Annotated in this window: 213 protein-coding genes, 1 tRNA gene and 1 riboswitch (2 of these 215 only partly in view); of the genes, 83 read left to right on the forward strand and 131 right to left on the reverse strand. The window is 64.4% G+C overall.

The features are described from left to right. A protein-coding gene (locus AC522E_RS11345; protein ID WP_500746371.1) for a Nif11-like leader peptide family natural product precursor crosses the window boundary here: on the reverse strand, positions 1-23 show its start. Its footprint begins 370 nt before the window's first position; 23 of the gene's 393 nt are visible here — the first part of the coding sequence; its start codon is at positions 21-23; its stop codon lies off the left edge, out of view. Positions 24-216: 193 nt separating this feature from the next. On the opposite strand from AC522E_RS11345, the gene AC522E_RS11350 reads away from it, so the two are divergent. Continuing rightward, on the forward strand, positions 217-2205 hold the full coding sequence (locus AC522E_RS11350) for a RiPP maturation radical SAM C-methyltransferase (protein WP_500746372.1): 1989 nt from the start codon (positions 217-219) through the stop codon (positions 2203-2205). Next, positions 2205-3341, forward strand: a complete 1137-nt coding sequence (metX, locus tag AC522E_RS11355; RefSeq protein WP_500746373.1) for a homoserine O-acetyltransferase MetX — start codon at positions 2205-2207, stop codon at positions 3339-3341. The genes AC522E_RS11350 and metX overlap by 1 nt, the downstream gene beginning before the upstream one ends. Here the strand turns inward: metX and AC522E_RS11360 are convergent. Genes AC522E_RS11360 through AC522E_RS11375 form a run of 4 tightly spaced genes read right to left on the reverse strand, consistent with a single transcriptional unit; the run spans position 3310 to position 11040 of the window. Further along, on the reverse strand, positions 3310-4836 hold the full coding sequence (locus AC522E_RS11360; RefSeq protein WP_500746374.1) for an AprA-related methyltransferase: 1527 nt from the start codon (positions 4834-4836) through the stop codon (positions 3310-3312). The genes metX and AC522E_RS11360 overlap by 32 nt on opposite strands. Beyond that, complete coding sequence (locus AC522E_RS11365; protein ID WP_500746375.1) at positions 4833-7622, reverse strand: NHLP bacteriocin export ABC transporter permease/ATPase subunit; 2790 nt, start codon at positions 7620-7622, stop codon at positions 4833-4835. The genes AC522E_RS11360 and AC522E_RS11365 overlap by 4 nt, the downstream gene beginning before the upstream one ends. Continuing rightward, positions 7619-9814, reverse strand: a complete 2196-nt coding sequence (locus AC522E_RS11370; protein WP_500746376.1) for an NHLP family bacteriocin export ABC transporter peptidase/permease/ATPase subunit — start codon at positions 9812-9814, stop codon at positions 7619-7621. The genes AC522E_RS11365 and AC522E_RS11370 overlap by 4 nt, the downstream gene beginning before the upstream one ends. Then, positions 9811-11040, reverse strand: coding sequence for an NHLP bacteriocin system secretion protein (locus AC522E_RS11375; RefSeq protein ID WP_500746377.1), 1230 nt, complete (start codon positions 11038-11040; stop codon positions 9811-9813). Before AC522E_RS11375 ends, AC522E_RS11370 begins: the two co-directional genes overlap by 4 nt. Before the next feature lie 470 nt (positions 11041-11510). On the opposite strand from AC522E_RS11375, the gene AC522E_RS11380 reads away from it, so the two are divergent. Both AC522E_RS11380 and AC522E_RS11385 read left to right on the forward strand, forming a co-directional pair. Continuing rightward, positions 11511-13049 carry a carboxylesterase/lipase family protein gene (locus AC522E_RS11380; protein WP_500746378.1) on the forward strand — a complete coding sequence of 513 codons (1539 nt, stop codon included), beginning with the start codon at positions 11511-11513 and terminating at the stop codon, positions 13047-13049. A 36-nt stretch (positions 13050-13085) separates the two neighbouring features. Beyond that, positions 13086-13862 carry a CPBP family glutamic-type intramembrane protease gene (locus AC522E_RS11385; RefSeq protein ID WP_500746379.1) on the forward strand — a complete coding sequence of 259 codons (777 nt, stop codon included), beginning with the start codon at positions 13086-13088 and terminating at the stop codon, positions 13860-13862. A 35-nt stretch (positions 13863-13897) separates the two neighbouring features. Here the strand turns inward: AC522E_RS11385 and AC522E_RS11390 are convergent, their stop codons facing one another. Further along, positions 13898-15268, reverse strand: a complete 1371-nt coding sequence (locus AC522E_RS11390; RefSeq protein WP_500746380.1) for a serine hydrolase domain-containing protein — start codon at positions 15266-15268, stop codon at positions 13898-13900. Positions 15269-15373: 105 nt separating this feature from the next. Here AC522E_RS11390 and AC522E_RS11395 point away from each other — a divergent pair, with 105 nt between their 5' ends. Then, entirely contained in the window at positions 15374-15661 is a 288-nt protein-coding gene (locus AC522E_RS11395; protein ID WP_500746381.1) for a porin, read from the forward strand. Positions 15662-15826: 165 nt separating this feature from the next. Here AC522E_RS11395 and AC522E_RS11400 read toward each other — a convergent pair whose 3' ends face one another. Next, positions 15827-16231 (reverse strand): hypothetical protein, encoded by a 405-nt coding sequence (locus tag AC522E_RS11400; RefSeq protein WP_500746382.1) that lies wholly within the window; start codon positions 16229-16231, stop codon positions 15827-15829. Between the two features lie 283 nt (positions 16232-16514). Beyond that, positions 16515-18359: a dihydroxy-acid dehydratase gene (ilvD, locus tag AC522E_RS11405; protein WP_500746383.1), complete on the reverse strand. Its 1845-nt coding sequence runs from the start codon at positions 18357-18359 to the stop codon at positions 16515-16517. Positions 18360-18591: 232 nt separating this feature from the next. On the opposite strand from ilvD, the gene AC522E_RS11410 reads away from it, so the two are divergent. Continuing rightward, positions 18592-18753, forward strand: coding sequence for a hypothetical protein (locus AC522E_RS11410; protein WP_500746384.1), 162 nt, complete (start codon positions 18592-18594; stop codon positions 18751-18753). Positions 18754-18775: 22 nt separating this feature from the next. Here AC522E_RS11410 and AC522E_RS11415 read toward each other — a convergent pair whose 3' ends face one another. Further along, entirely contained in the window at positions 18776-19294 is a 519-nt protein-coding gene (locus AC522E_RS11415) for an Lrp/AsnC family transcriptional regulator (RefSeq protein ID WP_500746385.1), read from the reverse strand. A gap of 125 nt (positions 19295-19419) precedes the next feature. Between AC522E_RS11415 and AC522E_RS11420 the strand changes: the two genes are divergently transcribed. Both AC522E_RS11420 and AC522E_RS11425 read left to right on the forward strand, forming a co-directional pair. Continuing rightward, positions 19420-20364, forward strand: coding sequence for a DMT family transporter (locus AC522E_RS11420; protein WP_500746386.1), 945 nt, complete (start codon positions 19420-19422; stop codon positions 20362-20364). An 83-nt stretch (positions 20365-20447) separates the two neighbouring features. Beyond that, positions 20448-20858 carry a four-helix bundle copper-binding protein gene (locus AC522E_RS11425; protein WP_500746387.1) on the forward strand — a complete coding sequence of 137 codons (411 nt, stop codon included), beginning with the start codon at positions 20448-20450 and terminating at the stop codon, positions 20856-20858. A gap of 79 nt (positions 20859-20937) precedes the next feature. On the opposite strand, the gene AC522E_RS11430 is transcribed toward AC522E_RS11425, so the two are convergent. Together AC522E_RS11430 and AC522E_RS11435 are read right to left on the reverse strand one after the other, a co-directional pair. Continuing rightward, positions 20938-21495, reverse strand: coding sequence for a DUF6790 family protein (locus AC522E_RS11430; protein WP_500746388.1), 558 nt, complete (start codon positions 21493-21495; stop codon positions 20938-20940). A 106-nt stretch (positions 21496-21601) separates the two neighbouring features. Further along, positions 21602-22357 (reverse strand): hypothetical protein, encoded by a 756-nt coding sequence (locus AC522E_RS11435; RefSeq protein WP_500746389.1) that lies wholly within the window; start codon positions 22355-22357, stop codon positions 21602-21604. Positions 22358-22750: 393 nt separating this feature from the next. Here AC522E_RS11435 and AC522E_RS11440 point away from each other — a divergent pair, with 393 nt between their 5' ends. Next, positions 22751-22906, forward strand: coding sequence for a DUF1127 domain-containing protein (locus AC522E_RS11440; protein ID WP_500746390.1), 156 nt, complete (start codon positions 22751-22753; stop codon positions 22904-22906). Between the two features lie 71 nt (positions 22907-22977). Here AC522E_RS11440 and AC522E_RS11445 read toward each other — a convergent pair whose 3' ends face one another. Next, on the reverse strand, positions 22978-23715 hold the full coding sequence (locus AC522E_RS11445) for a glucose 1-dehydrogenase (protein ID WP_500746391.1): 738 nt from the start codon (positions 23713-23715) through the stop codon (positions 22978-22980). Between the two features lie 109 nt (positions 23716-23824). Here AC522E_RS11445 and trmFO point away from each other — a divergent pair, with 109 nt between their 5' ends. After that, the gene (trmFO, locus tag AC522E_RS11450; protein WP_500750658.1) at positions 23825-25243 is read left to right on the forward strand and encodes a methylenetetrahydrofolate--tRNA-(uracil(54)-C(5))-methyltransferase (FADH(2)-oxidizing) TrmFO; all 1419 of its coding nucleotides are present in this window, start codon (positions 23825-23827) and stop codon (positions 25241-25243) included. Positions 25244-25451: 208 nt separating this feature from the next. Here trmFO and AC522E_RS11455 read toward each other — a convergent pair whose 3' ends face one another. Genes AC522E_RS11455 through yajC form a run of 5 tightly spaced genes read right to left on the reverse strand, consistent with a single transcriptional unit; the run spans position 25452 to position 29574 of the window. After that, a complete protein-coding gene (locus AC522E_RS11455) occupies positions 25452-26300 on the reverse strand; it encodes a phytoene/squalene synthase family protein (RefSeq protein ID WP_500746392.1) in 849 nt (282 codons plus the stop codon). Between the two features lies 1 nt (position 26301). Next, positions 26302-26688 (reverse strand): Mth938-like domain-containing protein, encoded by a 387-nt coding sequence (locus AC522E_RS11460; RefSeq protein WP_500746393.1) that lies wholly within the window; start codon positions 26686-26688, stop codon positions 26302-26304. 5 nt (positions 26689-26693) lie between these two features. Then, complete coding sequence (gene secF, locus AC522E_RS11465) at positions 26694-27632, reverse strand: protein translocase subunit SecF (protein WP_500746394.1); 939 nt, start codon at positions 27630-27632, stop codon at positions 26694-26696. A 12-nt stretch (positions 27633-27644) separates the two neighbouring features. Continuing rightward, positions 27645-29252 (reverse strand): protein translocase subunit SecD, encoded by a 1608-nt coding sequence (gene secD, locus AC522E_RS11470; RefSeq protein WP_500746395.1) that lies wholly within the window; start codon positions 29250-29252, stop codon positions 27645-27647. Positions 29253-29286: 34 nt separating this feature from the next. Next, positions 29287-29574, reverse strand: a complete 288-nt coding sequence (gene yajC / locus AC522E_RS11475) for a preprotein translocase subunit YajC (RefSeq protein ID WP_500746396.1) — start codon at positions 29572-29574, stop codon at positions 29287-29289. 237 nt (positions 29575-29811) lie between these two features. Between yajC and AC522E_RS11480 the strand changes: the two genes are divergently transcribed. After that, entirely contained in the window at positions 29812-30717 is a 906-nt protein-coding gene (locus tag AC522E_RS11480; protein ID WP_500746397.1) for an ATP-binding protein, read from the forward strand. Positions 30718-30921: 204 nt separating this feature from the next. On the opposite strand, the gene AC522E_RS11485 is transcribed toward AC522E_RS11480, so the two are convergent. From AC522E_RS11485 to AC522E_RS11550, 14 genes are all read right to left on the reverse strand, one after another. Further along, positions 30922-32130 carry a peptidoglycan DD-metalloendopeptidase family protein gene (locus AC522E_RS11485; protein WP_500746398.1) on the reverse strand — a complete coding sequence of 403 codons (1209 nt, stop codon included), beginning with the start codon at positions 32128-32130 and terminating at the stop codon, positions 30922-30924. A 166-nt stretch (positions 32131-32296) separates the two neighbouring features. Further along, positions 32297-33004: a protein-L-isoaspartate O-methyltransferase family protein gene (locus AC522E_RS11490; RefSeq protein WP_500746399.1), complete on the reverse strand. Its 708-nt coding sequence runs from the start codon at positions 33002-33004 to the stop codon at positions 32297-32299. Between the two features lie 16 nt (positions 33005-33020). Next, positions 33021-33782 carry a 5'/3'-nucleotidase SurE gene (gene surE / locus AC522E_RS11495; protein WP_500746400.1) on the reverse strand — a complete coding sequence of 254 codons (762 nt, stop codon included), beginning with the start codon at positions 33780-33782 and terminating at the stop codon, positions 33021-33023. Position 33783: 1 nt separating this feature from the next. Then, complete coding sequence (serS, locus tag AC522E_RS11500) at positions 33784-35148, reverse strand: serine--tRNA ligase (protein ID WP_500746401.1); 1365 nt, start codon at positions 35146-35148, stop codon at positions 33784-33786. Positions 35149-35246: 98 nt separating this feature from the next. Then, complete coding sequence (gene tatC / locus AC522E_RS11505) at positions 35247-36047, reverse strand: twin-arginine translocase subunit TatC (RefSeq protein WP_500746403.1); 801 nt, start codon at positions 36045-36047, stop codon at positions 35247-35249. Continuing rightward, on the reverse strand, positions 36044-36586 hold the full coding sequence (tatB, locus tag AC522E_RS11510) for a Sec-independent protein translocase protein TatB (protein WP_500746404.1): 543 nt from the start codon (positions 36584-36586) through the stop codon (positions 36044-36046). Before tatB ends, tatC begins: the two co-directional genes overlap by 4 nt. Before the next feature lie 76 nt (positions 36587-36662). Next, the gene (locus AC522E_RS11515) at positions 36663-36902 is read right to left on the reverse strand and encodes a twin-arginine translocase TatA/TatE family subunit (RefSeq protein WP_500746405.1); all 240 of its coding nucleotides are present in this window, start codon (positions 36900-36902) and stop codon (positions 36663-36665) included. A 57-nt stretch (positions 36903-36959) separates the two neighbouring features. Beyond that, on the reverse strand, positions 36960-38081 hold the full coding sequence (locus tag AC522E_RS11520; RefSeq protein WP_500746406.1) for an ABC transporter ATP-binding protein: 1122 nt from the start codon (positions 38079-38081) through the stop codon (positions 36960-36962). After that, entirely contained in the window at positions 38078-38797 is a 720-nt protein-coding gene (scpB, locus tag AC522E_RS11525) for an SMC-Scp complex subunit ScpB (RefSeq protein WP_500746407.1), read from the reverse strand. Before scpB ends, AC522E_RS11520 begins: the two co-directional genes overlap by 4 nt. 1 nt (position 38798) lies before the next feature. Further along, positions 38799-39599, reverse strand: coding sequence for a segregation and condensation protein A (locus AC522E_RS11530; RefSeq protein ID WP_500746408.1), 801 nt, complete (start codon positions 39597-39599; stop codon positions 38799-38801). Positions 39600-39637: 38 nt separating this feature from the next. Then, positions 39638-40657: a beta-N-acetylhexosaminidase gene (gene nagZ, locus AC522E_RS11535; RefSeq protein ID WP_500746409.1), complete on the reverse strand. Its 1020-nt coding sequence runs from the start codon at positions 40655-40657 to the stop codon at positions 39638-39640. 77 nt (positions 40658-40734) lie between these two features. After that, positions 40735-42096, reverse strand: coding sequence for an SPOR domain-containing protein (locus AC522E_RS11540; RefSeq protein WP_500746410.1), 1362 nt, complete (start codon positions 42094-42096; stop codon positions 40735-40737). Positions 42097-42215: 119 nt separating this feature from the next. Then, complete coding sequence (argS, locus tag AC522E_RS11545; RefSeq protein ID WP_500746411.1) at positions 42216-43976, reverse strand: arginine--tRNA ligase; 1761 nt, start codon at positions 43974-43976, stop codon at positions 42216-42218. A gap of 158 nt (positions 43977-44134) precedes the next feature. Continuing rightward, positions 44135-45343 (reverse strand): deoxyguanosinetriphosphate triphosphohydrolase, encoded by a 1209-nt coding sequence (locus tag AC522E_RS11550; RefSeq protein ID WP_500746412.1) that lies wholly within the window; start codon positions 45341-45343, stop codon positions 44135-44137. 92 nt (positions 45344-45435) lie between these two features. Between AC522E_RS11550 and erpA the strand changes: the two genes are divergently transcribed. Both erpA and AC522E_RS11560 read left to right on the forward strand, forming a co-directional pair. Further along, entirely contained in the window at positions 45436-45762 is a 327-nt protein-coding gene (gene erpA, locus AC522E_RS11555) for an iron-sulfur cluster insertion protein ErpA (RefSeq protein ID WP_500746413.1), read from the forward strand. Positions 45763-45839: 77 nt separating this feature from the next. Then, on the forward strand, positions 45840-47711 hold the full coding sequence (locus AC522E_RS11560; RefSeq protein WP_500746414.1) for an aq_1923 C-terminal domain: 1872 nt from the start codon (positions 45840-45842) through the stop codon (positions 47709-47711). 98 nt (positions 47712-47809) lie between these two features. Here the strand turns inward: AC522E_RS11560 and AC522E_RS11565 are convergent, their stop codons facing one another. Continuing rightward, entirely contained in the window at positions 47810-50110 is a 2301-nt protein-coding gene (locus tag AC522E_RS11565; RefSeq protein WP_500746415.1) for an NADP-dependent malic enzyme, read from the reverse strand. Between the two features lie 102 nt (positions 50111-50212). Between AC522E_RS11565 and AC522E_RS11570 the strand changes: the two genes are divergently transcribed. After that, positions 50213-50833, forward strand: coding sequence for a CatB-related O-acetyltransferase (locus tag AC522E_RS11570; protein WP_500746416.1), 621 nt, complete (start codon positions 50213-50215; stop codon positions 50831-50833). Here AC522E_RS11570 and AC522E_RS11575 read toward each other — a convergent pair. From AC522E_RS11575 to aspS, 3 genes are read right to left on the reverse strand one after another with little or no spacing between them, the layout of a single operon-like run. Then, positions 50805-51902 carry an acyltransferase family protein gene (locus AC522E_RS11575; RefSeq protein ID WP_500746417.1) on the reverse strand — a complete coding sequence of 366 codons (1098 nt, stop codon included), beginning with the start codon at positions 51900-51902 and terminating at the stop codon, positions 50805-50807. The two genes, AC522E_RS11570 and AC522E_RS11575, sit on opposite strands and share 29 nt — an antisense overlap. A 10-nt stretch (positions 51903-51912) precedes the next feature. Next, entirely contained in the window at positions 51913-52806 is an 894-nt protein-coding gene (locus tag AC522E_RS11580; protein ID WP_500746418.1) for a glycosyltransferase family 2 protein, read from the reverse strand. Further along, positions 52803-54611, reverse strand: a complete 1809-nt coding sequence (gene aspS, locus AC522E_RS11585; RefSeq protein ID WP_500750660.1) for an aspartate--tRNA ligase — start codon at positions 54609-54611, stop codon at positions 52803-52805. The genes AC522E_RS11580 and aspS overlap by 4 nt, the downstream gene beginning before the upstream one ends. 416 nt (positions 54612-55027) lie before the next feature. Between aspS and AC522E_RS11590 the strand changes: the two genes are divergently transcribed. Together AC522E_RS11590 and rnd are read left to right on the forward strand one after the other, a co-directional pair. After that, complete coding sequence (locus AC522E_RS11590; protein ID WP_500746419.1) at positions 55028-55408, forward strand: hypothetical protein; 381 nt, start codon at positions 55028-55030, stop codon at positions 55406-55408. A gap of 89 nt (positions 55409-55497) precedes the next feature. Beyond that, positions 55498-56664, forward strand: coding sequence for a ribonuclease D (gene rnd / locus AC522E_RS11595; RefSeq protein ID WP_500746420.1), 1167 nt, complete (start codon positions 55498-55500; stop codon positions 56662-56664). Positions 56665-57041: 377 nt separating this feature from the next. Here the strand turns inward: rnd and AC522E_RS11600 are convergent, their stop codons facing one another. The 7 genes from AC522E_RS11600 to AC522E_RS11630 form a co-directional block, all read right to left on the reverse strand. Further along, a complete protein-coding gene (locus tag AC522E_RS11600; RefSeq protein WP_500746421.1) occupies positions 57042-58826 on the reverse strand; it encodes an adenylate/guanylate cyclase domain-containing protein in 1785 nt (594 codons plus the stop codon). Between the two features lie 289 nt (positions 58827-59115). Next, a complete protein-coding gene (locus AC522E_RS11605; RefSeq protein WP_500746422.1) occupies positions 59116-59739 on the reverse strand; it encodes a 2OG-Fe(II) oxygenase in 624 nt (207 codons plus the stop codon). A gap of 135 nt (positions 59740-59874) precedes the next feature. Further along, positions 59875-61398: an exopolyphosphatase gene (gene ppx / locus AC522E_RS11610; RefSeq protein ID WP_500746423.1), complete on the reverse strand. Its 1524-nt coding sequence runs from the start codon at positions 61396-61398 to the stop codon at positions 59875-59877. 1 nt (position 61399) lies between these two features. Next, positions 61400-63724, reverse strand: a complete 2325-nt coding sequence (locus AC522E_RS11615; protein WP_500746424.1) for an RNA degradosome polyphosphate kinase — start codon at positions 63722-63724, stop codon at positions 61400-61402. Further along, positions 63711-64403 carry a P-loop NTPase family protein gene (locus AC522E_RS11620; protein WP_500746425.1) on the reverse strand — a complete coding sequence of 231 codons (693 nt, stop codon included), beginning with the start codon at positions 64401-64403 and terminating at the stop codon, positions 63711-63713. Before AC522E_RS11620 ends, AC522E_RS11615 begins: the two co-directional genes overlap by 14 nt. Beyond that, positions 64396-65517 (reverse strand): AI-2E family transporter, encoded by a 1122-nt coding sequence (locus AC522E_RS11625; RefSeq protein ID WP_500746426.1) that lies wholly within the window; start codon positions 65515-65517, stop codon positions 64396-64398. Before AC522E_RS11625 ends, AC522E_RS11620 begins: the two co-directional genes overlap by 8 nt. A gap of 25 nt (positions 65518-65542) precedes the next feature. Then, positions 65543-66076, reverse strand: coding sequence for a CDP-alcohol phosphatidyltransferase family protein (locus tag AC522E_RS11630; RefSeq protein WP_500746427.1), 534 nt, complete (start codon positions 66074-66076; stop codon positions 65543-65545). A gap of 146 nt (positions 66077-66222) precedes the next feature. On the opposite strand from AC522E_RS11630, the gene purM reads away from it, so the two are divergent. From purM to AC522E_RS11650, 4 genes are all read left to right on the forward strand, one after another. Then, complete coding sequence (gene purM / locus AC522E_RS11635; protein WP_500746428.1) at positions 66223-67290, forward strand: phosphoribosylformylglycinamidine cyclo-ligase; 1068 nt, start codon at positions 66223-66225, stop codon at positions 67288-67290. After that, entirely contained in the window at positions 67290-67937 is a 648-nt protein-coding gene (gene purN, locus AC522E_RS11640; RefSeq protein ID WP_500746429.1) for a phosphoribosylglycinamide formyltransferase, read from the forward strand. Before purM ends, purN begins: the two co-directional genes overlap by 1 nt. Positions 67938-68035: 98 nt before the next feature. Then, positions 68036-68737, forward strand: a complete 702-nt coding sequence (locus AC522E_RS11645; RefSeq protein ID WP_500746430.1) for an RNase A-like domain-containing protein — start codon at positions 68036-68038, stop codon at positions 68735-68737. A gap of 9 nt (positions 68738-68746) precedes the next feature. Then, entirely contained in the window at positions 68747-69040 is a 294-nt protein-coding gene (locus AC522E_RS11650; RefSeq protein WP_500746431.1) for a hypothetical protein, read from the forward strand. A gap of 486 nt (positions 69041-69526) precedes the next feature. Here the strand turns inward: AC522E_RS11650 and AC522E_RS11655 are convergent, their stop codons facing one another. The 3 genes from AC522E_RS11655 to ndk form a co-directional block, all read right to left on the reverse strand. Next, complete coding sequence (locus AC522E_RS11655) at positions 69527-69889, reverse strand: hypothetical protein (protein ID WP_500746432.1); 363 nt, start codon at positions 69887-69889, stop codon at positions 69527-69529. A gap of 189 nt (positions 69890-70078) precedes the next feature. Next, positions 70079-72238 carry a molybdopterin-containing oxidoreductase family protein gene (locus tag AC522E_RS11660; protein ID WP_500746433.1) on the reverse strand — a complete coding sequence of 720 codons (2160 nt, stop codon included), beginning with the start codon at positions 72236-72238 and terminating at the stop codon, positions 70079-70081. Between the two features lie 152 nt (positions 72239-72390). Continuing rightward, positions 72391-72813, reverse strand: a complete 423-nt coding sequence (gene ndk / locus AC522E_RS11665) for a nucleoside-diphosphate kinase (protein WP_500746434.1) — start codon at positions 72811-72813, stop codon at positions 72391-72393. 207 nt (positions 72814-73020) lie between these two features. Between ndk and AC522E_RS11670 the strand changes: the two genes are divergently transcribed. Next, positions 73021-73431 (forward strand): DUF2147 domain-containing protein, encoded by a 411-nt coding sequence (locus tag AC522E_RS11670; protein ID WP_500746435.1) that lies wholly within the window; start codon positions 73021-73023, stop codon positions 73429-73431. Positions 73432-73504: 73 nt separating this feature from the next. Here AC522E_RS11670 and AC522E_RS11675 read toward each other — a convergent pair whose 3' ends face one another. Further along, positions 73505-74212 (reverse strand): glutathione S-transferase N-terminal domain-containing protein, encoded by a 708-nt coding sequence (locus tag AC522E_RS11675; protein WP_500746436.1) that lies wholly within the window; start codon positions 74210-74212, stop codon positions 73505-73507. Between the two features lie 199 nt (positions 74213-74411). Here AC522E_RS11675 and AC522E_RS11680 point away from each other — a divergent pair, with 199 nt between their 5' ends. Continuing rightward, positions 74412-74666, forward strand: a complete 255-nt coding sequence (locus AC522E_RS11680) for a hypothetical protein (protein WP_500746437.1) — start codon at positions 74412-74414, stop codon at positions 74664-74666. A gap of 64 nt (positions 74667-74730) precedes the next feature. Here the strand turns inward: AC522E_RS11680 and AC522E_RS11685 are convergent, their stop codons facing one another. Both AC522E_RS11685 and AC522E_RS11690 read right to left on the reverse strand, forming a co-directional pair. Beyond that, entirely contained in the window at positions 74731-75189 is a 459-nt protein-coding gene (locus tag AC522E_RS11685; protein ID WP_500746438.1) for a GNAT family N-acetyltransferase, read from the reverse strand. Next, positions 75186-75830, reverse strand: a complete 645-nt coding sequence (locus tag AC522E_RS11690; RefSeq protein WP_500746439.1) for a glutathione S-transferase family protein — start codon at positions 75828-75830, stop codon at positions 75186-75188. The genes AC522E_RS11685 and AC522E_RS11690 overlap by 4 nt, the downstream gene beginning before the upstream one ends. Positions 75831-75958: 128 nt before the next feature. Here AC522E_RS11690 and AC522E_RS11695 point away from each other — a divergent pair, with 128 nt between their 5' ends. Together AC522E_RS11695 and AC522E_RS11700 are read left to right on the forward strand one after the other, a co-directional pair. Next, complete coding sequence (locus AC522E_RS11695; protein WP_500746440.1) at positions 75959-76363, forward strand: DUF4345 domain-containing protein; 405 nt, start codon at positions 75959-75961, stop codon at positions 76361-76363. Between the two features lie 228 nt (positions 76364-76591). Further along, complete coding sequence (locus AC522E_RS11700) at positions 76592-77998, forward strand: adenylate/guanylate cyclase domain-containing protein (RefSeq protein WP_500746441.1); 1407 nt, start codon at positions 76592-76594, stop codon at positions 77996-77998. 18 nt (positions 77999-78016) lie between these two features. Here the strand turns inward: AC522E_RS11700 and AC522E_RS11705 are convergent, their stop codons facing one another. Beyond that, a complete protein-coding gene (locus AC522E_RS11705) occupies positions 78017-78208 on the reverse strand; it encodes a hypothetical protein (RefSeq protein ID WP_500746442.1) in 192 nt (63 codons plus the stop codon). A 490-nt stretch (positions 78209-78698) separates the two neighbouring features. Continuing rightward, positions 78699-80174 carry an Asp-tRNA(Asn)/Glu-tRNA(Gln) amidotransferase subunit GatB gene (gene gatB / locus AC522E_RS11710; protein WP_500746443.1) on the reverse strand — a complete coding sequence of 492 codons (1476 nt, stop codon included), beginning with the start codon at positions 80172-80174 and terminating at the stop codon, positions 78699-78701. 220 nt (positions 80175-80394) lie between these two features. Between gatB and AC522E_RS11715 the strand changes: the two genes are divergently transcribed. After that, positions 80395-80727: a hypothetical protein gene (locus tag AC522E_RS11715; RefSeq protein ID WP_500746444.1), complete on the forward strand. Its 333-nt coding sequence runs from the start codon at positions 80395-80397 to the stop codon at positions 80725-80727. A gap of 100 nt (positions 80728-80827) precedes the next feature. On the opposite strand, the gene AC522E_RS11720 is transcribed toward AC522E_RS11715, so the two are convergent. Further along, positions 80828-81745 (reverse strand): DMT family transporter, encoded by a 918-nt coding sequence (locus AC522E_RS11720; RefSeq protein ID WP_500746445.1) that lies wholly within the window; start codon positions 81743-81745, stop codon positions 80828-80830. A 136-nt stretch (positions 81746-81881) separates the two neighbouring features. Here AC522E_RS11720 and AC522E_RS11725 point away from each other — a divergent pair, with 136 nt between their 5' ends. Together AC522E_RS11725 and AC522E_RS11730 are read left to right on the forward strand one after the other, a co-directional pair. Continuing rightward, a complete protein-coding gene (locus AC522E_RS11725) occupies positions 81882-82598 on the forward strand; it encodes an ArsR/SmtB family transcription factor (RefSeq protein ID WP_500746446.1) in 717 nt (238 codons plus the stop codon). 46 nt (positions 82599-82644) lie between these two features. Next, positions 82645-83169, forward strand: a complete 525-nt coding sequence (locus tag AC522E_RS11730; protein ID WP_500746447.1) for a hypothetical protein — start codon at positions 82645-82647, stop codon at positions 83167-83169. Positions 83170-83425: 256 nt separating this feature from the next. Here AC522E_RS11730 and AC522E_RS11735 read toward each other — a convergent pair whose 3' ends face one another. The 4 genes from AC522E_RS11735 to AC522E_RS11750 all read right to left on the reverse strand — a co-directional run bounded on the left by AC522E_RS11735 (position 83426) and on the right by AC522E_RS11750 (position 86636). After that, a complete protein-coding gene (locus AC522E_RS11735) occupies positions 83426-83719 on the reverse strand; it encodes a hypothetical protein (RefSeq protein WP_500746448.1) in 294 nt (97 codons plus the stop codon). Next, positions 83716-85236 carry an Asp-tRNA(Asn)/Glu-tRNA(Gln) amidotransferase subunit GatA gene (gene gatA / locus AC522E_RS11740; RefSeq protein WP_500746449.1) on the reverse strand — a complete coding sequence of 507 codons (1521 nt, stop codon included), beginning with the start codon at positions 85234-85236 and terminating at the stop codon, positions 83716-83718. The genes AC522E_RS11735 and gatA overlap by 4 nt, the downstream gene beginning before the upstream one ends. Positions 85237-85349: 113 nt before the next feature. Next, complete coding sequence (gene gatC, locus AC522E_RS11745; protein ID WP_500746450.1) at positions 85350-85637, reverse strand: Asp-tRNA(Asn)/Glu-tRNA(Gln) amidotransferase subunit GatC; 288 nt, start codon at positions 85635-85637, stop codon at positions 85350-85352. 300 nt (positions 85638-85937) lie between these two features. Then, the gene (locus AC522E_RS11750; protein WP_500746451.1) at positions 85938-86636 is read right to left on the reverse strand and encodes a metal-dependent hydrolase; all 699 of its coding nucleotides are present in this window, start codon (positions 86634-86636) and stop codon (positions 85938-85940) included. A 222-nt stretch (positions 86637-86858) separates the two neighbouring features. Here AC522E_RS11750 and ruvX point away from each other — a divergent pair, with 222 nt between their 5' ends. Further along, positions 86859-87386 carry a Holliday junction resolvase RuvX gene (gene ruvX / locus AC522E_RS11755; RefSeq protein ID WP_500750662.1) on the forward strand — a complete coding sequence of 176 codons (528 nt, stop codon included), beginning with the start codon at positions 86859-86861 and terminating at the stop codon, positions 87384-87386. 138 nt (positions 87387-87524) lie between these two features. Here ruvX and AC522E_RS11760 read toward each other — a convergent pair whose 3' ends face one another. Further along, positions 87525-87803, reverse strand: coding sequence for a hypothetical protein (locus AC522E_RS11760; RefSeq protein ID WP_500746452.1), 279 nt, complete (start codon positions 87801-87803; stop codon positions 87525-87527). Between the two features lie 331 nt (positions 87804-88134). On the opposite strand from AC522E_RS11760, the gene AC522E_RS11765 reads away from it, so the two are divergent. Further along, positions 88135-88208: transfer RNA gene (locus tag AC522E_RS11765), tRNA-Gln, on the forward strand. Between the two features lie 514 nt (positions 88209-88722). Here the strand turns inward: AC522E_RS11765 and AC522E_RS11770 are convergent. After that, positions 88723-89097 carry a response regulator gene (locus AC522E_RS11770; protein ID WP_500746453.1) on the reverse strand — a complete coding sequence of 125 codons (375 nt, stop codon included), beginning with the start codon at positions 89095-89097 and terminating at the stop codon, positions 88723-88725. A 164-nt stretch (positions 89098-89261) separates the two neighbouring features. On the opposite strand from AC522E_RS11770, the gene AC522E_RS11775 reads away from it, so the two are divergent. From AC522E_RS11775 to AC522E_RS11790, 4 genes are all read left to right on the forward strand, one after another. Next, complete coding sequence (locus AC522E_RS11775; protein ID WP_500746454.1) at positions 89262-90341, forward strand: sensor histidine kinase; 1080 nt, start codon at positions 89262-89264, stop codon at positions 90339-90341. A gap of 151 nt (positions 90342-90492) precedes the next feature. Next, positions 90493-90744 (forward strand): hypothetical protein, encoded by a 252-nt coding sequence (locus tag AC522E_RS11780; RefSeq protein ID WP_500746455.1) that lies wholly within the window; start codon positions 90493-90495, stop codon positions 90742-90744. A 72-nt stretch (positions 90745-90816) separates the two neighbouring features. Next, a complete protein-coding gene (locus AC522E_RS11785; protein ID WP_500746456.1) occupies positions 90817-94239 on the forward strand; it encodes an autotransporter domain-containing protein in 3423 nt (1140 codons plus the stop codon). Positions 94240-94477: 238 nt separating this feature from the next. Next, positions 94478-96232: an adenylate/guanylate cyclase domain-containing protein gene (locus AC522E_RS11790; RefSeq protein WP_500746457.1), complete on the forward strand. Its 1755-nt coding sequence runs from the start codon at positions 94478-94480 to the stop codon at positions 96230-96232. A 51-nt stretch (positions 96233-96283) separates the two neighbouring features. Here AC522E_RS11790 and AC522E_RS11795 read toward each other — a convergent pair whose 3' ends face one another. The 12 genes from AC522E_RS11795 to AC522E_RS11850 form a co-directional block, all read right to left on the reverse strand. Further along, on the reverse strand, positions 96284-96598 hold the full coding sequence (locus AC522E_RS11795; protein ID WP_500746458.1) for a DUF4387 domain-containing protein: 315 nt from the start codon (positions 96596-96598) through the stop codon (positions 96284-96286). 10 nt (positions 96599-96608) lie between these two features. Continuing rightward, positions 96609-97967 (reverse strand): acyclic terpene utilization AtuA family protein, encoded by a 1359-nt coding sequence (locus tag AC522E_RS11800; protein WP_500746459.1) that lies wholly within the window; start codon positions 97965-97967, stop codon positions 96609-96611. 244 nt (positions 97968-98211) lie between these two features. After that, on the reverse strand, positions 98212-99192 hold the full coding sequence (locus tag AC522E_RS11805) for a sigma-54 interaction domain-containing protein (protein WP_500746460.1): 981 nt from the start codon (positions 99190-99192) through the stop codon (positions 98212-98214). Between the two features lie 65 nt (positions 99193-99257). After that, positions 99258-100334: a C45 family autoproteolytic acyltransferase/hydrolase gene (locus AC522E_RS11810; protein ID WP_500746461.1), complete on the reverse strand. Its 1077-nt coding sequence runs from the start codon at positions 100332-100334 to the stop codon at positions 99258-99260. Next, positions 100334-101332, reverse strand: coding sequence for an ABC transporter ATP-binding protein (locus AC522E_RS11815; protein WP_500746462.1), 999 nt, complete (start codon positions 101330-101332; stop codon positions 100334-100336). Before AC522E_RS11815 ends, AC522E_RS11810 begins: the two co-directional genes overlap by 1 nt. Beyond that, positions 101329-102318, reverse strand: a complete 990-nt coding sequence (locus AC522E_RS11820; RefSeq protein ID WP_500746463.1) for an ABC transporter ATP-binding protein — start codon at positions 102316-102318, stop codon at positions 101329-101331. The genes AC522E_RS11815 and AC522E_RS11820 overlap by 4 nt, the downstream gene beginning before the upstream one ends. Before the next feature lie 4 nt (positions 102319-102322). Continuing rightward, positions 102323-103225, reverse strand: a complete 903-nt coding sequence (locus AC522E_RS11825) for an ABC transporter permease (protein WP_500746464.1) — start codon at positions 103223-103225, stop codon at positions 102323-102325. Then, a complete protein-coding gene (locus tag AC522E_RS11830) occupies positions 103222-104229 on the reverse strand; it encodes an ABC transporter permease (RefSeq protein WP_500746465.1) in 1008 nt (335 codons plus the stop codon). Before AC522E_RS11830 ends, AC522E_RS11825 begins: the two co-directional genes overlap by 4 nt. Positions 104230-104266: 37 nt before the next feature. Further along, a complete protein-coding gene (locus AC522E_RS11835; protein WP_500746466.1) occupies positions 104267-105796 on the reverse strand; it encodes an ABC transporter substrate-binding protein in 1530 nt (509 codons plus the stop codon). A gap of 449 nt (positions 105797-106245) precedes the next feature. Then, the gene (locus AC522E_RS11840) at positions 106246-106911 is read right to left on the reverse strand and encodes a PhoH family protein (protein ID WP_500750664.1); all 666 of its coding nucleotides are present in this window, start codon (positions 106909-106911) and stop codon (positions 106246-106248) included. A gap of 679 nt (positions 106912-107590) precedes the next feature. Further along, the gene (locus AC522E_RS11845) at positions 107591-107938 is read right to left on the reverse strand and encodes a hypothetical protein (protein WP_500746467.1); all 348 of its coding nucleotides are present in this window, start codon (positions 107936-107938) and stop codon (positions 107591-107593) included. A 930-nt stretch (positions 107939-108868) separates the two neighbouring features. Next, on the reverse strand, positions 108869-109558 hold the full coding sequence (locus AC522E_RS11850) for a hypothetical protein (protein WP_500746468.1): 690 nt from the start codon (positions 109556-109558) through the stop codon (positions 108869-108871). Between the two features lie 308 nt (positions 109559-109866). Here AC522E_RS11850 and AC522E_RS11855 point away from each other — a divergent pair, with 308 nt between their 5' ends. Beyond that, a complete protein-coding gene (locus AC522E_RS11855) occupies positions 109867-110508 on the forward strand; it encodes a dienelactone hydrolase family protein (RefSeq protein ID WP_500746469.1) in 642 nt (213 codons plus the stop codon). Between the two features lie 7 nt (positions 110509-110515). On the opposite strand, the gene AC522E_RS11860 is transcribed toward AC522E_RS11855, so the two are convergent. From AC522E_RS11860 to AC522E_RS11870, 3 genes are all read right to left on the reverse strand, one after another. After that, entirely contained in the window at positions 110516-110791 is a 276-nt protein-coding gene (locus AC522E_RS11860; RefSeq protein WP_500746470.1) for a GNAT family N-acetyltransferase, read from the reverse strand. A 230-nt stretch (positions 110792-111021) separates the two neighbouring features. Then, positions 111022-111738, reverse strand: coding sequence for a carbonic anhydrase (locus AC522E_RS11865; RefSeq protein ID WP_500746471.1), 717 nt, complete (start codon positions 111736-111738; stop codon positions 111022-111024). 124 nt (positions 111739-111862) lie between these two features. After that, complete coding sequence (locus AC522E_RS11870) at positions 111863-112459, reverse strand: GNAT family N-acetyltransferase (protein ID WP_500746472.1); 597 nt, start codon at positions 112457-112459, stop codon at positions 111863-111865. A gap of 205 nt (positions 112460-112664) precedes the next feature. Here AC522E_RS11870 and AC522E_RS11875 point away from each other — a divergent pair, with 205 nt between their 5' ends. Further along, entirely contained in the window at positions 112665-112874 is a 210-nt protein-coding gene (locus AC522E_RS11875; RefSeq protein WP_500746473.1) for a hypothetical protein, read from the forward strand. Positions 112875-113003: 129 nt separating this feature from the next. Here the strand turns inward: AC522E_RS11875 and AC522E_RS11880 are convergent, their stop codons facing one another. Beyond that, positions 113004-113816 carry a pentapeptide repeat-containing protein gene (locus AC522E_RS11880; RefSeq protein ID WP_500746474.1) on the reverse strand — a complete coding sequence of 271 codons (813 nt, stop codon included), beginning with the start codon at positions 113814-113816 and terminating at the stop codon, positions 113004-113006. 382 nt (positions 113817-114198) lie between these two features. Here AC522E_RS11880 and AC522E_RS11885 point away from each other — a divergent pair, with 382 nt between their 5' ends. From AC522E_RS11885 to AC522E_RS11910, 6 genes are all read left to right on the forward strand, one after another. Further along, entirely contained in the window at positions 114199-114930 is a 732-nt protein-coding gene (locus tag AC522E_RS11885) for an outer membrane protein (RefSeq protein ID WP_500746475.1), read from the forward strand. Positions 114931-115065: 135 nt separating this feature from the next. After that, complete coding sequence (locus tag AC522E_RS11890) at positions 115066-115197, forward strand: hypothetical protein (protein WP_500746476.1); 132 nt, start codon at positions 115066-115068, stop codon at positions 115195-115197. 79 nt (positions 115198-115276) lie between these two features. Continuing rightward, on the forward strand, positions 115277-115561 hold the full coding sequence (locus AC522E_RS11895; RefSeq protein ID WP_500746477.1) for a hypothetical protein: 285 nt from the start codon (positions 115277-115279) through the stop codon (positions 115559-115561). A gap of 495 nt (positions 115562-116056) precedes the next feature. Then, on the forward strand, positions 116057-116719 hold the full coding sequence (locus AC522E_RS11900) for a Crp/Fnr family transcriptional regulator (protein ID WP_500746478.1): 663 nt from the start codon (positions 116057-116059) through the stop codon (positions 116717-116719). A 152-nt stretch (positions 116720-116871) separates the two neighbouring features. Then, positions 116872-117900: a Fe(3+) ABC transporter substrate-binding protein gene (locus tag AC522E_RS11905; protein WP_500746479.1), complete on the forward strand. Its 1029-nt coding sequence runs from the start codon at positions 116872-116874 to the stop codon at positions 117898-117900. Between the two features lie 51 nt (positions 117901-117951). Further along, positions 117952-119670, forward strand: a complete 1719-nt coding sequence (locus AC522E_RS11910; protein WP_500746480.1) for an ABC transporter permease — start codon at positions 117952-117954, stop codon at positions 119668-119670. 193 nt (positions 119671-119863) lie between these two features. On the opposite strand, the gene AC522E_RS11915 is transcribed toward AC522E_RS11910, so the two are convergent. Continuing rightward, entirely contained in the window at positions 119864-120544 is a 681-nt protein-coding gene (locus AC522E_RS11915) for a 3-oxoacid CoA-transferase subunit B (RefSeq protein ID WP_500746481.1), read from the reverse strand. Continuing rightward, a complete protein-coding gene (locus AC522E_RS11920) occupies positions 120544-121281 on the reverse strand; it encodes a CoA transferase subunit A (RefSeq protein ID WP_500746482.1) in 738 nt (245 codons plus the stop codon). Before AC522E_RS11920 ends, AC522E_RS11915 begins: the two co-directional genes overlap by 1 nt. A gap of 199 nt (positions 121282-121480) precedes the next feature. Between AC522E_RS11920 and AC522E_RS11925 the strand changes: the two genes are divergently transcribed. Continuing rightward, on the forward strand, positions 121481-123274 hold the full coding sequence (locus AC522E_RS11925; protein ID WP_500746483.1) for an AsmA family protein: 1794 nt from the start codon (positions 121481-121483) through the stop codon (positions 123272-123274). Here the strand turns inward: AC522E_RS11925 and AC522E_RS11930 are convergent. From AC522E_RS11930 to AC522E_RS11960, 7 genes are all read right to left on the reverse strand, one after another. Further along, positions 123268-124071, reverse strand: coding sequence for an ABC transporter permease (locus tag AC522E_RS11930; RefSeq protein ID WP_500746484.1), 804 nt, complete (start codon positions 124069-124071; stop codon positions 123268-123270). The two genes, AC522E_RS11925 and AC522E_RS11930, sit on opposite strands and share 7 nt — an antisense overlap. Continuing rightward, positions 124068-124973: an ABC transporter permease subunit gene (locus tag AC522E_RS11935; protein WP_500746485.1), complete on the reverse strand. Its 906-nt coding sequence runs from the start codon at positions 124971-124973 to the stop codon at positions 124068-124070. Before AC522E_RS11935 ends, AC522E_RS11930 begins: the two co-directional genes overlap by 4 nt. A gap of 2 nt (positions 124974-124975) precedes the next feature. Next, complete coding sequence (locus AC522E_RS11940; RefSeq protein WP_500746486.1) at positions 124976-126142, reverse strand: ABC transporter ATP-binding protein; 1167 nt, start codon at positions 126140-126142, stop codon at positions 124976-124978. Positions 126143-126302: 160 nt separating this feature from the next. Next, positions 126303-126815 carry an Hsp20/alpha crystallin family protein gene (locus AC522E_RS11945; protein WP_500746487.1) on the reverse strand — a complete coding sequence of 171 codons (513 nt, stop codon included), beginning with the start codon at positions 126813-126815 and terminating at the stop codon, positions 126303-126305. A gap of 62 nt (positions 126816-126877) precedes the next feature. Continuing rightward, entirely contained in the window at positions 126878-127333 is a 456-nt protein-coding gene (locus AC522E_RS11950; protein WP_500746488.1) for an Hsp20 family protein, read from the reverse strand. Positions 127334-127515: 182 nt separating this feature from the next. Beyond that, positions 127516-129111: a DHA2 family efflux MFS transporter permease subunit gene (locus tag AC522E_RS11955; protein WP_500746489.1), complete on the reverse strand. Its 1596-nt coding sequence runs from the start codon at positions 129109-129111 to the stop codon at positions 127516-127518. 24 nt (positions 129112-129135) lie between these two features. After that, positions 129136-130329, reverse strand: a complete 1194-nt coding sequence (locus AC522E_RS11960; RefSeq protein WP_500746490.1) for an HlyD family secretion protein — start codon at positions 130327-130329, stop codon at positions 129136-129138. Between the two features lie 140 nt (positions 130330-130469). On the opposite strand from AC522E_RS11960, the gene AC522E_RS11965 reads away from it, so the two are divergent. Then, positions 130470-131129: a TetR/AcrR family transcriptional regulator gene (locus AC522E_RS11965; protein ID WP_500746491.1), complete on the forward strand. Its 660-nt coding sequence runs from the start codon at positions 130470-130472 to the stop codon at positions 131127-131129. 36 nt (positions 131130-131165) lie between these two features. On the opposite strand, the gene AC522E_RS11970 is transcribed toward AC522E_RS11965, so the two are convergent. The 4 genes from AC522E_RS11970 to AC522E_RS11985 all read right to left on the reverse strand — a co-directional run bounded on the left by AC522E_RS11970 (position 131166) and on the right by AC522E_RS11985 (position 136152). Further along, positions 131166-131852 carry a Crp/Fnr family transcriptional regulator gene (locus AC522E_RS11970; RefSeq protein WP_500746492.1) on the reverse strand — a complete coding sequence of 229 codons (687 nt, stop codon included), beginning with the start codon at positions 131850-131852 and terminating at the stop codon, positions 131166-131168. Positions 131853-131985: 133 nt separating this feature from the next. Next, positions 131986-133140 carry a DegT/DnrJ/EryC1/StrS family aminotransferase gene (locus AC522E_RS11975; RefSeq protein WP_500746493.1) on the reverse strand — a complete coding sequence of 385 codons (1155 nt, stop codon included), beginning with the start codon at positions 133138-133140 and terminating at the stop codon, positions 131986-131988. Next, on the reverse strand, positions 133140-134747 hold the full coding sequence (locus tag AC522E_RS11980; protein WP_500746494.1) for a Gfo/Idh/MocA family oxidoreductase: 1608 nt from the start codon (positions 134745-134747) through the stop codon (positions 133140-133142). Before AC522E_RS11980 ends, AC522E_RS11975 begins: the two co-directional genes overlap by 1 nt. A gap of 40 nt (positions 134748-134787) precedes the next feature. Beyond that, positions 134788-136152 carry a nucleotide sugar dehydrogenase gene (locus AC522E_RS11985; protein WP_500746495.1) on the reverse strand — a complete coding sequence of 455 codons (1365 nt, stop codon included), beginning with the start codon at positions 136150-136152 and terminating at the stop codon, positions 134788-134790. A gap of 245 nt (positions 136153-136397) precedes the next feature. On the opposite strand from AC522E_RS11985, the gene AC522E_RS11990 reads away from it, so the two are divergent. Further along, positions 136398-138278: an ABC-F family ATP-binding cassette domain-containing protein gene (locus AC522E_RS11990; protein ID WP_500746496.1), complete on the forward strand. Its 1881-nt coding sequence runs from the start codon at positions 136398-136400 to the stop codon at positions 138276-138278. A gap of 78 nt (positions 138279-138356) precedes the next feature. Here AC522E_RS11990 and AC522E_RS11995 read toward each other — a convergent pair whose 3' ends face one another. The 4 genes from AC522E_RS11995 to AC522E_RS12010 form a co-directional block, all read right to left on the reverse strand. Next, complete coding sequence (locus AC522E_RS11995) at positions 138357-138734, reverse strand: hypothetical protein (RefSeq protein ID WP_500746497.1); 378 nt, start codon at positions 138732-138734, stop codon at positions 138357-138359. A 7-nt stretch (positions 138735-138741) separates the two neighbouring features. Beyond that, complete coding sequence (locus tag AC522E_RS12000) at positions 138742-140301, reverse strand: S10 family peptidase (protein WP_500746498.1); 1560 nt, start codon at positions 140299-140301, stop codon at positions 138742-138744. Between the two features lie 66 nt (positions 140302-140367). After that, positions 140368-140820, reverse strand: a complete 453-nt coding sequence (locus AC522E_RS12005; RefSeq protein ID WP_500746499.1) for a DNA polymerase III subunit chi — start codon at positions 140818-140820, stop codon at positions 140368-140370. A gap of 58 nt (positions 140821-140878) precedes the next feature. After that, the gene (locus tag AC522E_RS12010) at positions 140879-142369 is read right to left on the reverse strand and encodes a leucyl aminopeptidase (protein WP_500746500.1); all 1491 of its coding nucleotides are present in this window, start codon (positions 142367-142369) and stop codon (positions 140879-140881) included. Positions 142370-142574: 205 nt separating this feature from the next. On the opposite strand from AC522E_RS12010, the gene lptF reads away from it, so the two are divergent. The 6 genes from lptF to AC522E_RS12040 all read left to right on the forward strand — a co-directional run bounded on the left by lptF (position 142575) and on the right by AC522E_RS12040 (position 150527). Beyond that, the gene (gene lptF / locus AC522E_RS12015) at positions 142575-143735 is read left to right on the forward strand and encodes an LPS export ABC transporter permease LptF (RefSeq protein ID WP_500746501.1); all 1161 of its coding nucleotides are present in this window, start codon (positions 142575-142577) and stop codon (positions 143733-143735) included. 2 nt (positions 143736-143737) lie between these two features. Then, complete coding sequence (gene lptG / locus AC522E_RS12020; protein WP_500746502.1) at positions 143738-144823, forward strand: LPS export ABC transporter permease LptG; 1086 nt, start codon at positions 143738-143740, stop codon at positions 144821-144823. Between the two features lie 33 nt (positions 144824-144856). Then, on the forward strand, positions 144857-147403 hold the full coding sequence (locus tag AC522E_RS12025) for an LPS-assembly protein LptD (protein ID WP_500746503.1): 2547 nt from the start codon (positions 144857-144859) through the stop codon (positions 147401-147403). Continuing rightward, entirely contained in the window at positions 147400-148419 is a 1020-nt protein-coding gene (pdxA, locus tag AC522E_RS12030) for a 4-hydroxythreonine-4-phosphate dehydrogenase PdxA (protein WP_500746504.1), read from the forward strand. The genes AC522E_RS12025 and pdxA overlap by 4 nt, the downstream gene beginning before the upstream one ends. Continuing rightward, complete coding sequence (rsmA, locus tag AC522E_RS12035) at positions 148416-149291, forward strand: 16S rRNA (adenine(1518)-N(6)/adenine(1519)-N(6))-dimethyltransferase RsmA (protein ID WP_500746505.1); 876 nt, start codon at positions 148416-148418, stop codon at positions 149289-149291. Before pdxA ends, rsmA begins: the two co-directional genes overlap by 4 nt. Before the next feature lie 123 nt (positions 149292-149414). Beyond that, positions 149415-150527 (forward strand): D-alanine--D-alanine ligase family protein, encoded by a 1113-nt coding sequence (locus AC522E_RS12040; protein WP_500746506.1) that lies wholly within the window; start codon positions 149415-149417, stop codon positions 150525-150527. A 12-nt stretch (positions 150528-150539) separates the two neighbouring features. Here the strand turns inward: AC522E_RS12040 and gmk are convergent, their stop codons facing one another. The 7 genes from gmk to fabD form a co-directional block, all read right to left on the reverse strand. Continuing rightward, complete coding sequence (gene gmk, locus AC522E_RS12045) at positions 150540-151196, reverse strand: guanylate kinase (protein WP_500746507.1); 657 nt, start codon at positions 151194-151196, stop codon at positions 150540-150542. After that, a complete protein-coding gene (locus tag AC522E_RS12050; RefSeq protein ID WP_500746508.1) occupies positions 151193-152080 on the reverse strand; it encodes a YicC/YloC family endoribonuclease in 888 nt (295 codons plus the stop codon). The genes gmk and AC522E_RS12050 overlap by 4 nt, the downstream gene beginning before the upstream one ends. Before the next feature lie 76 nt (positions 152081-152156). Next, entirely contained in the window at positions 152157-153485 is a 1329-nt protein-coding gene (mltG, locus tag AC522E_RS12055) for an endolytic transglycosylase MltG (protein WP_500746509.1), read from the reverse strand. Positions 153486-153580: 95 nt separating this feature from the next. Next, on the reverse strand, positions 153581-154843 hold the full coding sequence (fabF, locus tag AC522E_RS12060) for a beta-ketoacyl-ACP synthase II (protein WP_500746510.1): 1263 nt from the start codon (positions 154841-154843) through the stop codon (positions 153581-153583). Between the two features lie 66 nt (positions 154844-154909). Beyond that, a complete protein-coding gene (locus AC522E_RS12065; RefSeq protein WP_109597860.1) occupies positions 154910-155146 on the reverse strand; it encodes an acyl carrier protein in 237 nt (78 codons plus the stop codon). A 235-nt stretch (positions 155147-155381) separates the two neighbouring features. Continuing rightward, positions 155382-156119 (reverse strand): 3-oxoacyl-[acyl-carrier-protein] reductase, encoded by a 738-nt coding sequence (gene fabG / locus AC522E_RS12070; protein ID WP_500746511.1) that lies wholly within the window; start codon positions 156117-156119, stop codon positions 155382-155384. Between the two features lie 10 nt (positions 156120-156129). Then, entirely contained in the window at positions 156130-157077 is a 948-nt protein-coding gene (gene fabD, locus AC522E_RS12075) for an ACP S-malonyltransferase (protein ID WP_500746512.1), read from the reverse strand. A 392-nt stretch (positions 157078-157469) separates the two neighbouring features. On the opposite strand from fabD, the gene rpoZ reads away from it, so the two are divergent. The 9 genes from rpoZ to AC522E_RS12120 all read left to right on the forward strand — a co-directional run bounded on the left by rpoZ (position 157470) and on the right by AC522E_RS12120 (position 166500). Continuing rightward, the gene (rpoZ, locus tag AC522E_RS12080; RefSeq protein WP_500746513.1) at positions 157470-157883 is read left to right on the forward strand and encodes a DNA-directed RNA polymerase subunit omega; all 414 of its coding nucleotides are present in this window, start codon (positions 157470-157472) and stop codon (positions 157881-157883) included. 163 nt (positions 157884-158046) lie between these two features. Continuing rightward, positions 158047-160230, forward strand: coding sequence for a RelA/SpoT family protein (locus tag AC522E_RS12085; RefSeq protein WP_500746514.1), 2184 nt, complete (start codon positions 158047-158049; stop codon positions 160228-160230). A gap of 6 nt (positions 160231-160236) precedes the next feature. Beyond that, positions 160237-160932, forward strand: a complete 696-nt coding sequence (locus AC522E_RS12090) for a gamma-glutamyl-gamma-aminobutyrate hydrolase family protein (RefSeq protein ID WP_500746515.1) — start codon at positions 160237-160239, stop codon at positions 160930-160932. Between the two features lie 233 nt (positions 160933-161165). After that, positions 161166-161277: riboswitch (TPP riboswitch) on the forward strand. Then, positions 161268-161876 carry a YkoF family thiamine/hydroxymethylpyrimidine-binding protein gene (locus AC522E_RS12095; protein ID WP_500746516.1) on the forward strand — a complete coding sequence of 203 codons (609 nt, stop codon included), beginning with the start codon at positions 161268-161270 and terminating at the stop codon, positions 161874-161876. It overlaps the preceding riboswitch by 10 nt. Before the next feature lie 42 nt (positions 161877-161918). Further along, positions 161919-162503 carry an ECF transporter S component gene (locus tag AC522E_RS12100; protein WP_500746517.1) on the forward strand — a complete coding sequence of 195 codons (585 nt, stop codon included), beginning with the start codon at positions 161919-161921 and terminating at the stop codon, positions 162501-162503. After that, positions 162496-164166: an ABC transporter ATP-binding protein gene (locus AC522E_RS12105; protein WP_500746518.1), complete on the forward strand. Its 1671-nt coding sequence runs from the start codon at positions 162496-162498 to the stop codon at positions 164164-164166. The genes AC522E_RS12100 and AC522E_RS12105 overlap by 8 nt, the downstream gene beginning before the upstream one ends. Then, the gene (locus AC522E_RS12110; RefSeq protein WP_500746519.1) at positions 164160-164912 is read left to right on the forward strand and encodes an energy-coupling factor transporter transmembrane component T family protein; all 753 of its coding nucleotides are present in this window, start codon (positions 164160-164162) and stop codon (positions 164910-164912) included. Before AC522E_RS12105 ends, AC522E_RS12110 begins: the two co-directional genes overlap by 7 nt. Positions 164913-165003: 91 nt before the next feature. Further along, complete coding sequence (pyrE, locus tag AC522E_RS12115) at positions 165004-165588, forward strand: orotate phosphoribosyltransferase (RefSeq protein ID WP_500746520.1); 585 nt, start codon at positions 165004-165006, stop codon at positions 165586-165588. A 243-nt stretch (positions 165589-165831) separates the two neighbouring features. Next, positions 165832-166500 carry a LabA-like NYN domain-containing protein gene (locus AC522E_RS12120; RefSeq protein WP_500746521.1) on the forward strand — a complete coding sequence of 223 codons (669 nt, stop codon included), beginning with the start codon at positions 165832-165834 and terminating at the stop codon, positions 166498-166500. 84 nt (positions 166501-166584) lie between these two features. Here AC522E_RS12120 and AC522E_RS12125 read toward each other — a convergent pair whose 3' ends face one another. Then, positions 166585-167373, reverse strand: a complete 789-nt coding sequence (locus tag AC522E_RS12125) for a crotonase/enoyl-CoA hydratase family protein (RefSeq protein WP_500746522.1) — start codon at positions 167371-167373, stop codon at positions 166585-166587. Between the two features lie 94 nt (positions 167374-167467). On the opposite strand from AC522E_RS12125, the gene AC522E_RS12130 reads away from it, so the two are divergent. Beyond that, positions 167468-168061 (forward strand): TetR/AcrR family transcriptional regulator, encoded by a 594-nt coding sequence (locus AC522E_RS12130; RefSeq protein ID WP_500746523.1) that lies wholly within the window; start codon positions 167468-167470, stop codon positions 168059-168061. Positions 168062-168076: 15 nt separating this feature from the next. Here the strand turns inward: AC522E_RS12130 and smpB are convergent, their stop codons facing one another. Further along, positions 168077-168550, reverse strand: a complete 474-nt coding sequence (gene smpB, locus AC522E_RS12135; RefSeq protein ID WP_500746524.1) for an SsrA-binding protein SmpB — start codon at positions 168548-168550, stop codon at positions 168077-168079. A gap of 4 nt (positions 168551-168554) precedes the next feature. After that, positions 168555-169439 carry a 4-hydroxy-tetrahydrodipicolinate synthase gene (gene dapA, locus AC522E_RS12140; protein WP_500746525.1) on the reverse strand — a complete coding sequence of 295 codons (885 nt, stop codon included), beginning with the start codon at positions 169437-169439 and terminating at the stop codon, positions 168555-168557. Between the two features lie 177 nt (positions 169440-169616). On the opposite strand from dapA, the gene AC522E_RS12145 reads away from it, so the two are divergent. Both AC522E_RS12145 and AC522E_RS12150 read left to right on the forward strand, forming a co-directional pair. Continuing rightward, entirely contained in the window at positions 169617-171734 is a 2118-nt protein-coding gene (locus AC522E_RS12145; protein WP_500746526.1) for a lytic transglycosylase domain-containing protein, read from the forward strand. Positions 171735-171776: 42 nt separating this feature from the next. Continuing rightward, positions 171777-172670, forward strand: a complete 894-nt coding sequence (locus AC522E_RS12150; RefSeq protein WP_500746527.1) for an alpha/beta fold hydrolase — start codon at positions 171777-171779, stop codon at positions 172668-172670. Between the two features lie 316 nt (positions 172671-172986). Here the strand turns inward: AC522E_RS12150 and AC522E_RS12155 are convergent, their stop codons facing one another. The 4 genes from AC522E_RS12155 to AC522E_RS12170 form a co-directional block, all read right to left on the reverse strand. Beyond that, complete coding sequence (locus AC522E_RS12155; RefSeq protein ID WP_500746528.1) at positions 172987-174291, reverse strand: porin; 1305 nt, start codon at positions 174289-174291, stop codon at positions 172987-172989. A gap of 483 nt (positions 174292-174774) precedes the next feature. Beyond that, on the reverse strand, positions 174775-175890 hold the full coding sequence (hppD, locus tag AC522E_RS12160; RefSeq protein WP_500746529.1) for a 4-hydroxyphenylpyruvate dioxygenase: 1116 nt from the start codon (positions 175888-175890) through the stop codon (positions 174775-174777). Between the two features lie 86 nt (positions 175891-175976). Continuing rightward, on the reverse strand, positions 175977-176603 hold the full coding sequence (gene maiA, locus AC522E_RS12165) for a maleylacetoacetate isomerase (RefSeq protein ID WP_500746530.1): 627 nt from the start codon (positions 176601-176603) through the stop codon (positions 175977-175979). Continuing rightward, positions 176600-177100, reverse strand: a complete 501-nt coding sequence (locus AC522E_RS12170) for a MarR family winged helix-turn-helix transcriptional regulator (protein ID WP_500746531.1) — start codon at positions 177098-177100, stop codon at positions 176600-176602. The genes maiA and AC522E_RS12170 overlap by 4 nt, the downstream gene beginning before the upstream one ends. A gap of 104 nt (positions 177101-177204) precedes the next feature. Here AC522E_RS12170 and hmgA point away from each other — a divergent pair, with 104 nt between their 5' ends. Continuing rightward, complete coding sequence (gene hmgA, locus AC522E_RS12175) at positions 177205-178572, forward strand: homogentisate 1,2-dioxygenase (RefSeq protein ID WP_500746532.1); 1368 nt, start codon at positions 177205-177207, stop codon at positions 178570-178572. Positions 178573-178664: 92 nt separating this feature from the next. On the opposite strand, the gene AC522E_RS12180 is transcribed toward hmgA, so the two are convergent. Then, positions 178665-179753 carry a TRAP transporter substrate-binding protein gene (locus tag AC522E_RS12180; protein WP_500750666.1) on the reverse strand — a complete coding sequence of 363 codons (1089 nt, stop codon included), beginning with the start codon at positions 179751-179753 and terminating at the stop codon, positions 178665-178667. A gap of 79 nt (positions 179754-179832) precedes the next feature. Between AC522E_RS12180 and AC522E_RS12185 the strand changes: the two genes are divergently transcribed. From AC522E_RS12185 to AC522E_RS12195, 3 genes are all read left to right on the forward strand, one after another. Further along, positions 179833-180852, forward strand: a complete 1020-nt coding sequence (locus AC522E_RS12185) for a fumarylacetoacetate hydrolase family protein (RefSeq protein WP_500746533.1) — start codon at positions 179833-179835, stop codon at positions 180850-180852. Next, a complete protein-coding gene (locus tag AC522E_RS12190) occupies positions 180852-181217 on the forward strand; it encodes a VOC family protein (protein ID WP_500746534.1) in 366 nt (121 codons plus the stop codon). The genes AC522E_RS12185 and AC522E_RS12190 overlap by 1 nt, the downstream gene beginning before the upstream one ends. A 93-nt stretch (positions 181218-181310) precedes the next feature. Beyond that, the gene (locus tag AC522E_RS12195; RefSeq protein WP_500746535.1) at positions 181311-182078 is read left to right on the forward strand and encodes a tellurite resistance TerB family protein; all 768 of its coding nucleotides are present in this window, start codon (positions 181311-181313) and stop codon (positions 182076-182078) included. Between the two features lie 114 nt (positions 182079-182192). Here AC522E_RS12195 and AC522E_RS12200 read toward each other — a convergent pair whose 3' ends face one another. Further along, positions 182193-184004, reverse strand: coding sequence for an ABC-F family ATP-binding cassette domain-containing protein (locus AC522E_RS12200; RefSeq protein ID WP_500746536.1), 1812 nt, complete (start codon positions 184002-184004; stop codon positions 182193-182195). A gap of 121 nt (positions 184005-184125) precedes the next feature. Between AC522E_RS12200 and AC522E_RS12205 the strand changes: the two genes are divergently transcribed. From AC522E_RS12205 to AC522E_RS12235, 7 genes are all read left to right on the forward strand, one after another. Further along, positions 184126-186165 carry a sensor histidine kinase gene (locus AC522E_RS12205; RefSeq protein ID WP_500746537.1) on the forward strand — a complete coding sequence of 680 codons (2040 nt, stop codon included), beginning with the start codon at positions 184126-184128 and terminating at the stop codon, positions 186163-186165. A 104-nt stretch (positions 186166-186269) separates the two neighbouring features. Further along, the gene (locus AC522E_RS12210) at positions 186270-187883 is read left to right on the forward strand and encodes an ABC transporter ATP-binding protein (protein WP_500746538.1); all 1614 of its coding nucleotides are present in this window, start codon (positions 186270-186272) and stop codon (positions 187881-187883) included. 50 nt (positions 187884-187933) lie between these two features. Further along, entirely contained in the window at positions 187934-189370 is a 1437-nt protein-coding gene (locus AC522E_RS12215; protein WP_500750668.1) for an aldehyde dehydrogenase family protein, read from the forward strand. Positions 189371-189400: 30 nt separating this feature from the next. Then, positions 189401-190150, forward strand: a complete 750-nt coding sequence (locus AC522E_RS12220) for an SDR family oxidoreductase (RefSeq protein WP_500746539.1) — start codon at positions 189401-189403, stop codon at positions 190148-190150. 307 nt (positions 190151-190457) lie between these two features. Beyond that, a complete protein-coding gene (locus AC522E_RS12225; RefSeq protein ID WP_500746540.1) occupies positions 190458-191939 on the forward strand; it encodes an ABC transporter substrate-binding protein in 1482 nt (493 codons plus the stop codon). Positions 191940-192181: 242 nt separating this feature from the next. Then, complete coding sequence (locus tag AC522E_RS12230) at positions 192182-193129, forward strand: ABC transporter permease (protein ID WP_500746541.1); 948 nt, start codon at positions 192182-192184, stop codon at positions 193127-193129. Beyond that, positions 193126-193968: an ABC transporter permease gene (locus AC522E_RS12235; protein WP_500746542.1), complete on the forward strand. Its 843-nt coding sequence runs from the start codon at positions 193126-193128 to the stop codon at positions 193966-193968. Before AC522E_RS12230 ends, AC522E_RS12235 begins: the two co-directional genes overlap by 4 nt. Positions 193969-193976: 8 nt before the next feature. On the opposite strand, the gene AC522E_RS12240 is transcribed toward AC522E_RS12235, so the two are convergent. Next, the gene (locus tag AC522E_RS12240) at positions 193977-194984 is read right to left on the reverse strand and encodes an LLM class flavin-dependent oxidoreductase (RefSeq protein ID WP_500746543.1); all 1008 of its coding nucleotides are present in this window, start codon (positions 194982-194984) and stop codon (positions 193977-193979) included. 248 nt (positions 194985-195232) lie between these two features. Between AC522E_RS12240 and AC522E_RS12245 the strand changes: the two genes are divergently transcribed. Further along, the gene (locus AC522E_RS12245) at positions 195233-196006 is read left to right on the forward strand and encodes a hypothetical protein (RefSeq protein WP_500746544.1); all 774 of its coding nucleotides are present in this window, start codon (positions 195233-195235) and stop codon (positions 196004-196006) included. A 51-nt stretch (positions 196007-196057) separates the two neighbouring features. On the opposite strand, the gene AC522E_RS12250 is transcribed toward AC522E_RS12245, so the two are convergent. Together AC522E_RS12250 and AC522E_RS12255 are read right to left on the reverse strand one after the other, a co-directional pair. Further along, entirely contained in the window at positions 196058-196918 is an 861-nt protein-coding gene (locus AC522E_RS12250; RefSeq protein ID WP_500746545.1) for an urea carboxylase-associated family protein, read from the reverse strand. Between the two features lie 44 nt (positions 196919-196962). After that, on the reverse strand, positions 196963-198387 hold the full coding sequence (locus tag AC522E_RS12255; protein ID WP_500746546.1) for an amidase: 1425 nt from the start codon (positions 198385-198387) through the stop codon (positions 196963-196965). 218 nt (positions 198388-198605) lie between these two features. On the opposite strand from AC522E_RS12255, the gene AC522E_RS12260 reads away from it, so the two are divergent. Then, positions 198606-199832 carry a molybdopterin-dependent oxidoreductase gene (locus tag AC522E_RS12260; protein ID WP_500746547.1) on the forward strand — a complete coding sequence of 409 codons (1227 nt, stop codon included), beginning with the start codon at positions 198606-198608 and terminating at the stop codon, positions 199830-199832. An 8-nt stretch (positions 199833-199840) separates the two neighbouring features. Continuing rightward, positions 199841-200134, forward strand: coding sequence for a cytochrome c (locus AC522E_RS12265; RefSeq protein WP_500746548.1), 294 nt, complete (start codon positions 199841-199843; stop codon positions 200132-200134). Between the two features lie 15 nt (positions 200135-200149). On the opposite strand, the gene AC522E_RS12270 is transcribed toward AC522E_RS12265, so the two are convergent. Continuing rightward, positions 200150-200800 (reverse strand): TetR/AcrR family transcriptional regulator, encoded by a 651-nt coding sequence (locus AC522E_RS12270; protein WP_500746549.1) that lies wholly within the window; start codon positions 200798-200800, stop codon positions 200150-200152. An 81-nt stretch (positions 200801-200881) separates the two neighbouring features. Between AC522E_RS12270 and AC522E_RS12275 the strand changes: the two genes are divergently transcribed. Further along, on the forward strand, positions 200882-201517 hold the full coding sequence (locus tag AC522E_RS12275; RefSeq protein ID WP_500746550.1) for a glutathione S-transferase N-terminal domain-containing protein: 636 nt from the start codon (positions 200882-200884) through the stop codon (positions 201515-201517). Positions 201518-201544: 27 nt separating this feature from the next. On the opposite strand, the gene pobA is transcribed toward AC522E_RS12275, so the two are convergent. The 14 genes from pobA to AC522E_RS12345 form a co-directional block, all read right to left on the reverse strand. Then, positions 201545-202714 carry a 4-hydroxybenzoate 3-monooxygenase gene (pobA, locus tag AC522E_RS12280; protein WP_500746551.1) on the reverse strand — a complete coding sequence of 390 codons (1170 nt, stop codon included), beginning with the start codon at positions 202712-202714 and terminating at the stop codon, positions 201545-201547. A 37-nt stretch (positions 202715-202751) separates the two neighbouring features. Next, complete coding sequence (locus AC522E_RS12285) at positions 202752-203819, reverse strand: 3-carboxy-cis,cis-muconate cycloisomerase (protein WP_500746552.1); 1068 nt, start codon at positions 203817-203819, stop codon at positions 202752-202754. A gap of 12 nt (positions 203820-203831) precedes the next feature. Continuing rightward, on the reverse strand, positions 203832-205037 hold the full coding sequence (pcaF, locus tag AC522E_RS12290) for a 3-oxoadipyl-CoA thiolase (protein WP_500746553.1): 1206 nt from the start codon (positions 205035-205037) through the stop codon (positions 203832-203834). Position 205038: 1 nt separating this feature from the next. After that, on the reverse strand, positions 205039-205824 hold the full coding sequence (locus tag AC522E_RS12295; protein WP_500746554.1) for a CoA-transferase subunit beta: 786 nt from the start codon (positions 205822-205824) through the stop codon (positions 205039-205041). Positions 205825-205828: 4 nt separating this feature from the next. After that, entirely contained in the window at positions 205829-206674 is an 846-nt protein-coding gene (locus tag AC522E_RS12300; protein ID WP_500746555.1) for a CoA transferase subunit A, read from the reverse strand. Between the two features lie 19 nt (positions 206675-206693). Next, a complete protein-coding gene (gene pcaG / locus AC522E_RS12305) occupies positions 206694-207320 on the reverse strand; it encodes a protocatechuate 3,4-dioxygenase subunit alpha (RefSeq protein WP_500746556.1) in 627 nt (208 codons plus the stop codon). Further along, positions 207320-208045 (reverse strand): protocatechuate 3,4-dioxygenase subunit beta, encoded by a 726-nt coding sequence (gene pcaH, locus AC522E_RS12310; RefSeq protein WP_500746557.1) that lies wholly within the window; start codon positions 208043-208045, stop codon positions 207320-207322. Before pcaH ends, pcaG begins: the two co-directional genes overlap by 1 nt. A 26-nt stretch (positions 208046-208071) precedes the next feature. Then, positions 208072-208440, reverse strand: coding sequence for a 4-carboxymuconolactone decarboxylase (gene pcaC / locus AC522E_RS12315; protein WP_500750670.1), 369 nt, complete (start codon positions 208438-208440; stop codon positions 208072-208074). 22 nt (positions 208441-208462) lie between these two features. Further along, complete coding sequence (gene pcaD / locus AC522E_RS12320; protein WP_500746558.1) at positions 208463-209257, reverse strand: 3-oxoadipate enol-lactonase; 795 nt, start codon at positions 209255-209257, stop codon at positions 208463-208465. Between the two features lie 20 nt (positions 209258-209277). Beyond that, the gene (locus AC522E_RS12325) at positions 209278-209994 is read right to left on the reverse strand and encodes an ABC transporter ATP-binding protein (RefSeq protein ID WP_500746559.1); all 717 of its coding nucleotides are present in this window, start codon (positions 209992-209994) and stop codon (positions 209278-209280) included. Continuing rightward, entirely contained in the window at positions 209975-210739 is a 765-nt protein-coding gene (locus AC522E_RS12330) for an ABC transporter ATP-binding protein (protein ID WP_500746560.1), read from the reverse strand. Before AC522E_RS12330 ends, AC522E_RS12325 begins: the two co-directional genes overlap by 20 nt. After that, entirely contained in the window at positions 210736-211809 is a 1074-nt protein-coding gene (locus AC522E_RS12335) for a branched-chain amino acid ABC transporter permease (RefSeq protein ID WP_500746561.1), read from the reverse strand. The genes AC522E_RS12330 and AC522E_RS12335 overlap by 4 nt, the downstream gene beginning before the upstream one ends. Beyond that, on the reverse strand, positions 211748-212611 hold the full coding sequence (locus tag AC522E_RS12340; protein WP_500746562.1) for a branched-chain amino acid ABC transporter permease: 864 nt from the start codon (positions 212609-212611) through the stop codon (positions 211748-211750). Before AC522E_RS12340 ends, AC522E_RS12335 begins: the two co-directional genes overlap by 62 nt. 86 nt (positions 212612-212697) lie before the next feature. Beyond that, entirely contained in the window at positions 212698-213876 is a 1179-nt protein-coding gene (locus AC522E_RS12345; protein ID WP_500746563.1) for an ABC transporter substrate-binding protein, read from the reverse strand. A gap of 185 nt (positions 213877-214061) precedes the next feature. Between AC522E_RS12345 and AC522E_RS12350 the strand changes: the two genes are divergently transcribed. Together AC522E_RS12350 and purU are read left to right on the forward strand one after the other, a co-directional pair. Next, the gene (locus AC522E_RS12350) at positions 214062-214844 is read left to right on the forward strand and encodes an IclR family transcriptional regulator (RefSeq protein WP_500746564.1); all 783 of its coding nucleotides are present in this window, start codon (positions 214062-214064) and stop codon (positions 214842-214844) included. 96 nt (positions 214845-214940) lie between these two features. Beyond that, positions 214941-215804: a formyltetrahydrofolate deformylase gene (gene purU, locus AC522E_RS12355; protein ID WP_500746565.1), complete on the forward strand. Its 864-nt coding sequence runs from the start codon at positions 214941-214943 to the stop codon at positions 215802-215804. A 14-nt stretch (positions 215805-215818) separates the two neighbouring features. Here purU and AC522E_RS12360 read toward each other — a convergent pair whose 3' ends face one another. The 5 genes from AC522E_RS12360 to AC522E_RS12380 all read right to left on the reverse strand — a co-directional run bounded on the left by AC522E_RS12360 (position 215819) and on the right by AC522E_RS12380 (position 221228). Next, positions 215819-216571, reverse strand: coding sequence for a glycerophosphodiester phosphodiesterase family protein (locus tag AC522E_RS12360; protein WP_500746566.1), 753 nt, complete (start codon positions 216569-216571; stop codon positions 215819-215821). A 10-nt stretch (positions 216572-216581) separates the two neighbouring features. After that, on the reverse strand, positions 216582-217502 hold the full coding sequence (locus tag AC522E_RS12365; RefSeq protein ID WP_500746567.1) for an ABC transporter permease subunit: 921 nt from the start codon (positions 217500-217502) through the stop codon (positions 216582-216584). Between the two features lie 2 nt (positions 217503-217504). Continuing rightward, entirely contained in the window at positions 217505-218416 is a 912-nt protein-coding gene (locus tag AC522E_RS12370; RefSeq protein ID WP_500746568.1) for an ABC transporter permease subunit, read from the reverse strand. Positions 218417-218486: 70 nt separating this feature from the next. Continuing rightward, on the reverse strand, positions 218487-219812 hold the full coding sequence (locus tag AC522E_RS12375) for an extracellular solute-binding protein (protein ID WP_500746569.1): 1326 nt from the start codon (positions 219810-219812) through the stop codon (positions 218487-218489). Positions 219813-219845: 33 nt separating this feature from the next. Next, positions 219846-221228: a sn-glycerol-1-phosphate dehydrogenase gene (locus AC522E_RS12380; RefSeq protein ID WP_500746570.1), complete on the reverse strand. Its 1383-nt coding sequence runs from the start codon at positions 221226-221228 to the stop codon at positions 219846-219848. 168 nt (positions 221229-221396) lie between these two features. On the opposite strand from AC522E_RS12380, the gene AC522E_RS12385 reads away from it, so the two are divergent. Together AC522E_RS12385 and xylB are read left to right on the forward strand one after the other, a co-directional pair. Then, positions 221397-222359, forward strand: coding sequence for a sugar-binding transcriptional regulator (locus tag AC522E_RS12385; RefSeq protein ID WP_500746571.1), 963 nt, complete (start codon positions 221397-221399; stop codon positions 222357-222359). Next, positions 222356-223798 (forward strand): xylulokinase, encoded by a 1443-nt coding sequence (xylB, locus tag AC522E_RS12390; RefSeq protein WP_500746572.1) that lies wholly within the window; start codon positions 222356-222358, stop codon positions 223796-223798. The genes AC522E_RS12385 and xylB overlap by 4 nt, the downstream gene beginning before the upstream one ends. Positions 223799-223812: 14 nt before the next feature. Here xylB and AC522E_RS12395 read toward each other — a convergent pair whose 3' ends face one another. Together AC522E_RS12395 and AC522E_RS12400 are read right to left on the reverse strand one after the other, a co-directional pair. Continuing rightward, entirely contained in the window at positions 223813-224385 is a 573-nt protein-coding gene (locus tag AC522E_RS12395; protein ID WP_500746573.1) for an SH3 domain-containing protein, read from the reverse strand. 17 nt (positions 224386-224402) lie between these two features. After that, the gene (locus tag AC522E_RS12400; RefSeq protein WP_500746574.1) at positions 224403-224864 is read right to left on the reverse strand and encodes an invasion associated locus B family protein; all 462 of its coding nucleotides are present in this window, start codon (positions 224862-224864) and stop codon (positions 224403-224405) included. Between the two features lie 233 nt (positions 224865-225097). Here AC522E_RS12400 and AC522E_RS12405 point away from each other — a divergent pair, with 233 nt between their 5' ends. After that, complete coding sequence (locus AC522E_RS12405; RefSeq protein WP_500746575.1) at positions 225098-225499, forward strand: hypothetical protein; 402 nt, start codon at positions 225098-225100, stop codon at positions 225497-225499. A gap of 159 nt (positions 225500-225658) precedes the next feature. Continuing rightward, positions 225659-226224 carry the 5' portion of an ABC transporter ATP-binding protein gene (locus tag AC522E_RS12410; RefSeq protein ID WP_500746576.1) on the forward strand. It continues 406 nt past the right edge of the window, so 566 of the gene's 972 nt are visible here — the first part of the coding sequence; its start codon is at positions 225659-225661; the stop codon falls past the right edge of the window.

Here is a 226224-nt window from a genome sequence, read left to right on the forward strand (position 1 = left end):
CGCTCTGCGTCTTCGACGGACATGAGTCACCTCTTCGCGGGATATACTGTGATGAACGGATTCATTGCGGAGGGTATATCCCTGAAAGGCAGAGACACCTTGCGGAATATATTGATAGCAAGTTAAGCTGAGGTATTGGTGGCCGTCAAGCACCTTGGTATTCTTCCACGCATCCGATAGACACTAAGTCAGTTTCCGCAACAGGAGTCCGAACGGGTGACAGCCTCCGAAGCGAACCGCTCGGCAGCAAGAGCGGACATCTGCCTCGTGAACATGCCCCTTTCGGGGGTCGAGCGGCCTTCCATCGCCCTCGGGCTCCTCAAATCCATCCTGACCGAAGCAAAGATCACCACCAAGGTTCTCTATCCGAGCCTCTGGTTCCTGGAATATGTCGGCATCAAGAGCTATCGGGCGCTCGAAGGCATCCGTCCGGAGGAGGCTCTGGTGGACTGGCTGTTCGGTGCCGCGGCCTTCCCCGACTTCCAACCGGATCATAGTCATTTTCTGACACGTCTCGCGGCGCGAAACCCGCGCCGCGGACGCCAGCCGCCCGACGCGACGCAGCTCTTGTCCCTGCGCGGACAGATGATCGACTTCATCGACTGGGCGGCCCGGAAGGTCCTCGCCCTCGAGCCGCGCATCGTCGGCTGCACGTCGACCTTCCAGCAGCATGTCGCCTCTCTCGCTCTCCTGCGGCGAATCCGGGAACTGGCCCCGGACGTAGTGACCCTGATCGGAGGCGCGAACTGTGAATCCGTGATGGGCCGGACGACTCACGCGCAGTATCCCTGGGTCGATTTCGTCGTTTCGGGCGAGGCGGATGGCTTCATCGTTCCCTTGGCCGAGACCATTCTGGAGAGTGGACGGAACATTGCGCCGGAAGACCTGCCGTTCGGCGTCTTTGCGCCGGTCCACCGCACAACCGGCTACCCCGTGACGAATACGGGTGATGGCGTGCCGAGGGCGATTACGGAAGATATCCGCGCGCTGCCGTTGCCCGATTATGACGACTACTTCGAGGAACTGTCACAATCACTTTATGCCCGAAGCATCGTTCCCGGCCTGCCGATGGAATTCTCCCGCGGCTGCTGGTGGGGGGCGAAAAGTCACTGCACGTTCTGCGGCCTCAACGGCGGGACCATGTCCTACCGCTCGAAACCTGCCGAGACCGTCGTCGGCGACATGGTGCGGATGGCTGAGCGCTACCGGGTACAACGGATAGAGGCGGTCGATAACATCCTGGACATGGGCTATTTCGAGCACGTGATGCCACGTCTCGCCGAGGAAGGTCATGATTTCTCGATCTTCTTCGAAGTCAAATCCAACATGAAGAAGAAGCAACTCGAAACGCTCGCCGCGGCGGGCGTCCGCTGGATCCAGCCGGGCATCGAGAGCCTCGATTCACGCATCCTTCGCCTGATGCGCAAAGGCTGCACGGCCGCGCAGAATCTTCAACTCCTCAAGTGGAGCCGGCAGCTCGGCATCCGCGTGAGCTGGAGTCTGCTCTGCGGTTTTCCGGGCGAGGATGATGCCTGGTATACGGAAATGGCGGAATGGTTGCCCCTGGTCTCTCATCTCCAGCCGGGCGGCGCCGTCACCCTGCGGTTCGATCGCTACAGCCCCTACTTCACCAGTCCCGCATCCTTCGGCCTGAGCCTGACGCCGTCTGAACTCTATCGCTACGCATACCCCCTCGCCGAGTCCGACCTGCGAAATCAGGTCTATTTCTTCGAGGATGACGGTTCTGGCGATGCAGGGCGCGGATCGCTGCCCGCGCGTCCCGGTCTCGAAGCGGCACGGCAGGCCATTGGAGCATGGTTTTCAGCCTGGACGCGTGGTCCGTTGCCCATGCTCACGATGGTCGAGGAGGACGGAGCCCTCCTCGTCGAGGACACGCGCGATTGCGCCGTGGAGCGGCATCATCGCATCGACGGTCTCGCGCGGACGATCCTGAAGCTGGCCGACGATGCATTGCCTGAAGCGCAGCTCCGCGGCCGCATGGCGGAGATGGGTTGCGACGAAGCTTCGGTCGAACGGTCGATCGACGAGCTTCTCGCCCGCCGCCTCGCGATCCGCCTCGATTCCAGGCTGATCGGCCTGGCGCTGTGGCGCCCTCACCGACTGCTTCCCGCGCCGAGCGCCTTCCCCGGCGGCTATTTCATGCAAGGCGCAGAGGCAGTCGAGCAGCTTCTGGCCGCGATCTGATGAAGATCGTCCGCGAAACGCTGCGGCTCGCGGGGGCCCTTCCGCTCATGTCCGGACGCGCGCTCCAGGATGTGTCGGTCGCCTATGAGACCTACGGCACGCTCTCGCCGGAGCGCGACAACGTCATCCTGCTCCTTCATGGCCTGACGGCGGACCAGCATGCGGCAGGGCCGCCCTGGCGCGACGGCGCAAAACCAGGCTGGTGGTGCCAGGCGGTCGGACCAGGTCTTGCCATCGATACCGATCGCTTCTTCGTCATTTGCCCCAATGTGATCGGCAGTTTCGGAGGCAGCACGGGGCCCATGTCTCCGGATCCGGCAACGGGGCGGCCCTATGGCATGCGTTTTCCGGTCGTCACCATCTCGGACATGGTCGAGGTGCAGCGCAGGTTCCTGGATGCGCTCGGCATCGCGCGGCTCCATACTATTGTCGGCGGCTGCATGGGCGGGTTTCAGGCGCTGGAATGGATGTCACGCTTTCCTGAGTGTGTCGGCAGCGCTGTCCTCATCAGCGCGACGGCTCGGACGAGCACCCACAATACCGCCCTTTGGAGCGTCCTGCGCGCCGCAATCATGAGCGATCCCGCCTGGAACGGCGGCGACTATTATGACGGTCCGGCGCCGGACGCGGGACTTGGCCTTCTCGCGATGACCGGCGCCCTGTTCTGGATGAGCCGCGATGCTCTCCAGGACAAGTTCGGCTTGAAAACCATCGAGAACCGACCGTTGCGATACACCCTCGAGCCGGAATTCGCCATCGAGGATTTTCTCAAGCGGGTGCACCGCAACGCGGCTGCCGGCAGTCTCGATGCCAATGCGCTGATCTATCTGACCCGCGCCATCGACTATTTCGACCTCTCGCGCGAAGCAGGCTCTGTAACAGCAGCGTTGGCCCGCTATACCTCCCCTCTCCTCCTCGTCAGCTATGCCACCGACTGGCGCTATCCGCCCCAGGAGATGGACGAGATCCGCGAGGCCCTCCTGCCGCGTGGCACTCCTGTCCAGCACGTCACGCTCGACAGCCCCATCGGCCACGGTGCCTTTCTCTATGACTTCAAGAGCCTGGAGCCGATCCTGGCCGATTTCCTGCGACCGCGTGCCGACCTCAGCGCCGGACGAGATGATCGACGGACATGATCGGTGCGCCGACCATTCCGGCGCCGAGGTCGCGTTGCTGGATGCGCGAAAGGCCCGCCATGTCCTGGGCATGCCGGTGAAAATCGATCTCTACGAGAAACTGGCCGGAATAGCCGTGCGCCGCGTCGAGCAGGGAGATGAGACTGCGGCCCACGTGATCAGCCGCGCGCTCGGGTGCGACGGTATGCGCCTCGATGGAAATCATCCCATGCGGGCCGAGGATCGACGCCCAGTCAGCGAAGAATTCGACGAGGTTCGAGAAAAGCCGATCCTGCGCAATTCTTTCCCCATCACCATCGACGAAGACCGCCGCTGTCGCCGGCGCCGGATACGTTTGCGATGGGGGACGGAACGACCTGTTGTGAATGACGGACTTGTTCACATGAAGAACCCGCAGCGGATCGATCCCGGAGGCGGCCAGGGACTCTGCAATGCGTCTGGGCTGACCGACGTCGCCGAGGATGGCCAGGGATGGCACACCGAGACCGGCGAGCCGCTCCTCGGTTGCGCGTCGCGCGACCTCGTTCACTTCGACACCGACGAGCACGAGGGGATATCGGTCGAGCATGCCTCCGCGCCGCGTACGTCCGCACAGAGCCTCGAAGAGAGCCGCGAGCACGGTGCCGTCGCCCGAGCCGGTGTCGACAACGGCGATCGGCTGGTCGGCGGCGACAGGCGTGTCGAACAGCGGTAACGCGAGTTCGAGGAACGGCTCGCGGCAACTCTTCGAGAAGACGACGCCGCTGAAGGCGATGTCGAGGGAACGATCGATATGTGTCTCCTCGTCGCCGTCGCGCGCAAGGCGAGTGCCGCCACTCAGGAGCGCGTCAACCGATGCGAAGGTCGGTAGGTAGGAGAGCGGATAGGCATATTGCACCACGAGGCCGAGAGCGGCCCGTCCCGGCTCCGTGATACGCACATGCTCGGCTCCGCCGGTCTCTACCCACCCGACGAGGCGCAGGACTCGAACGGCCTGCTGCTCGGCCGCATCGGCGGCACGGCAATATCCTTCGCGCAAGTGCGCGAGAACGCCGCGACGGTCGAGGCCGAACCAGGCTGCGGCCGCCAATGGCCCGAGCGCCTGCTGGCGCCACCGCTCGAACATGGCAGGGTCTTCGAATGGCGACAGGTCCATGTCGGGCACTGCGCCTCCACCTCCGACGAGCGCGTTCAGAAGCACGGCAGCGCTTTTGATCCGCTCCTGAGCCCCATGGACGAGGCGGGATTCGCTCGCGACGGCACGGCCTGAATTGGTCAGGACCAGCTCCTCGCCGCGCAGCGTCGCAAAGCCCTGGGACCGGAGCAATTTTCCCGCGAGGCCGGCGTAGCCGGATGCCATGCCCGAAGCGCCGGCAAGGGCCTCCGGCGAGGCCGGGCGGCACAGCAGAAGGTCGAGAGCGCCCGCCCGGCGCAGGGCCTCCAGGGTCGAGGCGATAGCGATGCCGTCGCAGTGATGACAGAGGGTTGTCCACGCGGACGCGAGTGCAACGGTCATTCGACCTGCCGCTCCACCAGGCGGGCGAATAGGCCATCCTTCGCCACGAGATCCGTGTAGGTGCCTGTTTCGACAACCTTGCCGGCATCGAGAACGATGATCTTGTCCGCATCCATGATCGTGGACAGACGATGGGCGATGACGACCTGGGTGCAGTCCAGGGCCTTGAGGTTTTTCGTAACTTCCGCCTGGGCGACATTGTCCAGCGCACTGGTCGCCTCGTCGAAAATCAGCACCCTGGGCTTGCGGATGATCGCCCGCGCAATCATGAGACGCTGCCGCTGGCCGCGGGAGATTTCCGACGAGCCGTCACCGACCACCGTACGCAGGCCCATCGGCCAGGCCTTGATATCCTCCTCGAGCCCCGCTGCGCGCAGCGCCGCCATGACGTCGTCGGCGGAGAATGGGAGCCCGGCCGCAACATTGTCGTAAACGGAGGCGCTGAGGAGACCTCCGTCCTGGAGGACGACTCCGTATTGCCGACGCAGATCCCACCGATTGATGAACCTCAGGTCGTTTCCATCCACCAGCACCGAACCGGTCTCCGGCGCCTCGAAACCGAGAAGCAGACGCACCACCGAGGACTTCCCGGCGCCCGATGGGCCGACGATGGCCGTCACCTTGCCCCGCTCGGCCCGGAAGGACACCTGGCGAAGAGCGAGCGGCTCCTCGGGTCCATAGCGGAACGAGACGTCTCTGAATTCGATGTCGCCCTTGATCGGCGCCAGATGGCCGTGGCCGATCCGCTCCTCTTCCTGCGCAAGGAGGATCGGCTTCACGCGGTCGTAGAGCGGACGGAGCATCACGAGGAGCAGGGAGCCCCGGGTCGAAGAGAAGGCCGATCCGAGAAACTGCCCGAGAGCGACGTTGAAGCTGACGAACTGCGCCGTGCTCAACGGCGGCGTCGCGCCCGCAGTTGCCGTGTCGGTGCCCCATTGGAAGAATGCGAGCAGGATGCCCATCTGGTAGCCGATGACGACCAGGACGACGAGCGGAATCAGGTACTCGAACATCGCGCGGAAGATCAGCAGGCGATTGTTGAGGACGCGCTGACGCAAACCGATATCGATGCTGCGGCGGTAGAGGTCGAGCCATTGCAGAAAAGCCCGCCGCTCCGCGCCCGCAACCCGCAGCTTCGCGATGGAGCCGAGCATCTGGAGAATCAGGCCCTGGATCCGTCCGCCCAAATCGAGAGCCTGGCGGTTATACTCCAGCACGCGGCGGCCCACCGTATAGGCTACGGCGCCGAAAATCGCGCAGGCGACGAGAACGATGAGAGAAACCTGCCAATCGTAGTAGAGCATCAGGCCGAAGCTGAACACGGCACCGATGCCGCTGACTACGAAGAGGTTGAGCGACTGCGCCAGGATCTGCCGCATGCTGTCGATGCTGTCGGCACGATTGGCGAGGTCGCCCGCGGTGTAGTCCCGGAAAAAGGAGGCCGGAAGATTGAGCAGGCGGATCCAAACAGCAGCCTGGATCCGGTTGTCCATCCTGCCCTCCAGCCGGACTGTCGCCAGGGATTGGATGATGGACGTGAGCGCGGCGGAGATGCCGGTCGTCGCGAGCAGGAGCATGACCACATAGACCTGATCCCGTTCGGCGCCCGGAATGATCGGATTCATCAGCCACCCGATGGCGAGCGGCGTGATGAGGGAGAGCAGGCCGCACAGGATCATGCATAGGATCGCATTGCGGACATCCCGGCGGCCACCGCCGAGCCCGAAGCGGAAGATCCGCCAGGGCGTCAGGGGCCCGGAAGGCAACGGCGGGAAAAAGGAATAGGCCGCAGCATCGATCGATGCGGCGATCCTGGCATCCACACGGGCGCGCGCATTGCCGGTGCAGATCCAATACCGATTGCGCGGCGCGGGCAGCAGCGCACAGGGTTGCCGGCCCGGATTCGTGAAGGCGAGAAGCGGGCCGTGATCCTGCGTCCACCAATCCTCGTCGAGCTGCACGCTCCTGGTCTGCAGGCCGTTGTCCTGCGCGAAGACCTGGATCGCGTCGCTCTCCGGTAGCGCCTCCATGGCATCCGGCGTGACGATCTCCTGCTCGATGCCGACCGCATGGACGACGGCGCGTGCCGCCTCCGCGAGGCCCATCCGGTCGATCCCGGTGCGCTGGAGCGCATCGGGATCGAAGATATCCGCGATGATGCCGAGCCCGCTGGCAAAGTCGTGAGCGGTGGCATTCTGCGTCTGCTTCACGCGTTGAAGGCGTGCGCGCAGCATCGCCTCGCGGGTTGCGGAAACGCTCGCCACCAGCGTGGCGTTCAGCCGGTCGAGCGGTCCGTCCCAGGCGGACCCGGCGGATGGGGCGCCCTCCGACGGCTGGACGACCGTGCCCCGCTGAATGCAGCCCTTGAGAGCACCGATCCAGATGCTCCAGGTCTCGACGAACTGGTCGGCGTCCTTTTGGGCGACATGGAGCGCATAGAGGGCGCCGCGGGTCGTCTCGACGATTTCCGTATCCTCGCCGGGCACTGCGAGGACCCGCGCCGGCCCGTCTTGGGCCATGACGGCATCCAGGAGACCGCCGGCCTCGATTTCCGTCAGGAAAGTGCGGCCGGCCGAATCATCCCAGAAGATGTCGACAGAGCCGGCGAGGACGAGCCAGCACCGCCCTGTGCCGGTCAGTGGAAAGGCGTCCTTGCCGCCGACGATGACGCGCTTCTCCGCAATACCGAGCGCCTTGGCGAGACCGGCGGCGGGGTCCGCCCAGCCCTGCTCGACGATGGCATCGAGCTTGTCCTGTCCGCCGAGGAGATTGTCGAGAATGCTCATGATGCAGCGATCAGCTCGGCATACTCGCCATTTTGCGCGACGAGCTCATGATGCGTTCCTCGCTCCAGGATAGCGCCGTCCTTAATGACAAGGATCTCGTCACAATCGCGAATGGTGCTCAGGCGGTGGGCGACGATGACGCAAGTCATGCCGCGGCGGCGGATATTGCCGTCGATGATCGCTTCCGTATAGGTGTCGAGCGCCGCCGTCGCCTCATCGAGCACGAGCACGGAGGGTTGGCGCGCCAGGGCGCGGGCAATTTCCAGCCTCTGCCTCTGACCGCCGCTGAAATTGGTCCCGCCTTCCAGCACTTTTCCATCGTAGCCGCCTGCGCGGCTCATAATCGTATCATGGATGCAGGCATCCTTCGCCGCCTGGACCACGGCCTCCCACGGAGTCACCGGATCCCAAAGGGTCAGGTTTTCGGCGATGGTGCCCTCGAACAGGTAGATGTCCTGATCCACCCATGCGATGGATCCGGTCAGCACCTCGCGCGGCACGTTCTCAAGGGAGCGACCATCAAACAGAACGTCGCCCGCGCTCGGCCGGTATAGACCGAGAAGCAGACGCAGGAGCGTCGATTTTCCGCTGCCGCTGCGGCCGACGATGGCGATTCGCTGCCCCGGTTTGATTGTCAGGCTCAGATCCTTGATGAAGGGCTGATCGAGGCTCCCAAAAGCGAATGAAACGTTACGCAGCTCGATGTTACCCGTCAGGAGGGCGGCCGTTCCGGCTTGCACCTGCTCAGGAGCGGGCAAGGCTTTCAGCATCGGGTCGAGGGGACTCTTCAGCACGTCGTCGAGGCGGCTCATGTGGCCGCTGGCTTCCTGAAGCTGCGAGGCGAAGCCGATGAGCTGCTGGATCGGTCCGACGAAATATCCGAGCAGCATCTGGAACGCGACGAGGCCGCCGATGCTCATCCGACCGTCGATGATGAGAAGCGCGCCGACGCCGAGCACGACGGCCGTCGTCACATGGCTCAGCACCGATGGGACCGTGCTAAGGCCGATCGAGGTCCGCGAGAGCTCCTGAGAGGTGTTGAGGCTGTTCGTTTGATAACCGGACCAGACGCGGAAGAAATCGCTTTCCGTTCCCGTTGCCTTGATGCTGTCGAGGGAGCGCAACCCTGCCATCGCTGCTCCGGAGGCCTTGGCGCCCGTGTTGAGGAGCGAGGCGTTGAGATCGCGCAGGCGTCGCTGAAGCAGACTGACGGCAATGGCGTTCAGGGCCGTCAGCGCACCCGCGATCAGCGTGAGCGGAAGACTGTAGAGGCTCATGATCAGGGCATAGCCCAGCGCCGTGATGCCGTTCACTGCCATGGTCGGCAGAGGCCCGGAAAGAAGCGATGCGAGGTGGTTCGCGGACTGGACCCGCGAGGCTACGTCGCCGGCATACCGTTCCTTGAAGAACATGATCGGCAGGCGCAGCATGTGCCACATGAATCGCGTCGAGATGGTGATCGCGAACTTGGTCTGCAGCTTCAGAAGCATGGCCTGCTGCAGCCAGGTGAGCGCACCGCTCAGGAGCGCGGCAAGCACGAAGCCGATGAGCAAGGGAAAGAGCCAAGTGCTGAAGCCCCTGACCAGCACCTCGTCGATGAAGACCTTCAGGAAGGCCGGCATAAGAACGTTGGGCAGGACAAGCAGCAGCGAGGCGGCCGCGATCACGCCAAGCGCCGGTCGGGATCCTTCCGTCCAGGCATAGAGCGTCGCCAGGAGATGTCCGCGCCGGCCGCCCGGCTTGAAGTCGGGGCCGGGCTCCAGGCGCAGCACCACATTGGAGAACGAATCCGCGAAATCCTTGCGACCGACGCTCCGGCGTCCGAAAGCCGGGTCGTTGATGAAGACCCTGTGCGCGCTCGCCCCTTCGACCACGACGAAGTGATTGGCATCCCAATAGGCGATGAAAGGCGGCTTCAGCCGCAGCGCCTGGTCGGCGCTCAGCTCCAAACCGCTGCCTTTCATGCCGTATTTGGTGGCGGCGCGGAGGATGTTGCCGATCTTGACACCGTCGCGGGAGACGCCGCAGGTGACGCGCAGTTCTTCCAGGGGGACGAAGCGGCGATAGTAACCCAGGATGATGCCGAGGGCCGCAGCACCGCACTCCATCGACTCCATCTGGAGCACGGTAGGCGTCGAGACCCGGCTTCCGTGCCGCAGGAAGGACGGACGGGGAAGGATTCCGGCCGTCATAGGCTCAGCCAAGTTTGGGCCAGGGGAATGACGAGGGCGACAGGCCTCTCCCTCTGCACCATGATCATGGCCTGGGCGGTCGTGCCGGGGGTGATCCGGAGCGGCGGCCCGGAGGACGAGGTCCATTTCAGGCGGCTCGGAGTGCTGGGATCGCTCTCCAGGCTCAGCTGGACTTCGATGGGTGCACCGGCGGCCATGAGCTGGGAGACGAGCGCCTCGTCGCCGATCACGTTCATCAGGCCCTGACGCGTCACAGGCAGCGCGCTGACGCTCGTCACGCGGCCGCGCAGCGATCCGTAGATGTCACGCTCCACGGAGGTCGGGCTGATCTGAGCCTCCATGCCGACCGCAACGCGCTTTCCGCCCGAAATCGGCAGGTAGGCATGGACGACGAGATCCTCCTCGCCGGTCTCGACCACGGCAAGCTGACTCGAGGCGGAGACGATGGCGTTCGGCTGGGTCGAGATTTCGGTCACGAAGCCTTTCGAAGGGCTGCGGATCAAGCCGCCGAACTGCAGCTGCACATCGAGATCCTGAAGAGCACCCTCCGCGCTGACGACCTTCGTGCGCAGGTCCGCGAGCGTGCGGGCGACATCGTTCTCAAACTCGATCTGCTGCGTCTGAAGGGAACCCATCCGGTCCGTCATGTCGCGGATCGAGGATTGCACCGACGTCATCCGGTCGAAGGCGGCCTGGACCTGGGGGCGCGTCGTGTAGCCGCGCTGAAGCTCCTGCTGAAGCCCCGCATAGATGTCCTGAAGCTGGGCGAAGTTGCTCTGTGCATCCTTCAGGCTTGATTGCGTGGATTGCAGCTGCTGCTCGAGATTAGCCTTGCGCCGCGCCACGTCCGCCTGAGACGATGCTTGGTACGCGGCAAGGGCATCCTGCTGTTGCTTGAGCGCCTGAAAGGCCGCCTGGCGCCGTGCCGCCAGTTCATCCTGCTGGATCGTGAAGAGGAGATCGCCTTTTTCCACCCGTTGGCCGACCTTCACATGGATGGCGCTCACCGTCCCCGTCGAGGTCGCAGCAATGTCGAAGACAACGCCCCTCTGCATCAGGATGACACCCATTCCCTGGGCGTAAAACGAGAGCCGTCCGAGAACTCCCCATCCGACGACGGTCACGACGCAGAGCGCCAGCACGGCCAATGCGATCCAGGTCGAGGGCGAGGTGAGATGAAGGGCGCGGTTGAGCTGCTCCGGATCCCGAATGGGCTCTTCCCTCACTCCCAAAGGGGGGGACTTCGTGTCAAGCATATGCTACCGCGGTCAATGAATTGCGCGAATAATAAGTGTATTCGTTCCTGAGTAAAGATTTCACTTTACTGGCCAGAGCAGTATACTTTTGGCCAAGTCCAAATCGTTACAATAGATCGTTTTGGGGCCGGTAGCTGGTCGCCGTCACTGATGCACCCCTTCCGAAAAGCCCTGCGCGCGACGGCAGCCCTGTTTCGCATTCACGGGTGCCATGGTGGAATCTGCGTTGATCCCGTCGGCGGGCCTAGCCCTGTCTGGCCGTTTCGGATAATGCGCAAACTTCATCGAATGCCGTATGGGAACCGTTCATCATGACGAGGACGTCGACAGCCTTCACCCGCGTCGCCGCAATGCTGGCCGGACTCGGCGTGGCCCTCACGGTGTCAGTGAGTGCCGGCGCCGTCTCTCCCGCCACGACCGGTCGATCGTCGGATGCACCCGTGGTCGCAACCGACAAGGGGCCGGTTCGCGGCACCGCAGGGGACGGCACGGTCGCGTTCAAGGGGATACCCTTTGCTGCTCCACCGATCGGCCGGCTGCGATGGGCGCCGCCGCAGGAGCCACCGTCGTGGGATGATCCTCTCGATGCGTCGACATACCCGCCGGCGTGCCCACAAACGGCCCGCTACGGTTTGACCGAAGCCAGCACTCAGGAGGACTGCCTTTACCTGAATGTCGTCATGCCCACGTCGGCCCAACAAGCCGACAGCGGCAAGCGGCCAGTGCTCGTTTGGATTCATGGGGGCGCGTTCGTGGGCGGGTCGAGCGGCCTCTATCCGCTGGAGCATCTGGCGCGCGCCACCAATGCCATCGTGGTATCCATGAACTACCGGCTGGGGGTTTTCGGCTTCATGCCTCATCCCGCCTTCGATGCCGACTCCAACGGCGGCTACGGCCTCGAGGATCAGCGGATGGCCCTACGGTGGGTCCAGCGCAATATCGCGGCATTCGGAGGTGACGCGGACAACGTAACGCTCATGGGAGAATCGGCCGGCGGCGCCGGTGTCTGCATGCATCTCATCGCGCCCGAGGCGACGACAGGACTGTTCCAGAAAGCGGTCGTGCAGAGCGCGGGCTGTGCGTTCCCGCTCCGATCGGTCCGGGACAATCTGAAGGTCGGCACCAAGGTCGCCGAATTGGTCGGCTGTATGGATCCGAGTTCGGCACTGTCCTGCATGCGCGGGCAATCCATCGAGAAGCTGCTGGATGCGGGGGATAAGGTCGGCGCGGACGATCTCATGACCTACGCGCCCAGCTACGGCAACAGAACCGTACCGCTGCAAAGCGCAGAGGCACTGTCGGCAGGCAAGTTCGTCAAGGTGCCGCTGATCAACGGGGGAACACGCGACGAGCTACGCCTCTATGTCGCCTACGACATACAGGCCGGCAAGAGCGTCACAGCCGACAATTACCCGCAGCTTCTGAAGGCGATTTACGCCGACAAATCCGGCGCCGTTGAAGCCCGCTATCCGGCCAAAGCCTATTCATCCGCCCCGGCCGCACTCGGTTCGGTCATGTCGGATTTCAGACCCGACAACGGCATCAATCACTGCTATTATCTGGAAACGGCGAAATTGGCCTCGCGCTTCGTGGACGTGTACCAGTTCGACTTCGCCGACCGTACGGCGCCGGTGCTCGGCGTCTCCATTCCTGCGAAACCCGATCCTGGCTTCGAGATGGGTGCGGTTCACTCTTCGGAGCTCAACTACTTCTTCCCGAAGTTCTCAAATACCGCCGCGATCAACGGGCCCGATCTTGGCGCCGCCTCACAGGCGCTGGCAGACACGATGGTCGCCTACTGGGCCGCGTTCGTGCAGACGGGCGCTCCCAAGAGCGACGGTGCGCCTGCATGGGAAACGTTCAATTCGACCGGCCGCACCCTCAGGTTCGAGCCAGGCGGGATTGCGAGCTTCGACGCAGGCTCCGAATATCACTGTGCCTTCTGGCGGAGCCTGTACCCTCAATACCTGAGTCAATAGGCTCGGCGGCCCCGCGGGGCGACAGGAGGTGTCATCATGAGCAGACCCCTGAGCCTGCATCTGCGCGCAACAGCCATCCTGGTCGCGTTATGTCTTCTCGGCTCGTGGAGCGCCCTGCCCCTCCTTGTTGCGGCGCGCGAGCACGCAGGCCAGCCCTATGCGGGCGGGTTGCCAGGTCTGATAGGCCTTGCCGCTCTTCAGACCATCGTCACGTTCGGCCTCGCCGCATTCCTGGGTTTGCGGGCCGCCACCGCCACCGGGCTGCCAGGAGCCCCGCTGGTCCTTCGGGCGGCCGGCGGCCCTCCTGCTCCGCGTATCACGCGGTTTCTGATCGCGTCAGCGGGTCTCGGCATCGCCTCTGGGCTTGTCGTCGTCGCAACTGATCTTCTGTTCTTTCAGAATGGGCAGGCCCGTGTGGGGGTACCCAGCATCGACGCGACCTTCGGCCTGCGCCTGCTCACAGGTTTTCTGTACGGTGGCATCAACGAAGAGGTGCTGATGCGGCTGTTCCTCGTCTCCGGGCTGGTATACGTGCTCTCCCGCATCGTCGCGAAGGACGACGCCCTCCCATCATGGCTGACATGGACGGCCATCATCGTTGCGGCGGTCCTGTTCGGTGTGAGCCACCTCCCGTTCACAGGCCTGCTCACGGCCTTGACACCGCTTATCGTCGTGCGGGCCATCGTGTTGAACGGTATCGTCGGCCTGCTCTGCGGCAGGCTCTATGTTCTCTTCGGTATCGAGGCCGCGATGGTGGCTCACGCGGCCGCTCATCTCCCGCTGCAGATCGCGACGGCGGCCTTTCGGCCCTAGACTGAACCGCCAGCGCGCTGAACCGGGGAACGGCGTCAGTTCTCGCCGTAGCGGGCGATCATCTCTGTGCGCAGGACATCCTCATCGACGAGACGGCTCCCGCCGATCCATATCTCGCGTACCATCCCCTCCGCATCCCGGACACGGCGCAACCTCTCGCGGAGAGGGTTGAATCCGGAGCCCTGTACGATCAGGCCGCCATCGTTCTGGGTGATCTCGGCCTCGCTCCCATCCACAAAGGGCAGAAAAGACGTGGGCGCGGTCACAACCACCCGATCACCGATAGGCACCAGGTCCGTCGCACCCCAAATGCTCCACCACCGGCCCTGCCAATCGGCGAGCTCGACACGCGGCGCGCCCCGCTGGGAGAACGTCTTCAGAATGTTGACAATGCCGTCGAGCCAGAGCGCCGCCGGTGCGTCGATGGCATTGGCAAGGACCGAAAGCGCCAGATCCTGCTGCGCATAGACTGCCGTGCGCGAAATGAACCCCTGCAAGGATCCGGAATGGCCCCAGGACGCCCAGTCCCCCGACCGTCCGATGATCGCCCCAAGTCCGTAATAGCGCTCCAGCAGGCCGCCCTCGTCGCGCCACCGGCGACGGGCCATCTCGCGGCGGCTCGCACGCGTGAGGATGCTCTCCTCGGCATTCGGCGAAAGTTGTGCGTAGAACCGCACCAGATCTCCGGCATTGGCCACGAATCCGCCAGCTGGCATGATGGCATTCGTGCGATTGTCGCCGGGAATCACGACCCGGCGGCCGAGCGGCTCCTTCGCGCTATGTCCTCGCGCGACGGGCGCTCCGTCGAGAAATGCCATGTCAGGTGCAATGCCATCCACACCGGCGGCATCGACGATCTCCCGCTTCATCCACACCGCATAGGGCTCACCCACGACGGTCTCGATGACCAGACCGAGAAGCCCATAACCATGGTTCGAATATTTGAACCTCTCACCGGCCTCGAGCGGGGGCGGCTTCGAAAGGTCGGCGCGCAGCTCTTCCGCGGTCAGATAAGGACGTCGATCCATGAACTGGCCGCTGTCGTCACCGTCGCGGACGAGACCCGCGCTATGTGTCAGCACTTGCTCGATGCTCGCTTCGGCAATGCGGGGATGAAGACCTTGGACAAACCGGCCTACCGTATCGTCAAGCCGGATGAGGCCCTGTTCGCGCAGCTTCAGAATGCCCGCAGCCGTAAATGTCTTGGAATGAGAGGCGATGCGGAAGCGGTGCTCCGACCTCAGTCGCTCGCCCGTCGACAGGTCGGCGCTGCCGAACGCTGCGTCGAAGACCACCCTCCCCTTGTGTGCGATGGCGACGGCGCAGCCGGGCTGATCGTGGTAGCGAAGTTGGAACGCCATCCATGACGAAACATAAGCAAGCGCCGCGTCGAGCCAATCCGCCATCGTCCCTCCACAAGGTCGTGTCCGGTTCCATGCTGGTCTCCCGGCGCGAGGGTGTCCACCCCCTCGATCTTGCGCTAGTGTCCGCAAGTACATCCTGGAGGCACCATGCGAAACTGCTGGACTCTTGCAGTAACAGGCCTTGCCGTCGCGGGCCTTGTTTCTCCTGCCGGTGCTGCGCCCGTCTGCCCACCCGGCTTTTCCGCGCTTCAGAACTCCGATACCTGCGTGCGCATCAGTGGCCGGGTCCGGGCAGAAACGATGATCGGTTCCAGCCGCACGCGCGCGTCGGACTCGGTCCGATCCGGCGCCAGCGGCCGGGTGCAGATGGATGTCCGCAAGCAGACCGAATACGGGCCGTTGCGTGCCGTGATCCGTGCCGAGGGGGTGCGGTAGTCTTACGTGGCCCGAAAGGCCTTTCTCAGTCAAACCTTGATGCAGCTTGTCTGGAAATCTTTCAGCGGCGGCGCTCTGCTGTGCAGGGAAGATGCGCTTCTTCGACGATGAAGCCCCGCCCGGGAAGCCGGACGGGGCTCTGGTCGAACTACGCTTCCGAGCGTTTTAGCGGGGCCGCGTGTTGCCGTAGGTCATCGGGTTGGTGGTCTGCGATCCGCTCGCATTTGGAACGGGTGCATACACGGGTCCCGGCCCATACATCGGCGCCGGCTGCATGACGATCGATCCGGTCGACGTCACATCCATCCCTGGTGCGGTACCCATGTTGTAATATGAGCACGGAGCGGTCGCGAGGGAGCCGCTCGCATTGGGCGGAGGCGGGCAGGTTCCTGCCGTCATAGGCTCTCCTGGCGCGACCACGCCCCTGGTATCGCCATAGGTCCCCGGGTTGGTGGTCTGCGAGCCGCTCGCATTCGGGACAGGGGTCGGATACAGATAAGGCTGCGCCATGGCACCGGTCGCCCCAACCAGGAGCGCACCAAAAGCCGTCGTCAACATGATCCGTCGCATATCATCTCTCCTCGGTTGAGTTGCGGTGGGAAATCACCCTATGTGCGGGTGACCAACGCGGGCCGCGTCTCAAAGTTCGGATCGGGATTGCGAGACGATAACGCCCCCGAGCGCAAGGAGCGCACATGAGGCAATAGGCACAAGTAGCTGAAAATATTCACGAATCGGCATGATTACCCGAGCTTGTCAGCTGCGGGACCCTTGCCGTTCAAACCTACGTGAGACGATAGATCGCTCCCGGAGGGAGAGAAGCGGCGCAGCCACCCGCGCCGCCTCCGAGGCATCAATCCGGCAGGACGCGGACGGCGCCGCGCGCCGCGCTGGTGGCCATGGCTGCATAGGCCTTGAGCGCGGTCGAAACCTTGCGCTGCCGCTCGGCCCGCGGCTTCCAGGCCTTGTCGCCCCTGTCCTCTTCGGCCGCGCGACGCTCGGCGAGGATATCGTCTGCGACGGCAAGCCTGATCGTGCGATTGGGGATATCGATCTCGATCCGGTCACCCTCCTCCACGAGGCCGATAAGGCCGCCTTCCGCGGCTTCCGGCGAAGCATGACCGATGGAAAGGCCCGAGGTTCCGCCGGAGAAGCGCCCATCGGTAATGAGTGCGCAGGCCTTGCCCAGGCCCTTCGACTTCAGATAGCTCGTCGGGTAGAGCATTTCCTGCATGCCGGGCCCACCACGCGGGCCCTCGTAGCGGATCACCACCACGTCGCCGGCCTTCACGGCGCCACCGAGGATGCCCTTCACTGCGTCGTCCTGGCTCTCGAAGACCCGGGCCGGCCCGCTGAAGGTCAAAATGCTCTCGTCGACGCCCGCCGTCTTCACGATGCACCCGTCCTCGGCGATGTTCCCGTAGAGCACGGCCAAGCCGCCGTCCTTCGAGAAGGCGTGATCCCGGTCGCGGATGACGCCGTTCGCCCGGTCGAGATCGAGTTCCTCCCAGCGCCGGTCCTGACTGAAGGCCACCTGCGTCGGAACCCCGCCCGGAGCGGCCTGATAGAAGGTATGAACCGCCTCGCTCGAGGTCCGCATCACATCCCAGCGGTCGAGCGCGTCACCAAGGCTTTCACTATGGACGCTGCCGGCATCGCGATGGATCAGCCCGGCACGGTCGAGTTCGCCCAGGATGCCCATGATGCCGCCAGCGCGATGCACGTCTTCGATGTGCACGTCAGCCACGGCAGGTGCCACCTTGCACAGGACCGGGACACGGCGGGACAGGTGGTCGATATCCTTCATGGTGAAGGCGACTTCGCCCTCATGGGCGGCGGCGAGAAGATGCAGCACCGTGTTCGTCGACCCGCCCATGGCGATGTCGAGCGTCATGGCGTTCTCGAAGGCCTCGAAGCTCGCAATGGAACGCGGCAGAACCGAGGAATCGTCCTGCTCGTAATAGCGCCGTGCCAGATCGACAATGAGATGGCCGGCCTCGACGAAGAGGCGCTTGCGATCCGCATGGGTCGCCAGCACGGTGCCGTTGCCGGGCAGGGAAAGGCCCAGCGCCTCCGTGAGGCAGTTCATGGAATTGGCCGTGAACATGCCCGAGCAGGACCCGCAGGTGGGGCACGCGGATCGCTCGACGGCCTTCACCTCCTCGTCGGAGTAGCTGTCGTCGGCGGCAACGACCATGGCATCGATGAGGTCCATCGACTTCAGCTTGCCGCGCAGGTTGAGCTTGCCGGCTTCCATGGGGCCGCCGGACACGAAGACCGTCGGGATGTTGAGACGAAGGGATGCCATCAGCATACCCGGGGTGATCTTGTCGCAGTTCGAGATGCAGACCATGGCGTCCGCGCAATGGGCGTTGACCATGTACTCGACCGAATCCGCGATGATCTCGCGGGACGGCAGGCTGTAGAGCATGCCGTCATGGCCCATGGCGATGCCGTCATCGACCGCAATGGTGTTGAATTCCTTGGCGACGCCGCCCGCCTTCTCGATCTCGCGTGCCACCAACTGGCCGAGATCCTTCAGATGCACATGGCCGGGCACGAATTGGGTGAACGAGTTCACTACGGCAATGATCGGCTTGCCGAAATCCTCGTCCTTCATGCCCGTGGCGCGCCACAATCCGCGGGCGCCGGCCATGTTGCGGCCATGAGTGGTGGTACGGGAACGATATTGCGGCATAGCGAGACCTAATATTTCGAAACGAGCCGTGGCGGCGGTGGTTTATTACATGGGCCGGTCCATCCGTCCACGCCTGGAATGCGGCGCCAACGACGCGGGGAGCCGGGCAGCCATGCCCCGGACTCATGGCCGGAACAGTGCTCCGCATGTGCGCCCTGACACACCGGACCGGATTGCAAAGAGGTACTGACCATATCGGTATGCGAAAGTGGCATTGTAGTGGAGCTGCCCTATGAAACCGCATATGGCCTGGGCCGGCATATACGATGGCCGCAGTCATACGATACGGGATGTCAAGCTTGCCATTCGTGTCGTCCGCACGGCCGATCCCAACAGCGCCCTTGCGAGACTTGCGGAGATCAAGCTCTACGTCTTCGAGGCGAGCCTCTTATAATCATGGTCCTCGAGCCTGTGGTTCAGTCGCAATCCGGCGCAGCCTCTCGGGCACCGGGTTCGCGCTTGAGGTGGGCGAGGGAGAGCGGCATGTCGGATTTGGCGCGCGTCAGAACGAAATTGGACCGGATATCGCCGATCATCGGGAGGGTCAGGAGGGTCTCCGTCAGAAGCCGCTCATAGGCCTTCAGGTTTGGCACCACGATCTCAACGAGGAAATCGGCTGTTCCGGACACCATGTGACAGGAGACGACCTCCGGCATTGCGGAAAGCGCGTCCTGCAGGGCCCTGGCGTTGTCGCGGGAGTGCTTCTCGACCTTGATCTCCACGAACACCGTCAGGCCCAGCCCTACCGATTCCCGATCGAGCACCGCCCGGTAGGCCCTGATGAAACCGTCGCGCTCCAGGCGGCGCACCCGCCGCAAGCATGGGGATGGCGAAAGCCCGACCCGGTCCGCGAGTTCGTTGTTGCTCAAACGGCCATCGCCCTGCAGGGCGGCGAGAATCCTCAAATCGATCGCGTCGAGATTGATATAGGGCATTTCTGCGCCTTTCCGGTCCGTTTGCGCAATCTTCTGCCAGAAAGAGAGCATGAAGTGGCGGAACTTCGCAAGGACATGCCCCCGCCTCTCGAGTCATGCTAAGGGTCTCGATTGAGGGAATCGTCATGTCCGACACTCTCCGCGCCACCCCGCCCGCCCCTTCCCTTCTCACCGGCCGCCCGCTCGTGCTCGGATGGTGCGCGGGCCTGATCACCGTCATCATCTGGGCCTTCTGGATGGTCGGGACGCGCCATGCGGTCACCCATTCCCTGCCCCCCGCCGCGGTCGGAATCGTGCGCTTCGCGGTCCCCGCCCTCCTTCTCGCCCCCGTCACGTGGCGGATCGGGCTCTGGCCCAGGGGATTGCCACTGAAAACCGCGCTTGGACTACTGTGCTCCGGCGCCCCGTTCTTCCTCATCGTTGCCACGGGAATGCAATTCTCCCCCGCGGCGGATATCGGGCCCCTGCTTCCTGGAACGATGCCGCTCTTCGTGGCGCTGATCGGCTGGCTCGTTTTCGGCGAGACCCTGGGCCGCATGCGCGTCGTCGGCTTCGTCATGATCCTCGCCGCGGTCCTGTCCATCGCAGGCGGTAGCCTCGTCAGTGGCGCCTCCGGCGCATGGCGCGGACACATGCTGCTGCTCGGGGGGGCATGCCTCTGGGGCATCTACACTCATGCCTATCGGCGCAGCGGCCTCTCCGCCCTTCAGGCCGCCGGGCTCATCGGCCTCTGGTCGGTTCTGCTCCTCCTGCCACTGGGAGCGCCGGCTCTCGTCCGTGCCGCCATGGACGGCCTGACGGGCGCTATTCTCGTCCAGGCCCTGCTGCAGGGCTTTCTATCGGGTGTCGTAGGCATCGTGCTTTATGGCTACGCCATCGATCGGCTCGGCCCATCGCGGGCGGCGGCGCTCTCGCCGCTTGGCCCGGTGCTCGCGGCTATCCTCGCCATTCCTCTGCTGGACGAAATTCCGAGTCTTGGCGCAACCATCGGCATCGCCTTCGCAACCTTGGGCGTCCTGCTGGCAAGCGGCGTGATAAGCCCCAAAATGCCTACCCCGAGTTCGGAGTGATCCGGAACCATGCGGAGGCTCCCGCTTTGGCTCACGGGCGACGTCGCCCTCCATCACCCCGCTCAAGCCGCAGGAGAGCCGCTATGCACGCACAGGAGATGATCCGCTCCCATCCCCAGGTCCAGGGCAGCACCAACGACGCGCTGATCCGCTGCATCGAGGAATGCTACGATTGTGCGCAGATCTGCACGTCCTGTGCGGATGCTTGCCTCGGGGAGGATATGGTCCAGCAATTGAGGCAATGCATCCGCCTCAACCTGGACTGCGCCGATATCTGTATGGCGACGGGCGCCGTAGCCACGCGGCGGACCGGCTCCAATGAGGAGGTCTTGCACAGAATGCTCGACGCTTGCGCCACCGCCTGCGGTCTTTGCGCCGAGGAATGCGCGCGCCATGCCAAGCAGCATGAGCATTGCCGGGTCTGTGCCGAGGCCTGCCGTCGCTGCGAATCCGCGTGCCGGACCGCCATGGGCAGCATCGTTCCACGCCACTAGCACCGGAAACCGCGGGCCGGAGTTGTCCGGCCTGCGCATCCGGCCCAATGATTCCCCGAGACGTGAGACAGCAACCGCCTCAGCGCGCGTCGCGAAGGGTCGGCCTGTGCTTTTCGTTCATCCAGAGCAGCACGAAGCCGAAGAGCGGAAGCAGGATGTCGGTATAGAAGATGACGCCGGCATTGCCGGGAGAATAGTTATCGGCCTCCACCATTTGAATCGCATGCCCCACGGCGGCCCCCCACAGGAAGCAGGCCGGAGCGAGAATGGCGGCGAGCCGCAGGCTGGCATTGCCCCGGAACGCCAGAAATCCGACGAGCGAGAACCCGAGGCTGGCGAAGCCGACCTCCTTCTGGAACGGACTTGTCTGCCAGCCGATGAAGGCCGCCGCCATCTCGGAGAAGAAGACGTGCATGATGAAATTGTAGAAGAAGCTGACGCCGAATGAAAAGAACAGGAACCACGACAGGAGCGCCTCTGTCACCTTGGAAGGGTCCCATGGACGCGGGTGCCGCAGGAGCGAGGCCAACGCAGCGACCAAGCCGACGACGAAGAGCGTCAGCGTGAAGTTGCTCAAGAGAAAGACGATGACCTGCTGCATAATGCCCCCGATGCGCTCTGCTGTTTTGTTGCGCACTCTGGCGGTTCGTCCGCACGGCGGCAAGGCGCATAAGGGTCACTGGCTGTTGAACCAAGTAAAAGGGGCCGGAAGCCGGCCCCTTTTCCTGACGCTGAACCGATGGCTACTGACCCATGCTTCCGCCGGACGAGGAACTGTCCGGCGCACGCAGGTGCAGGTTCGTCGATCCGCTGGAATTGGTCCGAACCCCATTCTCGGTGCCGATCCGGCTGCGGGTCGTGACCGAGCCGGTCGTCTCCGGGGCGGTCGAACGGCGCGTCGTCGAGACATTCACGTCACGCCGGCGTTGCTCGATCGATACGCCGATTCCAGGCGTCTCCTCCCGAACGTGCCGGACCGTCCGCCGGGTTACGGACACGCTCGGCTCGTCGACCTCGTAACGATGGACCGTACGACGGCCGACCTCCACCGGCTCGTGCACCACGTAGTGGCGACGCTTCTTCACGACGACCTTGGTGGGTTTCTTCTTCTTCGACTTCACCACCACCTTCGTGGCAGCGGGCTTCTTCTTGACGACCGTACGGTGTACCACCGTGTCCGGCTCGTCATAGGTCGTCACGGTATGGCGACGCCTGACGGTGACGCTGGGCTCCTCGACCGCACGGATGGTCCGGGTGCGGTGGACGGTGACTCCCGAATGGTCGTGGGTTTCCACACCAGCGCGGATGCCGCCGTCGACCCGGGTCCGGACGCGGGTCTCAATTCCGCTGGACCGTGCTGCGTCTCCCGCCGGGCGGCGGATTGCCGAGCTCGATTCCGTTCGCTGCGCCGGTGCAGTCGTATCCGGCATGCCTGGCGTCTGAGCCCAGGCAGCGGTGCTAAGCAGAGCAAGCCCCAGGCCAAAAGCGATCCCTTTCATTGCGAAATCTCCTCCAGAGCAATGATGTGGGGAGAAAACGCCAACTGCGAGCACTGGTTCCCGAGGAACAACTATTGATCACATGCTATACTTGCTAATTATTCATGAATATTCGTTCATATTCATGCCGATATTGCGGTAAACATTCTGCTGCCACTATAGCTTGGCAGTTCTGCCTTTTAAGACTTCATTTTCCAGATAATTTGCTGGCGCCGCCTTAAATGCACGAGAGGCATGTCTCTTAACAGATCCTTACCGTGCCATGCTACTAAAGCATAACAGCCCTACAATATCACCACTCCTCTTCGGCACCGCACGCCCTTATATGCTGCATTGCACACGCAAGAACAAAGGCCGCCGGTCGCCGGGGCCGGCTAACTCAGGAGTTTCAAAATGTTCGTGTCCTACATCCTCTCTAAAGTCCGTGCTTACCTGCGTTACCGCGAGACCGTCCGTGAGCTTTCGCAGCTCTCCGATCGTGAGCTCGACGACCTGGGCATCTCCCGCTTCCAGATCGACAACATCGCTCGCCAGCACGCTGCTGCGTAAGTGATTGCTGCAGTGCAGCATGAGACCCACGCCCGCCTTCCGGCGGGCGTTTGCTTTTTCAGGCCAGCATCTCAGCGTCCCCCGGAAACCGGGATATTCGCTCCGGTGATGTAGGACGCCGCGTCCGACGCCAGAAACAGAATCGCCTCCGCGATCTCTTCCGGCTCGCCGATCCGGTTCAGAGGGATCTTCGAGCGAAACCGCTCAACGCGACCCGCATCGCCGGTACTTTTCTCGTGGATTTCCGTCCGCGTGATACCCGGCGATACCGCGTTGACCCGCACGCCATCGCCCGCGAGTTCCTGCGATAATCCGATCGTCATCGCATCGACCGCGGCCTTGGATGCCGCGTACCAGACATATTCCCCGGCGCTGCCGAGGCGGGAGGCCACCGAGGAGACGTTCACGATGGACCCGCCCTTGCCGCCGTTGCGGATCGAGAGCCGCCGCGCCGCTTCACGGGCGACCCAGAGGGCGCCCAGGACGTTGAGCTCGATGCAGGCACGGATCGTCTCGTCGGATGCTTGATCGAGACGGCTCGAACGCCCCGTGATGCCGGCATTGTTCACCACATGGGAGAGCGGGCCGAGGGCCGATTGCGCCTCGTCGAAGACGCGTACCACATCGGCGGCGTCAGCCATGTCGCCCTGGCAGGATAGGGCCGCTGCTCCGGCGTCGCGGCAGGCCTTCACCACCCGCTCGGCCGCATCCGCGTCCGACCTGTAATTGACCGCCACATCGTAGCCGCGCCTTGCAGCCAGATGCGCCACCGCGGCGCCTATGCCGCGGCTTCCTCCTGTTATAAGCATGACGGGTCGCGTTGGGGCCATGGGTCCTGCACCTGAGCTTGAATTGGAATGGCTCAGCTTGACCCGCGCCTTCTTGCGGGTCAACCAATCCCCGTTCGAGAGGAAGATGATGAGCAAGCTTCAACCGATTCATGTCGTCGGCGGCGGCCTCGCCGGTTCGGAGGCGTCCTGGCAGATCGCGCAGGCGGGCGTTCCCGTCGTGCTCCACGAAATGCGTCCGGTTCGCGGCACCGATGCCCACAAGACCGAGGGACTGGCGGAACTCGTCTGCTCCAATTCGTTCCGTTCCGACGATGCCGAGACCAATGCGGTCGGCCTGCTGCATCAGGAGATGCGCGCACTCGGCTCGCTCATCATGGAGAAGGGCGATGCCCACCAGGTGCCAGCCGGGGGCGCCCTGGCCGTGGATCGGGACGGGTTCTCCGATGCCGTGACGGCGACGCTTCAGGCCCATCCCCTGGTGACGATCGAGCGCGGGGAAATCGCCGGGCTTCCGCCCGAGGAATGGTCTTCCGTGATCATTGCCACGGGCCCCCTCACCTCGCCGGATCTGGCGGCGGCCATCCTTTCCCTCACGGGCGAGAAGGAACTTGCTTTCTTCGACGCCATCGCGCCGATCGTCTATCGCGAGTCGATCAACATGGACGTCGCCTGGTTCCAGTCGCGCTACGACAAGGCGGGTCCCGGCGGGACCGGGGCCGACTACATCAACTGCCCCCTCGACAAGGAGCAGTACGAGGCCTTCATCGACGCGCTGATTGCCGGCGACAAGACGAGCTTCAAGGAGTGGGAGGCGAACACTCCCTATTTCGACGGCTGCCTGCCCATCGAGGTCATGGCCGAGCGGGGCCGCGAGACGCTGCGCCACGGGCCGATGAAGCCGGTCGGCCTCACCGACCCGCACAACCCGGACCGCAAGCCCCATGCCGTGGTGCAGTTGCGTCAGGACAATGCGCTCGGCACCCTGTTCAACATGGTCGGTTTCCAGACCAAGCTGAAGTACGGCGAGCAGGCCCAGGTCTTCCGCATGATCCCGGGCCTGGAGAACGCCGAGTTCGCTCGTCTCGGGGGCATCCACCGCAACACGTATCTCAACTCGCCGAAACTCCTCGACCCGACCCTGCGGCTCCAGGCGATGCCGCGGCTGCGCTTCGCGGGCCAGATCACCGGCTGCGAAGGCTATGTGGAGAGCGCCGCCGTCGGCCTGATGGCCGGCCGCTTCGCGGCCGCGGAGCGTCTCGGACGGGCACTGCCGCCGCTCCCACCCACGACCGCCCTCGGCGCCCTGATCAACCACATTACCGGCGGGCATATCGAGACCATCGACGAGGGGCCGCGCTCCTTCCAGCCGATGAACGTCAATTTCGGCCTGTTTCCACCCATCGAATTCTCGGCGAAGGACGAGAACGGCAAACGCCTGCGTGGACCGGCGAAGGCGGTTGCCCGAAAGCGCGCCCTTACGGACCGGGCGCGGGCCGATCTCGCAGGTTGGAAGGCGGGGCAGGATCTGCCGGCGGCCGCGGAGTAAGCGGCGTTCTGTTCCGTAGGATGAACAGCGGATTGTCATTCCGGGACAGGGCGCAGCGCCGAGCCCGGACCCCAGAAAAACGACGGTGCGCGATCAGGCGCAATGGGCAACCGGGCCCTTCATTCTGAACCGTGAGCGGCAATGGATTTCGCTTTGCGTGGCCCTTCAGGTCGGGCCTTGCTTCGCGGCTCCGGAATGACGCCTGGGATCAGAACCCGCCCCGCCACAGGGCCCAGATCTTCCGCCAGCGGGGCACATCCACCTCCGAGTGGAAGGGATCGTAGTCGCGCCGTTCCATTTCCTTGAGATATGGCTCGACGAGTGCGAGAGGCCGGAAGGCCGGCTGCGCATTCGCCGGAATCGTGGCGCGCAAAGTCCGGGCCTGATCGAGATGCCGGCGTGCGACGGCACGCAGGTCGGCGAGTGCGGACTTGAGACCCGGCCCTCCCCGGCCCGTGACGATATCGTCACGCACGACGCCATGGCGGGAGAGGATATCGGCCGGAACGAAGACCTGGCCCTGCCGCGCGTGCCAGGGGAACGCCCGCAGCAGGCCCGTCACCGCATAGGCGACTCCCGCATGGCCCGCCGCATCCGCATGACCCGGATCGGAGCCGCCCATCAGGATGATGCTGGCGAGGCGGATGAGGCTGGATGAGGTTTCCCCGCAATAGCCCTCGAGGTCGTTCAATGACGGCATCGGATCGTCGTAGAGGTCGAAGATCCGCGCATCGATCAGGCTCACGAGAGCGGAGCGCGGCAGGCGGAACTTGACAATGGTGTCGTCGAGCGCCGCGGCGACCGGATTGGCACGCACGTCCCCCCGCGACTCGCCCTGAAGCGCGTCGCGCCACCATTGCAGGCGGATCTCCCCCAGCATGGCCTCGCGCACGGAATCGCGCACGCGGGCGATCTCGTGGTTGAAGGCATGAAGGGCGTGAAGGTGCGGGCGCTTGTCGGAGGGGGAAAACTGGCTCGCCCAGAAGCGATCGGGGTCGCCCTCTCGGACAAGGGCCTCGCAGTGGGAGTAGGCGAAGGTCAGGTCCTCGGATGCCATGTCACGGCACAGCGATCAGCGCCGCCGCAACCTTGCGGTTTTCGGCGAGGAGAATGTTGTAGGTTCGCGCAGCGGCACCGCTCTGCATCACGTCAAGTCCGATTCGCTCGTCGCGAAAGCGGAGACGCAGGCGCTCCGGAATTGCCGCCACGTCCAGCCCGGTGCCCAGCAACAGCAGGTCCGTCTCGTCCGCCTCGGCGAAAACCGGCGCCAGCGCTTCCTCCGTGATGTCAGCGACCGAAGCGACCGGCCAGGCGCGAATACCCGACGGCAGGATGAGGATTGAGCCGCGATGGGACATGTCCGCGAAGCGGAAGCCGCCATTGCCGTAGGCGTCGATGGGATGACGCCCCGGCACGAAGCCGTCATGGATGCGGCCGTCGCTCATGCTGCTCACTCCGCCGGAGCGACCTTGCCTTCCGGGGCTTTCACCGCTTCGGTGCTGCGAAGGCCGATATAGATCAGCATCGGGGATGAAATGAAGATCGCGGAATAGGTACAGACCACGACGCCGTAGAGCATGACCTGGGCAAAGCCCTCGATGGCACGGCCGCCGAAGATGACGAGCGCGACCAGGGACAGCGCCGTGGTTGTCGCTGTCATCACCGTGCGCGACATGGTCGTATTGATCGACAGATTCAGCAGCTCGGTCACCGGCATCGCCTTGTAGCGGCGCATCAGTTCACGTGTGCGGTCGAACACGACCACCGTCTCGTTCAGCGAATAGCCGACAATGGTCAGAATGGCGGCGATCGAGGTCATGTTGAACTCGTGCCGGGTGATGACGAAAAACCCGACGGTCAGCACGATGTCATGCAGGGTGCCGACGATCGCGCCGATGGCCAGTTCGCGCTCGAAGCGGAACCAGAGATAGAACAACACCGCGATGACCGAGAGGATGATGCCGATCGTTCCCGACTGCACCAGTTCGCCGGAGACGCGCGGCCCCACGGTTTCGACGCGACGGAACTCGTAATCGGCACTGAAGGTATCGCGGGCCTTCTGGACGACCGCGCTCTGTGCCGCCTCGCCGCCTTCCTGGATCGGAAAGCGCAACGAGACGCCGCCTGCCGTGCCGAACTCCTGAACCTCGACGTCGCCGAACCCGAAGCCCTGCGCGGACTGGCGGATCGTGGCCACATCGGCATGCCCGGATTTCGCCTGCAACTCCATGAGCGTTCCGCCCTTGAAGTCGATGCCGAAATTCAGGCCCATGGTCAGCAGCAGGACCACCGTCAGAAGCGACAGGGTCGCTGACAGCGGGAATGAGTAGCGCCGCAGGCGCATGAAGTTGAAATGGGCGCTTTCGGGCCAGATTCGAATAAGGCGCACGATACGAATTCCTTAGAAAGGAAGGGTTTTCGGACGCATCCTGTGATACCAGAGCGCAATCATCATGCGCGTCAGGGTTACGGCGGTGATGACCGTCGTCAGGATGCCGAGAATGAAGACCACCGCGAATCCGCGCACCGGTCCCGATCCGAGGAAGAACAGGATGACGGCGGCGATCGCCATGGTGCTGTTCGAGTCCACGATGGTTGCGAAGGCGCGCTCGAAACCGGCCTGGATCGCAGAGGGGATCGAGCGTCCCGCATGCGCCTCCTCGCGGATGCGTTCGTAGATCAGCACGTTCGAGTCCACGGCGGTGCCGATGGTGAGCACGATGCCGGCGATGCCGGGAAGCGTCAGCGTCGCCTCGAGCACCGACATGAGGCCGAAGATGAGGCCGACATGGACCAGAAGCGCGATGTTCGCAAAGAAGCCGAACACGCCGTAGGTGGCGAACATGAAGATCATGACCAGGATCGCCGCCACATAGGTGGCCTTCTTGCCCGCCTCGATCGAGTCCTGACCGAGGCCGGGACCCACGGTGCGTTCCTCGACGATGGTCAGCTTGGCCGGCAGGGCGCCGGCGCGCAGGAGAACGGCAAGATCCTGCGCCTGCTGCACCGTGAAGCGACCGGAAATCTGGCCCGACCCGCCGGTGATCGCCGTCTGGATGGTCGGCGCGGAAATGACCTCGTTGTCGAGGACGATGGCAAGCGCCCGGCCGACGTTCTCCGATGTCGCCTGCCCGAAGCGCTGCGCGCCGCGGATGTTGAAGCGGAAATTGACGATGGGTTCGTTGGTGCGGCTATCGAAGGCAGGCTGGGCGTCGACGAGATCGCCGCCCTCGACGATCACCCGGCGTTCGACGGGCACCTTCTGGCCGCCGGCGTCGCGCATGGGAAGCATGTCGACATCGGTGGCCCCCTGCTGCCCCAGCATCCGGAACTCGAGCTTGGCGGTGCGGCCCAGAAGCTCCTTGAGCCGCTGCGGGTCCTGGAGGCCGGGAACCTGGACGAGGACCCGGTCCGTCCCCTGCCGCTGAATGCTCGGCTCCGTCGTGCCGCCGAAATCGATGCGCTTGCGAATGACCTCGATGGATTGATCGACGGCCCGCCGCACCTTGTCGTTGATGCCCGCATCCGTATAGGTCAGCGTGATCAGGCCATCGGGTGTCGTGGCGATGTCGAGGTCCCGGTTGCCGCCCTGCCCCAGCACGGCGTTACCGATGGGCTGGGAGAGCTCGCGCAGGCGCGGCAGGATCTTGTCCCGTTCGGCTGCATCCGGCACGCGGATCTGCACGCCACGCTGGTTGAGCTGGATGCCGCCCTGCGGATTGACGCGCGCTTCGCGGAGCACGCGGCGGACATCGTCGCGGAGCTGGACGCTCTGGGTGCGCAGGAGATCCGGAACGTCCACTTCGAGGAGGACGTGGGAACCGCCCTGAAGGTCGAGGCCGAGTACGACGGCGCGGGACGGGATCAGCCACGACGGCACCCATCCCGGCAGGGAGCGCTGGAGCGCTTCGCGCTGCTCGCGGCCCATCAAGCTCGGAACGGCGAGAAGAAGGCCGATCAGGATGATTGCCACGGTGGCGATGATCTTCGACTTCGAGAAGCGCAACATCGTCAACTCAACCCTTTTTAGGAGAAGGCCTCGATCAGGCCTTGACCGGCTCGCCCTTGGTCCGGACTTCGGAGATATTGGCGCGCGCGATCTTCACCTTCACGCCGTCAGCGATCTCGACCTCGATGTCGGTCGTGTCCTCGAGAACCTTCGTCACCTTGCCGATGATGCCGCCGGAGGTCACCACCGTATCGCCACGGCGCACGTTCTTGATCATCTCCTGATGCTGACGCACCCGCCGCTGCTGCGGACGAATGATCAGGAACCACATAATGACGAAAATGAGGATGAAGGGGACGAGATTCGTGATCAGCGAAGTCATGTCTCCCCCAGAGGGGGCCCCTTGCGCGAAGGCGGGCGTAATGAACAAGCGGCTCTCCATGGAGTATGGCGCGTGGCGGACCGTATTGTCCTACCCGCGCCGGACAGGGTTGGAACGGGGCGGACTATACCCATCGACTTCACGAAATCAATGAAGTTGCGGGGATTTCCCGGGTACACCTCCATGGACGATCCCCGGCTTCCGCGATAAGCAGGCCTTTTATCTGCCGGAAGCTCCATGTCCAAGCCTCTTTCCGACAACCCGTCCTCGGTTTCGCCTGCCACGCCTCCCGAAGCGATGGACCTGCTGCGCCGCATCGCCGATGCCCTCGATCGGCTGTCGCCCGCCGCCCGCGTTCACGCAGATTTTACGGCGGCGGACGCCTTCGTCTGGCAGGCGGCAACCCGGCGGCTCGCTCCGGTCCCGAAGGTCAACCGGGTCGAGATGAGCCTTCTTCGCGGCATCGACCGGGTCAGGGACATGCTGGCCGAGAACACCCGACGCTTTGCCCTTGGGCTTCCCGCCAACAACGCCCTGCTCTGGGGTGCCCGCGGCATGGGCAAATCCTCTCTGGTGAAGGCTGTCCATGCAGAGACCAATCACACCAGGGCGGCCGGTTCGCGCCCCTTGAAGCTCATCGAGATCCACCGCGAGGACATCGAGACCCTGCCGGACCTGATGGCGCTGCTCCGGGCAGATCCGCACCGCTTCGTGATCTTCTGTGACGACCTTTCCTTCGATTCCGACGACACGTCCTACAAGTCGCTCAAGGCGGTCCTGGAGGGCGGGATCGAGGGCAGGCCCGACAACGTGATCTTCTACGCGACCTCCAACCGGCGCCACCTCCTGCCGCGGGACATGATGGACAACGAGCGCTCCACCGCCATCAACCCGGGCGAAGCTATCGAGGAGAAAGTGTCCCTCTCCGACCGGTTCGGTCTCTGGCTCGGCTTCCACAAATGCAGCCAGGACGAGTATCTCGACATGGTCTTCGGCTATGTCGATCACCTCGGCCTCTCCGGCGACCGGGATGCGATCCGCGCCGAGGCCCTCGAATGGGCCACTACCCGCGGCGCCCGCTCCGGCCGCACGGCCTGGCAATACATTCAGGACCTGGCGGGACGGCTGGGGAAGGCGATCTAGACCGCAGCCCGTCCGTTCGGGACCCGCCGCTGTCCTTCCGGGGCGCCGCGGGCGATCCCGGACCGACGGCGGAGGAGGTCCGAAATCACGGGCGTTGCGAACGCCGTTCGTCCACAAAAGACAAAGGGACGGTGGCTGAGCTCCACCGTCCCCTCTTGGGATCAGCCTCGGGGTCCCGAAAGCCGATCGAAACTCGTGGAAGCGTCAGCCGCCGAGATGCTTGAGCGGGTCGACCGGCGTCGCACCCTTGCGGATCTCGAAATGAAGCTGGGGCGAGGTCACGTTGCCGGTCTGGCCGGAGGTGGCGATCACCTGTCCGCGCTTGACCTGCTCACCGCGCTTCACACTGAGCGAGCCATTGTGGGCGTAGGCGGACACGAAACCGTTTTCATGACGGATGAGGACAAGGTTGCCGTAGCCCTTCACCTCGCTGCCGGCATAGGTGACGGTTCCGGCTTCGGCGGCTTTGACAGGGGTTCCTTCCGGAACCGCGATGTTGATGCCCTCGTTGCCGCCATTGGCGCCGAAACCGGCGATGACTCGGCCACGGGCGGGCCAGCGGAAGTCGCCGGACGGGTCGGCGACGCTGGCGGTCTGCTCGGGCTCCTTGACCGGCTCCTTCTTGGCGACGGGTTGCGGCACAGGGGCTGCCACAACCGGCGCGGCTGGCTGCGGGGCGGCCACCGGCTTCAGCGGCTGAGGCTCGGCGACTGCCGCGACCTTCTGAGGCTCCACGGGCCTTGGGGCGGAGACGAGCGGCTCCGAACCAGCGGTCGCGACCTTGACCGGAGCGACGGGCTCGGCTTTCGCAACGGCCATGCCGGGACGGACGCGCTTGGGCGCTTCGACCGGCTCGGTAGGCGTGGCTGCGGCCTTCTTGTTCTCCACGAGACGGAACTTCGGCGGAGGCGCGGACGGAGCGGCCATGGGGGCCGAATGGGCAGGGGCGGCCGAGGCGACCTGCGTTCCGGACGATGCGCCATAGACCGGGATCACGAGGCGCTGGCCGGGCTTCACCTGGCTCGGGCTCGACAGGCCGCTCGCCGCGAGGATCGCGTTCGCCGGCACGCCGTAGCGCTGGGAAATCGTGTTGAGATTGTCGTTGCCGCCGACCGTGATGGCTGTTCCGCCGGCCGCCGACCAGCCGCCAGCTCCGCCCGGCGTGATGCGCGTCGGCGCCGAAGCGACCTGGGACGGGGACAGGGGCTGGGAGTGGACCGGAGGCAGCGCCTGCGACTGAACCGAGGGCGTCGGCACCGCAGATGCCATCTGCTGCGGCTGGGCCGGGGCGGCCGCTGCGGTTGCATTGCCTTCGAACCGCTCGCTCGTCGCGAAGGGATTCGAGAACGGGTTGTCCGCGAACCGCACCGTGTCCGAACTACAGGCCGCCGCTGCACTGCCGATCACGCTCACAAGAGCGATCCGCGAAATCGCGACCCAATGCCCAGAACTCCTACGCTGCCGCATAACTCAACCCCAACCGACGCAACTCGATGGGGCATTAAAACCCTATTGAGGTTAAGCAACCGTTTCCGGTCCGAATTTTGTCGTAACCGTAAGCAAAAAATTTCTGCCGGCGTCAGAGCGTTTCTGCGACGCCCCGCACCAGGGGCGAGAGGCGCAGCGTCGCCCCGAGTTCCTGCTGCAGCTCGCCCTCCTCGTTCCGCTCGACGGAGACGAGCCGCGGCAGACCATCGATCGCGAGCGCGCCGACGAGTCGTCCACCGGGAGCGAGAAGCCCCGTGACGGCCTCGGGAATCTGCGGGACCGCGCCGTTCAGGAGGATGCGGTCGAAGCGCTCGCGCGGACGAAGGCCGAGCCCGTCTCCGACCTCCATCCGGACCTTGCCGGCTTCAACGATCTTCAAGTGCTGGCGGGCGCTCTCGGCGAGCGTGTTGAAGCGCTCGATGGTGGAGACTTCGGCACCGAGGCGCGCGAGAAGCGCCGTCACATAGCCCGTGCCCGTTCCGACTTCGAAGACGCGCTGTCCGGGTCCGACGCGCAAGGCCAGCAGCATGGCCGCGACCGTGCGCGGTCCGGTCATGGTCTGTCCGCACGGAAGCGGCAAGGCGACATCGGTGCGGGCGAGATCCGTGAAACGGCGCGGCGCGAAGACCTCTCGCGGCACCAGTTCCATGGCGCGCAAAAGCGCCGTGTCGCGGATGCCCCGGGCCCGGAGCGACAGGATGAACGAGGCGACACCGACCGCCTGCTCCTCGGCGGCACGTTCCGCCTCCCCGCCCAAGGGCAGGTCGAACTGAGCTTGTCGGGGAGGAGTGTCTTTCATCGCGTCGCAGACATCCTCACTCGAAGGCCTGGGCGTAGCGTGTCAGGCTCGGCTCGTCCGTCATGTCGAGGCGCAGCGGCGTGACGGCGATGCGGCGGTTCGCGATGGCCCAGAGATCCGTGCCGTTGCCGGGCGTGAACGGCTTCCGCTCGAAAGCGATCCAGTAATAGGGATTGCCGCGCCCGTCCTCGCGCTCGTCGAGGCGCAGGAGTTCCTGCGTCCGCTGGCCCTGGTTGCAGATCGCCGCGCCCTCGACCTCCTCCGGCTCGCAGCTCGGAAAGTTGACGTTGATGAGGATGCCCCTGTCGATCCCGACATCGAGGATCTTGCGGACGACCTTCGGTCCGTGATGCTCTGCGCAATGCCACTTGAGGTCGTGGCGGCGGCCTGCGCCATACGCCTGGGAGAGCGCAATCGAGGGGACGCCCAGAATTGTCCCCTCGATCGCCCCCGCGACGGTGCCGGAATAGGACACGTCCTCGGCGACGTTCTGGCCGCGATTGACGCCCGAGAGCACCAGATCCGGCCTCCGCTCCCGCATCAGGTGGCGGATGCCCATGATCACGCAATCGGTCGGCGTGCCCTTGACCGCGTACTGGCGGTCGCCGACCTCGCGCAGACGCAGCGGATCGTTCAGGGACAGGGAATGGGCGACGCCGCTCTGGTCGGTTTCCGGCGCGACGATCCACACATCGTCCGACAGGGCCCGGGCGATCGTCTCCAGGACCCTGAGGCCCGGCGCGTGGATGCCATCGTCGTTGGTGCAGAGGATACGCATGTCAGCCCTGTTTCTCGAGACGGGAGAGTCCACCCAGATAGGGCTGCAGCGCCGACGGAATTGTGACGCTGCCGTCCTCGTTCTGGTAGTTCTCCAGCACGGCGACGAGCGTGCGCCCGACGGCGAGGCCCGAGCCGTTGAGGGTATGCACGAAACGCGGTCCCTTCCCGTCCGCCGGGCGGTATCGTGCATTCATCCGCCGCGCCTGGAAATCCGTGCACACCGAGCAGGACGAGATCTCGCGATACATTCCCTGCCCCGGCAGCCAGACCTCGATGTCGTAGGTCTTGGCCGAGGCAAAGCCCATGTCGCCGGTGCACAGGGTCATGGTGCGGAACGGCAGATCGAGTTTCTTCAGGACATTCTCGGCGCTGGTGAGCATGCGCTCATGCTCATCGGCCGAGGTCTCCGGAGCGGTGATCGAGACGAGCTCGCATTTCACGAACTGGTGCTGGCGGATCATGCCGCGCGTATCGCGACCGGCGGAACCGGCCTCGGCACGGAAGCTGGGCGTCAGCGCCGTGAAGCGCAGGGGAAGCTCCTCCTCCGCGAGGATCTGCTCGCGCACCAGATTGGTAAGCGACACCTCGGCGGTCGGAATGAGGCCGTAGCGCGCGTCCTTGATGGCCTTCCGAAGCGCGTCGTGTGTCGTCGATCCTTCCAGCGCCGACGACACAAGCTCCTCGAGGGACGAGCCGGGAAGGGCCCAGAACTGGTCCTCCTCGAATTTCGGCAGTTGCGCGGTGCCGAACATGGTCTCGTCGCGGACGAGCAGCGGCGGGTTGATCTCGGTATAGCCATGCTCGGTGGTATGAAGGTCGACCATGAACTGGCCGAGGGCCCGCTCCAGCCGGGCAAGGCCGCCTTTGAGCACCACGAAACGCGAGCCCGAAAGTTTGGCAGCCGCCTCGAAATCCATGAGGCCGAGGGCCTCGCCGATCTCGAAATGCTGCTTCGCGGCGGCCAGGTTCCTGGGATTGCCGAAACGGTGGCGCTCCACGTTGCCGGTCTCGTCCGCTCCGACCGGGACCTCGTCCTTCGGAATATTGGGAATGGCGGACAGGGCATCGAACAGGGCCTTCTCGGCCTCGCGCTGCTCGTGTTCGAGCGTGGGAATGCTCTCCTTCAGCCGCGCGACCTCGGCCATCAGCTCCTGGGCGCGGGCCTCGTCCTTCTTGGCCTTGGCCTGGCCGATCTCCTTCGAGAACCCATTGCGGCTCTCCATGGCGGCCTGGAGCGCGGAGACGGTGCTCTTGCGACGGTCGTCGAGGGCGATGAGGGACGCGGACAAGGGCTCCATGCCCCGGTTCAGGAGGCCTTTGTCGAATGCCGCGGGATTGTCGCGGATGGAGCGAATGTCATGCATGGGACCGACCGTGATGCGAGACGCGGCCCCGTCCTTGCAACACGGCCGCCCCCTTCAGGATGCCAAGGTTGGCGGCCGACGGTGAAGGACTTCTCTTCCTATCCGGCTGCCGCGCGCGCGGCCTCGGCTTCCGCACGCTTCCTCTCCACCATACGGACGGAGAGAATGGACGCCTCGTAAAGAAGCAAGGTGGGGACCGCAAGGGCGAACTGGCTGATCACGTCCGGCGGGGTCAGAACGGCGGCGAGAATGAACACCACGACGACCGCATAGCGGCGCTTGCTCTTGAGAAACGCCGAATCGATGATCCCGGCCCGGGCCAGCAGGGTCAGGACGACAGGAAGCTGGAAGCAGATCCCGAAGGCGAAGATCAGCGTCATGATGAGCGAGAGGTATTCGCTCACCTTGGGCAGGAACTCGATGCCTGGGGACGAGTCGGTGGCGAGCTGCTGCATGCCTACGGAGAAGCGCATGAGCAGCGGCATCGCAATGAAGTAGACCACCGCGGCGCCGATGGTGAAGAGAACCGGAGTCGCGAACAGGTAGGGCACGAAGGCCCGGCGCTCGTTCTTGTAGAGTCCCGGCGCGACGAACTTGTAGATCTGCATGGCGATGATCGGGAAGGCGAGAAAGCCCGCCCCGAAGGCCGCGACCTGGATCTGGGTGAAGAGGTATTCGAGGCCGTGGGTATAGACGAGATGCGCCTTCTCGGGCGATCCGACGGCGACGACATAGGGCCAGACCAGGGCATTGTAGATGTACTTCGCCCCGGCAAAACAGACGAAGAACATCAGGACGAAGGCTACGAGCGCCTTGATGAGGCGGGAGCGCAACTCGGTCAGATGCTCGATCAGAGGCGCGCGCGACGCCTCGACCTCATCCTCGGGGACATTCGTCATTCGGATTTCGCGTCAGGTTTGTCTGTCGCTGGCGCGGCCGGAAGGGCCGCAGGCGGCGCGGACGCTACCTTGACCTCGGCTTCATGCTTCAGGACGGTGGCAATGGATTCCGCTGGATCGACGATCGGCGGAACGGAGGAAATCGGCAGCGCGACCAGCGGGTCGACGGGAGCCGGGGGATTGGCCTCGCCCCGCGCCTGGGCGGTCGCCGCGGACACAGCCTCGGTCGGGCTTTTCTCCGAGACGACCGGCGTCTCGATGGCGCCTTTCAACTCGTCCCGGATGGTTTGCATCGGATTGAAACCTGTATTCATGGACGAGACGGTATCGTTCAAGCCCTGGAGTTGGCGCTTGGCGTCGTCCAGCTCCGCTTCGCGCATGGCCTCCTGGAACTGGCCCTGGAACTCCGCCGCCATCCGGCGAAGCCTGCCCGTAACCTGTCCAACCGTCCGCAACGCCTTGGGCAGGTCCTTCGGACCGATGACGATCAGCGCCACGGCGCCGATGACCATCACCTCACCCCAGCTCATGTCAAACATGGCGGTCCCAACCCTGCCTAGAACGCTACTCTGACTTCAAAACCGTAAAGCTTCGAGGGTGACCCCCGGACGGCAATCAGCCAACCTTGTTGGGTGTGGTCGCCGTCGTCGTCGTGGTCGCCTGATGATCGATGGTCCGGACGGGCTCGTTCGGCTCCACGGGCTTTGCGGCGGTATCGTCCTCCGCCATTCCCTTCTTGAAGGCTTTGATGCCCTTCGCCACGTCGCCCATCATGTCGGAAATCTTGCCGCGCCCGAACAACAGGACAACGATCAGACCCACAACGATCCAATGCCAGATACTCGCGCCACCCATGGCAATCCTCCTGCGCCTCCCAAGGGCGCGGTCACTCAACTGAAACGTGCCGCCAACCTAGGGATCTGAGGCGGCGAAAACAAGGACATCCTTCGGATCGATCTCGATTCCCACATCCTGTCCTTCCCTAGCGGAGATCGGATCGTGAATGCGAGCCTGAAACGGCCGGTCGACGCCCTGGACGTCGATGTGGACCATCTCGACCTCGCCAAGGAATCGGCGCGACACCACCCGGCCCGGCAGGCAGCAGCCGGAGGGCCGGAGGCGCAATCCCTGGGGCCGCACACAGACGACGGCGGGGCCGTCGGGAAGATGCTGCGCCGGAAAGATTCCGACCGGACAGGATGCCTGTCCTCCTCTTACCACGCCGCGGACCTCGTTGAAATCGCAGAAGAAGCGTGCGGCAAAAAGGCTGACGGGGTGCTTGTAGATCTCTTCCGAGGTCCCCTCCTGGATCACCGTGCCCGCCTGCATCAGGACGATCCGGTCGGCGATGCGCATGGCCTCCTCCGGATCGTGGGTCACGACGATGGTGGTCGCCCCCGTCTCCCGGAGAATCGCAACCGTCTCGTCCCGTATCGCATCGCGCATGCGGCGGTCCAGGTTGGAGAAGGGCTCGTCCATGAGAAGAACCCCGGGGCGCGGAGCGATGGACCGGGCCAGGGCCACCCGCTGCTGCTCGCCGCCGGAAAGCGTGTGCGGAAACTCGTCCGCGTAGTGGTCGAGCCCGACCCTCGAAAGCGCCCGGCGCGCCGCGACGCCAGCTTCCGAAGCGGACAGATCCTTCAGGCCGAACATGACGTTCTGAAGTACAGTCATGTGCGGGAAGAGGGCATAATCCTGGAACATCAGGCCGATCCCGCGCCGCTCCGGCTCCACATAGGCGCCGGGACCGCTGACCTCGAGGCCGTCCATGAGCACACGCCCGACCGTCGGCGTCTCGACACCGGCAGCGATGCGCAGGAGGGTCGTCTTGCCGCATCCGGAATGGCCGAGAAGGCAGACGAGCTCGCCCGGCTCGACAACGAGCGAGACCCCGTCGAGGACGCGCATGTTGCCATAGGTCTGCCCGACTTTGTCGAACGTCAGCTGGGCTGGGATGGAGGCGCCCGCCGTTCCCCGCTGTCCCCACAGGGGAAGCCGGAAACGATCCCGGACGTGCGACCGCTTGTCCGTCATTCCGCGCCGGTCCCGCCCTCGTCGATGTCGAGCGGCTGGAAGAGGTCATCATGGTCGAGGGGGTCCTCGTCCTCGCGCAGGGCCTGATCGTCAGAGGGCACGGGCACAGCGAGATCCGGCGGCACCCTGCCCTCCAGAAAGCCTGCGCCCTTGAGCTCCTCGAGGCCCGGCAGGTCCTCGATGGCATCGAGGCCGAAATGCTCGAGAAAATGCGGCGTGGTGCCATAGGTCACCGGCCTCCCCGGCGCCTTGCGGCGGCCGCGCAGGCGGATCCAGCCGGTTTCAAGCAAGGTGTCGAGCGTGCCCTTGGACGTGGCGACGCCGCGGATTTCCTCGATCTCCGCGCGGGTCACAGGCTGGTGATAGGCGACGATCGCCAGGGTCTCCATCGCCGCGCGGGACAGCTTGCGCTGCTCGACCACGTCGCGCGCCAGGACGAATGAGAGATCGCTCGCGGTGCGGAAGGCGAAGCCGCCGGCCACGCGGACGAGATTGACGCCGCGACCGGCATAAAGGCCCATCAGGTCCTCGAGAATGGCGCCGACATCCGCCCCTTCCGGGAGGCGGCCAGTCAGATCGTCGGCGCTCAGGGGTGTCGCGGAGGCGAAGAGGAGCGCCTCGGCGATCCGCGTCGCCTCGTAGTGATCGGGCACCTGCGGAACGTCGGCCTCCGCGCCCACGGAGGTCTCGTCGACAGTATCTTCGGTGGCTTCCATGTCAGGCTCCTGCCTCCGCCGGATCCGCGACCGGCTTGACCCAGACGGGCGCGAACGCCTCGTCCTGCCGGATCGTGAGCTTGCCCTCGCGCACCATTTCGAGGGTCGCGGACAATGCCGAGGCCATCACGGTCGGGCGCATGGACGGCTCGACCATGTATTGCATCAGATAGGTATCGAGGGTCGTCCAGTCGCTCAGATGACCCACGAGCCGCTCCAGGGCCTCGCGGGCGTCGAGCAGGGACCAGACATTGCGCTTGTGCAGGGAGACCCGGGTATTGAGCTGGATCTGGCGCTGCCGCGCATAGGCCTTGAGCAGGTCGTAGAGGCTCGCCTCGTAACGTGCGTCGCGCCGGATCACGACCGGCTCCGGCGCGCCGCGGGCGAACACGTCGCGACCGAGCCAGTCGCGCTCGCCCAGCCTCTTGGCCGCCTCGCGGATCGCCTCCAGGCGGCGCAGGCGCAGCGCCAGGGCCGTGGCGAGATCCTCGGCGCTCGGCTCTTCGCCCTTGGGAGGCTCGGGAAGCAGCAGGCGGGACTTGAGATAGGCGAGCCAGGCCGCCATGACCAGGTAATCCGCCGCAAGTTCCAGCCGCGTGCGGCGCGCCTCCTCGATGAAGGCGATGTATTGCTCGGCCAGCGCCAGGATCGAAATCTTGTGAAGGTCGACCTTCTGCCGGCGGGCCAGCTCGAGCAGGAGGTCGAGGGGTCCTTCGAAACCGTCCACGTCGACGTGCAGGGCGGGCTCGCTCTCGGCCCGCTCCACGGAAGCGACGTCTTCGAAGTATAAGGCTTCAGACATCAAGAGAACTCAACTCGCCGATTCGCAGCATCGGTCGCTTAGGCGACCATCGCAAGGGCGGCGTCAAGCCTTGCGCGGGCATCCACAGGATCGAAAGGCTCCGCCTCGTGGCGGATGCGCTGAAGGGCCGCGTCCGCCCGGCGCCGGGCGTCGCCTTCGAGCAGGGGCGCGCCTTCGGCGACAGCACTCATTTCCTCCATCCTGCCGTTGCAGTGCAGAGCCATGTCGCATCCGGCAGCGAAAGCGGCCTCCGTCCTCTCCCGATAGGACCCGGTGAGGGCCTGCATCGACAGGTCGTCGGTCATCACGAGGCCGTCATAGCCGAGATGGCCGCGGATCACCTCCGACATGATGGTGGGTGACGTCGTGGCGGGGTTTTCGGGGTCGAGGGCGGCATAGACCACATGGGCGGTCATGGCGAGCGGCATGTCGGAGAGCATGCGGAAGGGCGCGAAATCGTGCCGCTCCAGTTCGGCACGGGATGTTTCCACCACCGGCAGGGCCAGGTGGCTGTCGCTGCCGGCCCGGCCATGGCCCGGCATATGCTTGATCACGGGCAGGACGCTGCCGGCCAGAAGCCCTTCCGCCGCCGCGCGGCCGAGAACGGCCACCTGCTCGGGGGATCGGCCATAGGCGCGGTCGCCGATGACGTCATGAGCTCCCGGCGTCGGCACGTCCAGCACGGGAAGGCAATCGACCGTGATCCCCACCGCGCGGAGATCGTGTGCGATCAGCCGTGCGCCGAGGCGGGTGATCTCGCGCCGGACCAGGGGATCGTTGGCATGGACCTGGCCGTAGGCCCGGCCGGCCGGATATCTCGGCCAGTGCGGCGGCCCCAGCCGCTGCACCCGTCCGCCCTCCTGGTCGACCAGGATCGGCGCGTCTGCCCGTCCGACCGTGTCCCTGAGCGCGTCGCAAAGGGCCCTCACCTGCTCCGGGCTCTCGACATTGCGCTTGAACAGGATGAAGCCCCAGGGTGCGGCCGCCCTGAAAAAGGCGGCCTCGTCGGGGGTCAGGGTTGCACCGGAACAGCCGGCGATAAGGGCGCGGGTCATCATCCCCGCGCCTTAAGTCCCCTGCAGGGCAGGGTCAAGAACATCCGCCCGGATCGCCCGGCCGCATGCGAAAGGGCCTGTTAGTTCTTCGCCACGAAGCACTGGCCGCCCTGGCCCTGAAGCTTCGAGCACAGGGTCGAGGCATCGTCCCGCGACATGGGTCCGACCCGTACGCGGAAGATGGTGTTGCCGTTGACCTCCGCCTTGCGGATCAGGGCAGGCTGGCCGTCGAGATCCGGAAATTTCTTCTGGAACCCGGCCAGCGCCTTCTGCGCACCGGCCTCGGACGTGGCGAGGCCGAGCTGGACGGCGAATCCGCCGACCGAGGCCGTCTCGGCCGGGGTTGCCGCGGCGGGGGCGACAGGGGTCGGCTGGGCCGAGGCGACACGCTGGGGCTTCTGTTGCGAGGCAGCCTCGCTCGGCGTCTCGGCCACGGGAGCCGGCTTGGGAGGCGTCGCGGTCGAAGGCGTTGAAGCGGCGGGCTTCGGCTGGGCCATGGGCGCGGGCTGCGGCTGTGCCGCGGCGGGCATGGTCATGGCCGGCGGGGCGGCGGCGACCGTGGTCGGCTTGGCGGCGTCTTCCGGCTGCGCCACGGTTCCGTCCGGACGGATCGTCACGGTACGGACCTTGCGGGGCTCGCCGAGATTGAGGCCGTTCGCAGGCGGAGCGCCCGCCGTCGCGCCGGTTGCCTCCGCGTTCATGCGCACAGCCTGCTTGACGTCGACCGGCTGCTCGGCCCGGTTCACGACCTTCGTCTCGGCATTCTGGTTGGAACGCTCGTAGATCTGCTTGTTCTGATTGGGAATTTCCACGCCGCCGGGGTTCTGCGGCTGGACCTTGATCGGCTCGTTGGTCGCCTTGATCAGCGGCGGCTCGCCGGTGATCGCCGAGGACGAGCCACCCATGAAGAGCGCAGCGCCCCCGCCGAGGACGGCGGCACCCAGAACGGCGCCGATGGCGATGAGGCCCTTGCGCGAGCGCGGCCGCTCGGGCGCTCCGTAGTCGTCCATATGGCTTTCATAGCCCATGGCCTGCGGGTCGTTCTGCCCGTCATAGTAGTCCTGGCCGTAGACGTTGTCGTCATAGCCCGGAGTCTGCGTCTGGTAGCCATAGGGCTGCTCGGACGGCTGGGAGACGGGCTGCCCGTAATGGCGCGGATCGTAGGACGCCGCGTGCGGGGCGGCTGCGACCGGCTGCGGGGCGCGCGCGCCGCCGGGATGGGCCGCGAAGAAGTCGTCGGCCGGCGCGGGCGAGGCCGCGCGAGGCCGCTGCGGCGCCTCGTTCGCCAGAATAGACTGGAAGGGATCGTCCTGCCCGACGATGCGCGCCAGCTCCGCAAGCGGATCACTGCGTCCGCCGGAGGCGGGCTGGGGGGCGACGCTCTGCGCCTGGGCGATCTGCCGCTCGATCTCGTTCAGATCGACGGCAAAACGGGGCTTCATTGATTCGCTCATTGCGCCGGACCTCCGGGTAACGCGATGCGGACGCCCATCGCCCGCATCGGCACGACGTTAGGAAACCCGGCACATGCGTTCGGAAACGGTTGTCCCGCCTCGGAACGTCAACGCATCTCGTCGGGAGCCGTAACGCCCAGGATTGCAAGCCCCGCTGCCAGCACGCCCTTCAGGGCATGGACGAGAGCGAGCCTCGCTTGGGTTGAATCTTTATCAGTTTGATTAACAAAGCGTAATTGCGGCAAGTCTTTGCCTTTATTCCACAAGCTGTGGAAGGCACTGGCCAGATCATAGAGGTAAAATGCGACCCGGTGAGGCTCGTGCGCTTCGGCTGCCGCCTCGGCCATCCTGGGAAACTGCGCGATGCGATGGATCAGGTCCATCTCCGCTTCGTCCCGGAGCAGCGAAAGGTCGGCGCCGCCAAGCTGCCGCGGCGAAAAGTCACTGTCCGGGAATGCCTCCCGCGCCTGCCGGAATACCGAAGCGCAGCGGGCATGGGCGTACTGGACGTAGAAAACGGGGTTGTCCTTGGACTGCTCCACGACCTTCGCCAAGTCGAAATCGAGGGTCGCGTCGTTCTTGCGGAAGAGCATCATGAAGCGGACGGCGTCGCGGCCGACTTCATCCACCACATCACGCAGCGTCACGAAGTCCCCGGCCCGCTTGGACATTTTTACCGGCTCCCCACCGCGGAGCAGACGCACCAGCTGGCAGAGCTTCACGTCGAGATCGCCCTTGCCGGCGGTCACGGCTTTCACCGCAGCCTGCATGCGCTTGACGTAGCCGCCGTGATCGGCGCCCCAGACGTCGATCATCGAGGCGAAGCCGCGCTCGAATTTGGAGCGGTGGTAGGCAATGTCCGAAGCGAAATAGGTGAAGGAGCCGTCGGACTTCAGGAGCGGACGGTCGACCTCGTCGCCGAACTCGGTGGCCCGGAACAGAAGCTGTTCCCGGTCCTCCCAGTCCTCGTCCTTCTGGCCCTTCGGCGGCGGCAGGCGGCCCATATAGACGAGGCCCCGCGCCTGGAGGTCGGCGATGGTCCTGGCCACCTCCCCGCCATTGTCCTGCTGGAGCGTCCGCTCCGAGAAGAACACGTCATGACGGATGTTCAGCGCCGCCAGATCCTCCCGGATCATGTCCATCATCGCGTCGATCGACGCCTCCCGGACGAGGGAGAGCCACTCGGATTCAGGCCTGTCGAGAAGGCTGCGACCGTGCTCATGGGCAAGCTTTTCGCCCACGGGCTTCAGATAATCGCCCGGATAGAGTCCCTCCGGGATGGCGCCGATGTCCTCGCCCAAGGCTTCCCTATAGCGCAGGTAAGCCGACCGGGCGAGCACGTCGACCTGCGCGCCGGCGTCGTTGATGTAATATTCCCGCGTCACCTTGTGCCCGGCAAAGGCAAGCAGGGCGGCGAGGGCATCTCCGAACACGGCCCCGCGGCCATGGCCCACATGCATCGGACCCGTCGGATTGGCCGAGACATATTCCACGTTCACGGGAGTTGCCGCCCCCTGCCCGCTCCGGCCGAAGCTCCCGCCGTCGACGACGGCCGCACGCAGAACATCATAGAGGGCCTGCGGGAAGAGCTTGAGATTGATGAAGCCGGGCCCGGCCACGTCGACCTTCGCCACACGCGGATCGTTGCGCAGGTCGGCCGCGATGAGATCGGCCAGGGCGCGCGGGTTCATGCGCGCCTCCTTGGCCAGGACCATGGCGGCGTTGGTGGCGAGATCCCCGTGGGAAGGATCCCGCGGCGGCTCCACGACCACGCGGCTGGCGTCGAGGCCCGAGGGGATCTGATCCGCCCCGGCCAACCGGCCAAGCGCCTCCGCCACACGCTGCTCAAACAGTCCGAAGATATTCATGGTACTCTGTCTCGATCGGGCGAACGGCCCTTGGAAGCCCTGGCATGCCTGGAGCGTGACCCGCGAAAGCGGAAACCGGTTTCGCGTCCGATCGCTCCTTCTTTTCGAGCAAGTGCGCGATCGTGCCGCCGGTCCGGGCCGCCTCGGCGGATCGTGCGCTAGCGCAACTCGGGAGTTACGTCAAACAGGCGCCGGTGTTCGAGGATGGCGTAGCCGTCCGTCATTCCGGCAATATAGTCGGCGACGCGGCGGGCGAGACGGGGCTCGTCATCCCTGGAGACGCCCTCTCGCCACTCCTCGGGCATCGTCTCCGGCTCGGCCTTGAAGCGCCGGAACAGGTCCCGGAGGATATCGTCGGCCTTCCGCCTGACGCTCATGACATCCGGATGGCGGTACATGTGAGCGTAGAGGAATTTCTTCACCGCCGCGTCCGCTTCCCGCATTTCCTTCGAGAAGCAGATGACCGGCTCGGGCGCCCGCCGGATGTCGTCCGCGCTCCTCGGATCGAGGGTTTCCAGCCGGCGCTCGCCTTCCCGCACCACGTCCTCGACGAATCGGGTGATGACCCGCCGGGTCAATTCATGGATGCGCCGGGAGAGTTCGAGGCCCGGATAGCGATCATCGATCTCGCGCAGGATGCCGTCGAGGAAAGGCACCTCCCTTAACTGCTCGATCTGGAAAAGCCCGGCTCTCAGGCCGTCGTCGATGTCGTGGGAATCGTAGGCGATGTCATCCGCGATCGCGGCGGACTGGGCCTCGCCGCCGGCATGGGTCGCCAGTTCCAGGTCCTGGACCGCATTGTATTCGAGAATGGCGAGCGGAACCCCTCGCGCCGCATAGCGGAGCGTCGGCCGGCCATCGGCGTCGATCAGAGGACCGTTATGTTTCACCAGTCCCTCGAGGGTCTCCCATGCGAGGTTGAGGCCGTCATAGGCCGCATAGCGCCGCTCGAGACGGGTGACGATCCGCAGGGCCTGGGCGTTGTGGTCGAAACCGCCGAAACCGGCCATGCACTCCTCGAGCACGTCTTCGCCCGTATGGCCGAAGGGAGTATGGCCGAGGTCGTGGGAGAGGGCCAGGGCCTCCGCGAGGTCCTCGTCGAGCCCGAGGGAGCGGGCAATGGCACGGGCGATCTGGCTGACCTCGATGGTATGCGTCAGGCGCGTCCGGTAGTGGTCGCCCTCATGGTAGACGAAGACCTGCGTCTTGTGCTTCAGGCGCCGGAAGGCGGTGGAATGGATGATCCGGTCCCGGTCGCGCTGGAATTCGCTGCGTGTCGGGGAAATGGCCTCAGGATAGAGCCGCCCGCGGCTCGCCCGCGGATCGCAGGCATAGGGCGCTTGCCATCTCTCGCCAAAGGGCCGCACGCGTCTTCCCCGGGTTGAAGCCTTGTCAGCGGGCACTTACCTTGCTCTTAAGACATTGTCCAAGGTTACGTTCTGACGGACTGGATCCACGAATGGCCGAGATCACCCTTACTTCCCGCGCAGCGCAACGCATCAACGAAATCATGGCTGCCGAGCCCTCCGGCTCGATGCTGAGAATCAGCGTCAACGGAGGCGGCTGTTCCGGGTTCCAGTACGCTTTCGACGTCGAGCGCCAGCGCCAGGACGATGATCTGCTCGTTGAGCGCGACGGGGCCGCCGTTCTCGTCGACCAGGTCTCGATCCAGTACATGGATGGTTCAGTCATCGATTTCGTGGACGACCTCATTGGCCAGTCCTTCAAGATCGAGAACCCCCATGCCACCGCCTCCTGCGGCTGCGGCACATCGTTTTCGCTCTAGGAGAGGCCTGCCCAGTACATTTCCCTTGCCTGCCCGAAGTCCTTCGGCTCAGGGTTAAGGCGGATTCAGGGATCATCATGAGCTTTTCCTATCGTTCCGGCCTCTGTGCCTTGGCACTTGCGACCGGCGCCGCCGGACTCCAGCTGGAGCCGGCTTTCCTGCGCGACATGGTGGCCGAGGCGCCCGGCTTTCGCATTTCCGTGGATGCCGTTCGGGCACCGCTCTGGAGTGCCGCCTTCGCCGAGACGGCCGATACGTTCAGCCTGGAGAACGTGCAGGTTGCCTTCGGCTCGGCGACCTATCTGGCGAAGACCATTCAATTCTCCGGCGTGACGACGCCCCGCGCCGAGATAGAGGCGCTCTTTGCCACGTCATCGAGCGAGCCCGTCGCCGTCCGTCTCGCCCGTATCGATGCCGCGCAGGTTTCAATTCCGGATTTGAGGGTGCAGCAGAAGCTGGGCTCGAAGACGGAGACGATCACCTACAAGAATATCGTACTCCGCAATGTCCGACAGGGTCGTATTGCCGAGGCGGTCGCCAGCGCGGCCGGGGCCGAGATCGCGGAGGGAGAGGACCGGACGGTGTTCAGCTATGGCCGTCTGACCGTCAGCGACATCGACGCCCCGGCCTTTGCCTATCTCTACGAGACAAAGGCGGGCGCCTCTACCGGCCCGCTGACGAAGATCTACGGGGCCTTCTCCATCGATGACATCGACCTGGTGGATGGCCGAAACCGTACGAATGCCAGGATTGCCCGGCTGAGCGGTCGCGATTTCATGGCTCGCCCCACCAGGGAGTCCTGGGCCGGCTCGATGACCGTGTTTTCCGAGCTGGCGGACAAGGAAGACCTCTCCGAGGCCGAACAGAAGCGTCTTCTCTCCACAGCGGCCGATGTCCTGAGTGCCATCGATATCGGCTTCATGGAAGCGACGGGGATCGAGATCCGGGCACGCCCTGAGAATGGGAAGGATGAGGCCGTCTCCCGCATCGGACGCATGGCCTATACGAGCGCGAAGGGAACCGAGCCTTCCGATGCCCGCATCGAGGGATTCGACGTCCGGCAGGACGACGGTCGCATCGGCATCGAGACGATTGCCTTCACGGGCTTCTCTTTCGCCGCGACGTTCGAGGGTCTCAAGAATCTCGAAAGCAGGTCGCTGAAGGATCTCGACGCCGGCACGCTCCGGAGTCTCGCTCCCACGATCGGAACGATGCGGATGTCGGGCATCGAGATCGACATGCCGAACAAGGCCGGCAAGTCTGTCGGCCCCGAGCGGATCAAGGCGAGCCTCAAGGGCTTCGAGATGACCGCCGACCATCCGGTCAACGCGATCCCGACCAATCTCCGGATCGGCATCCAGAACTTCGCCATGCCGGTGCCGGAAAACAGCAGGGACGAAGGCCTCAGGAGCCTGGCCGATCTCGGCTACAAGGCCCTCGACATATCCATGCTCGTCTCCGCCGGCTGGAACGAGAGCGCGCAGGAACTGACCCTGAAGGAGATATCGCTCCAGGGCCGGGACATGGGCCGCGTCGCGCTGACCGGGACCCTCGGCGATGTCGGGAAGGATCTCTTCAACGCCGATACCGCCCTGGCCACGGTCGCGCTGATCGAAGCCAAGGCGAAAACGCTCCAGTTCACCCTGGAGAACGGCGGCCTCTTCGAGCGCTACCTCGACAAGACCGCGAAGGAGCAGAAGACGACGCCCGAATCCCTGCGCCGGACCTTCGCCGCCGGTGCTGCTGTCGTCGTGCCGTCCGTCCTCGGCAATTCGAGCCAGGCCAAGACCCTCAGCCAGGCCATTTCCCGCTTCATCGCCAAGCCCGGCCGCCTCGCCGTTGCGGCACGGGCGAAGGATCCGTCAGGTGTCGGAATTGCCGACATCGTCGCGGCACCGGATCCGTCAGCGGTGGTCGAAAAACTCGACATCACCGCTACCGCGGAATAGCGGGCCGCGCCGTCATCGTCGGGCGGGCGCTACGCGCTGCCCGGGAATGACAGAGGTAGGGCCCTGGCATGTCGGAGCCGTGAAGCGGGCCCTTTCGCCTAGGTCCGTACCCGCTCCGCTTCCGCCGCCTGCGCCTCCACCACCGCGATGGCGGTAAGGTTGACGATGCCGCGTGCGGTCACCGACGGCGTCAGGATATGCGCCGGCTTGGCGGGACCGATGAGAATCGGTCCGACCGGCAGGGAATCCGCCAGCATCTTCGTGAACTGGAACGCGATATTGGCTGAATCCAGATTCGGCATGATCAGAACATTCGCCTCGTCCTTCAGCCGCGAGCCAGGATAGACCCGCTCCCGGATCAGCGGCGACAACGCGGCGTCGGCCTGCATTTCACCATCGACCTCGAGATCGGGCGCCCGCTCGTTGATGAGCCTCAGCGCCTCGCGCATCTTGAGCGCGGAACGGGTATCGGCCGCCCCGAAATCCGCATGCGAGAGGAGCGCGATCTTCGGCTCGATGCCGAAACGGCGCACATGGCTCGCGCAGGCGATCGTCATGTCGGCGATTTCCTCCGCGTCCGGATTGTACTGAACGTGGGTGTCCGCGAGGAAGAACGCCCCCTTCGACGTGATGACCAGGGACAGGCCAGCCATCTCGTGGACGCCCGGGGCGAAACCGATGATGTCCTTGATGTGCTTGAGCCGGGACTGGAAGCGGCCCTCGAGCCCGCAGATCAGTGCATCGGCATCGCCGCGCCGTACCGCCAGCGCGCCGATCACGGTGGAGTTGGTGCGCACCAGGGTCTTCGCGGCGTCGGGCGTGATGCCCTTGCGGCCGGCTGCCTCCACATAGGTGGCCACGTAGTCCCGATAGCGCGGATCATCCTCGGGATTGACGAGGTCGAAATGGCGGCCGATTTCGAGCGAGAGGCCGAAACGCTTGATGCGCGTCTCGACGACGGTGGGGCGCCCGATCAGGATCGGCTTGGCGATACCTTCCTCGACGATGACCTGGACTGCCCGCAGCACACGCTCCGCCTCGCCTTCGGCATAGATCACCCGCTTGGGGTCCTGCCTTGCCTGGGAGAAGATCGGCTTCATGATGAAGCCGGAGCGGAAAACGAAGCGGGTAAGCGAATCCGCATAGGCCTCCAGATCCGCGAGCGGCCGGGTGGCCACGCCGCTCACCATGGCGGCCTTCGCCACCGCAGGTGCTATCCGCAGGATGAGGCGCGGGTCGAAGGGGCTCGGAATCAGGGATTTGGGTCCGAACGGATGCGCCTCGCCGCCATAGGCGCGAGCCACGACCTCGGACGGCGCCTCGCGGGCGAGGCCGGCAATCGCCTTGACGGCGGCGGCCTTCATGGCCTCGTTGATGGTGGTCGCCCCCACGTCGAGCGCGCCGCGGAAAATGTACGGGAAGCACAGGACGTTGTTGACCTGGTTCGGATAGTCCGACCGGCCGGTGCAGATCATCGCGTCGGGCCGCGCGGCCTCCGCCTCCTCCGGCATGATTTCCGGATAGGGATTCGCCAGCGCCATGATCAGCGGACGCGGTGCCATCTTGGCCAGCAGTTCCGGCTTAAGGACGCCGCCGGCCGAAAGGCCGAGAAAAATGTCCGCATCGACGATCACGTCGGCGAGGGTCCTGGCATCCGTCTTCTGCGCATAGGCCGATTTCCACCGGTCCATGAGCTTCTCGCGGCCCTCATAGGCGACGCCCTCGATATCCGTCACCCAGATGTTCTCGCGCCTGGCGCCGAGCGATACCAGGAGGTTGAGGCAGGCGAGCGCCGCGGCGCCCGCGCCGGACGTGACGATCTTCACCTCATCCAGGCGCTTGCCGGACAGTTCGAGGGCGTTGGTCACGGCGGCCGCGACGATGATGGCGGTCCCGTGCTGATCGTCGTGGAAGACGGGAATGTCCATGCGCTCGCGCAGGCGCTCCTCGACCTCGAAGCACTCCGGCGCCTTGATATCCTCGAGGTTGATGCCGCCGAAGGTCGGCTCGAGAGCAGCGATGACCTCGACGAGCCTGTCCACGTCCGTTTCCGCCACCTCGATGTCGAAGACGTCGATGCCCGAGAACTTCTTGAACAGGACCGCCTTGCCCTCCATCACCGGCTTCGAGGCCAGGGGACCGATATTGCCGAGACCGAGCACGGCGGTGCCGTTGGAAATGACGGCGACCAGATTCTGCCGGGAGGTGAGATTGGCGGCCTCCGAAGGATCGGCAGCGATGGCCTCGCAGGGGGCGGCGACGCCGGGCGAATAGGCGAGCGCCAGATCGCGCTGGTTGCCGAGGGGCTTGGTCGGCTGGATCTCGAGCTTTCCCGGACGCGGGTGGCGGTGATAGAACATCGCTCCCGATTTCAGATCCTGCGAGATGTTGTCAGCCATCCCCAACGCTCCTCACGCCAACGGGCGTCGTTTCAAGTCGGCGCACTTGTGCGCGCCTTGTTTCCCCTCGTCAACGCTCTTATCCGCCGGAACCCGTATCCTATGAGACTTCGTCATCGCCTCAAGAATTGGCGCAACCCGCACAACCAGACGAAGCTCCATCTCGCGCGGCTCGTGGAGCGGTACGGGTTCGAGATCGGCGAGTTCTCGTATGGTCGCCCGAAGGTCCGTTTCCCTGAATCGGGGAGGAAGCTGACCATCGGCCGCTACTGCTCCTTCGCCGACAAGGTCGAGATCCTGCTGGGCGGCAATCACCGCACCGACTGGGGCACGACCTACCCGTTCTCCGCACTTCGCGACCTGTGGCCCACCGCCCCTGACAGCGACGATTACCATACGTCCCGTGGCGACGTGACCATTGGGAACGATGTCTGGCTGGGTTCCGGCGCCATCATCCTTTCAGGCGTCACCATCGGCCATGGGGCGGTGATCGCCGCCCACGCGATGGTGACGAAGGACGTGCCGCCCTACGCCATCGTCGGCGGCAATCCGGCGCGGATCATCCGCTACCGCTTCGACGAGGCGACGATCCAGGGGCTGCTGGAAGCCGCCTGGTGGGAATTGCCGCGCGAGAGGATCGCCGTCCTGATCCCGCTTCTTCAAAGCGACCGGCTTCGGGAACTGATCGCCGCGGTCAAGGTCCTGCGGGCTCAATCGTCTTGATGGTCCGCCGTCCAAGGGCCTTCGCCTTGAGGGCGAGTGCGGGCTTCTCGACCCCGTACCAGGATAGGGCGGCCACGATGAGAGCCAGGGCAAGCGAGGGCACGAGCAGGAGGATGGCGGCCATCGTCGGGAACAGCGCGTGCAGTACCTGCTGGACCGGCCAGCCATAGAGATACGTGCCGTAGGAGAGGTCCGCCTCCGGCTCCCAGGAAAAGCGCGTCGCGACAGGCGCGAGCGCAAGCCAGATCACCCCATAGGCGGAGCCGAGGAAGAGCAACGTCTTGTAGAGAAACGTGCCCTGGGCGAGCAGCGTGGCGACGACGAGAACCAGAAGCACGACCCCGGACAGGCGGACCCGGTTGCGCCAGACGTAGAGAGCGCCGCCGAAAGCGAAGATCAGCGGCAGGCGCAAAGCCGTTTCGAGACCCTTGGGAGCATCCGGGCGGACAAGATCCAAACCGAGAAGCGCCACGGCCAGACCCGCAATCAGCGCGAGTGCGGCAGGCCGCCACCGGACCAGCCCGGCCAATCCCAAAGCCAGCACGCCAGCATAGCACAGGACCTCGTATTTGAGGGTCCAGACCGTACCCATGGGGAAGTGGAACGGGTTGCCTGCGAAGACCCCGGGCAATGCGATGTTGCTCTTGAAACTCGTTAGCGTCGCGCCGATGAAACGGCGCAATCCGTCGCTTTCCAGATAGTCCGTCAATGGCAGGCGGGTCATCGCCCCCCCGAGTAGGAGTGCGACCACGAGGGTCGCGACGATGAGGCCCGGCGCGATGCGCAAGCTGCGTGCGATCACGTAATCGCGCCAGCCGCGCCGGTCGAAGCTCATGGTGACGAGAAAGCCGGAAATGGCGAAGAAGCCGTTGACCGCATGCTCGCCGAGGGTGAAGCCCGTCCAGGCCATCAGAGGCTCGTCGGCGACCTCGCCGGTGGTGACGCTGAAGGCATGGGACACCACGACGGCCAGCGCCAGGAGCAACCGGATCAGGGTGAAATTGTTCTTGTCCTGCCCCATCGCCGTGGACAGGGTGGGCGCGTCGGTGAGAAAGACCGGCAATCTCATGACAGTCCCCTCATGACAGTCCCTCTTGGCGCAGGGCGCTCCGTCCCCGCATGAACGCGAGCGCGCCGGCAGCCGACCCGCCATAGCGCTCAACAAGACTGCGCCGGAAAGAGAGGCTCACGCCCAAAGTTTTCAAGGCATTGACTGCGAACATCGCGGGCGCCGGGTCGGGCAGCCCGTATTTGCGGCTCACATAGGCCCGCGACCAGGCCTGATGCCACCGCGACTTGAAGACGAGGCCGGGTTTCGGCCCGCTGGACCGCCCTCGCCCGTGGCGGACAAGCGCCCGCGGCACATAGACGAGCGCCGCGCCGGCATCGGCGATCCTCCGGCAGAGATCGTCGTCCTCATAGAACAGGAAGATCCTTTCGTCGAAGCCGCCGAGCATCAGGAAAAAATCGCGCCGCATGAGGAAGCAGGCGCCGGAGAAGAACGGCGCGCAGGCCTCCCCCTCGGGCAGGACGAGCTTTCCGCCGGGATTGGTGAGATTCTTCGCCAGAAGCGAGCGCGGCTGGAAGAAGACCCGCCCGCTCGGTTCCACGATCCGGGGAGCGAAAAGCGCCGCGTCCGGATACCGCCGCGCCGCGTCGACGAGAGCAGCCACGGCTCCCTCCCCGACCGTCACGTCGGGATTGACGATGAGCACGAACTCCGTCTCCGCGGCCCGCACGCCGGCATTGTTGGCGCGGCCATAGCCCTCGTTGCGGGCATTGCGAACGACCTGTGCGCCCTTCCCTTCCGCGATGGCAGTACTGGCATCCGTCGAAGCGTTATCGACGACGACGACCGGGACGCGCTCCGCCAGCAAGGCGTCGAGGCAATCGGGAAGCGCGTGGGCGCTGTCGAAAGCCACGACGATGGCGGTGACCACGGGCGTGTCCCCGTCGCGAGGGATCAGGCTCATTTCTCCTGGATGTTCAGCCGGATGTGCAGCTCGCGCAATTGCTTCGGCGTCGCCTCGGTCGGCGCACCGAGTAGAAGATCCTCGGCCTTCTGGTTCATGGGGAACAGCGTGATCTCGCGCAGGTTCTGCGCGCCGCAGAGCAGCATCACGACACGGTCGATGCCCGCCGCCATGCCCCCATGCGGCGGCGCACCGTACTGGAAGGCGTGATACATGCCGCCGAAGCGGTCCATGATCTCCTGTTCGCCGTAGCCGGCAATCTCGAAGGCCTTCACCATCCGCTCGGGCCGATGGTTACGGATGCTGCCGGAGGCCATCTCATAGCCGTTGCAGACCATGTCGTACTGGAGCGCGGTGATCCCGAGGATCCTGTCCTTGTCCGTGGGATCGAGCGCCATGAAGGCATCATGATCCATGTCGGCCATGGAGAACGGGTTATGCGAGAAATCGATCTTCTTCTCGTCCTCGTTCCACTCGTATTGCGGGAAGTCGGTGATCCAGGCGAAGGCGAACTGGTTCTTGTCGCCGATGCCCAGCTCGTCGCCGATGCGCACGCGCGCCTTGCCGGCGAGCGCCGCCGCCTTGTCCTCGGCGCCGGCTGAGAAGAACACCGCATCGCCTGCCTTGAGACCCGTCTTCTCGCGAATGACCGCCTGAGCCGCCTCGGGGATGAACTTGGCGATCGGCCCCTTGCCGGCGATCTGGCCGCCCTCTTCCTCGAACACGACGTAGCCGAGGCCGGGGGCGCCTTCGGAACGCGCCCAGTCATTGAGCTTGTCGAAGAACGAGCGCGGCTGCGATGCGGCGCCTGGCGCCGGAATCGCCCGCACCACGCCGCCCGACTTGATGACGTTCTTGAACGCGTTGAACGTCACGTCCTCGCGGGTGAAGACTTCCGAGACATCGGCGATCACGAGCGGATTGCGCAGGTCAGGCTTGTCCGAGCCATACTTGAGCATGGCTTCGAAGTAGGGAATGCGCGGGAACACGTCGGTGACCGGCTTGCCGTCCGCGAACTCCTTGAAGGTGTCGCGGATCACCGGCTCCATGGTGCGGAACACGTCTTCCTGCGTGACGAAGCTCATCTCCACGTCGAGCTGGTAGAACTCACCCGGCAGGCGGTCGGCGCGCGGGTCCTCGTCGCGGAAGCAGGGTGCGATCTGGAAGTACCGGTCGAAGCCGGAGATCATGATCAGCTGCTTGTACTGCTGCGGGGCCTGCGGCAGTGCATAGAAGTGGCCGGGATGGATGCGCGAGGGCACGAGGAAGTCGCGCGCTCCCTCCGGCGAGGACGCCGTCAGGATCGGCGTCGTGAACTCGAAGAAGCCGCTGTCCTTCATGCGCCGGCGAAGCGAGTCGATGATCGCGCCGCGCTTCATGATGTTGTGGTGGAGCTTCTCCCGGCGCAGGTCGAGATAGCGGTACTTGAGCCGGGTCTCCTCCGGATAGTCCTGATCGCCGAAGACCGGCATCGGAAGCTCGTCCGCAGGGCCGAGCACCTCCATCTCCGTGATGTAGACTTCGACCATGCCGGTCGGCAAATCGTGATTCTCGGTTCCGGCAGGCCGCTTGCGCACCTTGCCGTCCACCCGCACGACCCATTCCGACCGCACGGTCTCGGCCAACTTGAAGGCGGGAGAATCCGGATCCGCCACGCACTGCGTCATGCCGTAGTGGTCACGCAGGTCTATGAAGAGGACGCCTCCATGGTCGCGGATACGGTGAACCCAGCCGGATAGACGCGTCGTCTGGCCGACATCGGATTCGCGCAGAGCGCCGGCGGTATGGGAGCGATAACGGTGCATAGGGGCGGACATGGAGGCCTGCATCTGGGAGACGGTTCGGATCAAACGCGCACCATTCATGCGCGCCGGGGGATGTCAAGGCGGAACGGTCATTTCTCGCGGCCAAGTTCAGCCGCCGAACGCGGCGCAGGCAGATCCGCCCTGCCGGCGACAGGCCGCGGACGACGAGGACGAGCCCTCGCTCTTCTCTCCCGGCGAGAGAGGATCCGGGTGAGGGGCGGAGCCCTCTGGGCCCGCCCCTCACCCCGGTTCGCCCACGTGCACCCCCAGAGACCGGTGGACGGGTGGCGCCGCCGTCCCTACCTCTCCAAGCAGGAAAACGTATCGCGCCGCCTCTTCGGGGAGAGGCAGATTCGAGCTCCTCCAGATCCGAAATTCCGACCTTTCCGCCCTCGGCGATTCTTGCAGAACAAAGCATGAATCACCATATCCTGCTTATGATTCAGGCTCATATAACATCCCTGTTGAAGCCGGCCCGCAACAGCTCCGTCGAGGAGCGTGTCGAGGGGGCATGGCACGTCTATCCGATGGAAGGCGCGCTGGAGCTTCACTATACGGACCAGGCCGGCAACCCGAGCCGGCGCTGGATCATCGCGCGCGAGCTCAAGGTCGGCCCCGGCAAGACCCTTCTGGGCGGGATCGACATGGCCGATGATGGCTACCGGGGGTTCCGTGCCGACCGGATCGAGCGTCTGGTGGATGCGGAAACCGGCCTCGTGGTCGACCGCAACATCATCGACTGGCTGATCAAGCGCGCGGAACGCCAGGCCAAGGAGCGGAAGAAAATCCAAGGCTAGAGCGGAGCCGGAGAGGCTCTTCGCCGAAAAATGCTTTTGCCCCAAGACAAAGAGTCGCCGGATCGCCAAGCTTCGGCTAAAACGCCCTTATGGACTTGATTTCTACGACCGAAGCTCTCCGCCGGGCCTGCGCGCGCCTTGCCGCCCATCCGTTCGTCACCGTCGACACGGAATTCCTGCGCGAGACGACTTATTATCCCAAGCTTTGCCTGATCCAAGTGGCCGGTCCGGACCCTTCGGATGCCTGCCTCATCGACCCCCTCGCCCCGGACATGGACCTCGAGCCCTTCATGGCGCTGATGGCGGACCGGAAGGTGGTCAAGGTGTTCCACTCCGCCCGGCAGGACCTGGAAATCATCTGGAACCTCGGGCGCATCGTGCCCGAACCCCTCTTCGATACCCAGGTAGCCGCCATGGTCTGCGGCTATGGCGACTCGGTTTCGTACGAACAGCTTGCCAACGATCTGGCCAAGGCCCGCATCGACAAATCCTCCCGCTTCACGGACTGGTCGCGCCGCCCCCTGTCGGACGCACAGCTGACCTATGCCCTCTCCGACGTCACCCATCTCGTGAAGGTCTATGAAGCCCTGGAAGCGCAGCTGGAGAAGAACGGACGCCTCGCCTGGCTCGATGAGGAGATGGCGATCCTCTCCTCTCCGGAAACCTATCAGGCCGACCCGGAGAATGCCTGGAAGCGCCTGTCCGGGCGGCTGCGCAAGGCGAAGGAGATAGCGGTCCTCATGGAGGTCGCGGCCTGGCGCGAGCGGGAGGCACAGAACCGCGACGTGCCGCGCGGGCGCGTCCTGAAGGACGATGCCGTGATCGATATCGCCGTCTCAGGTCCCCGCAGCGTCGAGGCTCTGGGACGCCTGCGCACCATTCCGAACGGGTTCGAACGCTCCCGCACAGGAGCCGACATCCTCGAAGCGGTCGAGCGGGGCCTCGCCCGGGACCTCGCAGCCATACCGGTCCCGGAGCGCAGCCGCGGACGCGGCAATACCGGCGCGGTCGTCGATCTCCTCAAGGTCCTGCTCAAGGCCATCGCCGAGCAGGAAGGCGTCGCACCGAAAATCATCGCCACCGTCGACGATCTCGAGGCCATCGCCGAGAACGACGGGGCGGATGTGGCGCCTCTCCATGGATGGCGCAGGGCCCTGTTCGGAGACAAGGCCCTGGCGCTGAAGAACGGCCAGCTCGGCGTGTCGGTCCGCAGGAACAAGGTCTTCGTCCACCCGATTCCGGCATCGGAAAGCTGAAGTCCGGTTCTCATCTCGCTGCAGTCATTCCGGGACAGCTCGAAGAGCTGGGCCTGGAACCCATAGCCGCTGCGCCTGACGAGGAGGGCGCAACCGCACCCCTGGCCCGTCATTCCGAGCCGTCTTGGTTATGGGTTCCGGGCCCGCACCTTTGGCGCGCCCCGGAATGACAGCGTAAGAGGATCACCCCCCGTCATTCCGGGCGAGCGCAGCGAGAGCCCGGACCCATAAACACGGAGCTTTACGAATAAGGCACAGCGGCTGCCGCAGCTTTTCATTCGGAATCGCGGATGCTTATGGGTCCCGGGCCCGGCCCCGGGGTCGTCCCGGAATGACAGGGGGAGCTTGATAAAGCTCAGGCGGCGCCCGCTTCCTCTTCAGGCACCCTTCTTCCGGTCTGAGGATCCCTCAGGTAGCCCCGCCCGTCGAAGCCCCTCGCACAGACGGGCGATCGCGTCGGGACTGAAAGGCGGAGCCGCTCTCACCGCGTCGACGGTCAGCCCCGGATAGGCCGCGATCAGCCTTTTCACACAGGCCTCGGCCTGCTCCTGATTGCCCGAAAAGGCATGGGCAGCCGCGAGGAAACGATTGATCCAAGCTGCTTTCGGGTTGGCGAGACGCGCCTTCTCGAGCCATGTGACGGCCTCCGCGTAGCGCTTGGCTACGAAATGCGCATCCCCTATGCCGGCATAGGAGTTGAAGATCGTCGGGTCGAAGGGGCTGAGGCGGATCGCTCGCTCGAAATGCTGGATTCCGGTTTCCGGGTCGTCCAGGAAGGTGCGAAGCCAGCCGCTCCGGTTCCAGGCCCAGGACAGATTGGGATCGAGCGCGAGCGCCTTCTCGATCAGAAGCAGACCGGCCTTGTATTCACGGCTGATCGTATGCGTCGCACCCAGCACCGTCAGGACGAAGGGATCGTCCGCGGCGAGGTCGGCCGCGGCAAGGGCCTTTTCCAATGCATCCCGCCGATCGTGCTCGGGATCCTTCGACCACATATAGATGACCCGCTGGGCGCTGCACCAGGACGAGAGGGACAGGGCCAGGGGATAGTCCGGGTCGAGAGCGAGCGCGTGATCCAGCAGCTTCGTCGCGATATCGTTCGAGGCGGCATCCAGGGACCAGACACACGGCAAGGCCTGCATGACGAAATCGTAGGCGCTCAGATTTCCCGGCCTCTTCCGCCGCGCCCTCTCGACCTCGGCGGCCCGGATCGACGGCTGGATGGCGCCCACCACATGGGTCGTGATGCGATCCTGGAGATCGAAGATATCCTCGACCGTTCCGTCATACCGATCCGCCCAGAGATGCGCGCCCGTTGTCGCATCGACCAGCTGCGCCGTGATGCGGACCTTGTCGCGGATGCGCCTGACACTGCCCTCGAGCACGTACCGGACGCCGAGTTCGTGGCTGACCTTCTGCACATTCACGGCCCGTCCCTTGTAGGTGAAGGTCGAGTTGCGGGCGATCACGAAGAACGAGCGGACGCGCGAGAGGGCCGCGATGATGTCCTCGGCGAGGCCGTCCGCGAGAAACTCGCCCTCCCGAGTCTCGCTCATGTAGTCGAAGGGAAGCACCGCGATCGACGGCTTGTCCGGCACGGCCAGCGTCGGGCGCTGGTTTGTCTGGTGCGTGGAAAGGCTGTAGATCTTGACCGGCTTGGCGATGTTCTTGACCGACTTTTCCCCTTGGTCCTGGAAACCGTATGGCAGCTTGTCGCCCACCTCCTCATAGACCTTTCCGGAAATGCAGATCGCCCCGGGCTGGGCCAGCTGCTCCAGCCGGGACGCGATGTTCACGCCGTCCCCGTAGATGTCTCCGTCCGCCTCGACGATGATGTCGCCCAGATTGATGCCGATCCGCAGCTCGAGGGCGAGCGCCGGGTCCTGGATCGCCTTGGACCGGAGGGCTTCCTGCACCTCCACCGCGCAGCGCACGGCTTCCACCGGGCTGCCGAACTCCATCAGGAATCCGTCGCCGGTCGTCTTGACGACCCGTCCCCAATGCCCTGCCACGATCGGGTCGATCACGTCGCGTCTGAGGCTCTTGATGCGGGAGAGAGTGCCCTCCTCGTCCCCTTCCATCAGCGACGAAAATCCGACCACGTCGGCGGCGAGGACCGCTGCGAGGCGTCGCTGGGTTCCTGGACGTGTCGAGCCATTCATCGCATCCCTCATGCGCGAGGGGAGCCGACGGCGATAGAGGTCGTCCTGCTTTCCAGCGAAACGACGGCTATCAGCCCCTACGCTGGCCGAACCGACTTCAATCCTTGTGACAGGAGACTATGGAAAGGTTGTGTCGGAGCAGCCGTCACCGGCAGCCGGACCATGATGTCCAACGGCGTGGTCCTCCGGAGTCGGAGGCCGCCGGCACGTTGCCGGGCGGGGAGTGGAAACGGCCCTCCCCGACCTTGCCGTTCGCCGCGCAGGACAGGCCCGTGTCCGCGCAGTCGCCTCAGCGGCCGAAGATGCCCTTGAAGAACTGGGCCATCTTGTTGTGCTTCTTCTTGCGGTCCACGTCGGCCTGGCTCTTGACCCAGGCGATCTGGACCACGCGGCGCTCGCCGACGAAGGGGCGGTGGCCGTGCCAGGAATTGTCGGAGCGCAGGAAGGCGAACATGGTGCCCATGGTCGGCGGGACCTCCATCGCGTAGGGCTCGAAGTTCTGGCCGTCGTAGAGCACACGCAGACGACCACCGTCGCCCTGGTTCCAGTCGTCGTTCATGTAGACGAGCATGGTCATGACCTTGGACGGGCCGTCCGTATGGATCGCGCCGTATTTCGGCTGCGAGCGCTTCATGATGGTGGTAAGGCGCGGATACTGATGCAGGTCGACACCGAACTTCTTCGACAGCTCCTCTGTCAGCTCGGGCCCTTCCAGCTCGTCGATCAGGGTCTTGAAGCGCCCGTGGAGCTTGACCTCGTCGACGGTCAGGTAGCCGGGCTTCGTGATCTCGGGGAAATCACGCCGGAGATCATCGATGGCATCCGCCCTGAGAATGTTCTCCGTCAGCAGGAAATCGTAAGGCTCCTTGGACGTCTTGGCATTGCGGACGGCATTCAGATCGATCGTTTGCATGAGGGTCTCCCAGGCCACCTGGCCGCGATTTTCTACCCTAGTTAGAAGAAAACGTCACATTTTGCCAGCCGTCGGGTCCCGTCTCCTGGCCGCTCCGAACCATACGCGACGAGACAACGCATTCCGGCCCCGCTGTCACAGGATTTCGATGACAGGCTCCAGATTGAGCAGCTTGGCGAGGGCGCGGACCCGGCCGACGAGGCGCTCATTGGCAAGGTCCGCCCGGTGCCCCGGCAGTTGCAGGATCACGCTGCGGCCCCTCGCCACCAGGGGCGTCTCCGGCAGGACGCCTTCCATGGCGACGGAGACCGGGTAGGCGACACGCATCATCGCGGCGAGCAGGCGGGCGCGCTCGATGAGGCGTGCTCCCGCGAGGGCCATGATCCGCGAGCCGACCTTGTCCGGCGACAGCCCCTCATGACGGAAGAAGATCGACAGGGCGAGATAGGCCCGCCCGGGATGGTCGAGCCCGACGAAGGCGCCATAAGCGATGAGGTTGAGGCTCTGCTCCCCGCGATAGTCCGGATGGGCGCGCCAGCCGATATCGGCCAGGAGGCAGCCGGCATGGCGCAGGCGCCGCTCGTAATCCGTTTCCGGCAGGTCGACGGACTCGATGAACCGGCTGGTCCACTCCCATAGTTCCTGCCCGTGACGCGGCGAACGGGAGCGGAGCACGTTGAGGTCGCCCGCCGCCCGCAGCAAGGGGTCGAGCTGGCGCTTGTCCTGGTCGAGCTTGTCGTAGAGCAGGCCTTCGCGGACGCCGAGGGCCGAGATAGCGATTTCCCGGGGCGCGCCGAGACGGATGATTTCCTCGAGGAGAATCGCCCCATAGGCCAGCAGCGGACGGCGGGCCTCCGAGACGCTTTCGATGTCCTTGAGCGTCTTCGCATCGGCTTCCTCTACAAGATGCAGGAAGTCCATGCTGTCCTTCGGGTCGATGATGTAGTTGTGCATCACGTGGAGCGGGTAGCCCCTCACCGCCTGATGCAACCGCGCCAGGGCACGCCAGGTCCCGCCGACCGCGTAGAAGGTCCGGCCCTGGAGGTTTTCGAGCTGGCCGGCGGCCCTCTCCAGCGAGGAGCGTATGATCCGCTGGGCCTTCTTCAGGGATCCGCCGCTCATGTCCTGCAGAGCAAGGCCACCGAGAGGCATGGTGACCCCCTCCCCGACCTGTGCGCCCTTCACATCCACGAGTTCGAGGCTGCCGCCGCCCATGTCGCCGACGACGCCGTCCGGCTTGAAGAAGCCGGAGACGACTCCATAGGCCGAGAACTGGGCCTCCCTGGCGCCGGAAAGGAGCTGGATCGGACATCCGCAGGCACGTTCCGCGGCTTCGAGAAAGGCAGGACCGTTGGAAGCGTCGCGGGCAGCCGCGGTCGCCAGCACATAGATATCAGACACGTCCATCGTATCGCAGAGCACCCGGAAGCGGGCGAGGGCCCGCAGGGCCCGGTCCACCGCATCGTCGTCGAGCCGTCCCGTGGTGGCCACGTGGCGCCCGAGGCCGCAGAGCACTTTTTCGTTGTAGATCGGCGTGGGGGCTCGGGAGAGGCCCTCATAGGCGACAAGGCGGACCGAGTTCGAGCCGATATCGATGATGGCGATCGGACGGCCGATCTTGAGCCGGCCTTGTGCCTCGCTCCGTTCGGGAAGGATCATCTCAGCGTTGCCCACGCTTTGCGAGCGCCTTGGGACTGGACGTCTTGAGCGACTTCCCGCGGCCGGACAGACTTGGATTCGTCATGAAATACCTGTGGGCGTTGAATGGCTCCTCTCCCTTGGCGGGAACGATGCGCCGGCTGGTGCCGTCGGGAAGCACCGTCCAGCTCTGCTCGTTGTCGAGGAGGTTGGCGAGCATGATCTGATCAAGAACCTGCTGGTGGACGGTCGGGTTGAGGATCGGCAGCAGCGCTTCGACCCGCCGGTCGAGATTCCGTGGCATGAGGTCCGCGGAGGAGATGTAGACATGCGCCTTGGGGTTGGGAAGCCCGCTGCCATTGCCGAAGGCATAGATCCGGGTGTGTTCCAGGAAGCGCCCGACGATGGACTTCACCCTGATGTTGTCGGACAGGCCCTTGATGCCCGGACGCAGACAGCAGATGCCCCGCACGATGAGGTCGATCTGGACCCCCGCTGTACTGGCGTCGTAGAGCGCGTCGATGATGACGGGGTCGACGAGGGAGTTGCACTTGCCCCAGATCGTGGCGGGACGCCCCGCCTTCGCATGGGCGACCTCCTCTCCGATATGCTGGAGAAGACGCTGTTTCAGGTTGATCGGGGATACCGCCATTCGCTCCAGCTCCGCCGGTTCCGCATAGCCGGTGATGAAGTTGAAGATCCGCGAGACGTCGCGCCCGATCACCGGATCGGCGGTGAAGAAGGACAGATCCGTGTAGATGCGGGCGGTGATCGGGTGGTAGTTGCCCGTGCCCGCGTGGCAATAGGTGATGAGCTGGCCGCCCTCGCGGCGCACCACCATCGACAGCTTGGCGTGCGTCTTGAGCTCGATGAATCCGAATACGACCTGCGCGCCGGCGCGCTCGAGGTCCCGCGCCCAGCGGATATTCGCCTCCTCGTCGAAACGGGCCTTGAGTTCGACGAGCGCGGTGACGGACTTTCCTGCCTCCGCAGCCTCCGCGAGCGCAGCGACGATGGGCGAGTCCGAAGAGGTGCGGTAGAGGGTCTGCTTGATCGCGACCACGTTCGGGTCGCGGGCGGCCTGATGCAGGAACTGCACCACGGCGTCGAAGGATTCGTAAGGGTGGTGGACGATGATGTCCTTCTCGCGGATGGCGGCGAAGCAATCGCCGCTGTGCTCGCGGATCCGCTCGGGGAAGCGGGGATTGTAGGGCTTGAACTTGAGATCGGGACGGTTGAGGGCGACCAGTTGGGCAAGATCGTTCAGTCCCAGCATTCCCTCGACGACGAAAAGCTCGTCCTGCGCGATCTCCAGCTCCTCGGCAACGAATTGCCGCAAGTCCTCCGGCATCGCCGCCTCGAATTCCAGCCGGATCACGCTGCCGCGGCGGCGGCGCTTGAGAGCGGTTTCGAAATGCCGCACGAGGTCCTCCGCCTCTTCCTCCACTTCGAGATCGGAGTCGCGGATGACGCGAAAGGCGCCCTGCCCCTGAACGCTGTAGCCCGGGAAAAGACGGCTCGTATAGAGCACGATCATCTGTTCGAGGGCGATGAAGCGGGTCGAGCCGGTCTCCGAGAAATCCGGCAGGCGGATGAAGCGCTCCGCCTTCACGGGCAGGCGGATCAGCGCGTTCAGAACCTTGCCGTCGCTCTGGCGCGCGAGCTTCAGGGCGATGGAGGACCCGAGATTGGGAATGAACGGGAACGGATGTGCCGGGTCGATGGCGAGAGGCGTAAGGACCGGGAAGATGTGGTTGAGGAAGAAATCCTCCAGCCACGACGCTTCGGGCCTGGTCAGGCCCGCCCCATCCACCAGGACGATGCCTTCCTCCTGAAGGACCTCCTTCAGTTCCCGCCAGCGCCCCTGCTGGTCGGAGGCGAGCTTGGAGACCTCGACGGCGATCTTCGCCAGCTGCTCCAGTGGCGTGATGCCATCCTGAGAAGTCGTCGCCACGCCCGAGCGGACCTGCCCGCGCAAGCCGGCGACGCGCACCATGAAGAACTCGTCGAGATTGTCCGCCGAGATTGATAGGAACCGGAGTTGCTCCAGGAGCGGATGGTTCCGGTTCGCGGCTTCTTCGAGAACCCGCCTGTTGAACTGGAGCCACGAGAGCTCGCGGTTGATGAAGCGCTGGGGAAACTGGCGCAGGATGGACCCGTCGAGCTCGATATCCGGCGGCGCCTTGGGCGCCGGGGTCTCGCTGACGATTTCGGCTTCGTCCAATGCAAGGGTACTGCGCACGTCCGCCTCCGCTTTCTTTCGCGGGATCCGTTTTGGTTTGGAGGCCGTGACGGTTTCACGACGGCGCGCTGTCGGAGGCTTCACGTCGTCTTCAATCGATCTCATCCGCGTCCTGAAGGGCCCCGAGAACTTCCGATGCGATGGCCCGCGAAACGCGGCGTCCCCGACTGAGGGCCTCCTTGTCGAGGAGCGTCACCACCTCGGCCGCTTTCGTCAGCGACCGCTCGATGCGCAGAGCAATGTAATCGACAACGCTGGTATCGACCACCAGTTGCCGATCCACGAACAGTTTGACCAGGACCGCCTTGAGAAGCGCATCGTCAGGAGCATCGAGGGCGAGACTCGTGGCAAGGCGAAGCCGCGACAGCAGATCCGGCGTCCGGATGCCCCATTGGTCCGGGGATGCCACGCAGGTCATCAGCACATAGGCCTGCTTCTCCCGCGCGAGGTTGAGCAGGTGGAACAGGGCAGCCTCGTCCCTTTCGGCCTGGTCGATGTCCTCGATCACCAGTGCCCCGTTCGAGACGAGATGCGGGACCCGGTCCCGCGTCACCTCGAATGCATCAACCGTCCAGGCATGGGCATCCAGCGCCCAGATCGCCGCGAGATGGCTCTTCCCGCTGCCGGGGGGCCCGTTGAGCAGCAACACCGTGTCCGGCCATTCCGGCCAGCGCTCGATCATCGCATAGGCCTGCTCGTTCGACGGGCTGACGAGAAAATCCTCGCGTCCGTACCGGGGATCGAGGGGCAGGTCGAAGGCGAGCTGCTTCGGGGGCTCACGCATCGAATTCGATCCGCTTCTTTTCGGCTTCGGGACCCGGCATCAGGATGACCGGCTCGGTCCCGCGATAGAGAGGGCTCGCGAGGTATTGCTTGAGGGCGAAACGGGCAATCACTCCCATCGCCGCCGCCAGCGGCACGGCCAGCAGCAGGCCGACGAAGCCGAACAGGGCGCCGAAGGCGAGCAGGGCGAACATCAGCCACACCGGATGGAGGCCGACGGAATCGCCGACCAGCTTCGGGGACAGGATGTTGCCCTCGACGAACTGGCCGAACACAAAGACGCCCAATGTCGCGAGAATCCAGGTCCAGTCCGGCCAGAACTGGACGATCGCCACGCCCATGGACAGGATCAGGCCAGTGAGCGAGCCCACATAGGGGATGAAGCTCAGGATTCCCGAGGTCAGGCCGATCATCGCCCCGAAATTCAGCCCGATCATGGACAGGCCGACGGCATAGAATGTGCCCAGGATGATGCAGACCAGGGCCTGGCCGCGCACGAATCCCGCGATGGCCGTATCGATGTCCCGGGCAATGGAGCGGATGGTGTCCCGCTGCCTCACGGGCATCCAGGAATCGACGGTCGTTACCATGTGATCCCAGTCCACCAGCATGTAGAAGGCGACGACCGGGGTCACCACCAGCAGGGAGAAGATGCTGAGGAGGGCCTGCCCGCCGGACCAGAGCGACTGGAGGAAGGTTCCCACCCAGGCGATGCCCTGGCTCAGGAGATTGCCCACTGAGGTCTGCATCTCCGACAGCGCCGTCGAGCCGCCGAGCTTTTCGATCAGGGGGCCGCCCTGCTCCACCGCGAGCTGCTGGAGCCTGGCCACATAACTTGGAAGGCGCTGGACGAAGGCACCGACCTGCTGTGCTCCCAGGGGCACCACAACGACCAGCAGCACGATGAAGATCAGGACGAACAGGATCAGGATGACGAGGCTCGCACCCAGGCGGCCAATCCCGATCTTCTGGAGCCGGTCGGCCAGGGGATCGAGGAGATAGGCAAGCGCGAAACCCGCCACGAAGGGCAGCAGCACCGTCCGCAGGACCAGGAGCAGCACGACGGCCACCGTCAGGGCTACGATCCAGAATGCGATCTGCCGTTGGACCGTCATCTCACCTTCCCGCCTCGCTCGCGCTTCAGCCCGACATGTGCCGGAGCCACCCACCGAGATAGGCACCCGCAGAGGCAACGGTCAAGGCGGCGACGACCCACATCATGGCGAGTCTGGCCGCCTCCCCGACGTCGATTGCGAACGCATTCGACCCGAGGGCGAAGGCCGCGAAGGCAATCTGTGCGGTGGTGTTCAGCTTGCTGACCAGGAGCGGCTTGATTTCGACGGGGCGCCCCATGATCCAGGACAGGAGCACGGCCCCGACGATCATCGCGTCCCGGGACACCACGACGATGGCAAGCCAGCCCGGAATGGCGCCCACGATGGCGAGCGTGACGTAGATCGAGACCAGGAGGGCCTTGTCCGCGATCGGGTCGATATAGGCGCCGAACTCGCTGCGCATGTCGAAGTGCCGCGCGATGAAGCCGTCGGCCGCGTCGGAGATCCCCGCCGCGACGAAGAGCACGAAGGCCATCTCCCACCGCTCCTGCATGATCATGACGATCAGGAAGGGGACGATGATGAGACGGCCAATCGTGATGAGGTTCGGGATCGTCATCGAGGAGATGATGGGGTTTCGGTAGCGCGGCTGCAACGGTCAAGCTTGGCTGCCTCCCCGATCGTCCCCCAAGCCCGCCCGATCATAATACCCCCTTGCCTCCGGCTTCCTCTCGCCTTACTGCCCCGCATGGACGGGGTAGGCCGATGACCGAGAAACAGCAGAACGGACTCACCTATGCGCAGGCGGGCGTCGATATCGACGCGGGCAATGCCATGGTTGATCAGATCAAGCCTTTGGTGCGCTCCACGCGCCGCCCGGGCGCCGATGCGGAGATCGGCGGGTTCGGCGGGCTGTTCGACCTGAAAGCGGCTGGGTTCAAGGATCCGATCCTGGTAGCCGCCAATGACGGGGTCGGCACCAAGGTCAAGATCGCCATCGACACCGGCATTCATGACACGATCGGCATCGACCTCGTGGCCATGTGCGTCAACGACATCATCGTCCAGGGCGCGGAGCCCCTGCTCTTCCTCGACTATTTTGCCACCGGCAAGCTCGAGCCGGATGTCGGCGTCGCCATCGTCAAGGGAATTGCACAGGGCTGCCTTCAGGCCGGATGCGCCCTGATCGGCGGGGAAACCGCGGAAATGCCCGGCCTCTATGCCAGGGGCGACTACGACCTCGCGGGCTTCGCCGTCGGCGCCGCCGAACGCGGAACCCTGCTGCCCAAGGAGGTGAAGGCGGGCGATGTGCTTATCGGCCTGCCCTCGTCCGGCGTCCATTCCAACGGCTTCTCCCTGGTACGCCGGATCGTTGAGATGTCGGGCCTCGCCTGGGACGCGGAGGCTTCCTTCGCACCGGGTCGCAGCCTCGCCCAGGCCCTCCTGGAGCCGACCCGGATCTATGTGAAGAGCCTTCTCGCCACCCTTAAAGGCGGAGACGGCGTCAATGCGCTCTGCCACATCACAGGCGGCGGCTTCCCCGACAACATTCCGCGCGTCCTGCCAGACGGCATCGGCGTACGGCTCGACCTCGACGCCATTCCCGTTCCGCCCGTCTTCGGCTGGCTGGCGACAACCGGTGGCGTCGCCGAGGCGGAGATGCTGCGCACCTTCAATTGCGGCATCGGCATGATCGTGGTGGCGGCCCCCGACCGGGCGGAGGATGTCATGCAGCGCCTTCGCGCCGCGGGCGAAAGTCCGGTCCGCATCGGCGAGACCGTCGCCCTCGGGGACGGGGAGCCTGTGCGGACATCGGGACGTCTGAGTCTGTGATGGCCCGTCGTCGCATCGCCATCCTGATTTCCGGGCGTGGATCGAACATGGTCTCGCTCATCGAGGCGGCCGGCGTCGCCGATTTTCCCGGCGAGATCGCCCTCGTCCTCTCCAACCGCCCCGATGCGGGTGGGCTGGAGCGGGCGAGAAGAGCAGGCATCGAGGCGCTCGCCATCGACCACAAGGCCTATTCGACCCGCGAAAGCTTCGAGCAGGCGCTCGACGAGGCCCTGCGGGAAAGGCAGATCGAATTCATCTGCCTCGCCGGCTTCATGCGCGTCCTGACCTCCTGGTTCGTGGAGCGCTGGGAAGGCCGGATGATCAACATCCACCCCTCCCTCCTGCCGCTGTTCCGCGGCACCCACACCCACCAGCGGGCGCTGGAGGAAGGCGTGCTGGTGCACGGCTGCACCGTGCATTTCGTGGTGCCGGAACTGGATGCGGGCCCCATCGTGGCGCAGGCCGCCGTACCGGTCGTCCCCGGCGACACCGAGGACAGCCTTGCGGCCCGCGTCCTGGTGCAGGAGCACCTGCTCTACCCGCAGGCCCTGCGCATGATCTGCGACGGCCGGGCGAAGCTCGAGGGCGGGCGTGTCGTGTTCACGGAAAGCTGGTGCGCCAACGGAGCCTTGTGCTCGCCGGGCTGAGGCTTGCTGCATCACAGATCCATCGTGCTTGCGCGCGGGACAGGCGGAAAGCCTAGTGAATAGATCAAGCTTGACAATGTTCATATTTTGTTCCTATAATGCAACGTATTTACGATGCATTTGGATCACCGATGAATTTGTCCTCTTCGTCCACCTGCGATCTACTGGCGATCCGCCGTTCCTTAGCGCTCGCCCAGTTGGAATTGCGGTGTCTGAGGCTCTCTACCCTGCTCAAGCGGTACAATCCGAGCCAGCCACGCGTTCCAGCCGGGCAACCCGGCGGAGGCCGATGGGCTGGTGAAGGAACTGGAGAAGGTGCGGTCTCTCCTGACGCTTCGGTCACCCCAGCCGCTTCTCGCGACGATGATAGAGCTCCTCTCAAGATCGACTTACAGGAAGAGGAAGAGCGCGGCAGTCACACGCTCGAAAGGCATGTTGGAAAAACAGATACCGAGCTCCTGGAGCGCTTGGAGCGGGAACATTGGGATTTGTGGTTTGTCGAGGGAGGAACCCGACGGGCCGGCTCGTTCTTTTCGCTCGGAGAAGCGAATGAATACATCGGCAAGACCTTGGAAGCCAACCAATCTACTGTCGATGAGGTTGCATCGGGCCGAGTACGCAAAGCCTTTCTAACGTACCGCTTCGGCTTCGTTACTGGCCGAGAGGCAATCGTAAATCCAGAAAAGCGGACAAGCAGTCTCCGTAGAACCTACGGGGTAGGTGTTTACATCTTTCACGACAAGCTCTCGCGAAATGGATTCCGTATCCAGACAGCTTATCCACGCAACGATGCTCAATAGGAATAACCGATGAACTTTCCCGATGAGTTTAAGAAACTAGCCTTCGACGTGCTGTGTGCGAGATTGAGCGATGTGAAATCTGAAGAAGAGTTGCGATTTTATCTATTGAAAGATTTCAAGCCTGAGAGCCGGCGACGGCTCGAATCCTACCTCACCGAGATCCTCGATGGCCGCTATAGCGACAAAGAGATCAATGCCTTGTGGGACAAGACTGGAACGGACATCATGTTCTTCCGCCCGGAAGCTGCCCGAGCCTTCCTGCTCAAAGTCCGCGACTGGCTCGCACAAGACGATCCGCCTTAGCCGAACTCAGCTCTCACGGATCAGAAAGCTTGAGCGATGCGATGAGGAGCGAGGCATTGTCTCTCCGGGCCTGCGCCTGATCTACGACGACCGGGCGAAGCTCGCCAGTATGAAGACAGCGCCTGTCGTTCCGGGGCGAGCGAAGCGAGAGCCTGGAACCCATAGCCGCTGACAGATCAGGATAGAGCGCAACGGGTAGAGCATCGGACGTGAAATCGGACGCACGTCCGATGGTCTAGAGCATTTTTCGGCGAAGTGGATCCGGTTCGCCGTCAAAAAATGCGGCACAACAATCAAGAGAGCTGATTCCACGTAAGTGGAAGCGGCTCTAAGGTTATGGGTCTGAGCATCTTTTTTGCGCAGAACCGGTGCCCACTTCTGCGCACGATGCTCTAAGACCACGTTTTATTCGTAAAACTCAGCGGTAATGGGTTCCGAACCTGGTCCTTCGGACCATCCCGGAATGACGGTGGAAGTGCCTCTCCCTCAGATCTGAGGCCGCTGCAGCTTGCAGGAATCGAGGGCGCCGAAGGCCTTGGCGCGGGCGCCGTCGTTGAACACGCCGGTGTCGCGATAAGACTGCACCTCGTTGGCGCTCATGGCGCGCAGGGTGCGGCCGGCATAGCAATCGCATTTGCGCGACAGGGAGGCCTCGCTCACATTCTGCATCCTCGCCTGGGTGATGGTGCAGGCCTGCCGTACGCGCGACTGCAACTCGCCCATGCTGGCGGTCTTCAGGGCCGGATCGGGCTGGTACTGGGTCGGCATGTTGGAGGCTGACGCAAAGGCAACACTGGTCGATGCGGCGATGGCGATGGCGGCCAGCACCGGGCGGAGGACGGTTCTCATGGGGACTCCTGATGAAGAATGGCTCAGCCTAAGGATAGGCCGATTGCGGGAGGATCAAGAGGCGGACTCGAAGAGCCTTGAAACTCAGGGTCGATTTCGTGGTCACGGAGCCGCGAACCCGCCCTGAATTCCTTGACGGGCCGCATTCTTCGGACGGGAAACCGGTTCCCGCGTTTCCCTAAAAAGGCACTACCCAGCAACAGGTTGCGCGTCGCGCGTCGATTCCGCCGGGTGGGACGGCAGCGAGAAGTCCCTGCCTGGCTCCGCCCTTGCGAGAGCGACCCGGTTGTCGTGGAAGGCCGCGCCGCCGTAAGGAGCGGGCTGATCCGCTCCCGTGAGCGTATTGATGCCGCGGCCATAGGGATGCGCCTCGTTGGGCCAGAGCCCCTCGGCGATGAGAACACCGCGCCGCACGCCGTCGAAGAGACGCGCGCGCAGGTAGACCTCGCCGCGTCGGTTCCTGAGCACCACCCAGTCGCCATCGGCGATCGCAAGCGGCGCAGCATCCTGCGGATGGATCATGACCTCGGGCCGCCCCTCCTTCGCCCGCGAGGTCGGCGTTTCGTTGAAGGTCGAATTGAGGAACTGCCGGGCGGGGCTCGTCGCGAGGCGGAAGGGATTCTCCTCCGTCGCTTCCTCGATGACGGGCCAGTAGTCGGGAAATGTCGGGATCGCAGACCAAGGCCCCATCGGCCCGTTATTGCCGGAGGGCACATGCGTCCAATCCGGCCTGAAGCGGAACTTGCCGTCCGGATAAGCAAAGCCATCGAGGTAATGCGCCTCGCGGAACTCCGGCTGCGCGTCCACATGCACCTTCGCCTCAAGGTCCTCGATGGAGTTCCAGCCGGAATGTTTCAGGGTCCAGTCGATCAGTTCCCGCGGCTCCATGTCGAAGCCGCGATGCGAGGCGCCGACACGTGCCGCGATGGCACGGATCACCTCGTGGTTCGAGCGGCACTCGCCCGGCGCATCGACGAGCTTGGGACCCAGCTGGAAATGCTGGTGCCCACCGGCGGAATAGAGATCGTCGTGTTCCATGAACATGGTCGCCGGCAGCACGATATCGGCCATCACGGCCGTCTCGGTCATGAACTGCTCGTGTACGCACACGAACAGGTCTTCACGGGAAAATCCGCGCTTCACGCGGTCCTGCTCGGGCGCGACGGAGACCGGGTTCGTGTTCTGGATCAACATGGCCTTGACCGGCGGCCCATGAGCCAATGCGTCGGGGTCGCCGGTGAGAACCCGGCCGATCTGCGACTGGTCGAGCTGGCGGATCGTCCTGTCCGCGGCGTCGTGGGCTTCGATCAGCGCCTTGTTCCAATGATAAATGCCGCTGTTGCTGTGGAAGGCGCCGCCGCCCTCGTACTGCCAGGCACCCGTAACCGCCGGAATGCAGGAGGCAGCATGCATGTTGATGGCGCCATTGCGCTGGCGCGAAAATCCGAAGCCAAGACGAAAATAGGTGCGCCGGCGCTCGCCGACGAGACGGGCGAAGGCCTCGATTTCCTCGACGCTCAAGCCTGTGATCGCGGCCGCCCACTCGGGCGTTCGGCTTGTCATATGAGCTTCGAGCTCGTGGGGATGATCCGTATAGCGCGTGAGATAGTCCCGGTCGGCATAGCCGTCCCGGAACAGGACATGCATGACTGCGCAGGCGAGCGCCCCATCCGTGCCGGGCTTGAGGAGAAGTGCCATGTCGGCCTGCTTCATCGTCGCGTTCATGTAGATGTCGATGGCGACGATCTTCGCCCCGCGCTCCTTTCTGGCGCGCATGGCATGGGTCATGACGTTGACCTGGGTATGCACCGCGTTGGTGCCCCAGATGACGACGCAGTCCGACATCGCCATCTCGCGCGGGTCGGGCCCGGCCAGCCTGCCCGTTCCGGCGATGAAACCCACATAGGACGTGCCGGTGCAGATCGTGGAATACTGGCCGGAATACTTCTTGACGTTGCGCAGGCGGTTGATGCCGTCGCGCATGACATAGCCCATTGTCCCCGCGTAATAGTAGGGCCAGACCGACGCGGCGCCGAAATCGTTCTCCGCCTCCAGGAATTTCGCCGCGACGATATCGAGCGCCTCGTCCCACGAAATCCGCTCGAACAGGCCCGATCCCTTCGGGCCGGTGCGCCTGAGAGGATGGAGCAGGCGCTCCGGATGATGGATGCGCTCCGCGTAGCGCGCCACCTTCGCGCAGATCACGCCCGCCGTGTAGGAATTGGACTTCGCCCCGTGGACCCGGCCGATGGCGCGCCCGTCGATCACCTCGACGTCGAGAGAACAGGTCGACGGGCAGTCATGCGGGCAGACGGACGGGCGACGTTCGATGCGAGGGCTCTGATTCATGGCGCGGGCATCTTCCGACAAATGCGGCCGGATGGAAAGCGCGCCTCAGGGGGAGAGGTGAAGGACGACGGCCCGAGAACGGAAATCCCCGGGACAAGCCCGGGGATGGAAGGGGTTTCCCGTCGGTGCGACGAGAGGCGCGGTCGTCTGCGTCAGCCGACGATCTCGTTGCCCGAGAAGAACTGGCCGATCTCGATCTTGGCATTGTCCTGGCTGTCCGAGCCGTGGACCGAATTCTCGCCGATGGACTTGGCGTAGAGCTTGCGGATCGTGCCTTCGGCTGCGCTCTCCGGATTGGTGGCGCCCATGATCTCGCGGTAGCGGAGCACGGCGTTCTCGCCCTCGAGCACCTGCACGACCACCGGGCCGGAGATCATGAAATCCACGAGCTCGCCGAAGAAGGGACGCTCCTTATGGACGGCATAGAAGGTCTCGGCCTCGCGGCGGCTCATGAGGATGCGCTTCTGCGCCACGATGCGCAGGCCGGCTTTCTCGATGACGGCATTGATGGCGCCCGTCAGGTTCCGCTCGGTCGCGTCGGGCTTGATGATGGAGAAGGTGCGCTCGATGGCCATGAAACTCACTCTTGAAGAGAAAAATGGGAAGTGCCGCGCTTATACCGGCGGGTCCTCCATGCCTCAAGCGCCTTTTCGCGCCTGCGAAGGCCTCGTCCGTCCTCCAGAGCCGCCGGTTTCCACCGCCGATCCGATGGCCTCCTGTCCGAAATGCTCTAATCTTTCCCTCCGAGGTCCGTCCGAAGACCGATATTCCGGGAGTTGACCATGAAGCCTGCCCACCTTGCCGCCGCCCTCGGCCTCGCCGTTCTGACGGGGCCTGCGCTGGCCCAATCCGCCGACCCCAGCGGCATCTATCTCAGCGAGAGCAAGGAAACACGGGTGAGGATCGCCAGGTGCGGCGGCGCCTATTGCGGCACCATCGTGTCCGTCCAGGGCGAGACGAAGGACGTGAACAACCCGGACGCAAAGCTGAAGGGACGCAACCTCGTGGGTGTCCAGATGATCTCGAACATCCAGCCTGCCGGCGATACGTTCACCGGGCAGCTTTACAACTACAAGGATGGCAAGACCTATACGGGCAAGATGAACTTCAAGGGCGGGAACGCCATGGAACTCTCCGGCTGCGTCCTCGGCGGCCTCATCTGCCGCTCGCAGACCTGGACGAAGGTGAACTGACAGGACCGCATCACTGTCATTCCGGGCTGGGCCCTGGGCCGTTCCGGAATGACAGAGCGATGCTCTTGCGGCCCTACCGCGCCCGTTGCCCGAAGAGCACGGCCTGGACGGCGGGGTCCGTCAGGTCGGTTTTCTCCCGTTCCTCCGAACTGACCGCGATGCCCCGGGCGACGGCGGGACGGCCAAGCACGGTTGCGAGCCAGCGCTTCACGTGCGGGAAATCCTCGATGTTCTGCCCCTGCCGCTCCCACATCTTCGCCCAGGGGACGATGGCCATGTCGGCAATGGAATACTCGCCCGCGACGTATTCGCGGTCCGCAAGCTGCTTGTTCAGGACGCCATAAAGCCGGTTGGTCTCGTTGGTATACCGGTCGATGGCATAGGGAACCTTCTCTGGTGCGTAGATGCGGAAATGGTGCGTCTGGCCGAGCATCGGTCCGAAGCCGCCCATCTGCCAGAACAGCCATTGCTCCACCTCGACGCGGCCACGCTCGTCCCCGGGGTAGAACCGGCCGGTCTTGCGGCCGAGATATTGCAGGATCGCCCCGGATTCGAAGACCGAGATCGGCTTCCCGTCCGGTCCGTTGGGGTCGACGATGGCGGGCATCTTGTTGTTGGGCGAGATGGCGAGGAATTCGGGCTTGAACTGGTCCCCCTTGCCGATATTCACCGGATGCACGGTATAGGGCAGCCCCGTCTCCTCGAGCATGATGGTGATCTTCCATCCATTCGGAGTCGGCCAGTAATACAGTTCGATCGGTTGTTGGACGGACCCCGCCATAGCATGCCACTCCTGGTCTTGTTCACTGAACGCTCGTTTCAGGACGTTAAGACATAAGATCGTGACAGTCGTCCCGGAAGGCAACGAATTTCCGTGGACAGGGCGAATGGCGGCCCCTCGAGCCTTGCATGTTCCAACGTTTCATATCAGATGCCCCAAGCGCCATTATTCAGAACCATGGGCGCAATAGGGGCATTCGATGACACATCGCATTCTGCGCACCGTTTTTGCCGCCGCCACGGTGTTTCTTCTCGCCGCGCCACTCCCGGCCTTCGCTCAGACCATGCCTAAGAAGGAGCCGACGGCGGGCCAGCTCGCCGCCCGCGAGCGCATGACCAAGTGCAGCGCCGAGTGGAAGGGCGCCAAGGCCGCCGGGAAGGTCACGAAGGAGATGAAGTGGCCGAAATTCTGGAGCGAGTGCAACAAGCGCCTGAAGGGCGGCGACAAGGCCTGAAGAGGCTCTTCCTACCATTCCGGGGCGATCTGCGGCGTGGCCCCGGAATGCTGGAGAGGAGTTTCTAGAGCTTCTTCTTGAAGCCCTCGTGGCTGCAGGCGAAGCCGAGGCGCTCATAGAACCGATGAGCGTTCTTGCGCGTCTTGTTCGAGGACAGCTCGAGCATCCTGGCGCCGCGCCGGCGCGCCTCATCCTCTGCGAAGACCATCATCCGGGAGCCGATCCCGCCGGACCGGCGCGAAGTCTTCACCTTCACGCTCTCGATCTTCACGCGAAGCGCGCCGCGTCCCGTGAGATTGGGGATGAAGGTGAGCTGGAACGTGCCGACGACCTCCTTCCCATCCGTTGCGACGTAGAGGCTGCTTTCGCGGCTCTGCGCGATCGCGGCGAAGGCAGCTTCATAGGCGGGCTCGTTCTCCTGCGTCCAGGCGTCGCCATTGGTCCCGAGCTCATCCTCCTCATGGAGGCGGATGATGGCTTCGAGATCCTGCGGCTCGGCCTCGCGGATCGTCAGCGCACTCATGCGGCCTCACGGGACTCTTTGGGAAGGAGCGCATCGGCCGGCTTGAATCCGGGAAGCGCCTCGACGCGCTTCACCCAGGTTGCGACCTGGGCATAGTCGGCCAGATCGAGACCGGCGCCTCCCGCAAAGGCCACGACCCCGTAGATATCGATATCGGCGATGGTCGGGCCCTCGCCCACGAGCCAGTCGCGACCGGCGAGATGGCCATCGAGCACCTTCAGCGCTGCCTTGGCGGCATTCTGACAATCCTCGAGGACGTCCGCCGGCGCACGACGGATGCCGGCCTTGATGATCCTGGCGCGGTACAGCGGCGCAGCCAGGCGATCGAAATCCCAGTACAGCCATTCGCGGGCCTGCAGGCGCTCGTCCAAGCTGGAGCCGCCGAACTTGCCCAAGGTATCGGCGAGATATTCCAGGATCGCCGCCGATTGGCAGAGATGGCGGCCGTTGGAGCGGTCCACCAGCAGAGGCACCTGCCCGTAACGCTGCTTCGACAGATAGGGCGGGCGCTTGTGTTCGCCTTCCATGAGGTTCATGTGCGTGTAGTCGAAGGGCTCTCCGGCCAGGGAGAGCATCAGGCCGACCTTGTAGGTCGGGCCGGAAACGAACATGCCGTGGAGATCGAAACGTGCGGACATCATGGGACCTGTGCGATGGAACGCGCCGACCCTAGAGGATTCTCTCGGGCCGCAAAACCGGGACCGGCATGAATTCGATTGATTCACGGGTCGAAAGGACCAAAATCTCAGATCGGAACGACGGGGCGCGCATGGACAAGCAACGGCGACTTTTACAGCAGGCGGTGGCGGTCCTCGCCATCATTCCCGTCGCGGCGGGTCTCTTCGGGGTTCTGTTCGGCCAGGCGCTGACCGGCGATGCGGTCAGCATCTCGGCGGAAAGCCATTTCCGGTTTCTGTCCGCGCTCCTCCTCGGCATCGGTCTCTGCTTCTGGAGCACCGTGCCGAGGATCGAGCTGAGGACCAACAGGTTCCGGCTCCTCACGCTGCTCGTGGTCATCGGCGGCCTCGGACGGCTGGTGGGGCTCATGCTGACGGGATTGCCATCGCTCTTCATGCTGGGTGGACTTTTCCTGGAGTTGATCGTCACTCCCGCCCTGTGCCTTTGGCAGACCCACGTCGCCAACCGTTATGCGGAGGAATTCGGCGTCGCGTGACGGAAACCGTCCCCGCATGGACATGGCGGGGCCGCAATCGACTCTCAGAATCCACTCACCCTCCGAGGTTCCGGCACGCTTCCCTGTCGCCAAAGAGTGAGCGGCTGTTCCCAAGTGGTGATATTATAAGCTGTTGATGTGCCGTTTCCCGTAACGGGGCCCGGTGCCGCGTGGCGACGGTCGATCCGATGTCAGGCACCGGGTGGAGCCCTCCAAGGAGGCTGCACCATGGGCGAAGATCAGAAGCTTTTCACGGTCCTGCGCCAGTCGGCGGATCCGGCAGCCGTTGCAGTGATCGAGCGCCTGGTCCGGGAGGCCCCGGACCACGCATTGAACCGGATCAACGTGCTCTCCCTCGCAGGCCAGGCGGGCGTCGACGAGGAGCGTCTGATCGCGGCCTTCCTGCACGCCGCGCGCCTGGGCATTTTCGAAATGTCCTGGAACGTGCTGTGCCCTGGATGCGGCGGGGTCCTGGATGCCGGGACAAGCCTCAAGACCGTGACCCACGAGGCTTACAGCTGCGCCCTGTGCGGGGCGGGCTATGAGCCGACCCTCGACGAGATGGTCGAGGTGACCTTCACCGTCAGCCCGCGCGTACGCAGGATCGCCGCGCATGACCCCGACACCCTGCCCATGTGGCATTACGCCCGGCAGTTCTTCTGGAGTTCGGGGGTCGACCTTCCGGAGGATTTCGAGGCGATCATCGAGGAGATTGTCCTCGATTCGATCGAAATCGCGCCGGGAGAGCGTGCGTCCCTGTCATTGCAGCTTCCGGCCGAGTTCATCATCGTCTTCGAACCGGTCACCCACGAGGCGCAGTTCATCGACGTGAAGGGCGAACCATCCAAGGAGCGCCAGAACCTGTCGATCGTCTACAACGAGGGCCACGCGCACCACGATACGGTGGAACTGAGGCCGGGCCCTCTGCGGCTGTCGCTGGAAAACCGGACGGCGAAGCGGGTCCTACCGGCGGTCTGGATCGCCAATGACAAGCTGCATGCCCTGCTCGGTCGGCGCAGGCCGTTCGTCACGGCCAAGCGCCTGCTGTCGAACCAGACCTTCAGGGATCTCTATCGCACCGACACGCTCGATATCGACCAGCGCCTGAAGATCACCAGCCTGACCTTTCTCTTCACGGATCTGAAAGGCTCGACGGAATTGTACGAGCGGGTCGGCGACCTCGTGGCCTACGACCTGGTCCGCGAGCATTTCCGCGTGCTGAACGAGATCGTGGCATCCGAGGCCGGAGCCGTCGTGAAAACCATCGGCGACGCGGTCATGGCGACCTTCCCGACACCGGACCATGCCCTGTCGGCCGCGCTGCGGATGCGCGAGGCCATGCGCTCCCTCAACGAGGCGCGCGGGCAGGAGGACCTCCTGCTGAAGATCGGCATCCACGAAGGGCCCTGCCTCGCCGTGACCCTGAACGACCGGCAGGATTATTTCGGCCAGACGGTCAACATCGCCTCGCGAGTCCAGGGCCTTGCCCTCTCGCGGGCCATCTTCGCCACGGGCTCCGTCGTGGAGGATCCGAACGCGTCGCGCATCATCGCGGCGCGCGGCCTGCACCCGACACTGCAAAGGACCGCCCTGCGCGGTATGCAGGAAGAGTTCTCAGTCTACGAGATTCCCTGACCGGCCCGGCGCGAACTCTCAATCACTCCGATCCCGATCCAGCCCGATATCCCTCAGCAGATGGGGATTGAGCCACGCCCGGAGGCCGGCAATGAGTTCAGGGTCGGATGGAGAGCGTGTGGTCTTGACCGGCTTGGCGCGTCGGAGCGTGGCCGGGGCGATATCAATGCGGATAGTCAGCCAGACAAAGGGAAGTGTGATCTGCTTCATCGAAACCTACAGCGTGAATGGGGTGAAGGAATGCGGCGTGAGCGCATGGAGCAAGAAGCAAGAACATGTGACGCCTCCTTCGGCTGAGGTTGATGAAAAGCGGCCGACGACTCGGGCCGCGTGGTGAAGATTACAGCAGGTCCGGCGATTTCGCCAGGATGGCGAAAAATCAGGGAGAAATCCGCCGTCATTGCGGAATGGCGCAGCCCCGGAATGACAGGGGTTCATACCCCCATCGCATTTTCGGGAAAGGCGTCATTCCGGATAGCCGTCGGCAGATCCGGAATCCATCGCCGCCAACGTTTCAAAGCAGGCAATCGCGGCAGCCTCTGCGCCGTTAAGCTCAGCGGCCAGCGGTTCCGGGCGCGTCTTTTCGAGTCGCGCCGGAATCACAGGGAAGGAACAACCCGAGAGCCCGCCCGATCGAAAGGCTGGCTTGCTGGCAGAGGGTCCGACCCGTCCCGGCGCGCCGGGAGGACGGTGGTCAGGATCACTCGATGCCGAGCTTCGCCTTGAGCATCTCGTTCACTGCCTGCGGGTTGGCCTTGCCGCCCGTCTGCTTCATGACCTGGCCGACGAACCAGCCGAGCAGGGTCGGCTTGGCCTTCGCCTGCTCGACCTTGTCCGGGTTGGCGGCGATCACTGCGTCGATGGCAGTCTCGATGGCGCCCGTGTCCGTGACCTGCTTCATGCCGCGGGTCTCGACGATCTCGCGTGGATCGCCACCTTCGGTGAAGACGATCTCGAACAGGTCCTTGGCGATCTTGCCCGAGATCACGCCCTCGCCGATGAGGTCGATGATGCCGCCGAGCTGAGCCGCGCTCACGGGTGAGGAGGCAATGTCCTTGCCCTCCTTGTTGAGACGTCCGAAGAGTTCGTTGATGACCCAGTTCGCCGCAGCCTTTCCGTCGCGGCCCTTCGCGACGTTCTCGTAGAAATCGGCCGAGGCGCGCTCCGCCACCAGAACGCTGGCGTCATAGGCCGGCAGCCCATAATCGGCCATGAACCTGGCCTTCTTCTCGTCCGGAAGCTCCGGAAGGTGCTGCGCAAGATCGTCCACATAGGCCTGGTCGAATTCGAGTGGCAGCAGATCCGGATCGGGGAAGTAGCGGTAATCGTGCGCCTCTTCCTTGGAGCGCATGGAGCGGGTCTCGCCGCGGCCGGGATCGAACAGCCGCGTCTCCTGCTCGATCGCGCCTCCATCTTCGAGGATGCCGATCTGGCGCCTTGCTTCCACCTCGATGGCCTGCCCGATGAAGCGGATCGAATTGACGTTCTTGATCTCGCAGCGGGTGCCGAGCGGGTCGCCGGGACGGCGGACCGACACGTTCACGTCGGCGCGCAGGTTGCCCTTCTCCATATCGCCGTCGCAGGTGCCGAGATAGCGCAGGATCGTGCGCAGCTTCGTCACATAGGCCCGCGCCTCGTCGGACGAGCGCAGGTCCGGCTTCGAGACGATCTCCATCAGAGCGACGCCGGAACGGTTGAGGTCGACGAAGCTCATGGTGGGATGCAGGTCATGGATCGACTTGCCTGCATCCTGCTCCAAGTGCAGGCGTTCGATGCCGACCGTGATCGTCTCGCCGGTCTCGATGACGTCGACGATGACTTCACCCTCCCCGACGATCGGGCTCTTGTACTGGCTGATCTGGTAGCCCTGCGGCAGATCCGGATAGAAATAGTTCTTCCGGTCGAAGGTGCTCCTGAGGTTGATCTGGGCCTTCAGGCCGAGCCCCGTGCGGATCGCCTGGCGGACGCACTCCTCGTTGATGACCGGAAGCATGCCGGGCATGGCGGCATCCACCAGCGAAACGTGGCTGTTCGGATCGCCTCCAAAGGCCGTGGAAGCCCCGGAGAACAGCTTGGCCTGGCTCGTCACCTGGGCATGGATCTCCATGCCGATGACGATTTCCCAATCGCCTGTCGCACCCTTGATGAGCTTCTTTGGATTGACCGGAGCGTTCATGGGGCCTCGCGCCTTCGAATTGCGGTGATTTCAAACCGGAGTAAGAGCCTGAGGCGGCTCCGGTCAACCCCTTTCGAATCTGAACATCCGTTCAGATTAATGCCGAGTATTGTTAAGGTCATTTATAATTTGTGCACAGTTATTTAGCCATAAAGCCCAGCCTCCATGAAACCGTGCCCTACATCGAGCGTTGTTCGGTCGGTAAATGGTCAAGGAGATAATGATGGCTGTAGATCCGATGGATCGGGATCCGAACCTCTACAACCGTGAAAACGAGGTTTACGAGCGCGAGGCTCGTGGTTCCAATACTCTTGCTTACTTGATTGGCGGCTTGGTGATTGCGCTCGGCCTACTCGCCTTCCTGTTCTACGATGGCGGCAGCCGGGACGTGAGCACGACCGGCAGCACGACTGCCCCGCAATCCCAGACCGAGCCTGCCTCCCCGGCCGCGCCGAACACCGGTTCGACCGGCACAGGCTCGACGACGGCCCCGGCCAACCCCGCGCCGGCCTCGCCGTCGGCTCCGTCCAACACCACCGCGCCGAAGCCGTAAGCTTTCGCCGCGTCGGAAGTAGCGTCATGGGCCTGACCCCCGGTCAGGCCCATTTTCGTGACGGTCGGAAGGACCTCCCCGGGCCCGCGATCGCACCGCGTCAGGTTGCCCGGATCACCGGCCCAGGCCTCTCCTGCGGGATTGTCATGAGTGCGACGCCGGCGAGGATGAGCAGGAGCCCGGCCCAGGCCGACGGTTCCAGGCGTTCGCCAAGGGCCCAGGCGCCGATCGCGACCCCGATAGGCGCCCGCAGGTAGCCCTGGGCCGTGGTGCCCAGCGATCCGAGCGTGTGGATGAGCCGGAAATAAAGCACGAAGGCAAGGGCGGTGGAAAAGACCGCGAGCCCGACGAGGGCCCCCAGCGAAGCCCCTGACGGATCGAGCGTCCAAGGCCGGTCGACGACGAGACTGATCGGGATCAGGAGCGCGGCGCCGGAAAGCAGCGATCCGGCGGCAGGTGCCATCGGGTCGAGCTCCTTGAAACTGCGGCCAAAAATCGCTGCTCCGGCATAACAGACCGTCGCCAGGACAACGGCGAGCTGAGCCAGCAATTCCTGCCCCACATGGGTGAAGGCCTGTGTTCCGACGATGACGCAGGTCCCGGACAGGCCGATCATCACCCCCGCCATCTTGCGGAACGACGTGGCCTCGTGCCGGGTCCAGAGGGATGTGATGAGAAAAGTGAAGACCGGGGTCATCGCATTCAGGATGACCGCCAGCCCCGCATCCACCGACTTTTCGGCCCAGGCAATGAGAGTGAAGGGTACGACACTGTTGAGGCAGGCCTGGAACGCGAATTTCCGCCACGTTACCGCATCGCGCGGCAAGGTGATCCCGCGCAGGCGCAGGATGGCCAGCAGGACGCCGCCGGCAATCACGGTGCGGGCTGCGATCAGCGTGACGGGCGGGATCGTTTCGATCCCGATCTTGATGAACGTATAAGAGGCGCCCCACAGGGTCGCGAGCGCGGCGAGCAGGGAAAGCTCAAGGGTATAATTGGGGGGTCGGGCCGGACTCATGGGCCGTGGTTCCTTCTGATTTCGCGTGACGCGGGACCTTGGCACGCGGCCCCCTCCCCGTCCTGCGGGAACGCTTCGGCCAGGACCGAAGCGTTAGTGGCTGACCCCGCCTCTCCGGTTCGCTACAATCGTTTCCATGACGAACATGGTCTCAGGCATCACGCTCGCGGAGGTCGCAGCCCTGATCGGCGATGTCGCCCGCGCCAACATCCTCTCCGCTCTCATGGACGGTCGCGCCCTGACGGCAGGCGAGCTCGCATGGCACAGCGGCGTCAGTGCTCCGACGGCAAGCGGACACCTCGCCAAGCTGGCTGAGGCGAACCTCATCGCCATGACCCGTCAGGGCCGCCATCGCTATTACCGCCTGGCCTCGCCCGAGATCGCCCAGGCGATCGAGGCGCTGATGGCGGTCGCCTCCTTCGGCCCCAGACGCCATCGCCCGGTCGGTCCCAAGGACCGGGCCCTGCGCCGCGCCCGCACCTGCTATGATCATCTGGCAGGCCGGCTCGGCATCGCTCTGGCCGACACGCTCACCGAGCGCCGCTACATCGTCCTCTCCGATAGCGCCGGTGCCCTCACGGACGAGGGACGCCGCTTCTTCTGCGATTTCGGGATCGATCCAGAACAGGACCGCAGCCGTAGCGGAGCCCTCTGCCGGACCTGCCTCGACTGGAGCGAGCGGCGGCCGCATCTCGCCGGCCGGCTGGGTTCGGCCCTCTGCACGCGCCTTTTCGATCTCGGCTGGATTGAGCGGATCAAGGACAGCCGGGCGCTCGCCATCACCCCTTCGGGTGAGAAGGGTCTCGCTGAAACCTTCGGGATGACGGAACAAAGCCAAGTTTATGGCGATTGAGCCGTCGGCAGGCGCCACCGATGCGCTCGAACCGAAGGGGAAGGACATGGCCACCAAGTCGAATTTCACCCCGGATGAATGGGCTCGGATCGTCGCAAGCCCGATGATCGCAGGGATGGCGATCACGGCGGCTGAACCCAGCGGGCTCTGGGGCCTGCTGAAGGAATCCATGTCCGGCGGCTGGGCCCTTCTCGCGGCCAAACAGGACGTGAATGCCAATCCACTCGTTAAGGCCGTCGCGGACGATATCGCGGATCCGACGACCCGCGACGCGGTGCGCAAGTCTTTCCAGGACCGGTTCAAGGGGAGCGAATTCAGCGCCGTGAAGCAGAAGGCCATCGACGAATTGCGGGCCGTGTCCGGCATCCTGGCGGCGAAGGCGCCCGAGGACGCGCCCGCCTTCAAGGCCTGGCTGCGGCATGTGGCCCAGGAAGCGGCGGAGGCCGGCAAGGAGGGCGGCTTCCTCGGATTCGGCGGCGTGGCGGTGAGCGAAGCGGAGAAGGCAACGCTGGCCGAAATCGACACCGCGCTGTCGGGCAGCGGTGCACCCGCTGGAATCGCCGAGACCTAGATAGCGCGTAGCGGATATCGCTGCTTTCGATCCTGCACCACTGACGGCAATCCGGAATGACGGCGTGAGGCGTTTCAACCTCCGTCATTCCGGGGCCGCGAATCGAAGCCCGGAACCCATGAGCGCTAACGATGCAGGATAAGGCGCAGCGGCTGCGGCAATTCTCTGTTTGGAAACGCTAGTGGTTATGGGTTACGGGCCCAGCGCTCCGCGCTGTCCCGCAATGACGGCGGGGAGTTATGGGACGGCCTCCATTCTATCGTCCCGCCGCCCGGCGCACGGCATAGGCCCCGGTCGCCCAGAGAAGCGCCGCGATGGCACGAACGGGCAGGAGCATCGGTGAATCATGGCTCACCGGGGCGAACCAGGGAATGCCGAGACCGGTGATCAGCCACGATACCAGCACGGATGCGACCAGGGCGGCGATTGCAGCGATGAAGACCTTGCCGAACTGGTCGGCCTTCCACCCAAGCATCACGGCGACGACGACCAGGACCGGATCGAAGGCGCCCCAGAGCCAGACGGCGAGAGGTACGGAGGGAGGGGTCACGCCCTCGCCCACCAGGCTTGAGGCAACGCGATGCGGCCCGCCGCGTCCTCGATGACCTGGCCGGCAGCAAAGAGAGTTTCCTCGTCAAAGGCGCGTCCGATGAGCTGGAGGCCGAGCGGCAGTCCCTGGGCATCGAGCCCGGCCGGAACGGCGATGCCGGGCAGGCCCGCCATGTTCACCGTCACCGTGAAGATGTCGTTGAGATACATCTCGACCGGATCACCCGAGCCCTTCTCGCCGATGCCGAAGGCGGCGGAGGGGGTCGCCGGCGTCAGGATCGCGTGAACGCCCGTGGCGTAGACCTCCTCGAAATCCCGCTTGATCAGCGTCCGGATCTTCTGGGCACGCACGTAATAGGCATCGTAGTATCCGGCCGACAGCACATAGGTGCCGATCATGATGCGGCGCTTGACCTCGCGGCCGAAACCGGCGGCGCGGGTCTTCTCGTACATGTCGGTGATGTCCTTGCCGTTCTCGCGGATCCCGTAGCGGACGCCGTCATAGCGGGCGAGGTTCGACGAGGCTTCCGCGGGCGCGACGATGTAATAGGCCGGCAGCGCGTATTTCGTGTGCGGCAGCGAGACCTCGACGATCTCCGCCCCGGCCGCGCGCAGCCATTCGGTACCCTGCTGCCAGAGTTTTTCGATCTCCGGCGACATGCCGTCGACCCGATACTCCTTCGGGATACCGATCTTCAGGCCCTTCACGCCGCGCGATACGGCCGCCTCGAAATCCGGCACCGGCAGGTCGGCGCAGGTGGTGTCCTTGGCATCGGGCCCCGACATGGAACGCAGCATGATCGCGGCATCGCGGACCGTGCGGGTGATCGGCCCGGCCTGATCGAGGGACGAGGCGAAGGCCACGGTGCCCCAGCGCGAGCAGCGGCCGTAGGTCGGCTTGATGCCGACCGTGCCGGTAAAAGCAGCCGGCTGACGGATGGACCCGCCCGTATCGGTCGCGGTGGCGCCCAGGCAGAGATGGGCCGCGACGGCCGCCGCCGACCCGCCCGACGAGCCGCCGGGAACGAGGTGAGTGCCCTCGATGGCGCCCGATGCCGCCGCCGACACGTTCGAGCCCTGGCGACGCCACGGCGACACGACCGGTCCGAAGGCGCTGGTCTCATTGGACGAACCCATGGCGAACTCGTCCATGTTGAGCTTGCCGAGCATGACAGCGCCGTCGTTCCAGAGGTTCTGCGTGACGGTCGACTCGTAGGGCGGCTTGAATCCCTTCAGGATGTTCGACCCGGCGGTGGATTCCACACCATCCGTGCAGAAAAGGTCCTTGATGCCGAGCGGGATGCCTTCCAGCGCCCCGGCCTCGCCCCCGGCGATCCTCTGCTCGGAGGCCTTGGCCATGGCGAGCGCCTTGTCCGGCGTCTCCAGTACGAAGGCGTTGAGCGCCCTCGCCTTCTCGATGGCATCGATATGGGCCTGGGCGAGTTCCGTGGCGGAAAAGGTCTTGGCCTTCAGGCCGTCACGGGCCTCTGCGATGGTGAGGTGGGTCAGTTCGGTCACGGGACTTGTTCCTCGTCATCCGGACCGCGGCAGGCGATCCGGGAACGTGATGAGACTTCGCTCGACGACAGGATTCCGGTTCCTGAGCTTCGCTCGACCGGAAGGATGAGTGCCTATTCGATCACCTTCGGCACGACGAAGAAGTCGTCCTCCCGCGCCGGGGCATTGCGAAGGACCTTCTCGGCGTACTCGCCGTCGGTGACGCCGTCCTGGCGCTTCTTCATGGTCATCGGCGTCACCGAGGTCATCGGCTCGACGCCGTCCACGTTCACCTCGTTGAGTTGCTCGACGAAGGACAGGATGGCGTTGAGCTCGCCCTGGAGGTGCGGAACATCCTCCTCCGTGACGGCAATGCGCGCCAGATGCGCAATCCGGCGAACGGTTTTCTGATCGACCGACATGGATGGCCAAACCCTTTGATGCTGTTGCGCGGGCTATAACACCCGCCCGCCTTGGGCCGCAATGTTGGATGTGGCTCATGGGAGGGGCAGATCAGCCCCCACCGTCATTCCGGGACGCGCCGGAGGTGCGGGCCCGGAACCCATAGCCACGACGGTTCGAGGTCGGAGAGCGGCGATAGCCGCTGCACCCTTCTCATCAGGCCGGCGGTGACGGATTCCGGGCCCGGCCCTGTGGGCCGTCCCGGAATGACAAGGGTATAAGCCCTTCCCGGCCCTAGGCCGCCGGTGATGACGGGACGGCTAGATCCTCACGCCGACCGTCTTGTGCGGCACCACCACCTGGGTGCCCTTCCCGTCCAGGGCCGCGACGAACTTGTCCGCCGTCCGGTCGATCATGGGGAAGGAGCCATAATGGCAGGGAATCGCGGCTTTGAGCTTGAAAAAGCGCTGCACCGCGAGGGCCGCGACCTCCCCGCCCATGGTAAAGCGATCGCCGATCGGCACCATGGCCACCTCCGGCTGGTGGATTTCGGCGATCAGGCCCATGTCGCCGAAGATGTCGGTATCGCCCATGTGATAGACCGTCGGCTCTCCCGGAGCCTTGACGATGACGCCGTTGGCGCTCCCGAGCGGGAAGTTCACACCGGTCTCCACGAGGCCGGCGGAGTGATCGGCCCGAACGAGGGTGACCGAGAAGTCGCCCTGGTCTGTCGTGCCGCCCGTATTCATGGGATCGAAGTTCTCCAGGCCCTGGCTCGCCAGATACATGCACAGGTCGAAATTGGTAACGACCTTGGCCCCGGTCGCTTTGGAAATCGCCACCGCGTCGCCGATATGGTCGGCATGGCCATGGGTGATGAGAATGTGGGTGACGCCCTCGGAGGCCTGCTCCGGGCGGCCCTCGAAAGCCGGGTTTCCGGTGAAGAACGGATCGATCAGGACGACGTTGTTTCCGAAATCAAGGCGGAAGGCGGAATGCCCGAACCAGGTGATTTTCATGAAGGGACCCTCGAATCTGGAATGAAATGGGGCGGGAGCGGCGCTAGGCCATGGTGCGACGATACGCGGCCCAATGTGGGCTGGCGAAGCTAGGCAATAAATCCGTCGGAAGAAAGGTGTGGCACCCCGGTACGGGACGACTTGCTCCCCATCTTCCTGTAGGGTGCCGTCCTGAAAGGGAGACCGCCATTGCTCGCCAAGGACCAGGAACTCGTCGCGCTCATGGAGGGGCTTGCGCCCCGCGCGCGCCTGATGGGCGTCGATCTCGGCACGAAGACGATCGGCCTCGCCCTCTCCGACGTGGAAAGGCGGATCGCAACGCCGCTCGAGACGATCAAGCGGGTGAAGTTCACCCCCGACGCGCAGCGCCTGAAGGCCCTTGCCGACCGTTACGACGTGAGAGGCCTCGTGTTCGGGCTGCCTCTCAACATGGATGGAACCGAAGGCCCGCGTGCCCAGGCGACCCGCGCCTTCGTGCGCAACCTGAAGCCGATCTATGACGGGCCGGTCCTGTTCTGGGACGAGCGGCTTTCAACCATGGTCGTGACCCGGACCCTGCTCGATGCCGACGCCTCCCGCGCCGCCCGCGCCGAGGCAGTGGACAAGATGGCGGCCGCCTACATCCTCCAGGGCGCGCTCGACCGCTATGAGCGAATCGTGGCCGCCGACGAGGACGCCTCGGACGAGGCCTGTCTGCGTTCGGAGCTGGACATGGACACGCCGCCCGAAGGCGGCGCGATGGACGATTAGTGCGTTTTCAGGCGAGATGGGAACCGGTCCGCCTGAAAATGCACCTGGCAAGGCCTTCCAGAAGCGCTTTTCCGGTTCCCATCGAACCGCTCCAGGCTCAGGCGACGGACGGCATGCATGCCGCTTCTCACCGACGCCTCAAAAGCCGTTGCGGCGATTCCAGGAGCGGATCTGGTCCTTGGTGATCTCCTTCTGGGCGCGCTTGTAGTCCTTCATGTATTCCTTGGCCGCCTCGCGGTTGTAATAACCGTGGCGCGGCGGAGGGCCATAATAGCCGGGAGGCGGCGGCGGGCGGCGATAGCCGGGCGGCGGCCCGTAATAGCGCTGCCGCGGCGGAGGATCGTAATAATCCGGCCCGTCATAATAGAACTGCACCTGCTGAACCACAGCCGGGGCATCGGCGGACCCGACAGGCATGGGCGCAGCCTGAACATTCAAGGCACCGAGACCCAGGCCCCCCGCAATTACCCCCAGAGCCCATCTCGGAACCGATCGACCAAACATCATAATTATCGTTCTCCTGCGGGCCCGCACTCAGGCCGGGCCGCCATGGACGTCACAATGATACGGCTTAGTTGAATAATCCCTGAATCGCCATGCAGGCTCCCCGCCCCCCGCAAAGGCGCAGGGAAGCTGTTGACGGCAGCCGAAAAAGCACCTATCTGACCGCCATCCACGGACGCCGCAGGCCTCGTCTTCCCGAATCGAGCCAATCTTCGGGACGAAACAGGACTTCGCCGGTTCCCGTTGGGGGATAGTTTAATGGTAGAACAGCGGACTCTGACTCCGTTAGTCTTGGTTCGAATCCAGGTCCCCCAGCCAACCCAACATTCTGAGACTCAAGAGAAATTACTCTAAAGTGTCATGAGGCTGGGTATCCGTGTCACAGCTAGGCCACAAGCCAGCCAATTTCACGGTTCCAGCTCTGCTCGAGACGCAGAGAGGGACTGCCGTTCCTGATCGCTGCTGGCGGCTATTTGTGGCTCAAGCGGCGCCGCAACCGGGCAAGACAGGTTGCTCCACTGCAAAATTGATGTGGGCCAAAAGTAGGAACAGGGCCGCAGCGGTCATTGTGGCCCTGTCCATTGGTCACGAAGTCGCTTGTCGGCGATCTTTGGATCAACATCTAGCGCCGTCTTTGCAGTGCTCCGGTTCTGGAGATGCTCTTCCAAAGCCTGCGCGGGTTCTGAATTGCTCCTGATGCCTTACTCACACTCCGCAGCGATGCAAGATCTCTATCCAGCCTCGGCCGGATCGACGCAGGGACGCTGCCATCGGATCGACAGCTTGTCCTTTACGATGCTTTGGCGATCGCCCCCGGTCAATGTCCTGACGGTTACGGGTGGGATGATCGACGCTCAAACAACGACCCCAACGTTTCTGCGATCTGCTCACGGCGGGCAGGCTTGTTCAACCAGGGCACCCCCTGCACCTCTGCTGGAAGCCGCTCGCGGGGAGGCATGCCAGAATAGATGGCGAAGGGGATTCCGCGAACCTTCAGCTCGCGTGCAACTGGCACACAGGAGCCATCTCGCAACATGAAGTCCAGCAGGGCCACGTCGGGCGTGTTCTGGGCCAGCCAGTGGAGGATCGAGCGATTGTCCGGAAAGGCACTGACGACTCCAAATCCGGCGTCGTTCAACTGAGCTTCAAGAGTGAGACCGACTGGACCTTGATCCTCGGCAATCAGGCACAACGGGCGGGAAGCCATACTAATCCCTTGGTGACAGCGCGGGCGAAAGGAGCCCTCTCAAGCAGGAGGCAATCCAAAATGCCGGCCCCTGCTACGTCAGGAGGGGCGCGTCACCTCAGATCATGCTCACTGGAGATCAACCTGTGCAGGGGCGCGCCAGTTCCTCATTAGGCCTAGGTTACATGTCTGGGCGCGCGGCCCTGTTCGGGGAACTGACCCAGCCTGAGCGGCTTTGCCTCGAGATGCAAAAGCTTCTCGCCTATTGCTTCCGGTCACGAGCTTGGCCCGCTTGGGGCCGCTACGTCGCAGCCACCCTCGTCGTGACGGGGATGCTGCTTCTGCGGCAAAGCCTTACAGCATATTTGCCGGATTACCCGTATTTGCTGTTCTTTCCGGCCATTGTCGTCAATGCCATGTTGTTCGATCGCGGCAGCGGCATCTACTCGGTCGTGCTCAGCGCAGCATTTGCGCGCTATTTCCTGATCGAACCGGCCGGCAGCTTTGCGGTTGCCGATCCCCGCACCAATGTCGGCCTTCTGCTGTTCATTGGCATCGGTCTGACGACCAGCGTCATCATCGAAGCTCTCCACAGCACAACTCATCGTCTGATCGACGCAAACAGACGCCTTGCCGCAGCCGAACAGGAAAAGGAGCTTTTGCTGCAGGAAGCCGGGCACCGCATCAAGAACGATCTCGCCACTCTCGTGGCGCTGGTGCGCCTTCAGGAGCGCGCAGCGGAAGATCCGCTCGTGCAGGATATGCTTGCAACCACGGCTAACCGAATTCATGTGCTGAGCCGCGTGCACGAGCGCCTGCGTCCGGGCGCGGGAACGGCGTCGGTGATCGACGTTGCCGCATTCATGACTGACCTGTGCGAGGAGATCACAGCGTCGCTCATCGGCGTTCGCCCGATCGCGATACGGACGAAAGCTGAGCGGCACTGGCTCCCGCAAGAGCGCAGTGTTCCTTTGGGGATCATCGTCAACGAACTGGTAACGAACTGCCTGAAATACGCCTTTCCGGACGATCGCAGCGGCACGATCACCATTCAGTTCGTCCGCCAGGATGATTGTTACGAGTTGACGGTCGTTGACGATGGGGTGGGCGTCGCGCCGGCCACCAGCCTTCGCACGTCTTCAGGTCTCGGGCAGCGCCTCGTGCGCTCGATGGCAACCCAACTGGGTGGAACCGTCAGGATCGTGTCCGACAGCCCCGGGGCGGGCACACGCGCGATCGTCCGGTTTCCCGCTTCCTCGGGCTGAATCCCGTCCAGGTCCGCCAGCCATCCTGTTTTCCAAATGGTCAGCGCAGAATCTAACCTCCCTCGCGGGTGGTTGGACACGCCTATCCGCGAGGTTTGGCCAAATCGCTTTGCGCCTGCACCCTTCCCGGCCTCGCACTGGGAGGCGGCCCATGACCCGAGGCACCGCACAGGACCCGGTTTCGACCGGCAAGGGCATCGCCGAGACCCGGGCGACGGTGCGCCGCAAGCTGCCTGAGGTCCTGCGCCGGAGGGATCTCGCCGTCATCGCATCCAACAGGCGGCAGAGATTCAGAGGGGGCCAAGCTTTCCGGTCTGGGCCGATGTCATCGGGGCATAAGTTGCCGCAAGGTAACACAGTCCTGAAATCGCTCTCCGGTGCGGATTACGCAGTGGCACCCTAGGCTTTTTCTCTTAATGATCTGGCGCCCCGGGAAGCGACTGATTTGCGCCTCGGAACCGTTACGGAGATCTCCATGGCGCGTCTCGTCCAGCAGACCTGTCGTTCCTTGAGCAAACGCTGCCTGGACTCGGCAAGGACAGCACTCGTGACGGTGCTGCTGGCGCTCGCGTCTGCCACAACAACGCAGGCCCAGGATGCGACCTGGCTGACGACCCCGGGATCGAACGACTGGTCCACTGGGACGAACTGGTCACTCGCGACGGCTCCCACAGGCACAGCGTTTTTTGGGGCGTCGAGCACGACTTCCCTGGCGATCACGGGCGCCGCCACCGTCGGGACGCTGCAATTCAACGCCGCGGCACCGGCCTATGCGTTCACGATTAATCCTAGCGTAACCTTCAACATCAACGGTGCAGGAATCGTCAACAACTCGGCAAGCGTTCCGACCTTCACCAACAACGGCGGGGGGCTGAACTTCCTCAATGCCAGCACAGCCGGCAACGCCACCATCATAAATACGCTTGGCCTGTATTTCCGCGACAGCAGCAGGGCGGGCACCGCGAACATCACCAGCAGCTGGAGCATGAATTTCCGTGGTAGCAGCACGGCTGACGGTGCCAACATCGTCAACACTGCAGGTCTCTACTTCTACGATACAAGCACTGCTGGTAACGCGACCATCACCACCACCAATTCTGCGTTGACTATGTTCCAGGGCACTTCGAGTGGTGGCCTGGCCCGTTTTATTACCCAGACCGGAGGCCAGTTCGATATTTCTCCCCTGAGCTCCTCAGGAATGAGCGTTGGCTCGATCGAGGGAGAGGGAACTTATTTCCTTGGCGGAAGCACGCTGACAGTGGGAGGTAACGGCCTGTCCACCACGGTCAGCGGCACGATCACGGATGGTGGCGACAGCGGCGGCAGCGGCGCCCGCTTGGTGAAGACCGGAACCGGCACGCTGACGCTCACGGGCAGCAATGCCTACAACGGCGGCACGACCTTATCCGCCGGTACCCTGGCGGTCGGCCACAACAAGGCCCTTGGGAATGGCGCACTTGCCATGGCCTCCGGTACCACGCTGCAGGCCGCAGCAAACGGCCGCACCCTCGCCAATCCGATTGCATTGGTGGGCGGTGTCTCGACCATCGACACCCAAGGCAATGCTCTCGCTCTGTCCGGCATCATGTCGGGCGCAGGGTCGGTCACGAAGGTCGGCAACGGCACGCTCGCTCTCTCCGGGGCGAACATCTATAGCGGCGGAACGACGGTGCTGACCGGCACGCTCGAGATCCAGAACGCCAGCGCGCTCGGCACCGGAGGGGTCACCCTGAACGGTGGGCATCTGCGCTCCAACATCGCCGGCACCGCGACCCTGCCCAACCCTTTGAGCCTTGTGCATGGCAGCGTCATATCGGCCGCCTCGGGGCAGACCGTCAACATCGATCTCGCAAATGTCGCGGATGGCGCCATCGTGCTCCTGGGCTCGTCCACTGATACGGGGACGCTCGTCGCCACCGGCGCCAGCATCACCATGGCCGGCTCCGCCACCGTCGAGGTGAATGGCGGCACGGTACGCGCCGGCGGCTCCCAACTTGCCGGCCTCATGGCCGCCGCCAACAGGGTCACCATTGCCCGCAACGCGACCCTCGACCTCGCAGGCTTCGGCGCAACGCTTCGCGATCTCTGGGGCGAAGGCACGCTCACCGGCAGCAGCGGCACGCTTCAGATGGCAAGCGGCGAGTTCGCCGGCGGCATTGGCGGCAATGTTGCGCTCGAGAAGGTCTCGTCGGATCCGTTGAATCTCTCGGGCACCCATACCTATACGGGCCCAACGACGGTCCGGGAGGGCTTTCTGGGAGTGAACGGTTCATTGACCTCCGCGGTGACTGTGCTCAATGGCGGGGCGCTTGGGGGCATCGGCAGGATTGGCGGGCTGTCGGTGCAGAGCGGCGGCTTTGTCAAACCGGGCAACTCGATCGGCACGCTCAACGTCGCCGGCAATGTCGCCTTCGGCCCGGGCTCCTTCTATGCGGTCGAGATCGACGGCGCCGGCCGCTCCGACCGCATCGCCGCGACCGGCGCCGCCAGCCTCACCGGCGGCACGGTGACGATCCTGCCCGATGCCGGCGTCAACTTCGTCGCCGACACCCCCTATACCATCCTCACCGCCTCGGGCGGCGTCACCGGCACCTTCGCCGGCCTCCAGAGCAGCGAGTTCGCCTTCATCTCGCCGACGCTGGGCTACAGCACCGATGCCGTCACCCTGACCATGGTGCGCAAGACCGAACAACCGCCCGCGCCGCAGCCTCCCGCACCCCGGCCGCTGGCCTTCCACTCCGTGGCGGTGACGAAGAACCAGTACCGCACCGCCGACGCCATCGAGGCGCTGCGCGCCGGCAACCGCCTCTACAACACGGTGCTGGGTGCGAGCGTCGTCGGCGCCAGGCAGGCGTTCGATGCGTTGTCGGGCGAGGCGCATGCGGGTGCGGTGACGGCGGCGTATGGCGATGCCCGCCTGGTCGAGACCGCCCTGCTCGCCCGCCTGCGCCAGCCCCTGATCGGCTCGTCCGTGCCGCTCTTGGCCCAGGGCCCCTATCCCGCCGCCTTTGCCGCCGACCGGCCCGGGACAGCGCCGCAGCCCGTGGCCCTGGCCCCGGTCGAGCCGCGCTATGCCCTGTGGGGCGAAGGCTTCGGCGCCTGGGGCCGCCGCCGCTCGGACGGCAATGCCGCCAGCCTCGCCACCGCCACCGGCGGCTTCCTGCTCGGCGCCGATGCGCTCGTCTCCGACGGCCTGCGCCTCGGCCTCGCCGGCGGCTTCACCCGCACCCGCTTCGACGTCGATGCCCGGCTCTCCTCCGGCACCAGCGAGAGCGTGGTCGGCGCCCTCTACGGCACAGGCTCGTGGGGCGACCTGAATCTGCGGCTCGGCGCGGCCTATGCCCGCCACGACATCGCCACCCGGCGCAGCATCGCCTTTCCCGGCTTTGCCGATGCCGTGAGCGCCGCCTATGACGGCTCGACCCTGCAGGCGTTTGGCGAGATCGGCTACCGGATCGGCCTCGGAGCGGCCGCCCTCGAGCCGTTCGCCGGCGCATCCGTGCTGCGGCTCGACACCGACCGCTTCCAGGAGACCGGCGGCGCGGCGGCGCTCACCGGCTTTGGCCAGCGCTTCGATCTCGCCACCACCACGGTGGGGCTGCGCGGCGCGGCCCAGATCGGCGACCAGGGGCCGCTGACCCTGCGCGGCCTGCTCGGCTGGCGCCATGCCTATGGCGATGTCGCGCCGGCGGCGCTCCTGGCCTTTGCCGGCGGCACCAGCCCGTTTGCGGTCGCCGGCGTGCCGCTCGACCGCGATGCCCTCGTCGCCGAGGCCGGGCTTGCCTGGCAGGCCGCCGACCGGCTCAGCCTCGGCCTCAGCTACAGCGGCCAGATCGGCCGCCGCGCCCAGGACCACACCCTCAAGGCAAACCTCCTCTGGACCTTCAATACCCACTGAGACAACAGCCGCCTCCGTGCAGCGGACGCCCCCCTCTGCAATGCCGCTTTCCCCCTCAAGGGACTGAGCGAAACCATGTCCCTGTCCGCGGTTACGCCTGACCTGCAATCCCGAGAGGGACGCGGGAACCTACGGCGGAACCGCCCGAACGTGGCTGCCGGGTTCCCTTTCAGGGCCACGGCTGGACAGCACGCCCGACCCGCCGCAGAATCCCCTCTCGAAGGGTGCCGGGGGTCCCATGGGTCCGCAGGAGCACAAAGTCGAACGTCGACTGGCGGCGATATTCGCGGCCGACGTCGCCGGCTACTCGCGTTCCATGGAGCAGGACGAGGTCGGGACGCTCCGCACCTTGACCACCCATCGCCAGATCATGGACCAGCTCATCCTCGAACATGGCGGCCGGATCGCCAATACGGCCGGCGACAGCGTGCTGGCGGAGTTCCCGAGCATCGTCGAGGCTGTCGAATGCGCCGTCGAGGTGCAGGAGCATCTCGAATCCGCACCGGGAAAACGAAAGCTCCAGTTCCGCATCGGGGTTCATGTCGGCGATGTCATCGTTCAGGGCAGCGACCTCCTGGGCGACGGCGTCAACGTCACGGCCCGCCTCCAGTCCCTGGCGGATCCAGGCGGCGTCTGCATCTCGGAGGCCGCCTACCACTACGTGCGCAAAGCCCTGCCCGTGACCTTCACCGACCTCGGGCCGCAGCACGTCAAGAACATCGAGGAACCAGTGCGGGCCTACATGATGAAGGCGTCCTCGTTCGCTCCGGCGAGCACGGATCGTACCAAGACCCTGCCCCTTCCGGAGAAACCCTCGATTGCCGTCCTGCCCTTTACGAATCTGAGCGGCGACCCGGAGCAGGAATACTTCGCCGACGGGCTGGTGGAGGACATCATCACGGGACTGAGCCGGGTGAAGGCATTCTTCGTCATCGCCCGGAACTCGTCCTTCACTTACAAGGGCAGAGTGCTGGACGTCAGGCAGATCTCCCGGGAACTGGGCGTCCGGTATGTCCTCGAGGGCAGCATCAGGAAAGTCGGCTCGCGTGTTCGGATTGCCGGCCAGCTGGTCGACGCGACCACCGGACATCATGTCTGGGCCGATCGCTTCGACGGCGACATGAAGGACGTATTCGATCTGCAGGACCAGGTGACGGAGAGCGTCGTTGGCGCCGTGGAGCCGAGCATCCGCCTGGAAGAGATAAGACATTCCAGAACGAAGCCGACAAACTATGTGACGGCCTACGACCTGTACCTCCGGGCCCTGCCCTGCTTCTACAACATGACCCGCGAAGGGTTTTCCATTGTCCGCAAACTGACCAACGAGGCTCTCAGCATCGATCCTGGCTTCACGCTGGCCAAAGCCTTGGGGGCGTATATCCGCAGCATTTCCGTGAGCCAATGCTGGCATGAGCCCGATGACGTTCGGGTCGCCGTCCGCATGGCACGCGAAGTCCTGGCCGAAGCGCGGGACGACCCAACGAGTCTTCGGTTTGCGGCCCAGGTCCTCGCGTATAGCGCGAAGGACTACGAGACGGCCCTGGGTGCTATCGACCGATCGCTCTACCTCAACCCAAATTCGGCCCAGAGCTACACCGGCGGCGGCTGGGTCAATGCCCATGCCAGTCGGCCGCTCGTCGCGATCGACCATTTCCACAAGGCCATGCGCCTGAGCCCGGTCGATCCCGAGAAGGGCATTGCGCTATCAGGAATCGGGATGAGCTACCTGATGCTCGAACACTTCGACGAAGCCCTGGAGTGGGGAGCGATCGCCCTGCGGGAAATGCCCAATTACGGCTCGTCCCATCGGGTCGTGATCGCAGCGCTTGTCGGGCTGGGGCGGCTGGACGAGGCCCAAGCGGCGGCCCACCGTCTGATGGAGAATTTTCCGACCTACTCTCTCAGCCTGCAGAAAGAGATCAACCCGTGGCGGGACGAGGCATTCGCCACGCGGTACCTTCAGGCGCTTCGTACCGCGGGAATTCCGGAATAGCCGTCTCAAGGTTCCCCCGAGGTCCTGCGAACGACCTCGGGGGCGGGCTGCTCAGATATTCACCGGCACGTCGAGCAGGGGCGCATATTGCTGCGCCCCGAAGATATCGGAATCCCCCGCGCTCCCGCTCGGGCGAGGCCTGTAGACGGTGAACTTGATCGCGCAGGCTGGGTCGTATTCGACGAAGTCGGCGATGCGGCCCTGATCGATCCCGTAGAGTTTCGCGACCGATTCCCGGGTCAGGGCCTGACTCTTCAGGACCTGGTTATAGATATTGCGGTCGGTAAAGATGATGTCGAAGGTAATCTTGTCGACACCGGCATTCTTGCTGCGAATGGTCTTCGCAAGTTCCGACAACTTCTTCATGGTGATGTCCTCAGGCGCCGACGGTGACGGTGTGGGTGGGGAAGAGTTCGAGAGGGTCATCGACCGCCAGCGTGTGATTGACTGTCCACCGATAGGCCGGAGACGCCTTCAGGACCTCGTCGAGCACGAAGGCGACACCGCCGGCGGTGCCCTTGACCTCCGGCAGGCGGGCATAGAACAGCTGGCGCGTCCCCGTCATGCAGACTTCTTCCGCCATCTCGGGCGTGGGAGCGACACCCTGCACCACGATGCAGAGCTCGTGAGCGGGAACCTTGATCGGCTCCATGTCTCCCATCACGCCGTTCTTTCCGAACACATTGTAGAAAAGCTCGTAGCCCGAGGCTCCGAAGCGCTCTCTTACCTGCTCCTTGGCCCAGTCGATGACCTTGTCGATATTAGCTATGGTGTAGGGATCCCGCACGGACGCGATGCCGACGAAACGCTCGCCGACCTTGCCCGCGCCTTCGAGCTTGACCCTCACCCGCTCGGCCGGAATGAAGCGCTGCCCCGTCACGCGGGTCGTGCGCGGATCGATCTGCTCGTAATGACACTCGCGCATGTCGAGGCGGCCGCCGGCGACGAACTCGTCATAGGGGTTGGAGCGCTCGTACATGGCATGGCCAGCGACCGACGCGATGGTGCAGCGCTGGTCGGGATGCATGGCGGTGACTGTGACGCCGGCGCCGTTGACGGCACCGAGCACAGTCTCCTTCGCGCCATACGGCTCGGCGCAGAACGAGGCGCATTCGAGCACCTTCCCCAGGTAGTAGGCGTCGGCTTCACTCGTGCCGCGATGGAGAGCGGCGGCTGCGAAGATGGCGCAGTCGCTCGACCGCCCCCCGATGATGACATCGCAGCCTTCTTCGAGAAGCTTGCGATACGGATGGACTCCCGCCATGGCGACGATCCGGTCGGTCGCGTCTAGCTCCGCCTCGTCGAGCGGATCGCGGCCGTCGAGGCCGAGCACCGGCTCGTCGCTTCCGATGGCTTTCCGGACGCGCTCCTTGTCCACCTCGGAATAGAAGTAACCGAGCTTGAAGGGAGCAAGCTTATGCTTCTTCGCAAGCTCCCGGATCATCTCCACGTAGCGGTCGACACGCCCGTTCGTGCCCGTGTCGCCGGCCGAGCCGATGATCATCGGAACGCCGATCCGGCGCGAGGCGAGAAGCATGGCTTCCAGGTCCTGCCGCTGCCATGCCTCGGGCGATGTCGAGGTATCCGTGCCGAGAGGAACCGGCCCGATATCGTCACTTCCGGAATCGGCGGCGATGAAATCGGGACCCGCCGCGACGCCGCGTTCGAAGCTGTCGGGCTTGAGGGGAGCAAAGCCCAGGTGACCGTTTGGGCAGATGATCGATATGGACGACATACGAAGCGTTCTCCGGTGGGCGTCATGAAATGCCTAACCCACCTAAGCAATTTTCATGCCACTCGCCTCACTGCCATGTAAGTCATTGTCAATCCGACGAAATCCCGCCGGCAGAACATCCATTATGGAGATCGACGTGGAAACACATGCGATTTCCACGCATCCCTGCGCGGGTTCCGCGCATTCGCCGCACGACACCCGTCGATGGGCTCGCCGCGTCACGATCCATTGCAGCCGGGAGGCCTCAAGCGATGTCGAGCTTCGCCATCTGATGTCGCAGGGCATGGCGGGACAATCCCAGCCGCGCCGCAGCTTCCGTCAGGCTGCCATTGGCGGCAGCCAAGGCGTGGCGGATCAGCCGGACCTGAAACGACGCGGTGGCCTCGTAATAGTCCAGCGGCCCCTCCCCGACCGGCTCAGCCGTCTCCGCCAGACCGGATTTTTCGGATTCCTTTACGTCGCGAAGAATGCGCGCCGGCAGATGCCGCAGCATGATCGTATTTTCGTCTTCGAGAATGAAGATGCGTTCGAGCAGGTTCTCGAGTTCGCGCACATTGCCCGGCCAGCGATAACGCCGGAAGATGTCGGCCACATCCGGCTCGAGCCCTCGGATGATGCGGCCGTAGCGGCTGCTCAGGCGGCGAAGGAAGTGGTCGGTCAGCACGAAGATGTCGTCGCCGCGCTCGCGCAGGGGCGGCGCATTGATGGCGACGATCTGCAGTCGATAATAGAGGTCCTCCCGAAACCGGCCGGCATTGACCTCCGACAGCAGGATGCGGTTCGTGGCGGCGATGAAGCGCACGTCGACCTCGACGGGGGTCACCGCTCCGACCCGGCGCAGGCGTTGTGTGTCGAGGACGGTGAGGAGCTTTGCCTGCATGACGAGGTTCATGTCGCGAATCTCGTCCAGGAAGATCGAGCCGCCGTTGGCGGCCTCGATCAAGCCCGGCTTGCGGGCCACCGCGCCGGTAAAGGCCCCCTTCTCATGGCCGAACAGTTCGGATTCGAGGAGCTGGTCGGGAATGGCGGCGCAATTCACATCGATGAACTGCTCGGAGGCGCGGGACGATTGCTGATGCACGAGACGGGCGATGAGCCCTTTGCCCGTCCCTGTCTCGCCATAGATCAGCACGGCGCGGGCCGCGCTTTTCGCAACGCGATCAATCAGTCGTCTGACCTCCACGACCGAGCTGTGTTCGCCGATCAGACCCGCTTCGTAGGCCACGCACTTCCATCCCGGCTATGGCATCCGCGGGCGGCCGAAGCCTCCTCGTGCGCGGATGCGTGACATCACCCCCGAAGCCGGCAGTCGAATGAATTCCACATGCCGGCGCAGGGTTCCCGGGCGGAAAAGTAGAGGCGAAGCTGAGCGGGCGCAAATATGGCGCAGGAGATCGTCCGGGCGTCCCCATCCTCGCCGTGGCGACAGAGGGCCTCCCGTCCGTCATCGGAATGGGCGGCCATGAGAGCGGCGGCTTCCGCCGGACCGGGACCATCATCCAGGGTCTCGAGCCAGGACTGGATCCTCGCATGACGGCCCTTCGTGCTCGTCGCCATCGGGTCGCTCGCCGAGGGAAGCCAGGACGGCGCGCATTCGGGGGAAAGGAAATGGTTGGTGCGCGCCACATACGGGCCGCCCGTCTCGGCTGCTCGGGCCCGATGCCCGAGCTCGATGGCGGCGCAGGCCCCCGACGCATCGGCCATCACGATGGTCCCACCGCCCGCATGCGGAACCTCGGCGATCACCTGCAGGGCTTCCTCCACGGAGCGGCAGGTCCACAGCAGGCGGGTCATCAGAAAATATCGCAGCAGGCCCGGCCCATGGTCCCGTGTCGAGACATGGGTGTCGACAAGAGCGAGACCATCGGCGTTCATCCCGCTCGAAAACGCTCCGGGGCTTCCCAGGCTTCCGACGCAGAGAACCGCCTTGCCGGGCTGTCCCGGATCGCGATGAAGGAAGACCCGCTGCAGCAGCGCGTGTTCGCCCCGATAATCGCGGTTCTTCACCAGGATCGGCCCGTTCGAGGCAGCTCCCCAGCTCCAGGCCGAACACCCATCCGCAGCGAAGTCGCCGAGAATGCCGAGGTGGAGATAGGCGATGATGGATTCCGGGGAGCGTCCGAAGCCGTCGGCAAGACCTTCGATCTCGGCAGCGGAATCCGGATCGAGGCTCCCGAGCATCCGCATCTGCTCGTCGAGAAAGGCACGGACCACCGGCTTCTCCAGCAGGCCCGCAGCCTGTGCGAGACGCGTGTCGATGGCGCTTTGCACGGCAGCGACCAGATGCTCATCGCAATGGGATTGGGCCCGACCGCGGGCATAGGCGTTGCCGGTAAGAACGACGGGGACACCTGGCTCGATCCGCATCACATCGACTCCGCGAAGTGGCAGGCGGCCCGTCTCCCGTTGCCGAGATCGCGCAGAGCCGGGATCTCGACACGGCAGCGCTCGACGGCGAAGGGGCAGCGCGTATGGAACTTGCATCCCGGCGGCGGCGCCAGCGGCGACGGCAGGTCTCCCGTCAGCTTGACGCGTTCGCGCTTCGGCCCGGCATCGATTTGCGGCACCGCCGACAGCAGGGCCTTGGTGTAGGGGTGCTTCGGCTCTCGCAGCAAGGTGCGCGCAGGGCCGATTTCCACGATGTCGCCCAGATACATGACGGCGATACGGTCACTCACATGGCCGATCACCCCGATATCGTGCGAGATGAAGAGGTAGGTCAGCCCAAGCTCGCGCTTGAGGGAGTCCAGCAACGTGATGATCTGCGCCTGGACGGACACGTCGAGCGCGGAGACAGGCTCGTCGCAGACCACGAAGCTGGGATTGAGGATCAGGGCGCGCGCAATGCCGATGCGCTGGCGCTGCCCGCCGGAGAACTGGTGCGGGAAGCGTCCCAGATGCGCGCCTTTCAGGCCCACGCTTTCGAGCATGGTGACGACCCTGTCCCGGATCTCGCTGCGCCTGGCGATGCCGTGAAGGGCCAGGGGCAGCCCGACGATCTCCTCCACCGATTTGCGCGGGTTCAGCGAGGCATAGGGATCCTGGAAGATGATCTGCATGCGTCGGCGCAGCACCGTCATCTCCCGATGCTGAAGCGTCGTGATGTCGGTGCCGTCAAAGGTGATGCTGCCGCCCGTCGGCTCGTGCAGGCGAAGGACGGTCCGGGCCAGCGTCGATTTCCCGCAGCCGGACTCGCCGATCAGGCCAAGCGTCTCGCCGGCCTCGACGGAAAAGCTCACCTTGTCGACGGCCGTGAGGTTCAAAGGGGGCTGACGGGTGAGCCGCTGGAGAAGACCATTGTTGAGGTGATAGACCTTTTCGAGATCCCGCACCTCGAGGAGGGGGCGCTGCTGCGTCTGGCTCATTGCAGGATCTCCCCGACACGGATGCAGCGTGCCCGATGGCCGGGCCCGACCGTTTCCATCGGAATGTCGGTCCGGCACCGCGGCGTCCGGAACTCGCACCGGTCGTAGAAGCGGCAGATGCCGCCGAGTCCGATCAGTTCCGGAACCTGCCCTTCGATCGGCCGGATCGGTGCATCGAGGTCCGACAAACGCGGGATCAGTCCGATAAGCCCACGGGTATAGGGATGGCGTGAACGGTCGATCAGTTCGCGAGTCGGGCCAGTCTCCACGACCTGGCCCGCATACATCACCGCGACGCGGTCCGTGTGCTCGGCCACGATACCGAGATCGTGGGTGATCAGCACGACGCTCATTCCCAGTTCGCGCCTGAGATCGCTGATCAGGTCGAGAACCTGCGCCTGGATGGTGACATCGAGGGCCGTGGTGGGCTCGTCGGCAATCAGCAGCTTCGGGCGGCAGGACAGAGCGATGGCGATCATGATGCGCTGGCGCATGCCACCGGAAAACTGATGCGGGTAATCGTCGATCCGCTTCTCGGGAGCCGGAATGCCGACGAGCCGCAGCATCTCGACAGCGCGCAACCGGGCGGCGTCCCAGCGCCCCCTGCGCGGCAGGTCCGTCGCATGGGCGAGCAGGACTTCCTCGATCTGCTCGGCTACGGTCAGCGCAGGATTGAGCGCGGTGAGCGCGTCCTGCATCGTCATGGCGATGTCCCGGCCGCGCAGCCTGCGCCAGCCTTCCGCCGACAGGCTGCGGAGGTTCACGCCGTCGAACAGGATCGCTCCATCGGCCACATAGCCCGGCGAGCGCACGAGCCCGATGACACTGGCAAAAGTCACGCTCTTGCCGGAGCCGCTCTCGCCGACGATGCCCAGGCATTCGCCCGGATAGACGTCAAGGTCAACGCCATCGACAGCGGTAACCAGGCCGGCCCGGGTCGGGAAACAGGTCTTGAGACCGCGAATGGACAGGAGGGGTTCGGTCATCGGCTCAATCGCTGAACTTCGGGTCGAATGCATCGCGAAGGCCCTGACTGGCGACATTGATGGAAAGCACGAGAAGGAGAATCGCGATGCCGGGGAACGTGCAGACCCACCAGGCGTCCAGGATGAACGCGCGCCCATCGGCCACCATCGAGCCCCAGGAGGCGGTGGGCGGCTGAACTCCGATGCCGAGGAACGACAGACTCGCTTCGAGGATGATCACGTGCGCCATGCGGATGGTGGACACGACGATCACCGGCGACAGGATGTTCGGCAGGATTTCGCGGAACATGATGTGCAGACGCGGCGCACCCACCGCGCGGGCTGCCTCCACATATTCCATCTCGCGCGCGGCGAGCACCTCGCCCCGCACCACGCGGGCCGGAACGACCCATTCCTTGAGGACCAGCGCGAGAATGATGTTCTGCAGGCCGGGGCCCATCATCGCCATCAGCGCAATCGCGAAGATGAGATAGGGAAAGCCGAGCAGGATATCGACGAACCGCGAAATCGCGATATCGACCCAGCCTCGGAGATAGCCGGCGGCGAGTCCCAGGACGGTTCCGATGACGGTCGCGATCAGGACGACGGCGAGCCCGATGGTGATCGACACGCGCGCGCCATAGATGATGCGCGAAAGGATATCGCGGCCGAGGGCGTCGCAGCCGAGGAGATAGCTCCATTCTCCGCCCTCCATCCAGGCCGGCGGCTGGAGCCGCCGCAGGAGGTCGGTCTCGTAGGGATCGTGAGGTGCGATCCAGGGCGCAAGCAGGGCCATGAGCACGAAAGCGAGGACGACGATCGCCGCGGTCAGCGAGAAGCGGTCGGCCGCAAACCGGCGCAGGCTCTGCCAGGTCGGCGTTTCGATCCGCCCGGGGATCGTCGCGGGAACTTGCACGGCGGCGGTCACAGTCGGACCCTCGGGTTGAGCATCGTGTAGAGCACGTCGGCGAAGAAGTTCAGCAGCACGTAGGTCACGGCGTAAAAGAGCACGGCGGCCTGCACGAGCGGATAGTTGCGCACGAAAATGCTCTCGACCACCAGTCGCCCGAGCCCGGGCCAGCCGAAGACGGTCTCGACCACCATGTTGCCTCCGAGCAGCGACCCTGTCTCGATGGCGGCGACGGTGACCGTCGGCACGAGGGCGTTCTTGAGTGCGTGCCGCCAGAGCACCCGGCGGCGCGACAGCCCCTTCGCCTGGGCGAAAACGATATAATCCGACCGCAGCACTTCCAGCATCGCGGAACGCTGGACGCGGGTGAGGACGGCGGCCATCGGCAGCGCGAGGGTCAGGGCCGGCAGGATCAGATGCGACAGGGCGTTGGCGAAGCAGTCCGGACGTCCGCGCAACAGACTGTCGATCGTCATGAGCGTAGTAATCGGCGCCACCTCACAGGCGAAATCCAACCTTCCCGAAACAGGAAGCACCTTCATCTGCACCGCAAAGAGAATGATCAGGATGATGCCGAACCAGAAGCCTGGCAGGGAAATGCCGAACAGGGATCCGAGCGCGGCGAGCCTGTCGACCAGCCGGTTCTTCTTGACCGCGGCGACGACGCCGAGGGGGATCGAGATCGCCAGGGCTAGGAGCAGCGCCGCGAGAGTCAGTTCGACGGTGGCCGGGAGCCGCTCGGCGATGACATCGAGGACCGGACGGCGATGAAAGAAGCTGAGACCGAAATTCCCGGTCAGGGCATTTCCGAGGAAGACGCCGAACCGCTCCAACGGGGGGCGGTCCAGTCCCATGTCGTGGCGCATGGTCTGCACCTGCTCGGGCGTCGCCTGCTGATCCGCCAGCATGATCTCGACGGGATCACCGGGTGTCAGCGCCATCATCACGAAGACGATGACGCTGACGCCGAGCAGAACCGGCACGAGCTGGGCCACGCGCCCTATGAGTGCCAGCGGTTTCATCGAGCTCTCCCCTCCGAGCAGGTGCAGCCGGTCAGCATTACTTCACGCAGGCGTCGTGGAGATTGATGCGGCTGTCGGCGCTGGGCTCCCAGCCGCTGACGCGCTTGGATACGCCGTAGAGGTCCTGCGGCAGCCACAGGAACATCCAGGGGGCGTCCTTGTTCACGAGCACCTGCGCCTGCTTGTAGAGGTTGGCGCGCTTGGTCTGGTCGAGTTCGACATTCGCCGCGTCCAGGAGCTTGTCGACCTCCTTGTTCGAGTAGAAGGCGCTGTTGCCGCGATCCCCCGTCCGCAGGGTCGGCACGAAGATATCGGCCGGATCGAGGGAGCCATTGCCCCAGGACGTGAAGTACATGTCGCCGGTCTTGTCGCCCGTGGGCGACCATTTCGCCCGCAGCGTCGAGCCTTCGCCCACGTTCACCTTGGCGCGGATGCCGGCCTTGGTGAGCATGGAAGCGAGAGCTTCCACCGTCTCCTTGAACGCGCCTTCCGTGTCGAGGGTCACATCGATCCCGTTCGGATAGCCGGCCTCGGCAAGCAGCTTCTTGGCGCCGTCGGCGTCGAAGGGATAGGCCGGAAGATCGGGATTGTAGCCGAAGGCATCCGGGCTCATCACGCCGTTGAGCGGCACGGCGGTTCCGAGCAGGATCCGGTCGATGATGAGAGCCTTGTTCACGGCCATGTTCGCGGCCTTGCGGACGCGCGGATCGTCGAAGGGCTTCTTTGCATTGTTGAGTGCCACGAAGAAGGTCCGGGTGCCGTTGACCTTCATCACCTTCGTGTTGGGATTGGCTTCGACCTTCTTCATATCGAAGGGCGGGAGTTCGTTGATGATGTCGACCTCTCCGGCCAGCAGGGCTGCGACGCGGGATGCGTTCTCGGGGATGATCCGGAAAATGACGCGATCGACACACGCCTTTCCGACAGGAGGAATGTCGGTTGCGCCGCCGTAGTAGGCGTCATAGCGCTCCATGATGATGGAATCGCCCTTGCGCCATTCCACCAGCTTGAAGGGTCCCGTGCCGTTGGTCTGTGTCGCCAGCCCCTGCGAGCCGACCTTCTCGGTGAAGGCCTTGCTCACCACCTCCTGAACCGGCAGCATCGCCGGCAGGATCGGCCATGGCTCGCTCAAGGTGAAGCGGACCGTCCGGTCATCGACCTTCGCGATCGACTTGACTGGCCCGACGAGGTCCTTTCGCGGGCTGGTCTGCCCTCCCATCGCGCCGTCCTTGGTCAGGCGCTCGAAGGTGAAGACAATGTCGTCGGCGGTCATGGCCGAACCGTCATGGAACGTCACACCCTGCCGGATCTTGAAGTCGTAGGTCAGCGGGTCGACCTGGGTCCAGGATTCCGCCAGTTCCGGAACAACCTTCATTTTGGCGTCCCGCGTCAGCAGACCGTCATAGATGTTCCGGATGATGGTTTCCGTTTCGCGCTTGCGATGGTTGGCGGGATCCAGCGTCAGCGCGTCGAGCGTGAAACCAACCCGGAGCTCGCTTGCCAAGAGCTGAGCGGGCATCGCCGCGGTGATCGTAAGCGCCGTGATAGCGAGAGCCTTGCGAAGCATTGTTCCTCTCCAGTCCGCGGCCAGCGTTCCCCGAGACTTTATGTTGCGCGGACAAGCAAAGGCTAGCAAAAAGCGTGCCACCTATCAGTGCACCGAAATTCCTGAGAAAAAACAACAGCGTAGATTGCTGCGGCGAGAATGGCTGACAAGCCTCTGGCGTGAAAATCCCGCGCGATGCGCCGTTTGCACACCTGCGACGGCCCGGGTGCTGGAGCAGGGCGGGACGCCGTCATGGCGCAACGCGGAATACGGAGTTCCCAACGAGAATGCCACGAGCCGCACAAGCGTCATCCGATGGCCAATACAGGCCAAGGGCGGTGGACAGTTTCTATCCCGGCGCGAATGCAACCGCGGCCGAGCGTCTCTTTCGCCCATTACGCTAGGAACCCAGGCGCCGCGCGGCTCCAGCGGTCCTCATGGGGCCTGTGGATGCCCGGGCTCTGTGCGTGTCAAACCCTGACTTCCTCGAATGCGCGGACCCACATCTCGCAAATTCCCGAGCGGACGATGTCATCGAGAGTGAATTCGATGACAGGGACCGGCATCTGCCGCGACCTGATGAGATGAAGGACCATGCTCAATCCCGACGTCTCCCGAAGATCGCACTGCCCGACATCGCCATTGACCACGACAGCGCAGTCCTCGCCGATACGGGTCAGAAACGTCTTCATCTCGGCAGGGGTGGCATTCTGGGCCTCGTCCAGGAGAATGAAGGCATCCTTCCAGGACCGGCCTCGCATCACCTCGAAGGGGACCATCTCGATGTCGCCGGCCTTCAAGGCGATCTCGTAGGCCCCCGGCCCCATCCGCTCCTTGATGGCCTCGATGACCGGAGCCGCCCACGGGCCGAACTTTTCCTCCAGGCTTCCAGGGAAGAAGCCAAGCGACCGCCCGGCTGGAATATTGGGACGTGTGAGGATGATCTTGCGGATGCGGCGCTGACGATAGAGATCGGCGGCATATGTGGCGGCAATCCAGGTCTTTCCGGTGCCGGCGGGCCCGAGCACGATCACCTGGGGATGGTTCTTGAGTGCGTCGAGATAGGCGTCCTGGGTCGGGTTGAGAGGCTTGATCGGGGGGAGGTTCCGCTCGGCGCCGAATTTTGCATCGTGCAGTTCGATGACTTCGACGGTTTCGAAGGAACGGCGGGTCTTCCGTCTCTGCTTGTCGTGGCGCTTGCTCAAGAGTCACTCCCCCATGGCAATCTACGCAGGCACTCGCTCCCGAGCGCCGCGTAGAAGTGCTCGGGCAAAGACACTGGGATGGTAGTAGAGATGGGTTCGGGGACGGAGCGATAGGGGCGACGCCGTGCTGCGATCCAAATGCTTGGAACCAACTCGTCTGCCCATCAGCCCTCCTGATTGTCAGGTCGTCTGCCGATTATGGTCTGCGATTCTCATGACAGTTTATCATCGTCTCGTTCAGCTTCGAGGCGAATGTTGAAGCAGAATGCCTCGTTCCACGGCATTTCAAGGGGATATCTGCCCTTCGGCCACAGAGATTTGCCCATGAGTCCAAAGGAACGACCGAACCGACGGTCTTCTCTCTTCCAGGTGCAGCCAGAATGCGCTTCAGCGGGATCAGAATCGGAATGGAAGTCGCGCTGCGTCGGGGAGGCGGGAAAGCGAAATGGTCGTGGCGTTCGACCTGTGACATTGCCCTTGAGCAATTGCGACGCGGTCCGACAGAGGTGGGGAGCGCACTGCGAAGGCGAGGATCATTCTCTGTTTTGAGCAGGAAGGGCCGCCGGGGCGTCCTTCCTGCTCAAGCTCCAACAGTAGGCAACGGTGGCAGTCAGTGCTCGATGGTTTCTACGAGGGGCCTGGCGGCCTCCTGCTGCGCCCGCTTGCGGTATCGCCTTACGAGGACATAGCCACCAGCCAGAAGCAGGAAGGGCAGTCCGGCTCCGGCGATCGGTCCGGGAGCCCCACGGCTGGATCCTCCGCCAATAGACCCGCCTGGAGTCCCGCCAGGAGAACCGCCCGGAGAACCACCCGGCGAACCTCCGGGCTGGCTTCCGCCATGATTGTAGTGCGCCCACCAGGCCCGCCATTTTCCCATTGCCTGGGCAGGCGGAGCAGCGGTGCTTGCCACCGCAAAGGATGCCGTCGCGGCGATCAGAAGCTTCGGTAAGGCGCGCATGTATTTCTCCCTCAGGATGGATCATCCCCTGAGACTAAACGCAGCACATGAGACTTCGCACCGTGCCCTATCCGTAATGTAACTCCCGCTATCCTTCAGAGTTAAGGAACGAAAAGCGGCCGCAGGCTTTGCCATCCAGAACCGGGGCTTCCAAGAAATAGTGAAGTTGTGATCGGCTCACCCGGTTTGTTCATCTTGCGTCAGGCAAGGCTTAATGCTGAGCATGGCGAAGGTTCGTATTTCGTTCGACCCAGGGGCGAATCCAAAGATTCGAGAAACGTTAAGTTTGCAACTTGAGGGCGGCCGGAGCGCAAGAAGACATGCTCGGATACAGGGCCTGAAAAAGCAACGCTTTGCGCCCCAAGGTTGTACTCCCTGTTGGCAGACGTGCTCACGATGGATGATGACGCGGGCCTCGAGGACGACCGTTCAGTGGTTTCTGTTCCGTTGTTCGAAAGTCATGAAAGCAATCCCGGCAAAGAAAGAGCGCCGCTGCCGGCGCTCTTGAAGTCTCCACCTATCAATGAGTTTCTTTTCGGAAGAACTCCTTCGGCTGCCCCACCCGAAATTTGCTTCCGACTTATACGTTTTAAAGTCTAATGCTTTAATGGCAGCAGCTTGATCTCGACCAGCTCCCCGGAAATCGGATCGAAGACAAACATCGGCAACCCTCTTCCTCTGGAGGTCCGGAACCCCTGCCGTGACGAAATTGACTCGAACGCTGGAGACAAAGGGCGGCAATATGCCCTCTCCCATGCAGAGCGGGACGGTACATCCGCGCCCCGTCTGCATTTTGGGAGGTTCACCGACCCATGATCCCGGGCCGGCAAGGACATGTTCGCTTCAGTATGGTTAACGAAAGGTTAACGTGCCGGGAGTTTTGTTGACGTTAGGTCACTATGCTGAGGTCCAGCGCTCGCCCTTCTTGCGTCACGGCTCTTCCGCTTTCTGGCGCGCAAGACGATAGAGTTGCTGGTCGAAGGTAAGCAGGACATCGGGATTGGGAAAGCTGACATAGTAGTGGCTGGCTTCGACGTCTCCGATCGCCTCCGCCGTGCCGATGATGACCGATTGGGGACCGGCCATCTGCGCATACACGAACTCGTCGTCCCAGCTTTCGCTGGAGCCGTCGTCGACGATCCGACCGTCGGCGCCGTAAATCACCGAGCGGGTCGCCCGGTAGGAGAGTCCCTCGACCTGCTCGGCGCGCATGACGACGATGGTTTGTTCCGCCACGGCCTTCTCGAAACAGGCAAGCTGCCGCCGGTCCATGTCCGCCCCGGCCTCCGCTTCCTTCACCAGTCCATGCCGGACGAGTGCAATGACGCGCGCTCTGAATTCGTCGTCAAAGAGCTGCGGCGCCACGATTTCCTCGGGGATGCCAGGATTGTCGTCCCCTGCCTCGCCGACCCGCTCCTCCGAGGCGCTCGCGTCGAAAACGGCTGCCTGGATCTTCGCGGCGATGTCCTTGGCAGCGGTCGCGGTCGGATCAACTTTGTCCTCGCGCGTCTGCGCCCCGGCGGACGGATCCGTTCCGTGTCGGGAGAGAAGCGCCTCGAAGCTGTCCAGGGCATCCTTGCCGGCGGAGACGCGCCGAAGCTTCGGCGGGACGGAAGCCATTTCCTACTTTCGATGCAGCGTCCGCGCCGGCATTCATTGCCGGCGCGGCGGGGAACGGTCGTCAAGCTTCATGACTTGAGAGCACAAGCTGCACGAATTCCTATGCCTTGTGAAGAGGATAGCCGGCCTTTGCCTCATCGCCATCGCGTTTGCCCGGCTGCTGGGGTGATATGGACGGGTTGCTGCGCTATGATGGCCGCCTCTGTCCGCAGCGCGCAAACCGCCGGGTGCCTTCCCCGGGCTCCCGGCTGACCGGCCGGCTGAGGAGGCGGGCCCCTGTCTCCGAGCCGGCACTTCGGGAGGTTGTCATGGCCCGGCCGATGACGGATGTCATAATAGGATCGTTGCAGCTGAAAGGATCCCTTGTGGATCCCGTGCAGGGTTCGGGTCTCGTCCTGTTCGCGCATGGCAGCGGGAGCAGCCGTTTAAGTCCGCGCAATCGCTTCGTTGCCGAGAAGCTCCAGGAAGCGGGGCTCGGAACCCTTCTCTTCGATCTCCTGCGCGACGAGGAAGCGGAGGACAGGCGCAACGTATTCGACATTGCCCTTCTGGCGGACCGTCTGGCATTCGCGACTGACTGGATACGCGCCGGGACACATCTGGGCGCGGTGCCCATCGGCTATTTCGGAGCGAGCACGGGCGCAGCCGCGGCTCTCGTGGCGGAAACGATAACGCCACACCCCATCGCAGCCGTCGTGTCGCGCGGAGGCAGGCCCGATCTCGCCGGAGCTGCCCTCGGCCGGGTCCGCGCCCCGACCCTCCTGATCGTCGGCGGGGAGGACCGCGATGTCCTTGATCTGAACCGGCAAGCCTACGCCGACCTCGCCTGCGAGAAGAAACTCGAAATCGTTCCCGGCGCGACACACCTTTTCGAAGAACCGGGAACGCTGGAAAAGGTGGTGACGCTTGCGCGGAACTGGTTCGCGCCGCGGCTGCACGTGGTCGCATAGGGCCGGATCAGCCGACGAGATCGTGATACTCCCGGTGGCGGCGCAGCCAGGCGCCGGCGTAGCCGCACAGGGGCATGATGGTGCGTCCCTCGCGGCGGGCGATCTCTGCGACGCCGCGCATCAAGGCGTCGGCCGCTCCCGTGCCCCGCAGCGGCACCGGGGCTTCCACATAGCGGATGACGAGCGCGGATCCCCGCCGCTCATAGTTCGCGAACACGATCTGTCCATCGACATCGAGTTCGAAGCGCCCTCCGGCGGCATTGTCATGAACAATCCCGGTCATGCTCCACCTGTCCAAGCTCAGGATGGGCAACGCCCCTTCGTCCCTGGACGTTCCCGGCCCGTGGCGGGCGACGCGACCGCGCATGGCCGGAACCTCGGCATCGACCGACTCGCATCCGGAAACGAGAACGGCACCGCCACGGCGCTGTTACGGGTGACCGGTGCCGAAATCACTCAGCTGGCAAGCCTCGCCCGGACCCGAGGTGCCGGCGAGGCTGCTGGCGTCGACCGTCAGACCAGATTTACCTTGCCCGTGGCGATGTCATAAACGCCGCCGACGACCTTCAGTTTTCCTTCCTTCACATAACCGCTCAGGATCTTGTCGGACGTGGCCAGCCTCTTCACGTTGAGGCGGACGTTCTCGGCCGTCGCCTCCGCGAGCAGGTCCGCCGGGTTCTTTTTCTTCGCAGCCTCTACAGCGGGTTTGATCGAGTTCACGAGCCCTGGCAGATGGCCTGGAAGCTTCACATTGTCCTTAAGGACCTTGATCGTCGCATCGACGGCGCCGCAGCCCGTGTGACCCAGAACCATCAGGACGGGAACGCCGAGGAACTTGACGCCGTATTCGATGCTCGCGAGGCCATCGTCGTTGACGAAGTTGCCAGCCACCCGGACCACGAAGAGTTCTCCGGGCCCCTGGTCGAAGGCCAGCTCCGGGGCCACGCGGGCATCGGCGCAGCTGATGATTCCCGCAATCGGGAACTGCGCAGCGGCGCGGGCGGCGCGGCCGGCCGAGAAATCCTTGTTGGTCGACGTGTTGGACGCATAGCGGGCATTGCCCTCCATGATCCGCTTCAGAGCCTCATCGGGGCTGATCGCATTGGGTGCGGCCCCGGCCGTTTGGGCCAGAGCGGGCAACGGCAGCTGGCTCGCGGCAAGAGCGGCTCCCCCAAGGGCAAGAAAATGGCGGCGCGACAGGCGCCCCGTCATCTGACAGTCAAGACACATGGCATTCCCCTCAATAAAGGCTTCGAGAGGAATTTTTGCATTACTCCGCAAGAGTTGTCCAGATGATTTAAGTAATGGCCTGGCTAATATACCTATCCGCCATGTAGATTGCGGGCGGCCCCCGTTACGGAACATGCAGATTTGCGCTCTCAAGGGTCGGAAGCGATGCGATCTTCGGCGACTCGCGGCGCATCAGTTGCGTTAGCCCATCTTTGTAGGTTGTGGTGACGTAGGGTCGATATCCGCACTTCTCGGCGACACGGATGGAGGGCAGGTTTTCGGGAGCGATCAGGCAGACCGTCGCGGTCTCGCCGAAATGCCGGTCTCCCCAGGCGACGACGGCATGGACCGCCTCCGTCGCGTAGCCCCTCCCCTGCGCCGACGGCATCAGGGCCCAACCGATCTCCGGCATGCCGTCGAGAGGCGGTTCGATGGCGCGCTTGAAGTCCGCAAAGCCGGTTTCTCCCACGAGCCTTTCCGTGGCTTTGTCCTCGATGACCCAATAGCCGAAACCGAGGAGGACCCAATGCCCCGCATAGCGCAGGATGCGCGACCAGACCTCCTCCTTCGTCGAGGGTCGGCCACCGATGAATCGGGTCACATCGGGGTCGGACCAGAGAGCCAGGCAGGCCTCGAAATCGTCGACCCGATGCGGCCGCAGCCGCAAACGTTCCGTCTCGAGCACGGGGACTGGACAAGAGGCATGGGGAAAGATCGACATGGGAACTCGCGTCAGTAGCGTGGGCGGCCGGCCGAATCGATGAGGCACTTCGCAAAATAGAGGAAATCCTGGCCCGCAACCCCTTCCCCTTTCCGTTCAGGAGTACCTATCTTTTGGAATCCGGGCGCTCACAGCGCTGGTCTATTGTCGGATCGTTCCCGGCGCCCTGCGAGACAGGGCACCGTATCAGCATGGAGACGGCGACATGGCTTCGGATCTTCACCTCCCCCACGCCTTTCCGCTGGGCGAGACCGAGTTCGCGGCAGGCAGCCTCTTCAGGCTTCTCAAGAACGCCCTCGGCGACCCCGATCTCGCCGGCGAGGTCACGGCAGCGATCGAGCGGATCATCGATGCGAAGATCGCATCGAGCCGCGAGCATGACCGGGACCGACGGCATATGATGAGCGAGGTCTGACGCGCGCTTGCGAGAGGCTTCGCTCAGGAAGCCCAGCGGCGGCGTCGGCTCCAGGGCTCCACTCCAGGCTGATGCGCTCAACGGGCGCATCGGTTGCGGAAGACCGGGTCTGCTCTTCCGAACAATGCGCTAGTCATCCGACTCGCTGCATGGCCATGTGGACGGCCGCGTCAGGCCGGCGGGCAGCTTCGTCTCGGCTGAACCGCAGGCCATGTCGAGTTGCATCTGGGTCAGTCCGGTGGCGCTGGCGAGATCCACCGCGCCGAACCGGGTCAGGAAGAGATAGGAGCGGGTGAAGTTGACACCCGTCAGATCGGCGGTGCTGAGATCCGCCCGAGACAGATTCGAGAAGCTGATATTCGCGCCGGCGAGTTTCGCGTTCTGGAACGAAACCCGGGCCAGTTCAGCCTTCGACAGGTCGACACCCGCCAGATCGGCACCGGCAAAATCCGAACGGTTCAATTCCGATTTCGAGAGGTTGGCACCGGAGAGCCTGGCTTTCGCAAAGCTCGATCGGCTCATGTCGGCGGACGCGAAGGTCGCCCCCTGCAGATTCGCGCCGATGAAGCTCGTGCGCCAACCCATGGCCTTGCTGAAATTGGATTTCGACAGGTTGGCCCCGTCGAATCGAGTCCGGCTGACTTCCGCGCCGATGAAACTGGCAGCGGCAAGATCCGCCTTCGCGAAATCGCTCGCGCCGAGAAATGCCCCGTCGAAAACCGCTCCTGGCATGTCGTCGCCGGAAAGCACGATACGGACCTTGGAACACCCGGCCCAGTTGACGCCTGGGCCAGGCGAGTCCTGACAGCCGGCTGCGGCGGGACCGGCAAGAGACGCCAGAAGAATGAGAATCACCGTCCCGCCCGCGCGCCGAGCCCACGAAGCCGGACGCCGCTTCAGCGCGCCGATAGTCCGCAGTCCACGATTCGGGTCGAATTGCATTGGATTCATCCGTTGGGTCCATCCGCCGCCCGTCGGAATCAGCCGGCCTGCTTCGAGGCGTCGGGGCGGTTCGGTGAACGCATTCATTTTCGCACGTGCCTCAAGAAAAGAAAAAGCCCTGCCGCAGCTGCAGCAGGGCCAAGTTCTCTCCTCAAGGCAAGTTCCCAGTGTCGCTGGAAAATCGCTTGTATATTGAGTGCATAAGGTCATGGCTCCGTCAACTTCATACTATTTCGTAGTTTCAACATTATTAACGTGAAACACAGTTACATACCACTGTATCGTTTTAGTTTTTGTTAGTGGTGTTGCTAAACAGCAATACCCAAACCGAGTGACTCTGAGTAATGTGCGACCTCTCAACTCAAGCAAGAGGAAGCCTCTCATGCGTTCGTCTCTCCTCAGCCTGCTGGCTGGTACGGCGGCTCTCGCCATCGCCGCTTCGGCCGCTCAGGCCGCGGATCTTCCCTCCCGCGCCGCTCCGGCCCCGATCATCGCGGCCGTTCCGGTGTTCACCTGGACCGGTTTCTACGTCGGCGTGAACGCCGGCTATGGCTGGAACACCAACGACAACAGCCGCTACTATGATCCGATCCTCGGCTATTATGGCGGCGGCGGCAGCGACGGCGGCTTCGTCGGCGGTGGCCAGGTTGGTTACAACTACCAGATGGGCATGTTCGTGCTCGGCCTCGAGGCCGACCTGCAGTATGCCGACATCGGCGGTGGCAACCAGAACTACTACCTGGGCGGCTACTATCGCGACAGCAACGACGGCAACTGGTTCGGCACCGTCCGCGCCCGCGCCGGCGTCGCTTTCGACCGCGCCCTCATCTACGTCACCGGCGGTTTCGCCTATGGCGACGTGGCGAACGGCTCCAGCTCTGCCTACTACCCGGGTCTCGCCTACTACTATGGCTCGGACAACGGCACGAGCACCGGCTGGGTTCTCGGCGGCGGCGTCGAGTATGCCTTCACGAACAACCTGACCGCCAAGGTCGAAGGCCTGTACGTGAACCTCGACACGAAGAACAACTACTACGGCTACTACGGCGACAAGAACAACGCCGAGTTCGGCGTCATCCGCGCCGGCCTGAACTACAAGTTCTCGTCGTACTAAGATCGATCGCATCCGCGACCGACAGGGCCCGGTGGAAACACCGGGCCTTTTTCATATCGCGCGTCGTCGCGTGCGCAGGCGCAGGCCCCTGCGCCATCTGCGCCAGACAGGCTTTGACCGGAAGAGGCTGATTCGATGGGCCATCGCCCCCCTGCTCGCCGCCCCATGATTCAACGGCATCACATCCGCTTCGCGACAGCCGTCGTTGTCGTCCTCATGATTCTCGCGCTTGCCCTCTATGGCTATCAGTTCTGGTGGACCGAATGAGAGCTGGACGCGGCGTCCAAAGACTCGACATCAGCGCACAAAGGCTTAGGTAACTCTGCGTCAACAGTGGAACAGCACCATGCGTATCCTGGCGTCAATTCCTGCCCTTCTCCTCCTTTCCAGCACGCTTGCCGCCTGCAATACCGGCGCGCCTCAGGGCGTCCTGCCCCGCACCCCCGTTCCGCCCCCACCGTCCGTTTCCAGCAACGCCCGGAATATGACCACGGTCTCCCGCCAGGCCAGCACCGCCGCCGCACGTCGCTCGCTCGACGTGCCGGACCGCCTGGAAGCGCCGCGCCCTGCTTCTCCCACCATCGAACCGGTCATGACCGGCCGCGGCATGGGCGCAGGCTTCCGCTTCTAGCGCATCGTCCGGAACCAAGATCCGCCTCAGCGACACGCAGGGCCGCGCAAGGCGAAATGGCGACCTGCGTTGTCTGTGAGGAACGATAGCCACGCAATGGAGTGAACGACGGGCGGTCCGCGCCAACAACGAACGCGCGCAGTTGCCGGCCGGGCCCTTTCAGGCAAACGGGAATCGCACCCCGATTATGCGATGCGCAAGGCGGGATCTCTCGCCTGAAAGTAAACCGCGCCGATTAAAGCTCTTCGATCCAGCCCTCCGGCCGTATGAAGTGCCTGGAAGAGATGGCAGGGGCAATCCAAATCGATGAGTATAGATTCCTGCTTCCGGTGAACGCTGAAGCATGGACTTCTCGCCGTTCCTCAACGGCATGTCTTCCGTACTTCCAAAGAGTTCTTCTTCATTGCTTGGCGCCATGTGCGACAACGCATATCGGCCTGACTTTGTCATCGAAATGTTATATGCCGCAAAGGTAATTTCGACGAGGGATCCGTCATGACATGGGTTGAGGCGATCGGCTGGCTCGGCGCGGCGCTGGCCATCACCGGCAGTGCCATGCGCACGATCATTCCGCTGCGCTGCATCGGCGTGGCCACCAATGTTGTCTCGCTGACCTATGCGAGCCTCATGGGCCTCTACCCGAGCATGACGGTCAACCTGATCCTGCTCCCGCTCAATGGTGTTCGCCTCTACCAGATGCTGCGCCTGATTCAGAAAGTGAAGGTCGCTTCGAAGAGCGACCTGTCCATGGACTGGCTCAAGCCCTTCATGAGCCAGAGTTCCGTCAAGGCGGGCGAGATCCTGTTCGCGAAGGGCGACCTTGCCAACTGCATGTACTACACGCTTTCGGGCCGGTTTCGCCTGCGCGAGCTCGGGATCGAGCTGCCGCAGGGTCGCGTGGTCGGTGAGATGGGCTTCCTCTCCCCCGACAACAAGCGCACGCAAACCCTCGAATGCCTCGAAAGCGGCGAGGTCCTGAGCATCACCTATGACCAGGTGCGCCAGCTCTACTTCCAGAACCCGGAATTCGGGTTCTACTTCCTCCGCCTCACGACAGAGCGGCTCTTCACCAACATGGAGCGCATGGAGACCGAACTTGCCCGTCTCCGCAGCCGGGTGGGACATGCGAAGGAAGCCGACCCGGCGATTTCAGCTTAGAACTCTTATAAGCTGATGCCAGTTTAGAATTCCTATAAATCATTGAAATTGCTTCGTTTTTCGTTGACGCACGGGCACCGGCATGGTTCTTGCAGACCAGATGGGGACCTGACGGTTCCGCCTGATTTGCTGAGGATTTCATGACGATGAACATGGCAATAGCACGTGGTCTGCTTTTCGGCGCGGCCGCCTTCGGCGCCCTTGCGGGATCTGGCCTTTCCGCCTCGGCGCAGGGCGTCGTGAACGTGTACACCAACCGTGAGCCCGGGCTCTACTCCGCCACGCTCGACGAGTTCACCAAGGCGACCGGCATCAAGGTCAACGCCATCTTTTCGGAACAGGGCCTTGCGGAGCGCATCAGGGCCGAGGGCGAGAACAGCCCGGCCGACGTGCTGATCACCGTGGATATCGGGCGCATTCAGGAAGCGGTCGATCTCGGGATCACCCAGCCGGTGAAGTCGGAAGCGCTGGAGGCCGCCATTCCCTCCCAGCTGCGCGACCCTGACGGGCGCTGGTATGCCCTCTCGATGCGGGCACGCTCCGTTTATGCATCCAAGGAAAGGGTGAAGGACAAGGCGATCACCTATGAGGACCTCGCCGATCCCAAATGGAAGGGCAAGATCTGCACCCGGTCGTTCCAGCATCAGTACAATATCGCCCTTACCGCTGCGATGATCGTCAAGCACGGCGAGGCGGCGACCGAGGAATGGCTGAAGGGCGTGAAAGCAAACCTCGCCAAGAAGCCGTCGGGCGGCGACCGGGACGTGGCAAAGGACATCCTCGCCGGGGTCTGCGACATCGGCCTCGGCAACACCTACTATGTCGGCCTGATGACCAACGGCACGAATCCCGACCAGAAGAAATGGGCTGAAGCGATCAACGTCATCCTGCCGACCTTCAAGGGCGGCAATACCCATGTGAACATCTCCGGCATCGCGATGATGAAGAACGCGCCGAACCGGGAAAATGCACTGAAGCTCATGGAATACATGGCGACGCCCGCGGCCCAGCACGTCTTCGCCGATGTGAACTATGAATATCCCGTTCGGGCCGGCATCGAGATCAATCCGCTGGTGAAGTCCTTCGGACCCTTGAAGCCCGAGGAGATGAGCCTCGCCGAGGTGGCGAAGAACCGCGCCAAGGCCAGCGCCCTCGTCGACAAGGTCGGCTTTGACCGCTGAGGTGTCGCGCTCTCTCGCATATGGGAGAGCGCGTCCCTCGACGCCCGCGACATGAGCACGCTCGCTGTTACGCAACGCTTCTCCGCGACGACATTGCGGCGCGCCTTGAACGGTGCGCCGCTCTGGTCGGTTGCGATTGTCATCGCCATCGCACTCCTGGTGCTGGCGCCGCTCGTCTCGCTCCTGCACATCGCGGCGCAGGGACAAGCGACCCTGTGGGCGCAGGTGACGGCTGACATCCTGCCGGCGGCCCTCCTCGATACGGGAATGCTGCTCGGCGGCGTGGCCATCCTGGCCGGAACGATCGGCATCGGCACGGCCTGGCTCGTCACGGCACACCGTTTTCCGGGGCGCCGTGCGCTCTCCGTCCTGCTCCCCCTGCCCCTCGCCGTGCCGACCTACATCACCGCCTATATCTACGTCGAAATCTTCGATGCGGCCGGGCCCGTGCAGATGGGACTTCGCAGCCTCATGGGCTGGACCTCGCGCGGCCAATACTGGTTTCCCGAGATCCGCTCGGTCTACGGCTGCATCTTCGTGATGTCGGCCGTCCTCTATCCCTATGTCTATCTCGCCGCGCGGCTGATGTTCCTGACCCAGAGCGCCAGCATGATCGAGGTCGCCCGCACGCTCGGCGCCAGCCGCTTCAAGCTGTTCCGGGCCATCGCCATTCCCCTCGCCCGGCCAGCGCTGGCAGTCGGCCTCTCCCTCGTCCTGCTCGAAGCTTTGAACGATATCGGCGCCAGCGAGTATCTCGGCGTGCGCACCCTGACCGTTTCGATCTTCACTACCTGGCTCAACCGCGGAAGCCTCGCCGGCGCGGCGCAGATCGCCTGCGTGATGCTGGCGCTGGTCATCGCATTGATCTTCATCGAACGTTACGGGCGGCGGGACAGGCGCTATGCCCTGTCCACGCGCCGGCCGCGGGTGACGCAACCCGTCAGCCTCTCCGGCCGGGTGCGCTGGCTTGCGACCGTCTTCTGCGCTCTTCCGGTTCTGATGGGCTTCATGCTGCCCATCGGCTTCCTCATCCGGGAGGTGTTGCGGCGCGGTTTCGCCGAACAGGTGGACGATGCCTTCGTCGGCCATCTCCTGACGACGATCGGCCTGTCGGGCGCGGCCACGGTGGCGACCCTCGCCTTCGGTATTGTGCTCGTGACCGCTTCACGCCTCGCACGACTGCACGTCACGAAGATCGCATTGGCGATCGCGGGCATCGGTTATGCGGTGCCGGGCACGGTTCTCGCGCTCGGCCTCCTCACGCCGCTCGTCGCCATCGATACGGGCCTCGGATCCCTGTGGCGGGCCCTGACCGGGGAGCGCATCGGACTGATCCTGATGGGTTCGGCAGGCGGCATCGTCATCGCCTATCTGATCCGCTTCCTGCCGATCGCAACCGGCTCCCTGTCGGCCGGTCTCGAACGGGTTTCGACCGGCATCGAGGATGCCGGCCGTATTCTTGGCGCGAGGCCGCGGGAGCTCGTCCTGAAGATCCAGATCCCGCTGCTGCGTCCGGCCCTGGCGAGCGCGGCACTGCTGGTATTCGTCGATTGCATCAAGGAATTGTCGGCGACGCTGCTGCTGCGCCCGCTCAACACCGAAACGCTCGCGACCCTGGTCTACGGGCATGCCTCGCGCGGCGCGTTCGAAGATGGCTCACTTGCCGCCCTCGTGATCGTCCTGGTCGGTCTCCTGCCGGTCATCCAGCTCGTGCGGAGCGCGGAGGCCAGCCCGAAGAGAGTGGCAGGCGCGTCTCCTTCGGATTCGTAAATCTCGGACTGCCACTCCGGGATGGTCCTCCGGACCAGGACCGGAACCCGCAACCGCAGACGATGCTGGATATGACGCAGCGGCAGCCACTGCGCTCGTTCTTCCAACCCTGGCGTTTATGAGCTCCGGGTCCGCACCTGAAGGCGCGTCCCGGAATGACAGCGTTGTACCGGGTGATCAGAAAAACTGACCGTTACGCCGCGTTCGAGCGGGCCCCCTGCAACGCGACCTTGAACTCGGCCTGCGTCTTAACCTTGATTTCCTCGACCGTGACGCCGTCGGCAAGCTCGATCAGGGTCATGCCGGTGCCGCCCTTCTTATCGATGGTGAAGACACCCAGATCTGTGATCACGAGGTCGACCACCCCAGCGCCGGTCAGCGGCAGGGTGCAGGCCGTCAGGAGCTTGGGATCCTCCGAGCCGTCCTTGCCCTTGGCCACATGCTCCATCACCACGACGACGCGCTTGACGCCCGCCACCAGGTCCATGGCGCCGCCCATGCCCTTCACCATCTTGCCCGGGATCATCCAGTTGGCGAGGTCGCCGTTCTGAGCCACTTGCATGGCGCCCAGGATCGACAGGTCGATATGGCCGCCGCGGATCATGCCGAACGAATCGGCGCTGGAGAAAAAGCTCGTGCTCGGCAGTTCGGTGATGGTCTGCTTGCCGGCATTGATCAGGTCGGCATCCTCCTCCCCTTCGTAAGGGAAGGGTCCCATGCCGAGCATGCCGTTCTCGGATTGCAGCTGCACCCGCATGCCCTTGGGGATATAGTTCGACACGAGCGTCGGAATGCCGATGCCAAGATTGACGTAAAAGCCGTCGCGCAGTTCCTTGGCTGCGCGCGCCGCCATCTGTTCACGGGTCCAGGCCATCAGATTTCCTCCCCTGCGCCCGCCGGCACCGCGCTGTCGGCGCGCTTGCGGGTCGTCCTCTGCTCGATATGCTTGACCGGATTCGGCACGTGCACGATGCGCTGCACGAAGATGCCCGGCGTGTGGATATGGTCGGGGTCGATCTCCCCCGCCTCGACGAGGTGCTCGACCTCGGCGACGGTGATCCTTGCGGCGGTCGCCATCATCGGATTGAAATTCCGCGCCGTCTTGCGGTAGACGAGGTTTCCTTCCGTATCGCCGGTATGGGCATGGACCACCGCGATGTCGGCGAAGAGCCCGCGTTCCATCACATAGGTCTCACCGTCGAACTCGCGCACCTCCTTGCCTTCTGCGATCAGGGTGCCGACACCGGTCTTGGTGAAGAAGGCCGGGATGCCCGCGCCGCCGGCGCGAATGCGCTCGGCCAGCGTCCCTTGCGGGTTGAATTCGAGCTCCAGCTCCCCGGAAAGGTATTGCTGGGCGAACAGCTTGTTCTCGCCAACATAGGAGGAGATCATTTTGCGGATCTGGCGGGTCTCCAGCAGGCGGCCGAGGCCGACGCCGTCGACGCCCGCATTGTTCGAGATGAAGGTCAGGTCCTTCGCGCCCGAATCCCGGATCGCCTCGATCAGCGCCTCGGGAATGCCGCATAGGCCGAACCCGCCCGCCATGATGGTCATGCCATCCTTCACAAGCCCGGCCAGTATCGAGCTCGCGTCCTTGTAAACCTTGTCCATCAGACCCTCTTTTGGGCTCTTGCCTGTTTCGCTTCCGCCTCAGGGCGGTTATGCGACACCCTGCAACCTAGCCTCAATTTAGACAATCCCTTCGTGTGGATATAAGGATACCGTCGGGCAGCTCCCGTTCCGCTGCCGCACTCTTCCCGGCCGACGAGGCTCACGTCGCGGCGGGATCAAAGGTCTCGATTAGAATTTCATGTCCCGCCGCGTCGTATTCCTCATCGCTCTGGTCACGCTTGCCCTCCTGGGCGCAGCCTCCGCCCCCTGGAAGCTCAATCCTGGGGGTCTGGCGGCTGCCGTCACCGAGCACCTGCAGGGCCGCTACGGGCTCACCATGAAGGTGGGCGGACGCAGCACGTTCGCACTGTTGCCGACGCCGCGGGTGAAGTTCGAGGACGTTGCTCTCTCCTACCCGAAACAGGCCCTGAAGGCCGAAGGCGCGACCCTGCGCGGCGAACTGCGGCTTCTCCCGCTCTTCATGGGACGAATCGAACTCTCCGAAATCGCCCTGAACGATGCCCGCATCACCGCCTCGGCCGTAGAACTGCGCGGTATCGACTGGGCACGCCTGCTGAAGGACCGCATGGGCGAGACCCATGCCCGCCGCCTGATCGTCGCAGCCTCGTCGATCCAGTGGACGGATCTTGCGGATGCGGCTCTGAGCGACGTGAACGCACTCGTCAACTGGAGCGGTGCCGGCGCTCCCCTCTACGCGGTCGGTTCGGCATCCTGGCGCGGCGAGAAGCTGATGGTCGAACAGGCGTCCTTCGACCCGATTCGCCTCGCCTCCGATCAGCTGAGCCCCCTGGCCCTGACCCTATCCACCAATTTCGGTCGTCTGGTGCTCCAGGGCGAGGCACAGGTCGGGGACGATCCGCGCTTTACGGGGCAGAGCCTCGTCAGCGCGACCTCGCTTCGCGACTTCCTGCGCTGGAGCGGGATCGGCCTGCCCTTCGGCTCCCTCGTCGAAGCCGTGGCCATCGAGGGCGACCTCTCCGCCAATCGCCGTCGCGTCTCCTGGCCCTCGGTCGCAGTCACCCTCGGATCGGACAAGCTCGAAGGCACGCTGGCCGTGCGCCTCGATTCCGAACGGCCGGTCATCGCCGGGACCCTTGCGGCCGGCGAGCTGAACCTCTCGGGCTTCGTGCAGCCCCTCGCCCAGGCCCGGACCGGATCGGGCGCATGGAGCGAGGAGCTCATCAATCTCCTTCAGGTCACGGGAAATGACCTGGACCTGCGCCTTTCGGCCATGAAGGCAGAACTCGGACGCCTCCACCTCGGGGACATGGCCGCGAGCATTCTCGTTCGGCCGGGGCGGATCGAGGCCTCGCTTGGGCGCGCGGACTTCCATGAGGGCACCCTGAAGGGCCGGCTTTCGCTCATCGCCCAGGACACCGGGGTAGACGTGAAGAGCCAGGGCGCATTCGCCGGCGTGAACATCGCCACCTTCCTGGCGGAGATCGGCCAGCCGCGCTGGATCACCGGCTCAGCCCAGGGGCAATTTTCCCTCGAGGGCCTCGGGGCCACCCCGGCGGAAGTGATGCGCCGGGCGCAGGGCCGTTCGACGATCACGATCAAGGAGGGCGAACTCGTCGGCATCGCCCTCAACGACGCCCTGAAACGGGTGGAGAAGCGTCCCCTGTCCGCTTCCCTGTCGTGGAAGGGAGGCCGCACACCCTTCGATCAGGCTCAGGCGCAATTGGCCGTCACGGGCGGAATCGGCGAGTTCATCGAAAGCCGCATCAGCGCTCCGACCTTTTCCACCCAGATCAATGGCCGGATCTCCCTTCCGGAGCGCGCGCTCGACATGAAGGCCGAGGTGTCGCCGATCACGACGAGCCCGAGCATCGCGCCGGCCATCGTCTTCGACGTGTCGGGGGGATGGGATGACATCGCCATCACTCCCAATGCGCGCCCGCTCATCGAGCGTTCGGGCGCAGCCCGTCCCCTCTTCGGCCCCGTGGGCGCTCCCCTCGCCACCGTTCAGTGAGCGTTGCGCCGCGAGCGCAGGAGCGACCTTTTGCTCAAGAGCGTCGCGGTCGCGACTCCAACCGCGACGATGCCGATCAGGATGGCCGAGGCCGCATTGACTTCCGGCGACAGGCCCAGCCTGACCTGGCTGTAGATCTTGATCGGCAGCGTGGTCGCGCCAGGCCCGGCGTTGAAGCTGGCAATCACGAGATCGTCCATCGACAGCGTGAAGGCGAGCAGGAACCCGGCCACGACCGAGGGCGCGATCAGGGGCAGCGTGACGGAAAAGAACGTCCGCAGGGGCGGCGCACCCAGATCCATCGCCGCTTCCTCGAGAGAACGGTCGAAGCTCATCAGGCGTGCCTGCACCACCACTGCGACGAAGCACATGGTAAGGGTCGTATGGGCCAGGGTGATGGTCCAGAATCCACGGTCCAGGCCGATGGCGACGAAAAACAGCAGCAGCGAAAGGCCGGTGATCACCTCCGGCATGACCATCGGCGCATAGACCATGCCCGTGAACAGCGTGCGGCCGTGGAAGCGCCCATAGCGCGTCAGAGCCAGGGCGGCGAGCGTGCCGAGAACCGTGGACAGGGCCGCCGACAGCAGTGCGATCCGCAGAGTCACCCAGGCGGCCTCCATGAGCGCTTCGTTCCGGAACAACGCCACGTACCACTGGGTCGAGAACCCGCCCCAGACCGTGACGAGCCGGGACGCGTTGAAGGAATAGACGACCAGCAGCAGGATCGGCAGGTAGAGAAAGGCAAATCCGAGAACCAGGGAGGTGACGTTGAAGAGGCTGAGGCGCCGGGTCATGGCCGCGTCTCCACGCGCCGCGCTTCCACGTCGCGATAGGTCACGATGGGAACCACGAGAATGATCAGGAGCAGGATGGCGACCGCGGAGGCGAGCGGCCAGTCGCGGTTCGAGAAGAACTCGCTCCAGAGCTGACGGCCGATCATCAGGGTCTCCGACCCGCCGAGAAGGTCCGGAATCACGAATTCACCGACCGCCGGGATGAAGCAGAGCAGAGATCCGGCAATGACGCCCGGCCGGGCGAGCGGCACCGTGATGGCCCAGAAGGCGCGCCAGGGGGGACAGCCGAGGTCGAGCGCCGCTTCGATGAGAGTGTCGTCCATTTTCTCGAGGGTCGCGTAGAGCGGCAGCACCATGAACGGCAGATAGGCATAGACGATGCCGATGAAGACGGCCGTCTCGGTGTTGAGGATGGTCAGCGGCTCACCGATGATGCCGACCGCCATCAGGGCCTGGTTGAGAAGGCCCTCGGGCTTGAGAATGGCGATCCAGGCATAGATCCGGATCAGGAAGCTCGTCCAGAACGGCAGGATCACCAGGGCCACCAGCAACGGGCGATGCCGGGCAGGCGCGCGGGCCATGGCATAGGCGATGGGGAAGCCGACGAGCAGCAGGAGGATCGTCGAGACGGCCGCGATGCGCACCGAGGACAGGGTCGCACTCAGATAGAGGTCGTCGCCCACCAGAGTTTCGAAATTCTCCAGGTCGAGCCGACTGAAAAAGCCAAGAATGTCGGTCCACTCGAAGACCGGCTTGTAGGGAGGCTGCGCCACCGCCGGGTCGGAGAGGCTGATCTTGAGGACGATCAGGAACGGCACGAGAAAGAGGATGCCGAGCCAGAGATAGGGCACCGCCGGCACCAATGCCGATGCGAGCCTCTTCGGAAAGGAGCGCACGATCATGGCTATTCCGCCAGGATCACCGCCGCATCCGGCGCAAAGGTGACATGGACCTGCTCATCCCAATCGATGGGATTGTCCACGAAGCGGGACCGGTTGGCACGCGTGACGCGGATGATCGCCCCGGAACCGAGCTTCACCCGATAGACCGTCCAGTCGCCCAGATAGCCGATGTCCCAGACCTGGCCGCTGAGGACATTGACGGCGTCGGCGCCGGGCCGATCGCGCTGGATCACCATCTTCTCGGGCCTGACGGCGATCGCCACGGCCTGATCGGTATGAAGCACCTCATCCGGATCGTCGATGGTCAGCTGCGCGGATGCCTGGTTGGACTGAACCCGCCAGAGTCCCTGCTCCTGCCCCATGACGCGCCCCTCGAGAATGTTCACGTCGCCGACGAACTCGGCGATGAAGCGGCTCTTGGGCTGCTCGTAGATCTCGCCGGGGGTTGCGACCTGAACGATGCGCCCGTGATCCATGACCGCGATGCGGTCAGCCATGGTCATCGCCTCCTCCTGGTCGTGGGTCACGACGATGAAGGTCATGCCGAGTTCGTGCTGGATATCCATGAGCTCGAACTGGGTTTCCTCCCGGAGCTTCTTGTCGAGGGCGGCCAGCGGCTCGTCGAGGAGCAGCACCTTGGGACGCTTGGCGAGCGCCCGCGCCAGGGCAACGCGCTGGCGCTGTCCGCCGGACAGCTGGCCGGGCGACCGCTTGGCGAGCTTTTCCAACTGGACGAGGCGCAGCATCTCGCCGACCCGCGCTGCGATCTCACCCTTGGGAAGGCCATCCTGCTTCAGGCCGAAGGCGATGTTCTTCTCCACGTTCATATGCGGAAAAAGCGCATAGGACTGGAACATCATGTTCACCGGCCGCCGGTATGGCGGAACCCCTGCGAGGCTCTTCCCGGCCAGAGTGATGTTGCCTCCGCTCGGCTCCTCGAACCCGGCGATCATCCGCATGAGAGTGGTCTTCCCGCATCCGGATGGGCCCAGCAGGCAGAAGAACTCACCTTCGAAAATGTCCAGGGACAGATTGTCGACGGCCACGGCATCGCCGAAGCGCTTGGTGACGTTCTCGACGCGGATCAGAGGGATGACGCTGGGGTCCGACCAGGGCGCAAACGAGCGGCGCACCGCGCCCACGGAGGCTGACTTAAGGGGAGCAGGCAAGATTGTGACGTATCCGGCTTGAAACTCTGAGGGGACGGAGCCTGCAAACTAGGATGAACGTGCCACAAGAACAACAGCCGAAACCAGCGGCCCTGTGCGCCGGGTTCTCGAACGGATCCGGGCCTCGGGGGAAGGCTCCCGAGGCCCTAAGGTCAGTTCGTCAATGCTTGGTCGCGTCGGCCGAGTTGATGGCGATGCGCCTGACCTGCGAGGCGGCCTGAGGTGTCTTCGGCATCGTGACGGTCAGCAGCCCGTTCTTGAACGAAGCCTCGACCTTTTCTGCGTCGATCTCCCAGGCAATCGGAATCCGCCGTTCGAAGCGGCCGTAATAGCGCTCGCTGAAGGCCTTCTCCTTGTCTTCGGTCTCCGATTTCCGCTCGCCACGGATTGTCAGGACACCCTCGTTCATCAGCACTTCGACATCCTTCTCCTCGAGCCCGGGAAGCTCCGCCGTGATCCGGATATCCTTGTCGGACTCGACCACCTCCATGCTCGGCCATGCGCCGCCCATGCGCCCCGTGGTGCCGAGTGGGCTCCGGTCGAAGCCCCGCATGATGTCGTCGAAGAGCCGATTCATTTCGCGATGCAGGGTCATGAAGGGGTCGCCTTCATCGCGAGGGCGCCCGGAGGTCATCTGTTGACGGCCCCAAGGCATGAGATTGCGCATGTTCATGATATCCTCCTTTCCAGCTTATGCATCGCGCCGCGTGGCAACGGCCCTATCCGGGCCGAAGGCTACGCAGCCTTGTCGTGCTCGATAGGCTTGAGGGCGTCGCCTGTCGCGATCTGGATCCGGCGCGGCCTCATCGCCTCGGGCACCTCGCGCGTAAGGTCGATCGAGAGCAGGCCGTTTTCGAGCTGAGCGCCCGTCACGGTCACGTAATCCGCGAGATTGAATATCTGTCTGAAATCGCGCGTCGCAATTCCGCGATGCAGGTACTGCGAGCCCTCATCCTCCGGCTGCCTGTGCCCCGCGATCGTCAGGCTGTTCTCCAGATGGACGATTTCGATCTCCTCCGGCGCGAAGCCTGCGACGGCCATGACAATGCGATAACGATCGTCGCCGAGCTTCTCGACGTTGTAGGGCGGCCCGCTGGGCATGGCTTCCATGCGCGTCTGATCGAGCAGATCGAAGAGATGGTCGAATCCGACCGTGGAGCGATAGAGAGGGGAAAAATCAAAGCTTCTCATGACCATATCCTCCGTCGAGCAACATGGACTTGAGAGCGCCGGGACACCGCCGGCGCCCGATCCGCCAGGCTTAACTGAGCCCTGGCCCCTCATAGATGGGAAGCGAGGCGACAGCGGTCAAGGGAGTGGGACGGGGCACCCCTTCAGATCGCCGATGGGGCCGCCCGGATCCCCACCGGACGCTAGTGCCCTCCGCCGCCGCCCGGAGCACCCCGTGGCTTGTTGATGAAAGGCAGCACGAAAAGAAGCATGAGGAAGAGGAAAGTCAGGAGATAGAACACGTCCGCAAAGGACATCACCATCGCCTGCTGCCGGACCATCTTGGTCATGGTCTTGAGAGCCGCAGCACCGGCGTCGGATCCGAGGCTGTGGTAGCTCCGGGTCATGGCGTCCAGGGTCTCGACGGCTGCCGAGCGGGCCCAGTTGACGCTGTCATGCAACCGCTGGAGGTGCAGGTCCAGACGATTGTTGAGGATCGTGTTGATCAGCGCCAGCCCGACCGCGCCACCGAGATTGCGGGTCAGGTTGTAGAGGCCGGATGCGTTCTTCATCCGCTCGGGAGGAAGCGTGCCGAGAGCGATGTTGTTGATGGGCACCATGCAGATCATCAGGCCGATGCCACGCAGAACCTGCGGGACGAACAGTTCCCAGAAATCCCAGTCCTTCGTCAGGCCGGTAATGAGCCACGTGCCGAGGGCGAACGACCCGAAACCGATCGCCATCATCACCCGCGGATCGAGCACTCGCGACAGCCGGCCGGCAATGGGAGCCGTCATGAACATGAACGCGCCGGACACGAACATCGTCTCGCCGATCTGCAGGGACGAGTAGCCTCGCACCCGCGCGAGATAGAGCGGGTAAAGATAGGTCAGGCCGTAGAGCCCGATGCCCATGACGAAGCTGAACGAGGAGCCCGCCAGGAAGTTTCGATCGGAGAAGGCGCGCAGGTCGACGATTGGCTCCTTCGCAGTGAACGCCTGATAGAAGAACCCGACCGCGCCGACCACACACACAACCGTCAGAATGGCGACGGCCTCGTCCTGAAACCAGTCGTTGTTCGGCCCCTCCTCCAGCACATATTCCAGGGCCCCCAGGAAGGCGGCCATGAAGCCCAGCCCCGCCCAGTCGAAGGATTTGAAGAGCTCGAGATCCGGCTCGTCGAAATCGACCAGAAGATAGGTCGAGATGGTGACGAAGATGCCGGGAACGATGTTGACCAGGAACAGCCAGTGCCAGGAGAACAGCTCCGTGAGATAGCCACCGATGGTGGGGCCGACCGTGGGCGCCAGGGTCGCGACGAGGCCGATGATCGGCGAGATCACCGGGCGCTTCTCCGGAGGGAAAATCGTAAAGGCCGAAGCGAAGACCGTCGGAATCATGCCGCCGCCGATGAAGCCCTGAAGCGCGCGCCACACGATCATCTCGTTGATTGACGACGACATGGCGCACATGAAGCTCATGAGCGTGAAGCCGCTGGCGGAGATCACGAACATCCAGCGTGTCGAAAGCACGCGGGACAGGGTTCCCGACAGGGGAATCATGATCACTTCCGCGATCAGGTAGCTGGTCTGCACCCAGGAAATCTCGTCCGCCGACGCGGACAGGCCCGCCTGGATCTCGGAGAGCGATGCCGAGACGATCTGGATGTCCAGGATCGCCATGAACATGCCGAAGACCATGCAGAAGAACGCGAAGGTCCGGCGCCGGTCGAGCGGCGCCGACGTCGCGGCTGGCGCGGGAGCCGACGGCTTACCGGCGATGGCGGCGGTTGCGGCCATGGTGCTGTCGCCTTTCGCTGGAGGTCAGCGCTGCGCTGTCTTCGCGCCCCGCTCGCTCTCGCGGGTATCCACGTTCACGACGACCGACAGGCCCGGACGCAGCATGCCCTTCTGCGCGGCATCCTCGCCAAAGGCGATGCGCACGGGCACCCGCTGAACGATCTTGGTGAAATTGCCGGTGGCATTTTCCGGAGGCAGCAGGCTGAACACAGCGCCGGAGGCCGGCGCAACGCTCTCGACGGTGCCGACGATGTCCGCATTCGGGAAGGCATCGACCTCCACATGGACTTTCTGTCCCGGCTTCAGCGCGGCAAGCTGGGTTTCCTTGAAATTGGCATCCACATGAACGCTGGAGAGCGGCACGAGCGCGGCAAGCCGTGCTCCCGGCTGAACGAAGGTTCCAACCTCGACGGCCTTGTTGCCGATCACGCCATCGATGGGCGCGCGGATTTCCGTGAAGGACAGGTCGCGCTCGGCCTTCTCGACGGCGGTCTGCTGCTCGGCGGAGACACGCTGCGCCTCGACCTGCTGAGCGGACAGGACCGCCACATTGGCCTGCGCGAGCGAAAGGGCGGCCTGGGCGCTGCGTACATTCGCGGCGGCCCGGTCCCGCTCTGCCCTGGCGGTCTCGAAGGTGGCTTTGCTGGCATAGTTGGATTGCGCGAGCTGCTGCTGGCGCGAGAAATCACCCTCCGTGCGCTCCGCATCGGCCTTTGCGGCCGCGACCTGGGCTTCCGCCTGCTCGACAGATGCCTTGGCCGCCTCGATCTGGCGTCCGATGCGGGTCACGGCGCTCTGCTGGGTCGCGAGCTTGTCCTGGGCCGATTGCAGGGCCAGGCGATAATCGCCATCATCGATTTTGGCGATCAGGTCCCCGGCCTTGACGCTCTGGTTGTTGGCGACGGCGACGGAGGCCACATAGCCGGAAATCTTGGCAGACAGGATGGTGATGTCGGCCTGGACATAAGCATCGTCCGTCGACACCATGAAACGGCCCGTCTCCCACCACTGATAGCCCTCGTACCCGCCGAACCCGAAGGCTGCGAGGAGGATGGCGAGGACGATCGGCTTCTTCCCGAGCCGGGCCCTGCCCCGTCCCTTCGGATTTTCCGAAGGCGAGGCCCCGTCGCCACGGGGCGCTTGCGCGGTGTAGGAGGAATTGTCCGGCTTGGAGGGACCTTCGCCCTTGGAACGGTTATCTTCGTCGCGATATGCCATTAGGATCAAGCTTTCGAAGCGGAGCGCCGCGTGCCCTTTGCCGCAGGACTGCGCACTGGAATCTCTCCGCGGGAGCCTCTATATGGATTGACTGAACGGTTCGGTCAATGGCAAAGCGGTTGGGAGGTGACAAAACGCACATGAGCAATCTCGATACAGCGCTGGAACATCCCGTCCTGGACGACGGTGGGGACAGCGCCAAGCGCCGGCAGATCATCGAAGGAGCCCGGCAGGTCTTCCTGGCCGAGGGCTTCGACGGCGCAAGCATGGGTGAGATCGCCAAGGCCGCCGGGGTGTCCAAGGGAACCCTTTACGTCTACTTCAGCAGCAAGGAGGCGCTCTTCGCAGCCCTCACGATCGAAAAGAAGAAGAGCCTGGCCGAGGCCATGTTCCAGATCGATGTGGATAACCCCGACGTCAGGGCTGTCCTCGCACGTCTTGGCAGCAGTTTCCTCAGCCATATCGGCGAGCCCGAGCATATCTCGGCGGTTCGCATGATCATCGGCGCTGCGAACAAGCTCCCCGAACTCGGCCAGATGTTCTATGAGGCCGGCCCCTGCCAGGGGATAGCGCGGCTAAAGAGCTATCTCGACCGGCAGGTCGAGGCGGGGCGCCTCGACATCGAGGATACCGGCGTCGCGGCGCAGCATTTTCTGGATCTCATCCAGTCGTCCGTGATGCGCCGCCTTCTCTTCGCCGTCGGGGCCCGCCCGACCGAGGAGGAAATCAGGAAGAATGTCGCCAATGCCCTGCGGGTCTTCTTCGCAGCATACGGGCGAAACGAGTCTCCGGACGTTTGAGGCGCCTGTCGGGCTGTCCTCGCGTCTGTCCGGTTATCAGGCGTCCTCGCGAAGCGCCTCCGCCACGCGGGCCCTGAGAACCTCCGGCTGGCGCAGGATCAGGGCGCCACGGGTGCGCTCGATCAGGCCCTCCTGGGTCATCATGGTGAATTCCCGGGTGACCTGCTCCCGGCGGCAGCCGATCCGCGCCGCCATGATATGGTGGAAGGGCGGCGGCGTGATCACCCGCTCCCCATGGTTGTCGGACCGGGGAATGGAGAGGCGCAGGAGCTCGGAATAGAGCCGATGCCTCAGATCGAGGACGGTCTGCTCGACAAAGCGGGCGTTGAGTTCCCGGATCCGCGACGCCATGAGGGTGAACAGACGCCCTGCGACCTTGGTATGCGCGAAAATGAGCTCCCGGAACACGGCAGCGGGCATGACGCAGGCCTCACCTTTCGTCAGTGCCGTCACATTGGCGGAGCGCTTGATCCCGTCCAGGGCCGCCAGCTCGCCGAAGAGCTCGCCGGGTTTCATTTCGTCGAGAATGACTTCCTTGCCCGACGCCGTGCGCATGAGAACCCGCACCTCACCCGAAAGAAGGAAGTACACGTCCGTGGACAGGTCGTCGAAATCGACCAGGATCTCCTCCGGGTCGAAGCGACGCCAGTTCGCCCGCGCCTCGTAAGGTGCGAGATCGAGTCCCAAATCCTTGAAGAGCTGAACGCCGGAAAGCCGCGTCATTATCCATCCCCTCACCGACCATTCCGCTTTCATAGCAGCAACTTAAGGTCAAGCTAGGGTCAAATAACATTACGTCAAACAAAAAGGGCCGGGTTGTGACCCGGCCCTTTTTTGCAGAATGGCTTGTGCGCGCCTACTCGGCGGCAACCTTGCGCTGCTTCACGAGGGCGTCCTTGACCGCGGCGATGATGCGGTCCTGCACCTCTTCCGCAAGGTAAGGATGCATGGGCAGGCTCACGACTTCCGCCGCGAGGCGCTCGGACACGGGCAGGCCGTTGCCGGCAACCGGATAGCCCTTGTAGGCCGTCTGCTGGTGCAGGGGCCTCGGGTAATAGACCGCAGTGGGGACTCCGGCGGCCTTCAGATCGGCCTGGAACTGCTCGCGGTTGAAGCCGGCCATGCGCAGGGTGTACTGCGCCCAGACCGAGGTGTAGCCCTCGGGAACTTCCGGAACGACGGCCACGTCGCGCAGATTGTCGTTGTAATACTTCGCGACGCGGTTGCGCGCCTCGATCTCGCTGGCGAAAATCTTGAGCTTCTCGATGAGAACGGCGGCCTGCATCGTGTCGAGACGGCCGTTCACGCCGATGCGGACGTTGTCATACTTCTCCGTGCCCGAGCCGTGGACGCGGATCGACCGCAGCACGGCGGCGAGTTCATCGTCATTGGTGAAGATGGCACCACCATCGCCGTAGCAGCCGAGAGGCTTGGCGGGAAAGAAGCTGGTCGTGGTGACATCCCCGATCGTGCCGACCTTGCGGCCCTTGTACGAAGCGCCGAAGCTCTGGGCGGCATCGCACATCAGCCAGAGGCCCTCGCGCTTGCAGAATTCCTCGATCGGCGCGTAATCGGCAGGCTGGCCGAACAGGTCGACCGGGATGACGCCGACCGGGTTGAGGTTCAGCTTCCTGGCGGTTTTGAGGCCGGCCTCGAGACTCACGATGTCGAGGTTGAAGGTGTCCTCGAGAACATCCACGAAGATCGGCGTGGCGCCGACCCAGGCCACCACTTCCGCCGTCGCGGCGAAGGTGAAGCTCGGGCAGAGCACGGCGTCGCCCTGCTTCACGCCCTTGGCCATCAGCACCATGGCAAGAGCATCGGTGCCATTGGCGCAGGAGATCACATGCTTCGCGCCGCAGAAGGCTGAGAGGTCGGCTTCGAGCGTCTTGACCTCGGGGCCCATGATGTAGCCACCGTGATTGACCACCCGCAGGATGGCTTCGTCCATGGCGGAGCCGATGCGGTTGCGCTGGGCAGCCAGGTCGATGAAGGCAATCGGTTCCGACATCACGCAATCTCCTCAAGTGTGTGGGGGCCGGTTTCGCGGTAGCGGCGGCCGGTTTCAGGACAGACGAGATCGGGACCGAGCTTGGCGCCCGCGTGGCTCATCCAGCCGATGCGCTTGGCGGGAACGCCCGCCATGAGTGCGAATGCAGGGACGTCCTTGGCGACGACGGCTCCCGCGGCAATGAACGAATACTCGCCAAGGGTGTGGCCGCAGACGACCGTGGCATTGGCGCCGATGGACGCGCCGCGCTTCACCAGCGTCGGGCGATACTCCGATTTCCGGGCAATCTCCGAACGTGGATTGTTCACGTTGGTGAAGACGCAGGACGGGCCGCAGAACACGCCGTCCTCGAGGGTCACGCCCTCATAGACCGAGACGTTGTTCTGGATCTTGACGTTGTTGCCGACCGTCACCTTCGGTCCGATGACGACGTTCTGGCCGATATTGACGTTCTTGCCGAGGCTGACATTGCCGAGAACGTGGCTGAAGTGCCAGATCTTGGACCCCTCCCCGATCTCGACGCCGGCATCAACATAAGCCGATTCATGGATCGTCACGCCTGGATAGTCCTTCGCGACGCGCGGCTTGGCTCCATTGACCGGCGAAGCGACCGCTGCCTGGGAACCGTTGCCACGGGCCTGACGCAGCGATTCCGCTGCACGGGAAAGCACGGTGAGGACGCGCAGGCCCTCGCGGCCGTCGGTCCGGGGCGTGGCGCCGGTGCGGACGCAATCGATGAAATGCAGACATTCCTGCTTCAGGGGCTCGTCCTGGGGAACGCTGACCGGGATGGCATCCGCCTTGACCGGCACGGGCATGTTGTCTTTCCACTCCACCTTGTGCGGATAGAGCAGAAGCTTGCGATCCCATGCCTCGCCGTCGTCGAACACGGCCATGGCCTCGGAGCCCACGACAACGAGCTTCTGCTCCTTGAAGGGATGGAGCCAGGACACGAAAACATGCGCCCGCTCCCCGCCCGGGAAGGCGAGATGGGTGGTGGTCACATCCGCAATGGCATCGTGCAGATAATATCCGCCGACGGCCTCCACCTTCTCCGGCTCGGCCCCGAAGAGCGACAGGATCATGGAAAGGTCATGCGGGGCGAAGGACCAAAGAATATCCTCCTCGCGACGGATCTTTCCGAGATTCAGGCGGTTCGAATACACGTATTGCAGCCGCCCGAGCTTGCCTTCGCGCACGAGGGTCTTCAGCTCGAGGAAGATCGGATGGTACTGCAGCAGATGGCCGACCATCAGGCGCCGGTCCAGCCGCTCCGCCAAGGCGCAGAGTTCCTTGGCCTCATCCACCTCGAGCGACAGCGGCTTCTCGACGAAGACGTGCTTGCCCGCCAGCAGCGCCTGCTTGGCCAGCTTGTAGTGCAGGGCGGCAGGCGCCGCGATGGCGACGGCGTGGATGCCGGGATCCGCCAGCGCCGCCTCGAAGCCGAGAGAGCGTCCCCCATGCTTGGCGATGAGCGCCTCGACGGTCGGCTGATGGGCATCGACCAGGGCCTCCAGCGCACCGATCTCCGCGAAGTTGCGAACCAGGTTCTTGCCCCAATAGCCGCAACCGACAACCGCTACCCGTACATCGCTGACCATGGTCATGCGTCCCTATCCGTTCTTCTTACCTTGCTGTCTGACGCGATCAGGCCTTGATGACCCGACCTTCCGGAATACCGGCGCGGGCACAGGCATTGCGCGTGTCCACGACCACTTTCGCGTGATCCACGACCAGCTTGTAGTCGACATTGTCGTGATCCGTGGCGATGAGTACCGCGTCGTAGCCGGCGAGCGTCTTCGCATCGAGGGCGGTGGACTTGCGGCCCGCCAGATCCGCATGCTCGCGGGTCATCGGGATCACGGGAATGAAGGGGTCGTAATAGTCCACATGGGCGCCGCGGGCCTCGATGAGCTCGATGAGCTTCAGGGACGGGCTTTCCCGCATGTCGTCGACATTCTTCTTGTAGGCAATGCCGAGCATGAGGACCTTCGCACCCGTGAAGGCCTTGCCGCTCCGGTCAACGGCTTCCGCGAGCTTGTTGACCACGTAATAGGGCATGCGGGTGTTGATCTGGCCGGCGAGCTCGATGAAGCGGGTCGCGATGTCGTACTCGCGGGCCTTCCAGGTCAGGTAGAAGGGATCGATCGGGATGCAGTGTCCGCCGAGGCCGGGGCCCGGATAGAAGGGCATGAAGCCGAACGGCTTGGTCTTTGCCGCGTCGATGACCTCCCAGACGTCGATGCCCATGGCGGCATAGACCACCTTGAGCTCGTTCACGAGTGCGATGTTGACGGCGCGGAAGATGTTCTCGGTGAGCTTCACCGCTTCGGCGGTCGCGGCGGAGGAGACGGGGACCGTCTTGACGATGAGCTGGCTGTAGAGGGCCTCGGCCAGGGCCAGGGCATCGGCGCCGTCACCGCCGACGACCTTCGGAATGGTCGAGGTGCCGAAATCGGGATTGCCCGGGTCCTCGCGCTCGGGAGAAAAGGCCAGGAAAAAGTCGGTCCCGCTCTTGAGGCCGGTCGCCTCGAAGATCGGCTTGATCACCTCGTCCGTCGTGCCGGGATAAGTCGTGGATTCCAGGACGACCAGCTGTCCCTTGCGGAGTCGTGGTGCAATGGCGCGGGCGGTATTCTCCACATAGGAGAGATCGGGCTCCCGATGCTTGGTCAGGGGGGTCGGGACGGCGATGAGGATGGCGTCCGGTTCATTCAGGCGATCAAAGTCGGCGGTGGCCTGGAATTTGCCGCTCTTGACCGCGTCGGCGATGATCTCCGCGGGGATATGCTTGATGAAGCTCTCGCCGCGATTGAGCCTGTCGACCCGCGGCGCATCGATGTCGAAGCCGACGACGTCAAAGCCGGCCTTCGTCGCCGCCAGCGCCAAGGGAATTCCCACATAGCCAAGGCCGACGATGCCGATTCGGGCCTTGCGGGCCTTGAAGCTTGCGAGCAGCTCGGCAACGTTCACGGGCGCCGCATCGGTCTTCACCGCGCGATTTGCATGCATTTTCAGGCTCCTGACAACCCCTTCGCAGCCCAGAACCCGCCGAATCGATACAATCCGCCGAAGGCGGTGCGAGCTGAGGCCGCGTCATTATTTTCGGCGTGTCTGTGATGGCATTACCCAGCAAAGTCAAGTGAAAGCCACGGCGGCGCTTGATCGTGGAGGCATTGTCGCCATGGGGATCCGGCGGCCCGTCCTCGTCGTCCTTCCGCCTTGCCTTGGGCGCATCCTCGGGCCAAAAGGCGCCTATGCTTCACGTCAACGACCTGACCTATCGCATTGGCGACCGGATCATCCTCGACCGGGCCTCCTTCGCCCTGCCCACGGGCAGCAAGGTTGGCCTCGTGGGACGCAATGGCGCAGGCAAGACAACGCTCTTCCGGATCATCCAGGGTGAGATTGCCCCGGAAAGCGGGGAAATCTCCCTTCCCCGGGGCGTCCGGATCGGCGCTGTGGCACAGGAAGCGCCTGGGGGACCGGAGAGCCTGATCGAAGTCGTGCTGGCGGCGGACAGGGAGCGCACCGCCCTCCTTGCGGAGGCGGAGACGGCCGAGGGACTGAGGCGGGCCGAGATCGAAACCAGACTGATGGATATCGACGCCTATTCCGCCCCGGCCCGGGCGGCGGCGATCCTCCACGGCCTGGGGTTCGATGCCGCAGCGCAGAGCCGACCCTGTTCTTCATTCTCGGGCGGCTGGCGCATGCGCGTGGCCCTCGCCGCGGTCCTGTTTGCCGCTCCGGACCTGCTTCTCCTCGACGAACCGACCAACTACCTGGATCTCGAGGGCACGCTCTGGCTCTACGACTACCTCGGGCGCTATCCGCATACGGTTCTCGTCATCAGCCACGACCGGGAACTGCTCGACACCTCCGTCAACCACATCCTCCATCTCGACCAGGGCAAGCTCTCGATCTATCGCGGCGGCTATTCCTCCTTCGCGAAGCAGCTGGCCGAGAAGCGCGAGCTGACGGCCAAGATGAAGGCGAAGCAGGACGCCGAGCGCAAGCATCTCCAATCCTTCATCGATCGCTTCAAGGCCAAGGCGTCCAAGGCCCGCCAAGCGCAGTCCCGCGTTAAGAGGCTCGCGAAGCTCGAACCGGTGACAACCATCGTCGAGGATGGGGTCCTTCCCTTCGATCTGCCGGGCCCGGAGCGTCCCATCGCTCCTCCGCTCATCGCCGTCGAGGGCGTTGCCGTCGGCTATGGAGACCGTACCATCCTCGACCGGCTGAATCTCACGATCCAGCCGGACGACCGCATCGCCCTCCTCGGTGCCAACGGCAATGGAAAGTCGACCTTCTGCAAGCTCGTGGGCGGAAGGCTGCCGCCTCTGAAGGGCGACATCCGCTGGCCGGGCAAGATGGAAGTCGCCTATTTCGCACAGCACCAGGTGGACGAACTGAATCCGTCAGCAACTGCATTCCAGCATGTCGCGGCACTCATGCCCGACGCCCCGGTCGCGAAGGCCCGTGCCCGAACGGCACGTTTCGGATTCCCGGGCGCCAAGGCGGATACGCCGGTCTCCGCCCTCTCGGGCGGGGAGAAGGCGCGGCTTCTCATGGGACTGGCGGCGTTTCACAGCCCCCACCTGCTCATTCTCGACGAACCGACGAACCATCTCGACATCGACAGCCGCACGGCCCTGATGGAAGCGATCAACGATTACACGGGCGCCGTCATTCTCGTCAGCCACGACCGCTTCCTGATCGAGGCCTGCGCCGACCGGCTTTGGATCGTCGGCAACGGCACCGTGAAGCCCTTCGACGGCGACATGGACGATTACCGCCAGATCGTCCTGTCCGGAGACCTCGAGCCGGACAAGCGCGAGGACAGGACTCAGGCCGCCACGACCTCCCGCACCGACGAGCGCCGGGCGGCCGCCGAGCGCCGGGTGGCGTTGGCGCCCCTGCGCAAGAAGCTCGACACTCTCGAATCCAGGATGGCGAAGCTCGCCGATGTCATCGGCAAGGTCGATGCGGCGCTCGCCGACGGGACCGCGTTTCAGAAGGACGCGGCAAAGGCCACGGAACTGTCCAGGATGCGCGCGGAAGCGGCGGAGACCCTCGCCTCCGTCGAGGAGGAATGGCTCGCGGTCAGCAGCGAAATCGAGACAGCGTCAGTCTCGTAACCCCGTCATCCCGGGGTCGGGCTTCCCCTGCCGGCAATCCGGCATGACGGGACGTACCACGGACGATGCTGGCGGGATCTACTTCACCATCCGGTCGAGCCGGTTGTTGACGAAGAAATAGAGCTCCCGACCACCGGGTTCGGAATAGAGCACCTGCACCTCGCGCTGTCCCTTGCCGCTCTCGCCGACGAGAACGTCGGTCGGCACCTTCCCTTTGAGGCGCACGAGATCGCATTCGCCGATGCCGGGCTCGATGGCTGTCGCAATGCCCGGAGCGCTGCCCTGGCATTGCCCATCGGGGCCGAGGACGGGGCCGGAATAGGCCGAGGCTGCCGGCATCGCCGAAGCGGCGGCCTGCGGTGCCGCAGCCATTGTCGGAGCTTCGGTCCGGCTGCTGTTGCAGGCCGCCAGCCCGACGGCGGCGACGGCAAGCGTAGAGACAAGCGATATGCGCATGCTGTGTTCAGTCCCTTTTGACGGCGTCCCGCGCCTGCAACGCCTTCTCGAAAAGCGCCTGCACATCGCTCCTGAAGGCCTGCCGCGATCCGTTGCGCGAATAGAACATGTGGCCGCCGTCGTAAACCTTCAGCGCCAACCGCCGCTCGGGGCCGAGATCGGGAATCTGGTTGAGCTGCAGCTGGCTCGCGAAATAAGGCGTGACGAGATCGGTGAAGCCGTGGACGACGAGGACGCGCATTGCGCCGTCGAGCGCCATCGCACTCCGCAGTTCCTCTGTGTTCTCGGGCGAATTGCGACCGCTCCCCCAGCGCCAGGCGCGGTTCACGTTTTCGTTCAGAAGGTAGTAACGCCCTTCCGCCCTGTAGTTCAGGGTCCGGGTCAGATGATCGATCATCGCGCTCGTCAGCGGCGCTGTCATCGCCGCCAGGACCGGATCCTCGAAGCGCGAGACATTGGCATGCGGCTCCGGATCCGCCGTCGCGATGTTGGCATCGTAGGCGCTGACGACCTCATTGGATGGGCGCCGGGCCTCCCGCTGGAATGTGCGCGCATCGATTCGCCCCGCAAGGCGCCGCGTGAGGTCGGGACTGAGTCCCGTCAGATCGGCCACGCGCCGGCTCACGCGGTCGACGGCCTCCCTGTCCTGGAGTCCACGCATGAGATCGGTCAGATACTCGCCCGAGGCATAGCGCTCGGCCTCCTGGAGCGCATCCCGCGTGACGGGTCCGCGCCGGGCGAGCGAGGCCGCCGCGAGCGAGGGTAGCAGTCCCGCCTCCGTCCACGGCGCGCCCGCGCGCTGATCGAGCCAGCCGAAATCGAGAACCGGCGATACGAGCACGAGCCCGCTGAAACCGATCCCCTGGTCGTTTTGCAGCTTCTGGGCGAGCATGGGTCCGCGGAAGCCGCCATAGCTCTCGCCGACGAAGAACTTCGGAGACTGCAACCGGTTCTTTTCCTTCAGCCAGCGCATGACGACGGCCGCGAGACCATCGATGTCGCCCTGGACGGAATAGAAGCGCTCGCGCACCTGATCGCCGCCCAGGACGCGGCTATAGCCCGTCCCTGGAGGATCGATGAAGACGAGGTCGGTGAAGTCGAGCCAGGTCTCCGCGTTCGGCACGAGGGCGGGTGGAGCGGAAGGGCTGATCGTCGGACCATCGAGAGCGAGCCGCCAGGGACCGATCGCCAGCAGGTTCAGATACGCCGACGATGCTCCGGGACCACCGTTCACCGCAAACGTCACCGGCCGTGCCGCGGGATCCGCATCGTCCTGGGTATAGGCCACGAAGCCGATCTCCGCCTGAGGGACTCCCTGTGGATCGGCGAGGGTCAGGCTCCCCGCCGTCGCCGTCAGGCGAAGGGCCCGGCCGGGCAGCTCGATCGTATGCTGGGTGACGGAGGCGGGCGGAAGGCGCTGCGCGTCTCCGGCTGAACGCTGGCGCTGCTCCTGTTGCGCCTGCTCCCGGCCCTCCTGCCCTGCCCGCTCCTGGGCCAGCAACATGGGAGAGCCCAGCAGGGACAGGCAGAGGGCGGCCAGCAGAGAAATGCGCGTCTGTCGGTTCATCTTGGTCATCCTTGCGGCGTTGGTGAAACGGAGCAGGCGATCCTCCGTTCCTGGCGGTTCCGGACCTCAGGCTTTCCTCTGCCAGCGTCCGCGCTCGTCCTGTTGCCAATAGGTCGCGTCATGCCCGCCCTCCTTCACGGCACGCCACTGATCGCGCGCCAGGGCCAAAGCCTGGACATCGTTCCCGTCGAAGAGAATGACGATCCGCTGATAGGCGGAGAGATCCTCCGGCAGGCCCGCCCCCTCGACGAGGAAGCGGATCGAGGCGCCGTTGGGATTGCCTTCGCTCATGGTGATCAGCACGGGCTGGTCCGCGGCATGAGCCTCGCGGTCGGTGCCATGCGGCAGGAAGCCCTCGTCCGTGAAGGTCCACAAGTGATCGTCGAGAGCGGACAGGCGTTCCTCCGTCGTCACCTGCACGATGGCGCGCCAATCCCGCTCCAGCGATTTCTGGAGCAGGGTCGGCAGCACCGCCTCGAGGGGCTGCTGCTGGAGGTGGTAGAAAAGGACTTCCGTCATGGAGACCCGCACGTCTCGGCGAAGAGATGTCGGAAGTCCCTTTCCAGCATGGTCATCCTCAGCCCTCGTAGTGATCCCGCACGAGACGGTCGAGCAGCCGCACGCCCCAGCCGGAGCTCCAGCCCTTGTTGGTTTCCGTCTGGGGCGAGCCCATGGCTGTTCCTGCGATGTCGAGATGGGCCCAGGGAACATCGTTGACGAACTTCTCGAGAAGAGCGGCCGCCGTGCTCGAACCGCCGTGACGGCCAGCGGAGTTCTTCATGTCGGCGAATTTCGACTCGATCATCTTGTCGAATTCCGGGCCCAGCGGCATGCGCCACACGCGCTCGCCGGTCGCCTGCCCCGCCGCCGCGATGCGCTGGGCCAGTTCGTCGTTGTTGGAGAAGAGGCCCGCATATTCCTGAGCCAGGGCCACAAGGATGGCGCCGGTCAGGGTCGCAAGATCGATCATGAACTTCGGCTTGAACCGGTCCTGCACGTACCAGAGCACGTCGGCGAGAACGAGGCGGCCTTCCGCGTCGGTGTTGATGATTTCGATGGTCTGGCCCGACATGGTGGTGACGATATCGCCGGGGCGCTGGGCGCTGCCGTCCGGCATGTTCTCGACGAGACCGATGGCGCCGACCACGTTCGCCTTCGCCTTGCGGCTCGCCAGGGCATGCATGAGGCCGACGACGCAGGCTGCCCCGGCCATGTCCCCCTTCATGTCCTCCATGCCGCCGCCGGGCTTGATCGAGATGCCGCCCGAATCGAAGACCACACCCTTGCCGATGAAGGCGATGGGCTGGGCGCCGGCCCTGGCCCCGTTCCAGCGCATGATGGCGACGCGGCTTCCCCGGGTCGAGCCCTGCCCGACACCGAGAAGCGCCCGCATGCCGAGCTTCTGCATGGCTTTCTCATCGAGGATCTCGACCTCGACCCCGAGCTTGGTGAGAGCCTCGGCCCGGGCAGCGAACTCCTTCGGGCCGAGAACGTTCGGCGGCTCGTTGACGAGGTCGCGCGCGAGCGTGACGCCGGTCGCGATTCCGTCGGCGGCCTTGTACGCCTTCTTCGCCGCCGCCGGATCCGCAACGGACAGGACGAAGCGGCCCGTGCCGTTCGGCTTGGACTCGTCCTTCTTCGTCTTGTACCGGTCGAAGCTGTAGCGGCGCAGCCGGACCCCGAGCGCCATATTGGCGATTCCCTCGGGAGTCGACGCGACGCCGGGGAGATCCACCACGATCGTGGCGGACTTCGCCGAGACCTTGCCGGCGACCAGCCCGCCGAGTTGGGCCCAGTCCAGGCTCGCCCGGTCCTTTTCGCCGCCAATGCCCACGACGACGAGCCGGTCGGCCGAGAGGGCCGCGGGCGCGGCGATGGTCATGGCGGTCTTTGCCTTCCCCTTGAAGCTCTCGACCGCGGCCACCTTCGCGATCAGGTCGACCGTCTTCTGGCCCAGTTGCTTGGCAACAGCCGGGGACGGCTTGAGGTTCTCGCCCACGAACACGACGACGTCCCCGCCCTCCACGGCGCCGGGAGCCTGAAAATCGATCTTGATGCTGTCGGCCATGAAATCCTCTTGAACCTGTCCATTGCGGAACCGAGCCGGCGGGCCCGGCTGCGACCTTTTGGTGGCATATAGCAATTCACCCGCGGGATCACGCAGCATTGCCGCGAAAGCGGCGCAATCTCAAGCTGTTGGAGAGAGCGCCGGTCTTGCCTTTTGGGCATGTGACAGAGTACCCAGGGCCAAGGCGCCGGCCGTGATGGGCTTCATGACACTTCTCGAACGTTATATTCTCAAGATCACCTTTTCGGCATTTGCCGCGTGCCTCATCGCCCTCACCGGGGTGATCTGGATTACGCAGGCATTGCGCGAACTCGATCTCCTGACCGGCAAGGGTCAGACATTGTTCATCTTTTTTACGGTGACAGGGCTGTCGCTTCCGGCCCTGATCAACGTGATTTCGCCGGTGGCCCTGTTCCTGGCGACCCTCTATGCGCTCAACAAGCTCAATGGCGATTCGGAGCTGATCGTCATGAGCGCAGCCGGCATGCCGCCGCGAAGGCTCCTGAGACCCTTCGTGGTTCTGGCGGCCTTCGTGTGTTTCGTCGTGGGCATCATCACGATCTACCTGATGCCGGCAAGCTTCCAGGAACTGCGCAATCTCGTGACCAAGATCCGCGCGGATTTCGTGGCGACCATGGCCAAGGAAGGCCAGTTCATCACCCTCGATAACGGCATCACCTTCCACTACCGCGAGAAATCGGGCGATGCGCTCCTGGGCATCTTCATGCAGGACCAGCGGGTGAAGGACAAGGCAGTGGTCTATCTCGCGGAGAAGGGCCAGACGGTCGAATCGAACGGCCAGGCCTATCTCGTGCTCGAGAAGGGCAGCGTCCAGCGCAAGGAGCCGAACAGCCGGGATTCCTCCATCGTCGCCTTCGAGCGCTATGCGGTCGACCTGGCCGCCTTCAACGAGGAAAACGGGGACATCGTCTACAAGCCCCGCGAGCGGAGCACGACGCAGCTGCTCTTCCCGGACAAGTCCGAATTTCTCTATCAGTACCAGGAGGGACGCTTCCGGGCCGAGCTGCACGACCGGCTCTCCGCCTGGCTCTACCCACTTGCCATGATGACCATCGCCTTCGCCGCCTTGGGCGAGGCTCGGACCACCCGCCAGGGCCGGGGACTGGCCATGGCCTCGGCCGTTCTAGGGGTGGTCGCCCTGCGCATCGCCGGCTTCGCCGCCTCGAGCGCCCTCGTCCGGACACCGCTCGCCGTCATCTGGGTTTATGGTGCCCCCCTCGGGGCCATCGCCATCTCCCTGGCTCTGATTTTCCAGGGCTCCGCGCTGCGCACCCTGCGGTCGAAGGCGGCCAGCCTCCTCCGGAGCATTGTTCCGACGCGCGGCACCAAATTCGAGAAGGCTTGACCATGCTGATCGGCGCCACGCTCGGGGGTTATTTCTCGAGGCAATTCCTGAAGATGATCTTTCTCGTCTTCGCCACGGTCTTCGCGCTCGCCTATACTCTCGATTTCGTCGAGCTCATGCGTCGAGCCGGCGAGGCGGAAGGGGCAACCCCGGCCCTGATGGCCCAGTTGGCCCTGTTCCGCACCCCCGCGATCGCCGAGCAGATCATGCCCTTCGCGATCCTGTTCGGCAGCATGGCGAGCCTCCTCCAGCTCAGCCGCAAGCTCGAACTGGTGGTCGCCCGCGCCGCCGGCGTTTCCGCCTGGCAGTTCCTTCAGCCCGGCCTCCTGGTGGCCCTGCTGATCGGGGTCGTGTCCGTGACGGTCTACAACCCGGTTTCCGCGGTGCTCAAGCAACGGGCCACGAACATCGAGGCCAAGGTCTTCGCCCGCACCTTCCAGCCCAACGGCAAGGCCCTGTGGCTGCGCCAGAAGAGCACCGATGGCCAGGCGATCTTCCGGGCCGAAGGGTCTCTCGCCGATTCGGCGACCCTGACCGGCGTGACGATCTACACCTTCGACAATTCGGGGGCCTTCAGCCAGCGAATCGAAGCGAACGAGGCGACCCTCCACGAGGGCTACTGGGAGATCAAGGACGCGCGGGTCCTCTCGGCTGTCGAGGAACCGCATGTCTACGACCGCTACATGATCGCCTCGAATCTCCAGCCGTCACAGGTCCGCCAGAGTTTCACCGAGCCGGATGCTGTGCCGTTCTGGAAGCTCAAGGAAACCATTGATCGCCTTGAGAAAGCGGACCTCAACACCACCGCCTACCGGCTCCACTACGACGTGCTCCTGGCCCGCCCGCTGCTCTTCATCGCCATGGTTTTCGTAGCGGCATCCGTTTCGTTAAGATTCTTTCGATTTGGTGGTGTGGCGATGATGGTTCTGGGTGGCGTCGCCGCCGGCTTCGTGCTTTATGTCGCCACGGAGCTTATGGCGGAGCTTGGAGCCTCTGGAATCATCTCTTCGGTGGTTGCTGCCTGGCTCCCTGCCATCGTAGGCAGTTTGTTGGGGACTCTCGCCTTATTGTACCAAGAGGACGGTTGAGTTCTCTAGGGAAAGGCCTTGCAAGGAGTGACGATGGTCCGGGTCAAGACAACGATCGCAATGTCTGCGGTCGCGATGGCACTTCTTTGTGCCGTCGGGTCGACGCCTGTTCTCGCTCAGACCCTGAATGAGCGCTTCGGTGCCCAGGCGCAGCCGGGATCCGGGACGGACCGCCTCCTCGTCGATGCCAAGGAAATCATCTACAACAACGACAAGAACACGATCTCCGCCTCCGGCGATGTCCAGCTCAATTACCAGGGCCGGACGCTCCAGGCCGACCGTGTCATCTACGACCGGAATACGGGCCGCGTCTATGCGGAGGGCAATGCCCGCCTGACGGACGAGAAGGGCGGGGTCACCACCGGTTCCCGGTTCGAGCTCACCGACGACTTCAAGAGCGGCTTCATCGATTCGCTCCGCGTCGTGCAACAGACCGTCGACAACGGCGTTCCGGTCACGACCCGTTTCTCCTCGCCCCGCGCCGAGCGCTCGGAGGGTGAGACCACGGTTTTCGAACGCGGCACCTACACCGCCTGCGAACCGTGCAAGGAGCATCCGGAGAAGCCTCCCCTCTGGCAGGTCAAGGCTGCGAAGATCATCCACAACAACAGCGAGCAGACCATCTATTACGAGGATGCGACGCTCGAGGTTTATGGGATTCCCGTTGCCTATCTGCCCTACTTCTGGACGCCGGATCCGACCGTCAAGCGCAAGACGGGCTTCCTGTCGCCGCGTTACGTCTATTCCAGCTCGCTCGGCTACGGCGCGTCGATCCCGTTCTTCTGGAATCTCGCGCCTAATTACGACCTGACATTCACGCCGACCTATCTGAGCCGGCAGGGCCTTCTCGCCCAGGTCGAGTGGCGCCACCGGCTCGAGAACGGCACCTACAACATCCGCGCCACCGGGATTTCGCAGCAGGATCCGACGGTATTTCTGCAATCGCCCCTCGGACCCGGAGACAGGACCGAGCGCGGGTCCCTCGAATCCGCCGGCCTCTTCTACCTCAACGAGCGCTGGAAATGGGGCTGGGACGTCGCGCTTCTGTCGGACAAGTGGTTCCTGCAGAACTACCGCGTGCGCAGCGAGAGCCTGAATGCCATCTACGTGAAGGAGTCGATTTCGACCCTTTACCTGCAGGGCCAGGGCGACCGTTCGTTCTTCGATATGCGGGGCTACTATTTCCAGGGCCTTTCGAGCACGGACTGGCAGAAGCAGCAGCCCGTCGTCCACCCTGTCGTCGATTACAACAAGCGCATTACTCCCGCCGGCATCGGCGGCGAGCTGACCATCGATGCGAACGTTACCAGTCTGTCCCGGCAAGCCGCTCAGTACCAGCAGGTTCCGAAGCAGCTGACCTATCTCTTCGGTCTCTACGAGACCTGCGCCGTGTTCGACAGGAGTTCCTGCCTCCTGCGCGGGATGAGCGGCACGACCACCCGTGCGTCGCTGAACCTGTCGTGGCGACGTGAATTCGTAGATCCCGTCGGCCAGCTCTGGACGCCGTTCGCCTATGTGCGAGGCGACGCCTACAGGATCTCGCCGGACCTGACCGGCTATCAGAACAACGAGTTGCCGAACTTCATCAGCGGCGATGACGATACGGCCTTCCGTGGAATGCCGGCCATCGGCCTCGAATACCGCTTCCCGTTCGTCGCCAGCCTCGGCACCTCGGGCAAGCAGGTGATCGAGCCGATCGCGCAGATCATCGCCCGCCCGAGCGAGACCCGGATCGGCAAGCTCCCGAACGAGGACGCCCAGAGCCTCGTCTTCGAGGATACGTCGCTCTTCGATTGGGACAAGTTCTCGGGATATGACCGGGCCGAGGGCGGCACACGTGCCAATGTCGGCATCCAGTACACGGTGACCGGTGCGAACGATTTCTACGCCAACGTCCTGTTCGGCCAATCCTATCAGGTCGCCGGCACGAACTCCTTCGCGAAACCCGATCTGGTGAATACCGGCCTGGGGTCGGGACTGGATTCGCGCGCCTCCGACTATGTGGGCCGATTCCAGCTGCAACCGAACAAGAACTTCACCTTCGTGACCCGCGGCCGGTTCGACAAGGACAATCTGGATCTGAACCGGATCGAAACCGGTGTGACGGCCAACTTCAATCCCTATATTCCCTTCTCGGCGAGCCTGACCTATGCCCGCTATGCGGCTCAGCCTGAGATCGGCTTCGACCATCGGCGCGAAGGCATCCTGACCTCGGGAACCTGGAACATCACGCCGAACTGGTACGTGACGGGGTCGCTTCTCCTCGATCTTGACCGTTATCTGGTGGCCCGTGACACCTTCGCGCTGCAATACGCCGCCAATCCGACCACGGCCGTCTACAGCCGCCAGAATTCGGTCTATGTCAGCTCCATGTCCGTGGGCCTCGGCTACATCGACGAGTGCACGACCTTCTCGGTGAGCTACTCGGTGTCGCCGCGCGACGTCGCGATCACCTCCGGCGAGAAGGACCGCAACCACACGGTCCTGCTGCGCCTCGAATTGCGCACCCTGGGCGAGGTTTCGTTCAACCAGAGCCTCAGCGGAAGCGAATCCTCGCAAGACGGTGTCGCGACCCAGTGACCGCTTCGGCGCCGTGCCCGCTTCTCCTGACCCAGGGCGACCCCGCGGGAATCGGACCCGAACTGACCCTGCAGGCGTGGCTCCGGCGCAGTGAGGCGGGATCGGTTCCCTTCGCCGTGCTGACCGATCCGGCGTTTCTTGCCGCAGCGGCGCAGTCCTTCGGCTGGAACGTCCCGATAGAGGTCGTCGATCCGGCCGAGACGGCGCCGGTGTTCGACAAGGCGCTCCCCGTCATTCCGCTTGTATCCAGGGTTTCGGCCGAGCCCGGCAGGCCGGACCCGGCGAATGCCCGTTCCGTGATCGAATCCATCGAGACCGCCGTCGCCCTGGTGAACAGCGGGGCCGGCGCGGCGGTCGTCACCAACCCGATTGCGAAGCATGTACTCTACGAGTCGGGGTTCGAGCATCCCGGCCATACCGAGTTCCTGGCCGCCCTGGCGGCCCGTGACGGGGTTACGCCCCATCCGGTCATGATGCTGTGGAGCGAGCAGCTCGCCGTCGTGCCTGTGACCGTGCATATCCCCCTGTCGTCCGTTCCATCCGCCCTGACGACGGACCTGATCGTGCGTACGGGACGCATCGTGGCGCGCGAAATGCGGGACCGGTTCGGCATTTCCCACCCGCGCCTCGCCGTTGCAGGACTGAACCCCCATGCGGGCGAGAGCGGCGCCATGGGACGGGAGGACGGCGAGATCGTCGCGCCGGCGGTCGCGATCCTGAAGGCGGAAGGCATCGAGGCGGTAGGTCCCGTGCCGGCGGACACCATGTTCCACGCCCGGGCCCGCAGCCGTTACGATGCGGCACTCGCCATGTATCATGACCAGGCTCTGATCCCGATCAAGACGATTGCTTTCGATGACGCCGTGAACGTCACCCTGGGCCTTCCCTTCGTCCGCACGTCCCCGGACCACGGCACAGCCTTCGATATCGCGGGCAAGGGCATCGCACGGCCGGACAGCCTCCTCGCCGCTCTGCGGCTCGCCGCCCGCCTCTCCGGGAGGGCGGGTCGGCCATGAGCCAGATCGACGATCTGCCCCCTCTGCGCGAGGTCGTCCGCGCCCACGGACTGATGGCGAAGAAGTCCCTCGGGCAGAACTTTCTGTTCGATCTCAACCTGACAAGCCGCATTGCGCGCTCCGCCGGGTCACTCGAGGGGGCAACAGTTATCGAGGTCGGTCCGGGCCCCGGCGGGCTGACCCGCGCGATCCTGGCTGCGGGCGCGACCAAGGTGATCGCCATCGAGCGTGACACGCGCTGCCTTCCGGCCCTGGCGGAGATCGCCACGCGCTATCCCGGCCGCCTCCAGGTCATCGAGGCCGATGCCCTCGCCTTCGACCCGAAGCCCCTGGTCGGGGACGGGCCCGTGCGGATCATCTCGAACCTGCCCTACAATGTCGGCACCGCGCTTCTGACCGGGTGGCTCACGGGCGAGACCTGGCCGCCGTGGTGGCATTCCCTGACGCTGATGTTCCAGCGCGAGGTGGCGGAGCGGATCGTCGCCGACGAGAGCAGTCCGAAGGATTACGGGCGCCTCGGCGTACTCTGCGGCTGGCGCACCGAGGCGCGCATCCTCTTCGACGTGCCGCCCTCCGCCTTCGTGCCGCCGCCCAAGATCACGTCAAGCGTCGTTCACCTGACGCCGCGCCCGCTGCCCCTGCCCTGCCAGGTTCGAAGCCTGGAGGCCGTGACCCGTGCCGCCTTCGGGCAGAGGCGGAAGATGCTCCGCCAGAGCCTGAAGTCACTGGTGCCCGATCCTGCCGCCATCGTCGCTGCCGCCGGTCTCGATGAAACGATCCGCGCCGAGAACGTGCCCGTGGAAGGCTACGTGGCCCTGGCCAACGCCTTCGATGCGGCCCGCGGCCGGCAGGGCCAGGAACGCCCCGCCTGAAAGCGCCGCACCGGCGTCCGCAGTGAGGGCGCGCTGGCGATTGGTTCATGAGACCTTAACTCCGCCCCCTCCATGATGGGATCATCCGAGCGGCCAGTGCCAGCTCGCGTCAGGGGGACGGGAATGATGCAGCCGCGCAAGAGGATCGGGCTTCTGTTCGGCGGTCGCTCGGCGGAGCATGAGGTCTCGAAGCTGTCGGCGGCCAATATCCTTCGGGCTCTCGATCCGGACCGTTACGACGCCGTGCCGATCGGGATCGGCCGGAACGGGCGCTGGTTGCTCTGCGATTCCGGCAACGGCGCAGGCAGAGGCGCGCAATCCCTGGAGATTCCGGAAGACGCCCCTCAGGTTGCCCTGCTTCCCGGGGGCGCCGGCGAGATGATCGTCCTCGGCAGCGGATCGCACCCGCACTCCCTGCACCTCGATGCCGTGATTCCGGTCCTCCACGGACCGAACGGCGAGGACGGGACGGTCCAGGGCTTGCTGGAGCTGGCAAACGTTCCTTTCGTCGGCTCCGGCGTCCTGGGCTCCGCCGCCGCCATGGACAAGGATGTCGCCAAGCGCCTTCTGCGCGATGCCGGCCTGCCGGTCGTCCCGTTCCTGACCGTGACGACGGGGCAGCCCGTCGATTACCGAGCAGCAGCCGAGGCGCTCGGCACGCCCGATCTGTTCATCAAGCCTGCCAATATGGGCTCCTCCATCGGCGTTTCGCGCGCGACCTCCGCGCAAGAATTCGACAAGGCCTGCGAGCAGGCCTTCCGCTATGACAGCCGGGTCCTCGTGGAGCGCAGCGTCACCGGAGCCCGGGAAATCGAGTGCTCGGTCCTGGAGGACGCCTCGGGAGAGGTCCGCGCCTCTCCGCTCGGCGAAATCGTTCCGGCCGGCAGCCATGGCTTCTACAGTTACGATGCCAAGTACATCGATGCGGACGGCGCACTCCTGCGCATTCCGGCGGAACTGCGTTCGGAACAGGTCGGCCGAATTCAGGATCTCGCCATCGAGACCTTCAGGGTCCTGGGCTGCGAAGGACTGGCCCGCGTCGACTTCTTCGTCGATCCGCGGCAGGAGGAGAGCCTGTTCGTCAACGAGGTGAACACCCTGCCAGGCTTCACGGCCATCAGCATGTATCCGAAGCTCTGGGAAGCGGGCGGCCTGCCACAGGGGGAACTGATGGACGTCCTGATCGGACACGCCGTCGCCCGCCACAAGCGCCGGAACGCCCTCGCTCTGATATAAGGCCGTCCCACCCTACTCGACCGGCTCGGAGAGAATGGAGTCGATGAAGCTCCCCAGCTCCGTCTGCCGCTCCCGGCGCAGGCGTTCGGCCGCGAGGATCGACTTCAGGTCGCTGAAGGTGCGATCGAGGTCGTCGTTGACGAGAACGTAGTCGTAGGAAGCCCATTGGGCGATCTCGTCGCGGGCATTGCGCAAGCGCCGCGCGATCACCTCGGGGGTGTCCTCCGCCCGGCGCTCCAGTCGCGCCTTCAACTCGGCCATGGAAGGCGGGAGGATGAAGACACTGACGACATCGGAGCGCATCTTCTCGACGATCTGCTTCGTGCCCTGCCAGTCGATATCGAACATCACGTCTTCGCCACGGGCGAGAGCCTGCTCCACGGGCTTGCGCGGAGTCCCGTAATAGTTGCCGTGCACCTGTGCCCATTCGAGCAGGTCGCCCCGGTCCCGCATCTCCTCGAAATCGGCGATGCCATCGATGAAGTGATAGTGGACGCCATTGATCTCGGACGGACGCTTGGCACGCGTGGTGACGGAAATGGACAGGCGGATTCCCCTGTCCTCGCGCACGAGATTGCGGGTCAGGGTCGACTTTCCGGCGCCGGACGGAGAGGACAGGATCAGCAGGAGGCCGCGCCGCTTGAGTTCCACCACATTCAACTCCGTCACTCCACGTTCTGAACCTGCTCGCGGAACTGCTCGATCACAGCCTTCAAATCAAGCCCGATCCGCGACAGGGAGACATCGTTCGCCTTGGCGCAGAGCGTGTTCGCTTCACGACCGAATTCCTGCGCCAGAAAGTCGAGCCGCCGTCCCACCGCTCCTCCCTCGGAAAGCAGGCCACGGGCGGCCTCCACATGGGCACGAAGCCTGTCGAGCTCTTCCCGGATATCCGCGCGGGCGGCGATGAGGACCGCCTCCTGGTGCAGCCGTGCCGGATCCAGCGCCGACCCGGCTTCGAGGATCTGCGCCACCTGGGCTTCCAGTCTGGCGCGGATCGCATCCGGCTGGCGGGCCGGGGCCGCCTCGGCCTGATCGACAAGGCTGGAGATCAGGTCGAGCTGCTGCAGCAACACTCCCGAAAGAGCCTGGCCTTCCTGGAGCCGCGCCGCCTTCAGGGATGCAATCAGGCCTGTCACCGCCGCCTTGAGCGCCGGCAGGAGCGTGGAATCCTGCGCTGGATCGGAAACACCCTCGTCGACCTCGACAACGCCGCGGACCCCGAGCAGGCCATCGAGTGAGGCCGGCTTGACCGTCTCCGGCAGCGAGAGATCGCCGATCGCCGCGAGGAGCGATTGCAGCGCATCCTGGTTGACGCGCAGCTTTGCGGCGGAAGAGGCCCGCGTAAGGCTCAGATTGAGCTGGCCCTGGCCGCGGGTCAGAGCCTTGAGGATCTGGCTGCGTGCCTCTTCGCCAATAGCGTCGAGACCCACCGGCGTCCGCACCCTTACTTCGAGCCCCCGACCGTTCACGGTCTTGATCTCCCAGGCCCACTGATAGGGACCTGTGATGCCGGCTTCACGGGCGAAGCCGGTCATGCTCGCAATGGACATGCGGTAAACCTCGGGCGCGTTTGAAAGTTGGCGCGACCATAGTCGCCGGCGCGCCACGCCACAAGCACCAAGCCCCTTACGGCTGGTTCAGGACAGGAACCGTCTTCGCGGAGTTCAGGTCGAAGGTCTTGTTCTTGAGCGGATCCTTCTCGGTCCCCTCGCTGGCATCGAAGGCCTTGCTGCGCTTGCCGTCGGGCGCACCCGTCCCGGGCGGGGAAATCGAACCGCGCATGTCCGCGTCGGGCTCGACGCGGTCCACGTCCGCATCCGGCGTCGCCCGCGTCTTCTCGAACTGCCGCCAGCGGGCGACATTGCGCTGATGCTGGTCGTAACTCTCGGCGAAGGCGTGCCCGCCCGATCCGTCGGCGACGAAATAGAGATCCTTCGTGCGCGAGGGATTGGCCACGGCCTCGAGGGCGGCGCGGCCGGGATTGGCGATCGGCCCCGGTGGCAGCCCTTCGACGATATAGGTGTTGTAGGGCGTCGCGGTTTCGATCTCGCTCCTCATGATGCCGCGCCCGAGCGTGCCTTTGCCGCCGACGAGGCCATACACGATGGTCGGGTCCGATTGCAGCTTCATGCGCTTCATGAGGCGGTTGATGAAGACTCCGGCGACGCGGGGACGTTCGTCGGCGCGTCCGGTTTCCTTCTCGACGATTGACGCAAGAATGACGAGTTCCTGGGGCGTCTTGACCGGAAGCTCCGGCGAACGGCGCTGCCAGATCTGGGTCAATGCCTGGCGATGCGCCGCCTGCATGGAGTTGATGATCTGCTGACGGGTCGTGCCGCGCTCGAACTTGTAGGTATCCGGAAGCAGCGTGCCCTCACGGGGGGTTTCGAGCACGTCGCCCGACAGGATGTCGTTCTCGTAAAGACGCGCGACGATCTGCTGGCTCGTCAGCCCTTCCGGAACCGTAACGGAATGGAGGATGGCCTTGCCCTGGACGAGGGTATCGATGGCCTCCTCGATGCTGGTTCCCGCCTTGAACTGGAACTCTCCTGCCTTGAGTTGGCCGCGCTGCCGGTTGATCAGGGCGTAGACCTCGAACAGCAGAGGCTGGTTGATGACCCCCTCCTGCTTGAGGATGTCGGCGATCTCGTTGGTGCCCGTATTCTTGGGGATGACGACGATCTTGTCGTTCTGGAGCGGGCCCCTGGCCGTGATCTCACGCTGCATCACGCCGAACCCGAAGATCGCTGCGAGGGCGACGGCAATGAAGAGGGTGAGCAATCCGCTGAACACGGACAACATCCCGCCGCGCTTACGGCGAAGCCTCGGCGGTGGCGGCGGTGCCGTCATCGGCTTGATGGCCTCGCTCGGGGAGCGGGGCGCGACGCGCGGCTGCTGGGTGTCCTGGGACGCCGTATCAGCCGGAGGAGGAGCTTGCTTTTTTCTGCCGAACATCACGTCGCTTTTCTGGTGCCTGCCGGCGGGATTCCGGTCCGCAGAACACCCTAATGGGGATTATGGCGAAAAGCCGTAACGCGCCGCCGCGCAGATCATGCCGCGCGACGGAAGACCAGGGAGGCGTTGGTCCCACCGAAGCCGAAGGAATTCGAAAGAGCCACGTTGACCTCCTTCTTCTTCGCTGTGTGGGGCACCAGGTCAATGGCCGTCTCGACGGACGGATTGTCGAGGTTGAGGGTCGGGGGAACGACCCCGTCCCGCATCGCGAGGACCGAGAAGATCGCCTCGACGGCGCCGGCTGCCCCGAGGAGATGGCCGACGGCCGACTTGGTCGACGACATGGCAAGCTTGCCCGCCGCGTTGCCGACGATCCGCTCCACCGCCTTCAGCTCCAGTTCGTCACCGAGCGGGGTCGAGGTGCCGTGGGCATTGATGTAATCGATCTCGGAAGCCGAGATGCCGGCGCGCTTGATGGCGGCGCTCATACAGCGATAGGCGCCGTCGCCATCCTCCGACGGGGACGTGATGTGATAGGCGTCGCCGGACAGGCCGTAGCCGATCACCTCGGCGTAGATCTTGGCGCCCCGCGCCTTGGCGTGCTCGTACTCCTCCAGCACGACGACGCCGGCGCCCTCGCCCATGACGAAGCCGTCGCGGTCCTTGTCGTACGGGCGGGAGGCCCGGGTCGGATCGTCGTTGAAGCCCGTGGACAGCGCCCGGCATGCCGCGAATCCGGCAATCGACAGGCGGTTGATGGGGGATTCGGTGCCGCCCGCCACCATCACGTCCGCGTCGCCAAGTCCGATCAGCCGCGCCGCGTCGCCGATGGCGTGCGATCCCGTGGAACACGCCGTGACCACGGCGTTGTTCGGGCCTTTCAGCCCATGGGCGATGGAAACGTAGCCGCCGGCGAGGTTGATGAGGCGGCCGGGAATGAAGAAGGGCGAGATGCGGCGGGGCCCGCGCTCGATGAGGGTCGCGGACGCCTCGTAGATGCCGCCGATGCCGCCGATGCCGGAGCCGATCAGGACGCCGGTGGCGCATTGATCCTCGTAGGAGGTCGGCTTCCAGCCTGCATCATTAAGGGCCTGGGTCGCCGCGGACATGGCATAGACGATGAAGGGATCGACCTTGCGCTGCTCCTTCGGCTCCATCCATTGGTCCGCGTTGAAGGTACCGTCGGAGCCGTCGCCGGTCGGGATCTGGCAGGCGATCTGACAGGCGAGATCGTCGATCTGGAAACCTTCGATCCTGTTGGCGCCGCTCTCACCCTTCAGGATCCGAGACCATGTCGTCTCGACGCCGCATCCGAGCGGCGTGACCATGCCAAGACCTGTGATGACAACGCGCCTCATACCGTCTCCTGCCCCTTGAACAAAAAAGGGGCGTCGGACGGAATCGCCCGACGCCCGACAGCCTTGTCAGGCCGCATTCTTCTCGAGGAAGCGGATGGCGTCGCCGACCGTCACGATGGTCTCCGCCGCGTCGTCCGGGATCTCGACGTTGAACTCTTCCTCGAACGCCATGACGAGCTCGACGGTATCAAGGCTGTCGGCGCCCAGGTCGTCGATGAAGTTGGCATTGTCGGTCACCTTCTCGGCGTCGACGCCCAGGTGCTCGACAACGATCTTCTTCACGCGATCAGCGACGTCACTCATCGTTTTTTCCTCAGTGGCTGCCGCCTCAGGAACTGGGCGGATTGAAAATGAAACTCAGATCAGCTGCTCAGCTGGTAACGCCGAAACGACTGCCTTATGCCGTGGAAAGCCGCATTTTTCAGCGTCGGTCAACCCCTCCGAGCCGAACGAGCTCATGATTAACACAAGCTTATCGTCTCTGGCGAGGGGTACGCCCACGCTCACGAACAGATTCCGCCTCGGGCCCTAACGGCCTCTAGAACATGGCCATTCCGCCGTTGACGTGCAGCGTGTGGCCCGTCACGTAGCCGGCTTCCGAGGACGAGAGATAGACGACGGAGGAGGCGATTTCATCCCCCTGGCCGAGCCGGCCCATGGGAATCGTCGCCAGGATGGTCTCTTTCTGCTTGTCGTTCAGGGCATCGGTCATGGGAGATTCGATGAAGCCCGGCGCCACGCAGTTCACCGTAATATTGCGGCTCGCCACCTCGGCAGCCAGCGCCTTGGTCATGCCGATCAGGCCTGCCTTGGAAGCGGCATAGTTGCCCTGTCCTGGATTGCCCGTGGAGCCCACCACCGAGCCAATATTGACGATCCGCCCGTAGCGGCGGCGCATCATGCCCTTCACCGCGGCGCGGGAGAGCCGGAAGGCCGCGGTGAGGTTGACCGCGATCACCGTGTCCCACTCCTCGTCCTTCATGCGCAGGAACAGGTTATCGCGGGTCACGCCGGCGTTGTTGACCAGGATGTCGAGACCGTCCATGGCCGATTCCGCTGCAGGAACAAGGGCTTCGACCGAGTCCTTGTCGGACAGGTTCGCCTCGACCACATGCACCCGGCTCCCCAGAGCGGAGGCGAGTTCGTCGAGAGTGCCGCGCCGGGTGCCCGACAGGGCAACGGTAGCGCCCTGGGCGTGCAGCGCGCGGGCGATAGCGCCGCCGATGCCGCCCGTGGCGCCGGTGACGAGGGCCTTGCGGCCGGTCAGATCGAACATGGGCTCTCCTTTATCCCTGCAGAGACGCTTTGAAGGCCGACACGTCATCGGGCGTGCCGACGGCCGTGCCAGTGGCTCCGGGCGCAATGCGCTTCACGAGCCCGGTCAGAACCTTGCCCGCGCCGATTTCATAGAACGAGTCGACGCCCTCTGCCGCCATGAAGGCGACGCTTTCGCGCCAGCGGACTGTGCCCGTCACCTGCCGGACGAGGCCATCGCGGATGGCGGCCGGGTCGGTGACCGGAGCGGCCGTGACGTTGGCGACGAGGGGTACCACGGGCGCCTTGACCGGCACCTCGGCGAGCGCCTCCCGCATCGCCTCGGCGGCCGGGGCCATGAGAGCGCTGTGGAAGGGCGCGGAGACGTTCAGCATCACCGCCCGCTTGGCGCCCTTGCCCTGCGCGATGGCGACCGCCCGCTCCACGGCCGCCTTGTGGCCGGAGACGACCACCTGGGCGCCGCCGTTGTCGTTGGCCGCATCGCAGACCTCTCCCTGAGCCGCCTCTCGGGCAACCTCCAGGGCCGCATCGTATTCCAGCCCCAGGAGCGCGGCCATGGCCCCCTGTCCGACCGGGACCGCGCCCTGCATGGCGTTGCCGCGGATCCGCAGGAGGCGGGCCGTATCGGCGATGGACAGGCTTCCCGCCGCCGCAAGGGCCGAATACTCGCCAAGGGAATGGCCGGCAACGAAGGCCGCATGGGTTTTCAGATCGAGACCGGCCTCGGCCTCCAGCACCCGGATCGTCGCGAGGCTCATCGCCATCAGGGCGGGCTGGGTATTGGCCGTGAGCGTGAGTTCGTCCGCCGGACCCTCCCAGATGAGGGTGGAGAGCTTCTGCGAGAGCGCGTCGTCCACCTCGTCGAAAACAGCCCGGGCCCGAGGGAAGGCGTCCGCCAGAGCCTTGCCCATCCCGACCGACTGGCTCCCCTGGCCCGGGAAGATGAATGCGCGCTTCATGCGAGAACTGCCTTTATTCCAAAGAAACCGGGCGGGACTCGCACCCGGAGGCGGGCAAGTCAAGGTGGAGACCGCGCCCCCTCGCACTTGCGCTGTTCATAGCTCCACCGTCCGCCGTCGTCCAAGCAGACGACGATCCGGCCGGATTCGGTGAAGTTCGCCCACGACCACAGGGCCGTCCATAGGAAAAGAAATGTCAGGACCACGTATCCGAGCGCGCGCGTCATGATACCGCCAAGCCTTGAGGATAACGTAGCGTAACCATTGCGGGCGACGTCGGGTGTGCGGCCCCGCACTAGGTCAAGGGATCGACAACTCCCTTGTTTTCTTGAGCTATCCGGTGTAACGGGAGCCTCTTCCGATTTTCCCAAACCTTGAGAAGGAGCCTCTTCATGGCTCGTGTGACCGTCGAAGATTGCATCGACAAGGTCGACAACCGGTTTGAGCTCGTGCTGCTGGCCAGCCATCGCGCCCGCCTGATTTCCTCGGGTTCGCCGCTCACGGTCGACCGCGACCGCGACAAAAACCCTGTCGTGGCTCTCCGCGAAATCGCGGACGAGACCATCGCTCCGGACGATCTGAAGGAGCAGCTCATCCACTCGATGCAGAAATACGTTGAGGTGGACGAGCCGGAAGCCGAGACCGTGCCGCTCCTGGGCAACACCGCCGCTGCCGCGACGGCGACCGCCCGCAGCGACAATGACACCGATGTACAGTTCGACCGCATGAGCGAGGAAGACCTGCTCCGTGGCCTCGAGGGCCTCGTCCCCCCGAGCAGCAGCGCGGACGACGACGAGCGCGAGTAAGCCTCGTTTCCATGGAACTGCCTAAGAAAGCCCGGCCTCGCGGTCGGGCTTTTTTCATGCGCGGCACATTTGGCCCCGGAGAAACCTTGCGGTTGTCCGGCCTTCCACAATATCCTTTTAACTTCAGCCAGCTACACGGATACGGGAAGGAGATGGCCGCCGGATGATGCGCCAATACGAACTTGTCGAGAGGGTCAAGCGCTACAACCCCTCGGCCGATGAGGCGCTTCTCAACCGCGCTTACGTGTATGCCATGATGGCTCATGGCAACCAGAAGCGGGCTTCAGGCGACCTGTTTTTCGGCCATCCCCTTGAGGTGGCTGCGATTCTCACGGATCTCAAACTCGACGACGCCACGATCGCCGCCGCCGTTCTCCACGATACGGTGGAGGATACCCAGGCCACCCTGGAGGAGATCAACAAGGCGTTCGGGCCGCAGATCGGCGCCCTCGTCGACGGGTTGACCAAGCTCAAGCGGCTCGATCTGGTCTCCAAGCAGGCTGCCCAGGGCGAGAACTTTCGCAAGCTGCTGCTCGCCATCGCCGACGATGTTCGGGTGCTTCTCGTCAAGCTCGCGGACCGGCTCCACAACATGCGGACTCTCCAGTTCATGCCGCCGGAGAAGCGCAAGCGCATCGCCGAGGAGACCCTGGACATCTACGCTCCGCTCGCCGGGCGCATGGGTATCCAGGAAATGCGCGAGGAACTGGAGGACCTGGCCTTCCACAATCTGGACCCCGAGGCCTACGAGGCGATCTGCCGCCATCTGCGCGAAGTGACGGCCAAGAGCGAGAAGCTGGTCGACGAGATCGAGCGCGACCTCACCGCGAAGCTGGAAGCGCAGGGGATCCACGCGACGGTCACGGGCCGCCAGAAGCGACCCTATTCGATCTGGCGCAAGATGGAGCGCAAATCGGTTTCGTTCGAACAGCTCTCCGACATCTTCGGCTTCAGGGTCATCGTCGGCACGGTCGACGAGTGCTACAGGGCGCTCGGGGTCGTGCATACCAGCTGGCCGATGGTTCCCGGGCGCTACAAGGACTACATCTCCACCCCGAAGCAGAACGACTACCGCTCGATCCACACCACCGTGATCGGCCCCGGGAGCCAGCGGGTCGAACTTCAGATCCGCACCCAGTCCATGGATGAGGTCGCGGAATACGGCATCGCCGCCCATGCCCTCTACAAGGAAGGCGTCAACGACAATTCCCGCCTCGCCAACGAGAGCCGCGCCTACCAATGGCTGCGCCGGACCATCGACCTCCTGGCCGAGGGCGATACGCCGGAGGAGTTCCTCGAGCACACCAAGCTCGAGCTGTTCCACGACCAGGTCTTCTGCTTCACGCCGAAGGGGCGCCTGATCGCCCTGCCCCGCGGGGCCACGCCGATCGATTTCGCCTACGCGGTCCATACCGATGTCGGCAATACGGCGGTGGGCTGCAAGATCAACGGTCGGATGGCACCCCTGCTCACCGAACTCCAGAACGGCGACGAGGTCGAGATCGTCCGCGCCGCGGGCCAATCCCCGCCGGCCGCGTGGGAATCCCTCGTCGTGACCGGCAAGGCCCGCGCCTCGATTCGCCGCGCGACCCGCGCCGCCGTGCGCCAGCAATATACAGGACTCGGCCGGCAGATCCTGGAACGCGCCTTCGAGCGGGCGCGCCGCGCCTTCTCCGATGAGAAGCTGAAAGGCGCCCTTCCCCGCCTCGCACGGATCTCCATCGAGGATGTCCTCTCGGCCGTCGGCCGGGGCGAGATGTTCTCCGGCGACGTGGTCCGGGCCGTCTATCCCGACTACAAGGAGGAACGGCGCACGGCCGGGGCGGATGGCGCCCCCGCGCAGGGCGAGAAGAAGCCCAACGGCACGGCGAAGGGCCCGGGCGAGCAGGGCACGAGCGCGATTCCGATCCGCGGCCTCAATGCCGACATGCCGGTGCGCTTCGCTCCGGAAGGCGGCGCTGTGCCGGGCGACCGGATCGTCGGCATCATGACGCCGGGCGAGGGTGTCACGATCTATCCGATCCAGTCGCCGTCCCTGGCGGCTTTCGACAACGAGCCCGACCGCTGGATCGACGTGCGCTGGGACGTGGAGCCTGACGATCCGCAGCGCTTTCCCGCCCGCATCAAGCTACAGTCGATCAATGAACCGGGTTCGCTTGCCCAGATCACCCAGGTGATCGCGGACCACGACGGCAACATCGACAACGTGGCCATGAAGCGCCGCACGCAGGACTTCACGGACATCACCATCGATCTCGCCGTGTGGGACCTGAAACATCTCAACGCCATCATCGCGGAACTGCGCGCCAAGCCGGTGGTCAGCCGCGTCGATCGGGTCAACGGATAGGACACCATGACATCGAAGCCTCGCATCGCCATCATCCTTGGCGAGAACACCAGCGCGGGCGGAACCCGCTACGACATGGCGAAGGGCTATTTCAATGCCGTCGCACGCGCGGGCGGCCTGCCCTTCGGCATTCCTTACGTGGCGGATCTGGTCTCGCCGGTGGCGGACGAATTCGACGGCTTCATCAGCGTCGGAGGGCGTATCAACTTTCCGACGGGCTGGTACGTCGATGGCGATGCCTCGCAGTTCCCCCTCTCCGACCGTCTCGCCGTCGACCAGGCCCTGATGGAAGCCTTTCTCGAACGCGACAAGCCCGTGCTCGGAATCTGCAATGGCATGCAGATGCTGGCCTGCCTCCATGGCTGCCGCATGGTGTCCGACATCCGCGCCACGCGACCCGACATCATCCCGCACGACGGCGACGATCTCGTGCACACGGCGAATGTCGCGCCCGGCACGGCACTTGCGCGCATCCTCGGCACCGACCGACTCGATGTGAACACCTTCCATCGGGAGGCTGTGGTCGAGGTCTCCGACAAGGCCATCGCCAGCGTTCACGCTCCCGACGGCGTCATCGAAGCCATCGAGATTCCTGCTTACCGCTTCGCCATCGGCCTGCAGTGGCATCCCGAGGCGATGGCCGCCGACCACCAAGGCCACCGGGTCTTCGATGCGTTCGTGGACGCGTCGCGGCGGGCGTAATCTCTCTACGGGGAACCGGACACCGTCATTCCGGGGCGCCGCAGGCGGCCCGGAACCCATAAACGCTGCGCCTCAAAGGAAAATCGCAGCCGCCGCCACTGTGCTCTGCCCTGTACCGGTAGCGGCTATGGCTTCCGGGCTCCGCTTCGCGGCTCCCAATTGACCTTGGGCGCGATCCTCTCCCGGAAAGACGTGGGAATTGCATTTCCCCAAGGAAAGGTGCTAAAGCTCCCGCACTTCGACAGGGGTGCTCCGTATTGCCGGGGCTGAGATGGCGGCGCGAAGCCGACGGACCCTCAAGCTGATCTGGGTAATACCAGCGGAGCGAGGCGACCATGTTTTCCGGCGCACAGATTTCCCTCTACCCCATGACGGACGATTTCGTCCGCGTCATTCTCGATGCCATCGGCGCGCTCGAGCCGTACCGGCCCGCCTTCAGGATCGAGACTGACGACATCTCTACCCTGCTCGTCGGCCCTCCCGACCAACTCTTTCCCGCCATGCGCGATCTCTTCGTCGCGGCGGCAGGCACCGGAACGCATTGCGTTCTCGCGGCGACGGTGTCGCGCGGCTGTCCCGGAGAGCCGGACGATCCGATCTGCACGCCGATCGCAGGATCCGGCCATGACCGGCCCCTCTCCGAGCGTATCTCTTCGGCCATAGACAATGTGCAGACGGCACCGAGGACCGGTCGGACGGTTGCTGCACAGTTCTCGCTCTATCCGCTCGGCAGCGGTCATCACATGGACGAGATCTACGGCTGCATCGATTTCCTCAAGCAGTCCGGTGTCTTCGACAGGTCGAAGAATTTCTGCACCAAGCTGCGCGGAGATGCGGGCCAGGTCTTCGCGACGTTGAGCGAAGCCTTCCTGCGTTTCGGCGCGCCGGAAGGGCATGTCGCCCTCGACATCAAGGTCTCGGCCAACAGCCCGACCGCCGCGTAAGCGCTGCCTGTCTTTCGCCCTCCACATTGCGGGATCGTATTCATGTCTGCTCACCAAGGCTGGACTCTCAAGGAAACTCTCATCGTCACCGTGCTCGGCGCCGTCTTCGCCGTGCTCTATATCGGCTGGGTCCAGGTCTGGTTGGTCGCCCAGGCGGTGTTCGGCTCCCTCACCATGGACGTGGTGATGGGGTTCTGGTTCGTTGCCTCCATCGTTGCCGCCGCCATCGTCCGCAAGCCGGGCGTGGCCTTCGCGGCCGAGGTCCTTGCAGCCGGCGTGGAGATTCTCCTCGGCAGTCCGGGCGGCCTGATCCTCGTCCTGTCGGGCGCAATCCAGGGCGCTGGGGCGGAAGCGGTCTTCGCGGCCACCCGGTGGCGCAATTACTCACTGCCGGTCCTGATGGCGGCGGGCGTCGGTGCTGCGATCTTCTCGTTCGCCTATACCTGGGTCCGCTTCAATTATGGCGCCCTGCAGCCCGGCGTGCTCGTCGCCATGTTCGCCCTGCGGTGCGTGAGCGGCGCCGTGCTCGGCGGCTGGCTTGGCCACCTGATCGTCGAAGCTCTGTACAAAACCGGGGCCCTCGCAGGCCTCGCCATCGACAACGACAAGCGAGCCGCGCTTGCCTGAGAATGCGGTCGCGCATTGGCAGCGGACCTCGGTCCGTTACCCCTTCGAGAAGCGGGATGCGGTCGGACCTGTCGATATCGAGATCCGGCCGGGGGAACGGCTCCTGCTGCTCGGGCCCTCCGGATCCGGCAAATCGACCCTGCTGCTGACCCTGACAGGCCTGATTCCGCGCAGCATCCCCGCCGAGATCGGCGGACAGGTCAGTCTCTTCGGGCTGCCGGCCTCGGACCGCGAGCCCTGGGCCTGGGCGATTGACGTCGCCCAGTATTTCCAGGACGCGGACCAGACCCTGTGTGGGATGCGCGTCGAGGACGAGATTGCCTTCGCGCTCGAAAACCGCGCCCTGCCGCCTCCCCTGATCGCGGAATCCGTCCGGTTCGCGATGGAGCGGGTCGGCCTGCCGGATGCCTGGCGCCGGCGCAGGACCTCGACCTTGTCGGGGGGCGAGCGCCAGCTCGTCGCGCTCGCCGCGACGCTCGTGCAGAATGCGCCCTTTCTCGTCGCGGACGAACCGACGGCGCATCTGGCGCCTCTGGCCGCGAGCCGCCTGCACGATCTGCTGATGCAGATGGATGGCGGCCACAGCATCCTGATCGTCGATCACAGGCTGGACGGATTGATCGCATCGATCGACCGGGTCGTCGTCCTCGGCCCGGACGGCACTGTCGTCTCGGAGGGCGAGCCCCGCACACTGTTCCGCGAGAAGCGCGCACTGCTGAACTCCCTCGGCATCTGGTGCCCACCGTCCAGCGCGCTCGACGCCGCGCTTGCGGAGGCAGGCGTCGCTCCAACGGTCCCGCCTCTCTCTGTTGCGGAGGCGCTCGCGCATCTCGATCCTGCGTCGGCCCCGGCGGGAGAGATCGCAAAGGCCGAACCTGTGGTTCGCGCTTTCCTCGAAACCTGTCTGGCTCCGGCTGCGCCATCGGACAGAGGCGATGAACCGCCTCTCGCCCGGTTGGGGGCTGCCGCCTGCGCGCCCTTTCTCGGCCCTGTCGTTCTGCGTGACGTCGACCTGTCGATCCACGAGGGCGAGATTCTCGGGATCCTCGGGGCGAACGGCGCCGGCAAGTCCACGCTCGGCGCGTGCTTGGCGGGCCTCGTCCCTCTCAAGGGCGGAACAAGGCATGGCGCACCGGGCGCACTCGCGTTCCAGCGCCCCGAGAACCAGTTTGTGGCCGGCACGGTCCACGATGAGATTGCGGGCGTCCTGCCACGCCATATGGAACAGAGCGAAAAGCGCCGCCGGGTGTCCGAGGCGCTCGGCGACTGGGGACTTGCAGGTCTGGACCTTCGTCACCCGTTCACGCTCTCGCAAGGCCAGAAGCGGCGTCTGGTCCTGGCCACGCTCACAGTCGGCGACCGGTGGCCGTTCCTTGTCCTCGACGAACCCACCGCAGGCCTCGACGCTCACGGCGTGGCGGTGCTCATGGATGAAATCGTCTCCCTCCAACGGGGAGGCCGCGCGGTCGCGGTCATCACGCACGACATGGATTTCGCGCTCAGCCTGTGCACGCGCTGTGTCATCGTCGGGCAGGGCCGCATCATGGCGGACGGGTCGCCAGAGTCGCTGCTGTTCGATTCCGAACTCCTGACCCGCGCGGGACTGGCGGAACCATCCTGCGCACCGGCCCGCCGGTGGTTGAGCCAGGTTCCGTCATGCTGAGGGCGGTCAACCCGATCACCAAGCTCGTCGTCTGCGCCGTGTGGCTCGTCGCGGCCATGCTGGTCTTCGATACACGCTTTCAAGCCGCCTGCATCCTGGTGCCGGCACTGGCGCTCGTGCTTCTGAATCGCACCTCCCCGCTTCTCCTGCTGGCCCTGACGGTTCCGTTCGCCCTGTTCGGATTCGGCTTTCTGACCACATCCCTGCTCTTCCACAAGGAAAGCGATTTCGCGCTGCAAGTGGCTGGCGAATCCCTCTTCTCCACCCCTGCCTTTTCCGCCGGACTGACGCTGCTCCTGCGCGCGATCGCCTGCGGGATGATCTCCGTGTTCTTCGCCCTCACGTCCGATCCGAACACGGCGGTCAGGGCGATGATGATGTCCTGGAAGCTGCCCGCACGGATCGGCTATTCCCTGTTCGCGGCGATGCAGCTCGTGCCCGATCTCGCCATGGAGGCGCAGCAGATGCGCATCGCCCGTGCCATGAGGTCCGGCCGCGCGCCCCGCCGGATCCCTGGACCCTTCGAGCTCCTCAGCCTGGTGATCCCGCTCCTCGCCTTCGCGATCCGCCGGGCCGGCCGCGCCGCCATCGCCATGGAAGCGCGCGGCCTCGCGCCGGACGGGCCGCGCACGGTGATGGACGCGCCGGGTTTCGGCCGTCGGGACTGGGCGTTCGCGATCGCTGCGCTCGGCATTCTCTCCGCATGCGGGTCCTTCGTCGCCCTCAGTGATCGCATCATGCCGTAACTCTTTGCTGGAAGCTCGCGCGATGGGGCATGCTCCCCCTTGCGTCCCGCCCATGTGCCTGCCAAACAGCGGCAACGCAGGAGAGACAGGCATGACCCCCGACGACGTTCTCGACGAATTCCGTTCCGCCGGCGCGCTCCTGGAAGGCCACTTCATTCTCTCGTCCGGCCTGCACAGCCCGGTCTTCCTGCAGAAGATGTTCGTTTTCCAGGATCCCGCCCGCACGGAACGTGTCTGCCGCGCCCTGGCGCAGCGGATCAGGGATGTCTATGGGCCTGTCGACTATGTGGTCTCGCCCGCCATCGGAGGCATCGTTCCCGGCTACGAGACCGCCCGGCACCTGGGCTGCAAAGCCATCTTCGTCGAGCGGGAGAACGGCGTCTTCGCCCTGCGGCGGGGCTTCACGATCCCGGAGGGAGCGCGGGTCGCCATGGTGGAGGACATCGTCACGACGGGCCTGTCCTCGCGGGAGTGCCTGGCGGCGCTCCGCGAGCATCCGGGCCATCTTCTCGGTGCGGCCTGCCTCATCGACCGCTCCGGAGGCAAGGCGGACCTCGGCGTACCCCTGGTCTCCCTGATCCAACTCGACATTCCGGCCTATCCGGCAGACAAGCTGCCGCCAGAACTCGCCGCCCTGCCGGCGGTCAAGCCAGGCAGTCGTAACATAACAACATAATAAGTGACTGATAGCTTGTCGGGAAATAAGGCTTTTTTAGAGCATTAACTTGACATGAAGATGCCACGTGGCTTTACTATTACTGTTTTCGTTTTTACTCGTCTGATGGGTTTTTAAAACAGCCTGTTTCCAGGCACGTCGCAAATAAGTCGCGTGATTGTATTTAAGACGCGAAAAATTTGATGTCGCTTTGTTAAGCAAGTTGTTTTGACGGGCCCAGCCGGATCAAGCAAGAGATTAGGAATGGCAGGCCAGCAACGGATCGCGCTCTTCATTGACGGAGCCAATCTTTACGCTACGACAAAAACCCTTGGCTTCGATATCGATTATAAGCGGCTGCTCAAAGAGTTTCAAAGCCGAGGCACGCTTATTCGTGCTTTTTACTATACTGCACTGGTGGAAGACCAAGAGTATTCTTCCATTCGCCCGCTGATCGACTGGCTTGACTATAATGGCTATCGGGTGGTGACGAAGCCGACGAAGGAATTCGTCGATTCCGCCGGGCGCCGGAAGGTCAAGGGCAATATGGATATCGAGCTCGCCATCGATGCGCTCGAACTCGCTCCGTATATCGATCACATGGTGCTGTTCTCCGGCGACGGCGACTTCCGTTCCCTTGTCGAGGCCATGCAGCGCCGGGGCGTGCGGGTCTCGGTCGTCTCGACCGTTACGACGCAGCCGCCGATGGTCGCTGACGAGCTGCGCCGCCAGGCCGACGAATTTCTCGACCTCTCCCAGCTTGCGTCGAAAATCGGCCGTGACCCGACTGATCGCCCGCAGCGGGCGTCCGGCGAAAATGGCGAGCGCGCCGAACGTCCGGAGCGTCCCGCGCGGCACCAGCCGCCGCAGAATGGCGGGCTCGAGCGCCGCTACGGCATCCGGCAGGCCTCGGACGACGATTTCGAGATCTGAGCGGACACGGCTCCGCCAGAGATAGATTCCCCCGAATGTCAGCTGCGGCGGCGGAGCGGTCATGAGCTCCGCCGGCTCGCAAGATCACCGTCCGGCATAGACGGGCGTGCGGCGGTCCATCCAGGCTGCGAGACCCTCCTTCAGGTCGTGGGTTGGAACCAGCGCGGCGAACTGCTCGCTTTCCACGTGAAGACCTTCGCCGATCCCCATGTTCAGTCCCCGGCTGACGGCAGTGATGATGCTGCGGGTCGCCGAGGCCGAATGGCGCATGATGCGCTCCGCCAAGGCCTGGGCTGCCGGAAGAAGCGCCTCGTGCGGCACGATCGCATTGATCAAGCCGAGTTCCAGCGCCCGCTCCGGCGGGAATGCATCGCCGGTCAGCAGAAGCTCGAGGGCGCGCTTGCGCCCGGCGAGCCGAGGCAGCCGCTGGGTGCCACCGAAGGTGGGAGGCATGCCGAGCGCGATTTCAGGCTTGGCGAAGAGTGCTTTCTCGCTCGCGACGGCGAGATGCACCGCCTCCGTGATCTCGCAGCCGCCGCCATAGGCAAGCCCGTTGACGGCAGCGATGACCGGCTTCGGAAATGCCTCGAGGCGCGCCGTCAGCGTCTGCCCGCGCCGTACGAAATCGCGCAAGGCCGTCGACGCTCCCTTTCCGACGCTCCGTGAGAATTCGGGGATGTCGCCGCCCGCTGAAAAGGCGCGCCCGGCACCTGTGAGGATGACCACCCGCACGTCGGCGGCGATCTCGATCTCGTCGAGAAGCTCGAGAAGCCAATCGATGGTCTCGTAGTTCAAGGCATTGAGCTTATGGGGGCGGTTCAGGGTCAACCAGGCAATGCGGTCCTTGATGTCCAGGATCACGGTTTCTGACATTTTCCAGCTCTCTTTCAGCCATGGGATGGTTGGGAGAGGGTATGGCGAGAACGCGGATCGTGTATACTCACTGGTCGGTATACATGGAGGCCCGATGGCGGCGAAACCCATCCCTGAGATCCCGACCCGGGAACGCATCGTCTCGGCCGCGATCAAGCTGTTCTACGACGAAGGAATCCGGAGCGTGAGCATGGACGCCGTCGCCGAGAAGGCCGGCGTTACGAAGCGCACGCTCTATTACCATTTCGAGAGCAAGGATGATTTGGTGACGGCCTATCTCGAGGCCCGCGACCAGCCCAATCTCACCCTGTTCAAACGGTGGTTCGCGGAGCGGGACGGTGGCCTGCCCGCGAAAGTGCAGGCCATCTTCCTGAATCTGGCCCGCTCGGCGCGCCACCCGAAATGGAAGGGGTGTGGATTTCTCAGAACGTCGGCGGAGCTTGCCAACATGCCCGGCCACCCGGCCATGAAGATCGGCGCTGCGCACAAGAAGAAGTTCGAGGATTGGCTGCGCGCCACCTTCGAGGCCGAGGGCGTGGCTGATGCGATATCCCTCGCGCGAAAGATCGTCCTGCTGCTGGACGGATCCTTCGCCGTGGTCCTCCTTCACCGGGACCCATCCTACATGGAGACCGCGGGCGAGGCCGCCGCGACACTGGTCGAGAACGCCTTGAGGGCGCGGGGATAGACCGACCCTGGCGGATCAGCCTTTGTCGCGCATCAGGCGTGCCTTCTCGCGGTTCCAGGAGCGTTCCTTCTCCGTCTCGCGTTTGTCATGCAGCTTCTTGCCGCGTCCGAGACCGAGCTCGACCTTCGCCCTTCCGCGGTCGTTGAAATAGACCTTGAGGGGAATGACCGTGAACCCCTCGCGCTGGGTGGCGCCGATCAGCTTGTTGATCTGGCGCTTGTGCAGGAGAAGGCGCCGGGGCCGGCGTGTCTCGTGGTTGAAGCGGTTGGCTTGGAGATATTCCGGAATATAGGCGTTGAAGAGAAAGAACTCCTCCCCGGACGGACCGGCATAGGCTTCGCCGATCGTGGCCTTGCCCTGGCGCAGGGATTTCACCTCCGTTCCGGTCAGGGCGATTCCGGCCTCGTAGGTGTCCACGATCTCGTAGTTGAACCGCGCCTTCCGGTTGTCGGCAACGATGCGATGGGCGTTTTTCGGATCGCTTTTCATGGTCTCACGCGTTGATCAGGCCCGCATTCACCATGGCCGCGCGCACTTTCTTCTTGGTGGTCTCCGACACGGGCAGCATGGGCAGGCGCACGGTGTCGTCCATCAGTCCGAGCACGGAGGCGGCATATTTCACGGGTGAAGGGTTGGTTTCGATGAACATGGACTCGTGCAGGGGCATGAGCCGATCCTGGATCTTCAGAGCCGCTGCGAAGTCGCCCTGGAGGCAGGCAGACTGCATCTCGGCACAGAGGCCCGGCGCCACATTGGCGGTCACGGAGATGCAGCCGTGCCCCCCGTGCGCCATGAAGCCGAGAGCGGTGCCGTCCTCGCCGGAGAGCTGGATGAAATCCGGACCCATTGCCTGCCGCTGCTGGCTGACGCGGGCGATGTTCGCGGTCGCGTCCTTGACGCCGACGATGTTCTTCAGCTCGAAGAGCCGTGCCATCGTGTCCACGGACATATCGACCACCGACCGGGCGGGAATGTTGTAGATGATGATCGGGATGCCGATGGCATCGTTGATCGCCTTGAAGTGCTGATAGAGCCCTTCCTGGGTTGGCTTGTTGTAATACGGCGTCACGATCAGGACGGCGTCGGCGCCGACCTGTTCGGCGTGCCTGGAGAATCCGACGGCCTCCTCCGTGCTGTTGGACCCGGCCCCGGCGATGACCGGCACCCGGCCCCTCACCTCCTCGACGCAGATCTGAACGACCCGCTCGTGCTCCTTGTGGCTGAGCGTCGGGCTCTCCCCCGTGGTGCCGACCGGAACGACGCCGTGGCTGCCGTTCTCGATCTGCCAGTTGATGAAGCCACGGAACGCCGCCTCATCCACGGCCCCGTCCTTGAATGGGGTCACGAGAGCCGTGATGGAGCCTTTGAATTGCGTCATGTTCGTCCTCGAGAAATGCAGCGTCCGTTCGGGATTTCAGGCGTGAGGCCTACACATAGGGGCTGCGGCGCATCCGCGCAAACTGCCTTGTCGAGAGTTGTCCTAGCCCGTGACATGGTGTTTCCTCAAGCGTAACGTCGCCGAAACAGGGCATGGGGCGACGACAAGGGGATCGCGATGAGCCTCAGCACCCATCTTCTGCGCCGCCTCATGGCGTCGGCTGTCCTTGTCCCGTTGTCATATCCGGCCGCCATGGCCGCCACCTCGCCGGAGGGGCAGAGCCTGGCCCCACAGCCGGCATCGGCGCGGGCCTTGCCCGATCCCGAAACCACCGGCTCGGTCGACGGCTATGGCTATGTTCCGCCGATCGCGCCGCTCCGCGACCAGGATTATCTGCCCCTGATCCTCAAGGCTTATCGCGGCGGCGACTGGACCGAGGCGGTCATTCTCGAAACGAAGCTGTCCCAGCCCGCCTCCCAGGCGCTCGCCGAATGGTTCGCGATCCGGAGCGGCATCCCCATGGGCTTCGATCGGATCATGTCGTTCGGGACGAGCTATCCGGACTGGCCGCGGACGACCCGGTTCCGGCGACGGGCGGAGGAGGCTCTCGTGGCCGAGCGCAGGCCTGGGCCCCAGGTCCGGGCCTTCTTCGCTGACCAGAAGCCTCTGACCGCGTCGGGCCGGATCGCCCTCGCCTTTGCCGACAAATCCGAGGGCCTCGACAGCGAAGCGAACGCCCAGATCCGCAACGTGTGGCGGGAGGATTCCTTCGGGAGCGAGTGGGAGAGCCGGATCCTCGACCGGTTCCCCGGCGCGCTGGACCGCGCCGATCATCGGTTCCGGATGGAGCGGCTGCTTTTCAAGGAATCCTGGAGCGCCGCGCTTCGCGCAGCCGGCTATGCCGGTAAGGACTACGAGGCCCTCGCCAAGGCGCGGATGGGCATCTATCAGGGCAAGCGCAAGGCGGAGAAGGCCTTCTCCGCCGTTCCTGCGGCCCTGCGCAAGGATGCTTCCTATCTCTTCTCCCGCGCCCTTTATCTGCGCCGCTCCAACAAGCTCGCCGAGGCCGCCGCCGTCATGGCGCAGGCGCCCCGCGACCCTGAATCCCTCGTGGACGGGGACGAATGGTGGTCCGAGCGCCGGCTCCTCGCCCGCACGCTTCTCGACAAGGGCGACGCAAAGACGGCCTATCAGCTCGCCAGCCAGGCGGCTCCCGAATCTCCGGCGCAGCAGATCGAAGCGGCTTTTCATGCCGGCTGGATCGCCCTGCGGTTCCTGAAGGATCCAGACGCCGCCTCGCGGCATTTCGCAGCCGCCGAGAAGGCCGCCACCACTCCGATCTCCCTCGCCCGCGTCTCCTATTGGCGCGCCCGAGCGGCGGAAGCGGCCGGATCGTTCCGGGACGCACAACTCTATTATGAACGCGCCGCGGACCGGCCGACGACCTATTACGGCCAACTCGCCAAGTCCAAGCTCGGACAGCCGATCACGTTGCGGACCGTCGAACCTCTCTCGGCCGAGGAGCGCAACGCCTTCGGTAACCTCGTCCCGATCCAGGCTCTGATGCTCCTCCAGCAGCTCGCCGAGCCGGATCTCGTCCTCGGGCTCTATACCGAACTGGCCCAGTCCCTCGACGATCCCGGTCAGCTCGATGCTCTGGCCCGCCTTGCGGCCGAGAGCCGGAATCCCCGTGCCGTGCTGATCGTCGGCAAGCTGGCCTCGCAGCGGGGCCTCCCCCTCGACATGCATGCCTATCCCCTGGCCGCCGTCCCCGATTTCGAACCGGTCGGCGACGAGGTGGAACCGGCGATGGTCTATGCCATCGCCCGCCAGGAAAGCGCCTTCAACCCCCGCGCCCTGTCCAGCGCCGGAGCCCGTGGTCTGATGCAGCTCATGCCGGCAACCGCCAAGGAGACGGCCCGTCGGTTCGGTCTCGGCTTCGACCTGGACAAGCTCGTCGCGGATGCCGCCTACAATGCGAAGCTCGGCTCAGCCCATCTGAGCGAGCTCATGAGCAATTGGAAAGGGTCGCATATCCTCGCCTTCGCCTCCTACAATGCCGGCGGCGGCAATGTGAGAAAATGGATCAAGGCCTATGGCGACCCTCGCGACCCGGAGGTCGACGCCATCGACTGGGTGGAGCGGATTCCCTTCTCCGAGACGCGCAACTACGTTCAGCGGGTCGTCGAAAACCTCAACGTCTACCGCCAGCGTCTCAAGGCGCCCCGACCTGCCGAGCCGACTCAGCCGGCCCCCGCCGACGTCACCGCCGAGGCGACACAACCGGTCAATTAAGGCAGGATGGCGGGCCTCTCAGGGATGGATTCGGAGCGACAGATGAATGGCCCTTATCGGGATCTTTTCGTATCGGCGGCGGACGGCCTGCGCCTTTATGCCCGCGATTACGGACCCGATCTCGGTGATGCTCTGCCCGTCATCTGCCTCCCGGGCCTTGCCCGGACCTCCGAGGATTTCCATGACCTCGCAACAGCGCTGAGCGCGGACCCGTCCCGCCCCCGCCGCGTCCTGTCCGTCGATTATCGGGGACGGGGCCGCTCCGACTGGGACAAGGACTGGCGCAACTACGATGTCCGGATCGAGGCCAACGACGTGCTCCAGGTCCTGACCGTTGCCGGCATCCACAAGGCCGTGTTTGTCGGAACATCGCGGGGCGGGCTGATCACGATGGCGCTTGGCGCCCTGCATCCGACCGTCATTGCCGGGGCCGTGCTCAACGATGTCGGCCCGGCGATCGAGGGCAAGGGCCTGATGCGGATCCGCGGCTATGTCGGCAAGCTTCCCGTCCCAGGGACCCTGCACGAGGGCGCGGAGCTCCTGAAGCGGATGGCCGATACCCAGTTCCCGCGCCTGACCGACGACCAATGGCTCAAGCAGGCACGGGGCACCTGGCGGGAGGACGATGGACGCCTTGTCCTGAGATACGACCCGCTCCTCATGAAGTCGCTCGAAGCCCTCGACCTCGAACTGCCTCTGCCGGACCTGTGGCCGCTGTTCGAGGGCCTGAAGCCTTTTCCCGTTCTGGCGATCCGCGGCGCAAACTCGGATCTGTTGAGCGCCGGCACCCTTCAGGCGATGCAGGAGGCCCATCCGCGCCTCAAGGCGATCACCGTGCCGGACCAGGGACACGCTCCTGCGCTGGAGGGCGATCTGATCACAGCGATCAGGCACCTGGTCGTGGAGACCGAAAAGTCCCTCGCCGGGCCTATCTAGACGCCAGCTCCGCCGCACCGGAAGGACGCAGGGCACGACAGGAACAGGCTTGTCCCCCATGCGATGATGGCCGGACGGCGGCGCTCGGACGAGCGCCTCAAGGGGATCGGGTCCGACAGCGGGCTGGACGCTTCAGATCGATCCGATGCCTGTTCCCTCGAGCGCCGCATGGCCGCTTGCTGACATCGGTCTCCACCTTTCACCGGCGTAGCCCCTCGGGCCGCCTGCGCGGATCTCAGATTCCGCATGACGCGCCAGTAAAAGAAAAACCCCGGTGTCGCCACCGGGGTTTTCCTCACCAATCGGATTGAACCGATTAGAAGTCGCGCTGAACGCGGATGCGGCTTTCCCAACCGTTGGAGTTGCGGAAGCCAAGGCCCGTCGCCGGGTTGACGCCACGCAGATCCGTGTTGGCGTAGATGACTTCCACGCCGAGGTCGAGACCCGACACCGGCTGCCAGATCACGTTGGCGCCGAGGCGGTACTCACGGAAGTCAGCCGGGGTGTTGAAGGCCTGACGGCTGTCCGAGCTCAGGTACGAACCGAAGAAGTTCGAACGGATTTGCGGGGTCCAGTAGTGACGCAGACCACCGGCAACCGACCAAGCGCGGGTCTTCTTCAGATCGCCCGTGAGCGGATCGATGCTGGCATCCACGAGGGTGGGGGTGCCGTTCTCGAACGCAGCGAACGGGGAGATGATCGTGCCAGCGTTACCACCGTCGAGATAGGCCGGAGCGCCATCAGCGAAGGTCGCAGCGAGCCACAGAGCGTCGCCGGGGGCGAGCTGCGGCAGGTTCACGCTACCCTGGAACGACACGGCGAAGCCGTACTCGGTGTCCGGGTAGTCAGCGACCACGCCGAACGGAGTGGCAACCGAGAACAGGTTGTTGCTGCGGATCTGGTGAACGGCGCCCGAGAGCTGAGCCGTACCCCAGGTGCCGGTGTACTTGATGTTACCGACAACATCCGGAACGCGCTGACCAGCGTACTGAGCGGCAGCCCAGGTATCGCCGAAGGTCAGGCCTTCACGACGCTGCAGACCGTCTTCGAGCGAGATCGTCGCCGAGAAGCCGTTGCCGAAGGTGAAGGTGTAGGCCAACAGGTCGACGTCCGGAGCGTCGTCGAAGCGCAGCGTGCCGAAGTGACCGGTGGGCAGGTCGCCGTTCGAGAACATCGACACGACGCGACCGGCGGTCAGGCCACCGAACTGAATGAAGGCTTCAGCCAGGTTCGAGCTGACGGCGGAGACGCCGTTGCCGCCGGGGCCGCGGAACGGCGTAGCGGAGGTGCGGGTGAGCTCGTAGCGGACGAACGTACGGAGCAGGCCGTAAGCGGTCTGGGTACGAGCGTCGACCTGGATGCGGCCACGGGTATAGAAGCCGGTAGCATCCTGGGCGCGGGTCAGCGGCTCACCGTAGATGTACTGAGCGCGGACGCGGCCACCGACACGCAAGCAGGTGTCCGTGCCGGGGATGTAGAAAAAGCCTGCGCCGTAGGTGGAGCAGACACGAACGTACTCAACAGGAGCCGCCTTCTTCACGGGAAGATCGGCAGCTTGAGCGCCCGCAACGGCGGCGAGACCCGCGACCGATCCGAGCATAAGGCTCTTAACGAGCTTCATTGGTTGACCTCCAAAGTTTCGAGACCCTGAGGGGCCGGGTTTTGTGCCTCGACAGCTTCTACGAAGCGTAAAACACGTCCCTTTCCCCTAGAGACCTGACAGCCCCACCAAGTGGCTGGAACCGACAAATCACGACTGGGGTGCCCCCGTCGCTGTGGTCACATTACCGAGACAGCCCCCGCAGGCAACCAAATGAAGGCGCAAAAGGGGCCGGAAGCGGGGGTTTTCGAAGGCATGTTGCACAAAGGCAACGTTTACGTGAGCGGCCATTTACGCTTCGTAAAGATTTGGCGGGAATTCCTAACAAATCCTTAAGGACAAAGCATTTTTTGGCTCGGTGGCCTGCGGCGCAGCTTCCGGATTCGGCGCCTGCCGAATGGGAAGGGGCAGTGGATAAGTCCGCCGCCCGTGATCGGGCCGAAAATGGAAGAGGCCGGGAATGGCCCGGCCTCCTCGAATCGTTGCGCGGTCTGTCGAGTCGGCTCAGGCCACCTTCGGCTTCAGGACGCCGCGGCGAATCTGGTCCTCCTCTATCGACTCGAAGAGCGCCTTGAAATTGCCTTCCCCGAAGCCCTCGTCGCCCTTCCGCTGGATGAACTCGAAGAAGATGGGGCCGATCGCGGTCTTGCCGAAGCGCTGGAGCAGGACCTTGGTGAACCCGCCCTCCACAACGCCCTCGCCATCGATGAGGATACCGTTCTTCCTGAGGCGCTCGATCGGCTCCTCGTGATTGGGGAGCCGCTTGTCGATGCGGGAGTAGTAGATCTCATTTGGTGCCGGCATGAAATCGACGCCGGACGCCAGCAGCTTCTCGATCGATTCATAGAGATCTCGGGAGCCCAGGGCGACGTGCTGGATGCCCTCGCCCCGGTATTCCTGCAGATATTCCTCGATCTGCCCGCTCTCGCCCGCATCCTCGTTGATCGGGATGCGGATCTTCCCGTCGGGACTGGTCATGGCGCGGGAATGGAGGCCTGTGAGCTTCCCTTCGATGTCGAAGTAGCGGATCTGGCGGAAATTGAAGAGCTTTTCGTAAAATCCGGCCCATTCGCTCAAGCGGCCGCGGAAGACGTTGTGCGTCAGGTGGTCGATGTAATAGAGGCCCATGCCTTCGGGTTTGGGATCCTTCTCGCCGATCCACTCGAAATCGACGTCGTAGATGGAGCCTTTCGCCCCGTAGCGGTCGACCAGGTAGATCTGCAACCCGCCAATTCCCTCGATGGCCGGAATCTCGAGCTCGTTCGGCCCGGCCTGGGTCTCGACAGGCCTGGCACCAAGTGACAGGGCGCGCTCATAGGCGAGCTTCGCATCGACCACCCGGAAGGCCATGGCAGGGGCGCTCGGCCCGTGCTGGCTGGCAAAACGCTCCGCGAAGGAGCCGGGCTGTGCATTGACGACGAAGTTGATATCGCCCTGGCGATAGAGCGTGACGTTCTTGGAACGATGCTTTGCGACCCGTGAAAACCCCATCGTCTTGAACAGGCGATCGAGCTCCTCGGGATTGGGATGGCAGAACTCGACGAACTCGAAGCCATCGGTGCCCATCGGGTTCTCGGCCGAGATGGTCGGGGGTGGCGCATCGTGCGGAAACGGTCCCATGATCTTCCTCCTGTTCAACGCCCGTCCGCTTTCGGCGGACTGGCTGTTACGACTGCGCTTCCGCCGAGAGCGGAGGCGCGCGGGTTTCAGGTCGCGTCCGGCTGGCGGGCGGGAGCGGAATCGCGAAAGGCGGCGTGGTGGGAGCAGGCCTCGTCCACGGCAACGATCCTCGGATAGTCGTCGAGCGGGATATTGAAGCGCCGCGCATTGAACACCTGCGGCACGAGATAGAGGTCCGCCAGCGTGATCCGTGCTCCGAAGGCATAGGGGCCGGGCTCGATCAGCCTCTCGATCGCATCGAACCCTTCGCGGACCCAATGGCCGTACCAGGCGTCCAGGGCCGCCTGATCCTGGCCGAGCCGGTTCTTGAGATATGCGAGGGAGCCGGAATTGTTGAGCGGGTGGATATCGCAGGCGACGATGCTCGACACGGCGCGGACCCTGGCTCGCTGGACGGCACCGACCGGCAGCAGCGGCGGCTCGGGATAGACTTCGTCCAGATATTCGAGGATGGCGGGGGACTGGATCAGCGTCGCGTCGCCGAGATCCAGGCTGGGCACGCGTCCCTGTGGGTTGACGTGCCGGTAACTCTCTCCCCGCTGTTCGCCCTTGAGGAGATTGACCGGGACCGCTTCGTAGGCAACGCCCTTCAGATGCAACGCGATCCTGACCCGGTAGGCCGCGGATGAGCGGAAATAGGTATAGAGCTTCACGCCTCCCCCTCCCCTTCCGGCGCCATCGCGCGGGCCCGCAGCGTGAGACGGTCGACGAGAGCGGCGAAGAGCGCCTGTTCCTGCGGGTTCAGGATGGACAGGAGCCGCCCCTCGAAACTGAGGGCCTCGGGCACGACGGCATCGTAGATCTTCCGCCCCTCCTCCGTCAGCGCCAGCCATTCCTCACGCCGGTCGTCCTGGTTGGGCCTGCGGGCGATCAGACCACGCTGCTCCAGGGCTGCGACGGCGCGCGAGACGGTCGATTTGTGCATGACCCCGTGGGCCGCGATGTCCCGCGCCGTCCGCACGTCGTATTGCCCGAGGGTCGCCACCACGCGCCAGGCGGGAATCGAGAGACCGAAACGCTCGGCATAGATCTGCGCGAGCGCGTTCGACGTCAGGCTGGCGAGGACGTTGAGCCTGTATGGCAGGAATCGCTCAAGAACCAACAAGGGTTCGAAGGTTTCCTCGCGGGCGGTGGAACCAGATGCCGTCATTGACATAAACCGTTGCTCATGCAACTAATAAGCCATAATCGTTGCATTGGCAACCACCTGCGAGCCACGGCCGCGGAGCCGCGCTCGAAGCCGAGGAGATCGCCATGAACGTTCAGAACGTCTCCGGTTTTCAGGCAGGCGATCAGCGCAGGAGCGCGATCGTGCCCGGCTATATGTCGGGTTTTGGAAATTCGTTCGAGACCGAGGCTCTGGAAGGTGCCCTCCCCGTCGGACGCAACTCCCCGCAGAAAATCAACTACGGCCTCTACGCGGAGCAGCTTTCCGGCTCGCCCTTCACCGCGCCGCAGGCGACCAACCAGCGGTCCTGGCTTTACAGGATCCGCCCAACGGTCAAGCATTCCGGCCGCTACGTGAAGGTCGACAAGGGCTTCATGCGCACCGCTCCCGCGGCCCGGGAAGAGAGTGATCTGCCCCTCGGCCAATTGCGCTGGGATCCGCTGCCCCTTCCCGAGCACGACACGACCTTCGTCACCGGGCTCTTCACGATCACGACTGCGGGCGATTCCGATACCCAGGTCGGCATGGCAGCGCACATGCTTCTCGTCACCCGCTCGATGGAGGCCGAGTATGTCTTCAATGCGGATGGTGAATACCTGGTCGTGGCGCAGGACAATCCGCTGCGCTTCCGGACCGAGTTCGGGATCATCGACATCGAGCCCGGCGAGATCGCCGTCATTCCCCGTGGCGTGATCTTCAAGGTCGAACTGCTCGCAGGTCCGGCGCGGGCCTATGTCTGCGAGAACTATGGCGGTGCCTTCACCCTGCCCGACCGGGGCCCCATCGGCGCCAACTGTCTCGCCAATCCGCGTGATTTCCTGACGCCCGTCGCAGCCTACGAGGACAAGGAGGAACCCTCCAGCCTGTTCGTGAAATGGGGCGGAGAACTCTATCGCACGGAGATCGGCCAATCACCCCTCGACGTGGTGGCATGGCACGGCAACTATGCGCCCTACAAATACGACCTCAGGCATTTCTCGCCGGTGGGCGCGATCATGTTCGATCACCCCGATCCGTCGATCTTCACCGTCCTCACCGCACCGTCCGAGACGCCCGGTACGGCGAATGTCGACTTCGTGATCTTTCCCGAGCGCTGGGCGGTGGCCGAGAACACCTTCCGCCCGCCCTGGTATCACCGCAACCTGATGTCGGAATTCATGGGCCTTGTTTACGGCGTCTATGACGCGAAGCCCGAAGGTTTCGTGCCGGGAGGCATGTCGCTGCACAACCAGATGCTGCCGCACGGGCCGGACGCGACGGCCTTCGAACATGCCAGCAACGTGAAACTCGAGCCCGTGAAGCTGGAAGGAACTCTCGCGTTCATGTTCGAGACGCGCTTCCCGCAGCGGGTGACGACGTTCGCCGCAGAATCATCCGCCCTGCAGGACAACTACATCGATTGCTGGCGGGACCTGAAGAAGCACTTCGATCCGGACCGGCGTGAGCCGAAGTGAGGCAGGCCCGAGCCAGGCGCCCGTCATTCCGGGCCCGCGCCAAAGGCGCATCCCGGAATGACAGTGCTGGGTTCCGCAATGAGGACGATGCGTCACACCTTTCCGCGGGTGCGGATCATGAAGGTGTCGAAGGCGTATTCGTTGAGCTGCCACCAGGGCAGCACGTCGGCCCGGTAGGCGACCATCGAATCGTAGGCCTTCTTGAAATCGGGGCTCTTGGCGGAGAGCTCGCCGTAGAGCTCGTTCGCCGCCTTCAGCGATGCCTCCATGATCGGCTGCGAGAAGGTGCGCAGCTCGGCGCCGTTTCCGACCATGCGGCGCAGGGCCTGGCCGTTCACGGCATCGTATTTGCCGAGCATCCAGTTGTTGGCGGCCTCGGAGGCCTGGGCCATGATGGCCTGATAGGTCTTCGGCAGTTCGTTCCACTTCTTCTGGTTGATGACGAGATGGAGCATCGCGCCGCCTTCCCACCAGCCGGGGGCGTAGTAATATTTCGCGACCTTCAGGAAGCCGAGCTTCTCGTCGTCGTAGGGACCGACGAATTCCGCGGCATCGAGCGTTCCGCGCTCGAGAGCCGGATACACATCCCCCGGAGCGAGTTGCTGCGGCACGACGCCGAGTTTGGCCAGCACCATGCCGCCGAGGCCGCCGATGCGGAACTTGAGCCCCTTCAGGTCGTCGACCGTGTTGATCTCCTTGCGGAAGAACCCGCCCATCTGCGCACCGGAATTGCCGCAGACGAGGGAGGTGACATCATATCGGGCCAGGACATCGTTGATGATTTCCTTGCCGCCCGCGAAGTGCCACCAGGCCTGCTGCTGCCGCGCGTTGAGACTGAAGGGAAGGCCGGTGCCGAGTCCGAGGGCCGGCTCCTTGCCGATATAGTAATAGACCGGCGTGTGAGCACATTCCACCGAGCCGTTCTGGACAGCGTCGAGAGCCTGAAGGCCGCCGACGATCTCGCCCGGCCCGAAAACCTGGATCTGGAACTTGTTGTCCGTCGCCTCCGCCATGTACTTGGCGAAGGTCTGCGCCGTGCCGAAGATCGTGTCGAGCGACTTGGGGAAGCTCGAGGTCAACCGCCACCGGATCTCGGGCGCGGATTGCGCAATCGCGGGAGCTGCCACCGTTCCGGCGGCGGCCGCAAGTCCGGCGCCGGTCAGGAAGGTTCGTCTTTTCATTGTATTCGTCGTCATAGGCGTTTCCCCGCGATGCAATCCGTTGCAAGCTCAGTGAAGCATAACAACCCGGTCGGTCAGTATGAAGCTTTCTTCCCTCAAGCAAGGCCGTGATGGCCGTCTCGTGGTGGTCTCCAGGGACCTCACTCGCGCAACGGATGCTTTTTTCATCGTTCCGACTCTTCAGCAAGCCCTCGACGACTGGGACCGCTTCGCCCCCAGGCTGAGGGACCTCTCGGAGCAGCTCGAACACGGCTCCGTGCCCTCGTTCCGCTTCCACGAGCACGATTGCGATTCCCCCCTGCCCCGCGCCTATCAATGGGCCGACGGGTCGGCCTATGTGAACCACGTGGAGCTCGTGCGAAAGGCACGGGGAGCCGAGATGCCGGCCTCGTTCTGGACCGACCCGCTGATGTACCAGGGCGGATCGGATGCTTTCCTCGGCCCGCGCGACCCCATTGTCGCCCTGGACGAGGCCCATGGGATCGACTTCGAGGCCGAGATCGCCGTCGTCACGGGCGACGTGCCGATGGGCGCCTCACCGGAGCAGGCGGCGGACAGCATCCGTCTCGTGATGCTCGTCAACGACGTGTCGCTCCGCAACCTTATCCCCGCGGAGTTGGCGAAGGGCTTCGGCTTCTTCCAGTCGAAGCCGTCATCCGCGTTCTCTCCCGTCGCAGCAACCCCTGGCGAGCTGGGCGAGGCATGGGAGGACGGCAAGGTCCGCCTGCCCCTGCTTTCGAGCCTCAACGGCCACCCCTTCGGGCGGCCGGATGCGGGCGCCGACATGACGTTCGATTTTCCGAAGCTGATCGTCCATGCCGCCAAGACACGGCCCCTTAGGGCAGGCACGATCATCGGATCGGGCACGGTGTCGAACAGGGATGCGAATGGCGGTCCGGGCCGGCCGATCGCGGAAGGCGGCGTCGGCTATTCCTGCATCGCGGAGCAACGCACCATCGAGACGATTCTGAAGGGCGAGCCGAAAACGCCGTTCCTGTGCTATGGCGATACGGTCCGCATCGAGATGAAGGACCGGCATGGCCATTCGATCTTCGGCGCCATCGAACAGACGGTCATGGCGCCCGGCGCGGAGACTTGATGATCCGTCTCGACCACATCCAGCTCGCCATTCCTCCCGGCGCGGAAGAGCCGTGCCGCCGCTTCTACATCGGCATCCTCGGCATGGAAGAGGTTGAGAAGCCGCCCTCCCTTGCGTCGCGCGGCGGTCTCTGGCTGCGCAGCGGCGATGTCCAAGTCCACCTCGGTGTCGAGCAGGACTTTCGCCCCGCGCGGAAAGCGCATCCCGGTTTCATCACCGACGATCTCGATGCTTTGGCGGCAACCCTCGCTGATGCCGGACACGAGCCTGGTTGGGACGATGCCTTGCCCGGAATTCGCCGTTTCTACGTGGCAGATCCGTGTGGCAACAGGCTCGAATTCCTCGCAGCGCAGACGTTGCGATAGGAACGTGACCGATCCCGGACGGATCGCTGCGGAACGGTCTCGAGCGGGTTGCCTGTCCAACCGCAGGACGTCAGCACGAAGGGGAGAACGGAAATGAATCTCGGCAGCATCCTCGAAGGCCTTCTCAACAGCCAGGGCAATCAGGGCAACGGGCAGAGACAGTCGCCCTCCGGCACGCGACCCGCGAGCCAGGGCGGTCTCGGCGACCTGCAGGGAAGCCTTGGGGACCTCACCTCTCGTATTCCTGGAGGCATGGGAGGCCTCGCGGGAGGCGCGCTCCTGTCCCTGATTCTGGGCTCGAAGGCGGGCCGCTCCGCCGGCGGATCGCTGCTCAAGGCCGGCGGTCTCGCCGTCCTGTCCGCCGTCGCCATGAAGGCCTATCAGGATTGGCAGAACAGGCAGGCCCCGGGCGCCTCCGCCGGACCGGCGAACCTGCCCAGGCAGATTCCATCCGGGAGCGGTTTCCACCTCGGCGAGGAAAAGGACGTCGAAGGCCGGGAAATGGGCGTCGCCCTCATCCAGGCGATGATCTCGGCGGCGAAGTCAGACGGCCATCTCGACGGCGAAGAGACCACGCGCATCCAGGACACGATCCAGAAACTCGGGCTCGGCACCGAGGAGAAGGGCTTCCTTCTCGATGTGATGGGCAAGCCCGCCGATGCGGCGGCGATCGCGCGGCTGGCCAGCACCCAGGCGCAGGCCTCGGAGCTGTATGCGGCCTCCCTCATGGCGATCGGCGATGCCGACACGCCCGAGGAAAGGGCCTATCTCCAGCAACTGGCGGCGCAGATGCAGCTGCCGCCCGATCTCGTGGCCCATCTCGACGCCCAGGTGAACGCGCTTCGGCACAGGATGGCGTGACACCGAATTGACCGGCTGTTTCGAGAGACACTCGCCGTCGTTCCGGGCCTGGTCCTTCCGACCATCCTCGGAATGACGGTGGCGGCGTCCGGAACGACAGGGCGGGACGTCGCCCTATCCCTCCAGCTCTTCCCGCAGCATCTCCAGCTCGAGCCACCGCTCCTCGGCGACGCCGAGCTCGGCTTGCAGCGTCGTCAGAGCATCCATCGCCTTCTGGAAACGAGCCGGATCGCGTGCATAGAGATCCGGATCGGCCAGAATCTCCTGCACCTTGGCGATCTTGGCCTCCAGCTCCTCCATGCGCTTCGGCAGGGTCCTGAGGTCATGCTGCTCGTTGAAGCCGAGCTTGCGCTTGGCCGGGGACGGCGCTGCCTGGGAAGATGCCGGGGCCTTCTCGCTTTTCGGCCGGATGTTCCCGACCACACGGGCCTGCACCCCCTCGCCGCGCTGCGCGACCATGTCCGTATAGCCGCCCGCATATTCCACCCAGCGCCCCGCGCCCTCCGATACGAGCACGGAACTCGCCGTCCGGTCGAGGAAGTCACGGTCATGGCTGACCAGAATGACCGTACCGGCATAATCCGTGATCATTTCCTGGAGGAGATCCAGGGTCTCGAGATCCAGGTCGTTGGTCGGCTCGTCGAGGACGAGCAGGTTGGAGGGCTGCGCCAAGGCGCGGGCCAGCATCAGCCGGTTGCGCTCGCCGCCTGAGAGCACGCCGACGGGCGTCCGCGCCTGCTCGGGCGAAAACAGGAAATCCTTCATGTAGCCGATCACGTGCTTGGTCTGGCCGCCGATGGTCACCGTGTCGCCGCGCCCGCCCGTGAGGGTCTCAGCGACGGTCGCCGTGGGGTCGAGACTCATCCGGCGCTGGTCGAGGGTCACCATCTGCAGGTTGGCTCCGAGTCGGACCCGCCCCTCGTCGGGAGCGAGGACCCCGGTGAGCAGGTTGATCAGCGTCGTCTTGCCGGCCCCGTTCGGCCCGACGATCCCGAGGCGGTCGCCGCGCAGGATGCGCATCGAAAGATCGGTGACGATGGGGCGGTCGCCGTAGGATTTCGAGACTTTTTCCGCCTCGACGACCAGGGTTCCCGATTGCTCGGCCTCGGCGAGCGTCAAGGAAACGGTTCCGACCGCGCGCTTCTGATCGCGCTGCTGCTGGCGCAGGGCATAAAGATTGCCCAGCCGCCGGACATTGCGCTTGCGCCGCGCTGTGACGCCGTAGCGCAGCCAATCCGCCTCCGCCGCCAGCTTGCGGTCGAGCTTGTGGCGTTCCTGCTCCTCCTGTTCGAGGACCTCGTCCCGCCAGGCTTCGAAGAACGCGAAGCCCCGATCCATCCGGCGGGTCATGCCCCTGTCGAGCCAGATCGTGGCCTGGGACAGATTCTCGAGGAAGCGGCGGTCATGGCTGATGAGGATCTGCGCCGAGCGGAGGTTCTTCAGCTCGCCTTCGAGCCATTCGATGATCGGCAGGTCGAGATGGTTCGTCGGCTCGTCGAGCAGCAGAATGTCCGGCGACGGTGCCAGAACCTGGGCGAGCGCGGCGCGGCGCGCCTCGCCGCCCGATAGCTCGGACGGCCGCTCCTCCCCGGAAAGCCCCAGCTGTTCAAGGAGATAGCGGGCGCGATACGGATCGTCGCTTGGGCTCAGGCCCGCCTCCACATAGGCGAGCGCCGTCGGGAAGGCACTGAGATCCGGCTCCTGCGCGAGGTAGCGGATGGTGGCGCCGGGCTGGATGAAGCGTTTGCCCCGGTCGGGTTCGACGAGGCCGGCGGCGATCCTGAGGAGGGTCGATTTCCCGGAGCCGTTGCGGCCCACGAGGCAGGTGCGCTCGCCCGGGGAGACGGCCAGTTCGGCGCTCTCAATCAGCGGCGTTCCGCCGAAGGTGAGAGCGATATCCTGAAGGGTAAGAAGGGGAGGAGCCATTTACGCTCCGTGACACCTCCGGAAGGCAGATGCAAGATCGCACGGGATTTGTCCGGGCGGCTGCGGGGTGGACGCTGGAGGATCTTTATGGTCCCCTGCCATCATTGAGCTGGACCTGTGCATGACTCTGACGAGGCGATTGCTCCTTCTGGCAGTGATTTCCGTTTTGCCGGCGATCGTAATCTGGACCTACACGGAAGTATCACTTCGCCGTGCCCGTGAAGCCGAGATCAGCGATCTGGTCATTCGTCAGGCGAGGCTCGCAGGATCGGAGCTGGAGCGGGTCTTCGACGGCATCCAGATCCTCCTCGTCGCCGTGAGCGAGACGCCCGTGATCCGGCGGTTCGAGCGACCATCGTGCGACGTGTACCTGCGGGCCCTCCGGCAGCGGGTCCCCCATATCCTGGCGTTCGTCGTATTCGACATCGACGGGACGGTTCGCTGCCAGCATGCGGAGGCGGAGAAACTGGGAAGCTTCAGCAACCGCACCTATTTTCGCGATGCTGTCGCGACCCGGAAATTTGTGGTCGGACAATATACCCCCGACTTCGCCGAAGGCGGGCTCGGCACCCAACCGGTGCTTCCCCTGGCCCTGCCGATCGAGAGCAACGGCGGGCAAATCGTCGGCGTGCTGGCAGCGGCGCTCGATCTGAACTGGCTGGACCGGAATCTGAAAGCCCGGGCCCTGCCCCCGGGCGGCTCCCTGACCATTGCCGATTCCGGCGGCACCATCATCGCCCGCGAACCGTCCCACGAGCGATTTATCGGCAAGAGTATCTCCGAAGACTTCATGGCCCACGTGGCTCGCGGCGGAACGGAGGCCGTCGAGACGGCGACGCAGGACGACATCAAGCAGATCCTCGGATACGTGAGCATAGGCTTACCGCCCCGCGACATGTATGTGGCGCTCGGCCTGCCATGGAAGGCCGCCTTCGACGCCGTCAACCGTGCAGCGAAGCGCGGTTTCATGCTGATCGCCGCCGCGCTTCTCCTTGCCCTGTCCCTGTCGTCCCTGACCAGTCGCGCATTCATCACGAAACCCTTCGAGGCCATGACCGACGCGGTTCGAGCCTGGCGACGGGGCAATTATCATGCACGGATCAATCCTCGGGGCGCGCCGACCGAGCTGCGCATCCTGGCGCAGGCCTTCAACGACCTGATGGACGACGTTGCGGAGCGGCAGCGGGCCGTCGAAGCGAGCGAGGAGCAGGCCCGGCTTGCTCTGGAGGCCGGTCACATGGGTACCTGGTGGTACGATCATGTGACGGGCCTGGGAGGATTGTCCTCCCAGGCCGCCCACCTGCTCGGGCTGCCGCCCGAGAAGACCAGCATCACCGTTGCCGAATTTCGTCACATCGTGCATCCGGACGATATCGACGGGGTGCTCGGAAAAATGCGCGCCGCCGTCACCGGGGACGGCCATTACGAAGACGAGTATCGCGTCTGCCCCCCCGGTGAGGAGATGCGCTGGCTGAGCGCCAAGGGCCGCGTTTTCATGGATGCTCAGAACAGGCCCGCCACCTTCGTCGGAATCTTCCACGACGTCACGGACCGCAAGCGCGCGGAGAGCCAGCAGAAGGTGCTCCTCGGGGAGCTGAACCATCGGGTCAAGAATACGCTCGCGACCGTCCAGTCCATCGCCAGCCAGACCCTGCGCGCGACTCCGGATCTTTCGACGTTCAAGGAGACGTTCGAGGGACGCCTCATGGCCCTGTCGAAGACGCATGATCTACTGACCCGAAGCTCCTGGCGCGAGGCCTATCTTCGGGACATCGTGGAGCAGGAACTGGCGCCCTATCGAAAGAAGGGCGACGAGCGCGTCATCATCGACGGACCCCATGTCAGGCTGTCCGCCCGCTATGCCATCAATTTCGGCCTGGTCCTGCATGAGCTCGTAACCAACGCGGTGAAATACGGCGCACTCTCGACCCCGTCCGGAATCATCGAACTGGTATGGACCCTGAGTGAGGACGAGCAGCACAGGTCTCTGCTCCATCTGCGCTGGAAGGAGAGAAATGGCCCGCCGACGCAGGTGCCGAAGCACAAAGGTTTCGGCTCGCGCCTCATCCAGCGCAGCATCGAGGGTGAGATGGCCGGGAAGATGACACTGGACTTTCATCCCGCAGGCGTCGTCTACGATTTTCTCATACCGCTCGACTGAGCTTCCGCCAGTGTTCCCGGGGGCAAGGGCGGATTGACGGAGCCGTTCATATGGCGAGGATGAGCCGCGCCTTCGTGTCCGGGCGACCTCAGGGAGAATGTTGCATGGTGGCGAGTGGCGCTCCGGTGCTGTCGATCAGGGATCTTTCCATCGGACTGCCGCGGCTTGCGGACCGCCAATACGCGATCCAGGACCTTTCCCTGTCCATTGCTCCGGGAGAAACCCTCTGCGTCGTCGGCGAATCCGGATCGGGCAAGTCGATGACCGCAATGGCGACGATCGGCCTGCTGCCGAACGGCGTTGAAGTGCTCTCCGGATCGATCAGGCTCGGCGAAACCGACCTCCTGTCCCTGAGCGAGGCTGGCTGGTGCGATGTCCGGGGTCGGGAGGTGGGCACCGTCTTTCAGGAGCCGATGACATCGCTGAACCCCGTCATGCGCGTCGCGGACCAGATCGCGGAGACGTTTCGCACTCACAAAATGCTGACCCAGGCCGAACGCACCCGGCGAACGCTCGATCTCCTCGCCGAGGTCAATCTTCCCCACCCGGAACTGATTGCCCGCGCCTATCCGCACGAACTCTCCGGCGGCCAGCGTCAGCGGGTCATGATCGCCATGGCCCTGGCGCTGGAGCCGAAACTGCTGATTGCGGATGAGCCCACGACCGCTCTCGACGTAACCACCCAGGCCCAGGTTCTGAAGCTCATTGACAACCTGCGGCGCAAGAAGGGCACCGCCGTTCTGTTCATCACCCACGATTTCGGCGTCGTCGCGGAAATCGCCGACCGCGTGGCCGTGCTTCAGCAGGGACAGCTCGTCGAGCAGGGCGCGGCGGAAAAGGTTCTCACGCGGCCGCAACATCCCTACACGAGGCGCCTGCTGGCCGCAGTGCCTTCCCTCGTGCCCCCGCCGCCCAAGGCGCTGGCCGGCGAACCGATCCTCCTGAAGGTCGATTCCCTCACGAAATCGTATGGCGGGCATGGCTTTTTCAGAAAGAGCCGTCAGGTTCAGGCGGCGGATGTCGTGAGTTTCGACATCCGCCGCGGCGAAACCTTGGGCCTCGTCGGCGAATCCGGATCCGGCAAATCGACCGTCGGCCGATGCGTGCTTCGGCTGATCGAACCGGATGGCGGCAGCATCACGATCGGAGACCTTCCCTTCGGCGCGCTCTCGCAGCGCGAACTGCGCCCCCACAGGCGCAGGATCCAGATCGTCTTCCAGGATCCTTTCGCCTCCCTCAATCCACGCCGGACGGTTGGGCATATCGTCTCGGAGGGGCCGATCATGCAGGGAGAGGACCCCGGCGATGCCCTTGCCCGGACCCGGGACCTCCTGGCTAAAGTCGGCCTTCCGGCCCAGGCGGTCGACCGCTACCCGCACGAGTTTTCCGGAGGCCAGCGCCAGCGAATCGGGATCGCCAGGGCGCTTGCCATGAAGCCGGATGTGCTCGTGGCGGATGAGGCCGTGTCGGCGCTCGACGTGTCCGTGCAGGCCGAAATCCTCAAGCTCATCCGTAGCCTGCAGGAGGAGCTCGGACTTGCAATCCTGTTCATTACCCACGATCTGCGGGTCGCGGCGCAGATCTGCGATCGCGTGGCAGTCATGCAAAAAGGCCGGATTGTGGAACTCGCGGAAACTGCGCAACTCTTTGCCGCGCCACAGAATGCCTATACCCGACAGCTCCTGGCCGCCGTGCCGGGTACGCTCAGAATGACATAGGAAGGAATGGACACGTGAACGATCAGGTCAGTGCGAGCGTCGCACCGGACATGGTGCACCAGAACCTCATTGGCGGCCGGTTCGTGCCGGCCTCGAACGGCGAGATGCTGGACGTCCTCTCGCCGGTGGATGGCAAGGTCTTCGCCCGCATCGCCTCCGGCACGGCCCAGGATATCGACGCAGCCGTGACGGCCGCCCGCAGCGCCTTCGACGGCGCCTGGTCGAGGCTGACGGCGACCGAGCGCGGCCGCCTCCTCATCAAGCTCGCTTCCGCCGTCGAGGCCGATGCGGACACCCTCGCCGCTCTGGAAAGCCGCGACAATGGCAAGCCCCTGCGCCAGGCGCGGGCTGACGCGATCGCGCTGGCCCGTTACCTCGAATTCTACGGCAGCGCCGCGGACAAGCTGCATGGGGATGTGCTCCCCTACCTTACGACGCATTTCGTCGGCGTCGAGCGCGTCCCGCACGGAGTGACCGGGCATATCGTGCCCTGGAACTACCCTATGCAGATCTTCGGCCGCTCGGTCGGCGCGGCATTGGCCGCGGGCAACGCCACGGTCGTGAAGCCGGCGGAGGACGCCTCCCTCACCATTCTTCGCGTCGCCGCGCTCGCTCGCGATGTCGGCCTCCCCGATGGCGCGCTCAATGTGGTGACTGGCCTCGGCCGCACGGCCGGCGCAGCGCTCGCCGCCCATCCCGGCATCGATTTCCTGTCGTTCACGGGCAGCCCCGAAACGGGCACGGCCGTCCAGACGGCGGCCGCCCAGAACCATGTCGGCGTCACCCTCGAGCTGGGGGGCAAGTCCGCCCAGGTCGTCTTCGACGACGCCGACCTCGAGCGGGCGCTGCCAACCCTCGTGAACGCCATCATCCAGAATGGCGGCCAGACCTGTTCGGCCGGAAGCCGCCTGCTGATCCAGCGCGGGATCTTCGACAAGGTCGTCGCCTCCGTTTCCGAGCGTTTCGCGGCCCTGAAAGCCGGACGCCCCGAGGCCGACCCCGATCTCGGCCCGATGATCAACCAGGCGCAGCAGCGCCGTGTCCAGACCTATCTGGAGCGCGGCAAGGGCGAAGGTTTGAGCATCGCAGCGTCGGGCGGAATCGCTGCCGACGTGCCGGCGGGCGGATACTATGTGGCTCCCGCCTTCTTCGCGCCCGTTCCTCACCAGAGCGTTCTGGCCCAGGAGGAGGTTTTTGGCCCGGTCCTCGTGGCAACCCCCTTCGAGGACGAGGCGGAAGCGGTAAAGCTCGCCAACGGCACGGCCTATGGACTCGTCGCAGGCGTGTGGACCCGCGACGCCATGCGGTCCACACGCGTCGGTCGCGCCATGCGCGCCGGGCAGGTTTTCGTGAACTGCTACGGCGCAGGCGGCGGCATTGAGCTGCCCTTCGGCGGCTTCGGACGCTCCGGCCACGGCCGCGAAAAGGGATTCGAAGGACTGATCGAGTTCACCACGACCAGGACCCTCGTCATCGCGCACGGATAGGTCCGGCATCAGCACATCAGGGGAAAAATCATGAAACGCCTTGAAGGCAAGGTGGCGCTCATCACGGGTGCCGGCTCGGGATTCGGCCTGGGCATCGCCGAAAAATTTGCAGCAGAGGGCGCGAAAGTCGCCATCGTCGACATCAAGGAGGAGGCCGCAAAGGCAGCCGCCGCGCAGATCGGCGCCTCCGCCATCGGCCTTGCCGCCGACGTCTCGAAGGCCGCCGACGTGAAGGCGGCGGTAAAGAAGACTCTCGATGCCTTCGGCAGGCTCGACATCGTCGTGAACAATGCCGGCATCAGTCACCGCAACCGGCCGATGCTGGAGGTCGACGAGGAGGAGTTCGACCGCGTCTTCGCCGTCAATGTGAAGTCGATCTATCTCTTCGCCCAGGCCGCCGTGCCGCAGATGCGCGATCAGGGCGGCGGCGTATTCATCAATGTGGGCTCGACAGCGGGTCTGAGACCACGTCCCGGGCTCACCTGGTACAATGGCACCAAGGGCGCCGTTCACACCATCACCAAGTCCATGGCGGTCGAGCTTGCGCCGAACCAGATCCGTGTCTGCGCGCTGGCGCCCGTCGCCGGCGAAACACCGCTGCTTGCCACCTTCATGGGCGAGGACACGCCGCAGAGGCGCGAGCAGTTCGTCAACTCGATTCCGCTCGGGCGCTTCTCCAAACCCGAGGACATCGCCAATGCCGCGCTTTACCTGGCGTCCGACGAAGCGAGCATGATCACCGGCGTCGTTCTGGAAGTCGACGGCGGCCGCTGCATTTAATCGAGCGGTACTCGTTTCCCGCCTCTATGCCTGTCATTCCGGGACGCGCCCTTGGCGCGGGCCCGGAACCCATAGCCGCCGAGCTTCACGAATAGGGCATAGCGGCTACCGCGGCGTTCCATCCTTCAACCCTGGTGAGTATGGGCTCCGGGCTCTCGCTGCGCTCGCCCTGGAATGACAGGGCCCCCTCTCCTCGTCATCGTCCACCGACAAACCGCCACAAGGTATCTTCCATCCGGCCTTCGACTGCGTCTAAGCTGCCTCCGACCGAGCTTGCTCGCCAAAAAACCGGATGGGACATCGTTCAATGTCGAAGCGCTTACTGGCCGCCGCCCTTATTGTTTCCGCCAGCTTCGTTCCGGCCTACGCCGCGAAGACTTCCCTCGTCATCGGCATGCCCATCGAGCCGCCGGGCCTCGACCCGACGATTGCCGCTCCCGTCGCCATTCGCGAAGTTACCTGGGCGAACCTCTATGAGGGCCTCGTCCGGATCGACCGGGACGGCAAGGTGAAGCCTCTCCTGGCGAAAAGCTGGGATGTCTCGCCCGACGGACTGACTTATACCTTCCAGCTCCAGACAGGCGTGAAATTCCACGACGGTTCGGCTTTCGATTCCGCCGATGTGAAGTTCGCCTTTGACCGTGCCCGTGCTCCAAACTCGACCAATGCGCAGAAGCAGATTTTCGCGCCCATCGAGTCCATCGAGACGCCGGATCCCGCGACCGTCGTCATCAAGTTGAAGGAGACCTCCGGAAACTTCCTCTATTATCTCGGCTGGGGAGATGCGGTGATCGTCGCACCCGAGACGGCGGAGAACAACAAGGCCAATCCGGTCGGCACGGGGCCCTTTAAGTTCAAGTCCTGGACCCGGGGCGACCGCGTCGACCTCGTGCGCAATCCCGATTACTGGCAGAAGGACAAGACCAAGCTCGAGAGCGTCACCTTCCGTTTCATCAGCGACCCACAGGCGCAGGTCGCGGCCCTGCGTGCGGGCGACGTGGATGCCTTCCCCAATGTCGGCGCTCCGGAGCTCTTCAGCGAGCTGAAGAAGGATCCCCGCTTCACGGCCGTCGCTGGCAACACGGAAGGTGAGATCGTCGCCGGCATGAACAACGCCAAGAAGCCATTCGACGATGTGCGCGTGCGCCGCGCGCTCATGCATGCCGTGGATCGCAAGGCGCTCGTGGAAGGCGCCTATTCCGGCTACGGCCAGCCCATCGGCAGCTTCTTCTCGCCGAACCATCCGGCTTTCGTCGACATGACGGGCGTCATTCCCTACAGCCCCGAGAAGGCGAAGGCGCTGCTGGCGGAGGCGGGCTACGGCAACGGTCTGTCGATTACCATCAAGGCGCCGCAGATGGCCTATGCCAGCCGTTCGGCCGAGCTCCTGTCCGCCATGTTCGCGGAAGTGGGCGTGGACATGAAGATCATCCCGACGGAATTCCCGGCCAAGTGGATCGAGGAAGTCTTCAAGAACAAGGATTACGACGTCACCATCGTGGCCCACGCGGAGCCACTCGACATCGATATCTTCGCTCGTGACAATTACTACTTCAACTACAAGAACGACAAGTTCAAGGCGCTGATCGCGGAAGCCGGCAAGACCACGGACGAGAAGGCGCGCTTCGCCAAATATGCTGAGGCGCAGAAGATCCTCGCCGAGGACGTGCCCGCGCTCTTCCTCTTTCAGTTGCCGAAGCTGGGCGTCTGGAATGCGAAACTGAAAGGATTGTGGGAGAATACCCCGATCCCGTCGAACGACGTGACGGAGGTGACCTGGACGGAGTAGCGAGGGCTTCGATCGGAAGCGCTTCCTTTCCCGGCGCAGTACGACCGTTATTCCGGGACAGTGCGAAGCGCCGGGCCCGGAACCCATACACGCTGAGCTTGACGAGAACGGCGTAGCAGCGACCGCTGCGTGCTATTTTGAACCGTCATGGTAATGCGTTCCGGACTCCGCCCACGCGGCCTCGGAACGACGGCGGACGCGCCGATATACATTGACCAACAACCGCCGGATGATCCGATTTCATGCTGCGTCTCGTCATCTCCCGACTCGTCTCCCTGCTCGTGACGCTCGTCGCGGTATCGCTTGCGATCTTCCTGATCCTGGAGGTCCTGCCGGGCGATCCGGCCGCGATCATGCTCGGCACCGCCGCGCGGGAGGATACGCTGGCGGCCCTGCGCCATGAGCTGGGGCTCGATCAGCCGGCGCTTGCCCGTTACGTCCTCTGGATCGGGGGGCTGCTCCATGGGGATCTCGGTCAGTCCATCACCTACAAGACACCGGTCTCGACTCTGGTCGCCGAGCGTATGGCCGTGACTCTGCCGCTCAGCCTCCTCGCCATCCTGATCTCGACGGCGCTCGCTCTGCCCCTCGGCGTGGCGGCTGCAGCGCGGCGCGATACCACCGTGGACCGGGCCGTGCTGGTGTTCAGCCAATTGGGAGTGGCCATCCCCAATTTCTGGATCGGCCTCATTTTCATTCTGTTCTTCGCAACGAAGCTCGGATGGTTTCCCGCCGGCGGCTTTCCGGGATGGGGCGCGGGAATCTGGCCGGCGTTCCAAGCTCTGCTTCTGCCGGCCGTCGCGCTCGCCCTGCCCCAGGCCGCGGTGCTCACCCGCGTCACCCGCTCGGCGACGCTGGAGGTGATCGGCGCCGATTTCGTGCGGACGGCGCGGGCCAAGGGCGTCGACAGGGGCGCGACCCTGCGCCGGCATGTGGTGCCGAACGCGCTCATTCCGATCACCACCATTCTCGGACTTCAGCTCTCGTTCTTCTTCGGCGGCGCCATTCTGGTAGAGAACGTGTTCAACCTGCCCGGCCTCGGCCGCCTCGCCTATCAGGCGCTCAACCAGCGCGACCTCGTGGTGATCAAGGACATCGTGCTAATCTTCTCCGGGCTTGTCATCGTCATCAACTTCCTCGTCGATATCGGCTACGCGATCCTCGACCCGCGCCTGAGGAGCCGCGCATGAATTCCGCATCGCGTCTGCGTCTCAACCCGGCGCTGGTCATCGGCGGCATCCTGACCGCGCTTCTAATCGGCACCGCTCTCCTGTCCCTCGTGTGGACGCCGGAGCCGCCGACCCGCGTCCGCGTCGCCCTGCGGCTGAAAGGCCCTCTCGAAGTGGGCCTTCTCGGCACCGATCATTTCGGCCGCGATGTCGCCTCGCTTCTGATGGCGGGGGCCTGGAACTCACTCGCCATTGCATGGCCCGCCGTTCTCCTCGGCGCCGCCATTGGAACGGCCGTAGGATGTGCCGCCGCAGCGTGGAAAGGCATTGCCGACGAGATCGCCATGCGCGTATCGGATGTGGTGTTCGCCTTTCCCGCGGTTCTGTCTGCCATCATGATCGGAGCATTGGTCGGATCGGGACCGATGGCGGCCATTCTCGCCATCGCCGTGTTCAATATCCCGGTTTTCGCCCGCGTGACGCGCGGTGTCGCTCAGCAGATCTGGACGCTCGACTACATCGCGGCGGCGCGGGCGCTCGGCAAGCCGCCCCTGCGCATCACATTCGAGGACGTGATCCCCAACATCGCCGGGGCGCTGATCGTGCAGGTGACGATCCAGCTTGCGCTCGCCATCCTTACGGAGGCGGGACTGAGCTATCTCGGTCTTGGGGTTCGTCCCCCGAATCCGAGCTGGGGCCGCATGCTCAGCGATGCGCAGACCTACCTCTCCCAGGCCCCTCACCTCGCCATCGCGCCGGGCCTGGCGATCGCACTTTCGGTGCTGGGGCTGAATCTGCTCGGAGACGGATTGCGCGACGCCCTCGATCCGACCCTGAGGAGCCGCAGCGCAGCGGCGTAAACGCATCCCTAGGTGAGCGCCGCTTCCGGGCTCATCGCCTTATGCACATCGGCCAGAATTTCGTAGGAACGCACACGCTTGGCGTGGTCGAAGATGGCGGAGGCGACAATCAGCTCGTCCGCCTGGGTCTGGGCAATGATGTTCTCGAGCCCTTTGCGGATCGTGTCCCGCGACCCGACGGCAGAACACGCCAGCATGTTCATGGCCTGCGCCTTCTCGGCGGGCGTCCAGTAGCTCTCGATATCCTCGATGGGTGGCTGAAGCCGACCGCGCTTGCCGCGGAACATGTTGGTGAACTGCTGCTGCGGCGACGTGAAGAGATAACGCGCCTCTTCGTCCGTGTCGGCGGCGATCACATTCATGCCCACCATCGCATAGGGACGGTCGAGCTGCTTCGAGGGCTGGAAGCGCTCACGGTAGGCCTGGAGTGCCTGCATCAGCGCGTTCGGCGCGAAATGGGACGCGAAGGCGTAAGGCAGGCCCAGCATGGCAGCAAGCTGCGCCCCGAACAGGCTCGATCCGAGGATCCAGATCGGAACGTTGGAATCGGTTCCAGGCACGGCCTGAACCGCCTGACCTTCCTGAAGCGGCCCGAGCAGTGCCTGCAATTCGAGTACATCCTGCGGAAAGACATCCGCGCTCGACGGGTCGCGGCGCAGGGCCCGGAGCGTGAGCTGATCCGTGCCGGGAGCGCGGCCGACGCCAAGATCGATCCGGCCCGGGAACAAGGCCTCCAGCGTGCCAAACTGCTCTGCGATGATCAGGGGCGCGTGGTTTGGCAGCATGATTCCTCCCGCGCCGACGCGGATCGTTCGCGTGCCCCCTGCCACATGAGCGATGACGATGCTCGTTGCTGCGCTCGCGATGCCCACCATGTTGTGGTGCTCCGCCAGCCAATAGCGGTTGTAGCCCCACCGCTCGGCATGCTGAGCCAGATCCAGCGTGTTGCGCAGGGCGTCGGCGGGGGCGAGGCCTTGAGGAACGGGAGCGAGATCGAGAACCGAGAGCGGTGGCATGGCAAAGAACTTCCCTGAAAAGGGGACGAGGCAGACCCTCGACCCAAAAGCGACGGTATCGCGAGCAGGTTAGGAGATCAGGACGATGCCGGCTGGTTGCAAGGCTGGACGCCCGTTTCCGTCAGCCACCGCTCTGTGGATGAAATAACCTTTCATCATCAATGCCTTGCGCGGGCCCCAATCCCGTTACGTCATACCCTGGCCATAATCATTAACAGAGTTTTACCCATCGAAGGGACCCGGTGGCGATGAACAAGAAAATCTGGATGAGCCTTGGAGCGACGGTTCTGGCCCTGCAGCTGATGAGCGGCGGCGCTGAGGCCCGCAAGGTGTCTTACGAGATCAACGGCAAGCGCTTCACGTACGATACCAACGATCCAAAGCAGGTCGCCGCGGCGCGCAAGCGCATCGAGGCCGCCAACGCGGCGGATGCGGCGCGGGCGAAGGCCGAGGCGGAAAAAGCATCGACGCCGCTCGTGTCCGTTTTCGGCTCCCAGGCGCAGAACGAGGCGGCGCAGGCGAAAGCGCACCTGGAACAGGTTCTCGCCGAGGAGGACGCTGCCGAGACAGCCAGAAAGCAGGAGCGAGCTTCCGCATCCAGAAAGGATGCCCAGGCTCGCGAGCCGGAAGAGGATCAGGCGCGAACGGCGGAAGACGGACGCGACAAGAAGGACAAGGGCAAGGACACGGCCCTCGATCAGCGCCAGCAGGCGCCGGCGAATGTCACCACGACCGAACCTACCGATGAAGCTGCCGCACGGCAGGCTGGCTCCAAGCCAATGGTGAAATCGGTGTCCTTCGATATCGAATCCGGGATCAAGACCATCATCATGTCCGACGGCTCGATCCAGGAGGAGCCTTTCGACAGCAACATGCTGTCAAAGCTCGCCTTCGAACAGGACAGTTCGGGAAGTCTCACCGAATTCGTGAATCAGATCCGCAAGGCTTCGCCCGATGAAACGACCGGGTCGACGGCGCCGCGAGCCGACGCAACCGCCGCTGCGCCTTCGTCGAAACCCTAGGCCTGGATACGGACGGCCGGGTCCGCCTGCCCCAGCCATCTGCGGAGACGCTCAGTCCCCATGCCCTCCGCCATAGGCATTGCGTGCGGGTGACGTCCAACCCATCGGCGCGGCCCTCGGCCTGTAAATCTCCACGAGCAGCGGGTGGCAGGCCGCCTCGTCACTGGAATGCTTGGTGCTGCAATCGCCGCCGGGGCAGGCCGACAACGCGCCGAGAAGATCAATCTCCGCAAAGAACTCGAGGAAGTCGCCTGGCCTGACCGGACTTGCCTTCATGAAATACTGCCCCGTGTCGCGCGTGAAGCCGGTGCACATGAAGACATTGAGCACATCGTGCACCGCGGGCTCGACCGCTTCGCGAGGACGGTCGAGACGCCGCGCGAGGGCCCGTGTCAGGTTCGAGTGGCAGCAATAATGGTAGTCGTGTCCGGACAGGAGCCGGTGCGTGTAGGGATCGCACCGTGTGCCGATCACATCGTGCACGGAACCGCCCCATTCATCGAACCCATACCAGTCGAGGGTATCCTGCGTGATCGTCGCCATAGGGCGCAGATAAGGCAGGGATGACCAGAGTCGGTCTCCTGTGGAAAGATGCGTGCCGTGCAGGGCCCGCGTCTTTCCGGAGAAGAAGCGCTCATTGAGATCGCTGGCGGCCCAGAGATTCAAGTCCCCGACCTGGGGCCCCTCCACGGACACGATGCGGAAAAAGCTGCCCGCGGGAACTTCGAAGCATCTTGCATCGCGTGGCGGCACGACCACCTCGTCCACCTTCCGCCAGCCCTCCCGGGCCGCGCGGTACGCCGCAAGATCGGGCGGAGCCAGACTGTCGACGGGATAGCAGATGACAGGTGCGATCCTCCGGCGCTCATCCGAGTCGAGCGGCTCGGGCAACTCACCCTTTTCACGTTTCATTCGCTTCTCCCGCCTTTCATCGTCGCACTCTCGAGACAAATTCCCTAGATTACCGGCCAGGCTCGCTGCTCGCCTCGGATCCGCTCCCACGCTGCGCTGAGACGCATCACGCCGATATCGTCGAAGCGGCGGCCGATGATCTGCAGGCCGATGGGCAGACCGGCCGCGGTGAAGCCCGCATTGATCGATGCCGCGGGCTGATCCGACATGTTGAAGGCGACCGTGTAGCCGATATGTTCGAAAGGCTCTTCCGGATCGTGCACCGGGGATGCGAGTTCCGCCTGATAGGCGACGACCGGCGCAACGGGCGACAGGACGAAATCGACATCCTTGGTCGCGGCAATCGCGGCACTGCGCATGACCAGCATCTGGTTCATGCCGGAATAGACCTCCGCTCCGGTCAGAGACTTCCCGCCTTCGGCCCAGGCGAGAATGTAAGGCAGGACGCGGGCGCGCTGCTCGTCGTTCAGCGCACCGATATCCATCCAGGCTCGCTGGCGCCAGAAGTCGTCGAGACCGTCCAGCATGTCGCGCGTCACGAAGGCGGGAATCTCCGAAATGATCGCACCCGCCTCTGCGAAAATCTCCACGGCGGCGTCGATGCAGGCGTGCACCTCCGGGTCGAGAGCGATGCCCACTCCCGCTTCCATCATGACGCCGATCCGCAGGCCCCTGATGTCGATGTCGAGATCGAGCCAGGGCAATTCCTGATACGGCAGGCTCATGCCGTCGCGCACATCCGGGCGTACGAGGCTCCTCATCATGAGCGCCGCGTCCTGGACCGTGCGTGTCATCGGGCCTGCCACGCGGCCGTAATAGGTCGGATCGATGGGGATCCGGCCGAAGCTCGGCTTCAGGCCGAAAATGCCGCACCACCCTGCCGGAAGGCGGATCGATCCGCCGATGTCGGTGCCCACATGGAACGGACCATATCCCGCCGCCGCCGCCGCGGCTGCGCCGGCGGAACTCCCGCCCGGGTTCTTCGACAGGTCCCAAGGGTTTCGCGCCAGGGGATGGAAGCTGGAGAGGCCGGACGACAGCATGCCGTAATCCGGCATCGTGGTCTTGGCGAGGATCACGACCCCATCCTCCCGCAGGCGCGCGGCGGGCGGCGCATCCTCGCCCGCTGGGACCAGATCCCGCGCGGCCGTTCCGAGAGGAACAGGCGTGCCGCGCGTGGCAATGTTCTCCTTGATCGTTCCGGGTATGCCGTCCAGAGGCCTGGCCTCGCCCCGCATCCAGCGCTCCTCGGAGGCTTTTGCATCCCTCAGCGCCGCATCCGGATCATACGCGTAGAGAGCCTGGAGCTTCGGCTCATAGGTCTCGATGCGCGCAATCACTGCCCTGACGACCTCGACGGGGGATGTCGTTTTCCGGGCATAGGCCTCCAGCATCTCGGTTGCCGTCCAATCCGCCGGATCCGCCGCTCTTCCGGTATCGCCAGACTGTGAAAATGATCGCGCGTTCAAATGTCCGTTCTCCTGGAGCCACACCCGGAATCGTTGCCGGCCATGCTGCGTCATCGCATGGCCAGCGTAAACCGTTTTCAGGGAAGACCAGCAACGCCCCGACCGCAGAACGGCAGGCTCGAATGGTGTCCTGGCCGATCCTGTCGCGGCGCGATTGGCGCGAACGCGCAATTTGTTGTAACGTGAGTGAACGACTTGAGCGATACGGAGATGCGGCCATGGTCACGCGTCGGACGTTCCTGATCGGATCGGGAGGTGCCGCATTGGCCTGTCCCTCCCTGATGCGGGCCGTGAAGGCCGCCGAGGGCCTGACCCTCGATCCGCAGCTTCCTGCCGGTTTGCAGTCGACTGCGGTTCTTGAAGCGCTGCCCGGCAAAGTGCCGCTGATCAAGCTGAGTTACAGGCCGCCGAACTACGAGACGCCCCTGCATTATTTCAATGACCTCTTCACGCCGAACGATGCGTTCTTTGTCCGGTATCATTTGTCGGACATTCCCGAGGTCGACCCCGCGAAATGGCGCCTGACCGTGGGCGGCGATGGCGCCTCCAAGCCCTTTGAACTCACATTCGACTCTCTCAAGAGCGATTTCCCGGCCATCGAGATCGCAGCGGTCTGCCAGTGCTCGGGCAACCGGCGTGGCCTGTTCCAGCCGCATGTTCCCGGCGTCGAATGGGGCTATGGCGCCATGGGCAATGCGCGCTGGAAGGGTGCCCGGTTGAAGGATGTCCTCGACCGGGCGGGTCTCTCCAAGGAAACGCTGGAAATTGCTTTCGAAGGCGCCGATGGGCCGCCTCTGGAGCAGACGCCCGACTTCGTGAAAAGCATTCCGCTCTGGAAGGCGCTCGATCCGGACACTCTCGTGGCGTACGAAATGAACGGGCAGCCGCTGCCCCATTTCAATGGCGCTCCTGCGCGTATCGTCGTCCCGGGGTGGACGGCAACCTACTGGATGAAACACGTCACCGCAATCAAGGCGCGGACCACGCCGGAAGACAATTTCTGGATGAAGGGCGCCTATCGAATCCCGGTCGGTAAATTTCCGCTCGTCCAGCGCTTTCTCAGCCAGGAGACCGCAGCCAATACACCCATCACCGAGATGGTCGTCAATTCCGTCATCACGGCGCCTGCGGCGGGTGAACGGGTCCAGAAGGGGCGAGCCCTGACGGTCAAGGGCGTGGCCTGGGACGGAGGTTACGGCATCGCGTCGGTGGAGCTTTCCGCAGATCACGGCCGCACCTGGACGCCGGCGCAGTTGGGATCCGACGCGGGCCGGTATTCCTTCCGGCAATGGTCCACCACGGTGGCACCCGACCGCGCGGGCGAGATGATTCTGATGGCCCGAGCAAGGAACGCCGTCGGCCAGACACAGGTCACGACGCTGATCCAGAACCCGGCAGGCTATCACCACAACCTGCCGCACAATATCAGCATTGTCGTCGTGTGAGGTCCGCCATGTGGAAATTTTGCCTGTCCGTTTTGGCTTTTCTCGCTTCCTCCATTGCCCATGCCGATGAGGCGGCAATTGCACTGAAGAACGCGCCAGGCCACGACACGTTGATGAACAACTGCGCGGCCTGCCACAGCCTTGACTACATTCAGATGAACTCCCCCTTCCCGGACCGGAAGATGTGGGAAGCCGAAGTGACGAAGATGATCAAGACATACGGCGCCCCCATCGGCGATGAGGACGCCAGGACGATCATCGACTATCTCTCCAAGAACTATAGCAGTGCTGGGCCGACATAGGCGTCCGGTCGGAAATCAGACATCCATCGGCGAGCCGGCTTGCTGTCCGCAGATCACGCCGACCGCCTTCTGAGCCAACTTGCGCAACGCTGTACGCGACGTCCCCATCCGCGCTCGGATGGCGATGGTATGCAGGGTGGAGGACGCAACCATCGCAAGCGCCTCGGCATCGGCATCGCGGCTGATCTCGCCCTTCTCCTGCGCGGCCCGGATGCGCGCCTCGAAAACCTTGTCGAGAACCTGGAGCCCCTTCGCGAAAGCAGACCGGATCTCGGCGTTCTGGACAGCTTCCGTTGTGGCGGTACCAATCGCGAAGCAGCCGCGCGGTCGCCCCTCTCCGGAGAAATAGATCGCCAGGGCGCCTTCATAGACGCGCATCAGTTCCTCCGCCAAGGGCCGCTTGTTCGCGAGTGCATCGCGCATCGCCGTGAGGCCCACGGTCCAGTAATGGTTGAGCGCCTTCACATAGAGGGCATGCTTGTCCCCGAAAGCCGCATAGAGACTCGGGCGGTTCATGCCGGTTGCCGTGGCAATATCGTCGAGCGATGTGCCGGAATAGCCCGCATTCCAGAAGGCTTCGGTCGCCCGGCGGAGCGCGGTCTCCGGATCATAGGCGCGAGGGCGCCCACGCCGCTTCCGTTCCTCATCTCCCGCTTTTTGTACCATTTCGAAAATAAATCCTTGACGATCGTCATTCCTCGAATAATTTATTCGCATCGGTACAAAATTCAACCTGCGAGCCCCGCCATGGATCTCTATTTCTCTCCTCTCGCTTGCTCGATGGCCTCGCGCATCGCACTCTACGAAGCCGATGCGGCAGTGCGCTTTCGCGAAGTCGATCCGCTCAGCAAGTTCACGCTCGACGGCGAGGACTTCCTCACGATCAACCCTCTCGGCCTCGTGCCTGTCATCCGCACCGACGACGACGAGGTTCTCACGGAGAATGCGGCCATCCTGCAGTACATCGCGGACATGTTCCCGGACGCGGCGCTTGCTCCGCGCGACGGCATGGCCCGCTCGCGCCTGCACCAGTGGCTGTGCTTCATCGGCACGGAATTGCACAAGGCACTCTTTGTGCCCCTTTTCGATCCGAACATGCCGGAAGAAGTGAAGTCGCGGACTCTGGCAAAGGGCGATACCCGCCTCGCCTATCTCAACGACTATCTGGAAGGACGGGAATTTCTGCTCAACGCGTTCAGCGTCGCGGATGCGTATCTCCTGACGGTCCTCAACTGGCAACTTGCGACGCCCGTCGACCTGAAGAAATGGCCGGCCATTCAGGCTTACTACACGCGCCTGAAGAAACGGCCGAGCATCGCCCGGGCCCTCTCGGAAGAGACCGCGCTTTACAGGCAGGAACAGGAGCGCCACAAGGCCGCATGACAAGGAGGCCGCGAACGGCCCCTCCCCTCACGCCGGCAGGCCGGTGTAGTTTTCCGCAAGCGAGCGGGATGCGGATTCCGAGCCGACAAGATAGTCGAACTCCGCTCGCTGGATCCGTCTCCCGAACGTGTCCGTTTCCGGGAAGGTGTGGAGGATCGACGTCATCCACCAGGAAAAGCGTTCGGCTTTCCAGACCCGCCCCAGCACGCGGTTCGAATAATGATCGATTCCGGCCACGGAATTCCCGCGGTAGAACTCGGCGAGTGCCTCCGCGAGGCAGCCGACGTCATTGAGGGCAAGGTTGAGGCCTTTCGCGCCCGTCGGCGGAACGATGTGCGCCGCGTCGCCTGCAAGAAACAGACGGCCGAACCGGAGCGGCTCGGCCACGAAGCTGCGCAGAGGGGCGATCGACTTTTCGATGGATGGACCAGTGATCAGCTTGTCCGCCGTCTCGGCATCAACGCGCCTCCGCAACTCGTCCCAGAACCGGTCGTCAGACCAGGATTCGACCTTCTCCCCGGCCGGCACCTGGACATAGTATCGGCTTCGCGTCGGCGAGCGCATGGAGCAGAGGGCGAAACCGCGCGCGTGATGTGCATAGATCAGCTCGTCCGAAACCGGCGGCCTGTCGACGAGAATGCCGAGCCAGCCGAAGGGATAGACGCGTTCATAGGTCCGAAGGGCATCCGCCGGCACGCTCGCACGGGAAACGCCGTGAAAACCGTCGCATCCGGCGATGAAGTCGCAAGCGATGTCCTGCTCCGCGCCATCCTTGATGAAACGGACCCGTGGCCTGTCTCCATCGAAATCGTGGAGAGACACATTCTCGGCTTCATAGATCGTCCTGGCGCCGGATGCGTCGCGCAGGTGCATCAGGTCCCGCGTGACCTCGGTCTGGCCGTAGACCATGACCGTGCGGCCGATGAGGTCACGGAAATTGAAGCGATGTCTGTCGCCGTCGAAGCAGAATTCGACGCCATCGTGCACAAGGCCCTCCGTGTGCATCCTCGCGCCGGCACCGGCCTTGTCGAGCAGATCGACGCTGCCCTGTTCGAGCACACCGGCCCTGATGCGACCGAGCACGTAGTCCTGGCTGCGCCGTTCGAGAATGATGGTCTCGATGCCCTCTTTCTCGAGAAGGCTGCCGAGCAACAGGCCCGCCGGCCCGGCACCGATGATGACGACCTGGGTGCGCATGTTCCGTTTCCCTCCAGCGGCGATCCGACCGCAACGCTCAGGCGTTCGCCGTAGGAGAAGCGACAAAGCGCATCCCCTCGACAAGCATGCGCGCTTTTGCAAGGCCTGCCCCGGCAGCCTCGGCCATCTGCGGCAGGACCAGCCATTCCAGGGTCCAGGCAGCGCCGGAGCGTTCGTTCTCGTGGACGAGGCCCTGGTGAAGAGTTCCCACCAGCCCCGCATTGAAACGGGCCAGTGCCACGAGCACCTCAGCCTGGACAGGGTTGGATTTGTGCGGCATGGCCGAGGATCCGCCACCTGAGGCGAGGCGCACCTCGCCGATCTCGTTCTGCGCCATCAGCGCGATGTCCTGCCCGATCTTTCCGAGGGTCCCGGACAGGAGCGAAAGCCACGCGGCGAACTCGCCGATCCGGTCGCGCTGAGAGTGCCAGGAGGGGGCGAAGCCGATACCGAGTCGCTCCGCCATCGCGTCGGCGACGGCATCGCCGTGGCCCCTGAACTCGCCTCGCGTCCCGATGGGGCCGCCGAGCTGGATGGCGAGCAGGCGCGGCAGAATTTCACGCAGGACCTCTCCGTGCCGCTCCAGTGGCTGGACCCAGGTGGCGACCTTGTCGCCGACCGTAAAGGGCAGCGCCTGCTGCATGCGCGTATGAGCCATCAGAGGAATGGTGCCATCCCGGACCTTCAACCGGCCGAGAGCCTGCACCAGGGATTCGATGCGGCGTTCGAGCAATCCCGCGAGATCCTTGAGGCGAAGGATCAGGCCGGTATCCGCGATATCCTGGCTTGTTGCCCCCAGATGCACGACCTTGTCGTGGGGTTCTCCCACGGCGCGGCGCAGCTGCCTGACGAGTTCCGGCACCACCACGCCGTCCTTCGCCATTCCCTTCGCAAGCCCGTTCCAGTCCGGCTCGAAGTCCCGGCACGCCACGACGATCCGGAATGCAGCATCTTCTCCGATCAGGCCGAGCTCTGCCTCCGCCTCTGCGAGAGCGGACTCCACCTTCAGCATGGCGGCGAGCTCGGACACGTTGGAAAAGAGCGCGCCGACCTCCTCGTCGCCGACGAGGGACTGAAGCAGGGACGAGGAATGTGGATCGCTCATGACCATTTGAACCTAGACAGCCTCGAGGGCGATGGCGATTCCCTGACCGACGCCGATGCACATGGTGGCGAGGGCGCGCTTCCGGCCGGTCAGCTTCAGCTCCAGCGCCGCCGTGCCGGTGATGCGCGCCCCCGACATGCCGAGGGGATGCCCGAGCGCAATCGCCCCGCCATTCGGGTTCACGTGCCCGGCATCCGCCGGAATGCCGAGCTCGCGCAACACCGCGATGCCCTGGCTGGCAAAGGCCTCGTTGAGCTCGATGATGTCGAAATCCGCCGGCGCGAGGCCAAGCCGGGCGCAGAGCTTGCTCGTGGCCGGCGCCGGTCCGATCCCCATGATGCGCGGCGCCACCCCCGCACTGGCCCCGGCGACGACACGGGCGATGGGCTCGAGCCCGAACCGCCGCACGGCGTCCTCCGAGGCCACGACCAGGGCGGCCGCGCCGTCATTGACCCCCGACGCATTGCCGGCCGTCACGGTTCCATCCTTGCGGAACGGCGTCGGCAGCCTTGCCAGCTGCTCCAGGGTGGTGTCGCCGCGCGGATGCTCGTCCCTGTCGACCACGACCGGGGCGCCCTTGCGCTGCGGGATCGTGACCGGCACGATCTCCCGGGCGAGACGCCCATTGGCCTGGGCGGCGGCGGCCTTCTGCTGCGAGCCCAGGGCGAAGGCATCCTGGTCCTGGCGCGAGACGCGGTACTCCTCGGCGACGTTCTCGCCGGTCTCGGGCATGGAATCGACGCCGTATTGCTGCCGGATCAGCGGGTTGACGAAGCGCCAGCCGATGGTGGTGTCGTAGATCTCGGCCTGGCGCGAGAAGGCCGCGTCGGCCTTCGGCATCACGAACGGGGCCCGCGACATCGATTCGACGCCGCCGGCGATCATCAGCTCGGCCTCGCCGGCCTTGATGGCGCGGGCGGCGGTGACGACCGCGTCCATGCCCGAGCCGCACAGGCGGTTCAGGGTGGTGCCGGGGATCGAGCCCGGCAGCCCCGCCAGGAGAACCGCCATGCGGGCGACGTTGCGGTTGTCCTCGCCCGCCTGGTTGGCGCAGCCGTAGATGACGTCGTCGACCGCCGCGAAGTCGAGGCTGGGAAGGCGTTCCTGCAGAGCCTTCAGCGGCACCGCCGCAAGATCGTCGGTCCGGACGCCGGACAGCGCGCCGCCATAGCGGCCAATCGGCGTGCGCACATACGCGCAGATGTAGGCCTCACGCATCTTAAACACCCTTCTTGCCGCTGTGAGCTTTCTCGGTCCTGGCCTGGAGTTCGCGCAGGGTGGCGAGTTCCAAGTCGGTCGGAGGCGGCGTCTCCTCGATCGCTTCGGCGAAGCGCACTTTCCAGCCGCAGGTCTCCTGCACATGCTCGCGCGTCACGCCGGGATGCATGGAGACGACCGTGAATTCCTTCGTCTCCGGGTCTGGCTTCCACAGGGCCAGATCGGTGATGAGCAGGGTCGGCCCCTCGGTCGAGATGCCAAGGCGCTTGCGGTGATCGCCGCCCTCGCCGTGACCGAAGGAGGTGTAGAAATCGATCTTCTCCACCATTCCGCGGGTCGCCTGTTTCATCGTGATGAACACCTGCCTGCAGGAGGTGGCGATCTCGGGTGCTCCGCCGCCACCGGGCAGGCGCACCTTGGGATGATGGTAGTCGCCGATGACAGTGGTGTTGATATTGCCGAAACGATCGAGCTGCGCAGCGCCGAGGAAGCCTATGGAGATCCGCCCGCCCTGCAGCCAGTAACGGAACATCTCGGGTACCGAGACCGTGGTCAGCGCAGTCTCGCACAGTTCACCGTCACCGATGGAAAGCGGCAGCACGTCGGGCGCGGTGCCGATGGTGCCGCTTTCGTAGATCAGGGTGATGTCGGGCGCATGGGTCAGTCGTGCGACGTTGCACGCTGCGGACGGAGCGCCGATGCCGACGAAGCAGACATCGTCGTTGGACAGCGCGCGTGACGCCGCAATGGTCATCATCTCGTTAGGGGTGAAGGCGGAGATGGTCATTTCCTCAGAGTCCCTTCACGCGGGATGCGAACACATCGGGCCCGACATCGAGTACATTCGCCTTCATCCATTGGGTGAAGAGGTCGCGGTCGGCCGAGATTCTGTCCCATTCGAGATACGCTGCATTGTCGCGGCTGTAGTAGCCATGGGTATAGGATGGGTGCGCACCGCCGGGGACATGAACCACCGAGGCCACGGTCCAATGCGGCAGGACGCAGAGGTTCGGGTGCAGATCCCCGAAATCGTCCACGATCTCCTCCACGGTCACCACGGCGCGCTTGGCCGCGAGCACCGCCTCCTTCTGCACGCCGACGATGCCTTCGATGAGGATGTCCCCGCGCCGGCTCGCTTTCTGGGCGTGAACGAAGGACACGTCCGGCCGATGTGCAGGCACCGCAGCCAGTTCCTCGCCCGTGAAGGGGCAGATGATGCTCTTGATGGCCGGGTTGACCTCCTTGAGGCCGGCGCCGCGATAGCCTCGGAAGATGGCGCAGGGCAGGCCAGCGGCTCCCGCCTCGTAGGCATTGGCCATGGCCGCATGGCTGTGCTCCACCGTCTCGATGGCGCGGGGCCATGCGTTCTCGATGGCGTCGCGCATCCGCCGGAGCAGACCGACGCCGGGATTGCCGGCATAGGAGAAGATCACCGTCTTCGCGAGCCCCATGCCGATCATCTGGTCGTAGATGATGTCCGGGGTCATGCGGATCAGGGTCAGGTCCTTGATTCCTTGGCGGATGACCTCATGGGCGGCGGCGTGAGGGATGAGGTGGGTGAACCCCTCGAAGGCGACGGTGTCGCCATCGCGGAGGTTTTCGGCAACTGCCTCCCTGAGGCTTTGAAACTTGGCCATGATACGCTTTCGATAACGGTCAGATGTCGAAGAACACGGTTTCCTTCTCGCCCTGAAGACGAATGTCGAAGGTGTAGGTCGGCAGTCCGCCCTCCTCGGTCCGCGTGGCGATCAAGGTCGGCACACGAACCTTATGCTCGATACGCGCCAGAACCGGGCACTCCGCATTCGCCGCTTCCTCGTCGCCGAAATACATCCGGGTATGGAGACCCGTATTGATGCCGCGAGCGACGATCCAGAACGTGATGTGCGGTGCCATCGGGCGACCGTCGCGGAAGGGCACGCGTCCGGGCTTGATGGTTTCGAAGCGGTATTCACCCGTTGTGCCGTCCACCGCCTGGCGACCCCAGCCGGCGAAGTTCGGATCCGCCTGGCCGCGCCGCTCCTGCGGGCTGTTGTAAAGGCCGTTCGCATCGGCCTGCCAGATCTCGATGAGGGCATCCTTCAGCGGTGTTCCGCTGCCGTCGAAGACCCGGCCCTTGACGACGATGCGCTCCCCCTTCGTCTCGGGCCCGACCAGCACGAGGCCGAGATCCTCCTTCCAGACGCCCGTAATCTCGACCCAGTTCGGCGTGGTGCCGATATGGACGTAGGGTCCTGCCGTCTGCGAGGGCGATTCCTTCAGTTGACCGAGCTTCTGGACCATCAGTTCCCCTCCATCCGGTTTTCGAAAAGAGTCGAGCGCCGGCCCCGCAGGACGATGTCGAACTTGTACGCCAGCGCATCCATGTGGATGGTATTGTTCCGGTCGAGCGCTGCGATCAGCTGCTCGATAGCCGCCTTGTCGGGAATGGTCGACACGATGGGGCATTGCCAGATCATCGGGTCGCCCTCGAAATACATCTGCGTGATGAGCCGCTGGGCAAAGGCGTGGCCGAATACCGAGAAATGGATGTGGGCCGGCCGCCAATCGTTCACGCCGTTCGGCCACGGATAGGCGCCGGGCTTGATGGTCCGGAACGAGTATCGCCCTTCCTGATCCGTGATCACGCGTCCGCAGCCGCCAAAGTTCGGATCGAGGGCGGCGAGATAGGTCTCCTTCCTATGGCGATAGCGCCCGCCCGCATTGGCCTGCCAGAACTCGAGCAGCGCGCCCGGCACCGGGCGGGCATTCTCGTCCAGCACGCGGCCATAGACGATGATGCGCTGCCCGATGGGATCGCCGGTCCTCGCGTAGTTGCGGATGAGGTCGTTGTCGAGCGGCCCGAGCGCGCCATGCCCGAAGACGGGTCCTGTCATCTCCGAGACGGTGTTCTCGAGCGACAGAAGCGGATACTGCGGCGAACGCAGTACCGAGGTCTTGTACTGCGGCGTCAAGGCGGGCGGATGCCAGCCTCGGTCGCGCTGATAGAATGATCCCTGGTCCGACATGACATGCTCTCCCTCGAGCGGCGCTCTCATTGTCCCTGCTGCGGGGCCTGATCCATTTCCGCGAAGGTCTTCTTGACGATCTTGAAGGCGTGATTGGCCGCCGGCACGCCCGCATAGACGGCCACGTGAAGCAATGCCTCGCGGATATCCTCCTTCGTGGCGCCCGTGTTGCGGGTCGCCCGCACATGCATGGCCACCTCCTCGTCCTGACCCAGTGCCGCAAGCAGCGCGATGGTGACGATGGAGCGCTCGCGCTTCGTGAAGTCCGGTCGCGACCATACCGTTCCCCAGGCGCCTTCGGTGATGAATGCCTGGAAGTCCGCATCGAACTCCGTCATCTGCGCGGTGGCCCTGTCCACATGGGCGTCGCCGAGAACCGCGCGGCGTACAGCCATTCCGGCCTTGAAACGTTCGCTCTCAGACAAGACCAGCCTCCTTGAAATGGTTCTGGATCAGCGCCGTCAGTTGTGTGGGACGCTCGACGCACGGGATATGCCCTGCCCCTTGGATGACATGGAACGTGGCACCCGGAATGAGTTCAGCCGTTCCGCGCACCACGTCGGGGGGTGTCGAAAGGTCCTGATCGCCGGCAATGCAGAGCGTTGGAACGGCGATGCGTCCCGCATCCGGCGTCAGGTCCGCATCGCGGATCGCGGCGCAGGTTCCCGCGTATCCCTCGCGCGGGGTCCGCACGAGCATGTTGCGCCATCCGGAACACTCGTCGGCGCGTTCTTCGCGAAAGGCCGGCGTGAACCAGCGCGTCAGAACGCTTTCGACAATCGCCTCCAGGCCGTGCTTTTCAACCGTGCCGATCCGCTCGGCCCAGCTCTCGGCCGTGCCGATCTTCGCCGCGGTGCAGCAAAGCACCAGAGCCGTGACACGGGCAGGCTCGCGTACCGCTATGCGCTGTGCGATCATCCCGCCGACGGAAAGGCCGACGAGGGCGGCGCTCCCGATGCCGAGGTGATCGAGCAGCGCCAGAATGTCGTTTGCGTGGTCGTCGATGGAATAGGGCGCGGTCGGCGCGTCGGAGAGGCCGTGCCCGCGCTTGTCGTAGAGGACGACACGAACCCGGTCGAGGAAGGAGGGAACCACATCCTGCCAGATGCGGAAGTCGCTCCCCAGCGAGTTGCAGAAGACGAGGCTCGGCCCGTCGGGATTTCCCAGGACCTGATGGTGAAGGACGATGCCGTTGACGCGCATGAATGCCATCGAATTCCTCAATGAATTCCTCAATGCAGAGAGCCGACGCCGATATAGTGCTCGACAAGGTCCTCGTCGGCACGCAGTGCCGCGCTCGTGCCCTGCCAGACGATGCGGCCGCGTTCGAGGATCATGACGCTGTCCGCGAAATCGAGGGCGCTCTCGATGCGCTGCTCCACGAGGAGGATCGTCATGTCGCCGCCGGATGCGAGGCGGGCGAAGGCCGCCATCAGCTCGTCGCAGATCACCGGCGCCAGGCCTTCGAGAGGTTCGTCGAGAAGCAGGACCGCCGGGCGTCCGAGAATGGTGCGGGCCGTGGAGAGCATCTGCTGCTCGCCGCCGGACAATTGCCAACCAAGATTCCGCCGTCGCTCCTTCAGGCGTGGGAACATCTCATAGGCTTCCTCGATGGCAGCGCGCGGGCGGTTCTTCAAGCCCGCGAGCAGGTTCTCCTCCACCGTCAGAGAGCGGAAGATGTCGCGGGTTTGCGGGACAATCCCCATTCCCTTCATGGCGCGGTCGCAACTTTTCAGTCCCGCGACATCCTTGCCGTCCAGCAGGATTTCTCCGCCATGGCGTTTCGTCAGGCCCATGAGGCTCGACAGAAGCGTCGTCTTGCCCATGCCGTTTCGACCAAGAATCGACAGGCGCGCGCCGGCCGGCACGGAGAAGGAGATGTCCTCCAACACCAATGTCGGGCCGTAGCCCGCGCTCAAATGGCGGACTTCAAGCGACTCTGCGGGCATGGGCATAGTTTCCGAGATAGGCTTCGCGGACCTTTTCATTCGCGGCGACGTCCGAGGGCAATCCCTCGAAGATGATCTCGCCCGCCGCCAGGACGATGACGCGTTTGGCGAAGCGGAACACGAGATCCATGTCGTGTTCGATCATGAGCACGGCGAGGCTCGGAGGCAAATGCTCCAGGGCCTGTTCAATCCGCGGCGTTTCGCTCGACGGCACGCCCGCCGCCGGCTCGTCGAGAAGCAGCACCTTGGGCTTGAGCGCCAGGGCGATGGCAATCTCCAGGAGTCGCTGCTGGCCATAGGCGATCTCTCCGACCTTGCGCCGTGCCACATCCAGAAGTCCGAGCGTGCCGAGCACGGTTTCCACCTCCGCCAAGACGTCCGCATCGCCGCGGAAGCGGCCGAGAATACGGGATGCCCTGCCCTCCCGCTGGAGCACAGTGAGGGTCAGGTGTTCCTCGGGCGTCATGTCGGAGAACAGCCGCGTGACCTGGAACGTGCGCACGAGCCCCTTGCGGACCCGGCGGACGGCACCGAGGCGCGTCACATCCTCGCCGTTGAGGACGACGCGTCCCGCACTCGGGCGGAGCTGGCCCGTCACCAGGTTGACGAAGGTCGTCTTGCCTGCGCCGTTGGGACCGATCAGCGCAAGCCGGTCGCCGCCCGCCATGGCGAGATGGATGTTGCGGCTCACCGCTAGGCCGCCGAAGGATTTCGACAGGCCCTCGACGCGAAAGACCTCGCTCATGGCCCCACCCCCTTGCCGCGCCTCGCGGGCAGAACGCTGTCCACCAGGCCGCCGAGACCGCCCGGAGCCACGAGCACCACCGCGATCAGCAGGGCACCGACCATGGTCATCCAGTGGAAAGGGTTGAACGCGGAGACGATGTGCTCGAAACCCATGAAGATCACGGTGCCGATGAGGGCGCCATAGAGATTGCCAAGGCCGCCGAGCACCAGCATGACGAGCGAATTGGCGGAGAGCTCGAAGCTGACGCTGTCGAGACCGACCACCTGGGTCGAGATGGCGGCGAGTGCCCCGCCCATTCCCGCGACCGCGCCGGAGATGACGAACATCTTCAACAGCACGGGAAATACGAACGCTCCCATGGCCCGGATGCGCACGGGATCCTCCTTGATGCCACGGCAGAGCATTCCGAACGGAGATGCCACCACGAATTTCAGGGAGACGAAGACGACGAGCAGGAGTGCGAGGCCGAAGAGATAGGCGGTGCGACCCCAGAGATCGAACTCGAAGATGCCGAAAAGCGGCATCGGGCTGAAACCGGCGAGTCCGTCGCTGCCGCCCGTATAGGCGGACGCCTTGTTGGCCGCCTCATGGGCCAGTTGCACGATGGCAATGGAAAGGACAAGCTGCGCGAGGCCATGGGCCCGAAGCATGATCGTGCCCATGACGAGCCCGGCGGCGGCTCCCGCTGCGGCCCCGATGATGATCAGCGTCATCGGCTCCGTGACACCGCGCAGGCAGGCCATGCCGGCCGCATAGGCACCCGCGCCATAGAGCGCTGCCTGGCCGAGCGAAGCGACACCGCCATAGCCGACGATCAGGTCGAGTGACAGGGCGAGAAGCGCCACCGAGATCACGCGGGTGAGCAGCGCGAGATTGTCCGGGAACAACCAGTAGCCGGCGCCCCCCGCCACCACGATGACGAGCACGCCAATCGCATCGCGCAGCCATGGAGAGTGCGTCGTGGGAGCGCTTGCAACCTGTCGGGATCTGGCGACCGCCTGCACGCTACTGAGCCCTTCCGAGAAATCCGCGCGGAAAGACGCAGACGATGGCGATGACGGCGGCATAGAAGAAGAAGTTCCCGAAATCCGGCATGAGGTAACGTCCTGTCGTATCGATGGCGCCGAGCACGAGGCAGGCGATCAGCGCACCGGGAATGGAGCCCGCGCCGCCGACGGAGACCACGACCAGGAACGTCACCATATAGCGCAGTGCGTAGTAGGGTTCGATCGGCAGGAACTCCGCACCGACCACACCGCCGAAGGCGGCAAGGCCCATGGCGATGGCGAAGCTGATGGCGTAGACGACCTGTGTGCGCACCCCGAGCGCATCGGCCATGCCGGCATTGTCGACCGTCGCTCGCAGCTTGATGCCGAACGCGGTCTTCTCGATGAGGAACCAGAGCCCCGCTGCGACGACGACGCCGCAGGCCATCACGAAGAGCCGATGCGCGACGACGGTACGAAAGCCAAGATCGATGGGCTCTGAAAGGCTCGCCGGCAGCGGTATGGTCTTGAGGGTCGGGCCGAAGAAGAAGTTGGTGATGCCGATCACGCAGAAGGTGATGCCGATGGTCATCAGGACCTGTGTCAGCTGCGGGCTGCCGTAGATCTTGCGGTAGAGAAACCGCTCGAGCGGGATCGATATGGCGATCGTCCCCAGAATGGACAGCAGGATCGCGACCGCATAGCCGGTGCCGAGCTCCCGCTGCGCATAGGATGCGATGTAGCCCGCGATCATCGCGAAGGCGCCATGGGCGAGATTGACCACCCGCATCAGGCCCATCGTCAGGGACAGGCCGATGCAGATGATGAACAACGCCATGCCATAGGCAAAGGCGTCGATCGCGATGCTGAAAATGGTCTGCATGAAGACGTTCCGATCAGCGGTGGAAGTGAGCGGGCCGAAGGTGCAGCCCGCCGGGCTGCACCTTCGGCCCGCTCGATCAGTCCTTCCTACGGAGCCGCGAGTCCCGGATCCTTCTGGTTCGGGAAGGTCTGGATTTCCTTGTTGTAGAGATGGCCATTGGCGTCCTTGGCGACCTCGCGGAGATAAATGTTCTCCGTGATGTGGCGTGTCTCCGAATCGATGCTCACGGGGCCGCGCGGGCTGGTCCAGGCAAGTCCCTTGACCGCGTCGACGGCCTTCTTCGCATCCTGCTTGCCATCCGTCGCCTCGATCATCTTGTAGATGACGTGCATGCCGTCGAATGCGCCGACCGCAGGGAATGAGAGCTGCTCGGCCCCGCCCACAGCCTTCGTGGCCGCCTCGACGAAGCGCTTGTTCTCGGGGGAATCGTGGGAAACGGCATAGTGGAACGTCGTAAGCAGGCCGAGCGCGGCGTCCCCGAGCGCCGGCAGGTCGGATTCCTGCGTCAGATCGCCGGGGGCGAGGAACTTGATGCCGGCCTGCTTGAGCCCGGTCTCGTTATAGGCCTTGACGAAGCCCAGGGTCGTCGGCCCGGACGGCAGGAAGGCGAACACCGCATCGGCCTTCGAATCGCGCACACGCTGCATGATCGGGCTGAAGTCGTTCGTGTTCAGCGGCATTCTGACCGACTCGACCACCTGCCCGCCGGCTGCCTCGAAAGCCTTCTTGAAGGCGACTTCCGCATCGACGCCCGGACCGTAGTCACTCACCGCGGTGATGACTTTCTTGATACCGCGATCGATGGCGATCTTGCCCAGCGGAGTTGTCGTCTGAGCGGTTGTGAACGACGTGCGCACGACCAGGGGCGACTGAGTCATGATGGCGGAGGTGGCAGCGTTGAAGATGACAAGCGGCGTATTGGCCTGGGTGAGAAGCGGCGTGATCGCCATGGCATCAGGCGTGAAATAGACGCCGCCGAGATACTGCACCTTGTCCTTGACGATCAGCTCCTGCGCGAGAGCGCGCGACTGCTGCGGGTTCGCGGCGGGAAGGTCGCGATAGATCACTTCGACATCGTGGCCCTTCACCGATTTTCCATTGAGGGCCATGTAGGCCTCGACGCCGGCCTGGAAATTCTTGCCCTGCAGGGCGAACGGCCCCGAGAACGGGCCGATGATGCCCACCTTGACGGTATCCGCCGAGGCGGCGACCGTGCTGGCGAGCAGCGCGCCGAGGGCAGCGCCGAGAAGCTTCCGTCCAGACATTCCTTACACTCCTCCCAGGAGCCGCATCGGCCTCGTTGATCAGGACCCGCGGTCTCGCATTCGCCTATGGTCTCATAATTTGTGCGCATCGCGAACATTGAAAGCCATATCGAACATGAAGTACAACTTCCTCGACAGTGTCAAGGCTACCAAAGTCCATCGCATCGAGCGATTGCGGAGTTTGCATGCGAAAGATCGAAGCAGAGACCGGCGCGACGGAGGACCGCGACTTCGTTGCAAGCCTGGAGAAGGGGTTGGCCGTGATCGAGGCCTTCGATGCCCATCGACCGCGCCTGACTCTCACCGATGTGGCGAAACTGACAGGGATCACGCGCGCCGCCGCCCGCCGCTACCTGAAGACGTTGACGCGGCTCAACTACGCCGATTTCGACGGCCGCTATTTCAGCCTCAGTCCCCGCATCCTGCGCCTCGGCTATGCCTATCTCGCCTCCACGTCCCTCTCGGCACGAGTTCAGCCCTTCCTGGAGAAGATTTCCGAGCAGACCGGCGAATCCAGCTCGGCAGCGATCCTCGACGGGGACGATATCGTCTATATCGCGCGCTCGGCGACGCAGCGCATCATGTCGGTGAGCCTCGGCGTCGGGACGCGCCTCCCCGCCTATTGCACCTCGCTCGGCCGCGCGATCCTGGCCTACCAGCCGGACGATGTGCTGGACGCCTATTTCAGGCGCGTGCGGCTCGAGCCGCGTACGCCGAAGACCATTACGAAGAAGCAGGCGCTGCGCGCGGCGCTGGAAGCCGTCCGCAGCGAGGGATGCGCGATCATCAACGAGGAGCTCGAACTCGGGCTACGCTCGATCGCGGCGCCGCTCTTCCAGGCGAATGGAACGGTCCGAGTCGCACTGAACATCAGCACTCAGGCGGCCCGCGTACCGGCGGCGGACATGAAGGCTCGATTCCTGCCGCCGCTCCTGGAGGCGACCGAGACCCTCCGCCCGCTCCTCTAGACACAGAACGCGGTCATGGTCTTCCATCGATCGGGCGAGGATTCCCCCGCGCCCGAAACTTCTCTATGGAGAGGCACCTGCAATCTGGAAAGCGCGATGTCTGCCGAACAGTTCATTCTGACCCTGTCCTGTCCGAACCGCCCGGGCATCGTCGCGTCCGTGGCCACCCATCTCTTCAAAATCGGCGGCAACATTCTCGAAGCCCAGCAATACGATGATCTGCAGAGCAACCGCTTCTTCATGCGGGTCGTGTTCGACTTCATGCAGGAGCCGCAGCCGCTGGAGGTTCTGATCCGCGATTTTGCCCCCATCGCCTTGGTCCACGGGATGGATTTCTCCATCAGGAGTCGTAGCGACAAGCAGCGCGTCCTGCTCCTCGTCTCCAGGTTCGACCACTGCCTGGCCGATCTGCTTTATCGCTGGCGTACCGGAGAGTTGCCCATGGACATCGCCGCGATCGTGTCCAACCATCCGCGGGAGACTTTCGCCCATCACGATTTCTCGGGGATCGGCTTCCACTATCTGAAGGTCACCCGGGACACGAAGAAGGAACAGGAGGCTGCGCTATGGAACCTGGTGCAGTCGACCAAGGCCGACCTCGTCGTCCTCGCCCGCTACATGCAGGTCCTGTCGGACGATCTCGCGGCAAAGCTCTCAGGCCGCTGCATCAATATCCATCATTCCTTCCTCCCGGGCTTCAAGGGCGCCAAGCCCTACCATCAGGCGCATGAGCGTGGCGTGAAGCTTATCGGTGCGACGGCCCACTACGTCACGGCGGATCTCGACGAGGGGCCGATCATCGAGCAGGACGTGGAGCGGATCAGTCATCACGACACGCCGGATGACCTGATACGGAAGGGCCGCGACATCGAGCGCCGGGTCCTCGCCCGCGCCATCGCCTGGCACCTGGATGGACGCGTCCTCGTGAATGGATCGAAGACGATCGTCTTCAGGGACTGAGGACAGTGCCCGGGTCAGGCCGCCGCCCCGTCCTGGCGCTTCCGGATCTCGAGGGCAAGATCCGGCCGGTCCGTCGTGATCCGACGGATCGGTTGGCCCAACCAATAGGCCAGATCGTCCTCATCATTGGGAACCCAGGCACCGAGACGGTCCGCACCGACGGCGGAAAGGAACCGGTCCATGGTGTGGATCAAGAGAGCCTTCTCCACGGCGAGAATACAGCCGGGAATGGCGGTGAAGCGGGTGATAGCGCGTTCCAGACCGCCCATCATCTCCGCGGAGCGCCGGTCGAGGGAGGCGAGCACGCCGATTGTCTCATCCAGCCCCCTCACCCGCTCCAGTACGTCAGGCGCGAAGCAGGTCAGGATCGAGCGGTCCTGAAGCCCATGTCGTCGAATGACGTCCAGGATACGGGCCTCGACTCCTTCATAGGGATTGCCGACAGCATCGGTCTTGATCTCCATGTGAAGTTCAAGGTCGCTCCTGCCAAGGGTGTCCAGGACGTCGTCGAGGCTCGGGATGGTCTCGCGACTGTCCCGCAGGCCAATCGCCTTCAACTCCGCAAGGCTCTTTGCCCCGACGGGGCCGGAGCCGCGGGTCGTGCGCTCCAGGGTCGGGTCATGGATCACGACGAGCTTCCCGTCCCGCGTCTGGTGAATGTCGAACTCGACGCCCTCGACGCCAAGCCCCGCCAGATTGCGGAAGCCTTCGAGGCTGTTCTCGGGCCAGAGATTCCGGGCGCCGCGATGACCGATGATCATGACCATGGGATCGACCTTACTTGCTGCTGTCCACGAGGCCACGGACGAACCAGCGTTGCATGACGAGAATCACGAGCACCGGAGGCAGCATGGTCAGGAGCGCGCCGCTCATGGCGACGTTCCAGGCCGGCTCGGTGTCGGAACGGGGAATGAGGTTTTTGACGCCGATCACCGCAGTGGCCATCTCCTTGTCGGTCGTGAACAGGAGTGGCCAGAGATACTGGTTCCAGCCGTAGAGAAACAGGATGATCGAGAGCGCGATGATGTTGGAGCGCGACAAGGGCAGAAGGATCGTCCAGAAGAAGCGCATCGCGGTGGCGCCGTCGAGACGGGCGGCCTCCAGCAATTCCTCGGGAACGGTAAGGAAGAACTGGCGAAACAGGAAGGTCGCGGAAGCCGAGGCGATCAGCGGCAGGATCAGGCCCTGATAGGTATTCAGCATGTTCCATTCGAGGGCGATTTCGACACGGTAGCCCGTGATCCACTCCCAGAGAGCGGAGAGATCGAGGGCATCGACGATCCACTGGATCGGCAGGGCCGCATTCGCAACCGATTCATAGGTCGGCACGATGCGGACCTCGACGGGAAGCATCAGCGACGTAAAGATGAGCCAGAACGCGAGCATCCGGAAGCGGAAGCGGAAATAGGTGATGGCGAAGGCTGACAGAAGTGAAATCGCCACCTTGCCGACAGTGATGCCGATGGCGACGATGAAGGAGTTCACCAGCAGCCGGCCGAAATTCACCTTGCTCCAGGCTGTCGCCAGGTTTTCGAAGAAATGACCGCCGGGCAGCCAGGGCATCGGCACCTGCTGAACCTCCTGCATGGTCAGCGAGCCCGCAATGAATGCGAAATAGAGCGGCAGGCATACGAGCACGATGCCGCCGAGCAGGACCAGGTGGCAGATAGCCGTGAGAAGGGGGGAGCGTTCGACCATGTTCAGATGCTGTAGTTCACCTTGCGCTCGACATATTTGAACTGCAGGAGCGTGAGCAGCAGCGCAAAGGTCATGAGCAGCACGGATTGTGCCGCCGACGAGCCGAGATCGAGGTTGATGAAGCCGTCCTGATAGACCTTGTAGACCAGGATGTTGGTGGCTCCTGCGGGTCCGCCATGGGTGACGGCGTCGATGATCGCGAAGGTTTCGAAGAATCCATAGACGAAGTTCATCGTGGCCAGGAAGAACAGGGTCGGCCCAAGGAGCGGCAGCGCGATCTGGAAGAAGCGCTTGATCGGGCCGGCCCCATCGACGGCGGCGGCCTCCATGAGCGATTGCGGCACCGCGAGAAGACCCGCGACGAGGAAGATGTAATCATAGCAGATGTGCTTCCAGGATGCGGCCAGCACCACCAGGAGCATGGCGTCGTTGCCATTGCGGTTAGGATCCCAGGCGAAGCCCAGGGACTTGATGACGAAAGCGATGGGACCGACCGCCGGATTGAACAGGAACGCCCACATCACGCCGGCGATAACCGGCGCTATCGCGTAGGGCAGAAGGATCACGCCCTTGTAGGCGGACTGGAAGCGTACGACCCGGTCCGTAGCGAACGCGAGGATCAGCGCAACCACGATGGTCAGCACATTCTGCGACAGGGTAAACCAGATCGTGACCCAGACCGAGTTGCGATAGCTTTCGCTCTGGAGAAGCGCCGTGAAATTGTCGAGCCCGACGAAATGGACGGTTGCGCCGAACGGATCCGCGAGCAGGAACGCCTGCATCAGGGCGCGGATGGCGGGAATGAAAAAGAAAAACAGCAGAATCAGAAGCTGCGGCAGGAGCAGCAGGGTCGGCAGGCCCGCCGTCCCGAAATGCGCCTGCTTCAGGCCAGGCTCGTGAATGCGTGCAACCACGTCAAAGCTCCGCTCAACGGATGTGGAGGCGGCACGGAGAGGGAGGAATTCCCCGTGCCGCTCCGACCGGTCAGTACTTGCCTTTGTTGAGGCGTTCGTACTGGCGGAGGATCTCATTGCCCCGTTTCACGGCATCATCCATGGCCTGCTGGGCGTCCTTCTTGCCGGCGAACAGGGCCTCGACCTCCTCGCGCTGAGCGAACATGCTCTGCGTGAAGTTGCCGAAGTGGAAGCCGAGGGAGTTCTCCGTCGGCGTGCCGCGGTTGAGTTGCTGGATGGCGATCTCACGAGTCGGGCTTTCCTTGTAATAGCCCTGCGACTTGGCAAGCTCGTAGGCCTTGTTCGTCAGCGGTACATAGCCCGTAGCCTTGTGCCACCAGAGCTGCGTCTCCGGCTTTGCCAAATAGTCGAAGAAGGCGGCGATAGCCTTCTCCTCTTCAGGCTTGTGGCCCTTGATGACCCAGAGAGCGGCTCCGCCGATGGTGCTGTTCTTCGGCTGGCGGCCCTCTTCCCACGGCAGGAAGGTTGCGCTCCACGCAATCTTCGAGTTGCGCTCGATGCCGCTATGAGCCGCGGTTGAGGCGAAATAGGTGGCACAGGTGCCGGAGGTGAAAAGCTGTTCAGGGCTGAAACCCTGGCCGGCGATCTGCAGGACTCCGTCGTCGAGCCAGCGCTTCAGGCGCGCCACCTGCGGGACCACGAGGGTCTTGTTGTAGACGAACTCCGTATCGAGCCCTTCATAGCCGTTCGCCTTGGTGGCGTAGGGCTGGTCGTTGATGGCGCTGTAGTTCTCGATCAGGCTCCAATGATAGTCGGTTGCAAGAGCCGTGCCGCATTCGGCAGCGCCGGATTTCTTGATCGCGTAGATCTGCTTCTCGAACTCGCCCCATGTCTCGGCCGGCTTGTCGAAGCCCGCCTTCTTGAACTGGTCCTTGTTGTAGAAGAGGATCGGCGAGGACGAGTTGAAGGGCATCGCCGCAAGCTTGCCCTTGTAGGAGTAGAACCCGGCGACGGGCTTGATGAAGTCGTTCCAGTCGACCTTGTGGCCGGTCTTGTCCATCAGCTCCTGCACAGGAACGATGGCGTCCGACAGCAGCATGGTCATGAAGCCGCGCTCGTAGATCTGAACGATATGGGGCGGACGCTTGGCGCGGTAAGCGGCGATGGTGCTGTTGATCACCTCGTCGTAGTTGCCCTTGTTGACGGCAACGACCTTGTACTGCTCATTGGAGTCGTTGAATTTCTTGACGAGTTCGTCCACGCGCTCGCCATTGACGCCGTTCATGGCATGCCACCATTGCACCTCGACCGGCTGCGCCATTGCCGTTGCGCTCGACAGGCACAGAGCAAGGGCGCCCGCGGCGGCCTGAGCCTTGATAGAAAGATATGTCACCATAGATCCTCCCTATTGATTGTCGTTTCGTTGTGCTCAGGCAGATGCGCTGTGACGCGTCTCCGCTCCTGAACGCCGTCCCCAGAAGCCGTTCGCGGCAAAGAGAGCGGCGATTCCCTTGTCGAGCCATCCCAGATCGTCGAGAAGATCGAGAATGGTGTAGCGTCGGCGGATCAGGCGCGCGCGCCGGTAATCCGCTGCAAGCTTCGTCAGCGGCACTCCGAGATCGTGCGGATGCGCCGGCGCGCCCGCCAGACGAAGCCAGGATTCCATCCTGGCGGCAGGCACGCAGGAGGCGCGCAACTCCTCGCGCAGCGCCGGCCAGCTTTCCACGAGGATCGCGAGCCGCTCGCTGCGGCGGGCTGTCCCCTTCGCCTTGAGGGCCATCTCCTTCCGTGCGCTGTCCGCGAGATGCCCCTCCGGAAATCCGGCCACGATTTCAGCCTCCACCCGTTCGGGCGAAGAAGCGGCACCGATGGCATCCCTGATGGTACCGGCGGTGATGGGCTGATCCAGAAACCACTCATAGAGCGCGAGAAGCGCGACTGTGCCGATGCCCACGCACGCGCCGTGCGCGGCGGGCTCGCCCTGGAACGTGAGACGCTCCATCTCCCAGACATGGGAGATGAGATGCTCCGCGCCGCTCGCCGGACGTGAATTGCCATGCGCCTGCATGGCGAAACCCGCGACGAGAAGACCATTGACGAGATCGCCCGTGGCCGCCGGATCGCCGACCGCGATATCGCCGGGCCTGGAGAGCCATTCGCGGACATTGTCCTGCACCATTGCAAATGGCTCGGGACTGATGGGCTCCTCGCCAAGCGCGTCGGCAAGCCTCCAGTCGGCACCGGCGACGATCTTGCCGGCAAGGTCGCCATAGCCCCATCCCGCCATCCGCCCCGGAGCCTTGGCGACGATATCGAGATCGGCCACCACGGAGACGGGTGGGGCGCAGTCGAGTGTCCGCTTGAAACCGTCGTCGAGCAGCGCCGCGCCGGAGGCCGCATAACCGTCCATGGACGCGGCGGTCGCCACGCAGATGTAGGGCACGCCTGCCACCTCGGCCGCGTATTTCGTCAGGTCGTTGATGACGCCCGATCCGACCGAGACTGGAACGGCACCCCGCTCGCGAATCGTCGCAGCGATCTCGCGCGCCGTTTTTGCGTGGGGCTTCACGCGTGGTTTTTCTCCCAGGACGATCGGCTCGGCAACGGAGAAGCCCGCCTGTTCGAGCACGGACGCCGCATGGCGCCCTGCTACGTTCATTGTGTTGTCGTCGGCAATCACGATCAACGGCTTCCCACTGAAATCCCTGGCACTTTCGGGCAGCGCAGTCAGGGCGGATGGCGCCACGAAGACACTGCGGGTCACTGCAGCATTCCGTATCGCCCTGTCGAGCACTCGCGCCTGGTCGGCCATCGATCCCTCATGGAAATTACATTTGAATAGTTTGTATTACAATTGTATGACCATGGCAACGGCCCTGTTTCCGGCTCAGGGCCAGGCTCTCTTCGGCGAGCCGCCTTGTGGAGCGAGGGCACTTATGACAATGGCGGTCCGCAACAGCGTTTCTCGAAGGCTCCGGCCATGAACCATTCCGACGAGCAGATCGAAGCCCGGGTCGCCTGGCTCTATTTCATGGAGGGACTGACCCAGGCCGATATCGCCGAGAAGCTCGGCATGACCCGGTTGCGGGTCAACCGCATGCTGGTGGAAGCGCGCACCAGCGGCCTCGTCAGCATTACGCTCAATTCGCGTTTCGCGAGCTGCCTCGAACTCGAGCAGACTCTCGTCAGGGAGCTCGGGCTCAAGGCTGCGATCATCATTCCGACGCCGCAGGACCCGGACCTCATCCCCGTCCTTCTCGGGCAGGCGACGGGCGAATTTCTTTCGACCTATCTGGAAGAGAATACGGTGTCCGGCCTTGGAGTCGGATGGGGCGCAACCCTGCGGGAGACGATCCGCAACATGCGCGCAGGGCGCTATCCGGAGCTCTGCGTCAACTCAATGATGGGCGGCCTGACCCACGGGCTCGAGCTCAACACCTTCGAGACCGCGAGCGGCCTCGCCGACAGGCTCAAGGCGCAATGCCAGTATCTAGCCGCGCCGATCTATGCCGGCAGTCCCGAATCTCGGGACATCATCCTGGCACAGGACGTGTTTCGCGAGACCTTCGAGCGCATCGCCACCAACGACATCGCCGTGCTGAGCATCGGCGATCTGTCGGATCGTTCCCTCCTGGTGCGCTATGGCCTGCCGCGGGACGTCTCCACAAGCGAGTTGAGAGACAAGGGAGCGGTCGGCGACATCATGGGTCAGTTCTACGACGGCAATGGCCAGCCCATCGACCACCCGCTCAACCGCCGCGCCATCGCCCTGCCGCTCGATGGGCTCTCGCAGATTCCGACCGTCGTTCTGGCGTCGGGCGGGGCGAACAAGACGCTTGCCGTCGCTGGCGCTCTGCGGGCGAAGCGCGCCACGGTTCTCGTCTGCGACGAGGATACCGCGCGCGAGGCCTACGCCGAATTGTGCGGGGAGCGTGCAGCATGAGCGTGTTTCTCGGCATCGATATCGGCACGTCCGGGGTCAAGTCTGTCATCGTCGATGAAGACGATCGGGTCAGGGCGGAGGCAAGCGCGCCGCTGACGATCCAGCGTCCTCGGCCGCTCTGGTCGGAGCAGGCGCCCGACGCGTGGTGGCAAGCGGTCGCAAGAACGCTCGACGACCTCGCGGCGAGAGAGAAATCGGCCATGGAAGAGGTCGACGCCATTGGCCTGTCCGGCCAGATGCTCGGCGTCGCCCTGCTCGATTCCGACGGCGGCGCTCTGCGCCCTGCCCTGCTCTGGAACGACGGGCGTGCCGAGATGGAATGCACAGAATTGCGCGACATCGTTCCCGACTTCCCAGGCATCACCGGCAGCCAGCCCATGCCGGGCTTCTCGGCGCCGAAGCTTCGCTGGCTCGCAAAGCACGAACCGGACCTGCTCGGCGCCGCCCGCTGGATCCTCCTCCCGAAAGACTACGTGAGGCTGCAACTCACCGGCGATATCGTGTCGGATCTCGCAGACACATCGGCGACCCTTCTCGTCGACGCGAGCCGCGGCGCATACCACGAGCCGATCCTCGCAGCCTGCGGGGTCGATGCGTCCCAGTTGCCGCCGATCATTGCGAGCACCTCGATCGGCGGCACGCTCAAGCCAATCCTGGCAACCCGGTGGGGATTGAAGGCGAATGTACCCGTCGTGGGCGGCGCGGGCGACAACATGGCGGGCGCGGTCGGCGCGGGTGTCGTGGCATCGGGCCAGGCTTTCATCAGCCTGGGCACCTCCGGCGTGTATTTCGTCGCGAACGACGCATTCCTTCCTGCTTACGATCGCGGCATGCACACCCATCGCCACGCGATTCCGGACTTGTATGCCCAGCACGGTGTCATCCTCAGCGCCACAGCGGCCCTCTCCTGGATCGCGGAGGTCACGGGCGGCGAGGATGTCGGCACGCTCGTGCGCTCCATCGAGGCCGATCCACTGCCCCCCGGAGAGACACCGGTCTTTACGCCCTATCTCGCGGGGGAGCGTACGCCTCACAACAACCCGAACCTGACCGCCTCGTTTACGGGCATGACCTTCGCAACCACGCGCCGGCACCTCGTTCAGGCGGTGATGGAAGGCGTCGCCCTGGCCTTGGGTGACTGCCACGAGGCCCTTCTGTCGAGCGGGGTCGCCATCGATCGGGTCGCGCTCGTCGGAGGAGGATCGCGCAGCCCGTTCTGGGCCTCGCTGATCGCCAGCGCCATCGACCGGCCGCTGAGCGCTCCCTTGAGCGCCGCGTTCGGCCCTGCGCTCGGCGCGGCACGGCTGGCGCGCAGGGCCCTCGGCGGCGACCTGATCGCCGGAAAGGGATGCGAGGTCGCCTACACGGCCCCACCACGCGCCGATCTGGCCGAAGGCTTGCACCGCAAGAAGGATGCCTACCGGCGGGCAGGCGCCTAGGGCGCCGCGGAAATCTACAGAAGATTGCGAACGGCGCCCCAGACACTCCGGTCGGGAATCACCTCGTCGGGATACACGCCCCACAATCGTGTCTGTCTGACATAGCCGCCGACGTCGCGCCCAGGCAGGCGGATGGAGCACCAGGTGAGGTCGCACCATTGCACGCCAACGAGCACGCGGGGCTGCAGGCGCGCGACAACGGCCGCGTGCACGTTTCTCGTCGAACGCAATTCGACAGGCTCCTTGCTCCAGGGGTCGACCAGGGCGGAGCGCCGCAGCGACAGGAGAGCCGCGCTGATCCAGCCCTCGCCGCCGTCGCTGGTGCGGACGCGCCGCCAATTGCCGAAAGTGGCAAGAACTTCGACAGGAAGTCCGCGCTTACGATACACCCAGCGGATCGGATAGGACCGGCCCGGGCCGACGCGGACATTGCTCACGGGCCGCTTCAGGGACGCGAAATAGGGAATTTCCACGGCGCGCCGGTGATCCGGGGCGGATCGGGCCGCCACCGGAGCCAGAAGGACGGCAAGGACCGCGCCGAGACCGGACAGTCCGAGACCCGAAAGCCTTGCGAAGCGATGCGGCATGGACCTTCCCTCGCCCGCTATCGGCACGCGCGTACCGCTTTTTTCATCGCCGCCGAGACTCCCTTGAGCGAGAAGCTGTAGGCCGTCCTGTTCCCGCGCCGGGACATGGCTTCAACGGTCAGGTTTCGTCCTTTTCGCAGCGCCGCCATGAATTCCCCCTCGCGCTCCTCGCGGCGGAGCCAGGCGTAGTGCCCGCGAGGAAGCATGACGAATGCGGCGCCATCCACGGACACCCGGATGGCCTCGGGGGCGAATTCGTAGCCCGCACGGAGGCTGGCCTCCGTCTCGGATGCTCCCTGCCTGCGGTGCCGAACAGCAATGCTTACACGACCGTGATCGAGATTCTCAGGTTTCAGCGTCTCCGCTTCTGCATAGATATAACAAACCTTGGTCTTGCCTTCGTATGAGGTCCAGGCGCTCCAGCTCTGAAACGTCCCGAGCGGCTTGATATCCTGCGCGAAAACGTTGGAACAGGTCATGACGACTAGCGCCAATGCTGGAGCGAAGGATCGTTTCATCCAGAAAATACTCACTTTTCGTTCTTCGAGAATGCGCGAACCTTTTCAGCCGGAGCTTACCGAACAGTTAAGAAGGCGGCATTCTTCCCCGCCCCGGCGGCGTCCGAAGGGTGCGGCCGATCGCTGCTGTGTCCCATTGCAGTGCCTGAAAGTCACCACACTCGGCCACTAGCCCTCGGACAAAGGAGAATGTGATGACATCTGGACTGACCGACCTCGCTCCGATGGCAGCGGCGCTCTTCCTGGGTCTGTGCCTGCTCTGGCTGGCCTGGCGTGCCTTGCGCCGCCTCGTGGCGGCACCGCGCTCGGAGCGCCAGGAACCAGCCTTCCAGGATTCCCCGGAGCCGGTTTCCACCCGCCGCGAGCCTGCTCTCAATCCTGTCCACCCCGCCCCGCATCCCAACGTGCCCGACGCCGCCGACATCCTGGCGCTCAAGGCCAGCATCGATGCACTCACCAAACAGATCGCCTCCCTCGAGCGTCGCCTGACTCCGGCGAATTCGAACGTGGCACCGGGCGATCGTCCCGCGCCCAAGCCGGTTCCGCTCGATGTCCTTGCCAGCGTCCCGCTCGTTGTGCCGGACCGACGGGGCTGATCCCGCCCCAGCGGGAGGAGTGCGGGTGCCCGGATGGTTCTTCCCGGTCCGGGCTTGCTGAAACGCGGCCGCGGTCGTAAACCGCGTGCCCCGCAGAGGGCGTGAGAATCGGCTGGGCGCCAGGCGCCGTGCATTCTGCGCCAAAGGAAAAGGTGGCTCATGAGGCCGCTCGACAAGACGCAGACCGCACGCTTTCCCGGCACATCGGATGCCGTGATCGCGGTTTCGCAACTCAGCAAGATCTATGCTTCGGGCTTCCAGGCCCTGCGGAACGTGGATCTCGACATCCGCCGCCGGGAGATCTTCGCCCTGCTCGGCCCCAACGGCGCCGGCAAGACGACCCTGATCGGCACGATCTGCGGCATCGTCAGCCCCAGTGCCGGCCGCATCACGGTCGACGGTCACGACATCGTCCGCGATTATCGCGCGGCCCGCACGAAGATCGGCCTTGTCCCGCAGGAACTCTCCACGGATGCCTTCGAAAGCGTGTGGGACACGGTGAAATTCAGCCGCGGGCTTTTCGGTAAACCTCCGAATCCTGCCTATATCGAGAAGATTCTCAGGGATCTCTCCCTGTGGGAGAAGCGCGACACCAAGATCCGCGCGCTCTCGGGCGGCATGAAACGCCGTGTGATGATCGCCAAGGCCCTGTCGCACGAGCCGGAGATCCTGTTCCTCGACGAGCCGACCGCGGGCGTCGACGTGGAATTGCGGCGCGATATGTG

This window comes from Microvirga sp. BF8 (assembly GCF_059888585.1).

Bases quoted from the DNA above. Each gene is read 5' to 3' on its own strand.
- metX (WP_500746373.1), top strand. From the start codon at position 2,205: ATGAAGATCGTCCGCGAAACGCTGCGGCTCGCGGGGGCCCTTCCGCTC.
- AC522E_RS11360 (WP_500746374.1), bottom strand. From the start codon at position 4,836: ATGACCGTTGCACTCGCGTCCGCGTGGACAACCCTCTGTCATCACTGC.
- AC522E_RS11365 (WP_500746375.1), bottom strand. From the start codon at position 7,622: ATGAGCATTCTCGACAATCTCCTCGGCGGACAGGACAAGCTCGATGCC.
- AC522E_RS11370 (WP_500746376.1), bottom strand. From the start codon at position 9,814: ATGACGGCCGGAATCCTTCCCCGTCCGTCCTTCCTGCGGCACGGAAGC.
- AC522E_RS11385 (WP_500746379.1), top strand. From the start codon at position 13,086: ATGAGCAGACCCCTGAGCCTGCATCTGCGCGCAACAGCCATCCTGGTC.
- AC522E_RS11390 (WP_500746380.1), bottom strand. From the start codon at position 15,268: ATGGCGGATTGGCTCGACGCGGCGCTTGCTTATGTTTCGTCATGGATG.
- AC522E_RS11395 (WP_500746381.1), top strand. From the start codon at position 15,374: ATGCGAAACTGCTGGACTCTTGCAGTAACAGGCCTTGCCGTCGCGGGC.
- AC522E_RS11400 (WP_500746382.1), bottom strand. From the start codon at position 16,231: ATGCGACGGATCATGTTGACGACGGCTTTTGGTGCGCTCCTGGTTGGG.
- ilvD (WP_500746383.1), bottom strand. From the start codon at position 18,359: ATGCCGCAATATCGTTCCCGTACCACCACTCATGGCCGCAACATGGCC.
- AC522E_RS11410 (WP_500746384.1), top strand. From the start codon at position 18,592: ATGAAACCGCATATGGCCTGGGCCGGCATATACGATGGCCGCAGTCAT.
- AC522E_RS11415 (WP_500746385.1), bottom strand. From the start codon at position 19,294: ATGCCCTATATCAATCTCGACGCGATCGATTTGAGGATTCTCGCCGCC.
- AC522E_RS11420 (WP_500746386.1), top strand. From the start codon at position 19,420: ATGTCCGACACTCTCCGCGCCACCCCGCCCGCCCCTTCCCTTCTCACC.
- AC522E_RS11425 (WP_500746387.1), top strand. From the start codon at position 20,448: ATGCACGCACAGGAGATGATCCGCTCCCATCCCCAGGTCCAGGGCAGC.
- AC522E_RS11435 (WP_500746389.1), bottom strand. From the start codon at position 22,357: ATGAAAGGGATCGCTTTTGGCCTGGGGCTTGCTCTGCTTAGCACCGCT.
- AC522E_RS11440 (WP_500746390.1), top strand. From the start codon at position 22,751: ATGTTCGTGTCCTACATCCTCTCTAAAGTCCGTGCTTACCTGCGTTAC.
- AC522E_RS11445 (WP_500746391.1), bottom strand. From the start codon at position 23,715: ATGCTTATAACAGGAGGAAGCCGCGGCATAGGCGCCGCGGTGGCGCAT.
- trmFO (WP_500750658.1), top strand. From the start codon at position 23,825: ATGAGCAAGCTTCAACCGATTCATGTCGTCGGCGGCGGCCTCGCCGGT.
- AC522E_RS11455 (WP_500746392.1), bottom strand. From the start codon at position 26,300: ATGGCATCCGAGGACCTGACCTTCGCCTACTCCCACTGCGAGGCCCTT.
- AC522E_RS11460 (WP_500746393.1), bottom strand. From the start codon at position 26,688: ATGAGCGACGGCCGCATCCATGACGGCTTCGTGCCGGGGCGTCATCCC.
- secD (WP_500746395.1), bottom strand. From the start codon at position 29,252: ATGTTGCGCTTCTCGAAGTCGAAGATCATCGCCACCGTGGCAATCATC.
- yajC (WP_500746396.1), bottom strand. From the start codon at position 29,574: ATGACTTCGCTGATCACGAATCTCGTCCCCTTCATCCTCATTTTCGTC.
- AC522E_RS11480 (WP_500746397.1), top strand. From the start codon at position 29,812: ATGTCCAAGCCTCTTTCCGACAACCCGTCCTCGGTTTCGCCTGCCACG.
- AC522E_RS11490 (WP_500746399.1), bottom strand. From the start codon at position 33,004: ATGAAAGACACTCCTCCCCGACAAGCTCAGTTCGACCTGCCCTTGGGC.
- surE (WP_500746400.1), bottom strand. From the start codon at position 33,782: ATGCGTATCCTCTGCACCAACGACGATGGCATCCACGCGCCGGGCCTC.
- serS (WP_500746401.1), bottom strand. From the start codon at position 35,148: ATGCATGACATTCGCTCCATCCGCGACAATCCCGCGGCATTCGACAAA.
- tatC (WP_500746403.1), bottom strand. From the start codon at position 36,047: ATGACGAATGTCCCCGAGGATGAGGTCGAGGCGTCGCGCGCGCCTCTG.
- tatB (WP_500746404.1), bottom strand. From the start codon at position 36,586: ATGTTTGACATGAGCTGGGGTGAGGTGATGGTCATCGGCGCCGTGGCG.
- AC522E_RS11515 (WP_500746405.1), bottom strand. From the start codon at position 36,902: ATGGGTGGCGCGAGTATCTGGCATTGGATCGTTGTGGGTCTGATCGTT.
- AC522E_RS11520 (WP_500746406.1), bottom strand. From the start codon at position 38,081: ATGACGGACAAGCGGTCGCACGTCCGGGATCGTTTCCGGCTTCCCCTG.
- scpB (WP_500746407.1), bottom strand. From the start codon at position 38,797: ATGGAAGCCACCGAAGATACTGTCGACGAGACCTCCGTGGGCGCGGAG.
- AC522E_RS11530 (WP_500746408.1), bottom strand. From the start codon at position 39,599: ATGTCTGAAGCCTTATACTTCGAAGACGTCGCTTCCGTGGAGCGGGCC.
- nagZ (WP_500746409.1), bottom strand. From the start codon at position 40,657: ATGATGACCCGCGCCCTTATCGCCGGCTGTTCCGGTGCAACCCTGACC.
- AC522E_RS11540 (WP_500746410.1), bottom strand. From the start codon at position 42,096: ATGAAGCCCCGTTTTGCCGTCGATCTGAACGAGATCGAGCGGCAGATC.
- argS (WP_500746411.1), bottom strand. From the start codon at position 43,976: ATGAATATCTTCGGACTGTTTGAGCAGCGTGTGGCGGAGGCGCTTGGC.
- erpA (WP_500746413.1), top strand. From the start codon at position 45,436: ATGGCCGAGATCACCCTTACTTCCCGCGCAGCGCAACGCATCAACGAA.
- AC522E_RS11560 (WP_500746414.1), top strand. From the start codon at position 45,840: ATGAGCTTTTCCTATCGTTCCGGCCTCTGTGCCTTGGCACTTGCGACC.
- AC522E_RS11565 (WP_500746415.1), bottom strand. From the start codon at position 50,110: ATGGCTGACAACATCTCGCAGGATCTGAAATCGGGAGCGATGTTCTAT.
- AC522E_RS11570 (WP_500746416.1), top strand. From the start codon at position 50,213: ATGAGACTTCGTCATCGCCTCAAGAATTGGCGCAACCCGCACAACCAG.
- AC522E_RS11575 (WP_500746417.1), bottom strand. From the start codon at position 51,902: ATGAGATTGCCGGTCTTTCTCACCGACGCGCCCACCCTGTCCACGGCG.
- AC522E_RS11580 (WP_500746418.1), bottom strand. From the start codon at position 52,806: ATGAGCCTGATCCCTCGCGACGGGGACACGCCCGTGGTCACCGCCATC.
- aspS (WP_500750660.1), bottom strand. From the start codon at position 54,611: ATGCACCGTTATCGCTCCCATACCGCCGGCGCTCTGCGCGAATCCGAT.
- AC522E_RS11590 (WP_500746419.1), top strand. From the start codon at position 55,028: ATGAATCACCATATCCTGCTTATGATTCAGGCTCATATAACATCCCTG.
- rnd (WP_500746420.1), top strand. From the start codon at position 55,498: ATGGACTTGATTTCTACGACCGAAGCTCTCCGCCGGGCCTGCGCGCGC.
- AC522E_RS11600 (WP_500746421.1), bottom strand. From the start codon at position 58,826: ATGAATGGCTCGACACGTCCAGGAACCCAGCGACGCCTCGCAGCGGTC.
- AC522E_RS11605 (WP_500746422.1), bottom strand. From the start codon at position 59,739: ATGCAAACGATCGATCTGAATGCCGTCCGCAATGCCAAGACGTCCAAG.
- ppx (WP_500746423.1), bottom strand. From the start codon at position 61,398: ATGATCCTTCCCGAACGGAGCGAGGCACAAGGCCGGCTCAAGATCGGC.
- AC522E_RS11615 (WP_500746424.1), bottom strand. From the start codon at position 63,724: ATGAGATCGATTGAAGACGACGTGAAGCCTCCGACAGCGCGCCGTCGT.
- AC522E_RS11620 (WP_500746425.1), bottom strand. From the start codon at position 64,403: ATGCGTGAGCCCCCGAAGCAGCTCGCCTTCGACCTGCCCCTCGATCCC.
- AC522E_RS11625 (WP_500746426.1), bottom strand. From the start codon at position 65,517: ATGACGGTCCAACGGCAGATCGCATTCTGGATCGTAGCCCTGACGGTG.
- AC522E_RS11630 (WP_500746427.1), bottom strand. From the start codon at position 66,076: ATGACGATCCCGAACCTCATCACGATTGGCCGTCTCATCATCGTCCCC.
- purM (WP_500746428.1), top strand. From the start codon at position 66,223: ATGACCGAGAAACAGCAGAACGGACTCACCTATGCGCAGGCGGGCGTC.
- purN (WP_500746429.1), top strand. From the start codon at position 67,290: ATGGCCCGTCGTCGCATCGCCATCCTGATTTCCGGGCGTGGATCGAAC.
- AC522E_RS11645 (WP_500746430.1), top strand. From the start codon at position 68,036: ATGCAACGTATTTACGATGCATTTGGATCACCGATGAATTTGTCCTCT.
- AC522E_RS11650 (WP_500746431.1), top strand. From the start codon at position 68,747: ATGAACTTTCCCGATGAGTTTAAGAAACTAGCCTTCGACGTGCTGTGT.
- AC522E_RS11655 (WP_500746432.1), bottom strand. From the start codon at position 69,889: ATGAGAACCGTCCTCCGCCCGGTGCTGGCCGCCATCGCCATCGCCGCA.
- AC522E_RS11660 (WP_500746433.1), bottom strand. From the start codon at position 72,238: ATGAATCAGAGCCCTCGCATCGAACGTCGCCCGTCCGTCTGCCCGCAT.
- ndk (WP_500746434.1), bottom strand. From the start codon at position 72,813: ATGGCCATCGAGCGCACCTTCTCCATCATCAAGCCCGACGCGACCGAG.
- AC522E_RS11670 (WP_500746435.1), top strand. From the start codon at position 73,021: ATGAAGCCTGCCCACCTTGCCGCCGCCCTCGGCCTCGCCGTTCTGACG.
- AC522E_RS11675 (WP_500746436.1), bottom strand. From the start codon at position 74,212: ATGGCGGGGTCCGTCCAACAACCGATCGAACTGTATTACTGGCCGACT.
- AC522E_RS11680 (WP_500746437.1), top strand. From the start codon at position 74,412: ATGACACATCGCATTCTGCGCACCGTTTTTGCCGCCGCCACGGTGTTT.
- AC522E_RS11685 (WP_500746438.1), bottom strand. From the start codon at position 75,189: ATGAGTGCGCTGACGATCCGCGAGGCCGAGCCGCAGGATCTCGAAGCC.
- AC522E_RS11690 (WP_500746439.1), bottom strand. From the start codon at position 75,830: ATGATGTCCGCACGTTTCGATCTCCACGGCATGTTCGTTTCCGGCCCG.
- AC522E_RS11695 (WP_500746440.1), top strand. From the start codon at position 75,959: ATGGACAAGCAACGGCGACTTTTACAGCAGGCGGTGGCGGTCCTCGCC.
- AC522E_RS11700 (WP_500746441.1), top strand. From the start codon at position 76,592: ATGGGCGAAGATCAGAAGCTTTTCACGGTCCTGCGCCAGTCGGCGGAT.
- AC522E_RS11705 (WP_500746442.1), bottom strand. From the start codon at position 78,208: ATGAAGCAGATCACACTTCCCTTTGTCTGGCTGACTATCCGCATTGAT.
- gatB (WP_500746443.1), bottom strand. From the start codon at position 80,174: ATGAACGCTCCGGTCAATCCAAAGAAGCTCATCAAGGGTGCGACAGGC.
- AC522E_RS11715 (WP_500746444.1), top strand. From the start codon at position 80,395: ATGATGGCTGTAGATCCGATGGATCGGGATCCGAACCTCTACAACCGT.
- AC522E_RS11720 (WP_500746445.1), bottom strand. From the start codon at position 81,745: ATGAGTCCGGCCCGACCCCCCAATTATACCCTTGAGCTTTCCCTGCTC.
- AC522E_RS11725 (WP_500746446.1), top strand. From the start codon at position 81,882: ATGACGAACATGGTCTCAGGCATCACGCTCGCGGAGGTCGCAGCCCTG.
- AC522E_RS11730 (WP_500746447.1), top strand. From the start codon at position 82,645: ATGGCCACCAAGTCGAATTTCACCCCGGATGAATGGGCTCGGATCGTC.
- gatC (WP_500746450.1), bottom strand. From the start codon at position 85,637: ATGTCGGTCGATCAGAAAACCGTTCGCCGGATTGCGCATCTGGCGCGC.
- AC522E_RS11750 (WP_500746451.1), bottom strand. From the start codon at position 86,636: ATGAAAATCACCTGGTTCGGGCATTCCGCCTTCCGCCTTGATTTCGGA.
- ruvX (WP_500750662.1), top strand. From the start codon at position 86,859: ATGGAGGGGCTTGCGCCCCGCGCGCGCCTGATGGGCGTCGATCTCGGC.
- AC522E_RS11760 (WP_500746452.1), bottom strand. From the start codon at position 87,803: ATGCCTGTCGGGTCCGCCGATGCCCCGGCTGTGGTTCAGCAGGTGCAG.
- AC522E_RS11770 (WP_500746453.1), bottom strand. From the start codon at position 89,097: ATGGCTTCCCGCCCGTTGTGCCTGATTGCCGAGGATCAAGGTCCAGTC.
- AC522E_RS11775 (WP_500746454.1), top strand. From the start codon at position 89,262: ATGTCTGGGCGCGCGGCCCTGTTCGGGGAACTGACCCAGCCTGAGCGG.
- AC522E_RS11780 (WP_500746455.1), top strand. From the start codon at position 90,493: ATGACCCGAGGCACCGCACAGGACCCGGTTTCGACCGGCAAGGGCATC.
- AC522E_RS11785 (WP_500746456.1), top strand. From the start codon at position 90,817: ATGGCGCGTCTCGTCCAGCAGACCTGTCGTTCCTTGAGCAAACGCTGC.
- AC522E_RS11790 (WP_500746457.1), top strand. From the start codon at position 94,478: ATGGGTCCGCAGGAGCACAAAGTCGAACGTCGACTGGCGGCGATATTC.
- AC522E_RS11795 (WP_500746458.1), bottom strand. From the start codon at position 96,598: ATGAAGAAGTTGTCGGAACTTGCGAAGACCATTCGCAGCAAGAATGCC.
- AC522E_RS11800 (WP_500746459.1), bottom strand. From the start codon at position 97,967: ATGTCGTCCATATCGATCATCTGCCCAAACGGTCACCTGGGCTTTGCT.
- AC522E_RS11810 (WP_500746461.1), bottom strand. From the start codon at position 100,334: ATGCGGATCGAGCCAGGTGTCCCCGTCGTTCTTACCGGCAACGCCTAT.
- AC522E_RS11815 (WP_500746462.1), bottom strand. From the start codon at position 101,332: ATGAGCCAGACGCAGCAGCGCCCCCTCCTCGAGGTGCGGGATCTCGAA.
- AC522E_RS11820 (WP_500746463.1), bottom strand. From the start codon at position 102,318: ATGACCGAACCCCTCCTGTCCATTCGCGGTCTCAAGACCTGTTTCCCG.
- AC522E_RS11830 (WP_500746465.1), bottom strand. From the start codon at position 104,229: ATGAAACCGCTGGCACTCATAGGGCGCGTGGCCCAGCTCGTGCCGGTT.
- AC522E_RS11835 (WP_500746466.1), bottom strand. From the start codon at position 105,796: ATGCTTCGCAAGGCTCTCGCTATCACGGCGCTTACGATCACCGCGGCG.
- AC522E_RS11845 (WP_500746467.1), bottom strand. From the start codon at position 107,938: ATGCGCGCCTTACCGAAGCTTCTGATCGCCGCGACGGCATCCTTTGCG.
- AC522E_RS11850 (WP_500746468.1), bottom strand. From the start codon at position 109,558: ATGGCTTCCGTCCCGCCGAAGCTTCGGCGCGTCTCCGCCGGCAAGGAT.
- AC522E_RS11855 (WP_500746469.1), top strand. From the start codon at position 109,867: ATGGCCCGGCCGATGACGGATGTCATAATAGGATCGTTGCAGCTGAAA.
- AC522E_RS11860 (WP_500746470.1), bottom strand. From the start codon at position 110,791: ATGACCGGGATTGTTCATGACAATGCCGCCGGAGGGCGCTTCGAACTC.
- AC522E_RS11865 (WP_500746471.1), bottom strand. From the start codon at position 111,738: ATGTGTCTTGACTGTCAGATGACGGGGCGCCTGTCGCGCCGCCATTTT.
- AC522E_RS11870 (WP_500746472.1), bottom strand. From the start codon at position 112,459: ATGTCGATCTTTCCCCATGCCTCTTGTCCAGTCCCCGTGCTCGAGACG.
- AC522E_RS11875 (WP_500746473.1), top strand. From the start codon at position 112,665: ATGGCTTCGGATCTTCACCTCCCCCACGCCTTTCCGCTGGGCGAGACC.
- AC522E_RS11880 (WP_500746474.1), bottom strand. From the start codon at position 113,816: ATGCAATTCGACCCGAATCGTGGACTGCGGACTATCGGCGCGCTGAAG.
- AC522E_RS11885 (WP_500746475.1), top strand. From the start codon at position 114,199: ATGCGTTCGTCTCTCCTCAGCCTGCTGGCTGGTACGGCGGCTCTCGCC.
- AC522E_RS11890 (WP_500746476.1), top strand. From the start codon at position 115,066: ATGGGCCATCGCCCCCCTGCTCGCCGCCCCATGATTCAACGGCATCAC.
- AC522E_RS11895 (WP_500746477.1), top strand. From the start codon at position 115,277: ATGCGTATCCTGGCGTCAATTCCTGCCCTTCTCCTCCTTTCCAGCACG.
- AC522E_RS11900 (WP_500746478.1), top strand. From the start codon at position 116,057: ATGACATGGGTTGAGGCGATCGGCTGGCTCGGCGCGGCGCTGGCCATC.
- AC522E_RS11905 (WP_500746479.1), top strand. From the start codon at position 116,872: ATGGCAATAGCACGTGGTCTGCTTTTCGGCGCGGCCGCCTTCGGCGCC.
- AC522E_RS11910 (WP_500746480.1), top strand. From the start codon at position 117,952: ATGAGCACGCTCGCTGTTACGCAACGCTTCTCCGCGACGACATTGCGG.
- AC522E_RS11915 (WP_500746481.1), bottom strand. From the start codon at position 120,544: ATGGCCTGGACCCGTGAACAGATGGCGGCGCGCGCAGCCAAGGAACTG.
- AC522E_RS11920 (WP_500746482.1), bottom strand. From the start codon at position 121,281: ATGGACAAGGTTTACAAGGACGCGAGCTCGATACTGGCCGGGCTTGTG.
- AC522E_RS11925 (WP_500746483.1), top strand. From the start codon at position 121,481: ATGTCCCGCCGCGTCGTATTCCTCATCGCTCTGGTCACGCTTGCCCTC.
- AC522E_RS11930 (WP_500746484.1), bottom strand. From the start codon at position 124,071: ATGACCCGGCGCCTCAGCCTCTTCAACGTCACCTCCCTGGTTCTCGGA.
- AC522E_RS11935 (WP_500746485.1), bottom strand. From the start codon at position 124,973: ATGATCGTGCGCTCCTTTCCGAAGAGGCTCGCATCGGCATTGGTGCCG.
- AC522E_RS11945 (WP_500746487.1), bottom strand. From the start codon at position 126,815: ATGAACATGCGCAATCTCATGCCTTGGGGCCGTCAACAGATGACCTCC.
- AC522E_RS11950 (WP_500746488.1), bottom strand. From the start codon at position 127,333: ATGAGAAGCTTTGATTTTTCCCCTCTCTATCGCTCCACGGTCGGATTC.
- AC522E_RS11955 (WP_500746489.1), bottom strand. From the start codon at position 129,111: ATGGCCGCAACCGCCGCCATCGCCGGTAAGCCGTCGGCTCCCGCGCCA.
- AC522E_RS11960 (WP_500746490.1), bottom strand. From the start codon at position 130,329: ATGGCATATCGCGACGAAGATAACCGTTCCAAGGGCGAAGGTCCCTCC.
- AC522E_RS11965 (WP_500746491.1), top strand. From the start codon at position 130,470: ATGAGCAATCTCGATACAGCGCTGGAACATCCCGTCCTGGACGACGGT.
- AC522E_RS11970 (WP_500746492.1), bottom strand. From the start codon at position 131,852: ATGACGCGGCTTTCCGGCGTTCAGCTCTTCAAGGATTTGGGACTCGAT.
- AC522E_RS11975 (WP_500746493.1), bottom strand. From the start codon at position 133,140: ATGTCGGAACCGATTGCCTTCATCGACCTGGCTGCCCAGCGCAACCGC.
- AC522E_RS11980 (WP_500746494.1), bottom strand. From the start codon at position 134,747: ATGACCATGGTCAGCGATGTACGGGTAGCGGTTGTCGGTTGCGGCTAT.
- AC522E_RS11985 (WP_500746495.1), bottom strand. From the start codon at position 136,152: ATGCATGCAAATCGCGCGGTGAAGACCGATGCGGCGCCCGTGAACGTT.
- AC522E_RS11990 (WP_500746496.1), top strand. From the start codon at position 136,398: ATGCTTCACGTCAACGACCTGACCTATCGCATTGGCGACCGGATCATC.
- AC522E_RS11995 (WP_500746497.1), bottom strand. From the start codon at position 138,734: ATGCGCATATCGCTTGTCTCTACGCTTGCCGTCGCCGCCGTCGGGCTG.
- AC522E_RS12000 (WP_500746498.1), bottom strand. From the start codon at position 140,301: ATGAACCGACAGACGCGCATTTCTCTGCTGGCCGCCCTCTGCCTGTCC.
- AC522E_RS12005 (WP_500746499.1), bottom strand. From the start codon at position 140,820: ATGACGGAAGTCCTTTTCTACCACCTCCAGCAGCAGCCCCTCGAGGCG.
- AC522E_RS12010 (WP_500746500.1), bottom strand. From the start codon at position 142,369: ATGGCCGACAGCATCAAGATCGATTTTCAGGCTCCCGGCGCCGTGGAG.
- lptF (WP_500746501.1), top strand. From the start codon at position 142,575: ATGACACTTCTCGAACGTTATATTCTCAAGATCACCTTTTCGGCATTT.
- lptG (WP_500746502.1), top strand. From the start codon at position 143,738: ATGCTGATCGGCGCCACGCTCGGGGGTTATTTCTCGAGGCAATTCCTG.
- AC522E_RS12025 (WP_500746503.1), top strand. From the start codon at position 144,857: ATGGTCCGGGTCAAGACAACGATCGCAATGTCTGCGGTCGCGATGGCA.
- rsmA (WP_500746505.1), top strand. From the start codon at position 148,416: ATGAGCCAGATCGACGATCTGCCCCCTCTGCGCGAGGTCGTCCGCGCC.
- AC522E_RS12040 (WP_500746506.1), top strand. From the start codon at position 149,415: ATGATGCAGCCGCGCAAGAGGATCGGGCTTCTGTTCGGCGGTCGCTCG.
- AC522E_RS12050 (WP_500746508.1), bottom strand. From the start codon at position 152,080: ATGTCCATTGCGAGCATGACCGGCTTCGCCCGTGAAGCCGGCATCACA.
- mltG (WP_500746509.1), bottom strand. From the start codon at position 153,485: ATGTTCGGCAGAAAAAAGCAAGCTCCTCCTCCGGCTGATACGGCGTCC.
- fabF (WP_500746510.1), bottom strand. From the start codon at position 154,843: ATGAGGCGCGTTGTCATCACAGGTCTTGGCATGGTCACGCCGCTCGGA.
- AC522E_RS12065 (WP_109597860.1), bottom strand. From the start codon at position 155,146: ATGAGTGACGTCGCTGATCGCGTGAAGAAGATCGTTGTCGAGCACCTG.
- fabG (WP_500746511.1), bottom strand. From the start codon at position 156,119: ATGTTCGATCTGACCGGCCGCAAGGCCCTCGTCACCGGCGCCACGGGC.
- fabD (WP_500746512.1), bottom strand. From the start codon at position 157,077: ATGAAGCGCGCATTCATCTTCCCGGGCCAGGGGAGCCAGTCGGTCGGG.
- rpoZ (WP_500746513.1), top strand. From the start codon at position 157,470: ATGGCTCGTGTGACCGTCGAAGATTGCATCGACAAGGTCGACAACCGG.
- AC522E_RS12085 (WP_500746514.1), top strand. From the start codon at position 158,047: ATGATGCGCCAATACGAACTTGTCGAGAGGGTCAAGCGCTACAACCCC.
- AC522E_RS12090 (WP_500746515.1), top strand. From the start codon at position 160,237: ATGACATCGAAGCCTCGCATCGCCATCATCCTTGGCGAGAACACCAGC.
- AC522E_RS12095 (WP_500746516.1), top strand. From the start codon at position 161,268: ATGTTTTCCGGCGCACAGATTTCCCTCTACCCCATGACGGACGATTTC.
- AC522E_RS12100 (WP_500746517.1), top strand. From the start codon at position 161,919: ATGTCTGCTCACCAAGGCTGGACTCTCAAGGAAACTCTCATCGTCACC.
- AC522E_RS12110 (WP_500746519.1), top strand. From the start codon at position 164,160: ATGCTGAGGGCGGTCAACCCGATCACCAAGCTCGTCGTCTGCGCCGTG.
- pyrE (WP_500746520.1), top strand. From the start codon at position 165,004: ATGACCCCCGACGACGTTCTCGACGAATTCCGTTCCGCCGGCGCGCTC.
- AC522E_RS12120 (WP_500746521.1), top strand. From the start codon at position 165,832: ATGGCAGGCCAGCAACGGATCGCGCTCTTCATTGACGGAGCCAATCTT.
- AC522E_RS12125 (WP_500746522.1), bottom strand. From the start codon at position 167,373: ATGTCAGAAACCGTGATCCTGGACATCAAGGACCGCATTGCCTGGTTG.
- AC522E_RS12130 (WP_500746523.1), top strand. From the start codon at position 167,468: ATGGCGGCGAAACCCATCCCTGAGATCCCGACCCGGGAACGCATCGTC.
- smpB (WP_500746524.1), bottom strand. From the start codon at position 168,550: ATGAAAAGCGATCCGAAAAACGCCCATCGCATCGTTGCCGACAACCGG.
- dapA (WP_500746525.1), bottom strand. From the start codon at position 169,439: ATGACGCAATTCAAAGGCTCCATCACGGCTCTCGTGACCCCATTCAAG.
- AC522E_RS12145 (WP_500746526.1), top strand. From the start codon at position 169,617: ATGAGCCTCAGCACCCATCTTCTGCGCCGCCTCATGGCGTCGGCTGTC.
- AC522E_RS12150 (WP_500746527.1), top strand. From the start codon at position 171,777: ATGAATGGCCCTTATCGGGATCTTTTCGTATCGGCGGCGGACGGCCTG.
- AC522E_RS12155 (WP_500746528.1), bottom strand. From the start codon at position 174,291: ATGAAGCTCGTTAAGAGCCTTATGCTCGGATCGGTCGCGGGTCTCGCC.
- hppD (WP_500746529.1), bottom strand. From the start codon at position 175,890: ATGGGACCGTTTCCGCACGATGCGCCACCCCCGACCATCTCGGCCGAG.
- AC522E_RS12170 (WP_500746531.1), bottom strand. From the start codon at position 177,100: ATGACGGCATCTGGTTCCACCGCCCGCGAGGAAACCTTCGAACCCTTG.
- hmgA (WP_500746532.1), top strand. From the start codon at position 177,205: ATGAACGTTCAGAACGTCTCCGGTTTTCAGGCAGGCGATCAGCGCAGG.
- AC522E_RS12180 (WP_500750666.1), bottom strand. From the start codon at position 179,753: ATGAAAAGACGAACCTTCCTGACCGGCGCCGGACTTGCGGCCGCCGCC.
- AC522E_RS12185 (WP_500746533.1), top strand. From the start codon at position 179,833: ATGAAGCTTTCTTCCCTCAAGCAAGGCCGTGATGGCCGTCTCGTGGTG.
- AC522E_RS12190 (WP_500746534.1), top strand. From the start codon at position 180,852: ATGATCCGTCTCGACCACATCCAGCTCGCCATTCCTCCCGGCGCGGAA.
- AC522E_RS12195 (WP_500746535.1), top strand. From the start codon at position 181,311: ATGAATCTCGGCAGCATCCTCGAAGGCCTTCTCAACAGCCAGGGCAAT.
- AC522E_RS12200 (WP_500746536.1), bottom strand. From the start codon at position 184,004: ATGGCTCCTCCCCTTCTTACCCTTCAGGATATCGCTCTCACCTTCGGC.
- AC522E_RS12205 (WP_500746537.1), top strand. From the start codon at position 184,126: ATGACTCTGACGAGGCGATTGCTCCTTCTGGCAGTGATTTCCGTTTTG.
- AC522E_RS12210 (WP_500746538.1), top strand. From the start codon at position 186,270: ATGGTGGCGAGTGGCGCTCCGGTGCTGTCGATCAGGGATCTTTCCATC.
- AC522E_RS12215 (WP_500750668.1), top strand. From the start codon at position 187,934: ATGGTGCACCAGAACCTCATTGGCGGCCGGTTCGTGCCGGCCTCGAAC.
- AC522E_RS12220 (WP_500746539.1), top strand. From the start codon at position 189,401: ATGAAACGCCTTGAAGGCAAGGTGGCGCTCATCACGGGTGCCGGCTCG.
- AC522E_RS12225 (WP_500746540.1), top strand. From the start codon at position 190,458: ATGTCGAAGCGCTTACTGGCCGCCGCCCTTATTGTTTCCGCCAGCTTC.
- AC522E_RS12230 (WP_500746541.1), top strand. From the start codon at position 192,182: ATGCTGCGTCTCGTCATCTCCCGACTCGTCTCCCTGCTCGTGACGCTC.
- AC522E_RS12235 (WP_500746542.1), top strand. From the start codon at position 193,126: ATGAATTCCGCATCGCGTCTGCGTCTCAACCCGGCGCTGGTCATCGGC.
- AC522E_RS12240 (WP_500746543.1), bottom strand. From the start codon at position 194,984: ATGCCACCGCTCTCGGTTCTCGATCTCGCTCCCGTTCCTCAAGGCCTC.
- AC522E_RS12245 (WP_500746544.1), top strand. From the start codon at position 195,233: ATGAACAAGAAAATCTGGATGAGCCTTGGAGCGACGGTTCTGGCCCTG.
- AC522E_RS12250 (WP_500746545.1), bottom strand. From the start codon at position 196,918: ATGAAACGTGAAAAGGGTGAGTTGCCCGAGCCGCTCGACTCGGATGAG.
- AC522E_RS12260 (WP_500746547.1), top strand. From the start codon at position 198,606: ATGGTCACGCGTCGGACGTTCCTGATCGGATCGGGAGGTGCCGCATTG.
- AC522E_RS12265 (WP_500746548.1), top strand. From the start codon at position 199,841: ATGTGGAAATTTTGCCTGTCCGTTTTGGCTTTTCTCGCTTCCTCCATT.
- AC522E_RS12270 (WP_500746549.1), bottom strand. From the start codon at position 200,800: ATGGTACAAAAAGCGGGAGATGAGGAACGGAAGCGGCGTGGGCGCCCT.
- AC522E_RS12275 (WP_500746550.1), top strand. From the start codon at position 200,882: ATGGATCTCTATTTCTCTCCTCTCGCTTGCTCGATGGCCTCGCGCATC.
- pobA (WP_500746551.1), bottom strand. From the start codon at position 202,714: ATGCGCACCCAGGTCGTCATCATCGGTGCCGGGCCGGCGGGCCTGTTG.
- AC522E_RS12285 (WP_500746552.1), bottom strand. From the start codon at position 203,819: ATGAGCGATCCACATTCCTCGTCCCTGCTTCAGTCCCTCGTCGGCGAC.
- pcaF (WP_500746553.1), bottom strand. From the start codon at position 205,037: ATGCGTGAGGCCTACATCTGCGCGTATGTGCGCACGCCGATTGGCCGC.
- AC522E_RS12295 (WP_500746554.1), bottom strand. From the start codon at position 205,824: ATGACCATCTCCGCCTTCACCCCTAACGAGATGATGACCATTGCGGCG.
- AC522E_RS12300 (WP_500746555.1), bottom strand. From the start codon at position 206,674: ATGGCCAAGTTTCAAAGCCTCAGGGAGGCAGTTGCCGAAAACCTCCGC.
- pcaG (WP_500746556.1), bottom strand. From the start codon at position 207,320: ATGGTCCAGAAGCTCGGTCAACTGAAGGAATCGCCCTCGCAGACGGCA.
- pcaH (WP_500746557.1), bottom strand. From the start codon at position 208,045: ATGTCGGACCAGGGATCATTCTATCAGCGCGACCGAGGCTGGCATCCG.
- pcaC (WP_500750670.1), bottom strand. From the start codon at position 208,440: ATGGCTGTACGCCGCGCGGTTCTCGGCGACGCCCATGTGGACAGGGCC.
- pcaD (WP_500746558.1), bottom strand. From the start codon at position 209,257: ATGGCATTCATGCGCGTCAACGGCATCGTCCTTCACCATCAGGTCCTG.
- AC522E_RS12325 (WP_500746559.1), bottom strand. From the start codon at position 209,994: ATGCCCGCAGAGTCGCTTGAAGTCCGCCATTTGAGCGCGGGCTACGGC.
- AC522E_RS12330 (WP_500746560.1), bottom strand. From the start codon at position 210,739: ATGAGCGAGGTCTTTCGCGTCGAGGGCCTGTCGAAATCCTTCGGCGGC.
- AC522E_RS12335 (WP_500746561.1), bottom strand. From the start codon at position 211,809: ATGCCGCCGTCATCGCCATCGTCTGCGTCTTTCCGCGCGGATTTCTCG.
- AC522E_RS12340 (WP_500746562.1), bottom strand. From the start codon at position 212,611: ATGCAGACCATTTTCAGCATCGCGATCGACGCCTTTGCCTATGGCATG.
- AC522E_RS12345 (WP_500746563.1), bottom strand. From the start codon at position 213,876: ATGTCTGGACGGAAGCTTCTCGGCGCTGCCCTCGGCGCGCTGCTCGCC.
- AC522E_RS12350 (WP_500746564.1), top strand. From the start codon at position 214,062: ATGCGAAAGATCGAAGCAGAGACCGGCGCGACGGAGGACCGCGACTTC.
- purU (WP_500746565.1), top strand. From the start codon at position 214,941: ATGTCTGCCGAACAGTTCATTCTGACCCTGTCCTGTCCGAACCGCCCG.
- AC522E_RS12360 (WP_500746566.1), bottom strand. From the start codon at position 216,571: ATGGTCATGATCATCGGTCATCGCGGCGCCCGGAATCTCTGGCCCGAG.
- AC522E_RS12365 (WP_500746567.1), bottom strand. From the start codon at position 217,502: ATGGTCGAACGCTCCCCCCTTCTCACGGCTATCTGCCACCTGGTCCTG.
- AC522E_RS12375 (WP_500746569.1), bottom strand. From the start codon at position 219,812: ATGGTGACATATCTTTCTATCAAGGCTCAGGCCGCCGCGGGCGCCCTT.
- AC522E_RS12380 (WP_500746570.1), bottom strand. From the start codon at position 221,228: ATGGCCGACCAGGCGCGAGTGCTCGACAGGGCGATACGGAATGCTGCA.
- AC522E_RS12385 (WP_500746571.1), top strand. From the start codon at position 221,397: ATGAACCATTCCGACGAGCAGATCGAAGCCCGGGTCGCCTGGCTCTAT.
- xylB (WP_500746572.1), top strand. From the start codon at position 222,356: ATGAGCGTGTTTCTCGGCATCGATATCGGCACGTCCGGGGTCAAGTCT.
- AC522E_RS12395 (WP_500746573.1), bottom strand. From the start codon at position 224,385: ATGCCGCATCGCTTCGCAAGGCTTTCGGGTCTCGGACTGTCCGGTCTC.
- AC522E_RS12400 (WP_500746574.1), bottom strand. From the start codon at position 224,864: ATGACCTGTTCCAACGTTTTCGCGCAGGATATCAAGCCGCTCGGGACG.
- AC522E_RS12405 (WP_500746575.1), top strand. From the start codon at position 225,098: ATGACATCTGGACTGACCGACCTCGCTCCGATGGCAGCGGCGCTCTTC.